The organism is Salinimicrobium maris, from assembly GCF_049680855.1.
GTDB lineage: Bacteria > Bacteroidota > Bacteroidia > Flavobacteriales > Flavobacteriaceae > Salinimicrobium.
On record NZ_JBMPGS010000002.1, the window covers coordinates 1 to 230,686 of the forward strand.

Here is a 230,686-nt window from a genome sequence, read left to right on the forward strand (position 1 = left end):
GTACTGCATCTCGTGGGAGAGTATGTCGCCGCCTTTTTTTTAAACCCTTCATCATGAATTTGATGAAGGGTTTTTTTATGGAGTAAAGTGAAACAAAAAGAAGAGAAATACCTAGAGAGAACTGCCTAGTAAAGGAACTTTTATCGTAAATCAAGTATTGCTTTTTCTATCGCAGGAGGGCCCTGAGATTGATGTTTAAATAATTTTTAATGTAAGACTGAAAAACATCTTTTTTAATGTTAGAATTAAATCAGTAGATTCTAAAGGTAAAGGCAGTAAAAATATATAGTAGAGGAAGAGGAGAGAACTTTAAGATTTGAAAAATCATTGAAAACGTATTGATGATGAACCGTTATTCTCCGTTAGACATGAATATTCCAAACTTAAAAAATACTATTGATCAATGAAATCTCTGTATTCTATAAAAAAGCTCTCTAAAAGATCCATTTTTGAAGCTAGCCATTCTTGAACCCTTGGCCAGTCGTTTTTATTGTGGATGTTGACATTTTCTCTCTGTAAAAATGCTCTTGAAATTACTTTTCCATTCTCTAATTCATATTCTTTATCGAACATTATTTCAGGAAGAAAGTCTTCTTTTAAAATGGATTGCAGACTTTGAATCTTTTCATAGTAATATTCCCGAAATACTTCATCACTAGACGTGCTTTCTATGGCTACTTCCGCATACTTCCTGGTGAAATCAAATTTGAGACTGAGGTCTTTTATCCTGGTATTGTATAAAAGCCATTTTCGGGGATAGTTTTTTCCGAAGCTGATCCAGAATTCCTGACGTATTTTTTTTGATTCTTCGCGACTGTACATTTTAGTTTAAAATATAAAGAAATTATCTTCTCGAAAAGGACGATTTAAACATCATTTTTGAAGCATCATGCAAAGTAGGCAAGTATTATTCCGGCGATGATGGCCAGTAATTTCCCTGCATTGAACTTGTGATTTTTTGAAGCCTCAAAAATGATCGTTGTCGAAATATGAAGAAAAATACCTATTACAACTGCATTTATGGAAACTTCATATTTCTGCAATGTCTCAAATGTATGGTTTAACCAACTGCCCAACGGAGTCATAAGCGCAAAAAATATGAGGAAGATCCCGGTTTTGGTCTTATTGATATTTGATTTTATTAAAAAGCTGGCAAGAATAACAGCCACAGGTATTTTATGTAAAACAACTCCGTGCAACAGGTGTTCCCTCTCGTTCAATGGAAATCCTTCCAATAAAGAGTGTGCACAGAGACTTAGTAGTAGTAACCAGGGAAATTTTGTGCTGTTCTCATCATGATGCAGGTGCCCGTGTTCAGCACCGCGTGATAGGAATTCGAGCAATATTTGAACTAGAATCCCGGCCATGATAAGAATGCCCACATGAGCATTGCCGGACCCATAAACATCTGGAAGAAATTCAAAAACGGTTACAGATAAAAGATAGGCTCCACTAAAAGCAAGTAATAATTTCAACCCGAGTTGATTTCTGGGTCTTAAAAATAGTGCAGTTAAAAAGCCAATAAAGACAGATAATATAGGGAGTAGATATATCATTAGCGAAAAATCAGGATAAGACGATCTGATTCTATTTCTGAGAAATTTTCAAGGTGATAATTTCCAAAGCAATGCAACAAAGTTATTCCTGCACGATCAAAATATTTTTTAAAATGTTTAAGGGTGAGGGCTTTGACTTTTTCGGTGTAATTAAAACTTTCTCCTCTATCCTGAAAAGAAATATTCTTGAAGATGTAACCATTCTGGAAGGTTCGGGTGATATGGAATTCTATTCCTTTCACAGTTTTGACTTCAGAAGGTACAAGACTTGAAATTACCTTTTCTACATTCATAAAATCTATGACTCCGTAACCGTTGCAGGCTGTTTCAGCCTTTATTGCCTGGATGGTGCGGAAATTATCTTCTTCTTCATGAAAATATCCAAAACTAGTAAAAAGGTTTAAAACCGCATCAAATTTCGTATCCATTGGTTTACACATATCATGAACCTCAAAATTCAAACTGCTGTTTTCGAATTGTTTGGCAAACGCAATGCTATTCAGGGAGAGATCTACTCCCGTTACATTAAAACCTAATTGATTTAAAAAAATGGAATGCCTGCCTTTTCCACAAGCGAGATCAAGGATCTTCGCGTTAGGTTTCAGATCAAGGAAATTAGTGAGTTTTTTCATAAAAAATCCGGCTTCTTCATAGCCGCGATCCCTGTACAAAATGTGGTAGTAAGGCGTGTTGAACCACGAAGAAAACCAGTTTTTTCCTGTTTTTGTCATATCGGGCAAAATTAACGTATTTTTGCCTCTCAGAGGAATGATCTTATGGGAAATAATTTTAAAATGTTGGCAAAAACGCTCTACGGATTTGAGCCGGTACTTGCTAAAGAATTAAGAAATTTAGGTGCAATTGAAGTGAAGGAAGGTGTTCGTTCTGTATCTTTTTATGGCGACATCGGCTTTATGTACAAGGCAAATTTATCTCTAAGAACAGCCATAAAAATCCTGAAACCTTATGCTTCTTTTAAAGTATATTCGGAAGAAGATCTTTACAAAGAGATTTATAAAATAAACTGGGAAGAACTTCTGGGTCCTACAGATACTTTAGCCATTGACGCTACTGTACATTCAGATAGATTTACGCATTCCAAGTACGTTGCATTAAAGTCTAAAGATGCTATTGTAGACCGTTTTAGAGACAAGTATGGAAAAAGACCGGGAATCGATCTTGATTTTCCCACTTTGCGACTGAATATTCATATTGAAAAAAATAATTGTACCGTTTCGCTTGACAGTTCCGGCCAATCCCTGCACAAGCGCGGTTATAAGTCGGCAACTAATATTGCGCCTATAAACGAAGTTTTGGCTGCAGGAATGCTTTTACTTTCGGGCTGGGACGGGCAATGTGATTTCCTTGATCCAATGTGCGGTAGTGGAACCATTCTTATTGAAGCAGCAATGATCGCTTGTAATATTCCGCCGAACTTAAACAGGAAAGAATTTGCTTTTGAAAAGTGGCAGGACTGGGATGAAGATCTATTCGAAAAAATTGAAGCTTCCGTTTTAAAGAAGATGCGAGATTTCCATTTTACAATAAAGGGATATGACAAAGCTCCTTCTGCCATCAGAAAGGCGCAGGACAATATAGATAATGCCAATTTATCTGAATTTATCACCGTGGAGCAGCAGGATTTCTTTGAAAGTGAAAAGACTACTGAGCGTCACCTGCATATGGTGTTCAATCCGCCGTATGGGGAAAGGCTAAACATCGATATGCCGGTATTTTACAAAGCAATAGGTGATACCCTGAAGCAAAATTTCCCTGGAACTCAATCCTGGTTCATCACTTCCAATCTTGAAGCGATAAAACATGTTGGTTTACGTCCTTCCAGAAAAATCAAGCTTTATAACGGTGCTTTGGAGTCCAAGCTGCTAAAGTATGAGATCTATGAAGGCTCAAAAAAGGCAAAAAAGAATTGATTTCTAAAATCTTTATAATTTGTATAACGGAATCAGGTAGGAGATGGAATAACCATATCCTACGCCTATAGAACTTCCATCATAAGTGCGGTGAAATCCCGGAATGTAGAGATTGTCGAAATTTCCGGGAGTGGACTGGCCAAGGCGGCGCTTCAATTCCACATGTGTTCCCAGGTAAAGATTGTTCAATACCTCTACTTTGATTCCCAATTGAAATTCCAGCCAGTTTGCCGTTAAATTACTGTATTCCTGAGTTTCTATTCTTGTATCCCTTTCAAAATAGGGGTCACGTGTATAAATGGAGTAACTTTCCAGTTCTGAAGTAAAGGAAGAAAACGCATAGCGCAGACCTACATAGATAAGATTTTGCATTCCTCTCCAGTTCTCGTAAACGTTATAATCTGCACCAAGTTTTATGTAGCTTCCGTTCGCGCTTGCAGTAACATTTTCTTCAATAATGCGGTCTTTTTCATTCCCCAATTCTGCAGCGAGATAATAATTTTTATAAATGCGGTAATCGCCTTTCACTTCGAGCCCGCGGTAATCTTCATCAAACATGCTGCGAATAGGTTTTGAAATATCAATACCTACTCTTAATCCATATTTTTCCCTGTATTTTAACGAATCCTGCAAAGGTTCCTGTCGATTTTCCTGTGCAGCTACTTCCGAAGAAAACAACCAGGAAAAGCTAATGAGTAAGAAAAATATGGGCGTCTTCAGTTTCATTTATTATATCGTTTTGTTCAACAGATTCTGTTAAGATCCAATTTTCTTCATCTTCTATTATTTCTACATCCATGTCCAGATAATTTACTACAAATCCGCAGGCGCGATTCAGATATTCTGGAGAGGGATTGTATGAAAAGGAAATGGTGTCTACATTTTCTGTATCGGTGCCACTGTTTCTAATAAAGCGGTAGCTGGTGGCATTTTCATTGGTTCTTAGAGGTATGCTAATCCTGTTCGTGGTAACAGGACCAAAAAGGGTGTCTTCTTCTCCTATGGCTTGTAAAAGCAAACCCTGGACTGCAGTTAAAGTTTCTTCATCTTCATCATCATAAAATTCAATGATTAGAAGAGGGGTAACTTCAGTTCCTTCGGGACAAATATCATCTTTTTGACAATTTAAAAAGACCAAACAAAGAAGAAGTGGCAGCAAAAAGTTCTTCAGTTTTTTCATACTCTTTTTTCTAAGCAAACTACGTTTTCCACATGAAAGGTCTGTGGAAACATATCTACGGCCTGCACTTTTGTTACCTTGTAATGCTCGTCCAGCAGGGCAAGATCGCGCGCCTGTGTGGCCGAATTACAACTTACATAAACGATGCGCTTTGGCAAGATACCAATAATTTGTGCAACTACATCTTTGTGCATTCCATCGCGGGGAGGATCTGTAATGATCACATCTGGTTGTCCATGCCTATTAATAAAGTCGGCTGTAAATACCTTTTTCATGTCCCCTGCAAAGAACTCGGTGTTGGTGATATTATTGTTCCTGGCATTTTCTTTTGCATCTTCAATGGCTTCGGGCACTGCCTCCACACCAACAACTTTTTTTGCTTTCGCAGCGACAAACTGGGCAATGGTTCCGGTTCCTGTATACAAGTCGTACACCAGTTCATTTCCTGAAAGATCTGCAAAGTCACGTGCTATTTTGTACAGTTCGTAAGCTTGTTTGGAATTCGTCTGGTAAAATGACTTGGCATTTATTTTGAATTTCAGGCCTTCCATTTCTTCGAATATGTGATCGTTTCCGTGGTAACAAAGCACCTCCTGATCATAAATAGTATCGTTTCCTTTTGGGTTAATGACATACTGGAGCGAAGTGATTTGCGGAAATTCCCTGATCATAAAATCGAGTAGCAGTTCTCTTTTCTGTTTATCCTCTTCAAAAAACTGAATAAGCACCATGATCTCACCAGTGGTAGAAGTTCGAATCATAAGGGTTCGCAACATCCCTTTTTGTTCTCGCGTATTGAAAAAGGGAATTTCATTTGCTATGGCAAATTCTTTTACTTTATTTCTAATTCCGTTACTCGGCGCCTGTTGCAGGTGACATTCTTTTATATCCAGGATCTTATCCCACATCCCCGGAATATGAAATCCCAGCGCATTACGATTTTCTATATCCCTTCCGCTTTGAATTTCTTCCTGAGTAAGCCAGCGGCTGTCGCTGAAGGAGAATTCCATTTTATTGCGATAGAAATAGATTTCTTTAGAGCCAAGAATAGGAGTGACTTCCGGAAGTTCTATTTTGCCGAGGCGGGTGAGGTTGTTGGTCACCTCCTTCTGTTTGTAGTAAAGCTGGTGTTCATACCCCATGAACTGCCATTTGCACCCGCCGCATACGCTAAAGTGTATGCAGGGTGGTTCTACACGTTTATCTGAATATTCATGAAAATTGGTGGCAGTACCTTCATAATAAGCTCTTTTTTTTCTCGTGGTTTGTACGTCTACCACATCACCCGGTACTGCATTATTAATGAAAATCACCTTGCCATCTGGTGCCTTTGCGATACTCTTTCCTTTTGCCCCGGCATCAATCACCGAAAGCTCCTTAAATTCTTTATTTCTTTTCTTTCTTGCCATAGCGCAAAAATAGGATAAATGCCCTGGATTTAATAGGGCTTGCATTGAAAAATTCGCCAAACATTTAGTAATTTGCGACTTCTGAATTTGGGATGATTTCTCTCCTCCAAATGCTTCCAAAATGTGTGGTTAGGAAAGCAGGAATTACTTTTTAATAATGTTTAAAAATCAAAAAATGTCGATTTCAGAAAAAATAACTTCCGAAGAAGCTATCCAGTTAGAAGATAAGCATGGAGCCCACAATTACCACCCTTTACCGGTAGTACTTGAGCGTGGGGAAGGTGTACATGTCTGGGATGTGGAAGGAAAGAAATACTACGATTTTCTTTCGGCTTATTCTGCGGTGAACCAGGGGCATTGTCACCCTAAAATTGTTGGAGCCATGACCCGTCAGGCCGAAACTCTTACCCTTACTTCCAGGGCTTTTCATAATGATGTGCTTGGAAAGTATGAAAAATTTGCTACCGAGTATTTTAACTTCGATAAGCTGTTGCCAATGAATACGGGAGCAGAAGCTGTTGAAACGGCGATAAAAATTGCCCGTAAGTGGGCTTATGAAAGAAAAGGGGTCAAAGAGACTGAAGCGCAGATCGTGGTTTGTGAAAATAATTTCCACGGAAGAACGACTACTATTATTTCTTTTTCAAATGATGAAGGTGCCCGAAAGAATTTTGGCCCATATACTCCGGGATTTCTAAAGATCCCTTATGATGATCCAGATGCGCTTGAGGAAGTGCTTAAAAACAATGATAACATTGCCGGATTCCTGGTAGAGCCAATCCAGGGAGAAGCCGGTGTCTATGTTCCTTCTGAAGGATTCTTGACGAGAGCGAAAGAATTGTGTGAGAAGCACAATATTCTTTTCATTGCAGATGAAGTACAAACTGGAATTGCCAGAACCGGTAAATTACTGGCTGTAGATCATGAGGAAATAAAGCCTGATGTATTAATCCTTGGAAAAGCCATTTCAGGAGGTGTTTATCCGGTCTCTGCCGTGCTTACAGATAATGAAGTGATGGACGTCATTCAGCCCGGGCAACACGGTTCCACTTTTGGAGGAAACCCTGTGGCTTGTGCGGTGGCAATGGCCGCCCTGGAAGTGATAAGAGATGAAAATCTGGCCGAAAATGCCGAAAAACTTGGGCATCTTTTCCGAAGAAAATTGAATGATTTCATCCGCACATCCAGCATTGTGAATCTCGTAAGAGGTAAAGGTCTCTTAAATGCCATTGTCATCAATGATTCTGAAGACAGCTCTACCGCGTGGGATATTTGCATGAAACTTAAGGAAAATGGATTACTTGCAAAGCCAACTCACGGAAATATCATTCGGTTTGCACCTCCATTGGTAATGAACGAAGAGCAGTTGAACGAATGTGTTGATATTATTACAAAAACACTACAGGAGTTCGAAAAATAGCATTTTTGCTGAATATTATGAAAAACAAAAAGGCTGCCTTAGGCAGCCTTTTTTAATATATAGGGTTTGTTTTTTATCCACCATATTCTCTCATAATCTCTTCCTGCATTTCCTGGTAACCTTCAATTCCATAGATCGCAAAATAAACAACCAGTGACAAAATGTAAAGTGTAGACAGTACAATTCCTATAATTGACAGAATGCGTCCTGTTTTGACATTACTGTAACCCGAATACAGTTCCGGATTTTCCAGGTACGTTTCTTTTGCTTTTTTAGCCATTACAAGTGCTACAATCCCAAAAACGAGACCGGGAAGACCATAACAGCAACAGGCGAGCAGTGAGAGAATTCCAAAAATGAGGATGAGTGTTGAATTAGGAACAGATTGTCTTTCCATAGTTTTAGTGGTTTTGGTTAGTTATACATATGGCTCATCTTAACGGCGTAGGCCACAATAATAACAAGCGCATTAAAAAAGATTAGTCCGATTTTAAAATACCAATCATGTTTAAATTTATAAAAAAGATTGACAATGAGGAATAAAGTAAGAAAAAGTAAAGAATAAACAGCAGGATACATCTTAAAAGCTGCAGAAAATTCGCCCTGAAAAACCAGCAGGAGAGCGCGCTGTGCACCGCAACCCAGGCAGTCAATCCCGAACAACTGTTTGTTGAGACAGGGCAACATGAATTCCTCCATAGAACTAAGGCGTGTTTCGAACAGAAATCTTTTGAGTTTTTATGCTTCCGTCGTGGTTTAAAATTTTTACAAGATAAACGGAATTCCTTAAATGTGCGGTACCAAAACTCATGAAATCGGTTTCCGAACTCAATTTTTTATGAAAGACCTGTTTCCCGGAGAGATCGAAAACAGTAACTTCAGAAAGAGGAATTAAAGCCGTATTTATTATTTCCAGCTGGCTTTGATTATTGTTTTGGAAGATTACCACCTCTTCATATACAATTTCATCATCTACAACAGGAATTTCCTTTTTGTTTAAAAAGGTTATTTTAAACCTGCTGTGATATATTCCCGGCTCAAGTTCAAGTTCAAAGCTGTTTTCCTTAATTGCGTGGTAAATGTCCAGGAAAGAATCGTACAGATATATGTTAGATGGGCTAAAATTCTGAAGTTCTTTTACAGATATACTAATAGAGGCATCTTCTTTTTCAACTTTCAGAAAGAGGGGGATTTCCTCATTTTCATCAAAGGGGCGAATGTCTATTACATAATTCTTTTCGTCCTGAAGAAATCCAACATCTGTAGGTGCTAGGTTATAGGCGGCAGCATCCATAGCTGCATCTGTCTTACTGGTGGCTGTGGGCCAAAAGGCCAGTGACAACTGCCTTACATATGCGTCATTCAGGCTTACGTCAAATAATATTTGCGGAATTTCAACAATCTCTCTGGTATCTCCTGATGCTTTATTTGATGCATTTTTAAAATCTGAATAATTCCCTTCTTTACGGTAAACTCTATGCTTATTCTTGAATTCCAAGGTGTTGTTTGTAGTTCCTTTTACCATGAATCCCTGTGCAATAGGAGAAAAGCGCCGGTCATAATGTTTAGAAGCAGGAAGACCGGGAGGTTGTGGTGAACCTCCTCCATATTTTTTGAATATAGGCTTTACATAAATACCGGCAGTGCAGGGGTCAACCGGACTAAAGGCACCGTACCCACCTACGTATTGATCTAAACTATGGGAGGTACCATTCTCTTTGGAATCCCAAAAATAAGCAACCCCGGAAATGGCATTTTTTCGAGTTATTTCACCGTAACAAGTGGTGGTTAAAGTTCCTGTACCAGAATTCTCCAGCAAAAAAAGGCTTAAATCCAGTGCGGAAGGATAGGGGTTTCCTATAAGCATGTTTGTTCCGGGGGTTGTAAAAAGTAAAATGTTGCCGTTGTGCGGTCTTCCTCGAAAATCATAACGTTGGCTGTTCCCGGGATTATTCTCTCTGCCGTTTACAACAGTAGGATCTTTTCCGTTGACACCTTTCATGGTAAAGCCGTGACCGGCCTGAATGATCGTTTGATTCCCCACATGCTGCCAGTCCGTATAGCTGGTGCCCGTGTAGACGAAAAGCCATTGGCTCGAAATTTTTAATGGATGGGCAGTGCCATCCAAAGTGTTTACAGAAATCGCCTGAGAGCTTTTGGTTTCAGATTCTGGAGCAAATAACATACTGATCCCAAATAAACCATTGCTCAGGAAGTCATTTCCAACTGGTGAAGACCAGTAATTATAATCATAAGCGTTGCTTGTCCCTTCCTGAAACACCGAGAGTAAACCATCTCCATGATTAAAGGTATTGCCGCTTTCTCCTTGTAGTAATTGTGCTTCTTCTCTTAAGTATAGACTGGCTTCTGTATTAGGGTTGCCGGTGTTTTTATAAAGGCCTACTGGTCCTTCAACAAAGAGCAGCTCGTCCTTGACGTACAAAAAATTACTTTTTCCGGAAGCTGTGGGCTTTACGGTAAGTTGCGAAAAGCAAATATTCACCATAAATAATGTAAGAATAAGGCTGAATAATTTTTGCATTTTCCCGAGCTTTGTTCAAATTTAGATGTTTTTTAGACAATATTCTTATTTTAGGAATATTATAACATTGACAAACAGGTAATTGTATAAATATGAATTCTCAGGTTATTAATTCATTGTTGATCATTATAGGAGGAGGTTTGCTGGTTTTTCAAATCGCTATCCAGGAAAAAAACGTGTACATCATGATTCTTGGGCTGGTTTTTCTCATGTTCGGGCTTTATCGTGCTACTAATTATTGGGTAGAGACAAAAGATGACCATAAGAACAATGAAGATGCCGGCGATGGAAAAAATGATCGTGATGCTTAAACCTGGTGATAAGATAGCTGTACTGGACGAGGATCTCGAAGGCAGAGTGATTTCTCTGGATAGAGGTGTAGTAACCATCGAAACTTCTGAAGGTTTTATGCTGGATTTTAATGAAGATGAACTGGTGAAAATAGAAGCGCCACAGGAACTGGTGCCCGGCAATTTCAGGGAAATTTCTGAAGCTTTAAAAGAAAAAGAAGCTTTTAAAAAGAAAAAGGCAAGACGGGTGAAGCCCAAAGAACGCAATGTACCTCCCATGGAGGTCGACCTGCATATTCATAAGTTGGTCAACAATAGCAGGGGAATGTCAAATTATGATATGCTAAGCATTCAACTTGATACCGCAAAACGCCAGCTGGAATTTGCGATGAACAGGAGAATACAAAAAGTGGTTTTTATTCACGGAGTAGGAGAAGGAGTATTGCGCGCGGAACTTGAAACCTTATTCAACCGCTATGAGAATTTAAAGTATTACGACGCCGATTATCAAAAATATGGGTTGGGTGCTACTGAAGTATATATTTTTCAGAACGCATAATTTTTATTCTTCAGCTTCTTCCTCTTCTTCACCGTCTCCATCTTCTTCCGGTAATTCAAAAAGATCTATCACATCTGTGCCCGAATCTCTAAACCCGAAATCGTAAGTATTAAGACGAATTTGCTCTCCGTCACTTTGTCTTGACAACGTAAGATCTTCGATAAAAACGGTATATCTATAGCTTATTGTAATTTCATTAGACGTAGAAGGTTCTGCATCAAAAGCCTGTAAAATTTCAGGGTTGAGATAATAAGGAACGCCCTCGTCATTTAGGTCATCTGTAGGGTCGCCATCTTCATCCCAGTCTTCAAAAATGGTTAAAGTGCCGTCACCATCGTCATCGTTGTCAAGGTAGTTTGGAATTCCGTCTCCGTCAGTATCGGGCAAATCTGATGCAGTATTTTCCGCTTCCACAGCTATCTCTTCGCTCGTAGAAACATTATCTCCATCATCATCAATATCCAGATAATTTGGAATTCCGTCGTTGTCTGTATCCGGGTATTCTACATCGTCAATAGTGACATAATAATCAGCAATAACCGCATTTTCCATTTCTGTGGGAACGCCGTCCCTGTCAAGATCCAATAAATTGTTAAGGCTGCTGTAAATAACAATTTCTCCTCCTGATGTACTTCTGTATTCATCTAAAACACCGGGCGAGGTAGGAGGAATTTCATTACAGAAATAATTATCGCCCACATCTCCATTAAATGTTCTATAGACCACTTCATTTTCTGAATTTAAGGGAATTCTTCTTTCATCTATAGCCTCGACCAGGAAAACATCATCTTCTGAAAGTGGCTCCAGAAGAAAATCATCTGAAAAAGGTTCTAATTCAAAAATGACAGCAATGGCTTCATTTGAAAGATCATTATTGATTTTAAAAAAAACCTGCGTATCATCTGGGCCCGAACACCACTCAAAATTATTTTCTTCAAACTGAAAGTTGGTAACGATGATTTCCCCATCATCGCAGGATGCCAGCATTAAAACAGCACAGAGAGCAAAAAAATAATTTTTCATGAAAAAGATTTGAAACAAAATTAAAGTAAATCACACTTTATACCGACTCTTCTTTCAAATAATTTTATTTGTATTAATTTTGAGCCCATGAAAAAAGTGTATCTGGACAACGCAGCAACTACCCAAATTCGGGAAGAAGTAATTACTAAAATGGCAGAAATCATGAAGGAAACCTATGGGAATCCTTCTTCCATTCACTCCTTTGGACGTTCGGCGAAAACGCTGATTGAGCAGGCGCGTAAAACTGTAGCAGGTTTTCTAAAAGTGGCTCCTTCAGAAATTATTTTCACCTCTGGTGGGACCGAGGCAGATAACCTGGTTCTTAACAGTGCGGTACGTGACCTTGAAGTAAAGCGCATCATCACCTCCAAGATTGAACATCACGCCGTGCTTTACACCATTGATCAATTAAAGGAAGAATATGATATTAAGGTTGAATACCTTAAACTTGACGACTGCGGAAACCAGGATCTGGATCATTTAGAGGAACTGCTTTCCTCTTCAGAAGAAAAAACCCTGGTTAGTCTCATGCACGTGAATAATGAAGTAGGAAACCTGCTGAATATTAAAAAAGTGGGTGAACTATGTCAAAAACATAAAGCACTTTTTCATAGCGACACAGTGCAATCTGTAGGACATTTTGACCTTGATCTAAGTGAGATCCATATTGATTTCACAGCCGTTAGCGCTCATAAATTCCATGGTCCCAAAGGGGTGGGTTTTGCTTTTATCCGCAAGAACAGCGGATTGCAACCACTCATCTTTGGAGGAGAGCAGGAGCGTGGTTTTAGAGCGGGAACAGAGGCCGTTCATAATATTGTAGGGCTCGAAGAAGCCCTAAAACTGTCTTACCAAAATCTTGCAGAGGAACGCGAATATATCACCTCTCTAAAAAGGCATTTCGTGGACCTTATTCAAAAGGAAATTCCCGGAGTAAAACTTAACGGTTCCTGTGACGATTTTGAAAACAGTACGTATACGCTTGTTAATGTATGTTTACCAATTTCTGAAGAAAAGGCGATGATGTTATTGTTCCAACTGGATCTTAAAGGTATTGCCTGCTCAAAAGGAAGCGCCTGCCAGAGTGGAAGTGAAGGTGGGTCTCATGTTTTGAACGCTTTTTTATCTGAAGAAGACTTGAAAAAACCTTCTTTGCGGTTTTCATTTTCGAGATACAACACAAAAGAGGAAATTGAATACGTTGTCGAGGTACTGAAAGAATTTATAGAAAAATAAAAACCTCATAAAACATCTTTCGGAAGCATCTTTTTAAGTAATCTCTGTTAAGGTTTTTTCTAGCAAAAGAATTTATTTGAAAAATGCCATTTTTAGATGTTCAGTCAAAGACATTTTTAGACTCTTTGGCTGCTAAAGATCCAAAAATGGCATTTTTGCACTTCTTTATTCTTTTCTGAAAAAGGTCCTTTCCAGAACGGTGGTGTTGCCTACATTATCTGTTACTTCTACCTTCAGGTGATTCTCGGTCTCGGTGACAACTCCGTCGCTAAAGTTATGTGTGAGCAGGTTTTTCTTATATTCATATTCCATTAAAATGAATTTTCCGTTCACAGTGGCGCGATATTCTTTAATTCCGGAGAGATCATCAGAAATTCTCACTTTTAGATCATCATTATTGGAGATCCATTGCCCCTCGTTGAAGTTTACAGCGCTCACTCTCGGCGCATTTGTATCCCGGCCCAGCGTATATTCTCCAAAAGTGCGGGTTTTGGTGGTAAATCTATCGCCTTCCTTATAAGTAGTGGAATAAATGAGATTTCCATTGGAACTTAATCTTGCAATGAACATTTGTTCCCGGTCTTCGGGTTTGTATTTACTTACATCAAAACCAATGGTAATATTGCTGTGAATTGGCGTATCATCCTGGTGTAATTTCACCTTTTCATCTTCAAAAGTGACATCCAAAAAAGTATCCTGATAAAGACTATTTTTGGGAATGTAAACATCTATTCCGTTTGCTTCAAAAGCAGTAGCTTCTTCTGAATTTACGAAATAATCGGTTTCTATTTTTTTCGGAGCGGTCATGTTCTGGGGCATTTTTCCTTCTATGGGAATAGTGACAAGGCGCTCGTTACCGGCAAAATCTGTTACCCGAATTCTATAATTATAGGAAATGCTGTCTTTTACATCAATATATCCCTGGTTGGAAACATTGCTGTAGATGCTTAATGGATTCCCTTCTTCTACAAATAACTTCTGAACCCTGCTCCTGTACCTCGAGTAATATTCATAATCGATCAACTGATTTAAATGTCGTGTTTCAGAAAAAGAGAATTTCTCAAAGTTGGCCTGAAAGATCTTATCTCCATTTGCCACGGCTTCAATGCGGAATACTCCGTTACGGTTAGGCGCACCGTTTAGTTGGTCTACGGTTGAAATCCCGAACCCTATGGTGCCGCAGGCATTCACCTGTTCAGCTCTAAAAGAGCCATCGCTTTGAGGGATGAGGTTAAGCTTCTGTCTTTCTGTAGAATTATTAACGTGTGCATCTTCACCTACAGGATACACAAAAACTGAATTCACGAGCGGCGCACGACTGTCCTGTAGTTCAATTCCGAACATCATGGGGTTCATTGGTCGTTGCTGCCCATCACGAATTTCGAAATGAAGGTGAGGGCCCCCGCTACCGCCCGTGTTGCCACTAAATGCAACAAGTTCTCCCTGTTCCACCTGCAATTCATCGGCAGAAGGAAAGACTTCAATTTCATAACTTTCCCGTTCGTACTGCCGCTTTTTTATGTAAGCTTCAATTTCGGGAGAAAGTTTTTGCAGGTGTCCGTATACGGTGGTGTAGCCGTTAGGATGTTGAATGTAAAGTGCTTTTCCATAACCGTAGTGAGAAATGTTGATGCGGCTTATAAAACCTTCTGCAGAAGCGTACACTGGAAGTCCTTCCCGTTGCTGCGTTTTAATATCGAGTCCACTGTGAAAATGGTTTGATCTTAGTTCTCCAAAAGTCCCTGATAAAACCAGGTCTACATCCAGAGGATCCTGAAAATAATCCTGTGGGAGTTCGCTTTGGGAGTAAGATGTAAGGGTGTAGAGGCTTATTAAAAAAACAACAAGAATTCTCATAGATGGTCAAAAATGGGGTTTTAAGTAGTGTGTCAAAGATAGGCAATATAGCATCAAAAATTAAACCCTTGCGACTGAGGAGTTTATTTTTTCTGTTAACAATTGCTAAAAATTTGAACTCAAAATATTGTGTTATTTGGGAAGGTATGTTAACTTTGTAGGGATTAGCAGCACGAATAGCTTTAATGAGGAATTTATCTGAAATAGTTGGTAGTCTTGAAAGTAAGGTTGTAAAGTTGCTACAGGACCATAAGGTGCTAAAGCAAAAAAATCAATCCTTACAGGAAGAGGTATACAACTTAAAGCTGGAAAATCAACGATTGCAGGAAAATCTGGAATCTAGTGATAAACGCATCCAGACTCTTAAAGCAGCAAATGCTTTGCTGGGCAGTAATGATTATAAAAAAGAAACCAAGCTTAAGATAAACGGCTTGATAAGGGAAATTGACCAGTGTATAGTTCAACTTTCCGAATAAGAAGAGAAGATGTCTAACGCGCTTAAAATAAAGCTTTCAATAGCAGACAGGGTATACCCGCTTACAATTCATCCAGACCAGGAAGAAGGGCTGCGCAAGGCTGCAAAAAAGATTGAAGGTATGATTAAGCAATTCGAACAGAGTTATGCTGTTAGGGATAAGCAGGATGTGCTGGCTATGTGCGCCTTGCAGTTTGCCGCCCAAACCGAGCAAAAAGACATAAATACTAAAAGCGAAATTCTTATGGCTGAAGATAAGTTGAGGAATCTCGACGAATTGCTTCAGGAGCATTTGGTTTAACGTTCTTTAAATAAAACTAAGGTTACTGCCTGTATTAGTTATTTTTTTTGATAAACTCAACACCAATTCTTTAAAAAGGGTGAGTTTAAGTTGTAAAAGCGAGCCGTCTTCGAGCGGATACTTGATCAGCTTGTTAGCCCTAAACGTGATTTTAAAGAGTTTATACAAAACCATACTAATGCAGGCTTTTTTTATATATATAAACTAACATATGGAAACAACTACTATAATTATCCTTTCGGTTCTAATTGGTCTTGGAATAGGCTTTGCCATTGCAAAGATGCTAGAAAGGAAAAAGGCTTCTAAAATTATTCAACGGGCTAAAAAATCTGCCGCAGGAATCCTCAAGGAAGCAAAGCAGGAGGCTGAAAGCACGAAAAAAGACAAGATTCTACAGGCAAAAGAAAAATTCATTGAACTTAAAGCGGAACACGAAAAGGTTATTCTGGGGAGAGATAAGAAGATCGCTGATGCCGAAAAAAGGATTAGGGATAAAGAATCCCAGGTTTCCAGTGAACTGGCGAAAAATAAGAACTTAAACAAAGATCTCGAAGCTAAGATCGAAGATTACAACCATCGTAATGAGTTTCTTGAAAAGAAGCAGGAGGAAATCGAAAAGCTTCACAATAGTAAAGTACAGCAACTGGAAGTGATCTCCGGACTTTCGGGAGAAGAGGCCAAAGCCCAACTTGTGGAATCCCTGAAGGACGCTGCAAAAGCAGATGCCATGGCTTTGGTGCAGGACACTATTGAAGAGGCTAAACTTACAGCCCAACAGGAAGCTAAAAAGATCATCATCAATACCATTCAACGCATTGGGACAGAAGAGGCTATTGATAATTGTGTTTCTGTTTTCAACCTGGAAAGTGATGACGTTAAAGGGCGCATTATTGGTAGAGAAGGTAGGAACATACGTGCGATTGAAGCAGCCACCGGCGTGGAAATAATAGTGGATGACACCCCTGAAGCCATTATTCTGTCCTGTTTTGATTCCGTGAGACGAGAAGTAGCACGTTTATCCCTTCATAAATTAGTTACAGATGGTAGAATTCACCCTGCCAGAATCGAGGAAGTGGTGAAGAAAACCACAAAACAAATTGAAGAGGAGATCATTGAAGTAGGAAAACGAACGGTGATAGACCTCGGTATCCACGGTTTGCATCCTGAATTAATAAGAATAGTTGGAAGAATGAAATATCGTTCTTCATACGGTCAAAACCTGTTACAGCATTCACGCGAAGTGGCGAAGCTTTGTGGAGTAATGGCTGCGGAACTAGGTCTTAACCCAAAACTTGCAAAAAGGGCAGGATTACTGCACGATATTGGTAAAGTACCCGATGCTGAAACTGAAGTGCCACACGCCATTTTAGGAATGCAGTGGGCAGAGAAATTTGGTGAGAAACCAGATGTTTGTAACGCTATTGGAGCTCACCATGACGAAATAGAAATGAATTCTTTACTCTCGCCAATTGTTCAGGTTTGCGATGCTATTAGCGGCGCGAGACCAGGAGCAAGGAGACAGGTCCTTGACTCATACATCCAAAGATTGAAGGATCTTGAAGATATTGCTTTTGGGTTTAACGGAGTTAAAAAAGCATATGCTATCCAGGCAGGTAGGGAACTGCGAGTGATCGTGGAAAGCGAAAAAGTTACCGATGATAAAGCGGCAAATCTTTCGTTTGAAATTTCTCAAAAAATCCAGACAGATATGACTTATCCAGGACAGGTAAAGATCACGGTAATTAGGGAAACCAGGGCTGTAAATATCGCCAAGTAATATAAGCTACATCAATAGTGATATAAGGAATCCTGCTTTTGTTTAACAAAAGCAGGATTTTTTGTTTACAGATTTTATTGAAATGCTAATTTCTTGAGCTTCAGCAACGAATTCTTATCACAAGAATAACACATTTTTAGAGGTTAATTAACTTGTATTCAATTCATTGATGAGTACCTTGAATGGAACTTCGAAGGTGAAAATCAAGACACTATTTTCCTTCGGATATTACTAACCTTTAAAACTTTAAATATGTTTTACCACGATGGAAAGCTTCAGTATGAAGTGAAAGTTGACAAGCCTAATCCCCAATTTGCTAAAATGCTGCAACAGGCCATTGGCGGCATTGAAGGAGAAATGAAAGTATGCCTGCAGTATTTATTCCAGGCCTGGAATGCGAGAGGACCTGCAAAATACAGGGATATGTTGCTGGATACCGGAACAGAGGAAATGGCTCATATTGAATTACTGGCTACAGCAGTTGCCCTTAATCTTGAAGGAGCACCAAACGAACTTAAAGATGAGATTGCTGAAGGTAGCCCTTTCATGGAGCAGGTAATGGGCGGGGCAAACCCTAGACATATTCTTTCTTCTGGAATGGGAGCAATGGCTGTAGATGCGAGTGGTGTACCTTTCAACGGCTCCTGGGTGATAGGAACCGGGAATATGGCAGCAGATATGTACGCTAATGTAACGGCAGAATCTGCAGGACGTGTATTGGCTACCCGATTGTGGAAATCAACAGAAGATAAAGGAATGAAAGACATGCTTTCCTTCCTTATTGCCCGAGATACCATGCATCAAAATCAATGGTTGGCGGTACTGGAAGAACTTGGAGGTTTAAATGGTAATCATCCTATTCCAAATACATTCCCTCAAGCCGATGAAAACAAGAACTTCAACTATAACTTCATTTCAACCAAAATAGATGGCGAGAGTAAAGCGAAAGGTAGGTGGAGCGAAGGGAAATCAATAGACGGTAAAGGAGAATTTAGTTTCGACAAAGCGAAACCTTTTGGAAAAGAACCTAATTTAGGTGCACCACATCCTTCTGGCTTTGCCCAAAAAGAGCAAATGACAGGTGGTTTAAAAGATAAAGTAAAAAAGATCATCGATTAATCATTACCTGTCTTTAATACTCTAATTACTTTTTAAGGGTGCATTTTAAATGTACCCTTTTCTAATATCAAAATAAAATTCTACCATGTCTGGAAAACAACTTCTAATAGTTTTATGCTTAATAACTATTTTTTATCCCGGATATTCTATTTATCAACTTGAGGCGGCAATCCAGCTTCAGGAAAATGCTGCATTAGCTCAAAACAGGCTCCTTCATTTTCAAATAAGCATTTGGATCGTGTGGGTAATTTATATTTTAGCTGCGATCTACTATAAATGGGTTAAAAAGGGCAATTTTCTATTCTATTTTACCTACGGATTTCTTTTAATAGCTTTTGGTCTCTTTGGTTTTTACACACAGGTAGTGGTGAACGATTTCAACCTTTCTTCTCCCTTTCGGGATCAATACAGCCACGGAATTTTCACTGCAGTTCAAAACATAGTCATTTCGGGGGCTTTAACGGCTTTTTTACAGGCTGCGGTGTGGTGGTTTACCAGGAAATGGCATCGAAAATGAAAAGAACTGCTGAAGAATTACCGATAAGTATTTAAAATATCTTTGGAATGGACGATTTTTCCTCCTTTTTTGAGGATATCTTCTTTAGCTTTTTGATAATCAGAAGTATCTAAAGGTTTTGAAGCATCTTCAATCAAAGTGGCAGTAAAACCTTCTTTTAAAGCATCAAGAAGAGTAAAGTAAACGCATATGTCACCTGCCAGCCCGCAGAAATAGAGTTCAGAAGTGCCTTTTTCTTTAAGATATCCTGCAAGGCCAGTGCTTTTTTTATGTCCGTTGTCATAAAATCCGCTGTAGCTGTCAATTTCCGGGTCCATTCCCTTTCGAAAAATGGCCTCTATAGGCCTGTTCTCAAGATAGGATACAAAATCTGCTCCCGGTGTATCCTGAATACAATGATCTGGCCACAGCTTTTGTTCCAGCCCTTCTAATTCAATTATATCAAAGGTTTGCTTATTTTCATGATTAGAAGCAAAACTTTTATGGTTATTTGGGTGCCAGTCCTGAGTTGCCACGATAAGTTCAAAATGGGGCAGGAGATCATTAATTATGGGGACTACCTCATTCCCTTTAGGAACTGCAAGTGCACCGCCGGGAATAAAATCATTTTGAACATCTACAATTACCAGAGTTTTCATGATTAATTCATTTTATGTGCTTTCAAGATGCTATCTCTGCTCTGCTTTAGGTCTTCGCTAATTCCAACTTTGTAGATATGTGGATTAAAAAAACGTTTATATTCAGGAGGTAATTTCTTCAGTCTTTGATAACTGAAATTTTTTATTTCATCCAAAGTTTTTGGGGCGGTTGTTCTTTTACCGTTTTCCATAACTTTTTCGAGTATAATTTCAGTATTTCTTCCATTCAGAGAAAGGAACTTCAGCGGATCAGAAATATGATGCATCATTTCAAAAACCTTTTCCCCGGCCATTGTAATAATATCGGCACCGCTAAAATTACCTTCGGAATCCAGAATTCTGTGAACTTCCTTTTTGTGAGGCAAGGTCACTTTTTTGATAGTTTCAGAAAGTTTGATGTTTGGTTTTCCATCAAAAAAAGCAAGTTTGTATACTCCGTCCAGTGCAGCATCAGGATGACCCGTCACAAGATTTGTACCCACTCCAAAGATATCTATTGGCGCTTCCTGGTCAAGTAAGCTTTTAATCAAATGTTCATCTAGTTGATTGGATACTGCAATCTTAACGTAATTCAAACCGGCTTCGTCGAGCAGTTGCCGGGATTTTCTTGCCAGATATGCAAGATCGCCACTGTCCAGCCTGATTCCTTTTAAGCGCTGCCCCTTTTCCTCCATCTCTTTTCCTACCAAAATTGCATTGGGTACCCCACTTTTTAAGGTGTCATAGGTGTCAACCAGTAAAACAGAATTTTCAGGATGAACTTCAGCAAAATCCCGGAAAGCCTGTAGCTCATTTTCATAGCTCTGTATAAAAGAATGCGCCATGGTTCCGGAAACAGGAATGTTAAAATCCCTTCCTGCCCGTGTGTTACTACTGGCATCAAAGCCGCCTATGACAGCTGCCCGACTGGCATAATAACCTCCGGGGCCCTGTGCCCGGCGAAGACCAAAGTCTATAAGTGTTTTACCTTTCGCCTGGATGGCCATTCTGCTGGCTTTTGTGGCTATCAGGGTTTGGAAATTTAAGATGTTTAGAAGAAAAGTTTCAATTATTTGAGCTTCAATAATATTTGCCTCCACCCGCAGAATAGGTTCAGAAGGAAAAACAAGTTCTCCTTCTCGCATACTGTAAATATTTCCCCGGAATTTGAAATCTTTCAGGTACTCCAAATATTTTTCATCCAGGTTCAGGCTTTTCAGAAATTCAAGATCCGCTTCAGAAAACTTAAAGTTCTCCAGGATCTCCAGAATATTTTCCAGACCTGCAAACACCGCATACCCACCGTTAAAGGGTAACTTTCTAAAAAAATAGTCAAAAGTGGCTTTTTTCGATGTCTGCCTTTTTGAAAAAAAAACCTGCCCCATGGCAATCTGGTACTGGTCTGTATAACTACCTGTAAAATCTAACATTTCTTATTCTTGGTTTGGCGCCCTGTGGACTATAACTTACTGCCATTTTCAATTTACAAAAATTCTTGGGGAACAACAGCTCAATTTCTTTGAGTTTAGAGGGAATGTCGAAAAATGTGATTATTCATTTGTCTTCTCCAGGTATTCCTCTTCTTTATGCATGTCAAGTCGATAAGAAACTCCCAGAGCAACCTGCCATCTTGAGGGGGTTTCTTTAAAATTTATAAGACCTGAGACATCTGCCTGGAAATTGCGGTGAAAGAGATAGGCGAGACCGGCTCTGGCTATTTCGTCACTGTATATATCACTGATAATGGTCTGGAATTCTCCAAAAGCTGCAAATTTAGAGCTAAAAGAATGGGTCAAGGTTGCAATCCCCATATAGGTAGGAAACTCCTGCCCAATTTTGTCTGCTATAACATTGGTAACAAAAACCCATCCGCCGTTCCAGTTGTGCTGGGTAATTAAAGCTACTTTAGGACTCAGCTGCCCTTCTCCCTGGTACAAGTAAGGATTGTCTTTAAAGGAATAATTGGCACCTGCATAAAGTGAGACTGCGGGAATGAGTTTACGCCAGTCAAAACGTTGGTTGGCCTTCCAGCTGTACAAATTTACTTTTCTGTCCTGCCAGGTTTTATAGGGATCAAATACGAGGTATTTAATTCCCAGGGTATTGGTTTCAAAGTCGCGTATTTGATAACTTTCTTCTTCACCGGCTACAATATAGTTTGTGGTGCTGGAAAGAAAAGATCCTGAAAAATTGATTTCCAGCTGTTCAAAAAGGACTCCAAAGCGAAGTTCATAATCTATTCCCCAAAGATCCGTGGTTGTATTTAGCAGATTGTGCTGGTCTTCTCCAAATTTTCCTCCTGTTTCCAGTTGTAATACTCCTGTTCCTACAGAGAATGCGCCCTGTGAATTTCCCGGACGGTTTGAATTTATGGTCTCGGTATACTGGGCTTGAATTGAAAAGCTTCCGAAGATAAGAAAAAGTAAAAAGATGCGGGAGAGCTGCATAATACGGACCAATTTGTTCGACTCAAATATAGATATTTCTATATTTTTTTGGCCTGGAATGGTGGTTTTCTTTAGGCAGAATAGTAATTTTACCAAAAATTTAATAATGTACGAAGCTTCATTTTCTGAAGTGATTAGGGTGATTCTAATCATTCTTGTTATCTACTTCGGAATTAAAATACTTATTCGCTGGTTTGGTCCGCTTCTAATGAAATATATACTGCGGAAGGTGGGAAAGCAGTTTGAAAAGAAATTTAACCAGTTTGATACTTCTGGCAGAGCCAAAAAAAGAGAAGGAGATGTAACGATCGATAAGAAACCGAAAAACAAAAGGAAATCTAACAATGACGTGGGTGAATATATCGATTATGAAGAAATTGACTAATTTCCCTTCCAAAATGTACTTTTTATGAGTGGTTCTATAAAGCGATTTCTCCCTCACTTAGCAGTTCTTGCAGGTTTTATTATTATTTCACTTGCATATTTTTATCCGGTTCTGCAGGGAAAAGAGATTTTCCAAAGTGATATCGCCCAGTATATTGGCATGGCCAAGGAGCAAAATGACTTTAGGGAGAGAACAGGGCAGGAGCCTTACTGGACAGATGCTGCTTTTGGTGGGATGCCCACCTACCAGTTAGGCGCCAATTATCCTCATAATTACATCAAGAAGCTTGATCGTACCCTACGATTTTTACCTCGTCCTGCAGATTATCTATTTCTTTATTTTATTGGGATTTACATCCTGTTACTTGTTCTAAAACTTGACTATAAACTGGCATTTTTGGGTGCCCTTGCTTTCGGATTTTCTACTTATCTTATAATAATACTTGGCGTGGGTCACAATGCAAAGGCACATGCCATTGCTTATATGCCGTGGGTTCTTGGCGGAATTCTGCTTTGCTTCAGAAACAGATTTAATCCGGGGTTTCTACTTTTAGCCTTTGGAATGGCCCTGGAAATTAGTGCGAATCACTTCCAGATGACCTATTACCTTCTCTTGCTTGTCATTGTACTGGGAATCGTCTATCTCATTGATGCTTACAGGAAAAAGATCCTTCCGCAGTATTTTAAAGCTTTGGGAGTAATGGTTGCTGCCGTCGTTCTCGCTATTGGAGCAAACGCTACAAATCTACTGGCAACGCAGGAGTATGCGGAATTTAGTACACGTGGAGACAGGGGTCTCACCATCACGCCCGAAGGAGCAGAAGACAAACCTGCAGGTCTTGATTATTCCTATATTACTGAATATAGTTATGGTGTCCTGGAAAGCTTAAACCTTTTTATTCCAAGGTTTATGGGTGGTTCCAGCGCAGAAGATGTGGGAACAGAATCTAAAATGTATGCTGCTTTATTAAAAGTAGGAGCAAGCCCTGCACAGGCAGCCAATTTTGCCCAGTCTGCGCCAACTTATTGGGGAGATCAACCTTTTGTTGGAGCGCCGGCTTATATTGGTGCAACTGTAATCTTTTTCTTCATTTTTGCGCTGTACCTTGTAAAGGGGCGTTTAAAATGGTGGATCGTGGGAGGTTCTATTCTCGCACTTTTACTGTCCTGGGGTAAAAACTTCGGTCTGTTAACAGACTTTTTCATTGACTTTGTACCAATGTACAATAAGTTCAGGGCGGTATCATCTATCCAGGTGATTATTGAACTATGCGTCCCGGTTCTTGCCGTGGTTGGTTTATCAAAGCTTTTTTATTCTTCAGAAGCAAAAGATGTGAAATTGCATGCCTTAAAATGGGCAACGATCATCACCGGCGGACTTTCAGTAATCTTTCTCTTGTTTAAATCGATTCTCTTTGATTTTTCAGCAACAGGCGACGGCGCAATGCTGCAGCAATTGGGTCCCGATTTTTTAAGGGCTTTAAAAGAGGATAGAAAAGCGGTTTTTACGGCAGATACTTTCAGATCACTCATTTTTGTTCTCTTTTCTGCGGCGGTGATCTGGTTTTACTTAAAAGAGAAATTGAGCAGAAATCTATCAATTGTTCTTTTTGCTGTCTTAATTGTAGTAGATCTTGTAGGAGTAGATCGTAGGTATGTCAATAATGATGATTTTGTGAACTCCCGAATGGTAAACCAGCCCTTCCAGGCGAACCAGGCAGATTTACAGATCATGCAGGACGATGGACATTACAGAGTTTTTGATCTCTCCGGAAATCCGTTTAACACTGCAAGAACTTCTTACTTTCATAATTCTATTGGTGGCTATCATGCGGCCAAACCTGGAAGAATGCAGGAGTTGTACGATTTCTATATCTCCCAGAACAATATGAAAGTGTTGAATATGTTAAACACCAAATATTTCATAGTTCCTACCGAAGAAGGTGTGGTGGCCCAACAAAATCCTGAAACCCTCGGAAATGCCTGGTTTGTTGAAGATATTCAGCTGGTTGAAAATGCCAATGAGGAAATTCTTGCTCTGGAGAACTTTGATGCTTCAGAAACGGCAGTTGTGAATGAAAACTTCAGAGAATATCTTCCCAAATTGAATTTCAAAAAGGATGCTGCTGTGACCATTGAACTGGTAAATTATGAACCCAATGAAATTTTGTACAGGTATTCAGCAAAGGAGGAGCAGCTAGCGGTCTTTTCAGAAATATATTATCCTCATGGCTGGCAGGCCTATATTGATGGTGAACCTGCACCGCACTTTAGGGCGAATTACACCCTTAGAGCGATGGTTTTGCCTGCCGGGGAGCATGAGGTTACCTTCAGCTTTGAGCCCGAAGTCGTTGAAACTGGCAGTTCAATTGCTCTTGTAAGTTCTTTATTGCTGGGAATTTTGCTTATAGGAGGCATCGTTTTCAGTTACAGGAACAAGGAATAATTAATAGGTCAGCCTATGGAAAAAGTCCTGATCATCACTTATTATTGGCCTCCCGCAGGAGGACCCGGTGTGCAGCGATGGCTTAAATTCACTAAGTACCTCAAGGATTTTGGTTACGATCCCATAGTCTATGTTCCTGAAAACCCTCATTACCCGTTGCTGGATTCATCTCTGGAGGAAGAAGTGCCACAGCATGTAACAGTAGTCAAAAAAAGGATTTTTGAACCCTATTCTTTGGCAAAGATTTTCTCTAAAAAGAATACGCAGCAAATAAGTTCAGGGATCATTGCTGAAGAGGAAAAACAAAGTCTGCTGCAAAAGGCCATGATTTTTATCCGGGGGAATTTCTTTATTCCTGATGCACGTAAGTACTGGATAAAACCATCTATAAAATTCCTTTCAGAATATTTACAGGACAACGAGATCAAGAAAATTATTACTACCGGTCCGCCACACAGCCTGCATTTAATCGGACTTGGGTTAAAGGAAGAACTGGACCTGAAATGGATCGCTGACTTTAGAGACCCCTGGACGAGCATTGGCTATCATGAAAAGCTGAGATTGACCGAAACTTCCCAATTACAACATCGTGAACTGGAAAGAAGGGTTTTGCATAATGCAGATCATCTTATTACTACCAGTTTTACCACAAGAAATGAGTTCAGGGAAAAGACGACGACGCCGGTTTCGGTAATTACCAATGGCTATGATGTGCAGAATCATCAGGAGGTGAAAAGGGATGAAAAATTTACTCTTTCACATATTGGTTCTCTTCTTTCCGGAAGAAATCCTGTAAATCTTTGGAAAGCAATTGCTGAATTGACATCTGAAAATGACACTTTTAAAGAAGATTTTAAAATGAAGCTTGCAGGTGCGGTAGGAGAACAGGTTCTTAATTCCATTCGTGCCGCAGGATTATCAGATTTTCTTGAATTGAAGGGGTATGTATCCCACCGGGAAGCCTTAAAGCTTCAGAAAAGCGCTCAAATGCTGCTATTAATAGAAATTGATAGCGAAGAAACTCGTGGAATTATTCCCGGGAAAATATTTGAATATATGGTAAGCGGCAGGCCCATTATTGCTGTGGGGCCCGCAGGAGCCGATATCAAAAAGATTATTACCGAAACGAATACCGGGAAGTTCTTTGAATATTCTGAAAAAAAGGAGCTGAAAATGCACATCTTGGAGAGCTATAATGCTTTTAAAGAAAACAATCTTGAAGTAAATGCTGTTGGTCTTCAAAAATACCACCGAAAAGCACTTACGGGAGAATTAAGTAAGTTACTTTAGCGTCGGCCAATCCGAAGAAAATTCATGGGAATAATTATCAATCAATCTGCTAAAAATCTGGTGACTACGTATGCCGGCTTTGGGATTGGAGCTATAAATACCCTTTTTCTGTACACGAATTTTCTTGAACAGGAGTATTACGGGCTGGTGAGTTTTTTGCTTTCCGCAGCAAACCTTATCTGGCCGCTCATGGCTTTTGGAGTTCATAATACGCTTGTGAAATTTTTTTCCTCTTATTCCACAAAAGATGAAAAAGACAAACTTCTTACCCTCATTTTAATTCTTCCATTAGGAATTTCAATCATTTTGGGAGCAGTAGGTTACATTTCCTACGGGTTTATTTTGGATTATTTTTCAGATGGGAACGAGCTGGTACAGCCGTATGTGTGGCTTATTTTCGTGATCGCAGTCGCAACTTCCTATTTTGAAGTGTTTTTTTCCTGGTCAAAAGTAAATTATCAAAGCGTCTTTGGGAACTTTATGAAAGAGGTTTTTCACCGACTGTGCGTTTCGGTTTTACTGTTGATGGTATATGTAGGCTGGATCAGTGTATCAGAATTCATTTACAGCCTTTCCGGAGTTTTTATCTTTCGGGCGTTAGCAATGAAACTCTATGCTTTTTCGCTTTATTTTCCGAAGGTCAGGTTTGAATTACCTGCGAATAAATCTTCAATAATGAAATATTCGGCTTTGATCCTAATTGCAGGATCTATTGCGATGGTGCTTCTGGATTTAGATAAGGTGATGATCGAAAGGTTTCTGCCAATTGAAAATGTCGCCATCTACGGAATTGCGGTGTATATAGCTTCTGTTATTGCTGTTCCTTCCCGCGCGATGCATCAAATCACTTATCCTATGACCGCCACACTTTTAAATAACAGAGATCGTGCAGGGCTGGATGATCTGTATAAAAAAAGCTCTATTAATCTTTTGCTCGTGAGTGGATTCATTTTTTTACTGATCGTTACGAATGTGCGGCAGCTGTATGAATTAATTCCCGATGAATATCAAATTAGTTTTTCTATCGTGGTGCTTATTTCCTGCGTTAAACTTTATGATAACCTCATGGGAAACAACAATGCGATTTTGTTTAATTCCGATTACTACCGGCTGGTACTTGCCATTGGTGTGATGTTAGCCGTTTTAGCTTTTATCCTGAATCTAATATTTATACCGGAATATGGCATTTTTGGGGCTGCAATGGCAACCTTCATTGCTTATGCTGTCTACAACACCTCTAAAATTTTTATAGTAGGTAGAAAATTTAAGATCTTCCCATTTAGTATGAAGACCATATATGGTTTAGGACTTGTTCTTGCTTTTTCTCTTGGATTTTATTTCTGGGATTTTCCTTTTCATCCGGTGGTAAACATTTTTCTGAAGTCTGCTATTCTTGGGCTTCTCTATTTGCCTTTAATTTTTTACATGCAGCTTTCACAGGACATCAATATTATCATTGAAAAATTTCTGAAAAAGTTATTCCGCTAACAAAAGAAACTCCTCAAAGTTCTTACACATTTGAGGAGTTTTTCAACTAACCAACCAAAAATCGATTCATTTCTTAATTTCCCCTTCCGCGCGAGCTTCTGGAATTACTGTTAGTTGTCGCCGTTGGGGCAGAAGACCTAGAGGTCCTTGTTACAGTTGTTTCACTGCTTTTATTTCTAGCCGCAGGAGTATTTGCGCTGGAATATCTTCCCCGGGAATATGTTCCAGTGTCTCTTGAAGTCTCTCTTGTGTTGTTCCTTTGCTCTACCTGACTTCTAGATGCCCGTGTATCTCTTACTGTTGGTGGTTCGTTCACAGATACCCTGGTTCTTCCTCTGTTTTCGGTAGCATAAGTAGGTTGTTTCCTGGTGTTCCTCACATCTCTTGAAGTACCAGAATTACTTCTGGTTTCATTTCTTGACTCCATTCTTGTTGCTACAGTGTAATCAGAATTAAAATTTTGCGGTCTAAGGTCTCTTACTTCGCGGGTTCTGCTCCCTCTATGATAAGCGGTTGCATTTTCACCCGGCCTATAATAGCTTCTTCTGTGAGTGCTGCTGTGTTTCCTATAATAATCTACATAATAATTATAGGCAAAACGATTAGGATGATAATGTGCCCGATAAGGCTGGTGATAAACCACCGTATGATTTACGTGAGGTCGTACATAATAACTATGCCATGGCCTGTATACATAACGAGGATTATAAGCGTTGATATATCCGGAAAAACGGGTAACCCTTAGACGTGAATTGTAATGTAAATGTAAACCGCCAATCGTGGCCACTCTTCCAAAACGATTGTAGGATATATAAACGTTTCCTGCCTGAATGATCCTGCCATAATAATCGTAGAAAACAGGAACATTCTCTACCTGTATGACCGCTCCAAAATCATCGTACTGTACATAAGGATCATAATTGTATCCCGCATTATAACTAATGTTTACATGTGGCGTTACCACATTCACATTATACCCAGTTCTTCTGGAGTTGTAAAAGAAATCAAACTGCCCATCTGGATAAATGGCAAATTCAACACCACCTTCAACGAAGATAAAGGCATCTCCGTAGCCATATATTAAATTCTCTTCAAAAATTTTTGGTTCAGCCAGGGCAGAGCCTCCAATCACCAATAGAGCAAAAAGTAAGCTGTAAATCTTTTTCATAATGAAATAATTTAAATGAAACAAAGCGATTGGAGTCGATAAATGATTTCTTTCAAACGGCGTGCCAAAAATGTTGAAGAAACTATATTAGAAAACCCCGAAGGCTGTAAAAAGCACAACGGGGTTTCCAAACTAACCAACCAAAAAAATTATTAATCTAAAATGGTAACTGATGATAAGAAGATCATAAGTCTCTAAATTTCAAATTATTTCATTCAAAGGTTGTGCCAAGAATGATATTAATACAATAGGAGGTGTTAAAAATAAAATTTACTATTATAATTTTTCTTTTAAGAAGGGAGCTGTAAATGAAGTTTCGTTTGCAGCAACATCCTCGGGTGTACCGGTGGCAATTAGGTTTCCACCCGCTTCTCCACCTTCAGTACCAAGATCAATCACATGATCTGCGCACTTTACAAGATCCATATTATGTTCAATAACTATTACTGAATGTCCTTTGGCCAGGAGCGCATTGAATGACTTCAAAAGTTTTTGAATATCGTGAAAATGTAATCCGGTGGTAGGTTCATCAAAAATGAACAGCGCCTTTTCTTTTGTTGTCCCTTTTACCAGAAATGAAGCGAGCTTTATACGCTGCGCTTCACCGCCCGAAAGCGTAGAGGAACTTTGTCCTAGCTGGACATAGCCCAACCCAACATCCTGTAAAGGTTTAAGTTTGGATACGATCTTACTTTCTTTATTTTGGCTAAAGAACGCTACTGCATCATCAATAGTCAAGTTAAGAATGTCGTCAATATTTTTATCATCAAAAGTTACCTCTAAAATCTCTTTTTTGAATCTTTTCCCGTTGCAGGTTTCGCAAACCAGGTGAACATCGGCCATAAATTGCATTTCAATAGTAACTTCGCCTTCACCTTTGCAGGTTTCACAACGTCCTCCATCCACGTTGAAGGAAAAATGCTTCGGTTTGTATCCACGGATGTCTGAAAGTTTTTGATTTGAAAAGAGATTCCTAATATCGTCATAGGCTTTGATGTAAGTGACCGGATTTGACCTTGAGGAACGGCCAATTGGGTTTTGATCTACAAATTCCACTGTAGAGATCTTTTTGATATCGCCTTCTATTTTGCTGAATTGCCCGGGTTTTTCTCCATAACCACTTATTTCCTTAAGCATTGCCGGGTATAGAATTTTTTTAATCAACGTACTTTTACCACTTCCTGAAACTCCTGTCACCGCAGTGAAGACGCCCAGTGGAAAACGTACATCAATATTCTTCAGGTTATTTTCACGAGCCCCAATAACATCAACGTGATATTTTGAAGTACGTCGTTTCTCGGGAACTTTGATTTCCAAATTACCGTTGAGGTATTGTGCTGTGAGTGATTCCGAAGCTAAAATATCTGCAAAAGTTCCCGTAGCTACAACTTCTCCTCCCTGTGTTCCTGCTTCGGGACCAATATCAATAATTTCATCGGCCGCTTTCATGATATCTTCGTCATGCTCCACAACTATAACTGTATTACCCAGATCTCTTAATGATTTTAAAACTTCTATTAATTTCAATGTATCCCGCGGATGCAGACCAATGGAAGGTTCATCAAGTATGTACATAGAGCCTACAAGGCTGCTCCCAAGGGAGGTAGCAAGATTAATTCTTTGAGATTCCCCTCCAGAAAGCGTATTTGATTTTCGGTTTAGGGTTAGATAATCAAGCCCGACTTTAGATAGAAACTCCAGCCTGTTATTGATCTCGGTAAGAAGACGTTTCCCTATTTTTGCATCGTATTCATTGAGTTGAAGATTACTGAAGAAATCCCGCACCTTGTTTAAAGGCATTTCCACCAGTTGCATAATATTTGTGTCTGCTATTTTCACATAACCTGCTTCAGGACGGAGTCTTTTGCCTTTGCAAACGGTACATCTCGTTTTTCCGCGGTAGCGTGACAGCATCACACGGTTCTGGATCTTATATGCTTTGGATTCTAAGAATGCAAAAAATTGGTTTAATCCTTCAAAATGCTGATTGCCATTCCAAATGAGATCTTTCTGCTCCTCGCTAAGCTCAAAGTATGGTTTATGAATTGGGAAATCAAATTTGTGTGAATTATTCACCAGCTGATCCCGATACCAACTCATGCTCTCTCCCCGCCACGGAAATATGGCATTTTCGTACACAGAAAGCGAGGTATTGGGTATTACTAAATCCTCATCAATACCAATTACATCGCCATAACCTTCACATTTTGGACAGGCGCCATAAGGATTATTAAAACTGAAAAGATGTACATTGGGTTCGAGAAAGCTCATTCCATCCAGCTCGAATTTGTTACTGAATTGCCTTATTTTCTTTTTGGATAATATTTCAATAGTTAATTCTCCTTTACCTTCAAAGAAGGCAGTTTGAACAGCATCGGCGAGGCGATTGTAAAAATCCTCATCATCTTTCGTAACTATCCTGTCCACAACCAGCGAGAGATCCCTGGGTTCTATTTTAGAAAGATTCGTTTCATCTATTCTCGCAACCTTATCCTTTAACTTAATCCTACTGTAGCCTTGTTGCAGAAGTACTTTCAATTTCTCTTCCGGAGTTCGTCCTTCCTCAATATGAACAGGAGCCAACAACAACATTTTTTCTCCTTCAGGGAAGGATTTTATGAAGTTGATGACATCTGTGACGGTATCTTTTTTTACTTCATTTCCGGAGATAGGGGAGTACGTCCTGCCAATGCGTGCGAAAAGCAGTTTGAGGTAATCATATATTTCAGTTGAGGTGCCAACTGTAGATCTTGGATTGGTAGAATTCACCTTTTGCTCAATCGCTATCGCGGGGGCAATTCCTTTAATATAATCCACCTGCGGCTTATTCAGCCTGCCTAAAAATTGTCGCGCATAAGACGAAAGACTTTCCACATACCTTCTTTGTCCTTCGGCATAGAGCGTATCGAAAGCCAGGGAAGACTTACCCGAACCCGAAAGTCCTGTTAGCACTATCAGTTTATTTCTGGGAATGACCGCATTAATATTTTTTAGATTATGGAGTTTGGCTCCTTTTATTATGATATTTTCTTTGGGATCTATTTGCGAAACATCGACTGTCATAATCATAAATTCTTTGTAGCTGCAAAGATACTTAAACAATTGTTTTCTGAGGCAGGAGTGGGGAAAGCAATCTATTGAAGATTAGTTTGTTAAAAAATTTAACTTTTTCTTGTGCATGTGAAAATTTTCATGTTATATTTGCTCCTAGTTAACACCAAAACTCAACGCCTATAATATAAAGTTACTTTTTGAACTAATAACTAACCTACAGGTCTCCCCAACCCCTGTTAAAAAAGTAACTCTTATGGAACATGTTGAGCTAACCGATGCTTGTCTTGTAAAGAAATATATGAATGGAAATGAGAATTCATTATCTATTCTAATTGACCGCCACCAACAACGTATTTACAGTTTTATTTATTCCAAAGTATTTGACAAAGATGTCGCCGATGATGTTTTTCAGGATACTTTCATTAAGGTGATTCGTACCTTAAAGAGAGGTAAGTATAATGAAGAGGGGAAATTTTTACCCTGGGTTATGCGTATTGCCCATAATTTGGTTATTGATCACTTCAGAAAAAATAAAAGGATGCCGAAATTTGAAACCAGCGGTGATTTCAACATCTTTTCTGTTCTAAGTGATTCTGACCTTAATGCTGAAAAGCAAATTATTAAAGATCAAATAGAAGCCGATGTAAAGGAGTTGATCAAAGAACTTCCGGAAGACCAGCTAGAGGTGCTTGTAATGCGTATTTATAAAGAAATGAGCTTTAAGGAAATATCTGAAAGAACAGGCGTAAGTATTAATACGGCATTGGGTAGAATGAGGTATGCTTTAATAAATTTAAGAAAAGTTATAGAAAAACATAACTTGACTTTAACAAATTAAGACAATATACGGGTTTTAAATCCGTTATTCATGGTATAATCTTAATCGTGTAATAATGGCAAAACTCTACTCTAAGAATTCTTCTCTAAAAGTGAATTATTTACAACCGAAAAAAGAAAGTATACAATTTCTTTTGAATTATTCTAAAGCCTTGAAGATAAGCAGGTATAAAACCCTTCAATTTGAGTCTTTTATGAATTAGAAATTTAAACTTTATGAGGTTTCCAGATTTATGGGTGCCAAATTTTTGCTGTGAAAATTAGAATTAGCTGATTAAAAAAATCCTGCCAGGGCAGGATTTTTTTATTTCTTTTTTCTGGTGTTGGTTTTCTTCTTCAGGTATTCCTCCAATACACTTTTTCTGCCAATCGTTCTGGTAATTACGTCTTTTTCTAGGTTCCAGCCACGAGCCGGGGAATATTCTCTACCGTACCAAATGATTTGAAGGTGAAGTTCATTCCAAAGTTCCTTCGGAAATAGCCTTTTTGCATCCTTTTCTGTCTGGACCACATTTTTTCCGTTAGAAAGATTCCAGCGGTACATGAGACGATGGATATGTGTATCCACAGGAAAAGAGGGCACATCAAAAGCCTGTGACATCACCACGCTTGCTGTTTTGTGTCCTACAGCGGGCAATTCCTCCAGCGCCTCGATATCTGCTGGAACCTTCCCGTCGTGTTTTGCAATAAGTATTTTTGAAAGTCCGTAAATTCCTTTGGCTTTCATGGGAGAAAGACCCACCGGCTTTATGATTTCCCTTATTTCATCAATTGACAGCCTGATCATGGAATATGGATTATCTGCCTTGGCGAAGAGTAGTGGGGTAATTTGATTTACCCGCACATCTGTACTTTGTGCAGACATGAGGACGGCAATTAAAAGCGTGTAAGGATCTTTATGATCAAGAGGGATGGGAACTGTGGGATATATTTCTTTGAGAGTGTCTATTACAAACTGTACTTTTTCCTGCTTGTTCATTTATGATTAACTTTGAGACAAAAGTAAGAATTATGACAACATTAAAAGAAGGGGATAACGCACCCGAATTTTCAGCAAAGGACCAGGACGGGAATCAACACAGCCTTGAAGACTATAAAGGAAAAAAGTTGGTTGTTTTTTTCTATCCTAAAGCAAGTACACCGGGTTGTACAGCCGAAGCATGTAATTTGCGTGACAATTGGGAAACTTTTAGGTCTGCAGGGTATGAGATCCTGGGAGTAAGCGCAGACTCAATGAAAAGGCAACAAAACTTTAAAAATAAACATGAACTTCCATTTCCACTTTTAGCAGATGAAGACAAAGAAGTAATTAATGCATTTGGGGTTTGGGGGCCGAAGAAATTTATGGGTAAAGAATATGAAGGAATCCATAGAACCACATTTGTGATCAATGAAGAAGGAAAGATTACCGAGGTAATTTCAAAAGTAAAGACTAAAGATCACGCAGCTCAAATACTTTAGGTTCACATCTTCTGAACAAAAAATAAAAAGGCTTCAGTTTTCTGAAGCCTTTCTTGTATAAGGTGTCAAAAAGGTTATTCTAAAGCCACTTTTTGAAGCGTAGCAATAGAGTCGCAATTTTGAAAAAGCAGTTCCATATTTTTTTTCGAAGCTTTTCCTTTAATTAGATAGGTTTTACAGGAATCAAGATCTGTATTACTTCGGCTAAAATCTACGTCCCCGTTATTAAGGATGTAAGTAATTTGAGCCGAATCTATTTTATAAAGCTTCATATCTTCTAAAGCTTGAGTGGAGTATTCCCGTTCTTTGATGCGAATATTTTTCAGGACGCGGGCATCTGGAGAATAGTCACAGGAAGTTTTTTTTCCGCTTAGGAAGAATGCCAGAATAATTAGTCCAATGGCAAAACCACCAAGGTAGTAGCCAATTCGGTGAATTAATTTCATGAAAGTCTAGAAAATTAAGAGATTGATGTCCCTGTGAGTGAGATCAAACCAATCTGCAATAGATTTGTTGGTTAAAATTCCGTGGTAAAAGTACAAACCATTTCTCAAACCTTTATCAAACCTTAGAGTATTTTCCAGGCCGCCCTGTTCGGAAATATGCAGCAGGTAAGGAGTGAAAATATTGCTAATAGAAATGGATGAGGTTCTTGCATATCGTGAGGGAATATTTGGTACGCAGTAATGAATCACCCCGTGGTTTACATAAGTAGGGGAATCGTGGGTGGTAATCTCACTGGTTTCAATACATCCACCCATATCAATACTCACATCAATAATTACAGCACCGGTTTTCATATTTTCTACCATGGTCTCTGTAACCAAAATGGGAGAGCGATCTTTCCCTCTCACGGCACCAATGACAACATCACACTTTTTTAATGCCTTGATGAGGTTCTTAGGCTGAATAGTAGATGTGTGCAGCGGTCGGCTCAGGTTTGCCTGAATTGTTCGGAGTCTCGTAAGAGAATTGTCAAATACTTTGATGTTTGCTCCCAGTCCTAGAGCAGACCGTGCTGCAAATTCTCCTACCGTACCAGCACCAAGTATTACTACTTCAATAGGAGGTACTCCACTAATATTTCCAAACATAAGCCCATTTCCCTGGGCATTATTACTCATTATTTCTGAAGCGATGAGTACAGATGCTGTTCCTGCGATTTCGCTCAAGGCGCGCACAGCGGGATAAGATCCATCATCATCCCTAATGAATTCAAAAGCGAGCGCGGTAACTCTTTTTGCCGCCAGCTTCTGAAAAAAACTCTTTTCCTGGGTCTTTAACTGAAGAGCTGAAATAATGGTAGTTTGAGGATTGACCAAATCCAACTCTTTAAGGGTAGGAGGCTCAACTTTAAGGATCATGGGGCACGAGAAAACCTTCTTCGTATCGGCAGTTATCTCAGCACCGGCTTCAGAATAATCTTTGTCTGTAAAACTTGCGCCGTTTCCTGCACCCGATTCAACGATGACGCGGTGACCGTGTGCAGTCATAGCTGCAACGGCATCTGGTGTAAGGCAAACCCGTTTTTCCTGGTAGGCGTTTTCCCGGGGAATCCCAATAAACAACTCCCCTTTATGTTTGTAGATTTCTAAGGTTTCTTCCTGCGGAATAAGTTGTTCTTTTGTGAACGGAGAAACTTGGTCGGTCATAATTCAAAAATAACAGAATTTAAATTACGACTTTTTTAGACAGAAAAGCAAGGATATTAAAGCTTGACGTAATAATCTTCCTCAGGAAGCTCATTAGCTTTTTCCGATTCTCTAAACTCTTTTACGTCATTGAAATCCTTATCTGAAAGATTTGAAAAAGGGGAAAGATTTTCCTCTTCGATTTCGCTGAGATCTATTCCATATATGCGGTCAAAAATTCTTATTCTTACTAAATATACTATAGAGAGAATAATGATGAAAAATGGTGCAAGATAAATTAAATCCCCGTTGTCTAAATCGATGGTATTTAAATAATAATCTTCATAAAATGCAGAGAGAAGTTGATACCCATACATAACTAGAGGAACGAGTATTACATGATACCACCAGTGTTTACAGGTGAAAAACCATATTAGCAATAACATGAGTGGAATTAATTTACCTAAATAGGTCCATGCTGCAGCTAGAACACTTTTATAATAAAGGCTCTCATATGTAAAAAAAGAAGTTTCCCAAACGGAACCGCTTGGGAAAATCTCATATAAATAAAAAATAAATGGTGTTAGAGCAATTATTAAAGCTATAATACTACCCGTTAGTAGGAACTTTGATGAGTCTTCTATCGATTGCCGATTTTTTAATTTCATTCTGATTATCGTTGTTACCAGTGTTTGAAGTTGCAAATAAAGTAGCTCCAAAAATAGTTGCGGCGAAGATAATAGCTTTGATTTTCATTTTATAAGGTTTTTAAGGGTTTTTGTTTTGATTACTGAAGCAAACCTATAAAATTACAACACGCTAATTATAAATACATTATTCGTACTTTTGCGCCCTTTTTTGAGCAATTTTTTCGTCTTTTTTACAATGCAAATATCGTTTCATTTCTGTTAAAATTAGTCAATTTTTAGTTCAACTGCACAAATAAAAAAATGATTATTTCCGATAATCCTGTTTAGGAAAGAAAAAACCTACAAAACGAAGGGTGAGGGCAATTAGAAAAATCCTTATTTTTTTAACTTAATTTTAACATTCTTGAAGCTTTGTCTAAGCTCGAAATTTCCACTTTCTGCACCTCACTTTCAATAAATTTCTCAATTTTTTGAGGCCATTCAATAAATTTCCAGGCGGTGGAATTTAAATAATCTTCAATTCCCATGTCTAAAGCTTCATTTTCATTTTCAATTCTGTAGAAATCGAAATGATAAATGGGTTCAATTTCAGTTTCGTATTCGTTTACTAAAGAAAAGGTAGGGCTGGAGGCAATATCAGTAGCTCCTAAGGCTTTTACAAGGGATTTGATGAGAGTCGTCTTTCCGGCGCCCATTTCTCCATAGAACAAGAGGGTCTTGCTTTTGGTGTTGTCAAGGATCTCCCGGGCAACAGAATCAATTTCTGACAGCAGGTAGGTCTTTACCATTTATTTCAAAAGATTTAAAGTTGTAAATATATGTAATTAATTGTTACCTAGGAGATAACACTACGAACGGAATGATCATTTCCTCAAGAGAGACCCCTCCATGCTGGAAGGTATTCCTGTAATAACTTACATAATGATTGTAGTTGTTAGGGTAGGCAAAGAAAAGATCTCCACGGGCAAAAATATACGAACTGCTCATATTTATTGTAGGTAAACCAATAGATTTTGGATTTTTTGCTGCTAAAACTTCTTTATCTTCATAAGTAAGGCTCTTTCCTGTTTTGTACCGAAGATTCAAACTGGTTTCTTTATCACCTATAACCTTCGAAGGATTTTTAACGTTAATAGTACCGTGGTCTGTCGTTAGGATGAGTTTAAAGCCTAGTTGCTGTGCCTGCTGAATGATTTCTAGCAATGGTGAATTCTTAAACCAACTGTGAGTTAATGAGCGATATGATTTGTTGGTGGAAGCAAGTTCCTTAATGACTTCCATTTCTGTTTTGGAGTGGGAAAGCATGTCTACAAAATTATAAACCACCGCAGTAAGGTCATTGTCCTTCTGACTTTTAAAATTTTCGACCAGCTTTTTTCCGGCTTTAAGACTGCTTATTTTATGATACTCGTATTTTATATTTTTCCCCAGTCTTTTTAGTTGTCCCTCCAAGAAGTCATTTTCGTGCATGTTTTTACCTCCTTCATCTGTATCGTTTTTCCAGAGATCGGGATGTAATTTTTGCATCTCACTAGGCATCAATCCAGAGAAAATGGCATTCCTGGCGTATTGAGTAGCGGTTGGAAGAATGCTGTAAAATGGCATTTCCTGCTCCTTTTTATAGTAATTGTTTACCACAGGTTCAAAAGCCTTCCACTGGTCATATCTCATATTGTCTATAACTACAAGAAGAGTAGGTCTTTCCTTACTTATTTCGGGCAAAACTTTTTCCCTAAACAGGGTATGAGACATAATTGGGGCATCGGCATCTTTTTCAAACCAGCCCGGATAATTTTTTTCAATGAACTTAAAAAATTGAGAGTTTGCTTCCACTTTTTGAGACTCCAGGATTTCAAACATTCCCGGGTCTTCAATATTTTCAAGCTCCAGTTCCCAATAGATCAATTTTTGATAAAGATCTGCCCATCCTTTGTGGTCATTGATCATGGCCATTTCCATCGCTATTTTTCTAAACTCCTGCTGATAGCTGGAGGTAGTCTTTTCTGAAACCAGCCGGGAATGATCGAGATTTTTCTTCAGGCTTAACAGAATCTGGTTTGGGTTTACCGGTTTTATAAGATAATCTGCTATTTTGGAGCCTATGGCTTCCTCCATGATGTATTCCTCTTCACTTTTCGTGATCATAACCACCGGAAGATTGGCCTGCTTCTCCTTAATTTCAGAAAGAGTTTCGAGGCCGCTGAGACCCGGCATATTTTCGTCTAAAAAAACAATATCAAAATTCACATTTTCGACTTCCTCAAGCGCTTCTGTTCCACTCTGGCATTTGTGAACTTCATATCCTTTCCCCTCGAGAAAGAGAATATGCGGTTTTAGCAAATCAATTTCATCATCTACCCAAAGTATTTTGATATTATTCATATATGTATCTTTGTTTATTTAATTTAGAAAATTTCAGCTTGATTTCAGGAAACAAACTCAAGATTTTAAACGACCCAATTTACGGATTTATTACCATTCCAAATGAATTGCTGTATGAAATCGTAGAACATAAATACTTCCAAAGATTACGCCGCATTTCTCAAATGGGGCTTTCGTATCTTGTATATCCGGGTGCGCACCATACAAGGTTTCATCATGCGCTTGGATGTTTGCACCTCATGCAGAAAGCCATACGTGTATTGAAATTGAAAGGAGTGGAGATTTCTGCCGAAGAAGAGGAAGCATTACAAATAGCTATTTTACTACATGATATAGGGCACGGACCATTTTCTCATGCCATGGAACACAGTATTGTAGAAGATGTAAGTCATGAAAGAATTTCTTTCCTTTTTATGCAGGAAATGAACAAAGATTTTGATGGCCAACTGAATCTTGCTCTGGAAATCTTCAATGGTAAATATGAGCGGAAATTTTTATGTCAGCTAATCTCTAGCCAGTTAGATATGGACCGCCTGGATTACCTCAAAAGAGACAGTTTTTATACAGGTGTAGCCGAAGGTAACATTAATAGTGAGCGATTAATTAGCATGTTAACCGTGGTGAATGACGAATTAATGGTAGAAGAAAAAGGAATTTATTCTGTCGAAAAATTTCTGTTGGCGCGGCGCTTAATGTATTGGCAGGTTTACCTTCATAAAACCGGTGTTGTTGCAGAGCAATTGCTTATTCGGGTATTAAAGCGTGCCAAGGAACTCGTGGAAGAAGGTCATGAACTCTATGCCGGTGCCGCACTTTCTTACTTTCTCAAAAAGAGGATTACAGAGGAGGATTTTGACCATGAGGTGCTTGAAACTTTTTCTAAGCTGGATGATTATGATATTATTTCTGCAATGAAAGAGTGGATGAATGTAGATGATTTTGTGCTTCGGAATTTGTGTGAAATGATCATCAACAGGGATCTTTTGAAAGTGAAATTGAAAAAGAAAGAAATAAAACCTGAAAAACTTCAAAGGCATCTCGAAAAATTGCAGCAGCGTTACGGCATTTCTTCAGAAGAGGCTGAATATTTTGTGTTTAGTGGAGAAATATCGAATCTGGCATATAAGAAGGAAGAAGAAAAAATCCTTATTCTATATAAAACCGGAAAGGTGACAGATGTTTTAAAAGCTTCAGATCATTTCAATCTCAAAGCCCTGTCAAAACCCGTTACCAAATATTATATATGCTATCCTAAACCGCAAGATTGACACATTTTTTTTACTTTTGCCAGAATGAAGTTCACAGCATCACAAATAGCAGATATTTTAGAAGGTGATATTCAGGGTAATCCTGATGTTGAAGTCTATAAATTATCAAAAATAGAAGAAGGGAGCGAAGGTGCTATAACCTTTTTGGCAAACCCGAAATACACTTCCTATATATATTCCACCAAAGCTTCTATAACTATTGTTAATGAAGATTTTAAGGCAGAAGAAGCAATATCCACAACCTTGATACAAGTAAAGGACGCCTATACTGCCTTTTCCAAGCTCCTGGAATATTACAACCAGGTAAAATTGAATAAAGCAGGTATAGAAGAACCCAATTATATTTCCGATTCAGCTAAATATGGCGAAAACCTGTATTTTGGAGCCTTCTCTTATATGGGGTCAAATGTGGTAGTGGGAGACAACGTCAAGATTTATCCAAACGCATATCTGGGAGATAATGTGGTAATTGGTGACAATGTTATCATATTTGCCGGAGCGAAAATATATTCTGAAACGGTGATTGGGAATAACTGCGTAATTCATGGAGGTGCCGTAGTAGGAGCCGACGGATTCGGTTTTACTCCCAATCCTGAAGGAGTTTATAGTAAAGTGCCTCAAATTGGAAACGTAATCATTGAAGATAATGTAGATGTTGGTGCCGGTACTACAATAGACAGAGCCACTCTGGGATCTACCATTATACGAAAAGGGGTGAAGCTGGATAATCAAATTCAGGTAGCTCATAATGTTGAAATTGGTGAAAATACTGCTATTGCTGCACAAACAGGAATTGCGGGCTCTACCAGGATTGGAAAGAATTGCATCATTGGTGGGCAGGTTGGTATTGTAGGGCATCTTACAATTGGTGATGGAGTGAAAGTGCAGGCGCAATCTGGCGTTGGAAGGAACCTGAAAGATGGGGAAATGATACAGGGTTCACCGGCATTTGGGTATGGAGACTATAACAAGTCCTATGTTCATTTCAAGAATTTTCCAAAAATAGTAGACAGATTAAATAAGTTAGAAAAAAAATCCACGGATAATGGCTAAACAGCAAACCATTAAGAAAGAGATTTCTTTAAAAGGAGTGGGGCTGCACACGGGGCAGGAAGTAAACCTTACTTTTAAACCCGCACCCGAAAACAGCGGATACTGTTTTGTGCGCAAGGATATCGAAGGTGAACCTGTTGTTGAGGCAGACGTAAGTTACGTAGTTAGTACTCAAAGAGGGACCAATCTTCAAAAAGAAGGAGTGACCATTCAAACTTCAGAACACGTTCTTGCAGCGTGCGTAGGGTTGGAAATAGATAATTTATATATTGAACTTGATGCTTCTGAACCACCTATCATGGATGGATCTTCTAAATTTTTCATAGAAGCCCTGGAGAATGCCGGTATCCAAGAGCAGGAAGCGGAAAGAGAAGAATTTGTGGTGAATGAAGTAATTTGCTTCAAAGATGAAGAAACCGGAAGCGAACTCGTAGTTCTTCCTGCAGATGAGTATCAGGTAACTACCATGGTTGACTTTGAAACTGCTGTTCTTGGCACCCAAAATGCTTCAATAAGTAAGATTTCACAGTTCAAGGAAGAAATAGCAGATGCTCGTACCTTCAGCTTTTTACATGAGCTGGAGATGTTACTTGATCATGGACTTATTAAAGGCGGTGATCTTCAAAATGCTATTGTTTATGTAGACAAAGAGATTAGTCCTGAAACTATGGAGAAACTAAGGGCTGCTTTTAAGAAAGACTCTATCTCGGTTAAGCCAAATGGAATTCTTGACAATCTTACCCTGCATTATCCCAATGAGGCGGCGCGTCATAAATTGCTGGATGTTATTGGCGATCTGGCCTTAGTGGGTACAAGAATTAGAGGGAAGGTAATTGCAAATAAGCCAGGGCATAAAATCAACACCGATTTTGCTAAAAAACTAGCAAAAATAATTAAAGTCGAAAAGCGTAATAATGTTCCGAAGTATGATTTGGATCAACCTCCTTTAATGGATGTGAATCAAATCATGGAAATCCTTCCGCATCGTTCTCCGTTTCTTTTGGTAGATAAAATTGTGGAGTTGACAGATACGACTGTCGTAGGTGTCAAAAATGTCACTATGAACGAACCTTTCTTTGTGGGACATTTCCCTGGGAAACCTGTGATGCCCGGAGTATTGCAGGTAGAGGCTATGGCGCAGACTGGAGGCATTCTTGCATTAAAATCTGTTCCCGACCCTGAGAATTACCTTACTTTTTTCATGAAAATTGATAATGTGAAGTTTAAACAACAGGTAGTTCCGGGAGATACATTAATATTTAAATTAGAGCTCCTTGCTCCAATAAGACGTGGAATTTGCCAGATGCAGGCCTACGCCTATGCAAATGGAAAACTTGCCACAGAAGCCATTTTAATGGCACAAATAGTAAAACAAAAATAAGAAGAATGAATCAACCCTTAGCATACGTACATCCAGGGGCAAAGATTGCGAAAAATGTGGTAATAGAACCTTTTACCACAATTCACAACAATGTAGTAATTGGTGAAGGAACCTGGATTGGGTCGAATGTAACGATCATGGAAGGGGCAAGAATCGGAAAGAATTGTAATATTTTTCCGGGCGCTGTAATTTCTGCGATTCCGCAGGATAAAAAATTCAATGACGAAGATACTACTACCGAAATAGGAGACAATACAACCATTCGCGAGTGTGTGACCATCAACCGTGGAACATCCGACAGGATGAAGACGAAAATTGGTGCAAACTGCTGGATTATGGCCTATTGTCACATAGCACACGATTGTGTGGTAGGTGATAACTGTATTTTTTCAAATAACAGCACCCTCGCGGGACATATCAATGTTGGAGACTATGTGGTGCTTGCTGGAATGGCAGCAGTACAGCAATTCTGCAGTATAGGAAACCATGCCTTCGTTACTGGTGGTTCTTTGGTAAGAAAAGATGTGCCTCCGTTTGTAAAGGCCGGGAGGGAACCACTTTCGTATGTGGGAGTGAACTCTATAGGACTTAGAAGAAGAGGATTTTCTACAGATAAAATCAGGGAAATTCAGGATATTTACCGCATTTTATACCAGAAAAATTATAACAACTCACAGGCGGTCACGATCATTGAAGCTGAAATGGAAGCAACGCCAGAAAGAGACGATATTTTAGAATTTATCAAGAATTCCCAGCGTGGAATCATGAAAGGATATTTTAGCACAAATTAATTAATTCAGAAAATGGCAAGTACAAGTGATATTAGAAATGGTTTATGCATTCGATATAACCATGACATCTTTAAAGTTATTGAGTTTTTACACGTAAAACCGGGAAAAGGACCTGCTTTTGTTCGAACTAAACTCAAAAGTGTTACCACAGGAAAAGTAATTGATAACACCTTTTCTGCAGGTCACAAGATAGATGACGTTCGAGTAGAAACTCATAAATTTCAGTTTTTGTACAGCGATGGCGAATTTTACCATTTCATGAATACTGAGGATTATACGCAAATCAGGTTGACCGAAAATGCACTTGATGCACCAAATCTTTTGAAAGAAGGTGAAGTGGTGACCGTTTTGGTCAACACCGAAGACAATATGCCACTTTCTGTAGATATGCCTGCTAGTGTTATATTGGAAGTTACCCATACAGAACCAGGTGTAAAGGGGAATACTGCCACAAATGCGACCAAACCGGCAACGGTTGAGACGGGGGCAGAAGTGAATGTTCCGTTATTTATTAATGAAGGCGATAAGATCAAGATCGAAACTGATAAAGGAACCTACAAAGAAAGGATTAAAGAATAAGATTGAAGAATTGAAAGCGGAAGCTGAAGATTCAAAAAAGGTATAAATAATGCCCTTTTTGAGTAAGTAATTTTCCTTTGTTTTATGCATTCTTATAGTAACAGTAGAACATGAAGTTTACTCAAAAACATACACTCCAGCAGATCGCTACAATAATTTCTGCGGAATTTATTGGAGATCCAGACTTTCCGGTGGCCGGAATGAACGAAATCCATGTGGTGACGCCGGGAGATATTGTTTTTGTTGATCACCCGAAGTACTACGACAAAGCTTTAAATTCTGCTGCTACTGTTATTTTGATCAATAAAGAAGTAGAGTGCCCTGAAGGGAAGGCTTTGCTTGTTTCTGATGATCCTTTCAGAGATTTTAATAAACTAACGAAATATTTCAGGCCTTTTAAAAAAGCTGAAATTTCCCAGTCCGCTTCCGCAGAAATTGGAGCCAATACGATCATTCAGCCAAATGCTTTTGTTGGCAACAATGTCAAAATTGGTGATGATTGTGTGATTCATTCAAATGTTAGTCTGTATGACAATACGGTGATTGGGAATAATGTAACTATTCATGCCGGTACTGTGATTGGTGGAGATGCTTTTTACTACAAGAAACGGCCTACCGGTTATGATAAGTTGATTTCCGGAGGAAGGGTGGTTATAAAAGACAATGTAGATATTGGAGCTAATTGTACCATAGATAAAGGGGTAACCGGCGATACTACTATTGGAAAAGGTACAAAGCTGGACAATTTGATCCAGATTGGCCACGATACGGTAATTGGAGAGAATTGTTTGATCGCTTCCCAAACAGGAATTGCAGGAGCAGTGGTGATTGAAGACGATGTAACTGTATGGGGGCAGGTTGGAATGCGCAGTGGAATTGTGGTGCGTAAAGGTGGCGTCATGATGGGGCAGGCAGGAATTACAAAATCTACCCAAGAAAATAAGATATACACCGGGAATCCTGCGATGGAATCGCGAGCAAAATTAAAGGAATTGGCACTCTTAAGACAATTGCCTAAATTGATGGAAAAATTAAAAGGTTAATATGAGCTTAGAACCCAAACAATGCGTCGAAAAATTTTACACCACAGATTTTTTCCAGGATGTAGATACTCTATCACAGTATCTTCATCCAGAAGCTACCCTTTTCTGGAATAGCTCTGGTGGATTCAACAAGTTGAACTTTGAGGAGATCAAAAAGCTGTCTGTAGAACTTTCCAGGTCTTTTAATTCTCTTCGGGCAGAGGTGAGTCATCTTTTAAAAGAAGATGATACAGTTACCATTCGGTTTACCTATTATGTAGAGACGAAGGAGAATCCCGATGAGGAACTGCCAATGGCCCATTTTATATGTATTTGGGAGTTTAAAGAAGGCAAAATGCACAAGGGTTATCAAATAAGTCAGCAGGCTGATGACAGCCCCGAAAATCTCAGCTCCTTTCTAAGAAGTAATATTTAAAAACGTTTTTGGGTTTATTCAGAATAACCTAATTTAGCAACGCAAAAACCAAAAAGAAACTATGAGTGTTTTAGTTAATAAAGATTCAAAAATAATTGTACAAGGATTTACCGGAAGCGAAGGTACTTTTCACGCTGAACAAATGATCGAGTATGGCACCAATGTAGTTGGTGGTGTTACTCCCGGAAAAGGTGGGCAAAAGCACCTTGATAAGCCTGTTTTTAATACGGTGGAAGATGCTGTAAAAGAAACCGGAGCCGATGTATCTATTATTTTTGTTCCTCCCGCGTTCGCTGCAGATGCCATTATGGAAGCTGCCAATGCCGGTATTAAAGTGATTATTACTATTACGGAAGGAATTCCTGTTGCCGATATGATCAAGGCTGCAGATTACATAAAAGATAAAAGCTGTCGACTCATTGGTCCTAACTGTCCTGGGGTGATCACTCCGGGAGAAGCTAAAGTTGGAATTATGCCGGGCTTCGTATTCAAAAAGGGTAAAGTAGGGATCGTTTCTAAATCTGGAACACTTACTTATGAAGCTGCAGACCAGGTTGTAAAACAAGGTCTTGGAATTACCACCGCTATTGGAATTGGTGGAGATCCAATTATCGGTACTACAACCAAAGAAGCCGTGGAATTGTTAATGAACGATGACGAAACTGAATGTATCGTCATGATTGGTGAAATTGGGGGTCAGTTGGAAGCCGATGCTGCCCGCTGGGTAAAGGAAAACGGAAATAAAAAGCCTGTTGTAGGATTTATTGCAGGTGAAACTGCTCCTGCAGGTCGTACTATGGGTCACGCGGGTGCTATCGTTGGTGGTAGTGAAGATACAGCCCAGGCGAAAAAAGCCATTTTGAAAGAAAATGGTATTCACGTGGTAGATTCTCCGGCCGAGATTGGTAAAAAAGTAAAAGAAGTAATGGGATAATCCATTTACTGAATATTATTTAAAAACCTTCTGTTTTTTCTGAATTTCAATTCAGGAACTTCAGGAGGTTTTTTTAATAGCAGCCATTCAGGTTTTATTATATTTGAAAGTATTACAGAGCAAAATTTATAACAGACAATCAATTGTACATATGAAACTTTTAGAAGGAAAGAATGCAATAATTACCGGTGCGAGTAGAGGTATTGGAAAAGGTATAGCTGAGGTTTACGCTAAACACGGAGCAAATGTGGCTTTTACCTACAGTTCTTCTGTAGAAGCCGCCAATGAGTTAGAAAAGGAACTTCAAGATTTGGGGATCAAGGCAAAAGGCTACAAATCTAATGCTGCGAACTTTGAAGAAGCGCAGGAACTGGTAAAGAATGTGCAGGAAGACTTCGGAAGCATAGACATTCTTGTAAACAACGCCGGGATTACGAAAGATAACCTGCTAATGAGAATGAGCGAAGAAGATTTTGATAAAGTAATTGAAGTAAACCTGAAGTCAATTTTCAATATGACCAAAGCCGTACAGCGTACTATGCTGAAGCAACGCCGCGGAAGTATCATCAATATGAGTAGTGTGGTAGGGGTAAAAGGAAATGCAGGACAGGCGAATTACGCTGCATCTAAAGCGGGAATGATTGGTTTCTCAAAATCTATGGCGCTTGAGTTGGGTTCCAGAAACATCAGGACGAACGTAATTGCTCCCGGATTTATTGAAACTCAAATGACCGGAAAACTGGATGAAAAAGTTGTAGAAGGATGGAGAGAGGCAATTCCATTGAAAAGAGGAGGAACGCCTGAAGATATTGCCAATGCATGCGTCTTCTTTGGAAGCGACCTTAGTGCATATGTTACTGGGCAGGTACTTCACGTTGATGGAGGAATGCTAACTTAAATTGACATTTTCCGCCCTGCAGTTGCTGCAGCGGCGGAAAATCTTATTCTTCAGGAAATCTTAAAAGTGAAGAATTACTCCTATCTTGAGGACTCCTAATTCATAGGTTTAATGCTGTCCAATTCAGTTCTACTTATTTTGCTTGCTCTGGTCGTTTCTCTTGGCCTGGCTGCGTTTCAGTACTTTTACAAATCCCGTTTCTCCCAAAAATTCTCTTTGCTTTTCACCTTTTTGAGGTTCATTAGCTATTTCTGTCTTTTTTTATTGCTAATAAATCCGAAAATAGTTAAAAGCGACTATTTTATTGACAAACCGGCGCTCATTTTGGCGGTAGATAATTCTGGTTCCATACAAAATTTAGGTGCTTCGCAAGTAGTAAGAAGTTTTGTGCAGTCACTACAACAAGACCCGGAAATTCGGGAAAGATTTGAGGTGAAAAATTACATTTTTGGAGATCAACTGCAGCAGAAGGACAGTTTTGATTTTTCTGATAAACAAACAAATATACATGAAGCTTTAAGCTCCCTAAACAGAGTTTACAGAGATAAAAATGCGCCTGTGATTTTGATCACAGACGGAAATCAGACGTATGGTGAGGATTTCGCTTATGCGGCAGCCAATTATTCCAGTGCGATCTTTCCGGTGGTGGTGGGGGATACTACTGCGCTTCAGGATCTTGCGCTGAATCGGGTAAATGTCAACAAATATGCTTATATCAACAATGAATTTCCGGTGGAGATCTTTGTGAATTATGCAGGAGATGAAAAGGTAGAAACGAGACTGCAAATAACTTCGGGTAATTCTGTAGTTTTTTCTGAAGAAATTGTAGTGGATGGCGAAGCCAGTTCTCAGGTGATAACCACTACTTTACCGGCTTCCAGAAAAGGAATTTTCACCTATAAAGCTACTGTTTTGCCCGTGGAGGGGGAGCAGGATACACTCAACAATCAGAAAAATTTTGCCGTTGAAATACTAGGTGAACGCACTACAGTTCTTTTGGCAACAAGCATTCTTCATCCAGATCTTGGGGCGATAAAAAGGTCTATAGAATCTAACCAGCAGCGTAAGGTGGAAATCGTACTGATTGGTGAAAAACCGGTAGATCTTGATGAATACCAGTTGATCTTACTTTATCAGCCCGATGAAAATTCCAGGTTGCTTCTGGAACAAATTGAAGAGAAGAAGAGTAATTACTGGATGATCACCGGTCCGGAAACAAATTTCAGGGTCCTTAATAGTTTACAAAGTTTCTTCCAAAAGGAAATCACCGGACAAACAGAGGAATATTTTCCGCGCATCAATTCAAATTTTGGTATTTACCAAATTGAGGATATAGGTTTTTCTGAACTCCCCCCTCTAACAGGTGCTTTTGGAGAGAGTTTCCTTACGGTTCCGGCAACTCCGATTCTATACCAACGCATCCAAGGAATTGATACAGAAGCCCCGCTGCTTGCTATTACTGAACAGGAAAATGTGAAAAGAGCAGTATTGTTTGGTGCCAATATCTGGAAATGGCGAGTTGCTTCGTATGTAGGGAATGGAACTTTTGAAGAGTTTGATGAATTCATTGGGAAACTCATTCAGTTCCTGGAAATGCGCCAAAAAAAGGATCGGCTAAATGTTGCGCATGAACCTTTTTACTATGCAAACGAAACGGTGGTAATTTCAGCCGAATATTTCGATCGAAATTATCGATTTGATCCGCGTGGGGAGCTGCTTTTAGGAATAACCAACTGGGAAACACAGGATACCAGAAGCCTTCCGTTTTTGCTAAAGGATAATACGTACGAAGTGGTGCTGAGCGATCTTCCTGCTTCAGAATATGATTTTAATGTTCGGGTTGAGGGTGAAGATTTTATAGAACAAGGCCAGTTTGAGGTGGTTCAATATGAAGTGGAACAGCAGTTCAGCAGGGCGAACCTGGAGAGCATGCTGCGAATTTCAGAAGAACATGGTCAGGGGCTTTACCTCTTAAAAGATTCTAAAAAAATAGTTAACAATTTGATTTCGAATAATAATTATACTCCCGTGCAGAAAAGAGAGGAAAAGGCCGTATCTTTGATTGAATGGTATTATTTACTAGGAATTATCATTTTTTCTTTAAGTGTGGAGTGGTTTCTTAGAAAATATTACGGTTATGTATAATTAACATTTTTAATAAATTTTATGAATAATTTACCAAAAATCGGACTTCCGATTTTATTTTTAGTTATTGTTTTGATCATCCTGATTTCCAAATCAACGGTTACCATTGATTCTGGTGAAGCAGGAGTTTTGTATGAAAGGTTTGGGGGAGGAGTTGTTACAGATGAACCACCTATGGGAGAAGGTTTCCACCTTGTAGCGCCCTGGAACAGGATTTTTGTTTATGAAGTTAGACAGCAATCACTGGAGGAAAAAATGCAGGTTCTATCCTCAAACGGTTTGGAAATTAAATTAGATGCTTCTATATGGTTTCAACCCGTTTATGATGAGCTGGGAGCGCTTCATAAAGAAAAAGGGGTTGAATATATACAGCGGGTATTGCAGCCTGCAGTAAGATCTGCCGCGCGTGCTGTGGTTGGAAGATATCAACCCGAACAGCTTTACGCCAGTAAAAGAGAAACAATTCAAAGAGAAATTTTTGAAGAGACAGAAATTTTATTGGCAGACCAGCATGTACAGATCAATGAAGTTCTCGTGCGTGACGTTTCTTTGCCGCCCACGATCAAAGAAGCGATTGAAAGAAAGTTGAGGCAGGAACAGGAGTCTCTTGAATATGAATTCAGGCTTACCAAAGCAGAGCAGGAAGCAGAAAGACAGCGAATTGATGCCGAAGGAAAAGCGCGTGCAAACCAGATTTTGGATGCTTCCCTAACGGATATGGTGTTGCGTGAAAAAGGAATTCAGGCAACGATTGAGCTGGCGAAATCTCCAAATGCAAAAGTGGTTGTCATTGGTTCCGGGGATGAAGGAATGCCACTTATTCTAGGAAACAACTAATTTCATTTTGGTGCTGAATTAAAAATCAATTAAAAATTATTTTACTTTTAAATATTTTGTTTAAATTCGCATCTATAATGAAAACACAACAAGTACATCATCATCATTCTCATTTGTTCGCTCTTGCGAGGTGAGATTGATATGTGTATAAATCATATTTTGAAAACCCGTTTGAGCAGCTCAAACGGGTTTTTTATTTTCCGTTGTGATCTGCTGAAACAAAACTTAAAATAAAATGAAAAAAATTAGAATTGCAGTACAGAAATCTGGCAGGTTACATGATGATTCCCTGAACCTTTTAAAAGATGCGGGAATCTCTATAGACAATGGGAAAGAACAGCTTAAGGCAACTTCCAGAAATTTTCCGTTAGAAATTTTTTATCTGCGAAATGGTGACATTCCACAGTATCTTCGCGACGGAGTGGTAGATATCGCAATTATTGGAGAAAACGTGCTGATAGAAAAAGGAGAGGATATTATCACTGCTGAAAAGCTTGGATTTTCAAAATGTCGCGTTTCCCTTGCTGTACCCAAGTCTATGCAGTACAGCGGATTGAAAGATTTAGATGGAAAAAAGATCGCGACTTCTTATCCCAACACCGTTAACTCCTTCCTATCCAAAAATGGCATTTCAGCAGAACTTCATATAATTAATGGATCTGTAGAGATTGCACCAAATATTGGCCTGGCCGATGCGATTTGCGATATTGTTTCCAGTGGAAGTACACTTTTTAAGAACAATCTTAAAGAAGTGGAAGTGATGCTAAAAAGTGAAGCAGTGCTGGCAGTTTCTCCAATGATTGATGAGGAAAGGAATGAAATTCTTCAAAAATTGCAATTCAGGATTAAATCTGTTTTGAGGGCTAGAAACTCGAAGTACATCCTAATGAACATTCCAAATGATAAAGTGGAGGAGGTGATTGAATTACTGCCGGGAATGAGGAGTCCTACAGTTCTTCCTTTAGCTGAAGAAGGCTGGAGTTCCATTCACACTGTGATCGAAGAAGAGCGTTTCTGGGAAGTCATTGATGAGCTGAAACGAAACGGTGCCGAAGGGATTTTAGTGACTTCTATTGAAAAAATGGTACTTTAAAACGATTTCAGATGAGGAAAATAATAGATCCAGATAAAAATGAATGGGAGAAAATCTTAAAACGTCCTACCAAAAGTGTAGAGGATGTTGAGAAAACTGTTTATCAGATTTTTGGTGAAGTAAAAGATAAAGGGAATGAAGCAGTTGCCAAATATACGCAGCTCTTCGACGGAATTTCCCTTGAGACTGAAGTTGTTTCAGCTGAAGAAATAAGAAATGCAGAGGCTCATATTTCAGAAGAGTTAAAAGAGGCAATTCAACTCGCAAAGAACAATATTGAGCGATTCCATGCGGCCCAGAGAACCGAAAAAGTTTCTGTGGAGACCACACCTGGAGTACAATGCTGGCAGGAGAAAAAGGCGATTCAAAAAGTTGGACTCTACATTCCCGGAGGGACTGCTCCATTGTTCTCAACCATTTTAATGTTGGCTGTTCCCGCAAAAATAGCAGGATGCGAAGAGATAGTTTTATGTAGTCCGCCCAATAAAAAAGGAGAATTGAATCCGGCTATATTGTATGCGGCAAATCTCTGCGGGGTTTCAAAGATTTTCAAAGTGGGAGGAATCCAGGCAATTGCTGCACTTACTTTTGGAACTGAAACCATTCCTAAAGTAAATAAGATTTTTGGTCCCGGAAACCAATTTGTGACTGTTGCCAAGCAGCTGGCTACAAAATATAATGTAGCTATAGATATGCCTGCAGGACCTTCAGAACTGTTGGTGGTGGCAGATGAATCGGCAAATGCGGCTTTTGTAGCATCAGATTTGTTATCACAGGCAGAGCATGGAATTGACAGTCAGGTAATTTTAATTTCACTTTCAAAACGTTTCCTTGATGAAGTGGAAAAAGAGATCAATAAACAGCTTCCTGAGCTGCCAAGAAATGAAATCGCAAAAGCGGCAATGGAAAATTCAAGGTTGATCTTTGTTGACAATGAACGGGAAGCTTTGGAAATGATCAATGAATACGGGCCGGAGCATTTTATTATTTGTGCTGACAAAGAAGATTTTTTCATCAACGGAATTATCAATGCAGGTTCTGTCTTTATTGGAAATTTCACTCCCGAAAGTGCTGGGGATTATGCTTCGGGGACGAACCATACCTTACCGACCAATGGATATGCAAAGCAATACAGCGGCGTAAATTTGGATAGTTTTATGAGAGCGGTAACTTTTCAAAGAATTTCTGAAGAAGGAATAAAAAACATTGGTTCAGCAATAGAACTTATGGCAGAAGCCGAAGGATTACAGGCTCACAAGAACGCAGTAACATTACGCCTAAATAGTCTTAAGTAAGATGAAGAAAAGCTTCAATATAAATACATTAATCCGGGAGAATGTCAACCGGCTGAAACCTTATTCCTCGGCACGCGATGAATTTACGGCTGAGGATCGAAAAATGGTGTTTTTGGATGCCAATGAAAATCCGTTTGAGAATGGCGTGAATCGATATCCAGATCCGCAGCAGAACAGATTGAAACAGGAGTTGGCGAAGCAAAAAAATGTAAATCCTTCCCAAATCTTATTAGGAAACGGAAGCGATGAAGTGCTGGATCTTATTTTTCGCGCTTTCTGCGAACCTAAAAAAGATAATATTATTACGTTACCGCCAACTTATGGGATGTATAAAGTTTTGGCCAATGTAAATGATGTGGAGGAAAGGGAAGTTTTGCTGACTTCTAATTTTCAGCCAGATGCAGCGCAGATCTTTGAAAAAGTAGATGATAAAACGAAAATAATATTTTTATGTTCTCCCAATAATCCCACGGGAAATAGCTTTTCTGAAACTGCTGTTACTGAATTGCTTCAGAAGTTTAATGGGCTTGTAGTCATTGATGAAGCGTACATAGATTTTTCCGAAGAAAAGAGCTGGCTGGAAAAACTGGAACAATTTCCAAACCTGGTTATCACACAAACGCTTTCCAAAGCATACGGACTTGCAGGAATACGCCTTGGAATTTGTTATGCTTCCCAAGAAATTATCCAGATCCTGAATAAAATAAAACCGCCATACAACATCAACGAACTAACGCAACAAAGAGCTTTAGAACGGTTGAAGGATGTAGATGCTGTAAAATCTGAAATTGCCCACCTTTTAGGTCAGCGGGAATTGTTGGATGAGGAATTGTGCAAAATATCTTTTGTGGAAGAAGTATACCCTTCAGATGCCAATTTTATTCTGGTAAAAGTGGATGATGCGACAACGAGATATCAGCAATTACTTGAACAGGGAATCGTCATCCGGAATCGTACCACCCAACCGTTGTGTGAGAACAGCTTACGCTTTACGGTGGGAACTGCAATGGAAAATGAGATATTACTGAATGCTCTGAAAAACCTGGAAGTAGAAGCAGTCAACCAACAAAATCAATAAAATTTCTTCAGAAATTAATCTAATAGAATCTATGAAAAAAGTATTGTTTATAGACAGGGACGGCACCATTGTACTTGAACCGGAAGACTATCAGCTCGATCATTTAGATAAGCTGGAATTTTATCCTAATTGTTTCCAATACCTGGCAAGAATTGCAAATGAATTGGATTATGAGCTGGTGATGGTCACTAATCAGGATGGATTGGGAACAGATTCTTTTCCTGAAGATACTTTTTGGCCCGTTCAGAATTTTATACTGAAGGTTTTTGAAAATGAAGGAGTAACGTTTTCTGAAATTTGCATAGACCGAACTTTTCCTGAAGAAAACGCCGAAACCAGAAAACCAAGAACAGGTTTGCTTACCCGCTATATGGAAAGTGGTGATTATGATCTGGAAAATTCTTTCGTGATTGGCGATAGGTTGACAGATATTGAGCTTGCCAAAAATCTTGGCGCAAAAGGCATTTTCATCAAAACCCATGAAGATCTTGGAAGTACGGAAGTTTCAGTCGACAGGAAGGAGCTGGAAGATGTAATTTCACTTCAAACAGAAAGCTGGAAAGAGATCTATGAATTTTTGAAGCTGAAAGAACGTTCTGCAGAAATTAGCCGCAAAACCAATGAAACTGATATTTACATCAACCTAAATCTTGATGGCACGGGAAAAGCCGATATTGATACCGGACTCAAATTTTTCGACCACATGCTGGACCAGATCGCGCGGCATGGACAAATGGACCTCGAAGTTCGTGTAAAAGGAGATCTTGAAGTAGATGAACACCACACTATTGAAGATACTGCAATAGCACTAGGAGAAGTTTTCTCTAAGGCTCTAGGGAATAAGATGGGTATTGAGCGTTATGGTTTCACTTTGCCAATGGATGATTGCCTGGCGCAGGTTGCAATAGATTTTGGTGGAAGAAACTGGTTGGTTTGGGAAGCAGAATTTAAGAGAGAAAAAATTGGTGAAATGCCAACGGAAATGTTTTACCACTTTTTTAAATCTTTTACAGACGGAGCCAAAGCTAACCTGAATATCAAAGCCGAAGGAACCAATGAACATCACAAGATAGAAGCCATTTTTAAAGCCTTTGCCAAAGCCATAAAAGTAGCGGTAAAGCAAGATCTGGAAAAGATGATTTTACCTTCCACAAAAGGGATGTTGTAGATTTCAAACCAAGTAAATAAGAAAGAGTGAAAATTGCAATAATTGATTATGGGGCGGGGAATATACAGAGTATTAAGTTTGCTCTTCAACGCCACGGTTATGAAGGTATTCTTACAAATGATGCTGAAGAGATTCGTGCCGCTGACAAAGTTATTTTTCCCGGTGTGGGAGAAGCGAGTAGTGCAATGCGAAAATTGAAAGCCATGGGATTGGATAAGCTTATCCCTCAACTTACTCAGCCGGTGCTTGGAATTTGTCTCGGGATGCAGTTGATGTGCAGCCATTCTGAAGAAGGAAATACTACAGGATTAAGCATTTTTGATGCTCCTGTCAAGAAGTTCTCTGGAGAGGTAAAAGTGCCGCAAATTGGGTGGAATCATATCTATAATCTAAAAACTCCCATTTTTGAAGGAATAAGAGAACAGGAGTATATTTACCTCGTGCACAGTTTTTATGTTCCGCTCTGCAAAGAAGCTATCGCCACTACAGAATATGGAGTGGAATATGCATCGGCGCTAAAAAAAGACAATTTTTACGGAGTACAGTTTCACCCCGAAAAGAGCAGCAATGCAGGAGAACAAATTTTGGAGAACTTTCTGAGGCTAGAGGTTTGAAATTATACATGATAAAAAATATAAATAGGGAAGACTATACCCTTTAACTTCTAAGATCTAACGTCAAATGAAAATAATCCCAGCTATAGACATTATTGACGGAAAGTGTGTAAGACTTTCCCAAGGGGACTATAATACGAAAAAAATATACAATGAGAATCCGCTGGAGGTAGCAAAGGAATTCCAGGATCACGGTATCCAATATCTGCACCTGGTAGACCTTGATGGTGCAAAGTCAAAACATATTGTGAACCACAAAGTACTGGAGCAAATTGCTACTAAAACCACTTTACGAATTGATTTTGGCGGCGGATTAAAATCTGATGAAGATTTGAAAATAGCGTTTGAAAGCGGAGCTTCCCAAGTTACAGGTGGGAGCATTGCCGTGAAAAACCCTGAAATATTTGAAAGTTGGCTTCAGAAATTTGGAAGTGAAAAGATCATTTTAGGGGCAGATGCGAATAATGAGAAAGTGGCAACAAACGGCTGGCTGGATGAATCTGAATTAGAACTGGTTCCTTTTATTCAGCAGTACGAGCAAAAGGGGGTGGAAAATGTGATTTGTACAGATATTTCTAAAGACGGAATGTTGCAGGGGCCTTCAACACATCTTTACCGAAGAATTTTAGAAGAAACAAAGAATATTAAGCTGATTGCTTCCGGAGGAATAGCCACTTTTGACGATCTTCCTTTACTCGCAGAAATCGGATGTGAAGGTGCGATCTTGGGTAAAGCCATTTATGAAGGAAGAATAAGTTTGAAGCAACTGGAGAAATTTATTCTTCAGAATCAATAAGTAATATTAATAGTGTAAAAGTCAAGCTGAATGTATTTCAGCTTCTTATACTAGAGATTCTGAAACAAGTTTAGAATGACCGACTTGCTGAGATATTACAAGAAATAGACACTATGCTGACAAAAAGAATCATTCCCTGCCTGGATATAAAAAATGGGCGCACTGTGAAAGGCGTAAATTTCGTCGAACTCCGTGATGCCGGTGATCCTGTAGAACTCGCAAAGATATATTCAGATTCCGGTGCCGATGAACTGGTATTTCTGGATATCACTGCTACGGAACAAAAGAGAAAAACCTTAGCTGATTTGGTGCTTCGGGTGGCCGCTACTGTGAACATTCCTTTTACCGTTGGCGGTGGAATTTCCTCTGTAGAAGATGTGGACGTACTGTTGCAAAACGGAGCAGACAAAGTTTCCATCAATTCTTCAGCAGTGAAAAACCCTCAATTGATCAATGAGCTGGTGGCAAAGTTTGGGAGCCAATGTATTACCGTCGCAATTGATGCGAAAGAAGTAGACGGAGAATGGATGGTACATTTAGTGGGTGGAAAAATTCCCACAGATTTGAATCTTTTCGAATGGGCCAGGGAAGTGGAAAAGCGTGGTGCCGGTGAGATTTTATTTACATCAATGAACAATGACGGAACAAAATCTGGCTTTGCGAATGAAGCTTTGGCAAAACTTTCTTCAGAATTGAATATTCCAATAATAGCTTCGGGAGGTGCAGGAAACATTCAACATTTTTGCGATACTTTTATAGAAGGAAAAGCCGATGCAGCTCTTGCGGCCAGTGTTTTCCATTTCAAGGAAATTGAGATTATTGATTTAAAAAAGGAAATGAAAGCGCAGGATATTGAGGTGAGACTATAAAGCGAAGTTGCGAGATTAAAAATTCAGAGGTTAGAAAAAGAGAAAAGAACCAAGAGACAAGACAAGATGAACATAGATTTTAGTAAAGATAAAGATGGTTTGGTACCGGCAATTGTTCAGGATGCAATCACGAAAAATGTGCTGATGCTGGGCTATATGAACGAAGAAGCTTACCAAAAAACCCTAGATACTAAGAAAGTTACATTTTTCAGCCGCAGTAAACAACGGTTATGGACAAAAGGAGAGGAAAGTGGCAACTTTTTGCACCTTGTTGATCTAAAAGAAGATTGTGACAATGACACGCTGTTGCTAAGTGTAAATCCGCAGGGGCCAACCTGTCACAAAGGAACGGCTACGTGTTGGGGAGAAGGGAATGAACAAAACTTCGGATTTATATCGACCCTCGAAAATGTCATTTCTGAAAGGAAAAATAATCCTGAAAATGAAAAGAGTTACGTGGCCTCTCTTTTTAAAAGTGGGATCAACAAAATAGCTCAAAAAGTAGGTGAAGAGGCTGTGGAAGTCGTTATTGAAGCAAAAGATCAAAATGACGATCTATTTTTAAATGAAAGTGCCGATTTGTTGTTCCATTACCTAATCCTTTTGCAACAAAAAGGTTATTCCCTCAAAGATGTCGTGGAAGTGCTTCAAAAAAGGCACAAGTAGGTATAAATTTGAACATAAAAAAACCTGTGAGATTCTCACAGGTTTTCTTTTTTATAATTCTACAGAATTTAAGATTCTGTTTCCTTTTTAGTCTTTTCGATATTGATGGTGAGCTCTTTTTTCTCCTCATCAAAATCCATAAAGATCTTATCTCCTTCGGAAACATTGGAGGTGATGATCTCCTCTGCCAGCGCATCTTCAATATACTTCTGAATCGCTCTGTTTAAAGGTCTGGCACCAAACTGGCGGTCAAATCCTTTTTCGGCGATATAATCTTTCGCTTTATCACTTAATTTAAGATCGTATCCAAGCGTTCCAATTCGTCCGAAGAGTTTTTGAAGTTCAATATCAATGATCTTATGGATGTGTTCCTGTTCAAGGGCATTGAAGATTACAACGTCATCAACCCTGTTCAGAAACTCGGGTGCAAATGCCTTTTTTAAAGCATTTTCAATCACACCTCTTGCATTTTCATCAACCTGAGATTTTTTGGCGGCAGTTCCAAATCCAACTCCCTGTCCAAAATCTTTTAGTTTTCTCGCTCCAATATTAGAAGTCATGATGATAATGGTATTCCGGAAGTCAATTTTTCGTCCAAGACTATCCGTTAAATATCCGTCATCAAGAACCTGTAAGAGCATGTTGAAAACATCTGGATGCGCTTTCTCAACTTCATCAAGCAGGATCACCGCATAAGGCTTACGTCTCACTTTTTCAGTTAGCTGTCCACCTTCTTCGTAACCCACGTATCCCGGAGGTGCCCCAATCAATCTACTTACCGCAAATTTCTCCATATACTCACTCATGTCAATTCTAATGAGCGCGTCTTCACTGTCAAACAATTCGCGGGAAAGGATCTTTGCAAGCTGCGTTTTCCCAACTCCCGTTTGTCCTAGGAAAATGAAGGAGCCAATTGGTTTATTCGGATCTTTAAGTCCGGCACGGTTCCTTTGAATCGCTTTTACCACTTTTCCAACAGCTTCATCCTGCCCAATTACCTTTCCTTTGATGAGGTTAGGTAATTCTGCGAGTTTATTGATCTCTGTTTGCGCAATCCTGTTGACGGGAATTCCTGTCATCATGGAAACGACATCGGCCACGTTATCTTCTGAAACTGTTTCCCGGTGGGATTTTGATTCTTCCTCCCAGCGTTCCTGGGCTATGGCAAGCTCTTTTTCAAGATTTTTTTCATCATCCCTAAGTTTAGCTGCCTCTTCATATTTCTGTTTTTTAACTACAGAATTTTTACTTTCACGAACTTCTTCAAGTTTTCTTTCCAGCTCCAGTATTTGCTTTGGAACGTCAATATTCGTGATGTGGACTCTGGAACCAGCCTCGTCTAAGGCATCAATAGCCTTATCTGGAAGAAAACGATCTGTCATGTACCTGTTGGTGAGTTTTACACAGGCTTCAATCGCTTCATCTGTATACGTTACGTGATGATGTTCTTCGTATTTATTTTTGATGTTGTTCAGGATCTGTATTGTTTCTTCTACGGTGGTAGGCTCCACAATTACCTTTTGAAAGCGTCTTTCTAAAGCTCCGTCTTTTTCAATGTACTGCCTGTACTCATCTAAGGTTGTAGCCCCAATACATTGAATTTCTCCCCTGGCAAGGGCAGGTTTAAACATATTGCTGGCATCCAGGCTTCCCGTAGCGCCACCGGCACCTACAATGGTGTGAATTTCATCAATGAAAAGGATGATATCATCATTCTTCTCAAGTTCGTTCATCACCGCCTTCATTCGCTCCTCAAATTGTCCGCGATATTTGGTGCCGGCGACCAGGCTTGCAAGATCAAGCGTTACTACACGTTTATCAAAAAGTATTCTAGATACTTTTCTTTTCACAATGCGAAGTGCTAAACCTTCGGCAATAGCTGATTTACCAACTCCGGGTTCTCCAATTAACAATGGGTTGTTTTTCTTACGACGACTAAGGATTTGAGAAACTCTTTCAATTTCTTTTTCTCTTCCCACAACAGGGTCAAGTTTATCCAGTTCTGCCATAGCCGTTAGATCCCTTCCGAAGTTATCAAGAACCGGTGTTTTTGATTTTTTTGTGGACTTCCCGGTAGTTCCCGAAAAGGGATTGCTTTTACCTGAATCATCTGCAGTAGCATCTTCATCAGAAAATGATTCGGCAGAGGGCGTGTCCATGTTATAATCATCTTCATTAGTGATCATATATTTGAACTGATCTTTTACTCCGTCATAATCCACTTTTAGCTTATTCAGCAGCTTTGTAGTGGGGTCATTCTCATTCCTCAATATACAAAGCAGTAGGTGAGCTGTGTTGATCGAAGAGCTTTGGAAAAGCTTTGCCTCCAAAAATGTGGTTTTTAATGCACGTTCTGCCTGCCGGGTAAGATGCAGATTCCTTTTTTCGTTTGAATTCACTGCGGCATCAGGCTCTGCGGGGCTCAAAATTTCCACTTTGCGCCTTAGGTGCGTTAAATCTATATCCAGGGCGTGTAGTATATTAATTGCCTTGCCATCTCCATCACGAAGTAAACCAAGCATTAAATGTTCTGTTCCTATAAAACTATGGCCTAGCCTTAAAGCTTCTTCTTTGCTATAGGCTATGACATCTTTTACTCTTGGGGAAAAATTATCATCCATGTTATTCCTTTCTCTCTAATTTGTATTAACTCAAGTTTCAAAAACCATACCTTTTATGAGTTATAGCTAATTGACAAAATAACTCTCATAAATCAAAACAGAAAGTAATGAACTTATTAACGAAGCACCCATAAAAATTTGTTAATAAAATAAGGGAAAACATAGGCTGTGATAGGTAATAGCTTGCCCAAAATGCGTAAATTGGCACGTTAGTTTTTTGAACCAAAATAAATGAATATATGGCTGAAGGAGAAAAGTTAATTCCTATCAACATTGAAGATGAAATGAAATCGGCTTACATTGATTATTCAATGTCGGTCATTGTGTCACGTGCTCTGCCAGACGTGCGTGATGGTTTAAAACCTGTGCACAGGAGGGTTTTATATGGGATGTATGAACTTGGGGTTCTCTCAAACAGAGCTCATAAAAAATCAGCGAGAATCGTAGGGGAAGTTTTAGGTAAGTATCACCCGCACGGAGATTCTTCGGTTTATGACACGATGGTAAGGATGGCTCAGGAATGGAGCCTTCGTTATATGTTAGTTGACGGTCAGGGTAACTTTGGTTCTGTTGACGGTGACAGTCCGGCGGCGATGCGTTATACAGAAGCCCGTATGCGCAAGATTAGTGAAGATATGCTTGCAGATATTGACAAGGAGACTGTTGATACTCAATTGAACTTTGACGATACTATTAAGGAACCGAAAGTTCTGCCGACAAGAATTCCAAACCTTTTGGTGAATGGTGCAAGTGGTATTGCCGTTGGAATGGCGACAAATATGCCACCTCATAACCTTTCTGAAGTTGTAGATGGTACTGTGGCATATATTGATAACCACGACATTGAGATTGACGAACTTATCCAGCATATTAAAGCTCCCGATTTTCCAACCGGCGGTACCATTTACGGATATGATGGCGTACGAGAAGCCTTTAAAACGGGCCGAGGAAGAATAGTAGTTCGGGCCAAGGCAAGCGTTGAGGAAGTGAATGGAAAAGAGGCTTTGGTGGTTACCGAAATTCCTTACCAGGTCAATAAAGCCGAAATGATTAAAAAAACGGCAGAACTGGTCAATGACAAGAAAATTGAAGGGATCTCCCTCATTAGGGATGAATCTGACAGGAATGGAATGCGAATCGTTTATATCCTTAAGCGTGATGCCATTCCAAATATTGTCCTTAATACCTTATATAAACACACCGCTTTACAATCTTCCTTTAGTGTAAATAATATTGCTTTGGTGAAGGGGCGTCCCGAAATGCTGAATCTCAAAGACATGATTTATCATTTCGTAGAGCACAGACATGACGTAGTTGTTCGCCGTACCACCTATGAACTGCGTAAGGCTGAAGAAAGAGCTCACATCTTGGAGGGATTGATCATAGCTTCAGATAATATTGATGAAGTAATAGCACTTATTAGAGCTTCTAATAATGCAGACGAGGCGCGTGCTAAATTGATCGAACGTTTTGAACTTACAGAAATTCAGGCCAAAGCGATTGTTGAAATGCGATTGAGACAGCTTACAGGTCTGGAGCAGGATAAGTTAAGGGCAGAATATAATGAGTTGATGGCTACCATTGAAGATCTTAAAGATATTCTTGCGAGAAAAGAGCGAAGAATGCAGGTGATCAAGGATGAGCTGCTTGAGGTAAAGGAAAAATACGGTGATGAAAGACGCTCTACAATAGAATATTCCGGAGGAGACCTGAGTATGGAAGATATGATCCCCGATGAACAGGTGGTCATTACAATTTCTCATGCAGGCTATATTAAACGAACTTCACTTACTGAATATAAAACCCAGAACAGGGGAGGTGTGGGACAAAAAGGATCTACGACCCGAAATGAAGACTTTCTGGAGAACCTTTTCGTAGGAACAAATCACCAGTACATGCTGTTCTTTACAGAAAAAGGTAAATGCTTCTGGATGAGGGTTTTTGAGATCCCTGAAGGAAGTAAAACTTCAAAGGGAAGAGCAATCCAGAATCTTATTAATCTGGAACCAGATGATAAGCTTAAGGCCTTTATTTGTACCAAAGATCTTAAAGATGAAGAGTACATTAACAGTCACTATGTAATCATGGCGACTAAAAAAGGGCAGGTTAAGAAGACTTCTCTGGAGCAGTATTCAAGACCGCGAACCAATGGAATCAATGCCATTACCATTAGGGAAGGGGATGAGTTGCTGGAGGCCAGATTAACCAATGGAAACAGCCAGGTAATGCTCGCGCTTAAGAGCGGGAAAGCCATTAGGTTTGAGGAAAGCAAGACTAGACCAATGGGAAGAAATGCATCTGGAGTTCGAGGAATTACCCTTGCTGATGACAAAGATGAAGTAGTTGGAATGATTGCCGTTCAGAATCCGCAGGAGGAAACAGTTTTAGTGGTTTCTGAAAATGGATATGGAAAACGTACTTATATAGACGATCCTGAAGATGGAGAACCAATCTACCGCATCACCAACCGTGGGGGGAAAGGAGTGAAAACTATTTCTATTACTCCAAAAACCGGAAGTCTTGTCGCTATCAAAAACGTCTCAGATCTGGATGACCTTATGATCATCAACAAATCAGGAATTGCCATTCGAACTTCTGTAGATAGCTTGAGAGTTATGGGCCGGGCCACTCAGGGGGTAAGACTTATAAATCTTAAAGGAAACGATTCCATTGCAGCTGTTGCAAAAGTAATGAACGAAGAGGAAGACGTAGAGAACGTTTGTGATCAGGAAGAGCTTGATATGACAGGTGACAACCAGGATGGCACAACTATTGCAAATGATAGCGAAGAATAAGTCAAATACAAAACCAAGAAAAATGAAAACACGAATTTTAACGGCGGTACTAGCTATGTTTACTGTCGTGGCATTTGCCCAAAAGAAAGAAATACGCAGGGCCGGAAAAGCCGTTGAAAAGGGCGAATGGCAGAAAGCAAAAGATTATCTGAATGAAGCAGAAGCCGAATTGGCAGGAGCTGATGAAGATGAAAAAGCCGATTACTACCTTTACAAAGGTTATGCATTAATTGGTAATGGTGAAAACGTACCGCCTCAGGATCTGTCTGCGGCTACTGAAGCTTTTAAACAAGCTCAGCAGTTAGGACATGATGAAGCGGCTCAGGGAATCACTGCTGCCAGTAACGCCTTGGTGAATGCGGCTATTGCAGATCAAAACGCAAAGAATTTCGAAGGTGCTGCTGATAAGCTTTATGAAAGCTATGAATTGAATAAGCAGGACACGCTATACCTATACTACGCTGCTTCAAACGCAGTTAACGCAGGTAATTATGATAAAGCTCTAGATTTTTATGAGACATTAAAAGATCTTGGTTTTTCCGGAGAACAAACAGAATATACTGCTGTAAATAAAGAAACAGGAGAGACCGAAGTGATGACCTCTAAGGAACAGCGTGATCTTTTTGTGAAAAGTGGTGATTATACAGATCCACAAGATCGGAAGACCGAATCAAAAACTGGGGAAATTGCTAAAAATGTTGCCTTGATCTACATGGAAAAAGGAGAAAATGAGAAAGCTGTGGCTGCTATGGAAGATGCTAAAAGGGAAAACCCGAATGATGTTGCTCTCTTGCAATCTGAAGCAGATATGTATTATTCCATGGGAGATATGGAAAAGTATCGTGACATCATGGAGCAGGTAGTTGAGCAGGATCCGGAGAATGCTGTACTTCTTTACAATTTGGGAGTAAGTTCTGCCGAGCTTGGTGAAAGAGATAGAGCAATTGAATTTTATAAGAAGGCTTTAGAACTTGACCCTGAAATGACAAATGCCAGAATTAACATTGCCCATGTAATTTTGTCTAGAGAGCAGCCAATCGTTGAGGAAATGAATACACTTGGAACAAGTGCTGCAGAGAATAAGCGCTATGATGAGCTAGCAGAAGAACGACGTTCGGTATATCGTGATGCTATTCCTCATCTTGAGCAGGTTCTGGAAAAAAATCCGGACAATGTAGAGGCGGCAAGAACAATGATGAACATATACTATCAGCTAAACGAGCCGGAAAATGCTGAAAAGATGAAGCAGAAAATTGCTGAAATTGAAGCTCAACAATAAGCACTAGAATTTGTAAGCATAAAAAAACCCGCATTTGCGGGTTTTTTTATGCTTATATGATTTTTTTAATCACTCTTAATTTGTGAGTGTGCCGTCTAAGTTCGGCATTGTAAATTCCGGAGTGGTCGATTCTATCTACTCTCACTTTTCCGAAGGCGTGGATGATATAATTATTATGCATCATTAGGCCCACATGATTAATTATGCCTTCTTTGTCATCAAAAAATGCCAGATCTCCTGGTTCACTTTCTTCAATAAAACTAAGGGATTCCCCTTGTTGCGCCTGTTGGGCTGCATTCCTCGAAATTTGATAACCACTAAGACGATAAACCATTTGTGTTAGGCCACTGGCATCTATGCCAAAAGGAGATTTTCCACCCCATAGGAATGGCGTATTTAAATATAGAAATGCTGTTTCCAGTAATTTTGTTTTAGCAGTTTTTCCGCTGATTTTCTTTCCGTCGTATTTATGTGCTAAAAATGAATGAAAATTTATTACCGATCCCAGTGGAATCGGTAATAAATTTTGCTTTTCATCAAAAATTAATTCAACCAGGTCTGCCGAAAATACCGGTTCTGCCGCATCAAATTTCGAATAATTCTCTTCAGAAATAAGAAGATATTGACTGTTGTTGATCCAACCTTCAAAAAGATCATGTGCAACCCTAATTTTTGACCATTTGTCTCGGTTTTCGAGCACTTTAAAATGTTCTCCATATAAGAGCTGGCTGGTCATTTCACTGCGTTCCGAAGGCTCTAATCTAAGGGAGACTGCACTTAGGTTGCAAATTCCGTATTGCATGAAGAATCTTTTGAAAATTAGCTCCTTTCTACCACTATTGCTGAAGCACCACCGCCGCCATTACAGATTGCAGCAGCCCCAATTTTCCCATTGTTTTGTTCTAATACATTTAGCAAGGTAATAAGTATTCTTACTCCCGAACAGCCAAGAGGATGTCCCAAAGAAACGGCACCACCGTTTACGTTTGTATTCTTATCTGTTAATCCTAGTATCTTCATGTTCGCCAGGCCGACAACAGAAAATGCTTCATTAAATTCAAAATAATCTACTTCTTCTTGTGAAATACCTGCTTTTTTCAATGCTTTCGGTAATGCTATAGCCGGTGCAGTAGTAAATTTGTTTGGATCTTGCGCTGCATCAGCGTAACCTTTGATCGTCCCAAGGATCTTTAATCCCATTTCCTCGGCTTTTTCTCGGCTCATAAGCACAACGGCACCGGCACCGTCGTTAATAGTAGAAGCATTTGCAGCAGTTACCGTACCTTCTTTGGAAAAAGCGGGCCTTAGGGAAGTAACCTTGTCAAGATTGACTTTCTTATATTCTTCATCTTCTTTAATAACCAAAGCATCGCCTCTTCTTTGGGGGACTTCAACAGGAACTACTTCGTTGTCAAATTTTCCTTCCTCCCACGCCTTGGCCGATCTCTGGTATGACTGGATAGCGAACTTGTCCTGATCCTCTCTTGTAAACTCATGCTCTACGGCACATTCGTCTGCACAAACTCCCATTGCCATTTGCCCGTATACATCTGTCAGACCATCCTTCTGTAATCCGTCGATCATCGTGGCTGGCCCAAATTTCTGTCCGTTTCTTAAATGAAGATAATGAGGGATCATACTCATATTTTCCATTCCACCGGCTACTATAATATCGGCATCTCCCAGCATTATAGACTGTGCACCTTGAGTGACAGCTTTCATGCCACTGGCACAAACTTTATTAACTGTTGTACAAGGTACATTATATGGAATACCTGCACCTACTGCTGCCTGCCGTGCCGGCGCTTGGCCCGTTCCTGCCTGCACTACATTTCCCATGAGAACTTCTTCCACGAGTTCAGGCTTCAGGTTTATTTTATCAAGTGCTCCTTTAATTGCTATAGATCCAAGCTTGGTTGCCGGGACAGTCGATAAGCTGCCTAAAAAGCTACCAATTGGAGTTCTTGCGGCGCTTACTATTACTACTTCTTTGCTCATCATATCTAATTTAGATTTCTATGGCGAATTTAATCATTTTATGAGGAACAAACCAAGGTAAAGACTTTCAGCAGTGAATTTTTAGTACATTTGAATTCAGCTAAAAATTATATGGAACGACTTGTAAATTTTCTCTATAAGAACCAGGCCCTATTTTATAAAATTTTTTTATTTCTACTTACTACTTTCCTGGTTGTTTATTTGTTTCCGAAGGGAGGAAAATTTAAATATGAAATTCCACGTGGGAAGCCCTGGCAGTATGATAACCTTTATGCTCCCTTTGATTTTGCCATTCTTAAGACCCCACAGGAAATTGAAGCTGAAAAAGAACAAATCAATGAAAGTCATATTCCATATTATGAATATGATGAGCAGGTAGTTGACAGCGTCAAAAAGGCCATTGCAATTGAATTTTCTGGCATATTTCCAGATTCTCTTCACAGGGTGCAGAAGAACCGTTTGCAGAATTTTGTAGAGGAGACCACCCAGAACATCTATAACTACGGACTCATTCAAGAAATCATTCCTGTAGGGGGCGAGGAACTGGTATATCTACGTAGGGGAAATGAAGCGAATGAAGTTTCCTACCAACATATTCTGAAACAAAATGAATTAAGGTCATTTTTGAATAGCAGGATAGAAGAAAGGCAGTTGCAATTATTTCGCGATGAACTGCTGGGACTGTTTTTTAATTCTGTACGCCCTAATGTAAGTTATGATGAGGAGCTAACTCTTAGGGAGCTCGAAAGCAAGTACAACCAGATCTCCTATACCCGCGGAAGTGTAGAACGAGGGACCATTATTGTGGCTAAAGGAGAAATCGTGGAAGGCGATAAACTTAAAATCCTAAATTCCCTCAAGGCTGAGTATGAATCGCAGGTATGGAGTGAAGCCAATTATAATTGGGTGATCTTTGGTTACAGTGTCCTGGTTTTCCTGGCTTTGCTGATGTTGCTCCTGTTTATCAGGAAATATAGACCAGATATTTTTCAAAATAACATCAAGGTTACTTTTATATTTTTCAATTTGCTCTTGATGGTGCTTCTTACCATTGGAGTAATCAACTTCAATGTAAATTACGTTTACGTGGTTCCATTGTGTATTCTGCCCCTTACTTTAAAAGGCTTTTTTGATTCACGTCTTGGGTTGTTTACTCATGTCATAACTGTGGTACTATTGGGCTTTGTGGTTCCAGACAGTTATGAATATATGTTCCTGCAAATCATTGCGGGGATCGTAACCATTCTTACAGTTTCTGAACTTTACAAAAGGGCAAATTTGTTCATCTCTGTAGGACAAATCACTCTTATCTATATTATTTCCTACTTTGCGTTTACTATTATACAGGAAGGTGCAATTTCTGAAATTAACCCCGAAGTATTCCTTATGTTCCTTCTTAACGGATTGGCCACGCTGTTTGTGCAGCCATTGATCTATGCTTATGAAAAAATATTCGGATTGGTTTCCGATATGTCATTGCTGGAGCTTTCAGATACAAATAGTAAGCTTTTAAAGGAGCTTTCAGACAAGGCACCGGGGACTTTTCACCATTCTCTCAATGTTGCCAATTTAGCCGAAGCTGCAGCCAATGAGGTTGGTGCCAATGCGATGTTGGTGAGAGTAGGAGCGCTCTATCATGACATTGGTAAAATGAGAAATCCTACCTACTTTACCGAAAATCAAACGACATCTGTTAACTCTCATGATGAACTTTCTCCACAGGAAAGCGCACAACTTATCATTGAACACGTAATTAATGGGATAGAAATTGCCAAGAAGAGAAACCTTCCAGACAGGGTGATCGATTTTATTCGTACTCATCATGGGACCACTACGGTATACTACTTCTTCAAGAAAGAACAGGAAACCAATGACAAAGTGAATCCTGAAGATTTTAGATATCCCGGACCTCTTCCTTTTAGTAAGGAAACCGCTATTTTAATGATGTGTGATAGTGTGGAGGCAGCCAGTAGAAGTTTAAAAGAACCTACTGCAAAATTAATAGATAATTTTGTGGAAAAGATTATTAATAAGCAAATGGAAGAGGAGCAATTCCTGAATTCGGATATTACCTTTATGGAAATTCAGCTTATCAAAAAGGTGCTGAAAAGGAAATTGAAGAACATCTTCCATTTGCGAATAGAATACCCGGAATAGGAATTCTAATACACCTTTACAACTTCTATTTTGTCATCTTTAAATGTGAACTCGTCTCCGGCTTTCTTGCCTTCCAGGTGTTCATAAATAGGCGCATCTGTGGATATTGCATAAACACTTGTACCATCTTCTAAATCTATTTGACCTAAGGGTACTGAGATATAGTAGAATCCTTTTTTTGTTTCTACCAGGCTGCCGGGACGTACGGTTTCGCTAATATGATTACGGTCCAGGTTAGCTAGAGTTTCCTTCATTTCGCGCGCATTGTCCAGGTAACCCGCATTTTTTTCATAATTGGTAAGCATCTCTCCTTTGTTGCCGTATTCATCAAAATCTGGATGCATTTTACTTTCTTCATTCTGGCCGCTTATTTCATCCATTTTACCGCGGTATTTTTCAATTTGTTCATTGACAGAATCAAGACATTTGTTGAATAATTCTTCCTTATTAATGCTCATGTTATCGTTTTTTATAAATTTATTGAACGAGCCTGGGAATAAAGAACAATTAGGAAAAGTTTAATATCCACTTCATTTCAATTATAAGTTTTTAAGCTTATATTAATAAATAATAAGTTTTTAAACTTATTTTTCTATATTTGAAGAATGGTAGCCATTATTACAGCAGATCTTGTTGATTCATCTCTCTATGAAGAAGAATTTTTGAACAGTGTGTTAAACACGCTACAGTCAGAATTTAAGAAAATCCAGCAAGAGCATGGGATCAAAAATGTGCAGTTCGAGATTTACCGGGGAGATAGTTTTCAGGGTATTATTCAAGATCCTAAATGGGCATTACGTATGGCACTGCAAATAAAAACAGCTGTCAATCAAATTCCCTCCCGTGAAACGTCTTCGGGCAGAGCATTATCTAAGTTGGCCGACTTCAACTTGGCGCTGGGGATTGGATCATTAGATCTTCAGCGGGATTCTATTGCAGAATCAAACGGGCAGGCATTCCAGTTTTCCGGTAGGACCTTAGATGGAATGAAGTCGGAAACACAGCGTACAAAAATAAAAACCATTGATGAGGACATTAATGAAGAGTTCAATACAAGTTTCTTTTTAATGGATCTTTTAATGGAAAAATGGAGTACGGCTTCTGCAGAGGTGGTTTATTACTTAATGCAGGGATTGAAGGAAAGAGAAATAGCGGAAAAATTAAAAATCAGCCAGTCGGCAGTAAATCAACGCAAAAAAGCTTCGGGCTGGGAAGCTATTGCAAAATTGGTTGAAAGGTATGAAAATGTTATGAATAAGAAGCTTCGCCCATGAATAGTCCTCTTCTCATCCTTATACAGTTATTGCTGGCTCATATTTTAACAGATTTTGTGCTGCAGCCAACTTCCTGGGTCGAGCACAAAAGAGAGCGAAAAGCCACTTCAGGATACTTATATGTGCATTCAATCATTGCAGGGCTGCTCACTTATTTATTGCTTCAAAAATGGCATTTATGGCTCGTGCCTGTGGTGATAAGTGTGAGCCACTTTTTGATTGACTGGTGGAAACTTCAACAGAAAAAAGACAATCTCAAGATCTTTCTTTTAGATCAATTTTTTCACATGGTGGTCATTTTGATGGTATGGCTGGTTTTGGCAGATTACACTTCAGATGTACTTCCATTTTTGACGGGGATCATGAATTCTGAGCGTCTACTTCTTATTATTTCAGCTTATTTATTTGTCATTTTTCCGGTGGGTTTTATTATAGGAAAAGCAACTGCCCGTTGGCAAAATGAAATTAGTGATGTAGAAGAGAGAACGGGGCTTCAGGATGCAGGGCTGTACATTGGCATTTTTGAGCGCATCCTGGTACTTACCTTTATTCTTACGGGGTATTTTTCTGCCATAGGATTTTTAATCGCCGCAAAATCAATTCTTAGATTTAGTGATAAAACAGAAACAGGCGCAAGAAAGCAGACAGAGTATGTTCTTATTGGAACCTTGATGAGCTTTGCAATTACTATTCTCTTAGGTTTGCTCACATACCATATCACTTTCTAGCAACTGAATGTTATCCTGAAGCGAATTCTTGACCAGCTTCATCATACGCTTATTCAAAGCAGAAGAGTTTTCTGTATAAAGCACATATTCTTCTACTGTAAACATCCCTATAATCATTCCTTTAAGGCTGTTTCTGAATTTTATATCTTTCTGAATAGCATTCTCTATATAAAGAAGGCGCTTCTCAATTGAAAGCTTTAAAAAAGCATTTTTATGCTTCCGGGTGTAGTTCTTAAAAGCCTCTATCAACAATTCCCGCTGCAATTTAATAACCGGCCTTAAAGTCTTGTTCTGAAAAAATTCTTCTGCTCCCATCCTATCAGTTAAAAGGGCAGAAGGAATGTCTGGGCGCATTTCAATTAAATGTTGCTTTCGATCTTTCATGACAGCTGTTTTCCTAAAGATAGCATATTCAATGCCTGCAAAATTGAAAAGCTGCCATTCTTATTAAGGAGTTATAAACAACAGGAGCGTAGCGTTAAAGAACCTTAATGTTTTTTCAAACCTGCAGCCTTCTTTTTACCTTTAGAAAAACTTGAATTCTATGATCACTTCAAAAAATCCATATACGGGAAAAGAACTGGAAAACTTTGAGGAATTATCTTCTTCTGAAATAGATGAGGCCTTAATAATTGCAGACAACTGTTTCAAAAAGTGGAAAAAAACCGACTTTTCTGAAAGATCGAAGCTTATGAAAAAAGCAGCAAAAGAACTTCGGAACAATAATAAGGAATATGCTGAAGCTATCACGGCAGAAATGGGAAAACCCATTACACAATCCCTCGCCGAAGTTGAAAAATGTGCCTGGGTCTGTAATTATTATGCCGAAAATGCCGAAGATCATCTTGAATCTGAAGAAATAGAGACCGATGCTTATAAAAGTTATATAAGTTATGAACCCCTAGGGGTTGTGCTGGCTGTAATGCCGTGGAATTATCCTTTATGGCAGGTTTTCAGATTTGCGGCACCAGCTTTAATGGCGGGAAATGTCGGCGTTCTCAAACATTCGAGCAATGTGATGCGCTGTGGTTTTAATATTCAAAAAGTGTTTGAAAAAGCAGGTTTTCCGAAGGGAAGTTTTCAGAATCTCGCTATTGGAAGTAAAAAGGTAGAGGAAGTCATCAAACATAAAATCGTAAAAGCAGTCACTTTAACGGGAAGCGTGGGTGCAGGAAAATCTGTGGCTGCAACGGCCGGTAATGAAATTAAAAAAACCGTTTTGGAACTTGGTGGTAGCAATGCCCTGGTCGTTTTTGATGATGCAGATATTGACGAGGCCGTAGAGGTTTGCGTGCAGGCAAGATTTCAAAATACGGGGCAAAGTTGTATTGCCGGTAAGAGATTGTTGCTGCATGAACCTATTGCAGAAAAATTCCTGAAGAAGTTTAAGAAACAGGTTGAAGATTTGCAGAGTGGTGACCCCATGAACAAAGACACCTATGTAGGGGTGCAAGCCCGTGAGGACCTGGCCGAGGATCTTGAAAAGCAAATCAAAGAATCGGTAGAGCAGGGGGCAAAAGTGTTGTTAGGGGGAAAGAGGAAAGGAGCTTACCTGGAGCCGGCCATTATAACTAATGTAACACAGGAAATGCCGGTATGGAAGGAAGAAACTTTTGGACCGGCAATTGCTGTCATGAATTTTAAAACCGAAGAGGAAGCGGTAGAACTTGTGAATAATTCTGAATACGGACTCGGAGTGTCAATTTTTACCGAGGATCTTCAGAAGGCTAAAAGGCTGGTTCCTCAATTTGAAGACGGAGCTGTCTTTGTCAATGAAAAGGTGAAAAGTGATCCCCGGCTGCCTTTTGGCGGCACCAAAAATTCCGGTTATGGACGGGAGCTTTCTTTCCACGGAATAAGGGAATTTGTAAATATTAAAACCGTGTACATAAATAAGTTTTAAAATATGTCAAACCAGAACATTTCATTAACGGCAGATAGTGCTATTTTTCGTTCAGAAGGAGAAAGAACAGAGCTCTTACTGGTTCAGCGCAAATATGATCCTTATAAAGGTTTATGGGCGCTGCCGGGAGGTTTCTTAAAAGATGACGAAACCCTTGAAGATGGTGCGAAAAGAGAGCTCGAAGAAGAAACAGGATTGAAAGTGGAGCGCCTGGAACAAATAAGAGCCTACGGAATTCCAGACCGTAATCCGCGGGGGCGAACAGTAAGCATCGGATTTTGGGGGGAGTTAAAAGAAAAAGTTGAAGTAAAAGGAAACGATGATGCCGAGCTTGCAGACTGGCATGATGTACAAAAACTTCCGAAGCTTGCTTTTGATCATGATCTTATCGTAGAGGAAGCATTTCAAAAGTACAGCTCCAAAAAAAGTAATTAATAACAGGTTTTTAAAATAAAATATGCATGAGATTTCATACAAGGAAATGGATCAAACCCCAAGATTTGAACGCGAATGGCTCCCTCTTTGGAGGCAGGATACTTGAATGGATTGATGAAGAAGCCGCATTATACTCCATAATTCAGCTTGAAAATCCACACACGGTTACCAAGTATATGAGTGAAATAGATTTTAAAAGTTCTGCGCGGCAGGGAGATATTGTGGAAATAGGAATTGATGTGGTGAAATTTGGAAATGCTTCGCTCACCCTTACCTGCGAAGTTCGAAATAAGATGACCCATGAAAGTATTATTACCATAGATAAGATCGTGATGGTTTCTTTAGATGAAAATGGAAAGGCAAAACCGCACGGGAAATCAAAAATTGAGTTTGTAAAAGATCGTTTACGGCAGGATTAGATTTACTATTTTCTTTCCTCTGGATCTTTAGATAATCGTACAGGAAAATCTTTCTCCTGGTTATACAATTTGATCTCCTGGATGTCGGCTGGGAGGTAATAACCATTTTGTTCTAAAGCTTCTTTTACCTCACGAATTATAATTCCTTTGGTAACCAGAGCAAACCTTCTAAAATCTGTAGTGTCTACCCAAAAGAAGACTTTCAGGTTCATGGTGCTGGTCGCAAGTTCGTCCTCAACGATAAAATTTGTATGCTCCATGTCCTCAATAACGGTGGGTTCCTCTCGAAGTACTTCAAGAATGATCTTTTTGGCACCTTCAATATTATCTTCATATGCAATCCCAACCGTAAAATCCCATCTAAAAAATCCATCTTCGGTAAAATTGGTAACCGGCTCATTTAACACATCACTGTTAGGTATGTAAACATCTTTTCCATCAAAAGTTTTTAATTTTGTATAGCGGAATTCCAGTCCTTTTACCTTTCCGAAGTTTTCTCCAATTTCTACTGTGTCATGAATATTAAAGGGGCGGTTAAAGGCGAGGATGATCCCCGCAATAAAATTTTCGCCAATATCCTTAAAGGCAAACCCCAGCACCAGGGCACTGGCACCAGCAGCAGTAAGTATTGCCGTCGCGATCCCGCCGAGTCCTGCAGCTCTTAACCCCAGCATGATGGCTATAATAATAAAACCAAACCTGATGGTTTTTCCCAAAAAGCGGCTCATCAAAGGGTCTTTGGTTCTTTTTGAGATTCTTCGTGTTGCAAAGCGGCCAATATAGGTACCTATTAAAACTCCCAATACTATGATGAGCAGGCCTATTGCTATACCAGGGAGCTGATCAATGAGATTGTCATAAAATCTTTCGAATGATTCTGAGAGATTTCTTGTTGGGCGGATTTCATTTTCCTGAAGCATTATTAAATGTTTGCTCCCTAAAATACCAATTATAAATAGTATCGATTCCTAATAGAATGTTAGGATTACCGTCCGAATATTAAACTCGCTCAAAACAGGCGCCAAAAAAGCCATTTTTGATGCCCACTAATTAAGGCTAAAAAACCAAGTCTAAAGAGCATTTTTCTAAAGAAAATAATAAGGTGAATCTAGAAGATGTTAAACATGGTCAACAAACGTAAGGGGAAGCAACAAGCTTTACAAAATTTTAAGAAATATCCACTATTTATCCTATAACTTTAAGTGTACTAACCGTTTAGCTATTGTATGTGGTTAAACATAAAAACCTAACTAATGAAAGATGTTAATCATTTGAACTCCTACAACGCAGTACCCCGAAAAGGCATTTCCTGGAGAGCAATTTTTGCAGGTGTGGTAACCATTCTTGCAACAATGCTCCTTTTAAATCTTATTGGGCTGGCTATAGGATTTGGCAGTATTGAACCTACAGAAGAGAGCAATCCTTTAAGTGGTCTTGGCACCGGCAGTCTTATCTGGTGGATCATAAGTTGTCTAATAGCATTGTTTCTGGGTGGTTATGTGGCAGCACGTGTAGGTGTTTCTTTTTCCAATAAAAGTGGGATGATCCAGGGAATTATGACCTGGGCGCTGTATACATTTATTTCAGCTTGGCTTGTAACCTCTGCTGTAGGCAGTATAGTTTCCGGGGTAGGAAATGCTGTAGGTAGTGTCATTTCAACAACAGGACAGGCCATAGGAAATATTGGTGGTGGCAGTGAAAACCAGAACCAGGAACAAATACAGCAGCAAAGGCAGCAGCAAAACGAAGGCTTGAATATTTCCCTTCAACAGGCAAAAGAACAATTCTATGCACTTTTGGAGGATACTCAAAAAGACAGCCTTGATCCAGATTTACTGCAAAGACAGGCTAACGAAATGACTTCGGAAGCAAGAGAGGCAGCAAGAACTTCAGCAAGACAACCCGGAAAAATTGACAACCAGGTGGAACAGATTTTTAACGAAGCAAGAAATGAATTCCAGGGAACATTTGAGGCTGTTGACAAGCAGGCGCTTGTAAACGTGCTTACCGAACGCACAGATATGTCTGAAGCCGAAGCCGAAAGAGCTGTAGATAACTACCTGATTCAATATGAAAACCTACGTCAACAAGCCGAAGAATTCCTTCAGAATGCGAAAGATCAGGCTAATCAAACGGCAGGTAATATTGCCGATGCAATTGCCGATGCAGCACTTTACCTGGCAATTGCACTTATTCTTGGACTTATCGTAGCTGCGGCAGGTGGATACGCCGGAGTGAAAAGTCTGCGTCATGATTACGCCAATACTCATTATGTTCACGAACCCTATGACAGGGATGGGGACTATGACCGCAGAGACGATACTCATCGTTCTCATATAACGCGTCCAACACGTACTCGAGACAGGGATGACGATTATGAGCTGAGGTAAGTTGTTATAAATAGCTATCCAAAAAGGGGCTTTTAAGCCTCTTTTTTTGTTTCAGGTAAATTGCTTTCCTTTTTCATAACAGCAATTGACTTTATAATATCATCTCCGGAAGGCGATTCGAATAACTGAAGATCAAAATATGGAATCGCAGCAATGAGATGGTCAAAAATATCTGCAGTGATCTGTTCGTAAACTTCCCAAGCCTTTTCGGTACTAAAACAATAGATTTCCAGCGGAATTCCCTGCGTAGTGGGAGCGAGATGCCGCACCATAATAGTAAGTTCTTTGCTAACATGGGGATGTTTATGCAAATAGGCATCTACATACTTTCTGAAAACACCTAAATTCGTCTGGTTTCTGCCATTTATAACGGTCGAGCGGTCGAAGTTGTGGTGCTTGTTAAAATCTTCGATCTCCAGTTGCCGCTCTTTTATATATGGTGCGATTAACTGAAATTTTTGAAATTTTTCAATATCTTCAGAAGAGATAAAGCGTATAGAATTTTGTTTTATAAAAAGAGAACGTTTAATCCTTCTTCCGGGCGATTCCTGCATTCCACGCCAGTTTTGAAATGAATCGGCGATGAGGTTATAGGTTGGAATGGTGGTGAAGGTTTTATCCCAGTTCTGGACACGTACGGTAGCAAGATTTATTTCGGTGACAAAACCGTCTGCTCCATATTTACTAAAGGTGATCCAGTCCCCAATTCGTACAATATCATTTACTGAAACCTGTATAGAAGCAACAAATCCTAATATAGTATCCTTAAAGATAAGTAGGATGATGGCCGAGGCTGCACCCAGAGAAAAGAGGAAATTAAGAACAGATTTATTGAAGATTTCAGAAAAAATGAAAACAAATCCAATAATCCAAAGAAAGATCATCATTACCTGGATATAACTTTCAATGGGTTTGTCCATAAACTCCTCCCTGGTTTTGAGGTAATTCTTGGAGGTTCTTAAGATACTACGGATGATGAGCACCGAAAGGATGATGATGTAAACATTCACCAGGGATTCAAAAATGCCAAGAAAACGGTCGTATCCGGCGAATATTAGCGGCACAGTAACCATCACCAGGAGTAAGGGCAAAATATTGCTTACAAATCTTGGAAAATTACTTTTAACAAGAAAATCATCAAATGTGGTAACCGTCTTATTGGAAAAAGCTTCAAACATGCGGATTACTACTTTTTTCGTAATAAGTTGAATTACAAAAAGTAATAAAAAAAGCACCGCTACGCTTATGGCCATACTGGTTATATGAGCCATGGTTTCATTCATGCCTGTCTCTGCCAGATAATCGGTCAGGAGGGAAGTGAGATTTTCACCATCGTTAAGCATCACTTATAAATACTTTTTTTCCACGTAAAATGGTCCAAAGGGAAGTACAGAACTAAGGCAAACAATAAGAAAGGTTTTCATGTTCCAGTTAAGCGGTTTGTAAAAGTATACCGCACCCATTATATATGCTACGAAGAGAATACCATGAAACATTCCCGTAACCTGTACCATTTGAGGAAGATCCCATATATATTTTAAAGGCATTGCAATAAACAGAAGAAGTAAAAAAGATAACCCCTCTAATATACTGATCCATTTGAAGATTCTAACCTGTTGATTCAGTGTCATAGTCTATTAATTTTTATGCTGCAAATATACTTCTTATATGCTGAAAAATATGCCTTGTTTTTGCTCTTTTTGAGTGAAATTTAGATGCATCTTTTGACAGTTTTATTAAGTCGGCTTATGCTATTTTCTGAAAATGTTTTTTTGTAAAAAGACGTCGAAATGATGAAAAAAAACTGAGGTATTTAAAGAATACGCTGAAGTAAAGACCAAGTAATTTATTAATTTGCAGGTTCTATCAAAATGTAAAAGATGAGTAAAAAAATACTGGTTACCGGCGGTCTTGGTTTTATAGGTTCTCATACGGTGGTGGCTCTACAGGAAAAGGGATATGAAGTAGTAGTTATTGATAACCTTTCCAATTCTTCGCTTAGCGTTCTTGGAGGAATTACCAAGATCACCAAGTCCTCACCAGATTTTGAGAACATTGATCTTAGGGACAAGGTTGCGGTAAAAAAGTTTTTCGAGAAGTATTCAGATATTGATGCCGTTATTCATTTTGCTGCATCAAAGGCCGTGGGGGAAAGCGTTGAAAACCCTCTACTTTACTACGAAAACAATATTAATACGCTGGTATACCTTCTTCAGCAATTAAAAGAAAAGGACCGTGCAAAGTTTATTTTTAGCTCTTCGTGTACCGTATATGGCCAGGCAGATGAGCTGCCTATTACTGAATCTGCCCCTGTTAAGAAAGCAGAATCCCCTTACGGAAATACCAAGCAAATAGGAGAGGAGATAATAAAAGACACCTGCAAAGTAAATGATAACCTCAGTGCGATTTCACTTAGATACTTTAACCCTATTGGAGCGCATCCCACAGCAAATATTGGGGAACTTCCAATTGGTACCCCACAAAATTTAATTCCATTTATTACTCAAACAGCCGCAGGAAAGAGAAAGCAATTATCGGTTTTTGGTGATGATTATCCAACGCCAGATGGTACCTGCATTCGCGATTATATTCATGTGATGGATCTTGCGCGTGCACACGTTATTGCATTGGAGCGGCTTCTTGAAGAAGAGCAAAGCAGCAATTACGAAGTTTTCAATTTGGGAACCGGTACAGGAAATTCGGTGCTCGAAGTGATTAAATCCTTTGAAAAAGTTTCAGGAGAAGAATTACCCTATAAAATTACCGATAGGAGAGAAGGAGATGTGGTCGCAGCTTACGCCGATACATCTAAAGCAAACGATGTACTTAAATGGAAAGCAGATTTTACTCTTGATGATGCACTGGCAAGCGCATGGAAGTGGCAACAAACATTAGAGGAGAAGAAAGAAAATGAGATATAGTAAGAGTTATTTTATAAAAAAGGGAGCTAAATTTTTAGCTCCCTTTCCTTTTTATTTCGTTTTCTCTTAATTCACAATAAAAGCATGGATCACACCTGGCAACCAGCCAATAATGGTAAGTACAAGGCTAATTAAAAAAGTGGTTCCCAGCCCGTGGTTCAAATAAACTGAAAGCGGTGGTAAAAGAATGTTCAATATAATCGTTAACATAATATTTCTTTTTGGTTATAATGGAAAGTTACTTAAAAATGTAGGCTGGAATTGCTGTTTTTAGAGGTTTAGCTTCAGTTTAACAGCGGTTTTCATGAGTTCTTAATAATTTTGAAAGAGATGTGAAAAATGCGGAATTCTTCATAAATTATATTCCGTTATTTTACTTCTACGGAAAGGAATAAGATTATCTTCGCAGCAAATTTTTAGGTATGACATTTAAGGAATTAGGAGTTTCAGAAGAGATTATTAAGGGATTAAAAGAAATGGGAATAAATACTCCCACTAAAATACAGGAAGCTTCTATTCCTATACTTTCTGAAGGAACTATTGATTTTGTTGGACAGGCACAAACCGGAACCGGAAAAACTGCTGCTTTTGGATTGCCTTTACTCGCGCAGATCAATCCAGAAAAAGATGAGGTACAGGCTTTAATTCTTGCGCCTACACGGGAACTTGGGCAGCAGATTGCAAAACAACTTTTTAAATTCACAAAATATACCAACAAGATTTTTACTGAAGCCGTATATGGTGGAGAGAAAATAGATATCCAGATAAGTAAATTAAAACGCCCCACACAAATTGTGGTGGCCACCCCCGGGCGACTCGTGGATTTGCTCCAAAGAAAAGCAGTGGATATTTCTCATATTAACACCCTTGTTCTTGATGAAGCCGATGAAATGCTGAGTATGGGTTTTAAAAAAGACCTTACCACAATTCTGGATGCTACTAAAGGAAACAGGAGCGTTTGGCTTTTTTCAGCGACCATTCCTCAGGAATTGAACGAGATCATCAATAGATATGTAGGGAAGAATGTAAGGCGCGTAAGCATTGATAAAGCTGACGCTGTGAACACTGGCATTGAACATAAATTTGTTATGCAAGATGATAACGGAAAACTGGATACCCTTGCATATTATCTAAAATCAGTCGGGAAGCATCAAAGAGGAATTATTTTCACCAAAACTAAAGCTACCGCACGCACACTTTCAAAGCAGCTGGCCGCAAAGAATTATGAAGTGGGACTTTTGGAAGGTGATATGTTACAGAAGGAGCGAGATAAAGTAATGCGCGCTTTTAAAAATAAATCACTGCGCCTACTGGTTTCTACAGATGTTGCCGCCCGCGGAATTGATGTTGCCAACCTTGCTTTTGTGGTGCATTATCAAATGCCAGAACAAACCGAATATTACACGCATCGCAGCGGTCGTACAGCGAGAGCTGGAAATACCGGTACTTCGTTGGCTCTTGTGAATCAATATGAGCTCAAAAAACTGCGGGAAATTGAAAAAGAACTTGGCATCAGGTTTACCCAGGTCAGGTAAGTTTTATTGCTTTTTCTGAAGTTCACAGGTTTCAGTATCCAGTTCAGTTTCGATCGTGTAGTGGTCAAAATGATAGTCTTTTAATCTTTTCTTTACTTCTTTTTTTACATCTAGAAGTTGCTGAAAGCTGTGAATGTTTTTCAGTTTGATATGAGTTGTAAAAACATGACTGTCTCCTTCCTGTGACCAGACGTGCGTGTGGTGGAGCGAAGAGATATTATCTACAGTGAGTAGCCTATCTTTAAGTTCTTTCAGGTTGATATCTTTGGGAACTCCCTGTAAAAAAATGAACAGCGTTTCCTTTAACCTATTAAAAACTCCCCAAAGAATATAAATGGTAATGAGCAGGGAAAGTATAGGATCAAGGATGTAAAGGTCTGTAAAAAGGAGGATAATGGCTACTACCAGTACTGCAACCCATCCAAGAACATCTTCCAAAAGGTGCAATGAGACCACCTTTTCGTTCATTGATTTTCCGCCGGAAAGTTTATATGCTGCATAACCGTTCACCGCCACACCTACAATGGCGAAAATTACCATTCCCTGAGCATCTGAAGGTTCGGGAGCCATAATTCTTTTTACGGCTTCTATGACCACATAAACTGAACCTCCTATTAGAACAATGCTGTTTATGAGCGCACCAAGAAGGGAAAACCGTTTGTAGCCAAAGGAAAATTTGTTATTGCCACTTTTTTCAGACTTCTTCTGAAGGTACCAGGAAGTTCCCAGGGACAAACTGTCTCCCAGGTCATGAATGGCATCAGAAAGAATTGCAACACTATTTACATACAATCCGCCGATGATTTCAAAAATGGTGAAAATTAAATTCAGGAAGAACGCAAGCTTTAGGTTCTTTCCGGAGTGATGGTGGTCATGATTGTGTGGCATTGGGCTAAACTTTTCCTGACCGAAGAAATTTAAACGGTCACTCAAATTTAGCGAAAATAGGATGATTCAGCAGAAAGTCTTCAGAATATAATTCCCTCTGAAAATGCCATTTTTGAAGGTTATACCATTTCAAAGATCACGAGAGCATAAGCATAAAAGCGTACAAACCTCAACAGTCCAAATAATAGGTAAGAGAGAAACCTGAATTTAATAATCCCGGCGGCGACACTGGTGATCGCAAAAGGAATTGGAAGCAAAGCCCCCACGATTATGAGAAAACCACCCCATTTCCTGATCATTTTAATGTGTTTTGCCATTTTCTCTTCCATGTAGATATGCACAGAAGGTATTTTGGTAATAGCCCGACCCATAAAATAAGAAACCACCCCACCCAAATAAGATGCGATAGCCAGCAGTGTCAAAAATAGTACGGGAGAGGTTGATTTTCCAGCCCAGGCAATAAAAAGTTCGGGAGGAATAAGACCTAAAAGAGATTCTGAAACAAAAAATACGGAAAGAATTCCTACCGGCGAATAAGTTTTAGTAACGTTGACAAGAATATCATTGAGATTAATCACGTATTCATTTACACCTAATAAAATGGCGACAAATAAAAGAATTGGAATAATCGCTTTTCGAAGGCTGGAGCCCACAAAAGTGTAAAAACCGGTGTAATTATAATATTGATGGAGTAATTTCCAACGTGGTTTTCGGGAAGAGGAATTATTTTTCCTGGATTCTTTCTTCTTCATTAATACAGATGCCTTTTTAACCTCCATAATTTCAAACATCAGGCCAAGTACTTAAAAACCTGTTTAATTTTCTTCGGCGTACGCGATCAAAGCATTGCTGTATTCTCTCAATTCCAAAGCGTTCACTTTGTTATGAGGTTCAGCCATCAGAGAAAGCAGATAATCGAGGCTTTCCTGTGGGTCTACTTCATTTTCCTGAACATCTTCCTCTTCTTCAAAACCTTCAACAGGTTCATCTTGTGGGATGGCGATAGCAAATGTTCCATAAGTTTCCACGTGTTCATAAGTGAGACGGATTACTTTAGCAAGAAGCGGATTTTTCTCTTCAACAGCATATGGCCTAAGGTCTTTTAGATCTTCAACAAGTGTGTTGGTGACAATACCATTGCGTAAAAGATCACGTTGAATTTTATTTAAAAGTTTTTGGGCCTTTTGATTTTCCAAAGCAGCTGTTTTTTGAAGTGTTAATAATACTTGCTCTTCAAAAATGTCTTTTTTGAACAAGTTTTCAGGCTGCAAAGGTAATTCAATAAACTTATTTTTTCAGCTAGATTTTTTAAAGATTTTGGCTTCAGAAGAAATTATTTTTAAACATTCCAGGAGCAGAAAACAATTAACAAATTCTTAAATGCTCCTGTTTTTATAAGTAATACGAGAATGGTTAGCTTTAACCTATATTAAAACAATTTAAAATGGAAAATTTAGATGCAAAAGTTGCTTTTGTCACCGGCGGAAGCAAAGGAATAGGATATGGTATTGCTGAATCGCTCGCCCAAATGGGAATGAAGGTGGCAATTACCAGCCGAAAGAAAGAAGAAGCCGAAAAAGCTGCAAAAGAAATAAGTGCTAAAGGAAAAGGAGAAGTCTTCGGACTCCAGGCTGATGTACGCGATTTTGAAAGTCAAAAGAAAGCAATAGAGGAAGTGGCCAATAAATGGGGACAACTTGATGTGCTCGTGGCAAATGCCGGGATCGGCCATTTTGGTTCAATAGAAGAACTTACACCAGAGCAATGGCAGCAAACCATTGATACGAATCTTACAGGTGTTTTCTACAGCATAAAAGCTGCGGTACCTGCTCTTAAGCAATCACAGGGATACGTCTTTACGATTTCAAGCCTGGCAGGAACGAACTTTTTTGCAGGGGGAGCGGCTTACAATGCAAGTAAATTCGGCGTTACAGGATTTACACAGGCGGTAATGCTTGATCTAAGGAACTACGGAATAAAAGTGAGTACGATAATGCCGGGCTCTGTTGCCACGCATTTTAACGATCACACTCCGTCAGATGCCGATTCTTGGAAAATTCAGAAGGAAGACATCGGAGAACTGGTAGTAGATCTTCTAAAAATGAACCACAGGGCATTACCAAGTAAAATAGAAATTCGTCCTACCACACCACCCAAAAAATAGGTTTTGGAGCTGCTTTTTAAAATAAATTTCCGGAGGCTTTCTCCGGACATTTATTTTGCTCTGAAAATTCTTAGCCTCTGGTAAATTTTTAAACTCGTGCTTTGGCAATGGCATCAATTTTATCGGCTATGGAAAGCCAGACTTCTTCCTGAAGAAAATGCCGGGAAGGTAACTCCGTCACTTCTTCAAGTCGTGCTACTTCTTTTATTTCGGCGCCGTATCTCTCGAGGGTCAAAGCAGGATCGTCTGCGCCCCAAACGGCCTGCACGGGATAATCAACATTTTGAACTGCCGTATAGCACAACTTCTGGAATTCTTCAGAATCGTTAAAATTTCTCATGATCTTTAAAAAAGCTTTTCCGTCGTCTTCGCGTTTTAAAAGATCCACATAAGCATTAATTTCTTCCGAAGGGATTCCCTCATTACTATTTACACCCATTTTACTGAACATCACCGGCCAGGTGGTATGAGAGATCATTTTTAGTTCGGCTTCCCCAACAAATTTTTTCTCAAAAGGACGCATCACCAGTGGCTTTTGAAAATTTTCCACATCAATCCAGGTATTTAAAATAGTAATGGAAAGGACCTTTTTGGGTTCGTTGGCAGCCAGGGCAAAACCCACCGGTCCGCCAACGTCATGTACCACCAAATGATATTTTTGAATGTTCAGTTCTTTTGCGGCTTTTGAAAGAAAATCTGCGAAATTCGGAAATGAATAATCATAATTTTCGGGTCTGGCAGAAAGTCCAAGTCCGGGAAGATCAACTGATACGGCACGATATCCTTTTTTAGCAAGAGATTTTAAGACTTTCCGGTAAAGAAATGAGGAAGTTGGAACGCCGTGAATGCAAAAAACTGTTTCTGCTTCTTTATCGCCATAATCGAGAGCAAAAGTGCGTAAACCCTCAACTTCAAAATATTTTCCTGAAGATTCATGCTCCTGAATGACATTTTTGACACTTCTGCTTTCCGAACTATCCATAACTTCAATTTTATAACATTCTCAATAATGCACGCGCAGCTTCCTCAGAAGAGGCCGGGTTTTGTCCCGTAATTAACTTTCCATCAATACGCACATAAGAACTCCAGTCTTCTCCTTTGCTGTAGTTGGCGCCCATTTGGTTCATTTTATCTTCAACAAGGAATGGAACTACCTCTGTCAGGCCTACCGCTTCTTCTTCGGAATTTGCAAACCCCGTCACATCTTTTCCTCTTACTAAAGGCTCCTTATGATCTTCAACATTACCCAACACTCCGGGTGCATGGCAAACAAATGCCATAGGTTTCATTTGGGAATGAAAATCTTCAATAAGGGCAATTGATTTGAGATCTACTGCAAGATCCCATAGTGGGCCGTGTCCACCCGGATAAAAAACACCGTCAAAGTCTGAAGCATTTATGTATTCAAGTTTCTTGGTGCTGGCGAGTTTTTTCTGTAATTCTTCATCTTTATCAAATCTTTTCGTAGCTTCAGTCTGGGCATCTTCTGTAGTACTTGAAGGGTCTATTGGAGGTTGTCCTCCTTTTGGGGAGGCTAGTGTAATATCGGCTCCTGCGTCTGCCAAAATATAATATGGAGCTGCAAATTCCTCTACCCAAAAACCTGTTTTTTTACCGGTATCTCCTAATTTATCATGAGAAGTCAAAACCATTAATACTTTCATAGTCTGTTTTATTCTTAAGATTTATTTTTATTGAGACCCCATCAGGATCTTTTTTGTGTTGAGATTAAAATTACAACCGTAACCACCGCCTACCAAAATGGAACTCATAATTTATGGTTAAATGAGCCTGTTTAAACTTAATTGCCTACCGCTTTTTCCTCATTGCTTATTGAACAGAAGAAAACAGAGTGTACCTTTGCAACTTATTATCTAATTAATCTCACTGCTACTTTGCAATATTTCTCCAGTCAACTAGACACTTTTCTTAAGTTTGTTAGAAGCATGGATTTCTCCCGCGGGGTGATTATGGCTTTTGCAGCTGTTACTGCTTTGGGTGCAGCAAATTACTTTGGGGACGTAAGTGTGGGAATTGCAATGGCTATTGGTGCGTTGCTGGCTTCCCCCAGTGATGTCCCGGGGAGTTTTAAACGGAGATTTTCAGGTGTTTTTCTGGCTATTCTTCTTGCGATTCTTACTACAATAATTGCAGGCTATGCCCGGCAGAATATTTATTTATTCGTGCCTGTTCTTGGTTTTCTTATGTTCTCCATATCTATTATGGCTGTTTACGGCTTCAGGGCTTCTTTAATCGCTTTTTCGGGGATGTTTGCTGTGGTTTTAAGTATGGTGAGGATCCCGGAAGGAGAGACAATGTTCATTCACGCCCTTTGGATTGGTGCCGGCGGAATCTGGTACCTGGTTTTTTCCATGCTGTATTATCTTATGAACCCCAGGAAACCTACAGAAGAACTTTTATCAGAAGGTTTCAGTCTTACTTCAGAATATCTCAAAGTTCGGGCAGCGTTATTGGATGCTTCCGAAGAGGAAAGGCAAAGACTCAAAAATGAACTTTCCACCCTGCAATCCAGGATCAACGAAAAACACGAAATGATTCGTGAACTTGTCATCTCCCGGCGGATAAAATCGGGAAGATCTGGAGATGCCAGGAAGAAAATGTTGATCTTTATTGAGCTGGTGGACATTCTAGAGCTTAGCATGGCAAATCCTGTGAATTATGAGCAGATGTCACGGGTGTTTAGTCAAAGAAAAGAAGCGCTTCAGGTTTTAAAGGACTGGAGCTTTTTAATGGCAGGTGAGTTGCAGTTAATTGCCGAAGCTATAGGAAATTCTAGAAAATTTCACGCTAATCCGGCGCTGGAGACATTCCGCTTAAGAGCGATTACCTCTATGAATGTTTGTGAAAAGGAAAGTGAAGACCCTAAGGCGGCACATGCATTTTTGGTGCTTCAAAACATGATCGACTTTAAAGAAAAGCAGCAGGAAAAAATTATTTCCATTTCCCGTCTCATGCAGGATCTTACAGTTGGAGAAGACTTAACAATGAAACAAAAGGAGGCGGTGAAGTTTATCACCGGCCGGGAATACAATTTTAAAACCTTGCAGGACAATCTGGATTTTAATTCACCTATCTTCAGGCATTCACTACGTCTGGCTATAGTTGTTGTAGCAGGTTATCTTATAGGTTTTTATTTTGAACTTCAAAATACGTACTGGATATTGCTTACCAGCCTCGTAATCATGAGACCCGGTTATTCTTTGACCAGGGAACGTTCTAAACAACGGCTTTTAGGAACCTTTATAGGGGCAGCGATCGCAGTGAGCATTGTAATGGTCACTCAAAATGTTATTTTCTTTGGCGTTCTTTCTGTCATCATGCTCATTTTTGCTCTTGCCACTCTCCAGCGAAACTACAGGGCATCGGCAATCTTTATTACGATCAATATTGTACTACTTTACAGTTTAATTACCCCAGATCCTTTCAAGGTCATACAGTTTCGAGTAATGGATACTTTGCTGGGTGCGGCGCTTGCCTTTTTAGCAAATTCGTTTTTATGGCCTTCCTGGGAATACCGCGGAATAAAAAATTTCATTGAACAAAGTTTAAAGGCCAATTCGGCTTATCTGGAAGAGATCAATGACTATTACCAGAAGAAACAATTGATCCCAACTTCTTATAAACTTGCACGAAAACAGGCCTTTTTAGCAATAGGAAATTTAAATGCTGCATTTCAAAGGATGACACAGGAACCGCTTTCCAAGCAGAAGGAGGTGGGAACGATCTATGAAATTGTAGGCCTTAATCAGGAATTTTTGTCGGCGGTTGCGTCCTTGGGAACTTTTATTAGAACCCATGCCACTACAGAGGCTTCTACACATTTTAAAACTTATATATCGGCAATCCAGCATAATCTTATCGAAGCAGTAGAGCTTCTTGAGAACAGGGAAGTACAGGAAGTTCCCCAAGATAAAGCGCTTTTAAAAGCTACTAAATACTTCAATGAAAAATATGAAGAGGTTCTAAAGAACCATGTTCAGGAAGGAAAAATATTGATGCGGCAGTTCAATAATGAGAGTAATAGTCAGTTACAGGAGGTGCAGCTGGTAAGGGAGCAGTTGAAATGGCTTTTACAGATTTCAGAAAACCTAAAGAACCAGGCCTCCAGAAAAGAATCTATTATAAAAAGCCACCCTTGAGAGGTGGCCTGAGAAAATTTCGGTAAGTGAATTGCTTTAAGGACGCTTACTTCTTAGCTTTGCTGTCCTGCTTTTTAGATTCCTGTTTTTTCGGCTCATTCTTTCTGTCATCAGATTTCTGCTGCCTTTGTCCTGTTTTTTGACTTTCTTGTGCCATAATACACTGTAATTAAAGTTTGTAACTCTTTAAAAGTAGACCAAAAAAGCAAGATTATTTCAAATTTCAGGAAACTTTAACTTCCAAAGTATAGTTAAAAATCTGCTCAATTTTGTGCTTTTGGAAATGGAAGGAATTACTAATTAAGAATGCGAATCTCATTTATTGAGATCATTAGCACATGAAGTACTGTAAAGAAAATTCTATTTCTTAGTTTTGATAATAATTCCGAAGTTCTTTTCGGAAATCTGGATGATATGGAGAATAAAGAAATTATAGAAGAAATTATAAGGCACAAGCAACTTCCAAATCTCAAATTTGACATAAAGGAGAAGACTGAGGCATTTACAAAAAAGCTGTTTTATACGCTTTTTGATGTAGACACTCCCGTAGAAGCAAATATCGAATTATTGGGGAGGAATTTTAAGGAGCTGGCAGATCTTGTTTGCTGGAACCCTGAGCAAAGTTGTAGGGAGTTATGGCAGCAATACCTTGAGAAGTTACCCAAAGTGCTTGAAATGCTGAATCTAGATGCGCTGGCGATCGCAGAAAATGACCCAGCAGCCAATTCTGTAGAGGAAGTTTATTTGTCGTACCCGGGTTTTTTTGCCATAGCCGTTTACAGGCTTAGCCATGAATTATATAAGATTGGTTTGCCACTGGTACCGCGTTTAATGACAGAATGCGCCCACCGTCTTACCGGAACTGATATAAATCCCGGTGCAATCATTGGAAAATCCTTTTTTATAGATCATGCCACGGGAGTAGTAATTGGCGAAACTGCAGTAATTAAAAATCATGTGAAAATTTACCAGGGGGTGACCCTTGGAGCTTTAAGCGTGGAACGCAGCCTTCGCAATATGAAAAGGCATCCTACAATAGAAGATAATGTAACCATTTATGCCAATGCGACCATTCTTGGTGGGAATACCGTGATTGGTTCAAATAGTATCATCGGTGGAAATGCCTGGCTTACTTCTTCAATTCCAGAGAATTCTATGGTAACACACTCTCCACAAATCAACATTAAAAAATTTCAGAAATGAGCAATTCCATTATAGATCTAATTGGTAATACACCTCTGGTAAAGACAGTAGGTTTAGTGAAAAATCCTAATGTAACCCTCTTTTTGAAACTGGAAGGACAGAATCCCGGAGGCAGTGTAAAAGATCGTGCTGCTTACAATATGATAAAAAGCGGGATGGAGCGTGGAGAGATTACAAAAGAGACAAAACTCATCGAGGCAACAAGTGGAAACACCGGTATTGCCCTGGCAATGATCGCTGGCATATTTGGTCTTGACATCGAACTTGTAATGCCCGAAAACTCCACCATTGAAAGGGTGCAAACCATGCGGGCTTATGGTGCGAAAGTAATTTTGACCAGTAGCGACGGTGGAATTGAAGGAGCCAGGGATTATGCAGAAAAGAGGATGCAGGAGGGGGAATATTTTATGCTTAATCAGTTTGCCAATAATGATAACTGGCAGGCACATTATAAAACCACCGGACCTGAAATATGGGAGGATACTAAAGGTAAAATCACCCATTTTGTGTCTTCTATGGGTACCACGGGGACTATCATGGGAACTTCTACATATCTCAAGGAAAAGAACAAGGATGTTCAAATTGTTGGAGTGCAGCCTGCAGATGAAGCAAGAATCCCAGGAATTAGAAAATGGCCGCAGGCTTATCTTCCGAAGATATTTAACCCGAAGAAAGTTGATCGTGTGCTGGAAGTAAGCGAAGACGAAGCAAAGAAAATGACGGTGCGTCTGGCCAAAGAAGAAGGAATATTCGCCGGAATGAGCAGTGGAGGTGCCACTGCAGCTGCTGTCCGCCTGTGTGAAGAGCTGGAGGAAGGTGTCGTGGTAAGCATTGTTTGCGATAGGGGAGACCGGTATTTGTCTTCAGATCTTTTTGAGTAAGACAAAGGCTTCAGAATTTTCTGAAGAAGAAGAAAAGAAGTAATTAATAAGTCTTCAAAAATGTCATTTTTGAAGACTTTTCTTTTTTATAAGGAAATGGTATTTTCTAAGCCAGATTATTTGCTGGTAATGCGGAAAATTCGAGATATAAAGAGCTTGTAAAGAGCTTGTTACCTCCTCAAAATGAAGCCGTAACTCTTGTTTTACCTGAAAAACCTTTGAAAGATTTCCATTTACCTCAAAAATCTGCTATTTTTGCAAAATTGCTTATGAAATAAAAGAAGAATGGCGCAGGATACTTTTGGAATTGAAGAAAAAACAGTTGATAAAGAACTTTATGATTATCAACAAAAAGACATTGATAAGATATTTAATGTTATAGATGCTCATCCGCAGCATTATAACCTTTTATACCAGTTGCCCACTGGTGGAGGGAAAACCGTAATTTTCTCTCAGATTGTGCGGGAATATATCCAGAGAACGAATCAAAAAGTTCTTATTCTTACCCACAGGATTGAATTGTGCAGGCAAACATCAAAAATGCTGTCGGGGTTTGGAGTGCGCAACAAGATCATTAACAGTAAGATCAAGGAGCTGCCAGATCAGGATGAGTTTATGTGCTTTGTGGCGATGGTGGAGACACTCAACAACCGGCTTAATGACGAGAAGGTAGAGCTGGAGAATGTGGGGCTGGTAATTATTGATGAAGCACATTATAACTCCTTCAGGAAACTTTTTAAATTTTTTGAAAAATCCTTTATTTTAGGAGTTACAGCGACTCCTTTGAGTTCCAACATAAAGCTTCCCATGAAAGATAATTACAGGGAGTTAATTGTAGGAGATTCTATTAGTTCACTTATTGATAAAGGCTTTCTGGCAAAAGCAAATACTTACAGTTATGATGTAGGACTTTCCTCTTTGAAAATTGGAATTAACGGAGATTACACAGTAAAATCTTCTGAAGAGCTGTATTCCAATTTTTCCATGCAGGAAAAGCTTTTGGATGCTTACATGGAAAAATCTCAGGGAAAAAAGACGCTGATTTTCAACAACGGGATCAATACTTCACGAGAGGTTTACGAGACCTTTAAAAATGCAGGTTATGATGTTCGGCATCTAGACAATACCACGAGCAAACAAGACCGTAGAGCAATTTTAAAATGGTTTAAACATACGCCCGATGCGATTCTTACTTCGGTAAGTATTCTTACTACCGGGTTTGATGAGCCCACCGTAGAAACTATTATCCTGAACAGAGCCACTAAATCATTGACGCTTTATTACCAGATGATAGGCCGTGGTTCCCGAATTATTCCTGGGAAGAAAGAATTCACGGTGATCGATCTTGGGAATAACGCAGCCCGTTTTGGCCTGTGGAGCGCTCCCGTAGATTGGAAACAAATCTTCAGGTCGCCAGATTATTACCTGGAGAACCTGGTGAGCGACGAAGAAATAGAGCAAAACTTCAAGTATGAAATGCCGCCAGATGTTCGAAAGCAGTTCGCAAAATCTGAAGACGTGGCATTTGATGTGGAGGACGAATATGACGATACGATTAAGAAAGGTCTAAAGTCAAAAACTGTTCTGGAACGTTCTATAGAGCAGCATGCTCAAATGTGTATCGAGAACAGTGAAGATGTATTTGACGCCCGGATTCTGGCAAAAGAGCTGGATGAAGATATTGCATACAGAATAAGGCGGTATTCCTATTGTATTAGTAATAGCACCAAGAATTACAGGGACTGGTTAAAAGAGGATTATAAGCGAAAATTGAGGTTGCGCATCAACCAGGGTGAATTTTAGGATAAGAAGAACATTAGTTGTTCTTTTTAAAAAGTCCTTTGATCTTCGAAAAAAATCCTTTTTTCTCTTCCTTTTCTTCGTGTTGCTTTGGTTCTTTTGCATTGGTGAAAAGACGTTCAAGGAAATTATCTCTTTCTGAAGGTTCACAATCAAGCAGCGCCTGAACGGTAGCAGAAGGCGCGGGGAATTTTGCCTGCGTGATCTCGTTAAAGGAGCTATCATTGTTCATTTTTTGCATAAGCAGGGCAAATGCTGGCAAAGCCGAATTTGCGCCCTGTCCTGTGCTGGTGTTCCTAAAGCCAATGCGGTGATCATCTGCGCCCACCCAGGTGACTGAAACCAAGTTTGGCGTTATGCCTACAAACCAGCCGTCTTTGTTATTTTGGGTGGTTCCCGTTTTACCAGCAATATCATTTCGTAGGTTATATTTGTATCGCAGCCTTGCCGCTGTTCCTTCATTTACGGTGGTTTTCATCATCTCCAGCATAAGAGCTGCGGTAGTTGTTGAAAACGCCTGTTTTTTGGCAACTTCCGGTTCAAAATTGACGAGCGTATTCCCAAATTTATCTGTGATCTTCGAGATATAATAAGGTTTTGCAGGGTGGCCAGCATTTACATATCCTGTATAGGCGCCTGCAAGTTCCTCTACGCTCATTTCGGCAGTTCCCAAAGCAAGTGAAGGATACTCCGGAAGTGTGGACGAAATACCCATTTTACGCGCCTGTGAAATGACATTTTTCAATCCCACATCAAATAACACCTTTACGGCAATGGTATTCATAGATTGACTAAGCGCAGCTTCCATACTGTAATTCATATGAGGATCTTCTTCTTCGGAAGAAGAATTGGACGGGGTCCAGCCTTCGGCATAAGTCACCTCACGAACAGAGTAATAAGTACAAGGGTCTATACCCGCTTCAATTGCGGCTGTATAAACCACAGGTTTAAAGGTAGAACCTACTTGTCGCTGACTTTGGGCGACATGGTCGTATTTAAAGTACTCATGGTTGATACCGCCAATCCACGATTTTACAGCACCTGTTTGCGGCTCCAGGTTAAGCATTCCCATATTTAGAAATTTCATATAATGCTGCAGGCTGTCTGCGATACTTGCCTGTACCATCTCTTTTTTTCCCCAGTCGAACAGTTCCATTTCTGTCTTTCCGTTAAGGGAATCCAGTATTTTTTCTTTCGTCCAACCGGCCGCAGCGAGAGACTGGTATGCTTTAGTTTTTGGAAGTGCTTCTGCTATGAGTTCCTTTCTTAGCCACGGGGCGTTTTTTCCGTAGGATCTTTCGAACTGCTCTTGAAGCACAGACATGTGTTCTGTCATGGCTTCTTCTGCCAGCTTTTGCATCTTGTAATCAATGGTAGTGTAAATTTGTAGTCCGTCCTGGTAAAGGTCATATTTTTCCCCATTTTCTGTTTTTAGCGTATCTAGGATTGACTTTACATCTTTTTGCAACTGGCTTCTAAAATAAGCTGCCGTACCGCTGTTATTGTTAAAGTACTGGTAATTTAGCTCAATAGGTTCTTCCTTTAATTGATCATATTCTTCTGGAGAAAGGAAACCGTATTTTTGCATTTGGTGCAACACTACGTTTCTGCGAGACTGGCTCCTCTCTGGGTAAATTCGTGGATTGTAGTAATGGGAAGCTTTTAAAGTTCCCACCAGGGTTGCCGCTTCCTTCAGGTTTAGATCTTTCGTGGTCTTATTAAAGAATTTTCGCGCCGCACTTTCAATCCCAAAGGTGTTATCACTAAAAGGAACGGTGTTAAGGTACAAAGTGAGAATTTCCTCTTTGGAATAGAGATCTTCCAGCCGTCTTGCAATTATTGATTCCCGTACTTTGTTCACCACAATGCTCACAGCAGCATAGTCATTTCTTCCGAATAAATTCTTTGCCAGTTGCAGGGTGATGGTACTTCCCCCACCAGAGGATTCATCACCCATTAATAAGGTTTTAAAGAAAACCCGGAGCAAACTTCTGGAATCTATCCCGGAATGTTCATAAAACCGAAGATCTTCTGTAGCAATAAGCGCATCGAGCAAATGTTGTGGAATATCTTCCTGAAAAACAGGTTGACGGTCAAAAATGTAATATTTCCCTAAAAGTTCTCCTTCAGAAGCAAAGATCTCGGTGGCTTCATTTTGTTTCAGGTTTTTAAGCTCGGCACTATCGGGTATTTCGCCCCACATCCCCAGATAAATGCTTAGATAAAAGATGCAGCCTGCCAGGAAAAAACCTAAAAAGATTCTAAGGATCCAACGGGCGTAACGGGGTAACTTTAGCTTTTTTAACATGATCATTTGGATGGGCGTACAAAGAAAACGATTCTGTACAAAGTCTTTTTTTCTTTTAAGTAAACTTTATGAAGTGCAGATGCGAGCAAGTATAATGCCATTGTAGCTAATTAATAGGTGGAATGGCAATTATTAAGGGATAATCCTTCATATAGAAAATTTAGAGAGGTGGGGGAAAGTTGTGCTTTAGCACAAGATCCCTGAATTCTTAAACTTTCATTAAACTTTGAGAAATATAGGAAAATGGCTTTATCAAACCTTATAATCTGTCTAACTTTATAAATATGAGTGTTTATAAAGCTGTTATTTCAATAAGTACGGGCCTGATCTTGTTAGTAGGCATCCTTTATTTTTCTTTCCTACGGAAAAACGATGCCGCAGAAATAACTCCTTCGCAGGAAATTATAATCGAAGAAACCTGGGAATTACCTAACATCTTAGAAGAAGTCTCAGGAATCGCATTTTTGGATGATCAAAGAGTAGCTTGCATCCAGGATGAGGATGGAACCATTTTCGTTTATGATCTAAAAGCTTCAAAAATAGTAGAAGAAATTGATTTTGCCGGCGGTGGCGATTATGAAGCTATAAGTATTTCAGAAAATACGGCTTACGTTCTTAGAAGTGACGGCACAATCTTCAAAATTACTCAGTATTTGTCAAATCCCGTAGTTACCGAACATGAATTACCTTTAAAAGATGATCCTGACATGGAAGGAATGACCTGGAATTCTTCTTCTAATAAATTATGGTTGGTGAATAAAGAAAAAGATGCTAATAAGTCGGGCTTTAAAAGTATTTATGTGGTAGATCCTGAAACTATGAAGCTTCAGGAAGAGCCGGTTTATAAAATACCATTGGAAAATGCCATTTTTGAGACCGAAGAGGAGAAGGAATCCATGGAAGATCTTAAACCTTCAGAATTAAACATCCATCCAATTACGGGAGAAATTTATGTCCTGGAAGGGCATCATCCAAAGCTTCTTGTGCTAGATTCTGATGGAAATCCGAAGAAATTGTACATTTTAGACAGTGATAATTTTCCACAGCCCGAAGGTTTGGCCTTTGATGCTTCAGGAGGAATGTACATTTCAAATGAAGGAAATAAAGCAACTATTCATAAAATCTCAATCCACAAAAATTAATGCATTCATGGCTGAAGAAATCGAAAGCCCCACGGTTAAACAAAGCAAAGCACCTTTATACATTTCTGCAGCGGTTATCCTGGCGCTTGTTTTGAGTTATTTCTTCATTCCGCAGGTACAGGATTTCATGAGCAATGGCTGGGATGTGCTTACCAGTGGCGATAAGGTTAGAACTAGAGAATGGGTATCACAATTCGGGTGGTTGGGACCAGTTATGATTATTTTGGTGATGATCCTCCAGATGTTCCTGTTAGTCATTCCCACACCCATTCTCATGGTAGTGTCGATTTTAGCATACGGTCCTATTTGGGGAAGTATTATTTTATTTGTGGCCGTTTTCCTGGCTTCTTCTATAGGTTATTTTATTGGGCGCTACTTTGGGCCGGTCATCGTGGAGAAGTTGATTGGAGGCAAAACTGAAAAAAAGATATCTTCCTTCATTGATGATTACGGTTTCTGGACAGTGATCGTTGTACGACTGAGTCCTTTTCTTTCCAACGATGCTATAAGTTTTGTAGGCGGGGTTCTGAAAATGGGGTATTGGAGGTTCATTGGCGCAACAATGCTGGGAATTTCCCCACTTATCATTTTTATTGCTTATTTAGGAGGGAATTATGAAAGGCTCAAAACCGGACTCATCTGGACTTCAATAATTAGTATTGTGCTGTTTGTTCTTTTTGTATGGTGGGATAAAAAGGTACGAAAAAATAAACCCTAATGTTTTTGATTTTTACATATAAAAAGGTGCGGCCTCAAAGAGAGAGCCGCACCTTTTGCTATTTTTGAAGAATTGTCTTCTTAAGTTTTTCAGATCATTTTCGGCGGAAATAATTCAAAGGAACAGTGAGTTAACCCTTCTGAATCTTTTGAGCAACAGCCTCTACTTCATCTAAAACCCGTAATAAATTTTCACCCCAAAGCATTTTTATTTCTTCTGCGGTATACCCTCTTTTTACCAGTTCAAGGGTAATGTTGAAAGTTTCAGAAGCGTCATTCCAGCCTTCAACTCCGCCGCCACCATCAAAGTCTGAACTTATTCCTACGTGCTCGATCCCGATTTTCTCTACCATATAATCGATATGATCCACAAAATCAGATACATCAACCGGCGGGACCTCTTCATGTAGTTTAACCACTCTTGGCTTAGATAGTTTTCTGACTTCACGGTATTTTTTAAAGTAAGCCGTTTGCGCCTGTTCATCCATGCTTCGAATGCTGTCCCTGGAGATGATCTTAAAATCAACTTTTTCGCCTACCTGCCGGTAAACATCTTCAACGGCTTTTTCATAATCAGCTTGTTTTTCTGTATTGACGTAAGATCTAAAAGCCACCGTTTGCACGACGCCACCGTTATCTTTTACCCATTGTAGCATTTCATCATCAAGATTCCTGCTATGATGCCCTAGTTGTCTTGCCGAAGAGTGGGAAGCAATCACAGGTGCTTTGGAAAGTTCGATCATTTGCCGTATTGCTTCCTTAGAAGGATGTGAAATGTCTATCATCATCCCTAAGCGGTTCATCTCCTTAATCACTTCACGCCCCAGTTTGCTAAGCCCGTTGTGTAGCCATTTTCCGTCTTCTTCACCTGTATTTGAGTCGCTTAACTGACTGTGCCCCTGGTGTGCAAGCGACATGTAACGAGCTCCGCGATCATAAAATTTTTCAACGTTCTTTATGTCGGTTCCAATAGCATATCCGTTTTCAACTCCAATCATCACTGCCATTTTTCCCGAAGAAATGGCGTCTCTAACATCCTGGGAGTTAGTAGCCAGTTCCACCTGGTTTGGCGCATACTCATCTGCGAGGCGGTGAATTGCATCAAATTTAGAAATGGCATTTTCGTACGCCTTTTTATAACCTGCAGCGTTAAGTTCTCCCTGGCCGGTGTAAACTACGAGCCATGCCACGTCCAATCCGCCTTTTTTCATTTTTGGCAGCGTTATTTGAGTATCAAGATCCTGTGTGTAATTTTTTTCGGCCGTGAAATTCGCTACATTAATGTCATCATGGGTATCTATGGTGATCACATCTTCATGTATTTTTCTGGCTTTTTCTTTAAGTTGTTCTTCTGAAGTTTGTGCCTGCACTCCTAAGGAAACTGTTAAGAGGAGCAAACATAATCCTGAAATTTTCATATGTGGGTTGGTTTTTAAGGGTTCAAAATAGTAATAATATTTTAAAGCAGAAGCATTGGAATTTTTCTCGTCGGAAGAAATGCGTCATAAATAACAACTTTTTAGAATACTTCTTTTAAATGACATTTTTGGGTAACAATCTATATATCAATGATTTTTGTGCGCAGAGAATGCGTATATTTAAAACATGAAAATTACAGTGGCATACATCTTAATACTTTTCTTTTGGGGTTGCGGTTCAACTGAGGATGCAGTTCTGGAAACTCCGTTGAGGGTAAATAGTTATACCGTTTCCTGCATTGGCGAAATGGAGGGAGAGTGCCTTTTGGTTCAGGAAGGAAACGCGATAGGAACAGATGATTGGGAACTCTTTTATTACAAAGATGATATAGAGGGATTTGATTACGAAGAAGGATATATTTACGACCTTATAGTAGAGAAATCTGAAATAGAAAATCCGCCAATGGATGCTTCTTCAGTAAATTACAAATTGATTAGGATAGAATCTAAGGAGAAACAGGAGGAATAGGTCCTAATCGTATTTACTTAACGTTCGATTCTTCCCGGATTTTTTTCTATTATAGACTAAAATTTCATTCTTAACTTGCGCAAAAATTCTGCTTTGCCAAGAAAAAAACAATCCATAGAACCTCAAAAAATCAACTTTAGGGAGAGTTTCGCCTCCTTGAAGTATGTGCCGCGGTTCTTTAAAGAAATAAGAAAAGTGAACCCTTTGCTTTTCTATGCCAATCTTCTATCCCGAATAGCCAATGCTTTTGTGCCAATGCTCATGCTATGGATTGGAAAGTTGATCATAGATGAGGTGGTGCTGCAAATTTCTGCAGAAGTAAAAGATCTTGACCGGCTCTGGATGCTGGTGGCGGTGGAGTTTGGACTGGCCGTTTTTAGCGATTTGTTAAGCAGGGGAATTAGCCTGAGCGATGCTTTGTTGGGGGACCAATACTCTATCAACACTTCGGTCAAGATTATTCGTAAAACTTCTGAATTGGGTCTTGACCAGCTCGAGGATTCCGAGTTTTATGATAAACTAGAAAGGGCAAGACAGCAAACGACGGGCCGGGTAGGTTTGATGTCAAATATCTTAACCCAGGGTGAAGATCTTGTAACAATTTTTTCGTTACTGGCCGGAGTGGTCGCTTTCGAGCCATGGCTCGTACTGCTGCTTGTTGTATCCATTATTCCAACTATCTTAAACGAGATAAAATTTAGCGGCACCAGTTACTCCCTTTCAAGGAGCTGGACACAGGAGCGGCGGGAGCTGGATTATCTTCGTTATGCAGGGGCAAGTGATGTTACGGCAAAGGAGGTGAAACTATTTGGCCTCTCAGATTATCTTGGGCAGCGTTTTAAAGGACTTTCAGAAAAGTATTATGCGCAGAGTAAAAAACTGGCAAAGCAGCGGGCTGGTTGGGGATCTGTTTTTAATGTCATTGGAACGGTCGCCTATTATGCTGCTTATGTACTGATCATTTTCAGGACCGTGGCAGGTATATTTTCCCTTGGAGATCTTACTTTTTTGGCAGGAGCCTTCCGCGGATTAAGGCAAAAACTTCAGGGTTTCTTTACACGGTTTACAGCAATCACAGAAAGCGCCCTGTATCTTCAGGATTATTTTGAATTTCTTGATTTGGTTTATGAAGAAAGATCTAAGGAGGAAAAGCTTCCGCTTCCGGAGAAGATCAAAAAAGGTTTTGAATTCGTTAATGTTGGATTCAAATATCCTAAATCAGAAACATGGGTGGTGAGAAATGTCAATTTTAATTTAAAAGCAGGGGAGAAGTTGGCTTTTGTGGGCGAAAACGGTGCGGGAAAAACAACTTTGATCAAATTACTGCTTCAGTTTTATGAACCAACAGAGGGTAAAATTTTGCTGGATGATATTCCTGTAGAACGTTATGACCGAACCGCTTATCAACAATATTTCGGGGTGATTTTTCAGGATTTTGTAAAATTTGAGTTGACGCTCCGCGAAAACATTGCGATGGGAGAGATTAAGGAGATTAAAAATCAGTCAAGAATTGATTCGGCAGCCGATAAAAGTCTGGCGAAAGAAGTTGTGGCTCAATTGCCAGGAGGTTATGAACAACAGCTGGGAAAAAGATTTAAGCAGGGGAAAGATCTTTCGGGAGGACAGTGGCAAAAGATAGCCATTGCCAGGGCTTATATGAAAGATGCGGAAGTTCTTATTTTAGATGAACCAACTTCAGCATTGGATGCCAGGGCTGAAACAGAGGCTTTTGATCGCTTTATAAAACTCACTGAAGGAAAAACTGCAGTGATCATTTCACATCGTTTTAGCACGGTACGAATTGCCGACAGAATTATGGTTCTAAAAGATGGCGCTGTACTGGAGATAGGCACTCACGAAGAACTTATGAGAAATGAAAAACTCTATGCAGAGTTGTTTAATCTACAGGCAGCGGGTTACCTGTAGTTGCCAAAAAAGTATCAGGATTTGTATTTAACAGAATTTTAATTAATTTAGTTCTATAGAAGTTGAAAAAGAATTTTTTCTGTTGCGGGACAAAAGCTGTAGCAGTTTCTCCAAAACAACTGTTATGAAAAACATATCGAAGTACTACTTCGCCATTCTTGCACCACTGGCAATTCTCTTTGCCTCTGCTGAACTGGGTTATATTGGTCCTAAAAACCTCGTACTATTTTTCCTTTTTTACCTGATTGTTTATCGTACTTATATTGACGGAATGCGACTTGCCGCAAAGAACTTAATTTCTAAAAAGGAGATATGGAAATTAATGTTACCCGGAAGCAGATCTGGCTACATCAGGGAACTCTATTTTGATACTGAAGTAGAAAAGAAATAATTTTCGTCGACTTTTTTCCAAAGTTTCTAGAAGGAGCGTCTTGCTACCTATAATTTCTGTACACTTACTAGCAGAAAATTATATATTTTTACTTTCCCTAAAATCAAATGATTCAATATTTTAAGGCAGTATCAGCATGGATTTTCCTTTACTACAGGACATTGTAATTATACTTGGTTTATCTGTCGTGGTAGTATTGATGCTACAACGTTTTAAGCTGCCTTCTATTTTAGGATTTATCCTTACAGGTATCATCATTGGCCCTTATGGTTTAAGTTTAATCAAAGCCGTACACGAGGTAGAAATTCTTGCAGAGATTGGAGTTATTCTGCTGCTTTTTGTCATAGGTATGGAACTATCCATCAAGCAATTAAAATCTATGCGAAAAACCGTCTTTTTTGGAGGGTTTTTACAGGTAGGGCTTACCGTTGCAGTCACTTTTCTCATCTATTTGTTTCTTGGTTTTAAATGGAATGAAGCTGTTTTTGTAGGTTTCCTTTTTTCCCTGTCAAGTACGGCGATTGTTCTTAAAGTGTTGCAGGATCGAAATGAAATTACGGCTCCACATGGCAGAAATGCTCTTGGAATTCTCATTTTTCAGGATATTATTGTGGTGCCCATGATGCTGGTCACCCCAATTCTTGCAGGCCGGTCAACAGATGTTGGCTTCGAAGTACTCGAGTTATTGATCAAATCTGCTCTTGTAGTTGCAATTACTTATGTAAGCGCCAGGTATCTCGTACCCCGATTAATGTATGTTATCGCAAGAACTAAAAGTAAAGAGCTCTTTTTGCTTACTACTATCACCCTTTGTTTTGCCGTGGCTTTTCTAACAGCGGAAGCCGGTCTTTCGCTCGCTTTTGGAGCATTCCTCGCCGGACTAATCATTTCGGAATCAGATTACAGCCACCAGGCAACCAGCACCATATTACCTTTTAGGGAGCTGTTCACCAGTTTTTTCTTTATTTCTATAGGAATGCTGCTGAATTTGTCATTTTTCATGGCACATGCACCGGTTATTCTTTTACTGGTGGTGGTGGTGTTTATTTTGAAAGGTTGCATCGCTGCGGTTGCTACTATCTTTCTAAAATATCCGCCAAGAACAGTGGCGCTTACAGGCCTGGCTCTTTTTCAGATTGGAGAATTTGCCTTTATCCTTTCCAGAGTTGGTATAGAAAATGGCCTTCTTACCGCACAAATGAACCAGTATTTTCTTTCGGTTTCTATTGGGACCATGCTGCTTACGCCATTCGTTCTCATGTTTTCTGAAAGGATCTCCGCCTTTATCATTCGCTCACAAAAGTGGAATGGAAAAGCGGCTTCTTTAGAACCGCAGCAACATGAAGAACTGGAAGGACTGGAAAATCACCTGCTCATTATTGGCTTCGGAATAAATGGAACAAACCTGGCAAAAGCAGCCCGTTACGCCAGTATTCCATACGTGATCCTGGAATTAAATGCCGACACCGTGAGAGCTGAAAAAGCCAAAGGAGAACCCATTATTTATGGAGATGCTGTTCATGAACACATTCTGGAATCGGTGGAAGTTCAAAAAGCGCGGGTAGTGGTCATTGCAATTTCAGATCCTGCCGCGACAAAAGCTATTATTACAAATATCAGGAACCTTTCACAATCTGTTTTTATTGTCGTAAGAACAAGATACGTCAAGGAAATAGATGCTTTGATCGCTTTGGGAGCAGATGAAGTTATTCCTGAAGAATTCGAAACTTCAATTGAAATATTCTCCCGGGTTTTGCATAACTACCTCGTTCCTATTGACGAGCTTGAAAATTTGATTGAAAGGGTGCGGGCAGATAATTATGAGATTTTCCAAAGTCGGAATAAAACTCCCAGAACCATTACTTCTTCCAAGATTCCCGATTTCAAGATAACATGTGTACGGTTAGTTGCAGACAGCGGGAAAATAGTAGGAAAGACCATTTCCGAAGCAAATGTGAGAAGGAAATACGGGGTAAATATCCTGGCGATCAATCGTAAGGAGCAGCTCATTTCTTCCATAGATCCCGATGAGAAGATGTTGCTTAATGATTTGGTCTTCATAAGTGGAGACCAACAACAAATTGAAGATTTCTTTAAGGCCGTGAGCTAAACAGCTATTTATGAAACTTTATTTCATCGCAATCCTGCCCGATCCTGGTTTGAGGCAACGCATCAAAAAGATAAAGGAAGAGGTGAAGGAGCTGTATAATGTGAAAAAGGCAATGAAACTTCCCGCGCATATCACGTTGCAAATTCCGTTCAAATTTCCGGAAGAAGAGGAGGAAAGATTGATTTCTTCTCTGGCTTCATTTGCTGAAGATCAAAAGGCTTTTTCGGTAAATCTTACCGGATTCGGAAGTTTTCCGCCGCGGGTGATCTTTTTAAAAGTAGAAAATGAAAAGCCTTTGCAACTGCTTCAGGAACGTTTGCAGGATGTAATGAAAGATTTTCTTTTAAAAGATGAGGATAACAAGAAGAAAAAAGCTTTTCACCCTCACATCACAGTGGCAACAAGAGATCTTGATAAGGAAACTTTTAAGAAAGCCTGGAATGAGTTCAAAAAAAGGGATTTTGAAGCAACATTCTGTGCTAAAATTATGGTACTGTTCCGGCACGATGGGAAAAACTGGAACCTGCACAAAGAATTTCTTCTGAAGCAAAGATTTTAATAAATACAGTTAAAAAGAGGTTTTATCGCAATTTTATAACAAGCTCAAAACACTATTCTTCAAGATAGAAGGAGCGCCTTTTGAATCGTAAAATATTTTCCTGACCTGCTGATTATTTTGCTTTTTGGATTTATTTTATCTCTAAATTTGATTTAATTTTTAAAACCTGAATGAAGAAATATATAGTCGTAAATCATCCTGAAAATTGGAAAATTTACCTTGAGAATGTAGAGATCATTTCTGCGCGGGATTATCTCACCAACCCCGATTTTGCAAAGCTAAGGAACGCGAGGATCTTTAATCTCTGTAAAGATTATTCATACCAGTCCAAAGGCTATTATGTTTCTCTCCTTGCAGAAGCGCGCGGGCATTTAGCGATTCCCACGGTCAAAAATATTGTGGATTTGCGGGAACCAAAGCTGGTAAGGATCGTTTCAGATGAGTTTGATGATGTAATACAGCAAAGTTTAAAGAACATCAAGTCGCAGGAATTTACCCTTAGTATATATTTTGGTCAAAATGTTGCTCAAAAGTACAGGGAATTGAGTGCCATGTTTCACCGGCATTTCCAGATCCCATTCTTGCGGATCAAGTTTAACTACAGCACCAAATGGAATATTAAATCCATAAAAGCTATTTCTGAAGCTGAAATTCCGCAGGAGCACAAGGAAAGCATGCATTACTTTGCAGAACAGTATTTTGCTAAGAAGCGTTACGATATTCCGAAGAACACAAGTTACGACTATGATCTAGCAATTCTTGTGCATCCTGAAGATGTTGCACCGCCAAGTAACGCAAAAGCAATCAAAAGGTTTGTGGACATTGCAGAAAAGATGAACTTCTATGTTGAAATTGTTTCGCCGAATGACCTTTCCAGGCTATCGGCCTTTGACGCTTTATTAATTAGGCAAAGTACCGAAGTGAATAATGAGGCCTATGCTTTTGCAAGAAAAGCCCAACAGGAGGGTATTGCTATCGTAGATTATCCCGATGCCATTCTCAAATGCTGCAACAAGGTCTTCATGGCTGAAGCCTTGCAAAATGCGAATATTCCCACCCCAAAAACCATCATTGTTCACAAGGACAACAAGAACAGCGTACTGGAAAAAACAGGCTTACCGGTGGTGCTAAAATCACCCGATTCTACTTTCTCTTTTGGCGTTAAAAAAGCCGCTACAGAGGAGGAATATGACATTCTGGTAAAACAAATGCTCAAAAAATCAGAGCTGGTCATTGCCCAGGAGTTTTCTCCTTCAGAATATGACTGGCGTATCGGCATCCTGGACGATAAGCCGCTTTTCGCCTGCAGATATTACATGGCCAAAGGGCACTGGCAGATCTATAACTGGGATGCAAAAAAGAAAGACGACCAGGACGGGAATGCCGACTGTTTACCTATAGAAAAAGTTCCGAAGAAGATCCTCGAAGTAGCTTTAAAATCGGCTAAATTGATGGGCAAAGGGCTTTATGGGATTGATGTAAAAGAAGTAAATGGGAAGCCGTTGGTCATTGAAATAAACGATAATCCAAACATAGATTTTGGCGTGGAAGATGCCTATTACGGCGACCAGGTTTATATGGAAATATTATCGGCTTTAAAAAACCGCTTAGACAAAAAAATAGAATGAGTTATCATCTTTTTGAAGTAGTTGGTATCGAGCTGGAATATATGTTGGTTCGAAAACAAGACCTTCGTGTGACCCCTATTGTAGATAAATTGCTTACCAGGAAGAATGGTGGTGTGCTAACATCTGACGTGGATAATGGCAAGATCGAGTGGAGCAATGAGCTGGTCGCTCATGTGTTGGAACTCAAAACTAATGGCCCAACTGTCGATCTTGAGTCGCTCGATGAACTTTTTGCTGAAAACGTACGGGAAGTGAATGCACTTTTGCAGGATTTTGATGCTCAACTTTTATCAACAGCCGCTCACCCGTTAATGGATCCTGAAAAAGAAATGCAACTGTGGCAACATAATTACAGCAAAATATATGCGCTGTATAACCGCATTTTTGACTGCCGCGGGCATGGCTGGAGCAATGTGCAAAGCATGCACATCAACCTTCCTTTTGCTACAGATGCCGAATTTGAAAAGCTTCATGCGGCGGTTAGATTGCTTTTACCCATTATACCCGGTTTGAGCGCCAGTTCCGCCATTTTTGAAGGTGCATTTTCCAGATTTAAAGATGCTCGAATGCAGGTTTATAAAACAAACCAGAAGGAAATTCCGGAAATGACCGGAAAAGTAATTCCCGAGCAGGTTTTCTCCAGAAAAGAGTATTTTAAAACCATTTTTGAACCTATCAACAAGGCTATAAAACCTCATGATTCTGAAAATATTCTCGATCATCACTTTTTAAATTCCAGAGGTGCCATCGCCCGTTTTGACAGGGGTGCTGTAGAGATAAGGGTGATTGACCTTCAGGAATGTCCCAAAGCCGATCTTGCCATAGCCGTATTTATTATTGAAGCTTTAAAGCTGTTGGTGAGCGAAGAACTGGTTTCTCTTGAAGATCAAAAAAGCTGGCATGAAAATGACCTTTTTGAGATCTTTGATGCGGTGATAAAAGATGCTGAAGGAACAATGATCTCTAATGAGCGATATCTTGCTGTTTTTGACCTTGAAGGACAAGCTACTGTAGATGCAGTGTGGAAAAAGATATACTCGCTGGTTAAAATGAACATATCTAAAAAGCACCAAACCAGTATTGAATTTCTTCTTGAAAATGGAAGTCTTTCTACGCGGATTTTGAGAGCTTTAGGTAACAATTTTATTTCGGAAGAAATTGTGAAAACTTACAGGCAAATTGGCGAATGCCTGGCGGAAAATGAGTTCTTTCAAGCGTGAAATTGATCCTCACCTGTGAACATGCGGGAAATGAAATTCCGCAGGAGTATGAACATCTTTTCCATGGGCAGGAAGAAGTTCTTAAAACTCACCGCGGATTTGATCCAGGTGCTTTTGATCTTTATTCAGCATTAAAAAATGTAGCAGATTTTTGCCATTTTCAAGAGGTAAGTCGGCTTTTGATTGAAGTGAACCGAAGTTTGCATCATCCGGCGCTTTTTTCGGAATTCAGTGGGAAATTGTCTTCAGAAGAAAAACAGGAATTAATAACAAAAGTTTACCTGCCATATCGCAACAAAGTTGAAGTAGATATTATTGATACGCTTCAAAAAGGGGAAAAAATTATTCATTTTTCGGTACACAGCTTTACCAATGTGCTGGACGGGATGCAGCGCAATGCAGATATTGGTTTGTTGTACGATCCTGCTCATAACACTGAAAAGAAATTTTCTGCCGATTTCAAAGCGGAAATACTAAAGGAAGCGCCCGGTTTAAAAATCAGGTTTAACTATCCATACATTGGAAAAGCAGATGGTTTTACCACTTATCTCCGAAAAAAGTATCCTCAGAATTATTCCGGAATAGAGCTGGAGGTAAACCAAAAATTTGTCAGGGACAACCAGATGGATTCCGCGGTAAAAAAAGTTGTACTCCAGGCTTTAATATATACACTTGCTAAGAGCGCCTGGAATACATCTTCTTTATGATAAGACTACTTTAAGCTCGTTTCGGTAAACCGAAGGTGCTTTTCCGGTGAATTTTTTGAACCTTTTGTTGAAGTGGCTAAAGTTGTTGAAACCACTGTCATAACAGATTTCAGTAATGCTAACCTGTTTTTCATGCAATAATTTGGCTGCGTGTGTAAGGCGGTATTCATTCACAAATTCAGTAAAAGTTTTTCCTGTAATTTTCTTGAAATACCTGCAAAAGGCGGGTACAGTCATACTCACCAGGTCTGCAATTTCCTCCAGGCTTATGGGCCTGCGGAATTCTTCCTTTACAAAATTAAAGATGACGTTTACACGGTTATTGTCATGCAGCTCGGTTTCAAGAATGAATCCCTGGGCGTTGAGCACGGTGTAATCTTCGCTCCGCTGAAGTAAATTTAGGATCTCCAGAAGCCTGAGAAGCCTTTCATAATGATCTCTATCTCTCATGGCTTCTATTTTTTTTCCAATGCTTCTCTTAGCGATGCCATGATAGACAATTCCCATTTTAGCCCTTTCAAAAAGGGATCTTATGTTCTTCATTTCGGATATATTAAAGAAATCCTGCCCTAAAAAGTCGGGCTTCATTTGAATAACAGTCTCGTTCTCATATTCCGTAAGGCTGTCGGTAAACCCGCAATGCGGCAGGTTAGATCCAATAAGGATAAGGTCTCCCCTTTGATAATAGGAGACGTGGCTACCAATTTGACGCTTACCGGAACCCCCGTTTACATATACAAGTTCAAGTTCGGGGTGGTAATGCCAAAAAGTATGGTTCTTGTTCTGGTGGTCCTTATTATATGTTCTATATGAAAAAGAGCTGCCAAATGCCGGCTCTATTTTTTCGAATTCTGGTTTTGAAGATAATTTCATGATATCCAGTTTTTAGTGAATATAATGTAAATGTAATTTTTACGGATCATTTATGCAAATTTACCCTAAATATGTTTTATTTACACTAAAACGTTGTAGTATAGGGGAGTGTGCGGTTAATATTGGATATAAATAGACAAATCTACTATTAGTATACAGGCGTTTTTACAACTTATATTAGTTACATAAAATTCAGAGTATTAATTAAAAAACTGAAAATTATGAAAAAGCTAAGTAAAATTGCAGTAGCCGTATTTTTGTTTCTGTTTACTTTCCACGCACGAGCCGGAAAAGATGTAGAAGTGAAGATCCAGGAAGAACAAAACCTGGTAGTGGAGTTTGAGAACATGCAAAGTAGTGCATTTTTATCATTCAAAGATCAAAAAGGCGAAATCCTGTTTCAGGACAGCCTTACCAACAATAAACCTTATAGAACTACACTAAACTTAGAAGTGCTTCCAAAAGGGGTTTATTACCTGGATATTGAGAAGGATTTTGTGATTCACAGCTCCATTATTATTAAAAATGAAGACGGACTGGTTTTCAAAGGTGATTCTTCTAAAACTGTTTTCAAACCCCGTTTAAAGATTGACGAGAAAATAGTAATGGTTTTTCTTAATAACCCTGAAAAGGAAAACACCAGAATGGAAGTCTTTGATTCCCAGGGAAAAATTGTTTGTTCGGTTAAAGATCGACGTGATATTTTTACGAGAACTCTTGATTTTTCTGAAGTGCCGAAAGGAGTGTACACCATTAAATTCAAGAAGGGAAACAGAATTTTTACAGATAAAATTACAATTACTTAAACCCAGACTTTCCTTAATTTAAAAAGACTGCCAACGGCAGTCTTTTTAAATTAACTGATTTTACTATCATCGAAAAAGGGGTTTTTCGCTGGTGATTTATAGAGCCTGCTCAAAATCTCATAGGATTTAAGACGCTCGTCATGATCATAAATATGGGAAACCACCATAACCTCATTAACACGTGTTTTCTCTACAAATGCAGTAATTTTTTTTCTAATTGTTTCCTCGGAACCTATGAAACTGTAATGCATCATTTGTTGAATGGTCGCTTTTTCGCCTTCGTTCCAAAGTTCTTCCATATTATCTACGGGTGGGGGCATAGGTTTTCGCTCATTTCTTATGATCCCTAAAGCAAACTGTTTTTGACTGGTTGCCAATCGTTCTGCTTCTTCATCTGTTTCTGCAGCTATTACATTGACACAAGCAATAGAATATGGTTTTTTGAGCTGTTTGGATTCTTCAAATTTTTCATGATAAATTTGTAGGGCAGAATGCAGATGAGTAGGAGCAAAGTGACTTGCAAAAGCATAGGGTAAACCCAACACGCCGGCCAGATGTGCACTAAAGGTACTCGAGCCAAGAAGATATAACGGCACATCTAATCCTTCCCCGGGTATTGCTCTTACAGCTGCATTTTTATTTTCCGCGGAAAAAAATCGTTGCAACTCCTGTACGTTGTTTGGGAAATCTTCTACCGATTCCTGCCTGTTCCTTCTAAGTGCCATGGCTGTTTTTTGATCGGTTCCCGGAGCGCGCCCCAGTCCCAGGTCCATTCTGCCGGGGTAGATACTTTCCAGGGTTCCAAATTGTTCTGCAACTACCAGTGGGGCGTGATTTGGCAGCATAATTCCACCAGAGCCTATTCTTATATGGGAAGTTGCCTGCGCAATGTGCCCCAGCAATACTACCGTTGCCGAACTTACAATGCTTTCCATATTATGATGTTCAGAGATCCAAAATCTTTCAAATCCCAATTCCTCAACTTTTTGCGCAAGTTCTACGCTGTTGTCAATAGACTTTTTAATACTGTTTCCCTGTACCACAGGTACAAGATCCAGTACCGAAAATTTGGTCTGACTTATCGTTTCTTTGTCCTTTTCCATAAAAATAAAATGAGGCCACAAAATACCATTTTGACGAATCAAACTGTTCTTGTGGCCATAAAATTTAGCTATAGTCCCACTCAGGAAGGACTATTATTTTTTCTTCAAATATACTACTCCCATGGGCGGCAAAGTAAGCGACACCGAATGATTCTTATGATGTGTTTGAAGTGGTTCTGCTTCAACACCTTCGGCATTTTTTACATTGCTCCCGCCAAATTGCTCATCATCACTATTGAAAATTTCCGTCCAGGTTCCTTCCGAAGGAACACCTATACGGTAATTCTCGCGAGGAACAGGAGTGAGGTTACAAACCACCAGGATGGTATCATCAGGATTGTTTCCTTTTCGAATAAAGCTTATAACACTACTTTCGGAATCATTAATATCAATCCATTCAAACCCTTCGGAATCAAATGCTTTTTCGTAAAAAGCCGGTTCAGAAGAATAAATTTTATTCAGTTTTTTCAGTGTTTCCTGTACCTGTTGATGGGGCGCTTCATTAGTCTTGTGCCAGTCAAGACTGGAATCATGGTTCCACTCGGTGGTTTGGGCAAACTCTGCGCCCATAAATAACAGCTTTGTACCGGGGTGCGCGTACATGTAGGAGTATAAACTTCTAAGGTTTGCAAATTTGTTCCAGTCATCGCCCGGCATCTTATTAAAGATAGCCTGTTTACCATATACTACCTCATCATGGGATAGTGGAAGCATAAAGTTCTCGGTAAATGCATAAGTAGTACTAAAGGTGATGGTATTCTGGTGATGCTTGCGGTGAATTGGATCTTTCTGAAAATATTCCAGTGTATCGTGCATCCAGCCCATCATCCATTTCATTCCGAAGCCTAAGCCGCCCATATAAGTAGGTTTAGAGACCATAGGCCATGCAGTAGATTCTTCCGCAATGGTCATAATATCAGGAAATTCAGAATAAACCACTTCATTGAATTCCTTCAGGAAGCTAATTGCTTCAAGATTTTCATTTCCGCCGTGTTCATTTGGTTCCCATTCTCCTTCTTTTCTGGAGTAATCGAGGTAAAGCATAGATGCTACGGCATCTACACGTAAACCGTCTGCATGGAATTTGTCGAGCCAGTAAACAGCGTTACTAATAAGGAAGGAACGCACTTCATTTCTTCCGTAGTTGAAAATATAACTTTGCCAGTCGGGATGAAAGCCTTTCCTTGGATCGGCATGTTCATATAAGAAGGTCCCGTCGAAATAATGTAATCCGTGCATATCTGAAGGAAAATGGGAGGGAACCCAATCCAGGATCACACCTATTCCCGCTTCGTGAAGCGACTCAATGAGATACATAAAGTCTTGCGGAGTTCCAAATCGGCTGGAAGGGGCAAAATATCCAGTTACCTGGTACCCCCAGGAACCAAAGAACGGGTGCTCCATCACGGGCATGAATTCGACGTGCGTGAAGCCCATTTCCTTTAGATAAGCGGGTAATTCTTCTGCCAGTTCGCGGTACGACAGCGAACGCATTTCTTCCTCAGGCACCCTTTTCCAGGAACCTACATGAAGTTCATAAACAGAAACCGGTTGCGGTTCTTTCATTTTTTTCTTACGCTCCTGCATCCACTTCTTGTCTTTCCAGGTATTTTCCAAATCCCAGACTACAGAAGCTGTTTGCGGTGGGGTTTCCCACATAAATGCATATGGATCGCCTTTTTCGACTTCGTAACCGTTGGTTGACTGGATAAAATATTTGTACAAACTCCCCTTTTTCGCATCCGGGATAAAAGCTTCCCAAATTCCGGAGTTGTCCTGTCGTGGTTTCATTGGGTGCGCCTGCTTGTCCCATTGATTAAAATTCCCGATAACCGAAACATGCTTCGCATTTGGTGCCCAAAGTGCAAAATAAACACCTTCGGTTCCCATATATTCCATAAGATGAGAACCCAGTTTTTCATAAAGATGGAAATGCTTTCCCTCCCTGAATAAATGAATATCAAATTCGGTTAGCAAAGTCGCTTCAACGGGCTTTCCACGGGAAGATTTTTCTTTATCCTTTTTAGAAGTGGTGCCTGAAGTAGCTTTTTTGGAAGTTTTTTTCACTTTCTCTTTAGCTTTTTCTTTTTCTTCCGGGAGCACTTTATCTACGGCTTTATCCACCATATCTGGGTCGGGGGCAATACTTTTTGCTATTTTTTTAGCTGTATCCTTTATTGTTTCCTGGTCTGGCAGAATAGATTTTGCCATTTCCTGAATTTGTTCTCTGTCCTTTTCTTCAGGTAGCACCTGGTCTGCAAAATCTTTGGCTTTCTTTTTTGCAGATGCCGTTAAATCTTCTGTAGTAGAAGTGTTCGGCTTCTTTGCTTTTTCTTCGGCGCTAATATCCTTGTCCATTTTTCGACGGGACATTTTCTTTGCAGGGGTCTTACCTTCAGAAGTAGCTTTAGTGCTGGATTTTTTAGATTTTGCAGCAGTCGTACTACTTTTTGTAGCTTTTTTAGCAACGGGTTTTTTCTTCTCTTCTGAAGATGTTTTTCTAGTAGCGGAAGTTTGCTTTGAAGCCGGTGCCGCTTTATCTGCAACTTGTTCATCGATTACAGGATCTTTAAACTTTGCGGCTTTTTTAGCTGCAGTGTTTTTTTTAGCAGTTGCAGAAGTTTTCTTCGGAACGGCCTTTTTAGGCGTTGACGCTTTTGTTTTTCCACCTTCAGCTTTTGCAGACTTCCCGGTAGTTTTTTTAGATTTATCTGTATCCTCAAAACGTCCTTTTGCAGGCTGATTCACTTTAGAAGCTCCCTTTTCCATGGCAGTCGTACTTGAATTCTGCCTTTTTTCAGCAATACCGGGTCCTTTTACCTCACCAGATTCCTTAGGTGTTGTTGTTTTTTTTGAAGCAGCCTTGCCTTTAGTTCCTGTTGCTGTAGTTTTCTTCGTTTTATCTGTGGTTTTGTTATCTTCTTTTTTAGCCATTTTTATACCTCCCTATAATAGTTTTTATGCCCCGCAACGGAATGATCACCCAGTCGGGACGGTTGTTTAGTTCATAATTCAGTTCGTATACTGCCTTTTCAAGCAGGAAAGTTTCCATTAAGATCTTGAAATCTTCATGATCTGGCGGAATAAAATTCCCTTCACCTACTTTCTCAAAGTATCCCTGCAGGTATAACCTTGTAATATGGTAATACCATGATTCTGCCCATTGTTCCAGGTGTCCTTCTTTTCTTTGCTGAGCGAACTCGGGTTCCATAATGCTACTGTAGGCTGCATAATGAAAGGATCGAACCATTCCCGCTACATCGCGTAACGGCGAGCGTTTTAATCTTCTTTCACTAAATGCTCTCGCGGGTTCGCCTTCAAAATCAATGATTACAAAATCCCGACCTGTCCAAAGGACCTGTCCTAAATGGTAATCTCCATGCGTCCTGATTTTCATTGTGGGAATCTTATGGTCATATACCCTTTTGAAGACCTTAAGAACTTCACTTTTCATATCCAGCACTTCCTTTGCCTCCTTTTTGATTTCTTCGGGCAGATTCTTCAAATTCTTCTGTAAATTCTGAAAAGAATTTCTTGTTAAAGATTGCAAAGAAGAATAGAGGGACCGTTGATAGTGTAAGGAGAAAGCTTCGGGTTCAAAGTCTTTTTCTTCAGGATGCGCGGCCAGTGCAGAATGCATTTCAGCTGTTCTTTGGCCCAGCAAGGAGATTCTTTCAGGAAATATGACACCTAAAAGTTCCTTCATGGATTCAGATATGTCATCGTAATTCATGGAGAGTGTGACTTCTCCCGTATTGGGTTCAAACTCCACCCCTTTAGGTCGGGTCATTACATTCTCAAAAAACCGCTCCAGTGAATCTTTTGTGTAATCCCAGGCATCTCCCTGGTTGGGAACCAGATCCTGCATCATTCCCAGAACAATAGAATTTTTGGGTCCTAAATTATATTCAATGGCACCTGCAAACCGGGGTGCATTTTTGTATTCTGTTTTTTCTGAAAGGTAGCGGGAAATCTCTAAATCGGGGTTGATAGTGTTATCCAGTTTCCTGTAAAGTTTCAGAAAAAATTTGTTATCGTAAATAACCGAAGTGTTGCTCTGTTCTGCATTCAGGATCTTGGATTGAATCTCGCCTGTGCCAAGGTCATTTTCAGATTCACTGTGATAAAAATTCAGTTCTCCACTGCCATTTTCAACGGTTCTGTTTTGGCGGATATTGCTGAATACGGTATTTCGGAAATCTTCATCGTACACAGAGTCGAACAGGATTCCTTTTTCATCGCCCAGCTGAAGGTTCGCTATAATTGCTTTATTAGGAATTTCTTTGACATCTTCTTCGTGCTCATTTGAAATGAAGGACAGCGGTAATTGATAAACTTCAGGCAGACCATCATTGTAATTCACTTCTACCAAAACAAGAGTAGAGTGAAGATTGGTTACCGGGATATCAATAATATCTTTAATTGTAATGTTCTGGATCACTCTGGATTTTCCGCCAAACCACCTGCAGGTGTTCAGGTAACCGGGAAGAATTTTGCTTTCCAGTCTGTTTTTCATCTTATTACCAAATAGCTGTTCCCATTGGTCTACTTTCAGCATTTGACTGTAGGTTTTTCCTTCTTCGCGACCCTTTTCCTTTTCTAAGAGAAACCAATAGTAGCCATGTGGTGCCATTGTAAATAGGTAAGGGTTTTCTGTAACTTTCGGAAATTTGTTATGGCTGAACACCTCTACGGGCGTGTAGCCTTCATAATCTTCCAGTTCCAGCTCTGCAGCCTGTGGAAAACGTGATAGGTTTCCCAGAACGAGGATTTCTTCGTCCTCATATGTTCTTGTATAGGCAATGACTTTTGCATTTGAAGGGGAAAGAAATTTTATGTCTCCGCGCCCAAATGCTTTAAATTTCTTCCTCATGCTTATGATCCTTTTCATCCACCAAAGTAGAGAGGAGGAATTCATTTGCTGAGATTCAACATTGATCGATTCATATTTGTACTCGGGATCAATGATCACAGGTAAATATAATTTGTGCGGATTGGCCTTTGAGAATCCGGCGTTCCTGTCGGCAGACCATTGCATTGGAGTTCTTACTCCGTCACGATCCCCAAGGTAGAAGTTATCTCCCATTCCAATTTCATCTCCATAATAGATAATGGGAGTACCAGGAAGGGAGAAGAGCAGGACATTCATCAGCTCGATCTTGTTCCTGTTGTTTTCTAACAGAGGAGCCAACCGGTGACGAATTCCCACATTGATCTTTGCCTGCGGATCTTTGGTATAAACTTTATACATGTAATCCCGCTCCTCATCTGTCACCATTTCCAGTGTTAACTCATCGTGGTTTCTGAGAAAAATTCCCCACTGGCAGGATTCCGGAATATCTGGCGTCTGGTCGATGATGTCGATAATTGGATAACGATCCTCCATTTTCACCGCCATGAACATCCTCGGCATTATTGGAAAATGGTAGTTCATATGGCATTCGTCTCCATCACCAAAGTAGGCTGCGGAATCTTCAGGCCACATATTTGCTTCGGCCAAAAGAAGTTTATTGTCAAAATGTTCGTCTATATGCGCCCGAAGTTTTTTAAGAAATTCATGTGTCTGAGGCAGGTTCTCGCAATTTGTATTATCTCTTTCAAAAAGATAGGGAACTGCATCAAGCCTGAAGCCATCAACTCCCATTTTACACCAGAAGTCCAGCATTTTAAAAACTTCCTGTTGCACCTCGGGATTGTCAAAATTTAAATCTGGCTGATGTGCAAAGAAGCGGTGCCAAAAATAGGCTTTTGCTTCAGGATCCCAGGTCCAGTTAGAAGGCTCGGTATCGGTAAAAATGATTCGGGCATCTTTGTATTTGTTGGGATCATCTGTCCATACGTAATAGTCTCGGTATTTGGAACCTTCAGGAGCGCGGCGAGCTTTCTGAAACCAGGGGTGCTGGTCTGAAGTATGATTAATTACCAGCTCCGTAATAATTCTTAAGCCCCGATTGTGCGCTTCCTGAATCAATTTTTTGAAGATTTTTATATCTCCATACGACGGATTAATAGAATAATAATCTGCTATATCATAACCGTCATCGCGAAGCGGAGAAGGGTAAAATGGCAATAGCCAGATGGCAGTCACTCCAAGATCTTCAAGGTAATCAAGTTTTTCTAGCAGTCCCTGGAAATCGCCTATTCCGTCGCCGTTGCTGTCATAAAAAGCTTTAATATGTAGTTCGTAGATAATGGCATCTTTGTACCAGTGTACATTATCATCTATATGTAAAGGATTGGTCATAGCTTAATTTAAGTTGATTTTTACGCTTTTATTCGTTCAATTCTGAAAATATGTGCCGGCATGGAATTAGGATGAAGGGCTACATAATTCCACTCGTTCTGCCAGGTATAACGGCTATTGGCTAATAGGTCATGTACTTCGAAAGGCTGATTTTCTTCCAGTTTTAGATGCTGAAGCGGAACCTTTACCCACCCGGACTGGCTGTATTGCGCATCGAGATTCACTACGATTAGCAGCTTATTCTCTTCATCCTGGTCTACTTTAGTATAAGCTATTAGCTGATCATTGTCGGTTTCGCAAAACTCAATGTTCCAGGTAGATTGCAAGGCCGTGTTCTCTTTTCTAATCTGGTTGATTTGCGTGATCATTTCCTTAATCCTGGTTTTTTTGGACCAGTCCCAGTGCTTGATCTCGTATTTTTCTGAACGTGTATATTCTTCTTTTCCAGGATAAGCCTCATTTAAGCCAAATTCAAACAGCGGCCCGTACATTCCCCAGCTGGAGGATAGGGTTGCAGCCAGAATTGTACGTATCAAAAATGAGGGTTCTTGCTTATTTTCCAGTGAAACAGGTAAAATATCAGGTGTGTTGGGCCAAAAGTTTGGCCTGTAATATTCCCGCATCTCTGTTTTTGTCAGTTGATTAAGGTACTCGATGAATTCTTCTTTGGAGTTTCTCCAGGTAAAGTAAGTATATGACTGGTTAAAGCCCACTTTTGCAAGTTTTTCCATTACTCGCGGTCTTGTAAAAGCTTCAGCCAGAAAAATGATGTCATCGTGCTCCTTATTGATTTCTCCAATGGCCCATTCCCAGAAAATAAAGGATTTCGTGTGCGGATTATCGACGCGAAAAATTTTCACTCCTTTATCTATCCAGTAATCCAGGATACTTTTTAATTCCTTCCAAAGGTTTTCCCAATCCTCGGTTTCAAAGTTTACAGGTAGCACATCCTGATATTTTTTTGGCGGGTTTTCAGCATATTGTACGGTTCCATCAGGTCGCCATTTGAACCATTGAGGATGTTCTTTTACATAAGGGTGGTCTGGTGAACATTGAATGGCAAAATCAATGGCGATTTCCATGTTTAGTTCTTTTGCTCGGTTCACAAGACTCTGGAAATCCTCCATAGATCCCAACTGTGGGTGAATCGCCTTATGTCCTCCCTCTTCTGAACCAATGGCCCATGGTGAACCTGGATCTCCCGGTTTAGCCTGGGTAGCATTATTTACTCCTTTCCTGTGTGCCTGCCCAATGGGATGTATTGGAGGAAGATATATTACATCAAACCCCATTTCTGAGATTTCCGGAAGAATAGCTTCACTTGTTATGAAGCTGCCATGTTCTCCTTCATTTGGTGAAGTAGATCTTGGGAAGAATTCATACCAGGCACTAAAAAGTGCCCTTTTTCGCTCTACTCTTAAAGGCAAGGTTCTACTGTATCTTTGTGCTTTTTCCCTATCACGGGCAGCATACATGATTTCTGTGGCTCGGTCGCTCAAGGCTTCCGCTACAGCTTCGTCTTCATTTTCATCTTTCCGAAGCAATTCGATCCAGTTTTTTAACTTCTTTTTATCGGGCGCGGAGGCGCGGCTTAATGCTTCTTCCATCATTTGTGCGCCAATAAGCAATTCCGTCTTCAGCGGCTGGTGATCATCGTACTTCTTTTTGAGCCCGTATTGCCATGTGGCAAAATGATCTACCCAGGCCTCGATGGTGTATTCATAGTCTCCTTTTTCATTTACTTTAAAAGAGCCTTCCCAATGATCATTTTCTATGAAATGCATTCGGGTTTCCTGCCATTTTTTTTCTCTTCCGCGGCCCTTCCTTTTCTGGCGATATAACAGTACCGCATCTACTTTATCATGGCCATCTGCAAAAATATCGGCTTCTACATTTACATTTTCATTTACAATTCTTTTTATAGGATAATGCCCGCAATCTATTTGGGGCGATACGTTATCTATACTTACTCTTTTATGACCTTCCCAGTTCATTAATTAGCTTTTTTAAGTGGTTGATGTTACAGCTATTTGCGAGGCGCCTGGCCCCATCTAACATAAAGTACTTAAATTTAGACAAGTCAGTAAAGATCAGCAGTTAAAAAAATACTAAACCTTGAAAGCACGCTTTCATCTTTGCGAAACCTTCTTAGATTTGGTGAAGTGTTAATTGATAGATTATGGGAAGAAAAGTTGGAGCAGAATACACACCTAAAAAGGCTTGTAGATTTACAGTCTGGGCACCCGAAGCAGAAGAGATGGAAGTGGTGCTGCAAAAGGGGCAGGAACCGGTCTTGATGGAGAAAGTTGAAGATGGTTACTGGGTAAAGGAGGTGGATGGTATTCATCCCGGTGATCTATACAGGTTTCGAATAAATTCTCAAATAGAGCTGCCAGATCCTGCTTCCCGTTCACAACCTGAAGGTGTCCATGGATGGTCTGCCGTGGTTGATGCAGGTTCTTACCAATGGCAGGATGACAGCTGGACAGGAATTCCTCTTTGTGAAATGATCATCTACGAACTCCACGTAGGGACGTTTACTCAAAAAGGCACTTTTGAAGCAGTCATTGAGAAGCTAGACCATTTAAAGGAGTTAGGTATAAACACTCTGGAAATTATGCCTGTTTCTCAGTTCCCGGGCAATAGGAACTGGGGGTATGATGGAGTGTATCCTTATGCTGCACAACACAGCTACGGCGGTGCAGCCGGCTTAAAGAAAATGATAGATGCCTGTCATCAAAAAGGTTTTGCCGTATTATTGGATGCCGTTTATAACCATATGGGGCCAGAAGGGAATTACCTTTCTGAATATGGTCCTTATTTTACCACCAGATATGAAACTCCCTGGGGAAAAGCTATAAATTTCGACGATCATCATGCCGATGAGGTTAGGAATTTCTTTATTCAGAATGCTCTGATGTGGATGGAAGAGTTTCATTTCGACGGACTGCGTTTAGATGCCATTCACGAAATAATAGATCTAGGAGCAACACATTTCTTAAAGGACCTTAGCCTTGCAACTGATGAACTTGAAGCAAAGACAGGGAGGAAGTATGCTCTAATTGCCGAAAGCGACCTCAATGATACCAAGATTATAAATACCTACGAAAAAGGGGGTTTTGGGCTGGAAGGTCAATGGGTAGATGATTTTCACCATTCGCTGCATACGCTACTTACAGGCGAAAAAGATGGATATTATGCAGATTTTGGATCAGCTGAGATCTTGGCAAAATCTTTTCGGCAGGCATTTGTGTACGATGGAAAATATTCCGACTTCCGAAAGCGAACAATAGGAAATGATCCCTCCGGAATAGATCCTTCTAAGTTTGTAGTATGTATTCAAAATCATGATCAGGTTGGTAACAGGCCTTTAGGAGACAGGTTTTCGGAACTCGTTTCCTTTGAACAGCAAAAACTGGCCGCAGGCATACTTTTAATGTCCCCATTCACTCCCATGCTTTTTATGGGAGAGGAATTTTCTGAAGATCAACCGTTTCAGTATTTTGTGAGTCATGGCGATCCAGAACTAGTCAAAGCAGTGCAGGAAGGGCGAAAAAGGGAATTCAAATATTTTCTGGAGCACAGCGGGGAATTTCCAGATCCGCAGTCCGAAGAAACTTTTCAACGCTCCAAGCTAAACTGGGACTTTCAAAAAAATAATCAGAAAAATGCCATTTTTGAATATTATAAGGAGCTTATCAAGCTTCGGAAGGCCGGAAAATTCCAGGATTTCAGAAATGAAAAAATAGTAACCGAAGCGTTTATGGATCGCGATGTGGTTAAAGTAATCGCAGGAAAACTTTTTGCACTCTTTAACTTTAGTGAAGATGCTCAAAAAGTGAAAATGCCTGCAAAACCTGAAAACTGGAAATTAATAATTGCTTCCGGAGATAAAAAATGGAGTGGTAAAGAACAATTTCCGAAGCAAATCCCCGGAGACAAAATCCTTACTGTTCCTGCCTCATCTATAATTATTTGTGAAAGTTAAAGCCGACATGGGCTTACTTCTGAATTAAAGTATATCTTTTAAAGACATTTTTGCTCCCGGAATAAACTAATAATAAAACAATGAAAGACAAGTATATATGTGTCCATGGGCACTTTTATCAGCCGCCGCGCGAGAATCCGTGGCTTAATAAAGTTGAAATTCAGGATTCGGCATATCCTTACCATGACTGGAACCACAGGATCAATGCAGAATGTTATCGGCGGAATTCTGCCAGCAGGATTCTTAATTCTGAAGGCAAAATAGAGGAGATCATCAACAATTATGCACGTATGAGCTTCAATATGGGGCCTACCTTACTGGCATGGATGAAAACAGAGGCGCCGGAATCGTATCAGGCAATTCTTGATGCCGACAAAGAAAGCCAGGAGCGGTTTTCAGGACACGGGTCTGCGCTGGCACAGGCTTACAATCACCTCATCATGCCATTGGCTAATGAAAGAGACCAGGAAACGCAGGTGATTTGGGGAATTGAAGATTTCCAGTCAAGATTTGGCAGGTTTCCTGAAGGCATGTGGATGGGAGAAACAGCCGCAAACACCAGCTCCCTCGAAATGCTGGCAAAGCATGGAATTAAATTCACCATACTTTCACCATACCAGGCAAAGAGAGTCAGAAAAATAGGTAGCACCGAATGGGAAGACGCGACAGATGCAAAAGTAGATCCAAAAAAGCCATATTTATGTAAGCTTCCCTCTGGAAATGAAATCACTCTTTTCTTTTATGACGGGCCTGCTTCACAGGGAGTTGCCTTTGAAGGTTTACTAGATAATGGAGAACGTTTTGCAGATAGGCTTAAAGGTCAAATCACAGATGATGAGGAAGTGCAGTTAATGCACATCGCAACAGATGGTGAAAGTTACGGGCACCACCACGAACTGGGGGAAATGGCGCTTTCTTACTGCCTGCACAACATCGAGGAAAGTGAAGATGTGAAACTTACCGTGTACGGTGAATTTTTAGAAAAACATCCGCCGGAATACGAAGCGGAGATTATTGAAGATACTTCCTGGAGCTGTTACCACGGTGTGGAAAGATGGCGCAGCGACTGCGGTTGCAATACCGGTGGGAACGAAGGTTGGGATCAGAAATGGAGAAAACCGCTGCGCGAAACATTTGACTGGGTTCGCGAAGAGCTGATAAATCTTTATGAAAAAGAAATGAAGAATTACAGTGACGAGCCATGGGAAGTGCGTAACAAATACATCCAGGTTGTGCTTGATCGCAGTGAAGAAAATGTTGCTGCTTTTGTGGAGGAAAACTTTAAAAAAGAGATTTCAGAAGAAGAAAAGATCAAGATGCTTAAACTGCAGGAAATGCAATATCACAGCATGTTGATGTATACGAGTTGTGGCTGGTTCTTTGATGAAGTTACCGGTATTGAATCCATGCAGGACGTATTCTACGCCACAAGAGCCATTCAACTGGCAGAAGAGGTGAGCGGCAACAAATATGAACCTGAATTCGTGAAATGGCTGGAAAAGATTCCAAGTAATATTCCCGAGCATGGAAATGTGTTGAGCGCGTATAACAAATTTGTAAAGCCCATGGCGCTGGATATGCTTCGGATAGGGGCGCATTACGCGGTTTCTTCTATGTTTGAAGAATTTCCTGAAGAAGTAAGCCTGTACAATTTTAGTGCTGTGGTAAAGTCCAAATATTTCTATGAAGCAGGAAAACAAAAACTCGTTGTTGGCCGCACAGAATTCCGCTCAGATATTACCTGGGAAAAAGTGGATATTTCTTATGCCGTCCTGCATCTTGGGGACCGTCATTTATTTGGCGGTGTAAGGGAATTCATGGGTACAGAAGCCCTGGAAGATCTGCACACGCATGTCGCCGATCTCTTCAAAAAAGGAAATATTTACGAGGTCTTTAATATAATGGACGATTACTTCGGAAATCACAACTACTCCTTCTGGCATTTGTTCAGAGATGAGCAGCGAAATATCATGGAACTCGTGATGGATAATGCCTTTAAAAATGCGGAAGGAGCCATGCAAATATTGTATGAAAATTCATATCCTTTGCTGCAGGCTTACAAGGAAATAGACATGCAGGCACCAGACAGACTAAAACATCCTGTGAGCACCGTTGTGAATACACGTCTTATCAATTTGCTTAAAGAAAAAGAATTCAATTTAACCAAGTTTGAAAGACAGTTAAAATCTGCAGAGCTTATAGATGTGGATCTTGATGTGGTCACATTAAATTATTTAAGCGATCAAAAGCTAAATGATCTTATGGACCAGTTGAAAGAAAATCCCGAAGAACTGGACATTCTTAAGTGTGTGAATGCTTTTCTAAACCTACTGGATGAAAGCCCTGTGAAACCCAATCGCTGGCAGGCGCAAAATGTGGTATATGACCTAAGAGAAGAGGTGTTGCCGCAAATTGAAAAGAAAAGCGAGAGTGGTGATGAAGATGCAGGAGAATGGGTTAGTGAATTCAGAGAACTTGAAGAAAAACTTAACTTGGTTGCTATATGAAAATACCAAATTCGACTTACAGAATTCAACTTTCGCCGGAGTTCCCTCTTGAGGAACTTCGGAAGATCGTAGATTATCTGGAGGTGTTGGGCGTTTCAACCATCTATTCTGCACCTTTATTTCAGGCAAGGGAAGGAAGTACCCACGGCTATGACGTTACAGATCCGTACCAGATTAACCGTGAAATTGGCACTTTAGAAAATTTCAGGCTGCTGGGCGAGCTCCTAAAAAAGAAAAGCATGACCTGGTTGCAGGATATTGTTCCCAATCACATGGCTTACGACGGGACGAATCCCTGGCTGCGGGATATCTTCGAACTTGGACCCGATTCCCGTTACTACAACTTTTTTGACATAGACTGGAATTACAAGGGCTGGGAAAAAGTAATGGCGCCTTTTTTGGGAAATCCGCTTGAGGAGGTCTTCAAAAATAAAGAGTTGAAGCTAAATTTTGACGGGGAAGGTTTTTCCATAAATTATTATGACCACAGTTACCCTGCCAGCGCACGTTCATATTCAAAAATCTTAGAGAAGATGGATTTGAATGGCTGGAAAGAAAAATTCCGGGAATTTTCAGGCAATGACATGCAGTGGAAAGATCTAAAAACAGGTTTTTATCGGGAAGTAAAAGACCATCCGGTGATGGAAAATAAGATTCGGGAGGCACTAAGAGAACTAAACGATTCCGAAGAAAAGATTCGGGGAGTTCTCGAGCTTCAGTTCTTTAAGCCCGTACACTGGAAAGAAACCGAACAGGAAATCAATTACCGACGGTTTTTTACCATCAATGATCTCATTTGTCTTAGGATGGAAGATCCTGAAGTTTTTGACACTTACCATCATTTTATCCTGGAGCTGGTAAAAAATAACTTAATTGACGGTTTAAGGATCGATCACATTGATGGTTTGCTTAACCCTAAGGATTATACTGAAAAACTGCGTGAAGCCGTAGGAGACGATTTTTACGTTGTTGTGGAAAAGATCCTGGAACGGGATGAAAAATTGCCTTTAAACTGGCCGGTACAGGGAACCAGCGGATACGATTTCCTGGCAGAAGTTAATCATTTGTTCACCAAAGCGGCTAGTAAGGATGTCTTTACGAGTTCATATAAAGAAATAACTCCCGAGCTTATTGATTATGAAGCACTTGTTTTTGAGAAAAAGCTTTTTATTCTAAAGAATAGAATGGGAGGGGAGCTTCATAACTTATGGCTACTGTTAAAGGATTCTCAACTCATACCATCCGGAGAAAATGATGAAGAAAAGTGGAAAAAGAACCTGAGCATCTTTTTAGCTGCTTTTCCTGTCTACCGCATTTATCCTGAAAAGTTTCCGCTTACGGAGTCTCAAAAAGCCGTTTTAGAACAGGCTTTCCAGCGTGCGGTAAATTTTAAATCTAGTGAGAAAGACGCTTTAGAAACCTTGAAAAAGATCTTTTTAGGCGAAGCTGATAAAGATCAGGAGAAAATGTTCAGGTTTTTACATCGTTGCCAGCAATTTACTGGTCCGTTGGCTGCCAAAGGAGTGGAAGATACCAGTTTTTACATTTTTAACCGGCTGGTTTCCCACAACGAGGTGGGTGATTCTCCCGAAAACTTCGGAATTTCGATTGATGGTTTCCACGACAAGATGTTGCAACGGAAAGAGCATTTTCCACATGCTTTAAACGCTACGGCTACGCATGATACTAAACGTGGCGAAGATGCACGTATGCGACTGAATGTGTTAAGTGAAATTCCCGAGGAATGGTTCTCAAAAATAGAAGAATGGAACAACATTTCTGAAAAGCTTCGGAAAGAAAAAAACATTCCAAGTCCAAATGAGACCTACTTCATTTACCAGACGCTTATTGGTGCAATGCCGTTTGACCAGGAGTGCGATGAAACATTTGAAACCAGGACGAAAGATTATCTTCAAAAAGTGCTTCGGGAAGCCAAAGTACATTCTAACTGGGCAAGTCCCAATGAAGATTATGAAGAAGGTGTTTTTCAATTCATTGAGGCTATTTTAAAAGATGAAGAATTCAGGAAATCTTTTGATCCTTTTCAGAAGAAAGTAGCGCATTACGGGGTGCTAAAATCCCTGGGGCAAACGCTTATTAAGTTGACCGTACCGGGCATTCCTGATGTTTACCAGGGAACCGAGTTCTGGGACCTGAGTTATGTAGATCCAGATAACCGCAGGCCGGTGGACTACGATCTGAGAAAAGAATATATTACAGATTTTCGTTCTATGGAAGATGCAAATCTTCAAAAAGAACTTCAGGAATTCAACCTGAATTACAAGAACGGAAAAGTGAAAATGTATAGCCTTTTCAGGACGTTGAACTTCAGGAAAAATCAAAAGAAGTTGTTTGAAAACGGGGAATACCTGCCTCTGGAAATTTCTGGAGAAGCTGCTGATAACTTCATCGCTTTTGCCCGAAGAATTGAGCATGAGTGGTGCATTGTCGTAGTGCCGGTACTGGTAACTGCTCTTTTTCAGCCTGAAGGCAATTTAATTCCTGATGCCAATATGCTTAAGGACACATTTGTTGCCTTACCAAATGGAGCACCATCTAAATTGATAAACATCTTTTCCAAAGAAAAGATTCATGTACAGGGAAAAATTGAGCTGAAAGAACTCTTTTCAATCTTTCCTGTTGCCCTTTTAAAACAAGATATTTAATGGATTTAAAAAGAAGCAGCGGAATTCTCTTACACATCACTTCTTTGCCGTCAGCATTCGGGATTGGAGATGTAGGTTCGGCGGCCTATGAATTCGTTGATTTTTTGGCAGCATCGGGTCATCATTACTGGCAATTGCTGCCTTTGAATCCTACAGATGAAGCTTACAGCCATTCCCCGTACAGTAGTTTCTCAGCTTTTGCCGGGAATCCGCTGCTTATAAGTCCGGAACTCCTTGAAAAAGACGGATATGTTGATCTGGAGGATTTTCCGAAGCCTAAAAATATCAGTGAGGAAAAAGTACATTTTTCAGCAGTACAGGAATATAAAGAGGAACTTTTTTCCGCAGCCTATAAGAGCTTCAAAAAGAAGAAAAGTAATACCAATTTCAAAGCTTTCTGCAAAGAACATGCTTCCTGGCTAGACAATTTTAGTCTGTATAAAGCACTTCGGAAGAAGTACAAGAGTGAAGCCTGGTTTTCCTGGCCCACGGAATTCAGGGACCGTAAGAAAACTGCTTTAAAGAAAGTTCGAAAAGAACTGGCTGAAGATATTGAAAAAGAGCAATTCATTCAGTTTTTGTTCTTCTCGCAATGGAAATCACTGATGGATTATGCTCATAAAAAGAAGGTAAAGCTTTTTGGAGATATTCCGTTTTATGTGAACCACGACAGTGCCGACTGCTGGGCAAACGCCGAATATTTTAAGCTGGACGAGAAGAAAATGCCCACACATGTTTCGGGTGTGCCGCCAGATTATTTTAGTGAAACTGGCCAACTATGGGGTACTCCGGTGTACAACTGGAAGGAAATGGAAGCGAATGACTTTGACTGGTGGGTAAAGAGAATTCATCAGAATTTACTGTTGTTTGATCTCGTACGGCTGGATCATTTCAGGGCTTTTGCGGCTTATTGGGAAGTCCCGGCAGGAGAGAAGACCGCTATAAATGGTAAATGGGTAAAATCACCAGGAAACAAATTCTTTATTCTGCTAAAAAGAGAGTATCCAAAAATGCCATTAATTGCAGAAGATCTTGGTTCTTTAGACAAGCCCGTGTACAAACTGCTGGAAAAATTTAGATTTCCCGGGATGAAGGTGCTGCATTTTGCCTTTGGTGAAGATCGCAGGGATAATCCTTACCTGCCTTTCAACCATGAAGCCAATTCTGTGGTTTATTCAGGAACACATGATAACAATACCAGTGTTGGCTGGTTCAAAAAGGCTTCCAGAATTGAGAAAAAACATCTGAAGGATTATACGGCGCAACGTGTAACAGTAAAAAATGTGCATAAGGTGTTGCACCGCATGGCACTGGCATCGGTTGCAAAACTGGCAATTGTGCCCCTACAGGATCTTATAGGTTTGGGGGAAGAAGGGATCATGAATACGCCCGGCACCACCAAAAATAACTGGAGCTGGCGAGCAAAGCCAGGTCAAATCCCGACGGAGCAGATACCGGAGCTAAAAGAACTGAATGAAGTCTATGGAAGGTTGCCGGAGTCAACATCTAAAGACACTTGATACTGAAGTGTTCAAAATGGCATTTTGGAGAAGTTTTCCATTCAAATGTTCAGAAGAAAAACGGAATTGGAACTGGCATTTTTGGATGCTCAGATGAGATAAAAAATAAATCAAAGCTGCCTGGGAAACCCTTTTATCCACATCAACCTGAACTTGTTTCAGGTTCTTGTAATTGCAATTTTTCAATCGCTAGGATTCTGAAATAAATTCAGAATGACGTTATCCTGTAAGGATTTTCCAGTCAGCCTTACCAAAAAAGGTATTTCCAGCCTTAATTCCTTTCCGTTAAAGAAAAAACCTGTTGGGCGATCTCCAGTTCTTCATTTGTGGGGATAACAAAAATTTTCACTTTAGAACTTTCTTTACTTATCAACCTTTGATGTTTTGCACGAATTTTATTTTCTTCCTGGTTTAACTCCACACCCAGATATTCTAGGTCTGTACAAACCATTTCCCGAACCACGTCACTGTTTTCACCAATTCCGGCGGTGAAAATGAGTGCATCAAGTCCGTTCATGATCGCGGCATAGGCGCCAATATATTTTTTGATGCGGTAAGCGTTCATTTTAAGTGCAAGCTGGCATTCGCGGTTACCGTTTTCAGCTTCTTTTTCTATATCGCGAAGGTCGCTGTAGCCTGTAAGACCATACATTCCGCTGTTATGGTGTAAAATATCACTCACTTCTTTAGCCGAATAGCCCAACTGCTCGATCATGTAAAAAATTACCGACTGATCAATATCTCCACTCCGGGTTCCCATGATGAGTCCGTTGACGGGAGCAAAACCCAGGGAATGATCGATGCTTTTGCCATTTTGGATAGCTGCCATACTACAACCATTCCCTAAATGTATGCTTACGATCTTTGAGTTTTCCTTCTGAAGCTGTTCTAAAGCTTTCTTTGAAACGTATTTATGACTGGTACCGTGAAATCCATAGACCTGGATCTTGTGCTTGTCATAAAACTCATTAGGTATTGCATATTTTTTTGCCTCTAAGGGAATAGTTTGGTGAAATGCTGTATCAAAAACCGCTACCTGGGTTGCCTGCGGGAAAACTTCTTCAGCAACTTCAATTCCTTTCAGGTTTGGCGGATTGTGAAGCGGAGCCAGTGAAAAAAGGCTTTTGATGCTCTCCTTTACTTTATCGTCAATGACAATTGTATCTGAAAATGCGTCGCCTCCATGCACCACACGATGTCCTATCGCAGGAATTTCATGGGCGTTTTTGATCACTCCCTTTTCTTCATCCATTAACAATTTAGTCACTTCCTTCAAAGCTACAGCATGATCTTTGACCTGCATTTCTTTGGACGTGCTGTGCGCTCCAGATTTGTAATGCACCATTCCTGATTCTAATCCTATTCGCTCCACAAGCCCCGATGCCAGGACTTCTTCATTGGGCATTTGTATTAATTGAAATTTAAGGGAAGAGCTTCCGGAGTTTATAACAAGTATGTTTTTCATTGTGCTAGATATGAGATATTAAATTTGAGTTATGAGACCTTTTTTAGATTGAATATTGTATAGTGTATCGCCGTAAACTGTTCTTTTTATTGAAATACAGGTTTACAGTATACATTATACTTTTTAAATCCCTTGTGCCTGAATTGCGGTTAATATTACGGTGTTGAAGACGTCATCTACAGTACAGCCACGGCTTAGGTCATTCACAGGTTTGTTCAAGCCCTGGAGCATTGGGCCAATAGCCAAAGCACCGGTTTCCCTTTGCACCGCCTTATAAGTGTTATTCCCGGTGTTGAGATCGGGGAAAATGAGCACATTCGCCTGCCCGGCCACTTCGGAATTCGGTAGTTTTGTTTTTCCAACAGAAAGATCTACCGCAGCATCATACTGGATTGGGCCTTCAATCTTAAGGTTCGGCTTCAGTCTTCGTACAATTTCAGTAGCTTCCCGCACGCGATCCACATCTTCTCCTTTTCCGGAGCTGCCGGAAGAGTAGGAGAGCATTGCAACCTTAGGTTCGATACCAAAGGCGCGGCTGCTTTCTGCTGAAGAGATACAAATTTCCGCGAGTTCTTCCGCAGTCGGATTCGGGTTAATGGCGCAATCGCCAAAAACAGAAACCCTGTCTTCAAGGCACATGAAGAACACCGAAGAAACTACAGATACTCCCGGCTTGGTTTTAATGAACTGAAGGGAAGGACGAATGGTATGCTGGGTGGTATGGACTGCTCCCGAGACCATTCCGTCGGCATGACCTTTATGGATCATCATAGTTCCAAAATAGGAAACATCGCTCATAAGATCTCTCGCGATATCGTGATTCACGTTCTTATGTTTTCTGAGTTCATAAAAAGTCTCCACGTAATCGTCAAAATAATCGGAAGTCGTTGGATTGATAACATTAATTTTATCCCAGTCCATTGGTAAGGCCAGCGCCATTACCTTCTTCTTTATGGTTTCTTCATCTCCCAGGAGAGTAAGATCTACGAGATCCATAGCGAGCAATCGCGATGCAGCGGTAAGAATACGATCATCTGTACCCTCGGGCAGGACAATGTGTTTCTTCGCTTGTTGCGCTCTTTTCACCAAGCTGTACTGGAACATACGCGGAGTTATTCCGCTGGGTTCGAAATTGATGAACCTTTCAATTAAAGGATCTATGGAAATATACCTTTCAAAAGTGGAAATAGAAGTCTCTATTTTTTGAATACTGTCTGCATAAATATTCGACTTTATGGAACCAATTTTATTGGTAACCGAAAAAGTGCCTTCTTCAACAGAAATGATCGGGACGATCTGTGACAGCCCTTCAATAAGTTTAATAATGGATTCTTCGGGGATCAAGCCGCCGGTTAATACGATTCCCGAAATACGCGGGTAGTTACTCGAAATATTGGCCTGCAAGGCACCGAGGATAATGTCTGCCCGATCACCCGGAGTGATCACGAGGCTTTCATTTTTGAGGTGGTTCAGATAATTACGAAGCTGCATGGCGCCTACGCCAAAGTGCCCGGACTGATTATCAAGAAATTCTGCTCCAAAAAGCACTTTTCCGTCCAGGACCTCTACAATTTCCTTGATGGTTGGATTGCGAAGCGTGTCCATCATAGGAATGGCAAAAACGGCAACTTCATCCGGAAGAAATTCGCGCATTCCGCTGGTGGCAACCGGCAGGTTTTCCAGCTGGATCTTATTGCTCACCATGGCCATTACCCGCACATCCTTGTTTACAAAAGTCTGGTAAGCCATTTGAAGGCTGCCCATAAGCGCCTCCTTGGTTTTACCTTCCCCACTGGCCACGATGATCACAGGAACTCCCAGGTTCTTGGCGATCAACACGTTTTCATCAAATTCAAAAACACTTCCCTCGCCCGAAAAATCACTTCCTTCCACCAGTACAAAATCATAGGTATCTTCCAGTTTTTTGTATTTCCTGATGATGGTATCTATGATCTCCCCGGTTTTACCTTCATTCCGTTTTTGAATTACTTCGCTGCGTTTGTAGGCAAAACTGTCTTCATAAGGCAATTCCAGGTCAAAATGTTTGAGTACGGTTTCCAGGTGATTGTCTTTCTCTCCGTTCTTTGAATCGCGGATGATGGGCCTAAAATATCCCACTTTTACTGTTTTTCCCAGTAAGGTGCGCATAAGGCCAAGAGAAATGAGGGATTTTCCGCTGTGCGGTTCAAGGGTGGCAATGTAGATTCCTTTGTTCATAGTTTTGATTTCTTATTCAAAAATAAGGCTCTTTACAGGTTTTAAAAGTTCTTTTAAATAGAAACTTTTTATGCTAAGATCACAGCTCGATCACCAGAGCCGTAAAATAGCCTTTGCAAAATTACGCGCATTGAGGCAACATAAATATGACCAATATCAAGAAATGCCTTAAATGCGCCGTCTTTTTGAAAATAGATATAATTAGCGGGAAGAAAAAGGAGAAAGCGGTAAAGAAAATGTAAAATTTGTCTGCCGGAAGAGAATCTACTTTCTTTCCCCTTTTTTCCTGGTGAGCACAAAATAGATCACGTATAACCAGCTGAAAAAAGCGTGGATCGTTGCCAGCAAGACAGATTTATTCCTTTCCCAGGAAGTTACCCCGGCAATGACACTTCCCAGGCCGATCCCGTTCTGTATTACTGTTCGTTGTGTTTCTGAATCTATAGCATCCTGGCTAAAGCCTTCATAAACTACAAAAAGGACTAAAATTGATGTAATTCAGATTTTTTTCATGGTTTGTTTGGGAGTGTTTTTGAATTATAGATGAAATTTACGACTTGGAAATTTTTCTTTTTTGGTTTCTAAGATGACACTTTTTGGCAATACCCGCTATTTGCTATACCCGATGTTAGTTACTGGCGATTACCGCATCATCATATCATGATGATTTATGTGTCCAGTATTTTTAAAAACCTGTTTAAAAACTTTAAAATATTGCTCTGTTGTGGTGTCTTGTAATTCTACAAATAGATCATCGGGAATAGTATGTGAACCCTCATTTATCCACGAAATTAGTGATCTACAAATTTCCCTTTCCTGAGGATTTTTAAATTCATTTATTATTTGATCATCTCCATATTTACCTAGAATTTTAAAGTAGTTTTCAATAATTCTTCTCATTGTGTTTTGAATTGTAACACTAGAATTGTGATCTTTTTCTTTTAATTCAGTCCACAGTAGTTCATAAGAATTTCGAACTGGATTATTTTTTTTAAAATTTTGTAGGGTAGAGGTATTTTCGATTTTACGTAGAATCCAAAAATGAGTGTCTTGGCATTCTTTAGTGCGGCCATCAATAAATGATGCTTCTTTATGGAAATAAACATTGTGAGTTAGAAGAATTAATTGCCTTACGTTCCCCCCATTTTGTTTTATACTTTTAATTATTTCCTTAATTAAGGTACTAACAATAAATAAGATGTTGCTATCTAAACTGGAAATTGGATCATCAATTATTAAAATCCTATCATTGGTAATATCCGTTTCCTTTGTACTTCCTTTGGCCAGTTGTAGAAAATATAAGAAAGTTATAAAAGTAACTTCCCCTTCGCTCAATGTAGATTCCGCAAGTTCCCCATTTTTCCTTTCAATCTGGTAGTGATTCGGAGCTGATTTTGAAGGAACAATTTTAAAGTTTTGAAAACCAAAAGATTCTAAAGTTTTATTTATTTCATCCACAGAAGGTTGAACACTGGTAAGATTTTTTGTTAACTTTTTTATCTCTCCATCTAATTTTGTGTAATCATCACCGATTTTTTTTGCTTGAGAATAAATATTGTCAATACCTTTTTGTAAACCTTTGCTTTTACTTACATACTTTGAAATCTTTGATTTATTTTCTTCAATTAAATATTTCCAGATCTCTTTAACTAAGATTGAATATTCTTTAGAATAGTTCTCTACAATAGAATTATGAGCCTTAATTTCTTTGTTAGCTTCTTGAATCAAATTAAAAATTGCCTCGAGCTGTTTTAGGTTTAATGTTAAGCTGATTGCTCTACTAGGCTCCTTAATTTTCTTTTCAATTAGTTCGTTATTCCTTAAAAATTGGCTACTTAAAGTTTTGAGTTGAGCGGAAAAATTTTCAACTGGCAATTTATTCGTTTTGTTCTCCTTTTCGTTTTCTTCAATTTGATTAAGTAGGTTTATCAAGTTTGAAATTAACCCAAAGTATTCCTCCTTAAGTTCTTTGACAGTATTAGTATCTGTTAGAAAAGTCTCATCAAAGTATTTTTCTAGTTGATCTTTAAATGACTCGGTTATTGTTTGTTTTTGACAAAATGGACAAGTATCATCAGAAATATAATTTCTCCCTTCATTTACCCAATCGTTTATTTCTAAACGCTGAATAAGATTAGCGATTTCAACATCAGATTTACCTACTATTTTTTTCTTCCAGATTTCATTGTTTTCTATCTCTTTTATTCTGACAAATTCCAATGCTGGGAATTCCTGAATTCTTTGTGGTTCTTCATTAAATAGGGTAGTAGCTCTCTTCTTTAGATCTTCAAATGTTTTTAAGGGTGAATCATTTACCTCAAACTCTTCTAATAATCTTTTTAAAAAATCTGTTTTCTTTTGCATAACACCCTTAAATGCTTCTTTAAAGGTGCTTTTATTTTCTTTAAATATTGTTTCCCAAACATCATCTCTAAATAATTCATCAAGATTTTGTTTTAGATCTCTTTGTTTCTGAAGAGTATTTTTTTTCTGAACACCTTCTTCTTTGATGTTTGATAGTTTCTCTCTTTTCTTTTCAATTAGTTCCGCTTCCTCTTTTGTAGCTTGACCAAGCGTGAATACTCCAGGAATCTTATCTTTTCCGAAATTTCTATCTCTAAAATTTTTATTATAAACAAGTGTCTTTAATGAATCTTCTTGATGCCACTCTAAATTGCAATTTCCATAGTTTCCAGATTCTGGATCAAATATAAAATTTGAAATTGTTGTTTTACCACTACCATTTGCTCCGTAAATGAAATTGATTTTTTTTAAATCATTAATTTCTATCCCTTCTTCATCGAAAGTTGCTGTTTTTCGGATATGAATTTTTTCAATCATTGGTCAAGTTTTGTGATCGCTTGTTGCTAACAGCTTATAAATTATCTTTTCTAAATCTTTATCCCTTTATATTTCATGGGATAACATCAGGTTTTTCATTTCTTTCATGTTATAAGAATCATCAGGACTCTTTTCAGCTAAACTACTTCCACCGGTTGCCCAATACGACCATCGGCAGCATTTATACGTTTGAACGACCTGAGCAGGATGTGGTAATACAGTACATTGTAAAAGAGATAGGCAAAAAGGAGCAACAAGTGCTCCTGGGTAGAATTAAAGAGGTGAATATGATATGTATCTGCTAACATCCGGGCCACGGCAAGTGGTACAGAAATTATAATGATAAGCAGCAGCATACGAATACCCGCGACAAAAGAAAGGGAAAGAAAGCGTTTCAGGTAATCCTGGTTGTCTCCTTCCTCATTGATCTTATATGTTTTTCGAACTCCCCAGATGACCGCCATAAGGCTTATCATGAAATGAAGCAGTAATACCCAGCGAGGTCCGTAATCATCAGAGATATATCCTGCGACTGTCAGGAATATTAAATGGGTAAGTAGATAATAGAAGGCGAGCTTGTCAGACACCTTTCCTTCTATTAAAAGTTTTTCTAATGCTTTAATTCTAAACCAGATCATAATGTTATTTGTTTCAGTAGTTTATTTGTGGGCGATTCTAAGCCGTGGTAAATTGCTAGTGTTTGGATTGGCTTTTAATATGCTTATAGAACTCATCCATTTTTGCGGCTGTAGTTTTGTGGCTGGATCCAGGAGTCTTTTTTGTGGCAGAAAAAGGAAGGTAAATAACCATCCAGTGATTCTGGTCATACAATTCTGCACCTACGAGCATGGTAGTTTTTGAATCTTCTAAGTCGTTTATGAACAAGAGGTTCTCCGGGTCGGCAGGAAAATAACGTTCCGCTAAATAGGTGCCCAGTTCTTTACTGTAGGAGGTTTCTACCATGACGGCAAGACTTTCCATTTCATTATTTTCATTGAAAAGATACATGACCAAAGGTGCAGCGGTTGAAAAATTGGAGTAAGCAATACCTTCTTCCACTTCCACATCTGGCGTTCCCCATTCTGCAATTAATTCTTTCTGGGAAATCCCGAATTCGAGGTTGGGGTCGGGGTAAAGTGTGCTTCTGGGCTCTATGGTCACAGCAATTTCTTTAGTCTCATCCTCATTGGTAAGCTCAATGGTTGTTTGTCCAACAAACCTGGCAGTAATGAGTCCGTCGGCTGAAACTTCTGCGTGGTATTCATCATTGGAAGAGTAGGTGACAGGAGTTTCTGAAGTAGCCTGGATTTGATGTTTATCTCCAAAATAAAGAACCTCCTCATTGCTTTCCAGGATGAGACTTTCTTCGGGGTTATCATCTTTTGAGCAACTGCCAGAGAAAATCAGCAAAATTGCCAGGAAAAGGCATGGATTTTTTTTCATATTAAGAAATATAGTTAAATTATAAAATGTGTTGAAAGCTCCTGGTTAGGTAATGAAATAGGCGCTTTCCATAAGTCCGAATGGTGTGTAGGGGAGAACCGGGACCTAAATAACAGTTGTAAATCTAAATAAAATCTTAAAAGGTGAAAAAAAATAACTCCTTAAAAATGCCATTTTTTAAGATGATTTTTGAAAACGGCAAAATTAGGGTAGAGCAGTGCAGGCTTTCATTCCCCAACATCCTTCAACAGCCACTCCTCAACTTCCTGATCTTCCTGCCCGTGTAAAACAGAGATATCACCGGTAGTTTCAAAGACCACGGCCTTCACCTGCGAAAGATTGGTGACATTAGCTTCCCTTAGTTTAGCCCTTAGATCACCGCGAGTCACTCTTGACTTCTTCAAATTCTCTTCCAGTACCTCGGAACCTTTCATTAATAAGTAGGGCTTATTTTCTACCAGGTCTTGAAAAAGTGGAAAACGCCTAAAATATGCTACTAATTGCTGTAGCAGGTAAACCGATGCAAGACCAACAATTCCTGTCATAAGTTTTACAGAAGCCAGGAGAAGGGTACTGCCAATGATAGATCCAATGGCTATGGTCATGGCAAAATCAAAACTGGACATTTTAGAGAAGCTGCGCTTGCCGGCAATTCGCGTAAAAAGAATAACGGCGCAATAAATTGCAACGGCCGATAAGAAAACGGCCAACAATGGCCCGGTGGAAACACCAAAATATTTATCCATAACTAAACGTGATTTTAAAAGAATTAAAGCCAAGATAGCAACTTCCGGGGATTTATGAGTACTTCTTCAAACGCTGCACAATAATTATTAGATGTTTTTGTGCTGTAACAAATAAGCTAAGTTCTAGATCGTGTAAGATTGACTTCAGCATATATTATGAGATATAAAGATAAGGGGGGGGACCAGTTTTTCCAGATATTGAAAAATGCTATTTTAATGTTCACTTTTAGTTCATTCCATTCTGAAAAAAAAGTTAACTTCAGGTAGAAAACAATTGAAGCCTGTCATTATGAAGGATAATTTCTCCACAAGATCCAATGACTATGCAAAATTTCGTCCGGGATATCCGCAAGAGATGTTTCATTTCCTGAGCCGGCAGCTCTCTGCCAAAGAACGTGCCTGGGATTGCGGTACGGGCAACGGGCAAGTAGCAGGGAAACTGGCGGATTTCTTCAGGGAAGTGTACGGGACAGATATTAGTGTGAATCAGTTAATGAATGCGCAGAACAAGCCGAATATTCACTATTCCAAACAAAAGGCCGAAAAAACGAATTTTCCCGATGCTTTTTTTGACCTGGTAACGGTGGCGCAGGCGGTGCACTGGTTCGACTTTAATGAATTCTACAGCGAAGTGCAGCGTACCTTGAAACCAGGCGGAATCATAGCGATCATGGGCTATGGATTGTTTTCGGCGAATGAAGCCACGAATAAAGTGATCGATCATTTTTACCGGGAGATCGTGGGGCCATTTTGGGATGAGGAACGAAAATATCTTGATGAGGAATACAAGACAATTCCTTTTCCGTTTGAGGAAGTTGAAACGCCAGAATTCAGGAATGAGATAAACTGGAGCCTGGAGCGCCTGGTGGGTTATTTAAAAACCTGGAGCGCCGTAAAGCATTACGAAAAGGAGAAACATGAGAATCCGGTGGATCTGGTGTACGACGAATTAAAAGAAGCCTTCGGGGAGCATGGAAAAATCAGCTTTCCGGTGCTCTTCAGGATGGGCAGGAAAAATTAGTTCTTCAGAGATATTTTTAATTGGGTATTAAAAAATGCGGTTTTCAGAAGTTATTTTAAAAACCACATTTTTCGATGTCTAGTTATTCTATTTTCCAAAGTCCGCTTCAGTTGTTATCATTTTTTCCTCTTAGTTCTCTTTTTATTTCCGGATGCTCGTATTTAAAACTCTCTTCAATAATAGAATCGGTTTCTGCATCATATCTAAAGGAGCTAAAATTCCCTTGCTCATCAAATTTTCCGAAGGAAACCGGCTCGGCAGGAGTGGTGGTCATAATATAATAGCCGTCGCTCGTAGTATTGAACAACTTGCCGATTTTCTCTTCCTTATTGTTCTTTATTCGGGAAATAATAAAATTCTGCGCCTGCGGGGTAAAAATATAAGCATCATTATTAAAGGAATATTGAGCTGTATCGCCCTTTGCATTACTGCGCGCCTGTCGTTTGGTGTTGGTATTCCTTTCCTGCGCAAAACCAGAGCTTCCCACGAGAAAAAGCAGTGCAAAAATGACACTTTTCATAACTATTTAATTTTCAGATTCCTATAAATTTAAACATTGTGCCTGTTAAGTCGTAATAAAGCTTCGTTAGGTTTTTGTTAAGCGGAAAAAAATCTTTGCCGAAGTAATTCTTTAGAAATGGCATTCTTCCGAAGCATTCAAAAATCTTGAAGTACGTAATCTCCCAAAAGATACCTATCTTTGCAGCCGCAAAAAACACGCATCAAAACATAGTATATGAAAGCCGGAATTGTAGGATTGCCTAACGTTGGAAAATCAACTTTATTTAATTGTTTATCAAATGCCAAGGCACAAAGCGCGAATTTTCCGTTTTGTACCATTGAGCCCAATGTTGGAGTGGTAAACGTGCCAGACAAGCGGCTGGAGAAACTGGAATCTTTGGTAAATCCTGAGCGCGTAATTCCCGCAACCGTGGAGATCGTGGATATTGCAGGTCTTGTAAAAGGTGCCAGTAAAGGAGAAGGACTTGGAAATCAATTTCTTGGAAACATTCGGGAAACAGATGCTATTCTACATGTTTTAAGATGTTTCGAAAATGACAATATTGTTCACGTAGATGGTTCTATTGACCCTATACGGGATAAGGAAACCATTGATATGGAACTTCAGCTGAAGGACCTTGAAACCGTTGAGAAGAAACTGGACAAGGTAAAACGTGCTGCAAAAACCGGAAATAAAGAAGCCCAAAAAGAAGAAGCCGCTTTGTTAAAGGCAAAAGCAGGGCTGGAAGAAGGAAAATCTATTAGAGCTATAGAATTTACCGAAGCCGAACATGATGAATTCATCAAACCTTTGCAGTTCATTACGGCAAAGCCGGTAATGTATGTTTGTAATGTAGACGAGGGTGCTGCAGCTACAGGAAATGAATATGTTGAGAAAGTAAAGGAAGCCGTAAAAGGCGAAGGGGCAGAAGTGCTTGTTTTAGCCGTGGGAACAGAGGCTGATATTACCGAGCTAGATGATTACGAAGAACGCCAAATGTTCCTTCAGGATATAGGTCTTGACGAGCCAGGATCTGCCAAACTTATTCGTGGCGCATATGAACTTTTGAATCTTCAAACCTATTTTACGGCCGGAGTGAAAGAAGTTAGAGCATGGACCATTCCTATAGGATCTACTGCGCCGCAGGCCGCCGGAGTGATCCACACCGATTTCGAAAAAGGATTTATTAGAGCCGAAGTAATCGCTTATTCAGATTTTGAATCCTACGGAAGTGAAGCAAAAGTGAAGGAAGCAGGGAAAATGAGAGTAGAAGGGAAGGAGTACATTGTAAAAGATGGAGATGTGATGCACTTTAGGTTCAATGTTTAGATATTAGATCTGAGATTTAATAAATATCTTCCTAAAAAGCTTGTTGTGATTGGTCTTTGTTATGCTTAGGATGAAAGGATTGTTTAAAATAAAGTTTTTGCAATTTTTCGGACTATCGAAACTTTATCGTGAAATTTGAAGTGATGGCACCGTGAAATTTTAGGCTGTTTGAGCTAAACGAATTTTTCTTTTTATTTGAATTACAGAAGCGAGTTCTTAAAATTTAGGTGCTGAGAGATAAATTTAGATAAAGTTTCGTAAGCCTAGACTTTTTTGTTTCTTTTTTGGGCGATGCAAAAAAGAAAGAACCTATTAGAAGATTTCTACACAAGGTGGATTTGAAATTTTATTTAGGATAGGATTGATTTACAGTAAACAGTAAACATCTATTAATTATTTGTTAATTACTTTGTGCGACAGGTGTTTTAACTTTTTGTTGTAAATCTTATATTAGCCACAAAACCCAAGGGAGACCTACATTATGAGCACAGAAACCAAATATACCGAAGATAATATTCGGTCGCTAGACTGGAAGGAGCATATAAGAATGCGTCCCGGGATGTATATTGGTAAACTTGGCGACGGTTCCAGTGCAGATGACGGTATTTATATCCTGTTAAAGGAGGTGATCGACAACTGTATTGATGAATTTGTCATGGGTGCCGGGAAGACCATTGAGATCTCGGTACAGAATCAAAAAGTAATTGTTCGTGATTACGGGCGTGGAATTCCGCTGGGAAAGGTAGTGGATGTGGTTTCTAAAATGAATACCGGTGGTAAATATGATACCCGCGCTTTCAAAAAATCTGTTGGGCTTAACGGGGTTGGTACTAAAGCGGTAAATGCACTTTCTTCAGCATTCAGGGTAGAATCAACCCGTGACGGAAAATCTAAGTCGGCAGAATTTGAGCAGGGGAATCTCATTAATGAAGAAGAACTTGACGAGACTTCCAGGAGAAGAGGTACGAAAGTTACTTTTGTGCCCGATGAGGAAATATTCAAGAATTACAAGTTTCGTTCGGAATACATAGAAAAAATGCTGAAAAACTATGTCTACCTCAATCCGGGGTTAACAATAGTTTTTAACGGCGAAAAATTTTATTCAGAAAATGGTCTTGCCGATCTTTTGGCAGACAGCATTCATCCCGATGACCGGCTGTACGATATCATTCACCTTCGTGGAAATGATATTGAAGTAGCACTTACCCACAGTAGATCACAGTACAGCGAAGAATACCACTCTTTTGTGAACGGGCAGCATACCTCGCAAGGAGGAACACACCTGGCAGCCTATCGAGAAGCCGTGGTGAAAACCCTTAGGGAATTTTACGGAAAGAATTTCGAAGCCAGTGATATTAGGAAATCCATTGTTTCTGCAATAAGTATAAAAGTAATGGAACCTGTTTTTGAAAGTCAGACAAAAACGAAACTGGGTTCTACAGATATGGGCGGCGAACTGCCAACGGTGCGTACGTATATCAATGATTTTGTAAAAACGCAGCTGGACAACTTTCTTCATAAGAATACTGAAACAGCCGAATTGCTCCACCGTAAGATTCTTCAGGCAGAGCGGGAGCGCAAAGAGCTTTCGGGAATAAGGAAACTGGCAAAAGACCGTGCTAAAAAAGCAAGTCTTCACAATAAAAAATTGAGAGACTGCAGGATTCACCTTGGAGACAGCAAGAAGGAACGTTACCTGGAGAGTACTTTGTTTATCACGGAGGGAGATTCGGCCAGTGGTTCTATTACAAAGTCCAGGGATGTGAACACGCAGGCGGTTTTCAGTTTGAAGGGAAAACCTTTGAACAGCTACGGACTTAGTAAAAAGATCGTTTACGAGAATGAAGAATTTAATCTGCTTCAGGCAGCATTGAATATTGAAGAGTCTATGGAAGATCTTCGGTATAACAATATCGTGATCGCAACAGATGCCGATGTAGATGGAATGCACATTCGGTTGCTGCTCATTACTTTCTTTTTACAGTTTTTTCCGGAGCTTATAAAAGATAATCACCTGTACATTCTGCAAACCCCGCTTTTCAGGGTTCGAAATAAAAAAGAAACGATTTACTGCTACAGCGAATATGAAAGGCAGCAGGCAGTGCGAAAATTATCGGGAAAAGCAGAGATCACGCGATTTAAAGGTTTAGGAGAAATTTCTCCCGATGAATTCAAGCATTTCATTGGAGATGATATTCGGCTGGATCCTGTTATGCTTGACAAGGAAATGTCTATTGAAGAGCTCCTTAATTTTTACATGGGCAAGAACACCCCAGACAGGCAGGAGTTTATTATTGATAACTTAAAGGTTGAACTCGATTTAATAGAAGAAGATTAGATGAGGTTCAATAATAAAAAAGAAACCAGCCTGGTTCCTTCTATTTATATCATTATTGTAGCTGTTTTTATCACTAATTCCTTTGCTTCCCTTGAGTTAAAGTACGATGATACTCCTTTCAATTACAGCAGTCTCATCCCAAATCTTATCGCTCTTCTAGTTGCGATTTATATTTTTATTGTTGGTAGATCTTTTGAGTTTGACAGCGATGGCGAAACGCTGAATTTCAAAAGTAATGGTTTGCTTATCTCCAAATTCATGCATTACAGGGAGCAGCGAACAGAAGTGCCGAAAAGCAAACTACGAGATTTTAAGATTATTAATTTCTGGGTCTATAAGAAGCTTCATATCTATATTAACTCAAGAAATAAAAAAGGCTACAGGCATTACAAGTATAATATTACCTTTTTGGGAGGTAAGAAACGTAAATCTTTAAAGCAATCTTTGGCAAAGGTTGTAGAACGAAATAATAAAGTCAAAGCTTAGATGGATACGGAAAATCAAGATGAATTTCAGGGGGAAGAATTTGAGCATGAACAGGAGCAGGAGGCACTAATTGATGCCAGCCAGGATGGGCTTATTCGGGTTACCGGTATGTACAAAGACTGGTTCCTGGATTATGCTTCATATGTGATCCTGGAGCGGGCAGTGCCATCTCTTGAAGATGGATTCAAACCGGTGCAGCGAAGAATCATGCATTCCATGAAAGACCTCGACGATGGCCGTTATAATAAAGTGGCGAACATCGTTGGGCATACCATGCAATATCACCCTCACGGTGATGCCAGTATTGGGGATGCCATGGTTCAAATAGGGCAGAAGGACCTGTTGATCGATACCCAGGGAAACTGGGGAAATATTCTTACAGGTGACGGTGCTGCGGCACCAAGATATATTGAGGCCCGCCTTTCGAAATTTGCACTTGATGTAGTGTACAATCCTAAAATTACCGAATGGCAGCTTTCCTATGACGGCCGTAAAAAAGAGCCGGTAAACCTGCCTGTAATGTTCCCATTGTTACTTGCACAGGGTGCAGAAGGAATTGCAGTGGGATTGAGCACTAAGATTCTGCCGCATAATTTCATTGAGCTCATAGATGCCAGTGTAAAACACCTGCAAGGAAAGAAGTTTAGCCTTGTGCCAGATTTTGTCACCGGCGGAATAGCCGATATGACTAACTACAATGACGGACTGCGTGGCGGAAGAGTACGGGTGCGGGCAAAGATTTCCCAGCTTGACAAGAATACACTGGTTATTACCGAAATACCCTTTTCGACCAACACTTCTACTTTAATAGACTCGATCCTGAAAGCCAACGATAAAGGAAAGATCAAAATAAAGAAGATCGAAGATAATACTTCCAGTGACGTGGAGATCCTGGTGCATTTACCGGGAAATATTTCACCCGATAAAAGTATTGATGCTTTGTATGCTTTTACCAATTGTGAAATATCTATTTCTCCGCTTAGTTGTATCATTATTGACAACAAACCGGCCTTTTTAGGTGTTTCTGAAATCTTGCGACGATCCACAGATCATACTGTAAGTCTGCTGAAGAGTGAGCTGGAGATCAAACTGGAAGAATTTCAGGAACAGTGGCATTTTGCCTCTTTGGAAAGAATATTTATCGAAAACCGCATTTATCGAGATATAGAAGAGGAGGAAACCTGGGAAGGTGTGATCAAGGCGATTGATGAAGGTTTAAAACCTCATATCGCCCATTTAAAAAGGGCAGTGACAGAGGAGGATATTGTTAGGCTGACAGAAATAAGGATCAAACGTATTTCAAAATTCGATTTAGATAAAGCCCAGCAAAAGATTGACGCCCTGGAAGGTGAGATAGCCCAGATAAAGCATCACCTGGATCATTTGATAGATTATGCCATTGCATATTTCCGAAGGTTGAAGAAAGATTATGGCGCCGGAAAAGAAAGGAGAACCGAATTGCGGCTTTTTGAAGATATAGAAGCTACAAAGGTCGTCATCAGGAATACAAAGCTATACGTGAACCGGAAAGAAGGTTTCGTTGGAACTTCCCTTAAAAAGGATGAATACGTGACCGACTGTTCAGATATTGATGATGTAATATGTTTTACTAAAGAAGGTAAAATGATGGTCACCAAGGTCGATTCCAAGACTTTTATAGGTAAAGACATTATTCATGTGGCCATCTTCAAGAAAAAAGATAAGAGGACGATCTATAACCTCATTTATCGTGATGGAAAAGGTGGGGCTTCCTATATAAAACGTTTTGCTGTAACCTCTATTACCCGTGACAGGGAATACGATACCACCCAGGGCAAAAAAGGTTCTGAAGTGAGTTATTTTTCGGCTAATCCAAATGGGGAAGCCGAGATCGTGATGGTTTATCTACGCCAGGTTGGAAGTATTAAAAAGTTGAAATTCGAAGTTGATTTTGCAGATATGGCCATTAAAGGTCGGGCGGTAAAAGGAAATATTGTTACAAAATACCCTGTGAAGCGAATTGAACTTAAGGAGGAAGGGGTTTCTACTTTAAAGCCGCGCAGAATTTGGTTTGATGAGACGGTAAAACGTTTAAATGTAGATGAACGCGGTGAATTACTCGGTGAATTTAAAGGCGAGGACAGGCTGCTTGTTATTACACAAAATGGTATTGCCAAAACTATAAAACCCGAACTTACCACCAGGTTTGATGAAGATATGGTGGTGTTGGAAAAATGGGTTCCTAAAAAACCTATTTCTGCCATATATTGGGAAGCGGATAAAGAAAAGTTCTATGTAAAACGTTTCCTTGTGGAGAACGAAGATAGGGAGGAGCATTTCATAGGAGACCATCCAAAGTCATACCTGGAGATCGTTTCCACCGATTATCTCCCTGTAGCCGAAGTGGTTTATTCTAAAATCAGGGGAAAAGATCAAAAACCAAATGATCTTGTTGAACTTGAAGAATTTATTTCAGTTAAGGGAATTAAGGCTCTTGGAAACCAGCTTACTACAGAAAAAGTTAAACAAATCAACCTGCTTGATCCCAAGCCTTTTGTAGAACCTGAGGAAACCGCACCCGAAGACATGGAAGTGGTAGGAGAAGAGTCGCTGGAGAACGGTTCTAATAACAATCCCGGAGAGGGAAATCTGCCCGATTTTTCAGAAGGTAAGCTGAAAAAGAAAGGATTGGGCAACGATGAATCCCAAATCAAATTGTTTGATGAAGAATGAAAATCATTAAAGAATTTAAAGAATTTGCCATAAAAGGCAATATGATCGACATGGCGGTGGGGATCATCATTGGAACGGCCTTTAATCGTGTGGTTGACGTGCTGGTGAAGCAAATAATTATGCCACCGCTCGCAATGATCACCAACGGAGTAAATTTTTCAGATAAAAAAATGGTTCTTAAGGACCAGGTTCTGGATGGGAGCGGAGTAGTACAAGTAGAAGAAATTTCTGTAGGCTATGGACTTTTTATTGAAGTCTTAATAGATTTTCTCATCATTGGGTTTACCGTTTTTATAGTAGTGAAGTTCATGAATAGCTTTCGAAGAAAGGCCGAAGATCCTTCAGACAAAACAGTGGCACCGGCCAAAAATGTCGAATTGCTGGAAAACCTCAACAAGCTTATGCAGGAACAGAATGACCTGCTTCGTAAAAAGTGATCATAATTTTCTAAGGCTAAGAAATTTAATCTATATTTAATTTCTTAAAATTTTGACAATCATGATGAAAACACTTACCACTTTTGCTCTTTGTTTCTTTATTCTTTCCTCTGCTGTAGCCCAAATAGGTTCTTCCGGGAATGGTGCTTTAAAAAACAGGAATGACAATGAAGAGATCATGAATGAATTCTTCAAAGGAGTTAGAAGAAACTCCGACGCCATAGATGCCTATGACGGCACTCCTTACCTTTACAAGGAATTTAAAAGAGGTGTATTACAATTTCCCGATCATGAACCTTTAGCAGCTCAAATTAGATACGATGTAGCAAAAGAGGAAATGCAAATAAAGTTTGATGAAGAATCTTTTCGTGTCTTGCATGACGGAATTCCTGTGCAAATAGAAGGCGATCTCTACAAAAAATTCACCTATCGGGGGGAGGAAAAACATATAGATCTCTTAGGATATTTTAGAGTCATTACTCCGGAAGCTGGTAAAGGAGATCTTTTATTATTGGAGAAACCTTACAAGAAAGTGAAAAGAGGTAAAGCTGCAGCCGCGATGCAAAAAGCGAAACCGCCCAGATATGTAGACAAATCTGATTTTTATTTGAGATTACCTGATTCTAATCTGGCTGTAAAAGCAGATAAAAAGTTAAAGAATTTCTTGAAGGTCTTTCCTGCAGACGAACAGGATGCTTTAAAATCTTTTATCAAGGAAAATAAATTAAAGCCCAAAAAGGAGGAAGACCTTAAGCAGATAGTGCAGTATTATAACACTGCCATAAATGTTTAGCAGGTAACTTCAGAATTTAGAAGGCTGTATAAAAATAAGAAAATATTGTTCTGATCCTTTTTTCAGAATTATTGAATCATCACGAGATTCAAAACCTGTCTTTTCAAAAGCTCGGGGACAGGTTGACGTGGAGCAGACCTTTTATATAGCCTTATTTTTAAGATTTATTCTTCTGTCCTATAGGCCTATCTCCTGCGGAAAAACCTTTAGGAAAAGTATAATACCCGAATAAAGTGCGAAGTGCTCTAAAACAATCTCCTATTCCACTTTAGTGGCCGTTCCTTTCTCTTTTCTGGGGTCTCCCACAAGTCCGTATTCAAAGGTGTAGCTGTTTTTTTTGGTCGTAAGGATCTTTATGTGTAGTGGCTTTTCTTCTGAGCGGTTCTTTGGATGTAAATTTGTGATTATATATTCACAGTCGTTGATCCACCGGATTGATGAAGTATCGATCTCACCCCTAAATCTATCAATTTCCAGGGTGTCATTACGTGTGAAACTTGTTTTTACCAGTTCCCCGTCCAGGTATGACTCAAATTCAAAGGTTCCGGTCCTAAAATCGGCACAATTTCTTTCCTGTTCATAGCATGACGTAGCAAGGAACAACACGATCAATAAAAAATAATATTTCTGCATGCTGCAAAGTAAGCTCTTTTTACAAAGAATTTCAATGATCAAAGGCTTCAAAGCTACCGTCTGTGTAAAAAAAGACGATCTTCTTGATTTCTTTCTTATCACTTTGCCTTTTTATTTCCTGTCCCTGGCTTGTCTCACCTCCCTCTGAAATCTCTTCTTTAGCAAACAAATCTTTGCGAGAGGATTGAGAAGGAATAGGAGATGGACTGCTTTGTTCCTTTTCCGTAGGAAAACTTCCTTTTCCATTCAACAACCAATACAATTCCACCTCGGGAAAAGCATTAATAATTTTCATGACAAAATCCAGGCTTGGCTTATTTCTTCCTGAAAGAAGATGTGATATAGAGGAACGGCCCACATCGATCTTATCGGCAAATGAGGCTGCTGAAAGTTCGTAATATTCCATCACCTCATGTAGTCGTTTTGTAAACTCCTGTGTGTTTACCATTGTAAACTTTATTGCTTGAATGAATAGTTTACAAATGTAATACTCTTCCCTATCATTACCAAATCACATGTGTAAACCTCTGGAAATCTTTAATTAAAAACTTTAATTTAAATGCTATAACTAACTAAAAAACAATTAAATAATATTATAAATAAATGAAAATGGAAAGATTCCTTTTGTAGATTTACATGGTGAGGCTTTAGATGTTTACAACAATAAACAGAACTGAAAATTTCAGCTGTTTACAATTGTAAAATTAGGAATATTTACTTTTGTGAACATGAAATCACATTCCTTTTTACAGTCCGTTTTCGATGAATATCCAACTATTAAAAATGAGCAGCTGCACGGTAGATATATCACCACAAAAGAAATTGCTCCACAGTTAAAAAATATCTCTTCTCACTTTCCTGTTGAAGAAATTGGCGCAACCGTTCTTAATAGTCCGGTTCATACAGTCACTTTAGGTAATGGACCTACACGGGTTCTTGCATGGTCACAAATGCATGGAAATGAATCAACGACCACTAAAGCTGTATTTGATATTATTAATCTCTTTCGGCTCCAAAAAGGCAAAAATGAACATAATTTCGTACAGGAGATCCTGGAGAAATGTACCATCAAGATCATTCCTATGCTGAATCCCGATGGTGCAGTAAGATATACGCGTACCAATGTCAATGAAATCGACTTAAACCGCGATGCATCTAAACAGGAAGAGGAAGAAAGCAGAATTCTGAGAAGGACTTTTGAAATTTTTTGGCCCCACTATTGCCTTAATCTCCACGATCAACGAACAATTTTTGGCGCAGGGAACAAGCGGAAACCCGCTACGCTCTCTTTCTTAGCCCCTTCACACGACGAGGAGCGCTCGGTATCTGGAAATCGTAAAAGTGCCATGAAGCTCATTGTAGCTATAAATAATGATCTTCAAAAATTCTTACCGGAACAAATTGGAAGGTATGATGACGCATATAATATTAATTGCACCGGTGATTTCTTCCAATCAGCAGGTGTACCTACCATTCTCTTTGAAGCCGGGCATTATGAGAATGATTATGTGCGGGAAAAAACCAGGGAATTTACTGCATTGTCTATACTTTCATGTTTACAACATATTACTTTGACCGATTTTGAGCAATGTACTGCGCAGGATTATTTTAATATTCCGGAAAATGTAAAGAATTTCTTTGATGTTGTATTAAGGAATGTTTCCCGGGACGGTGAGAAAGTGGATGTTGCACTACAGTTTGAAGAGAAGGTTAAGGCAGGGAAAATAAGCTTTGATCCGGTGGTTCAGAAAATAGGAGCGAATTTGCCATTTTTCGGGCATAAGGAAATTGATTGTCAGGGGGAGAGGATTGCAATTTTTCCTGAAGGAGAAATTAAAGAAAACGTTGTAGTAAATCAAATTTTGTTAAAAAATAGCAAGTTATCAATAAAAAGCACATAAAATCCGCAATAATTGGTGATAATCCAACGCTTTTGTATTAATTTTGTACTTAATTTAAAATGCAGAATTGTAGTAAATAAAATAGATTATGGCAAAATTTAGATTAGACGAGACTGACCACCAGATTCTGGATATGCTCATAGAAAATACCAGGACTCCTTTTACAGATATAGCCAAAAAGTTAATGATATCTGCGGGTACTGTTCATGTAAGGGTGAAGAAAATGGAGGAAGCCGGGATCATTCTTGGTTCTTCTTTAACCTTAAATTATCAAAAGCTAGGCTATGCCTTTATTGCATACGTAGGCATTTTCCTTAAAAATACCTCTCAAACCAAATTTGTACTGGAACGTATCAATGAGATCCCATTTGTGACCGTTGCTCATGTTACCACTGGCAAATTTAACGTTTTCGCGAAGATTCGTGCGAAAGATACTCAACATGCAAAAGAAGTTATTTTTCAGCTGGATGACATAGAAGGAGTCTACAGGACCGAAACCATGATCTCACTCGAAGAGAGTATCAATGATAAGAAAAGATTGATGCATTCTATTTTCAAGGAATTATAGCCTGCTAAAATTTTATTAAAGACCCTTTAATCTATAATGGTTAAAGGGTTTTTTTATACCTTCCTTTCGCTGCAGACTGAAAATATAGGCGGTAATAGCAATGACAGATGAAAAGGAAATTAAATGTATTTTGGAAATTAATTAAGGGAGCTTATTTTAGCTGGAACAGGAATGATCCCTGGGCAAGAAGTGCTACAATAGCTTATTACGCGCTTTTCTCTCTTCCTTCCTTACTAATTATCGTGGTGACCGTGGCAGGTTATTTCTTCGGGCAAAAGGCTGTACAGGGAAGGATTACCCAGCAAATAGAAGATTTCATTGGGTCCGAGTCGGCAGATGCTATAGAAAAAATGATAGCGAACGCAGCACTTACAGATAGTTCTACACTGGCATTGATCTTCGGACTCGCTTTCCTGATATTTGGTGCAACCGGGGTTTTCTTTCAGTTGAAAGCTGCAATGAACAACATTTGGAATGTCACGGCTAAAAAGAACAATATAAAGCGGGTCGTGATCAACAGGGCGATTTCATTGGGAATGGTGTTGGTTGTAGGGCTTTTGCTTTTAGTTTCCTTAATAATTTCTACAATTCTTACAGTAGTAAGTGATTCTATTGCTTCGATGGCGCCGGCCTTTACTTCATTTATGTTGAGATTACTGGATTTCATAATTTCGCTGCTCATCATTACTTCTCTTTTTGCTGCTATTTTTAAATTACTGCCAGATGTAAAGTTAAGGTGGAAAACAACCTACCTGGGAGCCATGCTTACTACACTTCTTTTCCTGATTGCTGAATATCTTATAGGCTTTTATTTTGGACAAAGCAATCCGGGTTCAGTTTATGGAGGGGCGTCTTCTGTGGTTCTTATACTTTTATGGGTTTATTATACCTGTTTGATCGTCTTCTTCGGGGCGGAATTTACGGTTCAGTATGCGCTTTATAAGAAGGAAAAAGTAGCGCCTAATGAATATGCAGAACCTGCGATCTATCAGGAATTGGAAAGACTGGAACAGCGAAAAGGACAGCTTATTGATGAAAAGAGAATCATCGATACCCTGCAGTCCAATTCTGAAAAGAATGATTAAGTCCAGTGCCTTCTCTTAATAGAGCTTTAACTTAATTGACAAAAAGTTTATCAGGGCCTTAATATACAAGGCTTGCCTTGTGTTGTATCTTTGGAATGAAATTAATGTTGAACAAAAGAAGTTAGAATTATGTCAAAGAGAGTAGCAATATTAGCAACAAATGGATTTGAAGAAAGTGAACTGAAATCCCCAAAAGAAGCCATGGAAAAAGAAGGTTTCCAGGTGGATATAGTGAGCCTGGAAGCAGGTAAAATTAAGGCATGGGATCAAGGTAACTGGTCAAAGGAATACGATGTAGATCGCACAGTTAAGGAAGCCTCGGCAAAAGAATACAATGCCCTAATGCTTCCAGGTGGTGTCATCAATCCAGATTATTTAAGAAGAAGCGAAGATGTTCTTCAATTCGTTAGAGAGTTTTTTGAACAAAAGAAACCTGTGGCAGCAATTTGCCATGCACCCTGGACGCTTATTAGCGCCGGTGTTGTAAAAGGAAGAACAATGACGTCTTTCAGTTCCATAAAAGATGACCTTATAAATGCAGGTGCAAATTGGGTTGATAAAGAAGTGGTTGTAGACGAAGGTTTTGTGACCAGTAGAAACCCTGATGATTTACCTGCTTTTAATGATAAATTGATTGAGGAAGTGAAGGAAGGAAAGCATGAATTACAGCATTCTTAAAATTCTATCTAAATAATACAACAAAAGGTTGCTCGTTGGAGCAGCCTTTTTTTTGTTACCTATTGAGGAGGTTCAATATTCCAATCCAACTCCAGCTACGCATGGCTGATAATTAATAAAGAAAAAGGTCGTCTAAAATAGCATTTTAGACGACCTTTTTATGTAGAACTGATATGTTAATTAATCTTCATCTTCAGTGTCTTCGTCGAGATCTTCATTATTTTCACCCTTTTCAGGTATTTCAACAATAGGTTCATTAAAATCGGAATCGTCATAATCATCTTCATCAAAATTCGCCATGGTATTTTCTAGACGTGTACTCACCTTCACCAGGTAAATAGCATCTTCTGTTCGCACCTCTACGGCATCTACAGTCTCATTTTTAGCGTTTTTAAAAGAAATTACCTGATCGTCATCATATCCATCAGGATATTTTTCCACTAACAGTCCCAGAATTTCAGGAGTCAGTTTCTTGTAATCAACAATGATACGTTTCATAAAAGGGTACTTTGGTCATTCAATAATAGCGAAAATAATAATTTCATATCCCGCCGGCGTTAAAAGAATTTAAAAATTTAAGATTAAAAGAATAAAATAACTAATTATAATTTATTGTAAATCAGAGTAGTATTCAAAGGCCTGGTGAAGCAGTTCGTTTTCCACGGTCTTGTTGATTACAGGTTTACCTATATCTTCCAGAAGTACAAAATTTACATTTCCTCCTTCATTCTTTTTGTCAAACTTCATGAGGGAAATAATTTCTTTTCTGTCTTCAAGGTCAAAATTGACTTTGTTATAAGTGCTAATCAATGCCATTGAAATTTCTTCAAGTTTAGCAGATGGAAAATCGCATAATTTTTCTGAAATAAAAGTAGCCATGATCATTCCTATTGCCACTGCTTCGCCATGAAGCAGTTTTTCTTTTGCAGGATGTTCCAAAAAATAAGATTCAATTGCATGACCTAAAGTGTGACCATAATTAAGGCTTTTTCTTATGTTCTTTTCTGTAGGGTCTTGCAGGACAATATTTTCTTTTATCTCTATAGATTCCTGAATAAGATCATCAAGATCGTCCAGTGTAAACTGGTCAAGGTTAGTAAGTTTTTTCCAGTAATTTTCATTCTGAATGAGACCGTGTTTCAGCATTTCAGCTAAGCCGCTGCGCATTTCAGAAGCCGGTAAAGTTTCCAGAAAAGCAGTGCTAATAAGCACAAGTTTTGCGGGTTCTATAACACCAATCTGGTTTTTAAGATTCTCCAGATTCACTCCATTTTTACCACCCACAGCGGCATCAACCATTGCCAATAGAGTAGTGGGTACATTGATCCAGGCAATTCCACGCTTAAATGTCGCAGCTACGAATCCGCCGAGATCTGTCACTACTCCGCCACCAAGATTTATCATTAGGCTTTTTCTATCTCCTCTCAATTCTGAAAGTACTTTCCAGATACTGCTGCAGGTATCAATAGTTTTATGGTTCTCTCCTGCATCCATTTCAATAACCTCAATTTCTCCAGGAGCTTTTAAATGATTTAAGAAAGAGGGGAGACAGAATTTATGCGTATTACTATCTACTAAAATAAAAATCTTAGAGAAGGAATGAGTGCTTATAAATTCATTCATTTGTTCATAACCCAATTCGCCGTAGATCACGTTTCCGTTATTAGCATTTCTTTCTGAAACTTTCATATTTCTTTAGCCTTTGAGGGGTCGAAAATAAGGAGAATTATTCTAATATCTTATCTCCAATAATTATCTTTGTGAGATTAAATTTACACAATGATAACCAGAAAAATCTTTAATAATACCGAGATAGCTTTCCGACTCAAATCTGATGCTGAACTTGACCGGGCAATATTTATGTTTGAAGCCATAGATCGTCCATTTATGGTGAAAACGGGAACTGGCTTAACGAAGCTTGCCCTAAATATGCATCTTCCCGTAGAAGGTTTAATAAAAAAGACCATTTTCAACCAATTTTGTGGTGGGGAAACCGAAGAGGATTGTATGCCCGTTATAAAGAAAATGTACTCTAAGAACCTGCACGGAATTCTGGACTATTCTGTAGAAGGAAAAGAAAAGGAGAGCGAGTTCGACCGGGCAATAGAGAAGAAGGTAAACATTGTGAAATTTATAAAGGATAAGGAAGAAATTCCCTTCGCAGTTTTTAAACCAACAGGAATCGGCCGGTTTGATATATGGCAAAAAGTTTCTGCCAACGCCAGCCTTAGTGTAGAAGAAGGAGAAGAGTGGAGACGTATTCGAAACCGGGTAAACAAAATTTGTGAGGAAGCCTATAAAAACGATGTGAGGTTACTCGCCGATGGTGAAGAAAGCTGGATGCAGGCCGCTGCAGATGATCTTATGGAAGAAATGATGTTTAAATATAATCGTGAAAAAGCCATTATATTTAATACCTTACAATGCTACAGGTGGGACAGGATACAATATCTCAAAGATCTTCACAGTAGAGCAAAAGACCAGGGCTTTAAGGTAGGAGCCAAGATCGTACGCGGTGCTTATATGGAAAAGGAAAATTCCCGGGCTAAAAAGATGAATTATCTATCGCCCATTTGCGAAAACAAGGAAGCAACAGATGTCAACTTCAATGGTGCTCTTACCTATTGCCTGGCACATTTAGAAGATATTTCCGTTTTTATTGGTACTCATAATGAAATGAGTAACTACCTGGCACTCCAGATCATGGAAGATAAAGGAATCGAGAAAAATGATGATCGTGTTTGGTTCTCGCAGTTGTATGGAATGAGTGAACATATTAGTTATAATTTAGCTGAAAAAGGTTATAATGTTGTGAAACTGGTACCTTTTGGTCCTGTGCGTGAAGTGGTGCCATATCTTATTCGAAGAGCTGAAGAGAATACTTCTGTAAAAGGGCAAACCAGCAGGGAACTTGGCCTTCTTTACGAAGAAAGAAAAAGAAGAAGTGGTGAAACCATGAAGAGTAACAGGGAGGAAAGAGAACTTGTTAGCTAAATTTATATTTTTCAGAATTCTAGGTTGGACAATGACCGGACAATTTCCCAGCCACCTTAAAAAGTGTGTTGTCATTGTGGTTCCGCATACCAGCTGGCACGATTTCTACATGGGCCTGCTGGTTCGAAGACTAATGGGAGTGGATATTAAATATGTAGCCAAAAAGGAGCTTTTTAAACCTCCTTTTGGATGGTATTTTAAATGGATGGGAGGAACAGCACTTGATCGTACTCCGGGACAGAATAAAGTTGATGCCATCTCCAAAATATTCCAAAGCAAGTCAACATTTCGTCTCGCCATTGCTCCCGAAGGGACCCGCAAGAAAGTGGACCAATGGAAAACGGGATTTTACTACATTGCTAAACAGGCCCATGTCCCAATTATCATGGTTGCTTTTGATTATGGAAAAAAATGTGTGAAAATTTCAGAACCCTTTACTCCTTCTGAAGATCGTGAGTCCGATTTTCAGAAAATAAAGGAATTCTACCGTGGAGTGGAGGGAAAGGTGGTACATTACAGCTAAATCTAAATATTACAAACAAAAAGGTTGTTCCGAAAGCTGCTGAATCGTAATTCTGAAAAAACTATTTTAGAAATACACTTATAAAACAGGCTTTTAGAACAACCTTTTTTGTCAACCAAAGTTCATTTGCTTTTAAGAATATCTAAAAACGGCATTTATCTTCGAATTTTTATTAGGCATAAATTCTCCTTCCATAAGAAAAACCTGTCCGCCCTGCTCGATCACTTTTTTGGCCGCAAGATTTAAAAGGGATAGGTTTCCAGAATTTTCCTCTTCATCAACCTGTACAGATGACATTGTCTCATTATAATTTCCCCAAATATCTTCTCTGTTCTGAACGAATAACGTATCTACTTTACCTTCATAAATAGCCGGGAAAATATCGGAAATGCTTGAGGATGTTCTTTCAGGATTAATCTCCTTAAATTCTTCTACTTTCTTATCCAGTCCTTTTCTAAAATAAGGTTCCAGAACCTGTAGTGCTGCATCGTGAAGGTCGAACATGCCGTCATAATCTGCTTCAGGGTTGCCGGGAACTACATGGTGATACAAATGTTTGTAGCGGCTTACCTCTTTATATATCGGGAAATAAGAGTCCTGGCAGGCTACTACCAGTGGTACATTTTCGTTGTGCAAAATTCCGTAAATACCTTTATCTACAGCCCTGAAAAATCGCTCAATCTCATTTTTCCTGTCACGGCTGGCAGCTTCGTACCCATGTTGCGTAGAGGTACCATTGGCATTTGCACCAATGTTGTTGCGCTGTGTTTTATGTTTGCTGTTCTTTTCTTCATAATCGTAACCTACTCTGTCCTCAAGTTGCGATGGCACAAGATCTTCGACTTCCACTTCTCCAATAGAATATTGAGTAGCTTCATATAATTTCACATCTTCCAATTGTAGTGAAAGCAAATAGAACCTTTGGTCGCGGTTTAGCATAGGTACCAGTGGCTTAATGTAGAAGTGATCTGAAACGTAAATATATGCTTCGAAATTTACCGGTAAAGTGAAATGTTCAAAAAACCCTTCGGAAAGAAAAATTGCAAGTCCGTCCGACTGGTGTCGCCAGAAATTTTTATCATCCAGCAAACCTTCCACCGGTTTCCCAAGGCTATCAATTTTTTCCTGATCCAGATTCATGGTTTTCAGTTTTTCAACCACTTTTTTCCATTGAGATTTTAGTTCTCCCTTAGCTTTTTCTTCAAGCACTTCTTTTCCCGCGCGCTGGGTGGGAATAAAAATTGATATACACGGTTGGTTATCAACATTTGCTAATTTTTTAAACTGTTCTTCTGTCAAAATTGGCATGGTTTTCTGTTTTTGGAGAGTAAACCACAAGTTTTTTCAGTAAAAAAACATCAGTGGTTACCCTGGTTATTATCAGTTTTTAAGTTACTTTATTTGAGGTTATTTACAAAGGAAAAGGAAGCAGACCACTCATAATTTTTCCTTAATTCATGCGGGTTTAGCCGTTAATTTTCTCTTAAGAAGATAGCTTAGATTACCACCAAACCACAAAGAAGCGCTGATAGTCTTGGGAGTTTTTTTTCATCCAGAGCAGGGGAGAACGTTTCTTTTCAATGAAAGTTTCCAGTTCTTCTTTTATTTCTGAATAGGAATACCAATCCGTCCCTTTTTCGGGTAGGGTAGGCCAATCTGGTTTTTTGGGAGAAAAGAATTGGTACGAACCAAAAGACTGGTTTGTGAAATCTTGATACCTAATCCAAACACCCTGAATGCATTCATTGTTGATAAGTGGAAGATGCTTACCCACTTTTTCCAGAGGAACAAAAAGATTGGCTTTAAAAAGCGCTTTTTGGATTACTTTTTCAGGATCTATTTCGAAATGTTTAAGTAGGGGTGCTGCTTCTTGCTTATAGAGTAAGGGGAATTGCCGGTTTTCTAACCTTAAAAGTTTTTTATGAAGGGAGTCCTTTTTATTGGGGCCAATCCAGCGATCTACTTCTTCGGGGAAAGTTGGGTCATAGAGATAAAATTTATAAACCACCTCTACGTGTGAAATTGCTCCGGAATTCCTGTTTTTCAGAATAAAATCGAACTCTCCCAAAGTGACTTTATCAGAAAACACCTGTACGTTCTCTGCTAACACATCTTCATCTGAAAAATGATCAAGATATATCCTTAAAAATCGTTCTATTCGTTTTCCCAGCACCATTGCAGGCGGAAATAGTTCTATCTGGAGTTCTTCAGCAGATATATTTTCATCAAGAACGTATTGCGAAAAAGATGACAAAGAATGATCCCGCCAAAGCGGCGGAGTTTTTAGGAATCCCAGAAACTGGTTTAAAAATGCCCTTTTTGATGCATATGTATTCTGCATTATTCTGAAGAATCGCCTTTACTCAACAAATATCCAAAAGGCTGAAGTGGACGTACGTGCAAAAGGATCACATTGATAATTGCCAAAATAGGGATAGATAAGACCATTCCTGGGACACCCCAAACCATATTCCCAATAATAACAGCAAGAATTACAAAGAAAGGATGAAGGTCAACCTGATCTCCCACCACGTAAGGCTCTAGGATATAACTTTCTACAAATTGCGCAATAGAAAAAGTCACAATAATACCAATTAATACGCCACTTTGGCCAGAAGTGAGATATCCAAATGCCATTGCCATTCCAAAGCCAATGATATTCCCAATGTATGGCACAAGGCTAAGGGCGGCCGCAAGAACACTTATAAGTATAAAATTACTCACCCCTGATATTCCGAGTCCAATGGAGTATAATACTGCTAAAAGGCCAATAAGAATAAGCTTTCCAACAAGGTACCTCTGAGTTACTTTGGCCGATTCTTCGATGACTTTTTTGACATCTTTCTGCCTTTTATCCGGAAATAGCTTTAAAAGGAATTTCTTAAACCTGTGTCTATAATTGAGAATGAAAAATATGTAGATAAAGGTGAGCAGGTAGTCTGCAAAAAAGCCCATTACCTGACTAAAAAAACTGGCTGCCTGTTGCCCGGGATTGGATGTTTTTCCTAAAAATGGAATAGAATTGCCTCCCTGGGACTGTTGCAGGTCCTTCTCCTGAAGCGGAGTATGTTCCAGCACAAAACTCTGCAGCTTTTCGATCTTTGGGTTCATGGTTTCCTGGATCTGAGGCCATTTGTCTACCACATTTTTCACCTGGAAGGAAACCAGGGCTACAAAACCTACAGAAACAAGAAATATTATGAAAGTATTGAGTAGGGAAGCCACAGGGCGGTTCATTACACCATTTTCCATCTTTTGAGATAACGGTACTACAAGCAGGGCAAGAATTATCCCCGCAGTAAGTGGAATAAGAAAAGATTTAGCTGCTGCGAGCCCCAGAAAGAAAAAGTAAAGAGCAATAATGACGAGAGTTGAATAAAAAAGTATTTTTTTGCCTTTAGTCATTTCTTCCATTTCTATAGAATTTGAAGAAGTGAATATACAAAACCTGTTGCCAAAAAGATGTAAGTAAAAGTTAAAGGAGGAGAGGGAAATCGTTAGATAGAACATGGAGAAAAGATATATATCCTGCTCTAAGTAATATTCAAAATCTCTTTACATTTGAGCAAATTAATTATTCTTTGCAACGACAACGTTACTATTATCTAATCGAAATCCAGTACCTGGGTTACCGTTTGCATGGCTGGCAACGTCAACCAGGTTTAAAAACCATAGAAGGGCTTATCAAAAAAACCCTGAAATTTATTCTGGAGGACACTCGCTTCAAGATTTTAGGTGCAGGCAGGACAGACGCGATGGTTTCGGCCAGCCAAGCAGCCTTTGAGCTTTTTATTGATGAGCAGCCTCTAAATGATCTCCACGATTTTCTTAAGGAATTCAACAGGAATTTACCGCAGGATATTAGAGCGTTGAAAATTAAAGAAGTAGATGAAAAGTTCAACATCATTCAGCATCCTAAAACGAAAGAATATGTTTACCTGTTCGCCTTCGGAAAAAAAAGCCATCCTTTTTGTGCTCCGCTGCTGGCCACTTTTCCTGAAGAACTCGACGTAGCACTCATGATGAAAGGTGCCTCATGCTTTGAAGGTTTTCATAATTTTAGAAACTATTGTACCAGGCCTACAGAACATACTATCGTGGAGCGGGAAATTACCAAATGTGAGATCGTCAAAAATGACATTATTACGGCAAATTTTTTCCCCGAAGAAAGCTACGCCCTTAAAATATGCGGAAAAGGTTTTCTACGGAATCAAATAAGGTTAATCATGGGTGCATTGGTACTTTTGGGGAGAAGTGAACTTGATCTTGAAGACATTAAACGCAGTCTTAAGGCCAAAACCCCTTACCCCATGACCTATATCGCCCCCGGCAGCGGATTGATCCTAAACAGAGTGGAGTTTGAATAATTAATTCCCTGTTTTCTTTGGACATTCCCAGAAGTTTTAAAGGCGGAGTCCACATTACGCATGAATATTCAAATATCTTCGCTCTAACTTTCTCTCTCTAAGATTGTCAAAGCCAGTCTTATCGTCCAGTAATCGATCGCCTCCTCAAAATGTTCGTAGTACGGCTTTAATGTATCGGGATCGTTCAAGGTCTTTCTGGCTTTTTTTATCGCTTTAAGATCGGCCGCGCTAACAAATCGATGCAAATCGATCTCTTCTCCAGAGTCATATAATTTTGCGAGGTGAGAATAAATTGTGGTGGCGGTAAGTCCACGTTTTTGAGCGATTTCCTCCACGCTCAATCCTTCTTGATACAATTCAAGTGTCACTTTGTGGGTTTTTCCCTTGGAAGTTTTCTTTTTCTCCCGTTTTTCTTTGCTAAAGGCAATGATCTCCTTAATGAACCTGTACCCATAATTCTGCATTTTCTGCCGTCCCACACCGTTTATCTGCATAAAATCTTCATCTGTCATGGGCCTTTCCTTTTCCATTTCCTTAAGAGCAGCGTCATTAAAAATCAAATAAGCAGGAATTTCCTCTTCTTTGGCAAGTTCCAGGCGCAGTTTTCGTAATCTTTCAAATAGGCTGTTCTTAGCAGCTTTTTCTTCTTTTTCAACTTTTTGTTCCTGAATATCAGCCAGGTTCACATCGGCCAGTCTTACTTTTTGATTTTCAAAAAGAACATTTCTGGCCATGGAAGTGAGCCTAAGCTTATTTTGATCATGAAAAGCAATTTCTATATGGCCAAGATTGATCAATTGAATTAAATACTGCTGCCAGTCGCGCCAGGAAATATCTTTAGCAATTCCATAAGTTTTTATCTGTTGATATCCTTTTTCAAGGATCACGGCGTTTTGGGCTCCCCGCAATACATCTATGACTACAGATATTGGTTCCTGACCCTGTAGGCGATAAATGGTGGAAAGTGCTTTTTGGGCAATGATAGTGCCGTCAAAAAATTCCGGTGGATTTTTACAAACATCACAATTGCCACAATCTTCGGCAATTAATTCTCCAAAATAGCTTAGCAGGATCTTTCTTCGGCAACTCAATGCTTCCGAATATTGTTTCATACGATCGAGCTTTGCCAGCTGCACTTCGGCATTTCCTGAATTCTGCGCAAACTTCTGAAGCTGCATCACATCGGCATAACTGTGAAAAAGTAAGGTAGCTGAAGGCAAACCATCTCTTCCGGCGCGGCCTATTTCCTGGTAATAACCTTCCAGGTTTTTTGGAAGGTTGTAGTGAATCACCCAGCGCACGTTAGATTTGTCAATTCCCATTCCAAAGGCGATCGTCGCACAAACAATTTTTTTCCTGTCATTGATAAAATCTTCCTGCACCTGCGAACGTTCTTCATTGGGCACTCCCGCGTGGTAGGCTGCGGCACTAAATCCCGCTTCCTGAAGTTTTTCTGCGAGCGACTCAGTGTTCTTCCGGCTAAGGCAATAGATGATTCCGCTTTCCTGAGGGCGCTGCTTCAAAAATGACAAAATCTGCCCGAATTTCTTATTTCCCGGCCGTACTTCAAGGCTCAGGTTCTTGCGATCAAAGGAAGCGACATGTTTTTTGGCGTGCGGAATATTCAGCTGATTACAAATATCCTTACGTGTAGCTTTGTCTGCAGTGGCGGTAAGCGCGATCATTGGCGTAGAAGGGAAGCGGTTCTTCAAATATCCAAGCTGCGTGTATGCAGGACGAAAATCATGGCCCCAGCTGGAGATACAATGCGCCTCATCAACAGCGATTAGGCTGATGTTTCCGGCAGAAAAGACAGCGTCGATATACTGAAGACTTTCCGGAGCGACGTAAAGCAGCTTTAATTCATTCTTCTGAAGTTTTGAAAAGATCTCCTGTTGTTCATTTTCAGATTGCGTGCTGTTCAGAAATGCTGCCGGAATTCCGTTGGCTGTCAACCCGTCAACCTGGTCTTTCATGAGGGCGATCAAAGGAGAAATGACCAGAGTTACGCCGGGTAAAAGAACGGCAGGTAATTGATAGCAGATAGATTTTCCACCGCCTGTTGGCATAATGACCATGTTGTCCTTTCCTGCAAAGACCGAATCTATGATCTTTTTCTGCAAAGGCCGAAAACTGTCATAGCCAAAATATTCCTTTAAAGTACCTAAAAGTTGTGCTTCCTGCGCCATTTTGCAAAGAAAAGAAACCTTGTTCAGCATACAAGTGAACAGGAGAAATTAAGAATAAACAAACAGTGATAAATTTTCAACAATTCCAGAATTAGAGGATATTCAAAAATGGCATTTTTAAATGGTTTTCTATATTTCCAGCTATTTGGCTAATCCTATTCTTCTTACTTTTACCTAAACTTATAATTTATGTCCAAAAGAAGGAGATATTTATCCAGGCGTCCAAAATCAACGAAAGCATTGAACCAGGCACCGGGAACGGTAACTTATGTAGGGAGAAAGGAAGACCAGGAAACCACCATTGAAGTCATAGATTACAACGCTGGCAGCTACGAACGTCACAGCAACCAAACGCCGGAATCCGCCTACGGATTTGAGGAAGAAAATAAAACTACCTGGATAAATATTAATGGCCTTAGTAATACTAAAGAAATTGAAAAACTTGGAAAGCTGTTTGAGCTACACCCGTTGATCATTGAAGATATAGTAAATACCAATCAACGGCCAAAAATTGATGAATACCAGGATTATTTTTTCATTGTTGCCAAAATGCTCTACTACAAATCTGACGGGGAACTTGAAAATGAACATATCAGCATTGTCTTTGGGAAAGATTATGTGATGACTTTCCAGGAAGCCGGCGGTGATGTCTTTGACGGCGTAAGGGAACGACTTTCCGGAGCTAAAGGGCGCATAAGAAGCCGTGGAGCAGATTACCTTGCATACGCTTTACTTGATGCCATTGTAGATAACTATTTTGTGGTGGTGGAAGAGATGAGCGACAAGATAGAAGTTATGGAAGAGCAGTTGCTGAGTGCACAACCCAGCGACGACATTACCTACGAGATCCAGGAGCTTAAAAGGACCATGTTAAGAATAAGAAGAGCGGTTTTTCCACTTCGGGAAGTGATAAGCCGTCTTGAAAAGGTAGACAACGAGCTCATCCAGGAACAAACAGTGAATTACATAAGGGATCTTTTTGACCACATTATTCAGGTTTCTGAAAATATCGATATCTACAGGGAAATGTCCTGGGGATTGATGGATATGTACATGACCACTATTAATAACAAGATGAACGAGGTGATGAAAGTGCTCACCATCATGGCTTCCATTTTCATTCCGCTAACGTTTATCGCCGGGATCTACGGGATGAATTTTGAATACATGCCCGAACTTCATTGGAAATACAGCTACTATGCATTATGGGGAATCATGTTCGTGCTGTTTGTTTTAATGCTCATATTCTTTAAAAAGCGAAAATGGATTTGATTGAAAAGCCACAGCCGGAATAGTATTTAAAAATGCCATTTTTAAAACTATTTCTTCCAGAATTGATCTTCCCAGTTATCGGGATCTGTAGGTGTCTTTTCCTTCAATTTGTCAGATATGTTGGAAAGAACGCTTTCCTGGGTTTGATGCTGAATTTCCTCAAAAAGTACTCTTTCTTCAAATCTTATATGATCTTCAAGCGCAGTAGCGATCTCGTTGACTGCCATTTCAGGATCATAATCTTTAGTAAACAGTGCTTCAAGGCGTTGATGTTCATTTAGGGCCTGCTTGCGCAAAGGATTTTGTTCCCCCAGCAGCGGGAAAATCTCTTTCTCCTCAAATGCAAAATGGGGAAGGAGTTGGGTTTCATAAAAGAAGGAAGCATAGCTTTTAATTCTTTCAGGAGAAATCCCTTTTTTGAGTCCTTCGCGTATCTTCCAGCACAACAATAATCCCTGGTGATGTTCTCTACTCAAAGGTTTAAGGCTGTCATGTCTTTTTAAAGGTTGGTTCATTCTTATTTTTTTGCGGTTTGGTAAATTCTTCTGAAACAGGTAAAAATTACAGGTTTTTCATGAAAAGAAATATCCGGAACACGAATTTCTGCAAAGGAAACTAAACTTTGTCTTTTTCTTAAGAGGATTCTTCTATGATTCTTGTCGGCCCGGCAGGTATTTTCAGAAGGTTGACATTGATGTGATTAAAATAAAACAGTACATTTAACAAAAATAAATTTTCATGAAAAATACCATTTTTGGAACTTTAGCAACATTGATGTTCCTTTCTTTTACCGCTTGTGGTGACAAACTAAGAGATGCCGAGAATGAAGCAGGCTTAGACTTCTTAACTTCTGAAAATGAAAATATGGAAACACTATTTGTTGGAACCTATACTAAAAAAGAGGGGCATGTAGATGGGCAGGCCAATGGTATTCTTAGCTTATACCGAAATCCTGAAACCGGGACACTTCATAAGGGGAAAACTGTTGCCGAAATTATTAATCCTTCTTTTGTAAAAGTTTCTGAAGATGGCAATTTTCTTTATGCTGTAAGTGAACTAGGTGAAAATGATGCCGAATCTGGTTTTATTTATTCTTTTAGGATCAATGAAAATGATTCATTAGAGCACGTTTCCAAGCTTTCTACCGAAAATTTTGCTCCAGCACATATTGAAACGGACCAAACCGGAAAATATGTTTTTGTATCAAATTATATGGGTGGTGTGGTTATGATGTACAGAGTGGGAGAGGACGGCGACCTTCAAACTCAACAAAGGATAGATCTTGAAAATCCGCAGGAGTCTCATGCACATTCGGTTACGATTTCAGATGATAATAAACACGCATATATCGCCGACCTGGGAAATGATAAAATCTGGATCTATGATCTTAATGCCGATGAAGGCCAATTAGCTGCGAATCCACAGCCTTTTGTAGCACTGGAAGAAGGCGCCGGGCCAAGACATTTCACCATCTCGAAAAAAGATAATTTTGCTTATTCCATCAACGAATTGAACAGCAGTATAAGCGTATTTAGAATTCTTCCCGGAGGCGGACTGGAGATCATTCAAAATATTTCTTCCTTGCCGAAGGCTTTTTCAGGAGATAATTCTGCAGCAGATATTCATTTGCATCCTTCCGAAGAATTCTTATATGTTTCTAACCGGGGACATAATAGTATTGCGGCCTTTGGTGTGGAAAGGATTACCGGTCAACTTGTGCCACTTCAGTTTATTTCAACACAGGGAAAAACTCCACGGAATTTTGCCATTTCTGAAGATGGAAAATTTTTATATGCCGCAAATCAGGATAGTAATTCTGTAACTACATTTAAGATTGAAGAAAAAACGGGAAGATTAGAACCGCTAGATGAACCTTTAGAAGTGATGACCCCGGTTTCACTCGAGTTCTATAAATAAGCATCAGGTTCTTAAAATATTAATAAATAGTGTCACTTTTAAATGGTTTAGAGGAATATTTTCCGTTTTAATCCTTAATTTTAGGAAAATCAAAACACACGATATGAAAAAGAAAATTTCAGCAATATTTCAGGCAGCTTTATTTCTAATCGTAATGGGTTGTGGGTCTACAGGAGACAGCGTTGAAAATGGAGATGTTTTGAGAAAAGGCTATAACACTCCGGAGAAATTCAATCCCCCTTCTGGAATCACTTTAGACGCTCAATCCTGTAAAAGCCCAATGATTGATCCCCGTAGCGGAATTTCTTTAACGATGGTGCGATCTTCGGAAGGTTACGCAGATTATGAGGTGCCAAACATGAATTATGGTGTGGAACGAGGTGAGCTGCTTAGGCTGAATTGTGCTACAGGAGAAGTAATAGGTATTGTAAAAAAATAAAAAGCATTACTTCTAAAAAGATAAGTTACTGGAATTTTTGTACTTTTAAAATAATATCGATATTCATAATTTGATTATTTAGAAAAAAGAGGCATGGATTTTAAATCCACTCCTCTTTTCATTTTAGGTTGTTGATGCTATTACTTAATTAGCTTCCTCAATTACGAAAAAGCCGTCATTTCCCTGAGATTGGTATAGGGGCATAAAAATTCGAGCATTCCATTTACTCTTTATCTCCTTCCCATCCTGTATTGCCAGTAATTGTCCTTCAGAAATTTTCTCGAAATTCTCGAAGCCCGGTTCCATTTTAAATTCTGAATTATCTTCAATACCATGTCGATATACGATTTTAAAGGTCTTCTGTCCGTCTTCAAATTTATCTTTAAATGTATCAATACATTGCGGATAACACGAAACCTCATTTAAATCAAGCATACATGCTTCTTTAAGAGCTAGCCAAATGATGGCCTCATGGTTGGCCTGGCTTGTTTTCGCGGTATGTTGCCCTGCTTCAAAAGTAAAACCAGTAATTTCCTGCTTGCTGAAATATTTATCTATAGAACCGTCTACGATGTCGCTAAATCCTCTTACTATATATCCCGGAAATTTGTGGGCGAAATCATCATTTTTGCCTACTTCCTGAACCGAAATGTATGGCAAACTATCTGAAGAAGTCGTGTGACAGTCTACGAAATAGCGTTCAGAAAATTTTTCTTTAGAATAATCTTCTAAAAGTTTAATGATCTCTCTCATTTCCTTTTGCTCGTGAGAATCTGGCTCTTCTTTTTTAAGATTTTTTTCTTTCCAGGTTCGGTTAAGATCTTCTTCAATAAATCTTTTACCTTGTTGAAGCGCCTTGTGATTTCCTGAAATTCCTATAAAAGTGCCTTTTATAGATGGATTATTCTTTTCAAGTTCAGCAAAAATAGTTTTTAAAGCATAGACGCCGCTGGGTTCATTTCCATGAACACCGGCCGTTACTAATAATAAAGGTCCTCCTTTTTCGCCTTCATATTTACCTATAACACGTGGAATATTCTGTAACTCCTCTTTCATATACTTTGTTCAATTTTAAACCATGGTTGCCAGAACCTGGTTGGAAATATTTCCTTTATACAGATTTTTGTATTCTACTTTTCTTTCAATCGCTTCAATAACAGTGTCTGAAAAATTCGGTAATCCAATCTCTTCAAAATGATCCATTCCTCCCGGACTTAAGACATTGATTTCTATCAATTTATCCTTTACAATATCCAGACCTACAAAGAACAATCCGTCACGAATGAGTTTTGGTGCAGTAATTTCGATGATCTTTTTCATATCATCTGTAAGCGGACTCTTATCTCCTGTGCCTCCCTGGTTAAAATTACTACGGAATTCTCCTTCTCCTGTAACTCTTTTGATGATACCATACTTTCCATCTTTTTCCATGACTCTGCCGTTCATAAGTAATACTCTTACATCACCCTCTTTTGCGGCAGGCAAATATTCCTGGGCGATGATGTATCCCTGAGCCGAAAGATTTTCGATAATCTGGTTGAGATTCTTTTCATTCTTGTCTATCAAATAAACATCACGCCCTCCTGAACCTTCCAGCGGCTTAAGTACCATCTTCTTTTTATGACTTTCAAAGAATTCCATGATTTCCTTTTTATCCCGGGTAATGATGGAATTTGGTTTGATGCTGGCAGGAAGTTCTTCAAAATACAATTTATCAATAAACGCATGTGAAAGTGCAAAAGCATCATTTAAAACCAGAACGCCCTGTTGTTGCATCATACGGCCAAAAGCGATTCCCGCCTGTTCTGCCCATTGCCGGGTAGAGCCTTCTTCTGTGGGATTATTCCGAATAAAAAGTACATCAAGATCTGTAGCGATAATTCTTTTCTTTTTTGCTTTTGAACTCTGCAGCGCATCAAGATACTCCTGTGGAGAACCGATTTCCGCATTTTTGGAAACATAGGTGCTGTTTATACTTAAGGGTTTTCCTTGAGCAAAATAAAAATCACCCACTCCCATTACGTATACATCATGTTTTCTCTTTTTTGCTTCATGCATAAGATAAACAGTGGTCCCGCAGGTCTCTGTTTCCACGTTATTAACTACAAAACATATTTTCATTTAATTGTTGTTTTAAAAATGGGATTTTACCCCGTTATTATTTCCGGAAATTTTTTCCGAATTTTATTAATCTAAATTATGGTCACCAGCGCGATGCTATCTGGCTAATGATGTGAATCTTTTTTCTTATTTCCTTCCATGAAATGCGGCAATCTTATTAGAAGGGTAAACCTGTCTCGTCCTGCCTTATCAATGAGGATATTTCATTTAGCTTATCATTTTAGACAGAGGTAAACCTTTCCTGATGGCCTGCAATTTCTCCTGTACGTTTTCGGTCAATAAATAGCTAGGTGTAAGGGTGGCAGGTTTTAAAATTTCCCTTTCGGTAAGCGCTTTTATGATGCCATTGTGCTTGAGCCCGAATTTACCGGCCAGCAAAGGTTCATAGCTGCCACCTTTTTTAAGATGCTCCCTGAGTTCTACCAATCCCTTTAGATAGATGATATCTTTTAAAAATCCCCCGCCCTGCATGATCCTGGAGGTGATGTTAAATGCCCTTTCTCCCGAAAAGCCGTGGTCTATCTTCAATAAACGGAAAATCTCTCTAAAATCTCCGCCATCAATAAGTGCTTTTCCTGCGACTACTCTGCCTGCAAGGGTTCTAAGCCTGTTGGCTGTAAGGCCATCCACAAGATATTCTGCCATTACGGCCAGTCCTTCCTGAAGGGAATCATAATCTGCCAGCCCTATGCTAAGTTGTTCCAGTGGCTGCCGTAGCCCGTTGTAATAGGTAAGAACATGCGTGCCAACTTCGTGTTGTATAAGAGCATTTGCTTCAACCCGATTCATTTTATAATCTGCAGGAACATATAACTCTCCATGCGAAACCATCATGATATTGACATCCCTTCGAATGTGGACTTTACCCTTAAAATTTTCATCCTGTTTTCTAAAATAGTCAAACTCCCTTCGTGCCAGACTACTAAATTCTCTGGAGTCTATTAGCTCTTCGTTTTCCTTTGGAACGGTTTCCGGAACCTCCTCCAGTAACTTTTCCGCTTCTGTACAAAGAAGGCGATCAATTCCCTTGTATAAAAGAATGCTGTTGTAAAAGAATTTTCGTGTTCCGCGCTCATTGAGCATAGTTATTTGTTGGTCCAGTTCTTCCCGCTTCTCTCTAAAAAGAAAAGACATGGCTGGGTCATCTATTTCATCAATACGAAGGTTGTAAAGTTCTCTTTTCAATACATCAGGATCAATGGGCAGCAACCTGTAATGATAATTGAGTAGTTTCTCATACTTGCTGTCAAAAAAAGTACTTTTAATCTCGTGTATATTTGAAGGAGAAACCAACCATAGAAACTGGTAAGATCTCTCAATCTGAGATAACTTTTTATCTATTTCGAAAACTTTGTCTTTAAGATGCTTTTGACCTAATGCAGCAGAACTTACCACTCCACTAGAGGTTTGGACTCTTATAAACTCAAATACTGTTTGGTGCAGTGCTTCAATGAAATTGTCTCTAAAACTTCTGAAGAATACAGGATATTCCTCACCTTCTGCACTCCGGTATACCGGAGGTACTTCCAGTCCCAGAAGTAAACATCCGGCACGTTTTAACTGCTCCACAGTTAATAATGCTGGTTCTCCTTCCCGATGCCGCCGCGTGGTGTCATGTATATTTGTTTCCTCCAGCGGGAGCATTTCATAGCTCGCATTAAGTTGATCCAGCTGCTTCTTAAACATATTTAAAGTCGCGGGTACTTTTGTTCCGGGGCCTTTGATGGTAAATTTATTACAACCTGTTTCTCCAGAAAATACCTCAAGAACAAGACAATTCTTAAACTTGGTAGACATTGCTTCCGAAAGTTGAAAAAGAAGATGTTGATAACCTTCAAAGTCTTTATTACCAATTATGAGAAAAGAAGCCTCACTTAATATCAATCTTATGGTAGCTTTATCTTTGTTTTCTTCCTGTAACCGGTATACCACTATATAGGGCAGCTCTTCACTCATGTGCAAATAACCTCCCCCGGGAAGATGACGGTCTAACTGACCTTCTTCCCCTAATTCCTGAATCATATTAGAAATGGAGACGTCACTGAGGGGTGCTAAATCATCTGTAGTGCTGACTTCCATAAAACCTTTAATTTTTTTTACAAGCTCAATCTTTTTTCTTGAAATCCTCTGAATTCAAGGCTTGTCTGCTTTCTTGTAAATGTAAAGGATTATAATTTTTTCACGGAATTTGACAGGAAGTCTTAGGGGAAAATTAGCATTACTTTAATACATATTTTAGAATAATGAAGTGCTTAAAGAAATGCCTTTTCTAGGGAAATATTTCTATGGAGAATAAAAGTTAATATTTTACTTGTAATTTCTGAAAAGCTGATTATATTTGCAACCGCAAAAAGGTCGCGTAGCTCAGTTGGATAGAGCATCTGCCTTCTAAGCAGACGGTCACAGGTTCGAATCCTGTCGCGATCACTTTTTAATATTTAGTTCCTGGTAAAACCCTTGATTTTCAAGGGTTTTTCTTTTTTGTGATATTCTCTTATAACTTAAAAAAAAGGGTTATTAGGGCAACAGTTCGTTCGACACTTTTTGTACTTTATTCTAAATTTTTTTATGTAGTTGATTAATTTTCGTCTAGAGAAGATTTTTCATCATAAGACGACAATTATGAAAACCATTTACATTTTTCACATCCTGTTTGCGGTCAACACTTCAAGCCTTAAAGGCAACAAGACTGACATTTATACACGAATCTTCCGAAACGGATAAAAGGTCAGCCTTAGCCTTTAAACGAAAGTAGACCCGCATCTCTATCGTTCTGGATAATTATACTGAAGATGTATTTCAGATCTCTTTTTCATTTTAGCATAATCTCTTTCCGAGGGAGCCTTCTTTTTGAGGTAACCCGAATAGCTTGATGTTTTTCCCGATTGGGCAACTGTGGCCGGGCAGGGGTTTACAGTGCCGGGTCAAACAATAACTGCAGCATACTTCCAGGTCTTTTACATGTATCCTATCATAGCAACAATGGCATTTAGGTACTTTTGGATCTTTTCATCCGGGGCCGGCAGATCTATTAAAAATAGATATAGAAAGAGACAAAATGTTAAAATTTGTCTGATTCTAGGCAACCCGTAAAATATGTACGGGAAAAAGTTTGATTTGCAATTGTGTAAATATCATCTTTTGGAAGATTATGAACAATATTCATAACTATACAGGTTGTGAATATTGTTGGAACCTTTAAAAAAATAGAACATGAATAAAATCATTCTTATTATTTTTACTTTAACAACATGCATCGGACATTCTCAGACCAATACCGGAACTGTCCATTATGGGGAAATCCAAAGCATGGGAATGGGGGCGCCTGTAGGGACTGATATGAGGGGGGTGCTTATTTTTGATAATACTAGGTCGTTATACATTACCAGACAGGATTCATTGGAAGGGGGGCACATCTCTGAACAAAGGAAATATAGTACTTCTTCAGGAGGAGGTTTTTCCAAAACCGTAAGTACAAATCAATTAGGTTTTCGATACTACAATGATTTGAAAGGGAAGAAATTTTACTCTCGCGATCTTGGTTTTATGTACGTGAAGGAAGAGACGCCTAAAATCCGATGGGAAATGAGCAAAGAAACAAAATTAATAGGCGAACACACGGCCAAAAAAGCAACTACAGAGTTTAGGGGAAGGAAATACACAGCCTGGTTTACAACTGACATTCCTCTTCCTTACGGTCCATGGAAGCTTCAGGGCTTACCTGGCTTGATTTTGGAAGCCTACGATACCAATAAAGAAATATACTGGTATTTTAAAACACTCGAATACCCATCAAAACATGGTCACCTGTTGAAACCAATAGAAAACAAAAGTGGTTGGGTAAACCAGCAGGAGTATGCTAAAACTTTATTTGAAGCCTGGAAAAATGCACAAGTCGGAGGTAGAATGGTGGCTGAGAGTATTGGAGTTTCAAGACAGGAAAGGCCAAATACGAGCATGTTAAGAACTTATATCGAAGATTTTTCAAGGTAGTTGTATTGGGAAAATTTTTAATCAGGGTTTATTTTATGCTGAGCGTAGCCACCTTGTGGTGCACTTCATCTATGGCTCAAACTTTGCAATTTACCGGTAGTGTCGTTAATCAGACCGATGCGCCACTTACGGGAGCTTCAATTATGCTTTTGGAAAATGAAAGAATTTTGGGCTATGATCATGCGGATGATTTAGGTCGTTATTCTATTGTTGTAGAAAAAAGAAATCTGCGTGAGGTAAGACTAGAGGTGAAGAGCATGAGTGTTAAAAATCAGGCGAAGACCATATCCCTTTCAGAACAAGTAGTATACAAAACAGATTTCCGTTTGGAAGAGGAAATACAAATGCTTTCTACCGTCGTTATAAGTCCCGATAAAAAAATTGAACTCAAAAAGGATACAGTTGTTTACAAGGTTTCTCGCTTTATAAATGAGACCGAACGGACTGTAGAGGATGTGCTTCAAAATATTCCTGGAATTGAAATTGATGAAAACGGGAATATAAAAGCCCATGGACAGAATATTCAAAAAATCCTCATTGAAGGAGATGATTTAGCAAATTCCAATTATAAAGTAATTTCCCAGAATCTTGATGCACAGGTATTGGACAAAGTGGAAGTGATCAGCAACTACGACGAAAATCCGGTACTCAAACAATTCTTATCATCAAATGCCAAAGTTCTTAACCTTAAATTAAAGGAGGACGCAAAATCTGTCATTTTCGGCAACATTGAAGCAGGTGCCGGAATCGATAATCGTTATCTCACTGATGTTAATCTGGGATTGATACGTCCTGAGATAAAATTTCTAGACTTGGGGAAAATTAACAATACTGGAAAGACTGCAGGAGACCAGTTGAATGATTATATTTTTGGACAACAGGGATTTCATGATTTCAATCAAAACTTCAAGATAAAAAATGATCCTCCCGTATACCTTACCGGATCTTCTATCATGTTAAAGGACCGATTCTACGTTGAGAATAACAGACTTGCGAATAACCTTCTTCTGAACAAAACTCTGAAAGAGAAAACCAAATTGCGTGCTTCCCTTTTCGTTTATAAAGATTTATTTGAAAAGGAATACAGCGGTGTATATGAGTATTTTATTGAACCTGAAAACATCTTGTTTACCGAAAGAAATACTTTTCATATTGATAACCGGAACTTCAGCAATGATATAGAATTTTCCCATTCCTTATCTAAAAATGATTTTGTTAACTTCAGGAATTCCTTACATATGCGGAATGACTGGACGCAAAACAGGATAATCTTTAATAATCAAGAGGTAATTGATCAGCACCTAAAGGACAGGAATGTTGACCTGGAAACCAATTTAAAATATACGCGAAAATTAGAAGGCGGTGCGGCTGTTTTTTACCTCTATTTTGGCAGCAAAAACCTGGAACAGAATCTCTCTATCTCTCCTAATACTATTGAAAATGAACAGACAACAGGTTCTGTTCTTCAGAGCTATAACGAGACCAAAATCGAATACCAGGGCTTTCAAACTGACTTAATTTTCAAAAAGAAAAGGTTATCGTATTCTTTTTCCGGTGGTATCCGCAATTTTTCGGAAGCTCTAAATTTTAAACTAGGTGCCGGGGGAAATAGGCCCGGATCCATAGATTCTCTTTCAAAACAAAACAAAGCGGTGAATTTAGCCTCAAATATAAAGTTCAAAAGTGATTATCAGATTTCTCCTGCCACTAATTTCAACATGAGCATTGACGCTGTTCACACCCATTATGACAAAAATGGAAAGACGAAAAATTTCTTATTTGTTAATTCTGATGCTAAATTTTCTACCCGAACAAAAATTGGAAACTTTAGGCTTGGCTACTCTTATGAATCAGAAATACCAAGACTTCGTTATTTCATTGACAATTATCTCGTTCTAAACTATAGAATGCTTCGTACAGGTGCCAGGGAGGTGGAAGAGATTTACAAGCATCGTTATGCTGCTGGATATACCTTTTCTCGTCCTGAAAAGCGCATTCTTTTCACTATTACTGTTTCCTATACAGCTTTTGAAAATCAACTTGTAACGAACAGCTATCTCTCCCGAGACCTCAATGTTTCCCGGTTCACCTACCAGGATGGCCAAAATTTTCTTCTGTTCAATTCTGGTTTTACAACTTATGTGGATAAACTTCATACCACTGTCAAACTTGGGCTAACTCATACCCTGTTTGAGAATCCTTCTGTGATTAACAATCGAGAGCTGGTGATAAGTAATCAAATGAGTAGTATTTATATAAGAGGCACTAGCTACTTTAAAGGAGCTTATAATTTCAAATTTTCGGCTACTGGCAGCATAAACAAGGGTAGGATTCAGGGGAATGAGGTAAGCAACCGCAGGTATAATGCCGAATTAGAAAATATTCTGAGGATTTCTAACAGGTTTTTCGGTAATTTCAAAAATGAATTTTTCCTGATCGAATCAGAGCTCTACGAGAGCAGTACAGTCGGCATGGAATATCGACCGATTCAAAGTGACTGGGTATTTGGTTTGCGAAGTCAAAACATTTTTAATACGAAAGAATATGTTTTTGCCAATGTAACCGATTATCAGCAAACCAATTTGATTTATAAAGCGGTCCCAAGGTACTTTTTATGTTATGCAAAAGTCAGGTTTTAAAACAGCACCGAATTTAAAAATATGTGACGAAAACTCTTTCCGTTACAAATTAGCGCAATCTTAGAGCCGAAAACGTTATAACCTCTTATTCTTTAATAGAGTTCAATTCCGTTTTTAGGAGGATTTAAATAAATGCAAATGTACTTTAGTGTTCTCCAAAAGCATTCGATCCATTTTTTTTCAATAGCTCTTCTTTTACCATCCATAGATTTTTTTATATCCTCTTCTTTCAGGGTGAAGGTCCGCATCTTTTTACTTAATGGAATTTTAACAATACAATAAGTTCTTTGAGGCATGCATCTGCTATTTTTGCTCCTTTAAACTGATAAAATACCTATGGATTCTTCTAAAATTAAGCTGGTAATTACCGATATGGATGGCACTTTGTTGAATAGCAAAGGCGAATTAGATGAAAGTTTCTATCCATTACTGGAGAGAATACGGGAACAGAACATCAACTTTGCCGTCGCCAGCGGGAGGCAATATTACAGTCTTCGGGAAAAGCTGCATTCCGTTCAAAAAGGAATGATCTTTATTGCTGAAAATGGTGCTATAATTATGGAAGACGGAGAGCAAAAGCACATGCAGCCTATCGAGAGAGAAAAGGCTCTAGAGGTGATCAATACAGTGAAAGAAATAGGAGGGAAGTACCTTGTTTTATGCGGAAGAAAATCTGCCTATATAGAAGAAACCGATCCTGAATTCATGGATCCTTTTTTGAAGCATTATGAAAAATACGAGGTAGTGCCTGATTTAACTAGGGTTGAAGATGATGATATCCTGAAGATTACTATTTGTGATCTTTCTGGTGCTGAAGCAAATAGCTATCCACATGTAAAGCATTTAAAAGAGGATTTTCAGGTAAAATTATCGGGACAGATATGGATTGACTTTACTCATAAAGAAGCGCAAAAAGGAAATGCTCTAAAAAAGGTGCAGGAGCTAAAAAATATCTCACCTGAAGAAACCATTTCTTTTGGGGACTACTTGAACGATATCGAATTGTTTGACCATTCTCACTATAGCTACGCTATGGAAAATGCGCACGAAGAAGTAAAAGCAGCCGCAAAATATTCGGCTAAAAGTAATGATGAGCTGGGGGTTTTAAAAGTTCTGGAAGAAATGATTCAAAGCAGGGAAAATCAGCCGCAAAAATTATAAATCCATAAGATGCACCGCTTTTTTTGCCTTTTGTTAAGGTAAAAGCTCCTAAATTGGTATTAGTAGTCTGCACTTAAACCTCGCAAATAAGAAGAGGTTCCAAAAATGTCATTTTCGGAACCTCTTCTATAAACCAATATATACTCTCAATATTTTGCGGGTTCGTCCGGTGCAGGTAAACTGTTCATTATAAACTCCCGAATATCATTATTCGCATTTTCGAGGTCTTCACTTCTTAAATACATCATATGTCCGCTGCGGTAACCTTTGAAACTTAGGCGGTCTTTCATTTTTCCGCTCGGGTCAAGCTGCCACATGGAATATTTTGCATTAAAATAGGTAGTAGCACCATCAAAGTACCCGCTCTGAATCAAAACATCGAGGTTAGGATTCTGTGCCATTGCCTGTCGCAGGTTTTCTCCGGTATTGTTTCGGCTCCTGTCCCATGGATGCACAGGGCCAAACATATAATAAGTAAGATCTGTTTTGAATTTCAATTCATTTCCGAGGTAATGATTGATAGCGGGCGTAAAAGAATGCAGCCAGGATGTAAGTTCGGCATTATAATCTGGGGAATCTCCAGCCTCCTTGCGATCAACTCCCAGATAGCGGGAATCAAGTCTACCTATAGTTGTGCCTCCTTTTTCGCGCAGCAGTTCTTTCCAGAAAGAGCGAAAAGGAACTTCAATATTGTTCTGTAAAATCACCTTTTCTGAAAGACCAGAGTAAAATGCCATTTTTGAAGCTATTTCCTTTTTCTTTTCATCTTCCATAAATCCGCCTTTTACTAAAGCCGGAAGCAATTCATTGATGGTATATTGTTCTACTTCCGGAAGAAGTTCCTGTTCAAGATCCATTTCCTGAAGTTCAGGAGAAAGTGCATTATGATACCAGGCGGCAGCGGCGAAATATGGCAGTCTGTTAGCGACTTCTACGGGGCCTTCACGGTCAATACCAATTTCTGTAGGAGAAACAAGAATAACCCCGTTCAGGTACATCCATTGGCTGTTTTGAAGCTCAAGAGCCAGTCCCGAAACTCTTGTGGTTCCGTAGCTTTCACCTATTAAATATTTGGGAGATAACCAGCGGTCATTCCGGGAAACAAAAGTGTTGATCCATTTTCCGAGGTAACTTATATCGGCATTTACACCAAAAAACTGGCTGCGATCTCTTTCCTTGCCGTCTTTCTGCGGAATAATTCTTGAATAGCCTGTATTTACCGGATTTACATACACGATGTCTGCAACATCGAGAATGGAATAAGGGTTTTCCTTTATACCGTAAGGCTGAACGGGAAATCCTTCATCATCTATCTTTAAAACTCGTGGTCCTGTATAAGCGATGTGCATCCATACCGATGCAGATCCCGGCCCACCATTGAAGGAAATTACCAACGGCCTGTTCGTGCGGTCTTTGACATTGTTACGTTTGTAATAGGTGTAAAACAGTGAGGCAATGGGTTCGCCATCTTCATTCCAAACGGGCTGCATTCCTGTAGTGGCAGTATAAGCAATTTTCTCGCCACGTATGGTGACATTATGTGAAGTCGTAATAGTAGTGTCAATGGGAACTTCAATTTTCTGACTTTTCATTTCTGAAATTCCCAGCAGACTAATAAAAAAGGATAGAATAATTCTTTTCATGGTGGAATTTTGGTTAAAAAGCTAAAAATAGCATTTTAAAACTGAATTTCCACCGGGGCCAAAGTGACTTCTGAAATTTTAAAAAGTATACCTAAAGGCCATGCCTTGATAATCAACACCCATGTAATTTCCAAAAGTAGGGGTGAGGCTGATGTTGGAATTTTCCTTTTTGTGGAGTTCAGGAATCAGAATACCAGAAAAAGCTCCTATTCCATAACCCAGAATGTTATCTGTAAGGAAATGTTTTCCTGCTATGTGCCGAAGATATCCCACATATGCGGGAACTGCAGCTGCTACTGCCCAAACGTAAGGGGTAGCCCAGGAATCGGGATGAAAATCGTTGAAGATTTTCGCAGTAAAAAACGAAGCTGCTGCCGTCGCTGCGGTATGACCGGCGAAAAAAGATCGGGTAGAGCTGGCTGAAGTTCGCTCACTCATGGGTGCATCATCACCATATACCAATGGCCGATACCTGTCAATTAAACCTACAGACATGCTGAACAAAGCTCCTGTGGTTGCCATTGTTTCTACATACATTACAGAAATTTGTCCCATGTGAGACCTTTGATCTTTATCTGCCAGCATCATTACTACCGGTGCGGCAAAGGATCCAAAAAAGGGATAATAACTTACTTTATCGGCATTTTCGGAGTAATTTCCTGCAGACCACCGGTCGATGGCCCAAATATCACCCTTATTTAAATTTGCAACCTGCTCTTCTGTTAAACCTTCCTTGTTCTGAATGAGATAAAAACCAACCCCAGTCAAACCCAGACTACCGCCCAGGTATGGGCCGTCAAAACTCCAGTCGAGCTCGTAAGGGGACTCAGATGTTGAAAAGCTGGTTTGAGAATAAGTAGAAAAATTCAGAAATATAAATAGGAGGACAATAATTCTGTTCATAATGTTGGGTTTCTCTCAAAATAAGCTATTATTTCTCTAAATGCCTTGTGGTTTAACCATCTTATAAGAAGATAAAGGGTAGTTTTAAACCATTTTAAGAATATATTCCAAAAAGGTCATTATTAACACCTTTTTCAACAGAGCCTGCTCTCTAAGAGGAAGAACAAAAAAAGCTATCTGGAAAATAAAACTTGTGCACTTTCCAGATAGTTTTTCTTAAATATTTATTTTGCTGATTAGGCTTTTTGAGCTTCCTTCTGTTTCTTATGGCTAAAGAGATTGTATTCCTTGATCATTTCTGTCGTTTTCTCAGGTAGCATGTCTTCCCAGCCACCTTTTCCGCTGGCAATCATTTGAAGTACTTCACGGGAATAGACATCCAGGATATTAGGATCATATTCTGCGATATCAACTACTTTTCCGTTGTATTTAAAGAACTTGTAAAGCTCCTTCATTCTTGGATGAACCTTAAGATTTTCACTCGTAGTGATCTCACCGGTATCTTTATCTTTAAGTGGATAAAGATAAACCTTGAGATCTTTGAAGAAAAGTTTACCAAAGGCTTCGAGAATTCCGCCGCTTAAATGGCGGTAATATTTTTCATCAAATATATCCACAAGATTCTGAACACCCATGGCAAGCCCCATTCTTTCCTTGGTATAACGAGAGAAATATTCTACTACGCGATAATATTCCTGGAAATTGGAGATCATTACGGTCTGCCCAAGGGAACAAAGCAGGCGCGCCCGATCCATGAAATCCCGTTCATCAATTTCTCCCTCAGCTCTTAAATTGGAAAGTGTAATTTCAAAAATGACCTCAGTATTGTCTTTGGAAACTTTATTTTCCTTGATGAACAGCTCCAGCGATTGCTTATACATATCCATGTTCACCTTGGTTACCGGCCTAAAGCTTCCGCGTAAGGCAAGGATGTTCTTTTTATAAAGGATTTTTGCCGGGAGCACGTTGTTGCCGTCTGGAGCAAACATCACGGCTTCTGTCATTCCGTTCTTAACCAGCTGCAGACTCATAAGACGGTTGTCAACTTTTTCAAAACGAGGTCCCGAAAAGTTGATGGTATCGATCTCTATTTGATCCTTATCTATATGGTCATATAAATACCTTAATAATTTCTTTGGATTATCATATTTATAATAGGCACCATAAATGAGGTTTACACCTAATATTCCAAGGGTATTTTGCTGTAAGCGAGCATCGTTTTCGTGAAAGCGAATGTGAAGAAGGATTTCATTATAATCCTCCTCAGGATGCACCTGGTATCGAATTCCTACCCAACCATGGCCTTTATATTTCTTAGCAAAATCAATAGTCGCCACAGTATTGGCATAAGTAAAGAAAAGCTTATTGGGATGTTTTTCGCGGGAGATACGTTGTTCAATCAGGGTAGTTTCATGAGAAAGCATTTTGATGAGCCTTTCTTCAGTAACATAACGTTTGTCTTCCTCAATTCCATAAATGGCGTCACTAAAATCTTTATCGTAGGCACTCATAGCTTTCGCGATAGTACCAGAAGCACCACCTGCCCTGAAAAAATTTCTTACCGTTTCCTGTCCTGCCCCAATCTCAGAGAAGGTACCATAAATATTTTCATTCAGGTTTATGCGTAATGCTTTACTTTTTATTGAAGGAACGTTTTCAAATTCACGATCCCCCATAATGGTGATAGGCATAGCTTTTTTTTTAAAATATCAACTTGTAATAAGTCTTTCCAAAGGTACTAATAAGCTAGGCTAAACAAAAAAATAATCCTTAGTTTTGTGGTAAATTTAGCTTCTTGGAAATTACATTTTTAGGTACCGGAACATCACAGGGAATTCCTATTATTGGGAGTGATCATCCCGTTTGCTTAAGCAAAAATCCTAAGGATAAAAGATTAAGAGTATCGGTACTTATAAATGTTGAAGGACTAAATCTTGTAATAGATTGTGGGCCAGATTTTCGGCAGCAAATGCTTGCGAATAATGTTCATCGGGTAGATGCGATTCTCTTTACACACGAACACAGCGATCATACGGTAGGTCTTGACGATATAAGGCCTTTCTTCTTTAAACAGGGAGACATACCAATCTATGCTCATGAAAGGGTCATGAGATCCCTTAGAAAACGCTTTGATTATATATTTGCTTCAGAAAATAAATATCCGGGGGCACCCAGCGTGAAGGAGAATATCATTGAGAACTCAACTTTTAATTTTAAGAATATCCGTATTACCCCAGTTGATGCCATGCACAACCGCGTGCAGGTTTTTGGTTTTAGGATTGGAGACTTTGCATATTTGACTGATGTTAAAACAATAGAGGCTGAAGAGATTGAAAAATTAAGAGGCGTGGATGTACTGGTTGTTAACGCCCTGCGTAAGGAACCCCATCATTCTCATTTTAACCTTGAAGAAGCACTGCATTTCATCAAAGAGATCAATCCCGAGCGAGCATATTTAACGCACATTAGCCATATGCTTGGTTTTCATGATGAAGTACAGGCTGAACTTCCCGAAAATGTATATCTGGCATATGATAATTTAAAAATTACGGTAGATGCGTAAATCCCTTCTTTTATACCTTTTAGTTTTTGCAGTGCTTATTGCTGTTTTTCAATATGTTAGTTCCCGTAAAATGCTGGAATCTAAGGATGAGGAAATTTCTGCAATAGAAGATGAGATAGAAGAAATGAGCCGGAGATGCGACTCGATTACTGCGGAATTCAACAGCCGTGATGAATTTTCATTCACGGGAAATGATGCTGCTTTATCCTATTTTGAAAACCGCGGATACAATCCATCCGAAATTGCAGAAAGAGTGAGAGACCAAATTATTGGGAGAAATAAAGCTTCCGAAGATAATAACCTGGTCCCATTTGAAGGCATGGAAGGCTTTATGAGGATCAATAACATCAAGATCCTGAACCATAAATGGATCATTGCCAGCTTTACAGACGGTTCCTACTGGGGCGAGGTTTTTATTGAATATTCAATTGATGATGATAACAATCTCGACCTTAAGACGCAGGAATCTTTACTTTATCCACTTCAGTAGATTAAAATTAATTACACCTTTTTCTCCAGGAATTTCTTGATCTCAGCAAAATTTTGAGGGGCTACTCCGTGGCCTACCGGAAATTCTGAAAAGGTATTGGCAACACCAAGTTCATCCAGCAAAGGCCTTGTTTGTCGTGCCCAATCAACAGGTATGACTTGATCTACAGTTCCGTGTGAGCTATAGACGGAAAGATGAGAGAAATCATTTTTTTCGTAACCTTCCGCAAGTATATTCCGATCAATATAACCGCTTAAACCAACTACATTCTTTACTTTTTGGGGATAGGAAAGTGCGACTGCAAAACTTAAGATGCAACCCTGGCTAAAACCTACCAGCGTTACATTTTTCTCATCTACAGGATATGCTTCAACGGCCTCATCTATGAATTTGACAATTTTATCACGCGAAGCAATTGCCTGGATTTCATCTGTAAACTTTCCATTATTATTGTTCCAGTGTATTTCATACCAGGCATGGCCGTAAGGTTGTAAATCCAGTGGGGCGCGAACTGATATGATAAAGAATTCACCGGGTAATTCCTCCGCAAAAGCAAAAAGATCCTCCTCATTGCTTCCGTATCCGTGGAGCATGATGAGTAAAGGGGCTTTTTTAGAAGGTGTTTTTGGTTCTCTTATTTTATGGAATAAATCAAGTTCTTTTAGTTGCATTTATTTAATCGTATTAAACCATTTTTGAAATTTGTCCCCTAACAACGGCACTTTATTATATTCTCCCTGTATCGCGCTTACGATTCCATATCCCACGAGGATAAGAATGAAGATATAAAAAGGAAAGGAGATCCACCAGCTGTCAAACATACTTACCAGCATTCCTATAACATAAAATGTAATATGAATTCCCAGTCCCTGTCGAATATGGAAGGAGGCAAAAGGATTTTTATCATCATTGTTCATAAAGTAGGCAATGATGGTTCCAATGATGGTAAGGTAAGCGACAATGGCTGCCGGCTTTCCCTGGTTTGCTGTTCGTTCCATAGGCCTTTTTATTTTAATTTTTCTGAAAACAAAGATAGGCTTTTACTACTTTTTAGGGAAGAAAAGCTGTGGGAAACCTTTTATTTATGAAGGGTGGAAGTCTCCTTTAGAAAATATACCATAAACCTTTCCTTTAAGTTCTGCTCCTAAAAACAAACTGTTTTTTGAGCTGCTGGAAATGTCTGAAAGATTAAAAGTGTACGCTGCTTCCGGGTCAAAAAAGGTAAAATTCGCTCTGTTTCCTTCATCAATACTATCTTCAGGCAGATTAAATCTGGACTTCCCCGAATTCAGCATTTTTATCACAGTCTTTAAAGAGAAAATTTTTAACAACGCCCCAAAAGCCGATTCAAGTCCTAATGTGCCAAAAAGGGCATTATCGAACTCCACTTTTTTATGTTCAATATCCATTGGAATGTGGTCGCTGGTAACCATATCTATAGTTTCGTCTTTCACCCCGGCTATGAGTGCTTTCACATCTGCCTTTGTTCTTAACGGTGGCAAAACCTTGGCATTTGTATTAAAATCTTTCAGTACATCGTCTGTAAAAAACAGGTTATGAATTGCAACACTGCAACTCACATCCAGACCTTTTTCCTTGGCTTCTCTTATAATTTCTACAGATTTTGCAGTGGAAATCGTCGGGATATGCAATTTTCCGCCGGTATATTCCAGGATATATAGATCGCGCGCTATCTGTAATTCTTCGGCCAGGGCAGGAATGCCTTTAAGACCTAAATAGGTGCTGTTTTCGTTCTCATTGACACTTCCATTGCCGGCGATTCTATTCTCCTGCGGAAATGATTGTACCAACCCATCAAAGTTCTGGGAGTACTGCAAAGCAATTTTTGACAAATTAGGATTTGAAACTGCTTTTTTATAATCACCGAAAGCTACCGCACCTGCCTGCTGCATATCGTACAATTCTGCCAAATCTTTCCCTTCGCTCCTTTTTGTAAGGCTTCCAATGGGATAGAGCAAAACCGGACTCCTTTCAGCTTTATTTTGCAAAAATGATACGGCACCTTTGTTATCTGTGACAGGATCATTCCCGGGGTTTAGAGCAATGGCCGTAAAACCGCTTTTTGAGGCAGTTTTTAGTCCGTTCTCAATGGTCTCCCTGTCTTCATATCCCGGTTCACCAAAACTCACGCTGCTGTCAAACCAGCCTTGGGAAACATGAAGATTTTCAAAGTTGATCTCTTTATCTGCATCTTTAATTTCTATAGTGGAAGAAATCTCGCTAATAATGCCATTTTCAACTAATATGTCCACCACTTTTTGATGATAAGGACTTTCATTATCTATGATTCTGGCAGATTTTATTAGAACTTTCATTTGTAAAATTTTAATATGAGCATTTCGGTGAGCAGCATTAACAATCCAAAAATAATAAACCATTTCCAAAGCGCGTCTATTTCATTTTCCAATTCAATCTCTCGAAACACTTCGGAAACTGAGCTGTGAACATTATTTTGAGAAGTGGTTAAATCGTAATGCACAAGGTTGTTTTCTCTGCGATTAATGTTGAAGCTTATCGCCTGTAAATTTTCTTCTCCTTTGAAAATGCTATAAGTACCGGGTTGTTCAGGAGCTTCATTTAACTGAAGTTCCACTTTGTTCTGATAGTTTTGCTGGCGGGGAATAAAAACATAGTCTTCAGAGCCCACTTTGAGAATTTCATCCCTTCCCGTCGCCACCGAAACATCTACTGTAGCCTGATTTCCAAGTATATAATAAAGTTGAGTGGATTTTAGCGCCAGGTTACCCACATTGAAAAGCGTAGGAACAATAAGCGGAGACATTTGGAAATTGGAGTTATCTAAATTTATTGGTGCGGTAAAAATGTAGCTGTTATTTCTTTGAAAAAGAAATGGCTGCCCGTTCTCATAACTCAAAACCGGCCTGTGGTAGCCGTTAATCCTGTAAGATTGCTGCACTTTTGGATATTCAAAATTATAAACTTCTTCATTAAATACCGTTTGAAAAAGTCGGTGCTCAAATGATATTTCAGAAATGAGGTTTTCCTGCTCGATTTTCCCTCGGAATTCCGGCAGGCCATTTTCCTTGAAAAAGGCATTATAATTATCAATTTCAGCTTCTTCAGAAGGTATTATTACCAGGTAAATTCCTTCCTGTAACAGGCTTCTTAAAGTGCCGGCAAGCGGAGAGGAAATTTTGGGAAGCTCATTGAGCACCACAAGATTTGCACTGGTGAGCATATCATAATCAACCCGACTTCCTGAAAAAGAGGATACATTAAATTCTGGAGTTTGGTAAATTCTTTTTAGAAAAGAGTCTTCTTGCTCTCCAATAATTACCACATTAACAGGTTCGTTTTCATTAATGTTGAAGAAAAGCTGATTGTCAAAAGGAAGACCAGGATCGTCAATTTTAATTCTTCCCCTGGCAAATTCTCCTGTAGGAATGGTAAATTCGATTTCAGCAATGGAATCGCCCAGAACAGCAGTTTTTTTTGCGATTAGCCGCTCGCCATTGTAAAGAGAAACGAGAATTTCTTCGGAAGATGTATGTAGTGCAGATATTGTCGTATTTAAAATAGTCTCATCTATCGTTCTGGCTGAAATCCAAGCGGTGTCGACAGAGATATTGCGTTTATTTTGTGCATGTACCTGTACCAGTCTGGTATTAAATTCAGCAGGCAGGCTAAAATAATCTCTTTCCCTTGTTTTCCGAAAATCTGAAATCGCAATAAAATTTACCGAAGCATTTCGATTTTTAGATGAAAGATCATTTGCTTTTAGAATGACATCCTTCCATCTTAAACTTTGGGCAGAATAATCGATTTGTTGTAAATCATTCTGTACTGCTCTTAAGGTGATATTTTTCCATTCCAGGTCATTTGTGAATAGCGAAAAAGGGCGTTCTTGTGGAAGATTCTCCAGCAAATCCTGAATACTTCTTTTCAGTAAAATTCCATTGGCTCCTTTTGCCTGCATGCTGTAGGAGTTATCAAGATATATGACAGTCTCTTGTTCCTCGCCAAGGTTTCCTGAACGCGATGGGAGGTAGGGCTGTGCAAAAGCCAGAATAACAGCAGCAAGTAAAAGCAATCTTGAACAGAGAATTAACCATTTTTTGATCCTGGAGCTTTTTCTTTTTTCCTCGTTTACTTTCCGAAGGAATTTTACGTTCGTGAAATCTTCTTTCCGAAATTTTCTTAACTGAAAAAGGTGTACCAGTATTGGGATGAGGAGCAGGAAGAGCGCATAAAGTAATTCAGGATGTTGAAAATGCATTCTACGGCAGAAATTTATCAAATATAGAAAATGATAAGCTTACAACCTTTTTATTTTGAACTTAAAATTACTGCCCTGGTTCAATTCAGAATCTAAAGAAATATAGCCGTCCATATGACTTATTAGCTTGTGAACCGTTGCCAGTCCTATTCCGCTACCATGATTTCCATCGCGGTCATTGTGGTTTAATGTAGTAAAGAGTTCGAAAATCTTTTCAAAATCTTCTTTAGGAATGCCATTCCCATTATCTTGTACTTCAAAATGATAGAAATTTTCAGATTTAGCAAAAGAAATTTTTACTTCGCGATTAGGTTTATTATTGTATTTGAGCGCATTACTTATGAGGTTCATGAAGATTTGAGTAAGCGCGGCCTTGTTTACTTTATGAAGGGAACCTTGAGCAGGGTACGTGATGTTAACCTGGGCATTTACCTGGTAAAGATCTGCTATCCCTTTCAGTAATTTTGGAAGACTTACATCTTCATTCTCCTTTTCCAGGATTTTCTCACTTCGATAAAAAGTTAAAATTCCATCTACATAACTTCGAAGGCTGTAAGATGACTGGATGAGGAAATCAAGATATTGTAGGGCATCATCATCGAAATTGCCCTGGTTTTCATCCCGTAACAATTCGGTGAGTGAGATGATATTTGCAAGTGGAGATTTGATATCATGAGAAACCACGCTAGAAAATTTTTCGAGTTCCTTATATCGCTCCTGCAGTTTTTGCTGCACTCTCAAAAGTTCATTGTGCTGCTTGTGGTAATCTACCTGGTTTAAAACCTGCCTTGAAAGAATATCAAGTGCAACGCGCTGGTTTCCATTCATAGCGCCAGGTTGTTTATCTGCCACATACAAGACTCCCACGGTTTTATTTCTTGTGATAAGTGGTACTCCCGCGTAAAATGTAAATTCCTTTGCCAGGGCAAATTCGGGATACTTTTTTATATCTTCGATTCCTAAGATTTTTTCCTGTTCCATAACAGGTCTCCAGAAACAGGGATGTAAAAAAGTTTCCGTATCTTCAATTCCGTAGATGGACTTGATCCAGGGTTCCTGGTTTGTAATCCCAATAATGGCAGCTACAGATGATCTACAGAGTTGGGAAGCCAGTACCAGGATATCATCAAAATCTTTGTCTGGGCAAAGGCTTAGTGGGTTAAAATGTTCTGAACTGAATTGCTCTTCCTTCTTAGATAGCCGTAAATGAGAGTCAATCATATTCTGCTTTGATACTTATAAGAAGATAAAGATAATTAATATGATAACTTTCAGCTCTTTCCGGCTGGAAAAAATCATTAAAATATTTAATATTTTTCAAAAACCCCCAGCCCAAAAAGTGCAAAATCATATTTTACGGGATCAATAGGGTCTAATTTTCTAAGTTTAGTATCAAGTTCCAACAATGCCTTCGCATCATTCTGCTTTCTTTTAAGTAAGCCTAATTTTCGGGCGACATTTCCTGAATGCACATCCAGCGGACAAGATAATTGCGCAGAAGAGATTTGATTCCAGATTCCAAAATCAACGCCCGAATTATCATTTCTCACCATCCACCGTAAGAACATGTTGATCCTTTTGGCTGCCGAATTCTTAAAAGGGTCACTTATATGTTTTTCTGTTCTCGTTTCATGAGGTAGTTCAAAAAACACTTTTTTGAACTCATGTATGGCGGGTTGAAGAGATTTTGGTGTTGCATATTTTGAAAACAAGCCTTCTAAACCGTTGTGATGCAGGTAAATATTCTTTAGTGATTTTATAAAATATGTAAGATCTACGCCATTAAAGGTTCTGTGGACGAAATTTTGTAAACGTTCAAGATCTTCTTCAGAATGCTGAACCACAAAGTCGTGCGGTGACTGTTCGAGAAGGTCCATCAATTTGTGAGAGTTGTTGAGAATGCTCTTCCGGTTGCCCCAGGCAATTATGGAAGTAAGAAATCCGGAGATTTCTATATCTTCTTTTTTACTGAACAAATGAGGGATTTGAACAGGATCTGAAGCAATAAATTCTGGAGTGTTATATTGTTCAACTTTGAAATCAAGAAATTCTTTTAATTCAGATCGTTTCAATTGAGCTTCTTTAATCTTTTTTTTCTAACCTCTAACTTATAACATCTAACTTCTAACTTCTAACTTCAAATTATATTTCCGTCAACCATCGTCAGTTTCCGGTCTGCCATATCTGCCAGCTCCTGGTTATGAGTTACGATGACGAAAGTCTGCCCAAATTCCTTCCTAAGTTCAAAGAATAGCTTGTGAAGATTTTCTGCAGATTCACTATCCAGGTTTCCCGAAGGTTCATCGGCAAAAATAACTCCGGGATTGTTAATTAATGACCGTGCTACGGCTACCCGTTGCTGTTCCCCGCCACTCAATTCATTGGGTTTGTGATTTGCCCTGTTGAGCAAACCAAGAAAATCTAGCAGTTCTTTTGCTCTTTTTTCAGCTTCTTCTTTTGAAGTTTTTTTGATGTATGCGGGAATACATACATTTTCAAGTGCCGTAAATTCCGGCAGTAATTGATGAAATTGAAAAATAAATCCTATATTCTCATTTCTAAACCTGGACAGCTCTTTGGAAGAAAGGGCGTAAATATCAGTATTGTTGACCAATAATTTACTTTCCTTTTTTCTGTCTGGAAGATCAAGAGTTCCTAAGATTTGAAGTAACGTGGTTTTCCCTGCTCCCGAGGCTCCAACGATAGAAACAATTTCTCCTTTCGGAATATGCAAATTGACACCTTTTAAAACATGCAGGTCATTATATGATTTGTGAATTTCGCGGGCTTCTATCATGCTATGAATTTATCTTTTGCAATATTAACCTTTAAAGACGTTTTTAACCGAATTATAATCAAGAAAATAAACAATTCGCAAGGAAAGATTATGCCTGGAAGGCTTCTCAAACAGGTTCTCCAGGCTCTCAGCATACGAAATGCTGCTTTGGTCATCAAGGTTAAAAATGGAATTACGGTAAAGCAATATGGCTTCACTGCCAGGAGCAAAACGCCATCTGTAACTTAAATCAAGGTTCCAGATGTTGAAATTTGCGTTAGGATCCTCTTCTTCGGAATAGGTATATATTTCCTCCTCCAGGTTTCCGTTTTTCTTAAGGCGGTAAAATTCATCATTATAAAATCTAGCTGCAGACCAGAAATTCCGGAAGCTGAGATCAACTGCTTGTCTCGTATTGAAATTATAAGTTGTGGTAAGCTTGTTTTCTACGCTTTGCATATCACGATTTCCAAAGATAATATCGGAGCCAGAGACGGTAACAAAACTTTTACGATCATTTGTTCGCTCTAAATTCAGCTCATAAATTGCTGTAATCCTGTTGCTGAAACGGTAACGCGGCGAGATTCTAAGCTCCCAAAAATGCTGTTTTACATTAAAATAATCCTGATAACCGGCACGAACATCATAGGCAAATTTTTTTCTATAATCTGAAGACACCCATAAATTGCCACCAAAGTTTTCATTATAGTTCACAAACCATCCGTCTATGCGGGGCTCAAAAAAATCTCTGGTTTCTGAAAGCCAGTCTACACCGCCACCATAATAAAAACGGTTTCTATTACTGGCCATAAAGCTCAAGCCGGCGCCGGAAAGCGTTTCAACATCGGGCTGGTACCTTCTTTCATGAACAACCGAAAGATCTACCCGCAATTCATTGAATTTCTTTACCGGTTCGAAGATCTGATAGGAAACGCCGCCACTAAAATTATTGTAGTTGTTATAAAAATTAAGTCCCAGATCGTTGATGTCGTAAGTTTCATTGGCAAAGCTGTGGCCGGCATAATATCTTATATTCCCCTTGGTTCGGTTAATAGAAAACTCTGTTGCCAAACCGGTTTTATTACCAGAAATGAGGTTTACATTACTCATTTTTGCCTCCCCGGTAAATCGAAAGGAATTCGAACGATTAAATACATCAAAAAGAAATCCTGACACATTTCCATCTCTGAAATTTCCCTCTCGCGTTACATTAGTATTAATTAAAGTAATGGAAGAATTTTGATTGAATTGCTGGTCTAGCACCAGGATATTATAATTTGTAAACGGCTCTGTAACCACTTCTCTGGTGGAAGAGTGGCTTGGGTTTCGCAAGACTGCAAAGGTTTTTTGAGTGATGGCATTAAAAAAACCTATACCAAGGTCACCGTCTGTTCGTCCTGAGATTTTTAAAGCGTTAAAAAGTTTGGCTTGTTCAGGGTTGTCAACGATCACTTCATCCCTAAGTAATTGCTGCTGAAGAGTGCCGTAACCCATTGGAGTATCTCCAATTCTCCTGGAGTAGAAAAGTCCGCCTTTATTAAATAGTTCAGTTCCTTCGGTAAAGAAAGCCCTGTTTTCATTGAATTGTTGTTCAAACGGTGAAAGATTCAATTCCACGTCGTCAAATGCAGTCTGCCCGAAATCGGGAACGAGTGTTGCGTCCAGGGTAAAGGCATCAGAAATGCCATATTTTATGTCCATTCCAGCGCTTAGATTAGATCTTGTTTTTCCGTCGAAATGATCTGCTTCAGCAGAAGCGTAAGGGTACAAACTCAATCTCACCGGTGGATTTACATTTTCCAAACCAGTTAAAAGCCCCTGGTGATGGCTCGCTTTACCAATAGCCTTATCTACAAAATTCCAGGTGTATACCTCATTAAGGTGTTTTATTTGCCGTGAAAACTGTACACTCCAAAGCTGCATTGCTTTTTCAGGAAAACGCAGGGCAGAGTAGGGGATCTTCATTTCGGCGTACCAGCCTTCTTCATCAAAGAAAATTTCTCCCTGCCAAACGACATTGTAGCTATAATCTTCAGAATCTCCTTTCATCCTGGCATCTGCAAGTGCCCCGGCAGAAGTAATGACAAACCTGGTGTGGTTTTCCCCGTCGTTATAGGTGTTGATATCTACCAGGAAAAAATCTGATTGTCCAATTTTATCCCGTTGTGTAAATTCTCTAAGGATCCTGCCAGGTTCATTATCTTTCATGGTGGCGCCAATATAAATAGCTTCATCATCATAAATGAATTTCACCTGGGTGCGGTGTGTAGCTCTTTCGGGCGAAGTACCGGGTTCTAACATGAAAAAATTCTGGGCAACAGCCACATTGTTCCAGGCTTCATCGTTTAAGATTCCGTCAATTTCAGGCGGATTATGCACCCGTTTAGCTTCCAGGGATTTTGTACCGCGGTTCCATTCTTCCTGGGCAGTAATTGTACAAAAAAAGAAACAACAGAATAAGGTGAGGGGGAGTAGAGTTTTCATTCAATTTTCATTCGCAGCACAAATATGCAGTTATTCTTAAAATGTTACAAACAAGAGGGCCTACAAATAACCTGAATGTCAAAAAAGGGTTAAAAAGAATACTTAAAAAGCTGCAGACATTACTTTTGAAATCGAAAATCCTATCTTAATAAAATGGAAGAGAAAAATTTTGAAAAGGCAACATTTGCCGCAGGTTGTTTCTGGTGTACAGAGGCAGTTTTTCAGCGGGTAAGAGGTGTAGGAAAAATTGTTTCAGGATTTACAGGAGGTTTTATTAAGAATCCGCCGTATCGTGAAGTGGTTACCGGCAGAACCGGACATGCAGAAGCAATACAGCTGACATATGATAAGAACCAGGTTTCCTATGAAGACCTTCTGAAAATATTCTTTACAACACATGACCCTACCACGCTTAACCGCCAGCAAAATGATGTGGGAACGCAATATAGAAGTGCGGTTTTTTATCATTCTGAAGAGCAAAAGCAAACTGCAGAAAAGGTGATCAAAAATCTTGAGGAAAAAGGCTATTTTCAAGACCCTATCGTGACCGAAGTTACAGAGGCAGAAACATTTTATGAAGCTGAGCAGGAGCATCATGATTACTACAATCAACACAGGAATCAGCCTTACTGCCAAATAATTATTGATCCTAAAATCCAGAAACTCAAAGATTCTTTTTCAGATAAGATGAAGAAGTAGTGAATATAAAGAAGCTATTCTGGCACCTTTTTTGCTTTTTTATTTGAAAAATAAACGATGAACAGGATAAAAAAGAAGTTGCTAATTAAAGGTGTTATCTACGATGTGCTGGGTATGGCTACCGTATCCATTCCTTTGATTGGGCCTTTGCTTGATCTTGCCTGGGCACCTTATGCGGCTAAGAAAATGTCTCAAATGTACCCGGGAAGAAATGGTAAATTAGCTTCAGCAATTGTATTTATTGAAGAAATTCTTCCTTTTACCGATGTAATTCCAACATTTACGCTTATGTGGTTGTATACCTTCGTGTGGAAGAAACAAACAGCCGGAGAGGATAATTATATCGAAGTCGAAGCAGTGTAAAAATTTAAAAGTCCCCCTAAATAGAAGATCCCTGAAAATGATATTTTCCAGGGATCTTTTTCTTTTAAAGCTTTTTTACTAAAGTTTGGCTTTTATTCCAAAAGTTAAATTTCTTCCCATGTTTGGAATTCCATCATATTTTAAACGGGAAAGGTGAGATGTATACACCTTATCAAGCAGGTTCTTTCCGCTAAGGCTGAGTTCAATTTCAGTATCTCCTAAATCAAAGGAACCGCCAAGGCCGGCGTTCAGCAAAGAGTAGGCGCCGGTTTCTGTTTCAAAAGCACTAACGTTGTTTTGCTGGAAAACACTTTTTACACTAATAAAACTGTAGCTGTCGGTAAGCATGAACTCTTCTCCAAATTCAAATCTTAAAGTATTCAAAATGGATTGTGCCGGTATCAACGGAAGATAATTTCCATTCTCCTGCTTCCCAATAACCAGCTCATAAGTGCTTTCAATGTGCAGCCAGTCTAAAGGATGCGGATGTATATGTAAACCGGCTTCTCCTCCATAGAGTTCGGCATTGTTTTGAACGTATTGAAAAACAGGGTTTTCGTCAATAATTTCACCGGTTGGATTAAGATAAATATAATTGCTAATGCTGTTGTAATAAGCATTGGTAAAGGCTTCGAAATGTTCATTCCTGTATTCAAGTGCAAGATCCAACTGATAATTTTGTTCGTTTTGCAAATCTGGATTTCCTATTTCATAACGGTTCGTACCATGATGGCTTCCATTGGAGGTGAGTTCGGCCAAATTAGGGGCCCTGAATCCCGTTGCAATGTTTACTCTCGTGACAAAAGCAGGGGTGAAGTTGTATTTAATTCCAAACGCACCATTGTAACTGTTGAAAGCACGGTTTACATTGGGAATATATCCTTCTTCGCCTATTAGTCCGTAGGATTCGCTGTCAATAAGCCGATTATCGTATCTTAATCCTGCTTGTATATCTAATTTTTTACGATGGAAATGGGTTGTAGCCAAAATTCCGAAGTCCCGGGTGAAAGCATCGGGGATAAGAATTTCCTCGCCAAGATTGGTGTTTGTTTGAAACATTCCCTGCACTCCAACAATTGTTTCAAAATTTCCCATTCCCGGAAGATGGTATTTCGCATCATAGTTCATCGTCTCTAAATGTGTATCTAAAGCTGCTTCAGCGCCATGAGCTTCTTCATGATCTTCATGTTCTTCGTCTTCCTCATGTTCTTCTTCATGTTCTTCTTCATGTTCATGTTCATGTTCATGGTGTTCTTCAAACTCCTTACGATCATTGAAGAGGTAACCCAGCTTCACATCCAGCCGAGAATTGTTGAAATAAAACTTATTATCCAGGCTAAGAACGTGATTCTGAACCTGCTGGTAGGGTTCAATAACATCTTTAGACAAAGATTGAAGGCCAATCTCTTCGGGAATTCCCGTACGGCTGGCATTGAGATTATATCTTAAATCTGCCCTGTAAATGCCTTGTTTGAAACCTAATCCTGTTTTAAGATCCCATTCATTAAAACGGGTATTGGTTACCCGTTGATCACTACCGGTTTGATAATCACTATGGGCTTCATAATTTCCACGGATTAAAAATTGTAGATTTTCCCCAGAAGATTTGAATCCGGTATTTGCGCCAAAACCTTCGGTATTGCTGTAATACAGAAGTTTAGCGTCAAGATTTCTCTGTCCTGCCAAAGCATAGCTCTCAGGATTAAGGTAAAGTACGCCTCCCAAGGCATCACTACCGTAGAGCAGGGAAGCAGGGCCCTTAATAACTTCAACGCTTTGAATTCCGGAGGAATTCACTCCCAGGCCATGTTCATCTCCAAATTGTTGGTTTTCCAGGCGTACTCCCTGAGTATAAACCAACACCCGATTAGAACTTAAACCACGAATAACAGGTTTTCCTATACCACTACCCGTGGTGATATTGTCTACACCGGCCAACTGGCTTAGGCCCTCAGTAATATTAATAGCTCCCGTTCTATTAAGCGCTTCCAAAGTGGCTCTTTCCACCTTCATCACATTATCGCTTTGAAGTTGGTGGAAGGGTGTGGAAATAATGACTTCTTCCATTTCTATTGCAGAAGGCGACAGGATAATTTGCACACTTTCTTCTACAGGAATATTAATGCTGTGAGTTTGACTGGCATAGCCAAGGGAGGAAATGAGAAGATCATATCTTCCCGAAGAAATGTTTGAAAAATTGAAATTTCCTTCAAAATCTGTAATGGTTCCGCGATCCAGTTTTGCAATAAAAATGGTTGCCCCAACCACTGGTTCTCCGGTAGATTCGTCTGTTATTTTTCCGTATACGCTGTTTTTTTGACCATAGCTAAAGGTGGTCACTGCTAGAAATAGCAGTAAATATAGATTTTTCATTGTATAATTTTAAGTGATAGAATTAGAGCAAGTGCTCCTTACAACTTCGATAATTATACTATGCGAGGAGGGCCGCGAAGGCTGAAAGGTAATTTTTGATGATCGCTTAGGAAGAAATAAGCCGAAACCGGTTTAGTATTACCATACTCGGGCTCGTAAAGCTTATAAGTAAAAATAGCTCCCAAAGAAAATGCAGCCTGCTGGAACTTAAAAAGCTCACAATCCAGAGTCTTCTTATGAAAATGACTTTCTGAATAATGATTACAATAGGCATGTTCATGATTGGCAAAAACGTGTGCCAATTTTACAGCTGCAGGAAACAACAGCAGTGAAATTAGAAAAATCAAGCCATATTTGGTGATAAACTTCAACCGTAATTATTTAATAAGTCTGGAAAAACCCATTCTTCCCAACATGGTTTTCTCAAAGGACCAAAAGAATTTGAATTGACCAAACAACCAGCCATAAGCAACTAACAATACCTGATAAATGGGGAAAACAAGCACAATTCTTAAAGCGTAATAACTTATACCACCCCAAAATAATTCCTGAGAAAAATTCATTCTTGATAACCCAATTATCTCAAGCACCGGTTTAGCAACATAAACAGAAGAAGATCCTGTTAAACCAAAGACTATGATGATTAAAATTATCTGTCCGGTAGAGGAAATTCCCCAGCGTTCCTTCAGTTTTTCCATGCCGCAAAGATATTAAAAACAAATTAGCCGGCAGAAAGGAAATTTAGGATTTAAAAAAGGTTGTTATGAACAGGTTTTAAAGACGGGCTGGCACAGAAAAGCTTTGGTTGAACCTGCGGGTGAGATAAACGAAGTAATTATAGAGCTTGTAATTCACTTCATATCCATAATCAATTTGTGGATCATAATTGATTTCCTGTGCGTAGATCTCTGGGTTATAACGTAAAGGTTGCTTCACCCGTTGGTTGTAATCTGTCACCAAAAACTGGTTCTTGTTCTCGAGGTAAGACTGTGAATAATAACCTTCAGGACGGGCTATGGAATTTAAAAAGGTGCCAAACCCGGGCTCTATGATGATAATTTCATACTCCAGTTCAGGATTTGCAATTACCACAGTATCCTGTTCGGCATTTACGGCAACATCTGTGGTGTCGTAAGGTTCTGGATCTGTTGTACCGTAAAGTACCCCATTTGTGGAGCGAGTAGTAGAGCAGCTGTAAATTGACAACCCTAAAATGATAAATAACAGCAGGTTTCTCATTTGATTTTATTTATTTCATAACTGAATCTAGCCTTTAAAAAAGCCTCCAATTCCTTTATCCTTGTCTTTACCACCAAACAATTTTCCGGCTACATCTTTAGCTACGTTACCTGCACTGTCTGAATCCATAAAAGTTTCAAGCAGCGATTGATCGTGAGAAGAATTGGAGCCCATTACAGAACCCAGCAGGTCTGAAATTCCGCTTTTTCCAACGTTATCTTTTCTTTTCTGTTTGCCCAGGATTCCCATTACGACAGGTGCAGCCATTTTTAAAAGTTTGGTAACTTTGGAGCTATCCATGCCAATGGCAGCGCTTACAGCTTCAGAAATCTGGTTTTGTTTTCCCCCAAACACGTGACCTAAAACACCTGAGCCTTCATTTAAGATGGAAGATAAATCTCCACTTTTCAGCTTATCAAGGATAGAGCCATTATGCTTTTCATCCTCTAGGGCCTGATTAAGGTTTTCTTTACCATCTTCAGACTGGCTGTTCTTCTTCATCGCGCCAAGAAGCATGGGCAAAGCCATTCCTAAAGCAGATTTTACCTTCTCCGGACTTTCATTTACTTCCTTGCTCGATTTCTGAACAAAATCTTTTCCTGTGTCTGAATCTAAAAAATCTAATATAGAAGCCATTTTTGAGTGTTTTTCGTTTGTTGTTAATTTACAACATTTTTGTTCCAACACATTATAGTTGAGATTTTTTGACAAAAAAAATGCTTCTTTTAACAGAAGCATTTAATAAAATCTAAAAAAAATTTAAATCTAATTTTTAAGCAAAGACTTAATTTGATCTGCCAGTTCCAGGCCTATTCTTTCCTGGGCCTGTGCTGTTGAAGCTCCAATATGCGGACTCAAAGATACATGGCTGTTCATTAAAATTTTAATAGAAGGGGAAGGCTCATTTTCAAAAGTATCAAGGCCTGCAAAAGCTACTTTTCCACTTTCCAAAGCTTCTAATAAGGCTTCTTCGTCAATAACACCACCACGAGACGTATTAATGATACCTACACCGTTCTTCATCCTGGAAATTTCTTCTTTCCCAATAACAGGTTCTTTTTGAGAGGGCACGTGCAAAGTTATATAATCTGAATCCTCCAGGATCTGGTCTACATGTTCAGTCTTGATAGGAATTACTATTTCTTGATCATTGTAGAAGTTCAGCGTGATTTCAGTTTCTCCTTCTTCCTTGTCGCTCGCAATGACTTTCATCCCGATTCCCAGGGCAATTTTTGCCACTTCACGACCAATTCGGCCAAATCCTATAATTCCGAGGGTTTTTCCTTTTAGTTCACTGCCTCCTGCATAACTTTTCTTAAGCTCCTTGAACCGGGAATCTCCTTCTAAAGGCATGTTACGATTTGCATCGTGCAGGGAACGAACGCCAGTGAATAAATGAGCAAATACGAGTTCAGCTACCGAAGAGGAGGAAGCTGCCGGTGTATTAATGACATGAATACCCTTGCTTTTCGCGTAATCAACATCTATATTATCCATTCCCACACCGCCACGGCCTATAAGCTTAAGGCTTGGGCAACCGTCAATAATATCTTTTCGAACCTTGGTGGCACTTCTTACCAACAACACATTAATTTCATTGTCATTGATATAAGATTTTAACTGTTCCTGCGCAACCTTGGTTGACGTCACTTCAAAACCCGCCTTTTCAAGAGCTTCAATTCCGCTCCTGGAAATTGGGTCATTTACTAAAACTTTCATTCTTTTTGTTTCTGTTGCTTCTAAAATTATGCTTTGCGTTCCAACTCGCTCATTACGTCTACAAGCACCTGCACACTTTCCAGGGGTAATGCGTTGTACATAGAGGCGCGATAACCACCCACACTTCTATGGCCGTTAAGTCCGCTAACTCCCGCTTCTTTCCACATTGTATCAAAAGTCTCTTTTAGATCATCATTCAAAAGTGTAAAAGTGGCGTTCATCGTAGAACGATCTTCTTTTTCTGCATATCCCTGGAATAATGGATTGATATCAATTTCTGAATAGAGCAGGGAAGCTTTTTTCTCATTCCTTTCTTCCATTGCTGAAATACCACCGTTCTTCTTAAGCCACCTTAGAGTTAACATAGATGCATATACCGAAAATACTGCCGGTGTATTGAACATACTTGCTTTGTTGATATGGATTTTATAATCCATCATAGAAGGAATAGATCTTTCCACTTTTCCTAAAATATCTTCTTTAATAACTACCAGGGTAGTACCTGCGGGTCCCATATTTTTCTGGGCTCCCGCATAAATAAGATCGAATTTTGAGAAATCCATTTGCCGTGAAAAAATATCGCTGCTCATATCGCAAACGATTGGTTTCGGCGTATTTGGAAATTCTTTTATTTGAGTTCCGAAAATGGTATTGTTACTGGTGCAGTGAAAATAATCAACATCTGAAGGAATGAAATATCCTTTGGGAATATACCTGAAATTTTTGTCGGCCGAAGATGCTACTTCTGCAACATCTCCAAAAAGTTTAGCTTCCTTAATAGCTTTGGTAGACCATGTTCCGGTATTAAGATAGCCTGCTTTGACCTGCAACAGGTTATAAGGAGCCATGAGGAATTGGGTGCTGGCGCCTCCTTGAAGGAATAAGGCTTTGTAACCTTTACCTTCGAGTCCTAAAAGCTCAAGCGCCAGGCTTCTTGCTTCTTCCATGACATCGACAAATTCCTTACTTCGGTGAGAAATTTCCAGAAGTGAAAGTCCGGTGTTATTAAAATCTATGATGGCCTGGGACGCCTCCTGGAAAACTTCCTGTGGAAGAATACACGGGCCTGCACTGTAATTATGTTTTTTCATGTTGGAATTTTTACAGTTACAAATATGATGAAATCCTTAGGTTTTCCCTGTTAGGAAAATGATAATTTCAAAAATACAAACAGCTAAACTCAAGAATCTTTGTAGAATTCATGAAAAAAATGCCCTTTTTCACAACTTAGTGATCAGAAAATCAAGTGTGTCAACATTATCGGCATAATCCCATAACTGAGGGTGCTGCGTTTTTCCGAAGTCGATAGCATCTTCATGGATGTTTTTTCCCACCACGCACTGTATCTCTTCTTTTCTTGCCTGTAATTCCTTCTGAAGAGCTTCTGCATCATCATAAGTTTCGTAAAAGAGGGTCGCGATAGGTGAACTCAGGCTTTCATCTTCTTTTAAGATCAAAAATCCGTTTTCTAAAAGTTTGAACATGCTCATTAGATAGACCGCCTTGTTATAATCATAGTTATTTGCATACTTCGCCTGGTTTATAATAGGATTCCAGGAATAAACTGCTCTAAAAAAGGTATCAAAATTATAATTTTTGGGTACATATATTTTTGAAACATTGCGGCAACCAAGTCCGTAATATCTAAAAATATCTTCTCCCAAAAGTGCCAGTTCTTCTTCTGTTTCATTTCCTGTTAAAACAGCGACCGAATTCCGGTTTTTTCGAATTATAGAAGGTTTATCCTTGAAATAATATTCAAAATAACGCGCGGTGTTGTTGCTTCCGGTGGCAATAACAGCATCATAATTCTTCATTTTCTCTGGGCCCGCTGTTGAATCCTTCAAAAAGTGAATTTGATCTGCGAATTCTGGGGCAATAGCGATAAGATAATCTGCCAGAACGGGCAGCAGCAATTTATCATTTGAGGATTGTTTGATCAAAGCTTTATTCCCGCTGATGAGAACCGAAAGAAAATCGTGAAATCCCACCAATGGAATATTTCCGGCCATAATAATGCCTACTGTCTTTGGTGCTGTCTCTTTAAAATGATATTTAGACAGCCATTTTTCGAGATTTTCAAGCGTCAGGGCTTTGCTCCATTGTTCTATGGAAAACAGGATATTTTCTTTTGTGAACCAGCCATTATGGTGAACGGCCTGCTCTATTTGTTGTGCCAATCGCTCAAAATGAGGATCGTTGTGGGGGAGAGAATCCAGCTTTTTAATTCCGTTAATAGAAAACTGACCCAGAAACTGTCCCAGTTGAGCTATGTTTTTCTTACGCTGTTCGATTGTCATTCCCATATTTGTTTAAGAACTGTTTTGGCTTTAAATTTGTGCAAATTTAGAATAAAAATAAGCTATGGCAATTATTATAACAGACGAATGTATAAACTGTGGAGCTTGTGAGCCGGAGTGCCCAAACACTGCAATTTATGAAGGTGCTGATGACTGGAGATATGCAGACGGAACAGACCTAAAAGGTGATGTGGTGCTGCCAAATGGTAAACAAGCAAATTCTGATGAAGCCCAGGAGCCGCTAAGTGACGAAATATATTATATCGTGCCAGATAAATGTACTGAGTGTAAAGGTTTTCATGACGAGCCGCAGTGTGCAGCCGTATGTCCTGTAGATTGTTGTGTACCCGATCCTGCAAACGAAGAAACGGACCAGGAACTTTTGGCCAAACAATCTTTTATGCACCACGACGAGTAGATAAGCAAGAGGGAAAAAAAACCTTTTCCTGAAGTCTTAAAATGACAAAATTCCGTTGGATTCTCTAACGGAATTTTTTTTTTCTTTGACAAAAAAAACCTGCAGAATTTCTCCTACAGGTTTCAAAAGTTTAGGAATTAAATTCCTTATTTAATTTCAACTACTTCAAGATCAAAAATAAGATCTTTTCCTGCCAATGGGTGGTTCCCGTCAACAACAATAGAATCATCTTTAACTTCAGTAACAACTAAGTTCATTTCACGGCCATCAGGGCTTTTTGAAACCAACCCCATACCAACTTCTGGCTTGATTTCTTCAGGAAGCTGATTTTTTTCTACTTCCTGAACCAATTCTGGTCGTGGTTCACCGTAAGCCTCATCAGAAGGAATGTTGATGGTCTTCTTTTCATTTACCTCCATATTAAGCAATCCTTTTTCAAAACCAGGAATTAGTTGTCCCTGACCCATAGTGAATTCAATAGGATCTCTTTCCAAAGAGCTATCGAAAACCTCTCCGTTTTCTAATTTTCCCGTGTAATGTACTTTTACGGTGTCATCTTGTTTTACCTGACTCATAAAATTGTATTTATCAATTAAAAATTAAACTGAAATGAAATAAAACCAGATGAAAAAGGAAAACCTTTCGCATAAAATGCCTATTCCACATTTCAGATTGCAAAGGTACACTTATTAATACCAAAGACAAATCTGGACTATTTTTATAGCTTTTTCTTCTATCAAAATTAACGAAATAGAGATTTTTTATGCGTTTTTTGACTCTTTTTAAAGAAATTTATTTTTTTAAGCACTTTTCCTAACTCAATTTCATTCTTCAATTGGAGATTAGAAATTTAGTTCTTAGATTAGTCACTGCTTCAGAAAACTGAAGCAACTTGGCCTAATTTCTAAGCATTACATAACCAATTCCAACTAACCATGAAAAAAAGCGATTTCACGAAAGAAAATTCCCGAAGAACATTCCTTAAAAGTACAGCACTTGCGGCCTCTGGCTTTATGATTATTCCAAGGCACGTAATGGGTGGGGTAGGTTTTACCGCTCCCAGCGATAGACTTGTCGTAGCGGGAATAGGTGTAGGAGGAAAAGGGGAAAGTGATATCAACAGTTTTGCACAAACCGGAAAAGCAGACATTGGCTTTTTATGTGATGTAGACGACAGGCGTGCCGCTACGTCTATTGCTCGTTTTCCGAAAGCAAAATACTATAAGGACTGGCGTGAAATGTTTGACAAGGAAGGAAAGAACTTCGATGCGGTTTCTGTCTCCACACCAGATCATAACCATGCAGTACAGGCACTGGCCGCTATGGAAATGGGCAAGCATGTCTATGTGCAAAAACCACTTACGCATGACATTTATGAAGCCCGAAAACTTACAGAAGCTGCCAGCCGACTTAAGGTAGTGACACAAATGGGAAACCAGGGATCATCGGGAGACGGAGTGCGTAAATTAAAAGAATGGTTCAATGCAGGTCTTATTGGTGATGTTCATACCGTATATTGCTGGACAAATCGTCCTGTTTGGCCGCAGGGAATACCATGGCCACAAAAGCCCTCTGCAGTACCTGCTGGACTCGATTGGGATCTTTGGTTGGGAACTGCCCCTTATAAAGAATATATTGATGGGTTGGTACCCTTCAACTGGCGAGGCTGGTGGGACTATGGTACCGGCGCTTTAGGCGATATGGGATGTCACCTTATAGAAGCTCCATTTACCGTACTGGAATTAGGATATCCCAAAGATGTACAATGTAGTGTTGGAAGCGTTTATGTGGATGAATTCCAGCGGGGCTATTTTCCAGAAAGTTGTCCGCCATCAAGCCATGTGACCATGACCTTTGCGGGTAATGAAAAAACTGATGGCGACTTAAACATGCACTGGATGGACGGCGGAATTCAACCTATGCGTCCTGAAGAGCTTGGGCCAAACGAAACCTTTGGGGATGGAGGAAACGGAGTACTTTTTGAAGGTACTAAAGGAAAAATGATGTGTGGTACCTATGGAGAGAATCCAAGGCTCCTACCAACTTCCAAGACAGATGAAGTCAATGTTCCGCAACAGTACGCCAGGGTGCCTGGTGGTGCAGACGGGCACTACGGCCAGTGGGTAGAAGGAGCTATTGCTGGTCACGGGGAAAAACAAATGAGTTCTCCTTTTGAGGTTGCAGGTCCGCTTACAGAGACTTTGTTGATCGCCAATCTTGCCATTCGTGGAACAGATATTCAAAGAAAGGTAACCAACGACAAAGGAGATTCCCGTACTATTTATCCTGGTCGGGATATTAAAATGCTTTGGGATTCAGATAACATGAGAGTGACAAATCTGGAGGAAGCTAATAAATTTGTGAAAAGAGATTACAGGGAAGGCTGGACACTTGGCTAAAATTTCGTGTTCATCATTTTTTTTATTATTATAAGAATGATGGCGAAATTTAAAATGTACGAATGTTTCAGATAAAAATTCTTCAGTTCCTGAGCATGGTTGGAGGACTCTACATTCTCTCAGTCATAAGCTCATGCGATTTCTCTTCTGAAACAGAAAAAGAAGATGACATCATTGTCTTTACAGATACCATTTCGGTAACCGCGTCAGCATACAATTCTTTACAACGCCAGGGAGAAGGAAACGTTAATATTACCGCCTGGGGAGATACTCTCGTGCCGGGAATGAAAAGTATTGCTGTGTCACGAGATCTTTTAAGAAAAGGGCTCACCCACGGTACTCCTGTCGCAATTGAAGGTTTTGATGACTTTTTTGTAGTCAATGATAAGATGCATCCAAGGTGGCGTAATAAGATTGATATTTATATGGGTGTAGACAAGGCGAAGGCCAAAGAATGGGGTAGAAGGAAATTAAAGATCAGCTTTCCGGGTAAAGAACCAGATGAAGCACAACAATAAAAAAGAAATATGGGCACAGGAATAAGATCCATTATTAAAGACAGTATTGAATTTTTACGAAAGAAATTTTCACGTGAAAATGAAGAATTGTCCTTTTATCTTATCATCCTAATTTCATTCGTGATCTTTATCGTGGGGATGAACATCTTTGTGGAATTGACAGAGGAAGTGACAGGCAATTCTATGGAAAATTTTGATCAAACGGTCACTGAATATGTCACCTCTTTTCGAAGTCCCGGACTCAATTCCTTCTTTATTTTCATAACAGATCTTGGTGATGTATATGCGTACCTGGTCGCTATGATCCTGGTAACGATCTTTCTTTTCGTAAAACTGCGTAGCTGGAAGTTTATCTTCCAGTTACTTGGGGTTTTAATCCTTTCTGCACTATCAAATATTGCTTTAAAAAAGGTATTCAACCGAGCACGTCCAGACCAGGAACATCTAGTAGTAATAGAATCTCTGAGTTATCCCAGCGGTCACGCCATGAGTGCCATGGCTTTTTATGGATTTCTTATTTATCTTTTGTACCAGGTTAAAATGACCAAATGGATAAGGTTTTCCCTTTCCCTGCTGTTTTCACTGCTTATTTTGGCAATAGGTACAAGCAGAATATATCTTGGTGTGCATTTCCCTTCAGATGTGGCAGGAGGTTTTGTTGCTGGTTTAATCTGGGTCGCATTTTGCATTGTACTTTTTAATATTATTGATCTCCTTCGGAAGAGAAATCGCTCTGAAGTTGAGGAAAACATGGAAACCAATTAATAGGTTCCAAAAAGTGTATTTTTATCATATCTTTAAAAAACCTATAGAAGATATTTTTCTACCTTTCGGGTAAACATGCTATGAGCCTGAACAAAGTCTACTATTCAAACACCTACAGGGTTTTTGAATTCCTGCTATTCTTCATTTTTATCCCCTTCATAACAGTAGAATTTCTTGAAGGCTGGTGGAAGATCATCCCGCTTTTGCTGATAGCTCTATTTTTTCTGGGCATGCTTTTAAACGATCCCGGTTTTGATAAAAAGAGATTTGTGCGGTTTGATATTGAATACTTCAGGAAGAGCATCCCTAGAATTATAGCAATAAGCATCCTTCTCGTTTGGTTTACTTTCTGGATCTTTCCCCACTTATTTATGAAATATCCGCTGGAGAGTTTTTATAAATACCTTATTACTTTTTTTCTTTATCCTGTAGTTTCAGTCCTTCCGCAGGAAATCATTTATCGGATGTATTTTTTTCACAGGTATAAAAGCATTGTGCCAGAGAGATATCTTTTAATGCTTAGTAACGCAATCATTTTTGCGCTCACGCATTTTATCTATGGAAACTGGGTAGCCCCCATAGCTACTTTTCTGGTGAGCTGGATATTTATATTTAATTATCTGAAGTCAAAAAGTCTACTGAACGTAAGTCTGGAACATTACATATACGGGCTAATCATGTTTACGGTAGGATTTGGGCATTTCTTTGCCTAATTCTAAGCGGTTATAAACCGAAGTTTCCCAATAACCACCACAGGATGATGAATACGATAATGATTCCGAAGCAACCACAGCCGCCTCCTAATTTTTTCGCGCCCCATCCTGCAATGATGGCTCTCAGGATCTTTTTCATAGCAATTTATTTCCAGATTAAAAGTAACGGAATAAGAACATTTGGGGAAGAGCTTTATGAAAACTTTAGTGCCTCACTTTAAATGATTCATAAATAGAGAGCATTTAATCTTTTTGTATATTTCAATCTATTAAACTAGCTATCTATGAAAACTTTAGAAAAGATTTCCTCCGGCGTTCTGCTGGTTTTATTTCCGCTGATCTCTGTTTCACAAAATTCTGAACCCTTTCATAAAGCAAAAGGTTTTTCTCACCCCGAATCTGTAATTCTGGATTCGGCAAATAATGTGTTATATGTTTCTAATATGGCAGACAAGGAAGCAGGAGATGGGTTTATCTCAAAGGTGGATCCTTCCGGCGAAATAATTGAAGCCAGATGGATCACCGGGTTAAATGATCCCAAAGGATTACTTCTGGACGGAGATAAACTTTATGTTACAGACAATAAGGAACTCGTTGAAATGAGCTTAAACGATGCGAAAGTCACCCGTAAAATCCAGGTTAAAGATGCTGTCTCTCTTAATGACATCACCCAGGATGACGAGGGAAATATTTTTATTTCAGACATGGGGCAGAACAGCATCTATATTATGCCAGGAGAAATGGCCAACAACAGTATGATTGCCGATTATGTGGAAGAAGGAGAAGTGACAGAGTTCTTTAAAAGTGATAAACTGAACACTCCAAATGGCGTACTCGCTGTTGGAGATCAATTATATGTGGGTTCCTGGGGCAAGAACCAGGATGGTAATTTCCTGAGACTGGATACTGAAACACAGGAGATAAAAAAAGTGACAGAAAAGGGGATTGGAAATCTTGACGGTATACAAAAGGCTTCAAAAGATTCTTTTTACGTTTCAGACTGGGCTACCGGTACGATCTACAGCATTGACAAAGACGGAAATACAGAAGCCGTGGTGACTGCAGAAAAAAGCGCCGGTGACATCCTTTTTCATGAAGAAGAAAATGTGTTGATATTACCTATGAATTTTCAGAATGAAGTGTGGTGGTACCGCGTAGATTAATTCAGTATTCTAAGAAGCTTTGATTTCATTCATTAGAAAGAAAGCCTGGTTCACATATTCATTCTCCAAAAACAGGCTGAAATAGTTTGTGGTGGAAATGATCTCATACACCGGTATTCCTTCATAGGCCAGCAGTTTAAAAATGTAAAAATACAAGCCAATCGTCTTTGTATTTCCTTCGGGCAGCGCAATGGTGATGGAGGCGAGATTGTTCTTTTCATTCACCTTTATTTCATTCTGGAAATTTTCCTCCACAATTTCCTTTAAAGATGTCGATACCAAAAAATTACTTTCCTGGTAATTGCTGGAATAATTCAGATATATTCCCGCCTGGTCTTTTACAGAATCAAGCAGTTTTGCCTTGTTTGCTATGATGGTCTTGGAATTAAGGTAAGTATATTCCGTGATTCCAGAGCGCACCACGATGTCACCTAATTTTCGAAAATTATTGTTGGTAAACTTGCTCCTTTTAGGGCTGTATCGTCGCAGCGCCATAATAATGGAACCCTGCTTTACCGGCTTTCTCATCTCTTTCTCCACCTGGGGTTGAAGATCGGCGGCAAGTGAACTAAAATTAATGATATTCCTGGCAAGTGCATCATCCAGGAAAGGCTGGTGACGAATGATGTCATGAACACAAGTGCTGATTGTTTTCATAATGTTAAATATTAAACAATTTGTACAAAGGTATGAAATATAGAATCAATTCTTTAAAAACCACAGGTCAAACCTTAATTATGCAATTGAAAAATGACATAAAAGATGAAGGTTTTAAAATTTGGAGGTACTTCTGTAGGCTCTGCTCAAAGTATCCGGAATGTAAAAGAGATAATCAGCGCACAACCGGGGAGCAAAATTGTGGTGCTTTCTGCCATGTCTGGCGTTACCAATGAGCTGGTGAATTTGGTCGAGTATTTCAGGCTTGGTAGTGAGAGCTCTAAAAATGAGGTTTTGGAACGTCTTTTTAAAAAACATAGTGATTTAATTGACGAACTGTTCAGCAATTCCGAAGCAAAAAAAGAAACACTGGGACATATTGAGCAAATGTTCGGAGAGCTAAGAGAGGTTCTCTCCGGAAACTTTTCCCCAGAGCTGGAGCCGGTTGTCCTTACCTATGGGGAAAGTTTCTTAACCTATATTTTCTCAAAATACCTTGAGGCCGAAGAGCAAAATAACACGCTTTTGGATGCAAAAGAATTTATGCATGTGCAAAGCCTTGAAAATCCCAATATTGAAACCGTTTCAGCACTTCTCAAGGAAACCCTTGAAAGGGAAATAAGGTCCGAAATTTATATTACTCAGGGTTTTGTTCGCATAGACCGTTTCAGGAATATCAATACCTTGAAACGTGGCGGAAGTGATTATTCCGCTACTATTATTGCCGCAGCCTGCGGGGCAAAAGAGGTGCAGATTTGGACAGATATTGACGGTTTTCATAACAATGATCCTCGGCACGTGGAGAACACAAAAGCCTTGTCCTATCTCACTTTTGAAGAAGCCGCCGAGCTTGCCTATTTTGGTGCGAAAATCCTGCATCCACAAACAGTGCAGCCGGTGAAGGAAAGAAATATTCCTATCTATTTAAAAAACACATTTACGCCACAAGCTGCCGGGACAAAAATTTCTTCGGAAGTTAAAAGCACCGGATTAAAAGCTATTTCTGCAAAAGACGGTATTACGGCGATCAAGATCAAATCTAACCGAATGTTGATGGCGCACGGTTTTCTTCGGAAAATATTTGATGTTTTCGATAAACATCAAACGGCCATAGATATGATCACCACTTCAGAAATTGCCATTTCCCTTACGATCGATGATATTAAAAACCTGGATCTTATTTTAAATGAACTCGAAGCTTACGGCGAGATTACGGTAGAGAAGGAGCACAGCATCATTTGTATCGTGGGCGAATCTGTCATTGAAGATAAAAAGATTTACCGCATATTTGAGCTGCTGAATGATATTCCCGTAAGGATGATTTCTTACGGCGGTAGTAAAAACAATATTTCCCTGCTCGTAGACACCAAAAATAAGGTGCAAATTCTTAAAAGCTTAAATGATAAGTTGTTTTCTGGAAATATTCCTGCAGACTCTTAAGTCTTACTTTCCTTTGTTTTTTATAAAGCTGCCTTGTTTTTGGTGAATGGGGCGGCTTTTTTATGCCTTTTGGTTCTTTAATTCAATATACCTGGACATGTAATAACTGCTTTTGTACAAATGGTGCTGTAACATGGCACCGGTGAAGTTCTTTCTTCTATGGTCTTCAAGATTTGATTTAATCGCATTGATTTTTTTCAGAAAAGCCGCTTCAAATGCCATTTTTGAAAACCTGCCGTTCATGATCTTAAAGCCATTTTCCTGGGCCTGCTTCCAGGCGTTTTTATCTTCATATAATTCTACCGCGGCGCTTGCAAATGCTTCGTTATCATCGGCAATCCCTCCATTCCAGGGCAATTCTCCGGGGATTCCTTCGGCTCCAATGTTTGTAGTGACACTTGGTGTTCCGCAGCGCATGGCTTCAATGAATTTTCCTTTTAATCCGGCACCAAATTTAATGGGAGCAAGACAAACACGGGCAGCTGTCATGACTTCTTCAGAATTTTTGGCTCTACCTTTCACTAAAAATCCGCTGGCAGGATTGTGCAGGTTAAATACCTTTTTTGACGGGTAAGCCCCGTATATATGTATTTCTGCCTGAGGAAGTTTTTTCCGGATGTGAGGCCAGATTTTTTCTTTCAATGTAAGCACCGCATTCCAATTGGGTTCGTGCAGAAAATTGCCAATGCTGATAAAATTTTTTCTTTCAGAAAATCCGGGAAGCGAAGCTACTTTTTCTTCTGAAATTTCGTTGTACATAAACGGAAGATAGTGCAAAAGCTGATCTGGTAAGTTAAAGACGTCTTTAAGCAATTGCATTTCAGCTTCAGAAATGATAAGGCTTAAATCACACCTATATATTGCTGCAATTTCCCTTTTGGTGAGATCAGATTCCAGTATAAAATCCTGTTCAGAAATGCCCTTTTTGAATGCCATTTCTCGCGCTTTCCGAAGAAAATGAAGATCTTCTGTATCTAAAATTCTGAGAGCATTGGGGCAAACCATAGATACACGCCAGCCGAATTGTTCTTCCATCATAAAACGGTCAAAAAGCACGATTTCAGGCTGTATTTGAGCTATAAGATCATCAAAAGCAGCATCGTTGACCTTGATTTTTACCGTTTTAATCCCTTTTTCGGCTAGGTCTGCTGCAAAAGGAGTTAAAGAGGCACCTGTTGCAAAAGTGATCTCAAAATCCCTTTTTTGAAAAAAATCTAATAATTGCATCATTCTGCTGCCCGCGGCAGATGAGCCTGGTTCTGGCCAAACGTAACCAATGACTAATAATTTCTTCATTTATAATAGCTTCAAAAAAGATGATTTTCGAGGCGAATTTCGGGAAAATATGAGGAAATCTTGTTCCGCACCTATAATATTGCCGATAAATAAAAAATCTGTATCTTGATTAATTGGAATTTAAGGAACAATGAGCAGAGGATTTGTAAAAGAAGAAGACCAGGAAGAAGCGCCTTTCATACCACCACGGGCTGCATTGCCGCCGGGAGTAACAAATTATGTGACACCGCAGGGAATGGAAGATTTGCTGGAGGAAAGAAAAGAACTCGAACGAAAACGTACAGACCTGAAAGCAGAAAGTGATACAGAGCGTCGACGTGCCCTGGCTGTTATTGACGGGAAATTGAATTTACTGCAGGAAAGAATAAATTCTGCGCGAATTCTAGATCCTTCTGAACAACCTGAGGAGGAAGTTCGATTTGGGGCTAAAGTGAAGCTGAAATATTTAGAGAAGAACCAGTTGCAGGAATTCAGGATTGTGGGGATTGATGAAGCCAATGTGAAAGAGCAAAAAATTGCTTTTGTGGCACCCATTGCACGAGCCGTAACGGGTAGAAAAATAGGAGATGTGGCCGAATTTAAACTGGGGAATGAGTTGCGAACGTTAGAGATCTTTTCGATAAAATATTAAGTGAAGATATGCACGTTTACATTGTTATGGGAGTTTCGGGAGTGGGGAAGACCACTATAGGAAAACTGCTTGCAGAACGCTTTTGTGTGCCATTCTTTGATGCCGATGATTTCCACCCACTTCGGAATGTGGAAAAAATGAAAAAGGGAATTCCTTTGGAAGACGAAGACCGGAAGATCTGGCTACAAACATTATCTGAAAAAATTCAGGAATGGAACATGAAAAGAGGGGCCGTACTTGCCTGTTCTGCGCTTAAAGAAAAATACAGGGAACAATTACAGTCCATCCCCAAAAATGACATTTCCTGGATCTTTTTACATTCAGAATATGAAATCATCCTGGAGCGTCTTAGCTCTCGAAAAAATCATTATTTTAAACCGGAACTACTGGAATCCCAGTACACAACGCTTCAAATTCCGCAGTACGGAATCCATGTGAACGTGAACACCTCCATAGAAAATATTGTTAAGCAAATTATGCAGAAACTGGATAAAGAAAGCCGCAAATCTAAAATTGGACTCATGGGTTTGGGAGTGATGGGAAAGAGTCTGGCCGTAAATTTAGCGTCAAAAGGGGTGACCGTTTCGGTTTATAACCGGCACGTGGAGAACCTGGAAGTAGATATAGCAAGAAAATTTGCAGAGAAACATCGTGAAAATTACCATTTTTCAGGCTTTGATGATTTGAAGCTGTTTGTCGAATCACTGGAATCTCCACGCAATATCCTGTTAATGGTGAATGCAGGTAAAGCGGTAGACCTTGTGATAGAAAGTCTTCTGCCCATGTTACAAAAAAATGATCTAATTATTGACGGCGGAAATTCCCATTACAAAGACACCGCAAGGCGAGAAAAATTTTTAAAGGAAAAAGGAATTCTTTTTATGGGCACGGGAGTTTCAGGCGGGGAGGAAGGTGCGCTTAAAGGTCCGTCAATTATGCCCGGTGGTTCTTCCGAAGCATATGAAAGGGTAGGAGATTTTCTCGAAAGGATAGCAGCTAAAGATAAACAGGGAAACCCCTGTTGTGCCTATGTAGGACCTGATGGCGCAGGCCATTTTGTGAAAATGGTGCACAACGGGATAGAATACGGGGAAATGCAGCTTATTGCTGAAGTATATCATTTCCTTAGATTTCATGCCCAATCTACTCCTGAAGAAATCGCTACTCTTTTTGAATTATGGAATGCGGAAATGCAGAGTTATCTTCTGGAAATTTCCATAGATATTCTAAGAACGAAAGAAAACGGAGAATCTTTAATAGATAAAATTCTGGATGCTGCAAAGCAGAAGGGAACCGGCGGCTGGTCTACTAATGCAGCGCTTGAACTTGGTGTTCCTTTGGATACGATCACCGCTGCTGTTATGGCCAGGAATATTTCAGGTAAAAAAGAGGAGCGAATAGCAGCTGAAGAACATTACAACTCCTTAGCATCCAAAAATGACATTTCAGAAGCCTTTTCTGAAGAACTTTTCGAGGCATACAAAGCTGCCAGCATTATAAATCATGCCATTGGATTTGATCTTATTAAAGAAGCGGGCAAAGAATATGACTGGAATCTCAATTTATCTGAAATTGCCCGAATCTGGACCAATGGCTGCATCATTCGTTCGGCGTTTATGGAAGATCTTGTTGAACTTTTAAAAGAAAGTTCAGAAGGAAATGTATTAATGCATCCAAAGATTTCAGAAGTGCTTGAAGAAGATTGGAAGCCACTTTCCGGAACCGTTGGCCGTGCTCTTGAAAATGGCTATCCTGTTCCTGTTTTATCTTCAGCAGCAAATTATTTTCTTAGCTTTACTTCAGGGCAATCTTCAGCAAATATGATACAGGCACAGCGGGATTATTTTGGCGCCCATACTTATGAAAGAACGGATAAGCCTCGAGGAAAATTTTTTCACACCCAATGGAAACCAATTAAAGAATGAATATAACTTTACTATTTGCGGTTTTCGCCGGAATTGCCCTTTTACTTTTTTTAATCCTCCGACTCAAAATTCAGGCTTTTTTAGCACTTCTCATCGTTTGCATTGTGGTTGGAATTCTTGCCGGAATGCCGGCCACTGAAATTCTGGACACTATGATGGAAGGAATGGGAGGCACACTGGGTTTCGTTGCGACAGTGGTAGGACTGGGAGCTTTGTTCGGCGGAATTTTAGAACAATCCGGCGGGGCGCAGCGACTCGCTTCTTTTATGCTAAAGAAAACCGGAGAAAAGAATGCACCCTGGGCAATGATGATCACTGGTTTTGCGGTAGCTATTCCCGTTTTCTTTGATGTAGCTTTTATCATCCTGGTTCCTGTTACCTACGCCCTTAGCCGAAAAACTGGAAAATCATTATTATTATACGCTATCCCACTATTGGCAGGACTTGCCATTACACATGCTTTTATACCGCCTACACCAGGACCTATCGCCGTTGCAGATATTTTAGGTGCCGATCTTGGTTGGGTGATCATCTTCGGATTTTTAGCCGGTCTTCCTGCAGCCATCATTGCGGGACCTGTTTTTGCCAAGTATATTTCCCGTAAAACCCATATTGAACCCCTTGTTTTTGATGAAGATGAAGACCTTCCGGAAAAAATGAGTCCGTCGCCGGGTTTGATTATCAGTATCATTCTTATACCCATTATATTGATCGTTCTAAATACGGTAATTGGCAGCCCCATGTTTGCAGATGCTAATATTTCTGCAGAAATTCTTTATGTTGTGGAACTTATTGGCCATCCATTTACCGCTCTGATCATTGCCAATATTATTGCATGGTATTTTCTTGGAATAAAACGTGGAATGTCTAAAGATTACTTGCAGAAAGTGGCGACCAAATCATTTCAGGCAGCGGGAATTATTATCCTTCTTACAGGAGCAGGTGGTGCTTTTAAGCAAATTTTGATTAATACAGGAGCTGGTGAAATGATTGCTGAAGCATTAAATAGTTCCTTTTTTAATCCGTTGCTGTTTGGCTTTGTGGTAGCCGCTTTGGTAAGGGTGCTGCAAGGTTCTTCTACTGTCGCAATGATTACGGCCGCCGGAATTACGGCTCCCGTGCTCACCGGGAACTCGTTTTCTATGGCACAAATCTCGTTGATCGTCATCGCAATTGCTTCCGGTGCTTCAATTATGTCTCACGTGAATGACAGCGGATTTTGGCTGGTGGGACAGTTTCTAAACCTAACTGAAAAACAAACTTTCAAAACCTGGACGGTGATGACCACAATTATAGCAGTAGTAGGTCTTTCAGTTTCCCAAATACTCTGGCTTATAGTCTAAGTAATCATTTCCTCCAGTGGAATTTGCAGTCTTTTCAGAAATGAAGCTAAAAATGTCATTTTTGGATCTTATTCTTTTTCTGAAAGAACAAATTCAAGATCGTCTACAATATCACCATATTCAGAAACTTCAATTTCAAAAGCAGCGTTGGAAGAAGTTGCGGTATATCCCAATTTTTTAAGCTGGGCAGCATCAATTTCCGCAGTGTATTTTCCGGGAGAGAGCCCGAGGTGAGTAAAATATCCGTCGCCTTCGCTCAACACCTGTGTGACAAGTTCGCCAGAATCATTATAGAAATTAACCAATATACGTCCCTGGCCTCTTACGCCACTTTTATTCTTAAAATAAACCATCCCTGCAACTTCCCCCAGCACTTCCACAGGTACAAAAATTTCCTGAAACTGGTTCGGCACGGTGTGAACCTTAATTTTAGGATTAGGAATTCTCCAGGCAATATTGTCAAGACTGGTAGGTTCAATTTGCAGCATGATATCCACGTAGGGCTGCAATTCTGTAATTCTTAAAACTGTACGATCTTCATTATAGGTGAGTCGGCCGGAATTTTTTAACTCAAGTCCGGGCACGCCTGGTTCCATACCGTCTTTGATCCCGTTGTTATTAAAATCGAGAAAGGGAATAATCGTTAGAGCGGCTTTCGCAACAGAGGTTCGGTTGTTTGCCATGACATAACCTGTATTGTCATCTAGCAGGAGACTTCCACGCGCCGATTGCACAAAAGAGGAATTTTGGTTACCAATTCTGGAGGTAAATGCGGTTTGCGCAAAATTGAAGGTATATCGTAGCCCGACTTCAAAGATATGAGCCTTTCTGGTAAAATTATGTTCGTAAGCAAGGTTTAGAAAGCCGCCGTCAAAAACAGGCCGTTCCATTTCCATCGTAAGATTGTTCAGTCTTTCTTTGCTGAAATCATACTGCAGCTGCGGGGAAAATAAAAACCGGTAAGGCAGTCGATAAGTTTGAGAAAGGGAGCTGTAAATGGTAGGTTTTTGGGTGCGATCATTATAAATTCCATAGGTAGTGAAATTGGTGCTTATTCCCATGAACGCACCTGAAAGTAATAATTGTGCCGTGGTGAATTCTGTAGTAGGCATAATGATCTGGTTGACGCTGAACCTGCTGAACATTGAAAATCCCCTGGTGCGAATAGGCGTCGAAAAGCTGATTTTTCGCTCCTCTAGATAATTATAATTAATAGCAGTCTGGTCCTCATGATATTTTACATAATTCAAGTCCACCTGGAAACTTCTCGGACTCCGATAACTTAAGATTCCTTCTCCTTTTACTCCATACATATACTCTCCGGAAAACAGGATGTTTGAAGCTAATCGAAAGGAAGTATTCAAAAATGGCATAAATTCCCCACTTTCTACTTCTGAAAGATATTCCACACCACCACCAAGGGTCATCCTGTTATTGAGTCCGTAGTAGAAATTAAATCGTGAAAACCTGCGGTTGTCTTCATCTTCAACGATTCCTGCAGAAAGGGTATATTCCACCTCGTTCTTCGGAACGAAATTATAAGGAATATTAATTACGCGATTCTCCACCCGTTCTTCTCCCCAGGGTCCGTAGAAACGAAGGCTTACAGCAGTATTCCCGTACATCAAAGGAACATCAAAAGAGTAGAATCCTGAAGCATCTGCCTCAGTAAAATCGACTAAAATATTATTGATATAAAGTTCAACCGTCCAACGAGGTTCTGTAAAATCACTAAGAGCGTAGGTTCCAAAGGACCTGCGATTTTGCAAGGAGCTGTTACTTACCTGCACCCCGGCCACCGGTGCGAAAAGAGAAGAGGTGGCGCGTGTGAAAATTCGGCCTGCGGTTACCTGCTTGAAAAGTCTGCTGTCGTTGTTGACATATCGCCACTGGTAAAACTGGTTACGGGTATCAAAATCAACCCTTGTGGAATAATTAAGGAGTAAGTTTGTTTCCCCACCCAAAAGAACCGTTCCCAGACCTAATGTTAGACGATTGTCATTTTCAATGGCACTTTGTTGTGTTGAAACCACCCCCCAATCGAGCATCCCGGCTTTAAAAAAAGGATTCCTGCGGGCGATACTGGTATCGGCCTTTACAATTCCTTTTACCTGATCAAGGTTTTCCCGCATTTTTTTCAACCTCATTTCCTTGATCACAGGCAGTTCAAGATTGGTTTCCATGTTTACTGAAAGGCTTCGGAAGGAGAAATTCGTATGAAGTCCAAATATTTCACCAAAGTAATTCGACTTAAGATAAAGTGTAGTAGGGGATTCTATAAAATCTGAAGAATCCAGCTGAAAAACCTCATTTTTGAAGGTTATTTCGGCAGTTTCAGGATTTATCTGGTACGTGGAATCGGGATGAATAATGAATCCGGAAATTCTGTTTTCGGTTTTTTCATTTTTTATTTTCAGGAATTGAAAAAGATCGGTGACAGGCAAATAAGCATCCTGTCCTTTAATGGCAATAGGAATTTCAATTACCCCAATCTTTGGGATGTTCATTTCCACACTTAGCTCGTCGTAATCTGAAAAATCCTGTGCAAAGACGCTCGTGCCAAACAGCAGAAAAAATAGTAAGCCTGGCAGTACATTTTTTAGAATTTCAGTAAGAAAAGCGGGGGAACCTTTTTGCATTAGAATTGTAAACTTCTATTGATGTATAAAGGTGAGGTTAAAAGTCCCGTTATACCGGCCGGCAGGTGCTGCGCTTTCGTTACCAATAGTCAATGTGCCACCAACGAAAACTTCATTTACTCCCGGCGGATTTGCCGTAGTAATAAAAGATTGTCCTGTACTGAAACTATTAATATCTAAATAAATTGTTCCGCCATTGGTGCCATTTAATTCCACACTATTAGGTGCAATGATTTGTAAAATAGTACCGGGATTTGCGGTGACATCAAAAAGGGCCGGGGAAGGGGATGCTCCAAGGTTTAATAAGAAAACATTCCCAGTATGCGTTCGGTTGCCATTAAAATCTACAGTTACCGTGCCACCACCTTCTCCCGTGGTGAACGCTCCAAAATTAAGAAACTGCGAAGTATTTACTTCCACCTTAACAGGGATAGGCGGATTTTCCTGGGCAAGCATTGGAAAAGCTCCTGAAAGAAAAAGTATCAAAAATGCTATTTTCAAGAGGTTTTTATCTGTAGCAATAGGAATTAATGTAATCATTTTTTTACCAGTACTTTTTTAGTGAAAGGTGCTTCTTCTGAAAGATAACTGATGAAATAAACTCCTTCACTTCTTATTCTTTCGATCTCCACACTTTCCTGTCCCTGCACTTTCAACACATCCAGGATCATTCCGTTGACTGTACTTATGCGCAGGCTTCCTTTTTCTGTGGGTTTGAGGTTCATTTTCACAGTGACTTTTCCGTTAGTTGTCTTTACGCTAAAAGGTTCGTCGAAAACCACAGCAGGATCTGTTAACCGGGTTGGAGAAAACATGAGGTAGAATCTTGAATCATTTTGCCCTTTTTGAGACCTAAAGCGGTATTCAGGTTCTTTCGTAAGATCCTGTGCCAGTCTCTTATTCAAATCGACCAAATAGATATAGGAAGTAGGGGAATTCTCAAAATCTTTCAGCTGTATTATCACGTTTCCTTCTTTTTTGGTTTCAAGTCCCAGAGGTATTCTCACAGAGTTATGAAATTCAGGATTTGGGATGGCACTAATTGCCAGCTTTTCATTAACAGGAGTAATGCTGTAGAGATTAGGAACATTCACTGCCGTATTCATGAGTTTATGAGCATCCATATCTTTCTCAAAATTCAAGGTTGCGAAAGAATTGAAATAGATAACAGCAGGATCATTCATTTTTTCCCCTTCGTATGAAGCTGTAAGCCTTATCAATTCGGTAGAATTTTTATAGGATTGTTTCAGGAAAGGTTGAGAGAAATTATTTACCCTTACCTCGTTGGTCATCCCAAAAGATGCAATGGTAGGAGAATCATCGGGCGTGACATCGCTTACATGTACAAAGAAGCCTTGCATGGAGGGAATGATACCGCTGGATTTTCCATCATCGCTTTGAATTCCATTTACGAAAGAAGTGTATGTTCCCGTATAGCGGTTTTCGCTTCCTGCCGTAAAGAAATATATGGCATCATCTATATTAGATCTTGTCCAGCCTTCCGCAGCATTCCAGTCAATAGGAGAAGGGTAGGGGTTTCCAACGAGATTAAATCCTTGAGTATATTCGCCATTGTGGTTATAAAGGGTTCTGGAAAAGGCATTATTATTTACCGTTCCGGCAATCTCCACTGTTTTGGCTGTGCTTTCGCTTCCAAAATTAAGTGCATAACCTTCCAGTGCGTTCAATGCTGCAGTTGTCGTAGTATAGGTTTCCCAGCCGGTGGCATCGTTTCCTGCTGCATCTTCCCTATCTTCATTATAACTGTAGAAATTTGGAAATTCAGCCGAAAGATCCACATAGCTTGAAAAATCTCCTACTGTGGAATTCTGAAACGGCACGCTGAAATATTTATATCCAAAAGAATTATCAAGGTAACGTTGCATTTTGACAGTTCCCTGAATTTCTCCATTGCCAGAACCATCTATTAATGCGGTTTGTATTTTATTGGATATTAAAGTCAGGTTATTATTGGTTTCAAAAATGCCATTTTCAGCCTTTAATATTCCGGTGATTTCTAATATTGCTTTAGATGTTACCCCACTACGGTTGTTGATCGTGAGGTTTTTGATCCTGTTCTTTTCAAACGCCCCTGTAGGAATGATTTGAGCCGAATTACCAACAAAAGCAGTAGCTCCATTTTCAGAATTAAAGCGCCCCGAATTGGAGAAAATACCGGCAATCCTCAGTTCATTATTTATAACCTGCACGGTTGTTCCGTCTTCAAGAGTCAGGTTTTTACAGAGTCCGATGTTTCCAGTGTTCAGGATTGGGTAATTCTCCAATCCCGAAGGAATAAGCACATTGGTTTGTAATGTGGGCAGGGCATTACAGCTCCAGTTTGCTGGATTGTTCCAGTTGGTATCTGCAGTGCCGGTCCATTCCCATTGTGTTTTTACCTGAATTGTAAAAAAAATTTGCGGATTTGTATTTGCACATGAAGTTCCTAGATCGGTGATTTTCTCTACCTCAAAAGTGGTCGTTTCATAGATAGGAATTCTTTCTGAAAATTCTCTCTCGTTGATAAGAAGATTCTGAAAGCTACTTCCATTCATTCGAAGATCGATACGCCATGGCCCAGTTCCCGTAAATTCTCCTTCAACAGTTGCATATTGTCCCTGGCAAATACTTTCAGGAGCATTTACAACAGCAGTCGGTAACGGGTTTACTGTGACTTTTAATACATTGGAAATCTCGGCCTCACAATTACCGGAACTTACAACCCGTCTTAACCAGGTGGTTTGTGAAACATTTCCAGGGGAAAAATTTTGATTGATTGCTCCTGAAATTGGATTAAATCCGTTGTTTTCTCCAGTTGTGCTCGATTCCCATACATATTCATACATACCCGTTCCACCGGAAGGAATTGAGCCTGAAATATTTTCGGAGGAAGTACCCTTGCAAAGGTTTAAGGTAGCGCCTGTAGAGGTTTCAAAAGCAATTGTATTATTAGAAAGCGCAGGATTTACGGTAATTTTTAGAACGTTAGAATCTAAACTGTTACAAACCCCAGAGGAAACATTTCTTTTGAACCAGGTAGTTTGTTCAAGTACACCGGGACTGTAGTTTATGCTATTACTTACTCCCGCTGCAGGAACAAACCCTTCGTCTGGACCCGTAGTGCTGCTTAACCACTGGTAAGAATAGGTACCGTTGCCGCCGCTTGGTGTACTTCCTTCCAGAATGTCAGACTCCACATTACCACAAATGTCTTGTGCACCCAAAATCCTGTTTCGTGAAATTTCCTGTTGTACAGTAATGGTTACAGAAGCGTTTGGGTCATCGTTTATGCAACCGGTAGATCGGTCAACAATTCTGGTAATGTTAAACGTAGTGGTTTCATTTATTGGAAATACTTCTGAGAACTCATTTGTATTTACAGAAATGTCTTGCACGGCAGTACCATTAATCTCTACAGTCACAAGATAAGATCCGCTGCCGGTAAAACTTCCCGAAAGAATGACTTCACCTGCCCCGCATAAGTCTGTAGGACTGGCAGTGATTTCCATTTGAGGAGTTTCTTTAATTACAAGATGTGCAGGACTTGATTGGTGAGTGGTAGTATAGCTATAATTCTGGTTAATTCTATTATTGGTACTCTGTACGTTAACCTCCCTAAAAATATAATATTCTCCGGGTTCATTGAAGGGGGGAGCGGTAACATCTGGAGTGAGATCTTTCTGATTTGCTCTTGAAATAGCAATTTTTTTCCCATTTTTAGAAGTGCTGTAAAACCATTGAAAACCGGTGCCTATTGTTGTAATTCCATTAGATAAGGTAATTTCATCTCCAAAAATAGTTGCAGCAGTTTCAGTACCACAAATAGCTTGTTCTACAGCTCCAGTTAATCTGTTCTCTGTTACGGGTTGGAAATTCTGAAACTCAACCACATTCCCACCACTGTTTTCATAGTATTCATAGGTAAGAAGGTTTTCTTCCTGATTAAGATTTAGAAGAACATTTGAATCTGTTGTAGGAGATCTATCCATCCAGTTATCATGAACCGTTTCTCCGTTAACTTTTAATCTTATCCCGTCGTCTGACCCCAAATTGGCTACATAAAGTCCATTTTTGGAAGATTGGTTAAGGTAACGAACGGAAAACTGCTGCGTATAAATAGAATTAGCACCTGTACCATGGGAAACTTGAAAACAATTTATAATACCTCCAAAGTTTTGAGAAAATTCCTCCCTTTCAGAATATGTTCCAACATAGGTGCCAAATTCTCTGTCATCATATACGTGCCCTATCCAGGAATTTGTGCCATAAGCATTTTCATCTGTGGTAGGGATAGTATATGAATTAACATCTACTACCGTGGTAGCTACTTCACTGGTACATTCATTTACAGTGGCGGTGACAGAATATTTACCGGCGTGACGCTCATTCACATTAAGAATTGAAGGGTTTCTTTCTGAAGAAGTAAAATTGTTTGGCCCTGTCCAATTATAAGTGGCTCCTTCAATATTAACTGCAGCTAAGTTTAAAGTAGCACCAATACATAGAGGGCCATTATTAGAGGCTGTAGGATTAGGAACAGGCGTGGTGACTTCAATTTTTATCGCATTGGAAATATTTGCCGCACAATTTCCTGAAATTACTTTTCTTCGGAACCAAGTAGTTTGCTTTAATGGACCCGGAGCGTAATCTTTAGATTTATTATCTCCCATGGCTGCCGAGAAACCTGTTGAAGATCCCGAGGTACTACTTTCCCAAAGATAAGAGAAGGAATTACTTCCTGAAGGTAAGGTTCCAGGTATAAGTTCTGGAGTTTCACCACTGCATATTGTTTGTACAGTTTCTTTATAGGTTGCCTGTACAACTAATTCCTTAACGGTACCTACACAAGGATCTCCAAATGTGCTATTATTAGCAGTAATTGTAGCGGTGTTATTGCCAATCAAAAGTTTTTCTACAATAGATTGACTGGAAGTGGAGTGACACGTACTTTTCTCAAAACTACCACAAGTACCTGTAGGTGTACCATAGCTGGCAAAAATTACAGAGGTAAAAATATTGCCTTCGGGCGCAGTGATGTTAAGAGTTCCGTTTTCACCTACTCTTCCACAAACTGTAGGGCCAATTCCATTATTATAAATGGATTCATCTATCTTCACTGAAGTCGAAGCAGGTTCGCTTTCATTTCCGTTAATTACAGCCCTAACGGAGTAAATGCCAGATTGATTTGCAGTAACATTTTCAATAAAAGGGTTCTGCAAATTAGAAGTAAATTGGTTAGGTCCTGTCCATTGATAGGTTGCGCCAGAAACAGTTGAAGCATTTAATTGTAAAGTTCCTCCCACACAAATTGGACTGTTACTAGAAGCTGTTGGAGAACTTACATTCTTGATTTCAAGAATACTAGGGTTCGAATAATTTACCGCCTGGTAGTTATTAGCCAACCTGTTGTTCGAGCTGGTTAATTTAGCCTGTCTAAATATGTAGTAGGTACCAGGAGAATCAAAAGGAGCCTTAGCGGTAGAAGGAGTATAAGTTGCCCCTGTTGCTCCCGAAATTGGATATTTTGTTCCTCTCTCAGTCTTACTGAAATACCATTGATAACCAGAGCCTGTTGGGGAAATACCATTTGGTAAAGCTCCGAAAACATCCCCACTTATGGGTTGCCCCATATTTTCTAAAAAAAGTGTTTGAGAAGTGTTTTGAGTTAAAACATTTTCTATAATACGCACGGCATTACCAAAACTAATTCGGTTATCTCCTGAATTTTCATAATAATCTAGAACAAGATTACTTGTGCCGGTAAGGCTTAGCAGAATATTAGAATCTACCGTATAACTATGATCACTCCAATGGTTGTAAATTAATTTATCATCAATGGCGAGCCTACTTCCGTCATCAGACCCGATTGCAATGGTAAACAATCCTTTTGCGGAGCTATTCATTCTATATCGAACAGAAAAAGTTTCAGCCCTGACCTCTCTATAACCTAAATAAAAGCTGCCATTATTGGTGAAGAAATTTTGTTCAAAAACAGGATCCTCAGTGTAACTACCAAGATAATTTGTAAAGGTCTCATTATATGAAATATTTCTATTGGTCCCATCGTAAACATGACCAACCCAACTGTTCACTCCATTTTCATTTTGCCCCTGCACAAAGCAACTTCCAAGCATGCATATGCAGATCGTAAAATAACGTAGAAGAGTAGGGGGGGGATTCATTTTGAGTGAAGGTAATTGTTCTCTATACGTGACAGTTTGATTACAAATTATAATTTTCTTTTGCCAAAATTTGGCCGTTCTCTTCTGAATATAATATTACCAACTTTCCGCTGCTTAAATCTACTTCTCCGGCCTTACGTAGTTCAAATGAGAAATTTCTTTTTGAGTTTGGGGTATATACTGAAACTCCTTTTACCATTCCCACTTCTGTAGTTACTCCGGAAGGGGAAATATGATCTACTTTTATATTTCCGTAGACCGACATATTTCCTGTCCGATTTAGAACGAGGGATAACATAGGATTTTTGCCAGTTTGCTGTAGTTGAATATCACTCAGCTCCATTTGGGTTGTGGAATCTCCATGCCTAATGATAATTGGAATGCTTATTCCAAATACAGTTTTAATATTTACCGAAATTCCTTCTCCTTCCTGAACTTCTTCCTCCCCCAAAGCTGTTTGTTCTTCAACTGCTCTAAAATACATATGAGAGCGATATTCGCCTTGTTCAAGATTTCCGGTGCGGGTAAGTTGTACTCGAATTGTTTGAGCTTCATTTGGCGCCAGACTTACGCGTCTAGGGAAATATCTAAGGAAATCTTCAGCAAAGCGCTGTCCTTCTTCAGGAACTTCCACCTGTTCAAAGTTGCCGTTTTCAGTCATCTTGTAGTTGACGAATGAAACAGCATATACAGCAGTATCGCTTCCTGTATTCGCCAGATTAATTTCCTGAGACCTCTGAGAACCGTCGAAAACAAGCCTCTTTGGCATAATCATAAGATCGCCCTGAGCTTTGGCAATTTCTGCAGAGAAAAGAAAAAGAAATAGAAAAGAAAACGTGGAAAACCTGAGTAGTTGTTTTTTCATGCGGGGGCACTAATTTCAGTCAAACTTTATTACTTAGCACAAATGTAAGTAAAAGAAGACAAGAACGTTAAGGATTTCTGAAAATTTAATTATAGGTAACCGTCACATTAAAGCCGGAAGAATTGGTGTAGAAACCTGATAATTGATTTGCTTCCAGGTTTAAAGTTGCACCAATTTTTATGACATCGGAAACTGTTCCTTCTTCCGGTTGTACAGAAAATTGATCAATTATTAGTTTCTGATTTGGATCCTCCTGATTGTATAGAGTAAAAGATTCCGGAAGGGTAATAGAGTAGTTATTATTGCCATGGGTAACAATGGCGGCTGCCGGATTCACCGTCCCTGGAAAAGAACTGGAGATATGTACACCCTGCACAATTCTTGAGCCATCTGGGGTAAGAATGACGGTGCCGGGGGTATAAGCACTCACGACATTTCCGAAGTCAAGATCGACCGTTTTGTCGATCTTAATAGGATCAATCACCGTCGCCCGACTTGTCACGGTAGCAGTAGCGGATGCCTGCGCAAAGACCTCACCAGAAAAGAACATCGCAACTAAAATAAGGATGAACCTATGCATTTGGCAGTAATAAATTAAACAAATTAATTCTAATCAATAAAAACGCCGCCACAAGGGGCGGCGTTGTAAGCTTTGTGTGTATGAATTATTCGTATGAGACAGTTACTGATACTTTGCCTTGGTAATTTCCAGGTGCTTGCTCGGCAGCTATTTCCAATGTCCCCCCCATAGTGAAGGTATCGTCAGATTGTCCAGAGTTGGATTCAAGGCTAGTAGTAATATCTTTAATTTTAATTGTCGCAGCGTCATCTTCATCTCCACCTTGTATTTTTAATATCTCAGAACCGGTTACGACTTTATATGTAAGTCCTTCTTCCTTTGTTACTGTAAAAGTTGGGACTGTAGTGGTAGTATTTCCAGGCACGATCATATCCTTACCAATTGTTCTTGAGTTTCCAGGAGTAACAGTTACATCTCCTGCAGAAGTGGTAGAAGCAATTTTTCCAAAGTTTAAAGCACCACTAGATGTAATTTTCAAAGGACTTACAATTTCCGCGTTTACCTCGGCTGATGCATTAGAGCTATTCTGAGCAAAAGTAGTTCCAGTAATAAGAGCGAATAAAATAAATGTAATTTTTTTCATGTTTGTAGGTTTAGGGGATCTAATTATTTAATTTGGGTTTGTTATTATTTAACACTGCAAACATATGCCCTAAAGAAAATCCCTACAAAAAAACTCGATAAGGCTACCGGAAATTCGTTGAAATGCACAAATTTTGAAAATATTAAGATTCCATCCCCTGTAAATGTGCAGGTTAAAATCCATCCCCGAAAAAGAGAAAGATAAATAGTTCCAAATTATCTCGGCAACTAGCAGATAAGGCCTACGGTAGGGCTATTAAAAAATGAATTTATAAACTGTCCGGAAAATGCCTAAAGTTGACCGGAATAAATGATATCAATGACGACCTGTACCAGAACTGCCGATATAATGATAATCCCTGCATAAGAACTTTTTCTACCCACTGATTTAGCTATACGCTCAGATGTTTTTTTCATTTCCTTTATTTTAATGATTTGAAGAATAGAGTTATGAATCTGGATAGTAGGGTAGAAGATTCAGTTCCAAATGTGATGGAAATGTAGGAAAGAGAAAAATTTATTCGTTACAGCTACGAAATAAACGATGAAGAACGTCTGTTTAGAAAATTTTAAGAAATATGGATGACAAGTTTTAGCAATCTACGAACTAAAGATTTGTTCTAGTTGTAATTTACGGTTACGCTCAAAGGGTTCGGACTATTATATACTCCGGGTGTTTGATTGGGATTTACCTTTAAAGTAGCTCCAACTCTAACGGTTTTTGAGCCTCCCGCCAGCGTACCGCCCTCCGCCAAGCTACTTGTAAAATCCTTTATGATCATATTTTCAGTGCCATTTGAAAGAACGTACTCATTTTCTGGTAAACTTATTGAAAAAGCAAAACCGGCTTCCCCGGTTACTTCAAAAGCTGCAGCAGATACATTTGAATTATTGGCCAGGGCAACATCACCTGTACTAAAACGGGTATTATCGGGTGTAAGAATTACCGCTCCACCAGATTTTGCATCAAGATTTGCAAAATTCATATTAGAGGTTGTTGTGATCCCTATGGGCTGGATAATAGTTGCCGAAGCAGTAAAACTAGCCGAAGCACTGGTCTGAGCATTTGTTCCCATCGCAAAGAACATGCTTAGGAAGAAAAATAATATGGAGCCAGCTTGTTTCAAATTCAGTTTATCATTTGATTACAAATATAGAAAAAGATTTCACTAAATCGATAAAATACATAAATAATCGATGAAATGCACAAAATTATTTTGTAGATCTGACACCTTAAAATTTTTTAACGATACAACTAAAAAAAAGCTTGGTTTACATTGAGGAATAAAGGAATTACTTCCCTAAAATGGAATCGTGCATTCCACTAAGAAAATAGTTTCTTATCTTCATAGCCAAAACCTTTTAACATGAATAAATCTTACGCTACCATTCTGGATCTTCAAAAAGTGGATTTTGGTCTCTTATTCTTTAGAATCGCAATTTCATCTCTTATGCTTACTCACGGGATTCCCAAACTGATTCGGTTTTTTGGAAGTGAAGAGATCAGATTTGCCAACCCCATAGGTTTAGGAGAGACGAGCAGCTTTGCACTTACTGTTTTTGCGGAATTTCTATGTTCTGTTTTAATCATAATTGGGCTGGGCACAAGGCTCGCTGCTATTGCCCTCATCATAACCATGGCGGTTGCCGCACTTATTGTTCACATGCCCGATGGTTTTGCCCGGCAGGAACTTCCTTTATTGTACCTGGCTGGATACATTCTCCTTCTATTTACCGGCAGTGGAAAATATTCTCTTGATCATTATTTCTTAAGAAGAAGGAAAAAATAAAACATTTTTGACACTTTTCTGAGTTACTTTCTGAAAGTAATTTTGAAAATCTTCAAAAGTGTTTACCAAAGATTCTTTTTTCAGAAGAAAGTAACCATGGTGAAATGTCTTTGATCTTTCTTCTTCAAGTAAAATAAAGTACTTTGAAGTTAAGGGAGGCACCCTTTCAAAAGTAGATGGTGTTGCCAACTATGGAAAGATCTAATTGCATAGAAGAACTTACAGAAGATGACGTAGATAGAAACCATAAATAAAGAGCGTCATCTTTTCAAAGATTGTACAGTGGGATTAACTGTTATTCCTTCCACTAAATTAAAAGGGCAAAATCCCGAAGAATTTTGCCCTTTTTGAATATTTAGAAAAGTGTATTCTATTGCTCTGAATCCAGCATGGCCAGGAATTCATCAAGATTAGGAATAATCACAATTCTGGTACGGCGGTTCTTAGCTCTGTTTTCTGCAGTTTCATTATCTGCCACAGGGTCATAACTACTACGTCCTGCTGCAATTAATTTAGCAGGATCTACATCAAACCTGTCTTGTAACAACCGTACAATAGATGTTGCTCTTCGCACACTTAATTCCCAGTTGTCCTGTATATAGGAGCTTTCAACAAACGTCTGGTCATCTGTATGTCCCTCTACCATAATTTCCATAGTAGGCTCAGATTTTGCGACCTCGGCAATTTGTTCCAGTAGAGGATAGGCATCTCTGCTTACTCTGTGACTACCGCTTCTAAACAAGAGTTGATCTGAAACGTCAATCATTACCACGGTTTTATCAACCGAAATTTGGATATCTTCACTTGCCCCACCTGAAATTTCCTGCTCAAGATTATAAGCAACTGCAACATTTATAGAGTCTTCAAGGCTTTGCGCCCCTTGTAGTTTTGCAGGGTCAACCTTTGTTAAAGTCTGACGCATTTTCTCCTTGTTGGCGCGAGACATGGCCGTAAGATCATTCATTTCCAACATCTGGTTGTTCTCATCCCTGAGAGAATTGATCCTGGCATTGTAATCTGAAACCCGTTCTTCAATGGCACCAAGCCGCTCTTCTAGTTGCTCTTTTTCCATTTGAGATTGTTGAAGATTACTTCGGGTGTTGTTGTAATCCTCCTCTAAAGCAACATATTTCTTTTTAGAAACACATGAGGTGAGCATTGCTGCTGCCAACACTGTTACTGTCAATGTTCGTTTCATAGTATTAAATTTTGGTTTTAAAAACTCATTTTTTGAGTTCCTTTGTAAAACGATTATAACATTCGAAGTTATATAAAACGATTTCTCGAAACTTTCATTTTAACGGAAGATTATCAGAATTCGACGATCATTCCCAATAAAATCATAATAAGAGAGCTTTTTTTGAAGTATTTTTCATTCAAACAATAAATAATCTATTCATAGAGCCCTGGATATTCATTTGTCTCCTTAAGGATTTGAAAGTGAAAATTTTAGATTTTTTGTTGCAAAGTGCAATGAGTTTAATCTCTTGTTGCTCCTGCATTGATTTAACAGAATATTAGGAGGTTAGCAGAAAAATAAGTAAAAGTTTGGCTTCTTATTCTCTCTTATAAGCAATAAATTTGAGGCCTAAGCATTGTTGAGATAATTTGGAAGATAAAGGACAAAAGAAAGAAGAAGGGAAAAAGAAGAAAAAGAAATACAGAGGCCTCAGAATTTTTGGTCGAATACTGCTGGGTCTGTTCATATTTGTTATTCTTTTACTTCTTTTTGTGAGAAGCCCATGGGGCCAGAATATCATTAAAAATCAGTTGATTTCCTCTATTTCAGATAAAACAAATACTAAAATAGAGGTCGATAGGCTTTTCATTACTTTTTCCGGAAATATTTTTATCGACCAATTGTACCTGGAGGATAAACAGGGGGACACACTGCTATATTCAGATAAATTTGAGGCTGGGATTCCACTATGGCCAATAATTCGCGGTAACGGAATCGCTGTAACTTCGGTGGAATGGAGTGGCGTTCGTGCCAACATTACCCGGCAGGATACCATCAACGGATTCAACTTTTCTTTCCTTATGGAAGCCCTGGCAGCGGCCGACACTACTGCTACCCAGACGGCGCAGGATACCACTTCCGGCGGAATGCAAATTACGCTGGGAACCATAGATCTTTCTGATTTTGATGTGGTCTATGACGACGAAGTTACCGGGATTGATAGTAGATTCAAGTTTGGTAACTTCCACATTGAAATGGAAGAAACCGATCTTGAAAACATGATTTTTCATGCTTCAGAAAGTTCTCTCTCTAAGGCTGTCATAAACTTGAAGCAAACGCCGGTTCCTCAAACTCCCAGTGAGGAAGAATCACCAATGCCTGTTCTGCGTCTTGAAGAATTGAGTATTAATAAGGTCTTGGCCAATTATGAATCTGAACCCACAGGAATGCAGGCCAGGATTGACCTTCAGGAATTTTTTATAGAAATTCCCCAAATAGATCTCGCTCAACAGGTGGTGGATATTGGAGAATTACAACTAAATGATTCTGAAGTTTATTTGAAGACCAGTCCTTCCTCTCAGGTACCACAGGACAATGAAATAGATTCTACCACAACTTCTCAAGGTTTTCAATGGCCGGAGTGGAAAGTAGAAGTGGCAAATATAGACTTCAGCGATAACAGGATTACGTATATTACCGGTGACGCTACGCCTGAAGCCGGAATTTTCAATCCCGAAGCAATGCAATTCCGGGAGGTGAACCTAGCGGCCCAAAATCTTTACCTAAGAAACCAAACGGCAGGAGCAGATATCAATGATTTTAATTTTTCAGAAGAAAGCGGGATTAACCTGCGGAATTTTAGCTTGGAAGCCGGTATAGATAACACCAGTTTTATTGTAGATGACCTGCTGGTAGAATTGAACAGCAACATTATAGAAGGAAACCTGGATATTCGTTATAATTCTATGGAGGATCTTATGGAAAATCCGCAGAACTCGAATATTGAAGCTAATATTTCAGAATTTAATGTAGATGTAAGTGACCTTTTCTTGCTTCAGCCAGATTTAAGGTCCAATGAATACCTGGTCACCCTCAGCAAGAAACCCATTTATGGAGAAATACGAGCAGAAGGAACTTTGGCATCTTTACAAATATCTCAGGCCAATGTGAACTGGGGAGCATCTACCTCTCTAGCAGCCAGAGGAAGTATTCAAAACGTTACAGAACCCGAAAATCTTCAATTTGACTTTCCCAGGATAAGAATGGTTTCCCAAAAAGGGGATGTGAGGAGTTTCGTTGATCAAGAACAGCTGAGCATCAATCTTCCGGAGGAATTCACTCTAACTGCAGATGTAAGCGGTTCGCCAGATGCGATAGATGCAGAAGCAAATCTGGAATCCACTGCAGGGCAATTTCTATTGGATGCCAGCTATTCAGGAACCGAAGGAATCGCTTTTGAAGCAGATCTTGATGTTTCAAATCTCGCACTGGGCAGCATCCTCCAAAATGAGCAGCTTGGCAATCTTAACATGAACCTTAGCGCAACCGGAAAAGGAGAAAATATCAATACTCTTGACGCTACCTTAGACGCCACTGTCACCAGCTTTATGTATAATGAATACCGTATAAAAAACCTTCGAATTGCAGGAGAAATTGAAGATGGGGAAGGTCCAATAGGTTTAGAATATAAAGATGATAATCTTAATATGAGCCTGGAAAGCGTGGTAATCCTGGATTCTGTGGCTCCACAGGTTAATTTTGATCTTGATGTTGTAGGAGCAAACCTGCAGGCACTAGGGCTGGCCCAAAAGGATATTAGAGTGGCTCTTGAACTCTTTGGATCCTTTCGAGGAAATGCAGAAGAGTTTGACGTGAATGCAGAAATTAACCAGGGAGTTGCCGTGTATGACAATGATTCCTACCTGCTGGGAGATTTTGCCGTTTCTGCCAGGGTGCGACCAGATTCTACTGCGGTTAATGTAGATAATCAAATCCTGAACCTCCACCTTCGTTCCAATACAGATCCTGCTTCTTTTGCCAGTGCCCTACAAAGGCACTACGATAGTTACTTTACCAATGATGCTGCTATAGATACAGTGGCCAGGCCTGTAAATCTTGAATTAAGGGCAGAGATAAGAGAGAATCCAATATTGGAAGAAGTCTTTATAACTGATCTACAAGAAATGGATACTGTGAAAATAGCGGTAGACTTTCATGAAAAACAAAGAGAACTTACTGCCGCGATTGAAGCTCCATTTATAAATTATATGGGCAATGAAATTGATAGCCTGGCTTTCCACTTAAATTCCGAAAAGGATAGCCTGGAATTCGATTTCGGTTTTAAGTCTTTAGATGCCGGTCCTCTGGCTATTCAAAAAACGCTGTTTGAAGGGGAAGTAATAGACGATATCCTCCACCTTGATTTCAATTCTTATTATGAAGAGGAACATCTGGTTCATGTACGCTCTGAAATTACAGGAAAAAATGACACCATTATTTTTACCCTTGATCCTTCCGAAGTAATTCTGAATAGCGTGAAATGGGAAGTGCCAGAAACTAATGCTATTCGATTTGCGGAGAATGCCATAAATTTTGAGGATTTTATTTTTCGGCGTAATAGTCAGTCAATGGAAGTGACCGATAACCAACAGGGAATGGAACAGGAGCATATTGCTGTACTATTTGAAAATTTCAGCCTTGCAAGTTTTTTGAGTTATCTCAATCCTGAAACGCCGCTGGCATCGGGCAGGTTGAACGGTAATTTCACCATAGAAGAACCTTACGGTTCCACAGGTTTGCTGGCAGGATTGAAAATCAATGAATTTCAGGTAATGGACGTTCCCATGGGTACCCTCACAATTGATGGAGAAGCCATAGGCACAGAAAGGTACAATTTTGATATGGCTATAAAAGGAGAAAATATTGATCTAGATCTTGATGGTAGTTATATCGCTGCAGAAACTGGTGCTGAATGGAATTCTGAGCTTCTACTGAACCGTGTAGAACTGGCTATTGTGGAAGGTCTTTTAAGTGAGGAACTCTCTGAACCCGAAGGTAATTTTGATGGAAGCATAAGTCTTACCGGAACCACTGCAGATCCTCAATACGAGGGGGAGATAACATTTAATGATGCAGGTGTTACTATAAACATGTTGGGTGCACATTTTGTGCTTCCAAATGAAACGATGAGGCTAAACAATGAGGGAGTATATTTTGATAATTTTGTAATTCAGGATCAAAATAGTAATAACCTTAGCTTTACCGGGGAAGTTGGAACCGAAAATTTCCTAAATCCTACCTTCGATCTAAGTTTTGAAGCAAACAATTTTACAGCTTTAAATTCTACTATAGAGGATAATGACCTTTATTACGGCACATTAATTTTCGATGCGAATGGAAGCCTCACTGGTAACATGAATGTGCCTGTCCTTAACCTAAATTTAGATGTTGGATCTGAGACTAACTTTACTTATGTCATTCCACCTTCAGAAATTGGAATTGAAGAGAGGGATGGGGTAGTGGTGTTTGTTAACAGGGAAAACCCAGATAATATTCTTACCCAAACAGAAGGCGAATCCTTTACGCTTTCTGGTATAGATATGACTTCTCAAATCACAGTAAGCGAAGATGCCATCTTCAATGTAGTAATTGATGAGCAAACAGGCGATAATTTTCAGGTGGTTGGAGAAGGGGACCTCAGGTTTGCTATTACTCCAAGCGGCCAGACGTCGCTTACCGGGAGATATGTGTTGAGCGGTGGACATTATGAAATGAATCTCTACGGACTTGTAAACCGAAGGTTTGAGATCGTGGAAGGAAGTACTGTTACCTGGGCAGGAGATCCTCTGGACGCAAACCTGGATGTTGCTGCGAGATATAGAGTTGAAACTTCAGCTTCAGATCTTATGGCGACTACCACTTCAGGAGCTTCGGCAACAAACCGGGACAGGTTTCGGCAGGAATTACCCTTTTTAGTCTATCTATATATAGACGGTGAAATTATGGAACCGGTACTCACCTTTGGGCTAGACATGCCCGAAGATGATCAGGGTGCAGTAGGAGGGGAAGTGTATGGAATGGTGCAGCAAATTAACCAACAGGAACAACAGCTCAACCGCCAAATTTTTTCACTCCTTGTCCTCAACCGGTTTTATCCTGCAGGAACCAGTGACGGAAGCAATGGTGGAACTCTTGCTATGGCAAGGGATAACCTGAACAGTGCCCTGGCAGATCAATTGAATCTCCTGTCTAATAACCTGCTGGGAGATTCGGGGTTTGAGCTTGATTTTGGGCTCGACACCTTTACAGATTATCAAGGGGACAGTCCGCAGCAAAGGACACAATTAGATATAGCTGCTCAAAAAAGCTTTTTAGACGATCGTTTGGTGGTAAGCGTTGGGAGTGAAGTTGACGTCCAGGGTAGTAGTAACCGGCCCGATGGTGCCAATCCTTTAATTGGGAATGTTAGTATCGAATACCTTGTTACTGAAAATGGGCGCTGGCGTTTAAAAGGCTTCCGACGGAACAGGTTTGAAAATGTTATTGAAGGACAGGTAATAGTAAGTGGTATCGCACTTATTTTTACCAGAGAATTTAATGAATGGCGGGAATTGTGGAATAATCTCAGCGGCACCCTTCCTGAAGAGGATGAGGAGGAGCAAAATCAGAACTAAAGCAGCTGAATTAAGGATCTAAAAATGACAAAAAGTGCATAAATTTTTGAAATTGAAAAAAGTTACTCATATATCCCTTTTCTGCGGAATCCTTGTGCTGTTGCAAGGCTGCAGTGTACAAAAATTTATTCCTGAAGATGAGCTTTTGTATACGGGAGCCAACGTTGAAATGACAGAATCTGAGGGGATTGAAAATGTAAAAGAAGTCAGGCAATCTGTAGAGCAGGTTCTACGGCCAGATCCTAATGCCAAATGGCTGGGAATGAGAATCCCATTATATTTTTACTATAAGGCACAACAGGAGAACCCGGGATTTATTAATAAATTCCTGAACAAAAGGATAGGAGAAGAGCCGGTGTATGCTTCTCAGGTAGAACTTCAGCAAATAGAAGAGATCATTTTAAACCGGCTGGAAAACCAGGGATATTTCTATAGCCAGGTCTCTTCAACAATGGTAGAAGAAGAGGAGGAAAAACATGCTCATGCCAATTATACTGTAAATTTAATGGAACCTTATGAACTTGCTAATTTTATCGTTCCGGGGGATTCTCTTCAAATTCAACGTGCCATTAAAAACACCATGACTCAAACCACCCTGCAGGAGGGAATGAAGTTTAACTTGTCGCAGTTAAAACAGGAAAGGGAAAGAATTGAAACTCAGTTAAAACAGGAAGGTTATTACTATTTCAATCCGCAATTCCTCATTTTTGAGGCAGATACCAACCAGTATAACAACAAAAAGTTTGATCTTTTTTTAGAAATCAAGGAAGAAGTTCCCCCGGCGGCCCTTGTTCCATATAAAATTTCCCGGGTGAATATCTATCCAAACTATGTGGTAGAAAACGATTCTCTAGAGAGAGATACCATTCGCCTGGATAATAAATATTTTATTCAGGAAGAAGAATTCTTTAAGCCTTCCAAACTTAATCCGTATGTTCTTATTGACGAAGGAGAATTTTACGATCCTACAGCTTCCAAATATACCAGCAGGAGACTTGCCTCTATTGGTGCTTACAAATTTGTAAATATTCAGTATGATAAGATCGATTCTACCAGTACAGACAGTATTGGATTTCTTGAAGCGAATATTTTTCTTTCTCCCCTAAACAAAAGATCATTACAGGCAGAATTACAGGCTGTTTCCAAATCCAACGATTTTGCCGGACCGCTATTGGCATTGACCTTTTCTAACCGTAACCTCTTTCACGGGGGTGAGATACTTAATATTACAGGAAGATTTGGGTATGAATGGCAAGTTGCAAGCTCTACAGGTGAAAGTCTTAGCAGTACACAATTGGGACTGGAAGCAGACCTTATATTTCCCAGAATGTTATTCCCGTTTGACATAAATTTTAAAAACGACTGGTTCCAATATTCTATTCCTAAGACAAAAATAAGTGCAGGAGTCAATTATTTAAGTCGTACTTCCTTATATAGAATGATTTCCCTTATAGGAAGTTTTGGTTATATATGGCGTGCCAACCGATTTATTACGCATCAATTCGATCCCGTTTCTATAAGCTATGTGAATCCTATTTATAAAACGGAACAATTTCAACAGGTCCTGGACAATAATCCTTATCTGGAGAACAGTTTTGAGCAGCAATTTATTGCCGGTCCCAGGTATTCTTTTACTTATAATGG

Annotated in this window: 197 protein-coding genes, 1 tRNA gene and 1 other RNA gene (1 of these 199 cut by a window edge); 105 read left to right on the forward strand and 94 right to left on the reverse strand. The window is 39.4% G+C overall.

The genetic code is table 11. The annotated features are described in order from the left end of the window. Positions 1-393: 393 nt before the first annotated feature. The 3 genes from ACOV1Q_RS05585 to ACOV1Q_RS05595 all read right to left on the reverse strand — a co-directional run bounded on the left by ACOV1Q_RS05585 (position 394) and on the right by ACOV1Q_RS05595 (position 2,287). Positions 394-822 (reverse strand): DUF4268 domain-containing protein, encoded by a 429-nt coding sequence (locus tag ACOV1Q_RS05585; protein WP_424493403.1) that lies wholly within the window; start codon positions 820-822, stop codon positions 394-396. A 65-nt stretch (positions 823-887) separates the two neighbouring features. Next, positions 888-1,475 carry a ZIP family metal transporter gene (locus ACOV1Q_RS05590; RefSeq protein ID WP_424493404.1) on the reverse strand — a complete coding sequence of 196 codons (588 nt, stop codon included), beginning with the start codon at positions 1,473-1,475 and terminating at the stop codon, positions 888-890. Between the two features lie 80 nt (positions 1,476-1,555). Continuing rightward, positions 1,556-2,287, reverse strand: coding sequence for a class I SAM-dependent methyltransferase (locus ACOV1Q_RS05595; RefSeq protein ID WP_424493405.1), 732 nt, complete (start codon positions 2,285-2,287; stop codon positions 1,556-1,558). Positions 2,288-2,332: 45 nt separating this feature from the next. Between ACOV1Q_RS05595 and ACOV1Q_RS05600 the strand changes: the two genes are divergently transcribed. Further along, the gene (locus ACOV1Q_RS05600) at positions 2,333-3,487 is read left to right on the forward strand and encodes a THUMP domain-containing class I SAM-dependent RNA methyltransferase (protein WP_424493406.1); all 1,155 of its coding nucleotides are present in this window, start codon (positions 2,333-2,335) and stop codon (positions 3,485-3,487) included. A 12-nt stretch (positions 3,488-3,499) separates the two neighbouring features. Here ACOV1Q_RS05600 and ACOV1Q_RS05605 read toward each other — a convergent pair whose 3' ends face one another. From ACOV1Q_RS05605 to rlmD, 3 genes are read right to left on the reverse strand one after another with little or no spacing between them, the layout of a single operon-like run. Then, positions 3,500-4,213, reverse strand: coding sequence for a DUF6048 family protein (locus tag ACOV1Q_RS05605; protein WP_424493407.1), 714 nt, complete (start codon positions 4,211-4,213; stop codon positions 3,500-3,502). After that, positions 4,176-4,667 carry a DUF6452 family protein gene (locus ACOV1Q_RS05610; RefSeq protein ID WP_424493408.1) on the reverse strand — a complete coding sequence of 164 codons (492 nt, stop codon included), beginning with the start codon at positions 4,665-4,667 and terminating at the stop codon, positions 4,176-4,178. Before ACOV1Q_RS05610 ends, ACOV1Q_RS05605 begins: the two co-directional genes overlap by 38 nt. Continuing rightward, complete coding sequence (gene rlmD, locus ACOV1Q_RS05615; protein WP_424493409.1) at positions 4,664-6,076, reverse strand: 23S rRNA (uracil(1939)-C(5))-methyltransferase RlmD; 1,413 nt, start codon at positions 6,074-6,076, stop codon at positions 4,664-4,666. The genes ACOV1Q_RS05610 and rlmD overlap by 4 nt, the downstream gene beginning before the upstream one ends. A 175-nt stretch (positions 6,077-6,251) precedes the next feature. On the opposite strand from rlmD, the gene rocD reads away from it, so the two are divergent. Next, positions 6,252-7,496 carry an ornithine--oxo-acid transaminase gene (rocD, locus tag ACOV1Q_RS05620; protein ID WP_424493410.1) on the forward strand — a complete coding sequence of 415 codons (1,245 nt, stop codon included), beginning with the start codon at positions 6,252-6,254 and terminating at the stop codon, positions 7,494-7,496. A 73-nt stretch (positions 7,497-7,569) separates the two neighbouring features. Here rocD and ACOV1Q_RS05625 read toward each other — a convergent pair whose 3' ends face one another. From ACOV1Q_RS05625 to ACOV1Q_RS05635, 3 genes are read right to left on the reverse strand one after another with little or no spacing between them, the layout of a single operon-like run. Then, the gene (locus ACOV1Q_RS05625) at positions 7,570-7,893 is read right to left on the reverse strand and encodes a CCC motif membrane protein (protein WP_424493411.1); all 324 of its coding nucleotides are present in this window, start codon (positions 7,891-7,893) and stop codon (positions 7,570-7,572) included. A gap of 17 nt (positions 7,894-7,910) precedes the next feature. Then, on the reverse strand, positions 7,911-8,195 hold the full coding sequence (locus ACOV1Q_RS05630; protein WP_424493412.1) for a DUF2752 domain-containing protein: 285 nt from the start codon (positions 8,193-8,195) through the stop codon (positions 7,911-7,913). Between the two features lie 4 nt (positions 8,196-8,199). Continuing rightward, on the reverse strand, positions 8,200-10,038 hold the full coding sequence (locus tag ACOV1Q_RS05635) for a T9SS type A sorting domain-containing protein (RefSeq protein ID WP_424493414.1): 1,839 nt from the start codon (positions 10,036-10,038) through the stop codon (positions 8,200-8,202). Positions 10,039-10,130: 92 nt separating this feature from the next. Between ACOV1Q_RS05635 and ACOV1Q_RS05640 the strand changes: the two genes are divergently transcribed. Further along, positions 10,131-10,349 (forward strand): hypothetical protein, encoded by a 219-nt coding sequence (locus ACOV1Q_RS05640; RefSeq protein ID WP_424493415.1) that lies wholly within the window; start codon positions 10,131-10,133, stop codon positions 10,347-10,349. Further along, positions 10,294-10,887, forward strand: a complete 594-nt coding sequence (locus ACOV1Q_RS05645; RefSeq protein WP_424493416.1) for a DUF8465 domain-containing protein — start codon at positions 10,294-10,296, stop codon at positions 10,885-10,887. The genes ACOV1Q_RS05640 and ACOV1Q_RS05645 overlap by 56 nt, the downstream gene beginning before the upstream one ends. Positions 10,888-10,890: 3 nt before the next feature. Here ACOV1Q_RS05645 and ACOV1Q_RS05650 read toward each other — a convergent pair whose 3' ends face one another. Then, entirely contained in the window at positions 10,891-11,910 is a 1,020-nt protein-coding gene (locus ACOV1Q_RS05650; RefSeq protein ID WP_424493417.1) for a hypothetical protein, read from the reverse strand. A gap of 87 nt (positions 11,911-11,997) precedes the next feature. Between ACOV1Q_RS05650 and ACOV1Q_RS05655 the strand changes: the two genes are divergently transcribed. Beyond that, positions 11,998-13,146 carry a cysteine desulfurase family protein gene (locus ACOV1Q_RS05655; protein ID WP_424493418.1) on the forward strand — a complete coding sequence of 383 codons (1,149 nt, stop codon included), beginning with the start codon at positions 11,998-12,000 and terminating at the stop codon, positions 13,144-13,146. 165 nt (positions 13,147-13,311) lie between these two features. On the opposite strand, the gene ACOV1Q_RS05660 is transcribed toward ACOV1Q_RS05655, so the two are convergent. After that, positions 13,312-15,003 carry a M23 family metallopeptidase gene (locus ACOV1Q_RS05660; protein WP_424493419.1) on the reverse strand — a complete coding sequence of 564 codons (1,692 nt, stop codon included), beginning with the start codon at positions 15,001-15,003 and terminating at the stop codon, positions 13,312-13,314. A 185-nt stretch (positions 15,004-15,188) separates the two neighbouring features. Between ACOV1Q_RS05660 and ACOV1Q_RS05665 the strand changes: the two genes are divergently transcribed. The 6 genes from ACOV1Q_RS05665 (at position 15,189) to ACOV1Q_RS05690 (ending at position 19,192) form a co-directional block, all read left to right on the forward strand. Next, complete coding sequence (locus tag ACOV1Q_RS05665) at positions 15,189-15,479, forward strand: hypothetical protein (RefSeq protein WP_424493420.1); 291 nt, start codon at positions 15,189-15,191, stop codon at positions 15,477-15,479. Between the two features lie 9 nt (positions 15,480-15,488). Beyond that, a complete protein-coding gene (locus ACOV1Q_RS05670) occupies positions 15,489-15,779 on the forward strand; it encodes a cell division protein ZapA (RefSeq protein ID WP_424493421.1) in 291 nt (96 codons plus the stop codon). A 54-nt stretch (positions 15,780-15,833) separates the two neighbouring features. Next, a non-coding RNA gene (gene ssrS, locus ACOV1Q_RS05675) (6S RNA) lies at positions 15,834-15,941 on the forward strand. A gap of 49 nt (positions 15,942-15,990) precedes the next feature. Then, positions 15,991-17,556 carry a ribonuclease Y gene (gene rny / locus ACOV1Q_RS05680; RefSeq protein ID WP_424493422.1) on the forward strand — a complete coding sequence of 522 codons (1,566 nt, stop codon included), beginning with the start codon at positions 15,991-15,993 and terminating at the stop codon, positions 17,554-17,556. Positions 17,557-17,808: 252 nt separating this feature from the next. Continuing rightward, a complete protein-coding gene (locus tag ACOV1Q_RS05685) occupies positions 17,809-18,675 on the forward strand; it encodes a manganese catalase family protein (RefSeq protein ID WP_424493423.1) in 867 nt (288 codons plus the stop codon). 85 nt (positions 18,676-18,760) lie between these two features. Next, on the forward strand, positions 18,761-19,192 hold the full coding sequence (locus tag ACOV1Q_RS05690) for a hypothetical protein (RefSeq protein WP_424493424.1): 432 nt from the start codon (positions 18,761-18,763) through the stop codon (positions 19,190-19,192). 17 nt (positions 19,193-19,209) lie between these two features. On the opposite strand, the gene pncA is transcribed toward ACOV1Q_RS05690, so the two are convergent. From pncA to ACOV1Q_RS05705, 3 genes are all read right to left on the reverse strand, one after another. Next, a complete protein-coding gene (pncA, locus tag ACOV1Q_RS05695) occupies positions 19,210-19,830 on the reverse strand; it encodes a bifunctional nicotinamidase/pyrazinamidase (RefSeq protein WP_424493425.1) in 621 nt (206 codons plus the stop codon). 2 nt (positions 19,831-19,832) lie between these two features. Continuing rightward, the gene (locus ACOV1Q_RS05700) at positions 19,833-21,239 is read right to left on the reverse strand and encodes a nicotinate phosphoribosyltransferase (protein WP_424493426.1); all 1,407 of its coding nucleotides are present in this window, start codon (positions 21,237-21,239) and stop codon (positions 19,833-19,835) included. Positions 21,240-21,359: 120 nt separating this feature from the next. Then, the gene (locus tag ACOV1Q_RS05705; protein ID WP_424493427.1) at positions 21,360-22,256 is read right to left on the reverse strand and encodes a transporter; all 897 of its coding nucleotides are present in this window, start codon (positions 22,254-22,256) and stop codon (positions 21,360-21,362) included. A gap of 106 nt (positions 22,257-22,362) precedes the next feature. Here ACOV1Q_RS05705 and ACOV1Q_RS05710 point away from each other — a divergent pair, with 106 nt between their 5' ends. From ACOV1Q_RS05710 to ACOV1Q_RS05725, 4 genes are read left to right on the forward strand one after another with little or no spacing between them, the layout of a single operon-like run. After that, positions 22,363-22,641 (forward strand): DUF4834 family protein, encoded by a 279-nt coding sequence (locus tag ACOV1Q_RS05710; RefSeq protein ID WP_424493428.1) that lies wholly within the window; start codon positions 22,363-22,365, stop codon positions 22,639-22,641. Between the two features lie 24 nt (positions 22,642-22,665). After that, positions 22,666-25,086 carry a YfhO family protein gene (locus ACOV1Q_RS05715; protein ID WP_424493429.1) on the forward strand — a complete coding sequence of 807 codons (2,421 nt, stop codon included), beginning with the start codon at positions 22,666-22,668 and terminating at the stop codon, positions 25,084-25,086. Positions 25,087-25,101: 15 nt separating this feature from the next. Further along, entirely contained in the window at positions 25,102-26,376 is a 1,275-nt protein-coding gene (locus tag ACOV1Q_RS05720) for a glycosyltransferase family 4 protein (RefSeq protein ID WP_424493430.1), read from the forward strand. Between the two features lie 24 nt (positions 26,377-26,400). Then, on the forward strand, positions 26,401-27,864 hold the full coding sequence (locus ACOV1Q_RS05725) for an oligosaccharide flippase family protein (protein WP_424493431.1): 1,464 nt from the start codon (positions 26,401-26,403) through the stop codon (positions 27,862-27,864). Positions 27,865-27,937: 73 nt separating this feature from the next. Here the strand turns inward: ACOV1Q_RS05725 and ACOV1Q_RS05730 are convergent, their stop codons facing one another. Both ACOV1Q_RS05730 and uvrA read right to left on the reverse strand, forming a co-directional pair. Next, on the reverse strand, positions 27,938-29,032 hold the full coding sequence (locus tag ACOV1Q_RS05730) for a hypothetical protein (RefSeq protein ID WP_424493432.1): 1,095 nt from the start codon (positions 29,030-29,032) through the stop codon (positions 27,938-27,940). 276 nt (positions 29,033-29,308) lie between these two features. Next, entirely contained in the window at positions 29,309-32,095 is a 2,787-nt protein-coding gene (uvrA, locus tag ACOV1Q_RS05735; protein ID WP_424493433.1) for an excinuclease ABC subunit UvrA, read from the reverse strand. A 244-nt stretch (positions 32,096-32,339) separates the two neighbouring features. On the opposite strand from uvrA, the gene ACOV1Q_RS05740 reads away from it, so the two are divergent. Next, positions 32,340-32,924 carry an RNA polymerase sigma factor gene (locus ACOV1Q_RS05740; protein WP_424493434.1) on the forward strand — a complete coding sequence of 195 codons (585 nt, stop codon included), beginning with the start codon at positions 32,340-32,342 and terminating at the stop codon, positions 32,922-32,924. 303 nt (positions 32,925-33,227) lie between these two features. Here the strand turns inward: ACOV1Q_RS05740 and ACOV1Q_RS05745 are convergent, their stop codons facing one another. Continuing rightward, positions 33,228-33,902 carry an endonuclease III domain-containing protein gene (locus ACOV1Q_RS05745; protein WP_424493435.1) on the reverse strand — a complete coding sequence of 225 codons (675 nt, stop codon included), beginning with the start codon at positions 33,900-33,902 and terminating at the stop codon, positions 33,228-33,230. 32 nt (positions 33,903-33,934) lie between these two features. Here ACOV1Q_RS05745 and bcp point away from each other — a divergent pair, with 32 nt between their 5' ends. After that, complete coding sequence (gene bcp / locus ACOV1Q_RS05750) at positions 33,935-34,384, forward strand: thioredoxin-dependent thiol peroxidase (RefSeq protein WP_424493436.1); 450 nt, start codon at positions 33,935-33,937, stop codon at positions 34,382-34,384. Positions 34,385-34,458: 74 nt separating this feature from the next. Here the strand turns inward: bcp and ACOV1Q_RS05755 are convergent, their stop codons facing one another. From ACOV1Q_RS05755 to porX, 5 genes are all read right to left on the reverse strand, one after another. After that, the gene (locus tag ACOV1Q_RS05755) at positions 34,459-34,830 is read right to left on the reverse strand and encodes a DUF4258 domain-containing protein (RefSeq protein WP_424493437.1); all 372 of its coding nucleotides are present in this window, start codon (positions 34,828-34,830) and stop codon (positions 34,459-34,461) included. Positions 34,831-34,836: 6 nt separating this feature from the next. Further along, the gene (locus ACOV1Q_RS05760; protein ID WP_424493438.1) at positions 34,837-36,036 is read right to left on the reverse strand and encodes an alanine dehydrogenase; all 1,200 of its coding nucleotides are present in this window, start codon (positions 36,034-36,036) and stop codon (positions 34,837-34,839) included. Positions 36,037-36,092: 56 nt separating this feature from the next. Further along, positions 36,093-36,683 carry a hypothetical protein gene (locus tag ACOV1Q_RS05765; protein ID WP_424493439.1) on the reverse strand — a complete coding sequence of 197 codons (591 nt, stop codon included), beginning with the start codon at positions 36,681-36,683 and terminating at the stop codon, positions 36,093-36,095. Positions 36,684-37,048: 365 nt separating this feature from the next. Further along, the gene (tsaE, locus tag ACOV1Q_RS05770; RefSeq protein ID WP_424493440.1) at positions 37,049-37,453 is read right to left on the reverse strand and encodes a tRNA (adenosine(37)-N6)-threonylcarbamoyltransferase complex ATPase subunit type 1 TsaE; all 405 of its coding nucleotides are present in this window, start codon (positions 37,451-37,453) and stop codon (positions 37,049-37,051) included. A 43-nt stretch (positions 37,454-37,496) separates the two neighbouring features. Beyond that, a complete protein-coding gene (porX, locus tag ACOV1Q_RS05775; RefSeq protein ID WP_424493441.1) occupies positions 37,497-39,047 on the reverse strand; it encodes a T9SS response regulator signal transducer PorX in 1,551 nt (516 codons plus the stop codon). Positions 39,048-39,085: 38 nt separating this feature from the next. On the opposite strand from porX, the gene ACOV1Q_RS05780 reads away from it, so the two are divergent. The 19 genes from ACOV1Q_RS05780 (at position 39,086) to hisIE (ending at position 57,970) form a co-directional block, all read left to right on the forward strand. Beyond that, complete coding sequence (locus tag ACOV1Q_RS05780) at positions 39,086-40,315, forward strand: HD domain-containing protein (protein ID WP_424493442.1); 1,230 nt, start codon at positions 39,086-39,088, stop codon at positions 40,313-40,315. Positions 40,316-40,339: 24 nt separating this feature from the next. Next, on the forward strand, positions 40,340-41,368 hold the full coding sequence (gene lpxD / locus ACOV1Q_RS05785; RefSeq protein ID WP_424493443.1) for a UDP-3-O-(3-hydroxymyristoyl)glucosamine N-acyltransferase: 1,029 nt from the start codon (positions 40,340-40,342) through the stop codon (positions 41,366-41,368). Further along, positions 41,361-42,749, forward strand: a complete 1,389-nt coding sequence (locus tag ACOV1Q_RS05790) for a bifunctional UDP-3-O-[3-hydroxymyristoyl] N-acetylglucosamine deacetylase/3-hydroxyacyl-ACP dehydratase (RefSeq protein WP_424493444.1) — start codon at positions 41,361-41,363, stop codon at positions 42,747-42,749. The genes lpxD and ACOV1Q_RS05790 overlap by 8 nt, the downstream gene beginning before the upstream one ends. Positions 42,750-42,754: 5 nt before the next feature. Continuing rightward, positions 42,755-43,540, forward strand: coding sequence for an acyl-ACP--UDP-N-acetylglucosamine O-acyltransferase (lpxA, locus tag ACOV1Q_RS05795; protein WP_424493445.1), 786 nt, complete (start codon positions 42,755-42,757; stop codon positions 43,538-43,540). 12 nt (positions 43,541-43,552) lie between these two features. Further along, the gene (gene efp / locus ACOV1Q_RS05800) at positions 43,553-44,119 is read left to right on the forward strand and encodes an elongation factor P (RefSeq protein WP_424493446.1); all 567 of its coding nucleotides are present in this window, start codon (positions 43,553-43,555) and stop codon (positions 44,117-44,119) included. Between the two features lie 110 nt (positions 44,120-44,229). Beyond that, a complete protein-coding gene (locus tag ACOV1Q_RS05805; protein WP_424493447.1) occupies positions 44,230-45,162 on the forward strand; it encodes a UDP-3-O-(3-hydroxymyristoyl)glucosamine N-acyltransferase in 933 nt (310 codons plus the stop codon). Between the two features lies 1 nt (position 45,163). Beyond that, on the forward strand, positions 45,164-45,577 hold the full coding sequence (locus tag ACOV1Q_RS05810; RefSeq protein ID WP_424493448.1) for a nuclear transport factor 2 family protein: 414 nt from the start codon (positions 45,164-45,166) through the stop codon (positions 45,575-45,577). Between the two features lie 61 nt (positions 45,578-45,638). Next, positions 45,639-46,511 carry a succinate--CoA ligase subunit alpha gene (gene sucD / locus ACOV1Q_RS05815; RefSeq protein ID WP_424493450.1) on the forward strand — a complete coding sequence of 291 codons (873 nt, stop codon included), beginning with the start codon at positions 45,639-45,641 and terminating at the stop codon, positions 46,509-46,511. A gap of 151 nt (positions 46,512-46,662) precedes the next feature. Next, complete coding sequence (fabG, locus tag ACOV1Q_RS05820) at positions 46,663-47,409, forward strand: 3-oxoacyl-[acyl-carrier-protein] reductase (protein ID WP_424493451.1); 747 nt, start codon at positions 46,663-46,665, stop codon at positions 47,407-47,409. A 111-nt stretch (positions 47,410-47,520) separates the two neighbouring features. Then, the gene (locus ACOV1Q_RS05825) at positions 47,521-49,554 is read left to right on the forward strand and encodes a VWA domain-containing protein (protein ID WP_424493452.1); all 2,034 of its coding nucleotides are present in this window, start codon (positions 47,521-47,523) and stop codon (positions 49,552-49,554) included. Positions 49,555-49,575: 21 nt separating this feature from the next. Then, on the forward strand, positions 49,576-50,391 hold the full coding sequence (locus ACOV1Q_RS05830) for a prohibitin family protein (RefSeq protein WP_424493453.1): 816 nt from the start codon (positions 49,576-49,578) through the stop codon (positions 50,389-50,391). A 235-nt stretch (positions 50,392-50,626) separates the two neighbouring features. After that, positions 50,627-51,484: an ATP phosphoribosyltransferase gene (gene hisG / locus ACOV1Q_RS05835; protein ID WP_424493454.1), complete on the forward strand. Its 858-nt coding sequence runs from the start codon at positions 50,627-50,629 to the stop codon at positions 51,482-51,484. 11 nt (positions 51,485-51,495) lie between these two features. After that, positions 51,496-52,779: a histidinol dehydrogenase gene (gene hisD / locus ACOV1Q_RS05840; protein WP_424493455.1), complete on the forward strand. Its 1,284-nt coding sequence runs from the start codon at positions 51,496-51,498 to the stop codon at positions 52,777-52,779. 1 nt (position 52,780) lies between these two features. Continuing rightward, positions 52,781-53,857, forward strand: coding sequence for a histidinol-phosphate transaminase (hisC, locus tag ACOV1Q_RS05845; RefSeq protein ID WP_424493456.1), 1,077 nt, complete (start codon positions 52,781-52,783; stop codon positions 53,855-53,857). A gap of 31 nt (positions 53,858-53,888) precedes the next feature. Next, a complete protein-coding gene (gene hisB / locus ACOV1Q_RS05850) occupies positions 53,889-55,025 on the forward strand; it encodes a bifunctional histidinol-phosphatase/imidazoleglycerol-phosphate dehydratase HisB (protein ID WP_424493457.1) in 1,137 nt (378 codons plus the stop codon). A gap of 26 nt (positions 55,026-55,051) precedes the next feature. Then, positions 55,052-55,639: an imidazole glycerol phosphate synthase subunit HisH gene (gene hisH, locus ACOV1Q_RS05855; RefSeq protein ID WP_424493458.1), complete on the forward strand. Its 588-nt coding sequence runs from the start codon at positions 55,052-55,054 to the stop codon at positions 55,637-55,639. A 67-nt stretch (positions 55,640-55,706) separates the two neighbouring features. Next, a complete protein-coding gene (gene hisA, locus ACOV1Q_RS05860; protein ID WP_424493459.1) occupies positions 55,707-56,435 on the forward strand; it encodes a 1-(5-phosphoribosyl)-5-[(5-phosphoribosylamino)methylideneamino]imidazole-4-carboxamide isomerase in 729 nt (242 codons plus the stop codon). A gap of 113 nt (positions 56,436-56,548) precedes the next feature. Beyond that, positions 56,549-57,304 carry an imidazole glycerol phosphate synthase subunit HisF gene (gene hisF, locus ACOV1Q_RS05865; RefSeq protein ID WP_424493460.1) on the forward strand — a complete coding sequence of 252 codons (756 nt, stop codon included), beginning with the start codon at positions 56,549-56,551 and terminating at the stop codon, positions 57,302-57,304. 21 nt (positions 57,305-57,325) lie between these two features. Next, complete coding sequence (gene hisIE / locus ACOV1Q_RS05870; protein WP_424494307.1) at positions 57,326-57,970, forward strand: bifunctional phosphoribosyl-AMP cyclohydrolase/phosphoribosyl-ATP diphosphatase HisIE; 645 nt, start codon at positions 57,326-57,328, stop codon at positions 57,968-57,970. Positions 57,971-58,038: 68 nt separating this feature from the next. On the opposite strand, the gene ACOV1Q_RS05875 is transcribed toward hisIE, so the two are convergent. Beyond that, a complete protein-coding gene (locus tag ACOV1Q_RS05875) occupies positions 58,039-60,591 on the reverse strand; it encodes an ATP-dependent Clp protease ATP-binding subunit (protein WP_424493461.1) in 2,553 nt (850 codons plus the stop codon). 239 nt (positions 60,592-60,830) lie between these two features. Between ACOV1Q_RS05875 and gyrA the strand changes: the two genes are divergently transcribed. Then, the gene (gene gyrA, locus ACOV1Q_RS05880; protein WP_424493462.1) at positions 60,831-63,386 is read left to right on the forward strand and encodes a DNA gyrase subunit A; all 2,556 of its coding nucleotides are present in this window, start codon (positions 60,831-60,833) and stop codon (positions 63,384-63,386) included. Positions 63,387-63,408: 22 nt separating this feature from the next. Further along, positions 63,409-64,665, forward strand: a complete 1,257-nt coding sequence (locus ACOV1Q_RS05885) for a tetratricopeptide repeat protein (protein ID WP_424493463.1) — start codon at positions 63,409-63,411, stop codon at positions 64,663-64,665. 52 nt (positions 64,666-64,717) lie between these two features. Here ACOV1Q_RS05885 and ACOV1Q_RS05890 read toward each other — a convergent pair whose 3' ends face one another. Together ACOV1Q_RS05890 and ACOV1Q_RS05895 are read right to left on the reverse strand one after the other, a co-directional pair. Next, positions 64,718-65,467, reverse strand: a complete 750-nt coding sequence (locus ACOV1Q_RS05890; RefSeq protein WP_424493464.1) for a C40 family peptidase — start codon at positions 65,465-65,467, stop codon at positions 64,718-64,720. 17 nt (positions 65,468-65,484) lie between these two features. Next, positions 65,485-66,663, reverse strand: coding sequence for an acetyl-CoA C-acyltransferase (locus ACOV1Q_RS05895; RefSeq protein ID WP_424493465.1), 1,179 nt, complete (start codon positions 66,661-66,663; stop codon positions 65,485-65,487). A 111-nt stretch (positions 66,664-66,774) separates the two neighbouring features. Between ACOV1Q_RS05895 and ACOV1Q_RS05900 the strand changes: the two genes are divergently transcribed. Continuing rightward, the gene (locus ACOV1Q_RS05900; protein WP_424493466.1) at positions 66,775-68,820 is read left to right on the forward strand and encodes an HD family phosphohydrolase; all 2,046 of its coding nucleotides are present in this window, start codon (positions 66,775-66,777) and stop codon (positions 68,818-68,820) included. A gap of 5 nt (positions 68,821-68,825) precedes the next feature. Here ACOV1Q_RS05900 and ACOV1Q_RS05905 read toward each other — a convergent pair whose 3' ends face one another. Next, positions 68,826-69,278 (reverse strand): transcription elongation factor, encoded by a 453-nt coding sequence (locus tag ACOV1Q_RS05905; protein WP_424493467.1) that lies wholly within the window; start codon positions 69,276-69,278, stop codon positions 68,826-68,828. A gap of 147 nt (positions 69,279-69,425) precedes the next feature. On the opposite strand from ACOV1Q_RS05905, the gene ACOV1Q_RS05910 reads away from it, so the two are divergent. Further along, positions 69,426-70,094, forward strand: coding sequence for a hypothetical protein (locus ACOV1Q_RS05910; RefSeq protein ID WP_424493468.1), 669 nt, complete (start codon positions 69,426-69,428; stop codon positions 70,092-70,094). After that, positions 70,091-70,822 (forward strand): DUF3307 domain-containing protein, encoded by a 732-nt coding sequence (locus tag ACOV1Q_RS05915; protein WP_424493469.1) that lies wholly within the window; start codon positions 70,091-70,093, stop codon positions 70,820-70,822. Before ACOV1Q_RS05910 ends, ACOV1Q_RS05915 begins: the two co-directional genes overlap by 4 nt. Here the strand turns inward: ACOV1Q_RS05915 and ACOV1Q_RS05920 are convergent. Further along, positions 70,790-71,206 (reverse strand): glyoxalase, encoded by a 417-nt coding sequence (locus tag ACOV1Q_RS05920; RefSeq protein ID WP_424493470.1) that lies wholly within the window; start codon positions 71,204-71,206, stop codon positions 70,790-70,792. The two genes, ACOV1Q_RS05915 and ACOV1Q_RS05920, sit on opposite strands and share 33 nt — an antisense overlap. Positions 71,207-71,366: 160 nt before the next feature. Between ACOV1Q_RS05920 and ACOV1Q_RS05925 the strand changes: the two genes are divergently transcribed. The 3 genes from ACOV1Q_RS05925 to ACOV1Q_RS05935 are packed head-to-tail and all read left to right on the forward strand — an operon-like array spanning position 71,367 to position 73,579. Beyond that, complete coding sequence (locus ACOV1Q_RS05925) at positions 71,367-72,725, forward strand: NAD-dependent succinate-semialdehyde dehydrogenase (RefSeq protein ID WP_424493471.1); 1,359 nt, start codon at positions 71,367-71,369, stop codon at positions 72,723-72,725. A gap of 3 nt (positions 72,726-72,728) precedes the next feature. Continuing rightward, positions 72,729-73,160 carry an NUDIX domain-containing protein gene (locus tag ACOV1Q_RS05930; protein WP_424493472.1) on the forward strand — a complete coding sequence of 144 codons (432 nt, stop codon included), beginning with the start codon at positions 72,729-72,731 and terminating at the stop codon, positions 73,158-73,160. Positions 73,161-73,186: 26 nt separating this feature from the next. Continuing rightward, a complete protein-coding gene (locus ACOV1Q_RS05935) occupies positions 73,187-73,579 on the forward strand; it encodes an acyl-CoA thioesterase (protein WP_424493473.1) in 393 nt (130 codons plus the stop codon). Between the two features lie 5 nt (positions 73,580-73,584). On the opposite strand, the gene ACOV1Q_RS05940 is transcribed toward ACOV1Q_RS05935, so the two are convergent. After that, the gene (locus ACOV1Q_RS05940; RefSeq protein WP_424493474.1) at positions 73,585-74,499 is read right to left on the reverse strand and encodes a mechanosensitive ion channel family protein; all 915 of its coding nucleotides are present in this window, start codon (positions 74,497-74,499) and stop codon (positions 73,585-73,587) included. 333 nt (positions 74,500-74,832) lie between these two features. Here ACOV1Q_RS05940 and ACOV1Q_RS05945 point away from each other — a divergent pair, with 333 nt between their 5' ends. Next, complete coding sequence (locus tag ACOV1Q_RS05945; RefSeq protein ID WP_424493475.1) at positions 74,833-75,969, forward strand: MFS transporter; 1,137 nt, start codon at positions 74,833-74,835, stop codon at positions 75,967-75,969. Between the two features lie 32 nt (positions 75,970-76,001). On the opposite strand, the gene ACOV1Q_RS05950 is transcribed toward ACOV1Q_RS05945, so the two are convergent. Both ACOV1Q_RS05950 and ACOV1Q_RS05955 read right to left on the reverse strand, forming a co-directional pair. Further along, entirely contained in the window at positions 76,002-77,312 is a 1,311-nt protein-coding gene (locus ACOV1Q_RS05950) for a mechanosensitive ion channel family protein (protein WP_424494308.1), read from the reverse strand. Positions 77,313-77,315: 3 nt separating this feature from the next. Further along, on the reverse strand, positions 77,316-77,600 hold the full coding sequence (locus ACOV1Q_RS05955; RefSeq protein ID WP_424493476.1) for a DUF3817 domain-containing protein: 285 nt from the start codon (positions 77,598-77,600) through the stop codon (positions 77,316-77,318). Positions 77,601-77,849: 249 nt separating this feature from the next. Here ACOV1Q_RS05955 and galE point away from each other — a divergent pair, with 249 nt between their 5' ends. Beyond that, complete coding sequence (gene galE / locus ACOV1Q_RS05960) at positions 77,850-78,890, forward strand: UDP-glucose 4-epimerase GalE (RefSeq protein WP_424493477.1); 1,041 nt, start codon at positions 77,850-77,852, stop codon at positions 78,888-78,890. A 66-nt stretch (positions 78,891-78,956) separates the two neighbouring features. Here the strand turns inward: galE and ACOV1Q_RS05965 are convergent, their stop codons facing one another. Then, positions 78,957-79,100 (reverse strand): YqaE/Pmp3 family membrane protein, encoded by a 144-nt coding sequence (locus ACOV1Q_RS05965; RefSeq protein ID WP_424493478.1) that lies wholly within the window; start codon positions 79,098-79,100, stop codon positions 78,957-78,959. 212 nt (positions 79,101-79,312) lie between these two features. Here ACOV1Q_RS05965 and ACOV1Q_RS05970 point away from each other — a divergent pair, with 212 nt between their 5' ends. Then, positions 79,313-80,425, forward strand: a complete 1,113-nt coding sequence (locus ACOV1Q_RS05970) for a DEAD/DEAH box helicase (RefSeq protein ID WP_424493479.1) — start codon at positions 79,313-79,315, stop codon at positions 80,423-80,425. A gap of 3 nt (positions 80,426-80,428) precedes the next feature. Here ACOV1Q_RS05970 and ACOV1Q_RS05975 read toward each other — a convergent pair whose 3' ends face one another. From ACOV1Q_RS05975 to ACOV1Q_RS05985, 3 genes are all read right to left on the reverse strand, one after another. Next, positions 80,429-81,358: a cation diffusion facilitator family transporter gene (locus ACOV1Q_RS05975; protein ID WP_489686610.1), complete on the reverse strand. Its 930-nt coding sequence runs from the start codon at positions 81,356-81,358 to the stop codon at positions 80,429-80,431. Positions 81,359-81,432: 74 nt separating this feature from the next. Continuing rightward, positions 81,433-82,065 (reverse strand): YqaA family protein, encoded by a 633-nt coding sequence (locus ACOV1Q_RS05980; RefSeq protein WP_424493480.1) that lies wholly within the window; start codon positions 82,063-82,065, stop codon positions 81,433-81,435. A gap of 63 nt (positions 82,066-82,128) precedes the next feature. Beyond that, positions 82,129-82,509, reverse strand: a complete 381-nt coding sequence (locus tag ACOV1Q_RS05985; RefSeq protein WP_424493481.1) for a hypothetical protein — start codon at positions 82,507-82,509, stop codon at positions 82,129-82,131. A 248-nt stretch (positions 82,510-82,757) separates the two neighbouring features. On the opposite strand from ACOV1Q_RS05985, the gene ACOV1Q_RS05990 reads away from it, so the two are divergent. After that, a complete protein-coding gene (locus tag ACOV1Q_RS05990) occupies positions 82,758-83,477 on the forward strand; it encodes an SDR family oxidoreductase (protein ID WP_424493482.1) in 720 nt (239 codons plus the stop codon). Between the two features lie 88 nt (positions 83,478-83,565). Here ACOV1Q_RS05990 and ACOV1Q_RS05995 read toward each other — a convergent pair whose 3' ends face one another. Then, complete coding sequence (locus tag ACOV1Q_RS05995) at positions 83,566-84,459, reverse strand: alpha/beta fold hydrolase (RefSeq protein WP_424493483.1); 894 nt, start codon at positions 84,457-84,459, stop codon at positions 83,566-83,568. A gap of 10 nt (positions 84,460-84,469) precedes the next feature. Further along, positions 84,470-85,141, reverse strand: a complete 672-nt coding sequence (locus tag ACOV1Q_RS06000) for a type 1 glutamine amidotransferase domain-containing protein (protein WP_424493484.1) — start codon at positions 85,139-85,141, stop codon at positions 84,470-84,472. Between the two features lie 282 nt (positions 85,142-85,423). Here ACOV1Q_RS06000 and ACOV1Q_RS06005 point away from each other — a divergent pair, with 282 nt between their 5' ends. From ACOV1Q_RS06005 to ACOV1Q_RS06020, 4 genes are all read left to right on the forward strand, one after another. Continuing rightward, on the forward strand, positions 85,424-87,637 hold the full coding sequence (locus tag ACOV1Q_RS06005) for an FUSC family protein (RefSeq protein WP_424493485.1): 2,214 nt from the start codon (positions 85,424-85,426) through the stop codon (positions 87,635-87,637). A 414-nt stretch (positions 87,638-88,051) separates the two neighbouring features. Beyond that, positions 88,052-88,840 carry a serine O-acetyltransferase EpsC gene (epsC, locus tag ACOV1Q_RS06010; protein WP_424493486.1) on the forward strand — a complete coding sequence of 263 codons (789 nt, stop codon included), beginning with the start codon at positions 88,052-88,054 and terminating at the stop codon, positions 88,838-88,840. Continuing rightward, positions 88,837-89,721 carry a cysteine synthase CysM gene (cysM, locus tag ACOV1Q_RS06015; protein ID WP_424493487.1) on the forward strand — a complete coding sequence of 295 codons (885 nt, stop codon included), beginning with the start codon at positions 88,837-88,839 and terminating at the stop codon, positions 89,719-89,721. Before epsC ends, cysM begins: the two co-directional genes overlap by 4 nt. Positions 89,722-90,006: 285 nt before the next feature. After that, positions 90,007-91,524: a DEAD/DEAH box helicase gene (locus ACOV1Q_RS06020; RefSeq protein ID WP_424493488.1), complete on the forward strand. Its 1,518-nt coding sequence runs from the start codon at positions 90,007-90,009 to the stop codon at positions 91,522-91,524. Positions 91,525-91,537: 13 nt separating this feature from the next. Here ACOV1Q_RS06020 and ACOV1Q_RS06025 read toward each other — a convergent pair whose 3' ends face one another. Then, positions 91,538-93,829, reverse strand: coding sequence for a transglycosylase domain-containing protein (locus tag ACOV1Q_RS06025; RefSeq protein WP_424493489.1), 2,292 nt, complete (start codon positions 93,827-93,829; stop codon positions 91,538-91,540). Positions 93,830-94,113: 284 nt separating this feature from the next. Between ACOV1Q_RS06025 and ACOV1Q_RS06030 the strand changes: the two genes are divergently transcribed. Both ACOV1Q_RS06030 and ACOV1Q_RS06035 read left to right on the forward strand, forming a co-directional pair. After that, positions 94,114-94,971: an SdiA-regulated domain-containing protein gene (locus tag ACOV1Q_RS06030; protein WP_424493490.1), complete on the forward strand. Its 858-nt coding sequence runs from the start codon at positions 94,114-94,116 to the stop codon at positions 94,969-94,971. A 7-nt stretch (positions 94,972-94,978) separates the two neighbouring features. After that, entirely contained in the window at positions 94,979-95,689 is a 711-nt protein-coding gene (locus tag ACOV1Q_RS06035) for a TVP38/TMEM64 family protein (protein ID WP_424493491.1), read from the forward strand. A gap of 130 nt (positions 95,690-95,819) precedes the next feature. On the opposite strand, the gene ACOV1Q_RS06040 is transcribed toward ACOV1Q_RS06035, so the two are convergent. Next, a complete protein-coding gene (locus ACOV1Q_RS06040; protein WP_424493492.1) occupies positions 95,820-97,106 on the reverse strand; it encodes a dipeptidase in 1,287 nt (428 codons plus the stop codon). A gap of 187 nt (positions 97,107-97,293) precedes the next feature. Between ACOV1Q_RS06040 and ACOV1Q_RS06045 the strand changes: the two genes are divergently transcribed. From ACOV1Q_RS06045 to ACOV1Q_RS06080, 8 genes are all read left to right on the forward strand, one after another. Further along, positions 97,294-97,635: a DUF4377 domain-containing protein gene (locus ACOV1Q_RS06045; protein ID WP_424493493.1), complete on the forward strand. Its 342-nt coding sequence runs from the start codon at positions 97,294-97,296 to the stop codon at positions 97,633-97,635. A 93-nt stretch (positions 97,636-97,728) separates the two neighbouring features. Beyond that, positions 97,729-99,561 carry an ABC transporter ATP-binding protein gene (locus tag ACOV1Q_RS06050; RefSeq protein ID WP_424493494.1) on the forward strand — a complete coding sequence of 611 codons (1,833 nt, stop codon included), beginning with the start codon at positions 97,729-97,731 and terminating at the stop codon, positions 99,559-99,561. A gap of 124 nt (positions 99,562-99,685) precedes the next feature. Next, positions 99,686-99,952: a hypothetical protein gene (locus tag ACOV1Q_RS06055; RefSeq protein ID WP_424493495.1), complete on the forward strand. Its 267-nt coding sequence runs from the start codon at positions 99,686-99,688 to the stop codon at positions 99,950-99,952. A 136-nt stretch (positions 99,953-100,088) separates the two neighbouring features. After that, a complete protein-coding gene (locus ACOV1Q_RS06060; RefSeq protein WP_424493496.1) occupies positions 100,089-102,062 on the forward strand; it encodes a monovalent cation:proton antiporter family protein in 1,974 nt (657 codons plus the stop codon). A gap of 10 nt (positions 102,063-102,072) precedes the next feature. Beyond that, on the forward strand, positions 102,073-102,621 hold the full coding sequence (thpR, locus tag ACOV1Q_RS06065; protein ID WP_424493497.1) for an RNA 2',3'-cyclic phosphodiesterase: 549 nt from the start codon (positions 102,073-102,075) through the stop codon (positions 102,619-102,621). Between the two features lie 170 nt (positions 102,622-102,791). Then, entirely contained in the window at positions 102,792-104,249 is a 1,458-nt protein-coding gene (locus ACOV1Q_RS06070) for a RimK family ATP-grasp domain-containing protein (RefSeq protein WP_424493498.1), read from the forward strand. Further along, a complete protein-coding gene (locus tag ACOV1Q_RS06075; RefSeq protein ID WP_424493499.1) occupies positions 104,246-105,469 on the forward strand; it encodes a glutamate-cysteine ligase family protein in 1,224 nt (407 codons plus the stop codon). The genes ACOV1Q_RS06070 and ACOV1Q_RS06075 overlap by 4 nt, the downstream gene beginning before the upstream one ends. Next, entirely contained in the window at positions 105,466-106,176 is a 711-nt protein-coding gene (locus ACOV1Q_RS06080; protein ID WP_424493500.1) for an N-formylglutamate amidohydrolase, read from the forward strand. Before ACOV1Q_RS06075 ends, ACOV1Q_RS06080 begins: the two co-directional genes overlap by 4 nt. On the opposite strand, the gene ACOV1Q_RS06085 is transcribed toward ACOV1Q_RS06080, so the two are convergent. Then, positions 106,171-107,049 carry an AraC family transcriptional regulator gene (locus ACOV1Q_RS06085; RefSeq protein WP_424493501.1) on the reverse strand — a complete coding sequence of 293 codons (879 nt, stop codon included), beginning with the start codon at positions 107,047-107,049 and terminating at the stop codon, positions 106,171-106,173. The two genes, ACOV1Q_RS06080 and ACOV1Q_RS06085, sit on opposite strands and share 6 nt — an antisense overlap. 221 nt (positions 107,050-107,270) lie before the next feature. Here ACOV1Q_RS06085 and ACOV1Q_RS06090 point away from each other — a divergent pair, with 221 nt between their 5' ends. Beyond that, positions 107,271-107,855: a T9SS type A sorting domain-containing protein gene (locus tag ACOV1Q_RS06090; protein ID WP_424493502.1), complete on the forward strand. Its 585-nt coding sequence runs from the start codon at positions 107,271-107,273 to the stop codon at positions 107,853-107,855. Positions 107,856-107,905: 50 nt separating this feature from the next. Here the strand turns inward: ACOV1Q_RS06090 and ACOV1Q_RS06095 are convergent, their stop codons facing one another. The 4 genes from ACOV1Q_RS06095 to ACOV1Q_RS06110 all read right to left on the reverse strand — a co-directional run bounded on the left by ACOV1Q_RS06095 (position 107,906) and on the right by ACOV1Q_RS06110 (position 117,196). Beyond that, positions 107,906-108,958, reverse strand: coding sequence for an LLM class flavin-dependent oxidoreductase (locus ACOV1Q_RS06095; RefSeq protein ID WP_424493503.1), 1,053 nt, complete (start codon positions 108,956-108,958; stop codon positions 107,906-107,908). 93 nt (positions 108,959-109,051) lie between these two features. After that, the gene (gene glgB / locus ACOV1Q_RS06100; protein ID WP_424493504.1) at positions 109,052-111,892 is read right to left on the reverse strand and encodes a 1,4-alpha-glucan branching protein GlgB; all 2,841 of its coding nucleotides are present in this window, start codon (positions 111,890-111,892) and stop codon (positions 109,052-109,054) included. After that, positions 111,885-115,202, reverse strand: a complete 3,318-nt coding sequence (treS, locus tag ACOV1Q_RS06105; RefSeq protein ID WP_424493505.1) for a maltose alpha-D-glucosyltransferase — start codon at positions 115,200-115,202, stop codon at positions 111,885-111,887. Before treS ends, glgB begins: the two co-directional genes overlap by 8 nt. A gap of 20 nt (positions 115,203-115,222) precedes the next feature. Then, positions 115,223-117,196, reverse strand: coding sequence for an alpha-1,4-glucan--maltose-1-phosphate maltosyltransferase (locus tag ACOV1Q_RS06110; RefSeq protein WP_424493506.1), 1,974 nt, complete (start codon positions 117,194-117,196; stop codon positions 115,223-115,225). A 185-nt stretch (positions 117,197-117,381) separates the two neighbouring features. Between ACOV1Q_RS06110 and treZ the strand changes: the two genes are divergently transcribed. From treZ to malQ, 4 genes are all read left to right on the forward strand, one after another. After that, complete coding sequence (gene treZ / locus ACOV1Q_RS06115) at positions 117,382-119,190, forward strand: malto-oligosyltrehalose trehalohydrolase (RefSeq protein ID WP_424493507.1); 1,809 nt, start codon at positions 117,382-117,384, stop codon at positions 119,188-119,190. A gap of 80 nt (positions 119,191-119,270) precedes the next feature. Beyond that, positions 119,271-121,697 carry a DUF3536 domain-containing protein gene (locus ACOV1Q_RS06120; RefSeq protein WP_424493508.1) on the forward strand — a complete coding sequence of 809 codons (2,427 nt, stop codon included), beginning with the start codon at positions 119,271-119,273 and terminating at the stop codon, positions 121,695-121,697. Beyond that, complete coding sequence (treY, locus tag ACOV1Q_RS06125) at positions 121,694-124,363, forward strand: malto-oligosyltrehalose synthase (RefSeq protein ID WP_424493509.1); 2,670 nt, start codon at positions 121,694-121,696, stop codon at positions 124,361-124,363. The genes ACOV1Q_RS06120 and treY overlap by 4 nt, the downstream gene beginning before the upstream one ends. Beyond that, positions 124,363-125,883: a 4-alpha-glucanotransferase gene (gene malQ, locus ACOV1Q_RS06130; RefSeq protein ID WP_424493510.1), complete on the forward strand. Its 1,521-nt coding sequence runs from the start codon at positions 124,363-124,365 to the stop codon at positions 125,881-125,883. Before treY ends, malQ begins: the two co-directional genes overlap by 1 nt. A 271-nt stretch (positions 125,884-126,154) precedes the next feature. Here malQ and ACOV1Q_RS06135 read toward each other — a convergent pair whose 3' ends face one another. The 6 genes from ACOV1Q_RS06135 to ACOV1Q_RS06160 all read right to left on the reverse strand — a co-directional run bounded on the left by ACOV1Q_RS06135 (position 126,155) and on the right by ACOV1Q_RS06160 (position 134,595). After that, positions 126,155-127,348, reverse strand: coding sequence for an acetate/propionate family kinase (locus tag ACOV1Q_RS06135; protein WP_424493511.1), 1,194 nt, complete (start codon positions 127,346-127,348; stop codon positions 126,155-126,157). Positions 127,349-127,471: 123 nt separating this feature from the next. Beyond that, positions 127,472-129,565 (reverse strand): phosphate acetyltransferase, encoded by a 2,094-nt coding sequence (pta, locus tag ACOV1Q_RS06140; RefSeq protein ID WP_424493512.1) that lies wholly within the window; start codon positions 129,563-129,565, stop codon positions 127,472-127,474. Between the two features lie 642 nt (positions 129,566-130,207). Continuing rightward, complete coding sequence (locus ACOV1Q_RS06145; RefSeq protein ID WP_424493513.1) at positions 130,208-132,406, reverse strand: AAA family ATPase; 2,199 nt, start codon at positions 132,404-132,406, stop codon at positions 130,208-130,210. 137 nt (positions 132,407-132,543) lie between these two features. Then, entirely contained in the window at positions 132,544-133,044 is a 501-nt protein-coding gene (locus tag ACOV1Q_RS06150) for a hypothetical protein (RefSeq protein WP_424493514.1), read from the reverse strand. Between the two features lie 55 nt (positions 133,045-133,099). Then, positions 133,100-133,849 carry an Ig-like domain-containing protein gene (locus ACOV1Q_RS06155; protein WP_424493515.1) on the reverse strand — a complete coding sequence of 250 codons (750 nt, stop codon included), beginning with the start codon at positions 133,847-133,849 and terminating at the stop codon, positions 133,100-133,102. Between the two features lie 227 nt (positions 133,850-134,076). Then, positions 134,077-134,595 (reverse strand): DUF421 domain-containing protein, encoded by a 519-nt coding sequence (locus ACOV1Q_RS06160; RefSeq protein WP_424493516.1) that lies wholly within the window; start codon positions 134,593-134,595, stop codon positions 134,077-134,079. A 289-nt stretch (positions 134,596-134,884) separates the two neighbouring features. On the opposite strand from ACOV1Q_RS06160, the gene ACOV1Q_RS06165 reads away from it, so the two are divergent. Then, entirely contained in the window at positions 134,885-135,616 is a 732-nt protein-coding gene (locus ACOV1Q_RS06165) for a class I SAM-dependent methyltransferase (RefSeq protein ID WP_424493517.1), read from the forward strand. Between the two features lie 106 nt (positions 135,617-135,722). Here ACOV1Q_RS06165 and ACOV1Q_RS06170 read toward each other — a convergent pair whose 3' ends face one another. Beyond that, the gene (locus ACOV1Q_RS06170; RefSeq protein ID WP_424493518.1) at positions 135,723-136,136 is read right to left on the reverse strand and encodes a hypothetical protein; all 414 of its coding nucleotides are present in this window, start codon (positions 136,134-136,136) and stop codon (positions 135,723-135,725) included. 216 nt (positions 136,137-136,352) lie between these two features. Between ACOV1Q_RS06170 and ychF the strand changes: the two genes are divergently transcribed. The 6 genes from ychF to ACOV1Q_RS06200 all read left to right on the forward strand — a co-directional run bounded on the left by ychF (position 136,353) and on the right by ACOV1Q_RS06200 (position 144,213). Next, positions 136,353-137,447, forward strand: coding sequence for a redox-regulated ATPase YchF (gene ychF, locus ACOV1Q_RS06175; RefSeq protein ID WP_424493519.1), 1,095 nt, complete (start codon positions 136,353-136,355; stop codon positions 137,445-137,447). A gap of 481 nt (positions 137,448-137,928) precedes the next feature. After that, positions 137,929-139,785 (forward strand): DNA topoisomerase IV subunit B, encoded by a 1,857-nt coding sequence (locus tag ACOV1Q_RS06180; protein ID WP_424493520.1) that lies wholly within the window; start codon positions 137,929-137,931, stop codon positions 139,783-139,785. Further along, a complete protein-coding gene (locus ACOV1Q_RS06185) occupies positions 139,786-140,271 on the forward strand; it encodes a hypothetical protein (protein WP_424493521.1) in 486 nt (161 codons plus the stop codon). Beyond that, positions 140,272-142,983 carry a DNA gyrase/topoisomerase IV subunit A gene (locus ACOV1Q_RS06190; protein WP_424493522.1) on the forward strand — a complete coding sequence of 904 codons (2,712 nt, stop codon included), beginning with the start codon at positions 140,272-140,274 and terminating at the stop codon, positions 142,981-142,983. It begins immediately after the preceding gene. Further along, on the forward strand, positions 142,980-143,420 hold the full coding sequence (gene mscL / locus ACOV1Q_RS06195) for a large-conductance mechanosensitive channel protein MscL (protein WP_424493523.1): 441 nt from the start codon (positions 142,980-142,982) through the stop codon (positions 143,418-143,420). The genes ACOV1Q_RS06190 and mscL overlap by 4 nt, the downstream gene beginning before the upstream one ends. Positions 143,421-143,481: 61 nt before the next feature. Then, positions 143,482-144,213, forward strand: a complete 732-nt coding sequence (locus tag ACOV1Q_RS06200; RefSeq protein ID WP_424493524.1) for a hypothetical protein — start codon at positions 143,482-143,484, stop codon at positions 144,211-144,213. Between the two features lie 258 nt (positions 144,214-144,471). Here the strand turns inward: ACOV1Q_RS06200 and ACOV1Q_RS06205 are convergent, their stop codons facing one another. Both ACOV1Q_RS06205 and ACOV1Q_RS06210 read right to left on the reverse strand, forming a co-directional pair. After that, a complete protein-coding gene (locus tag ACOV1Q_RS06205) occupies positions 144,472-144,846 on the reverse strand; it encodes a DNA topoisomerase IV (protein ID WP_424493525.1) in 375 nt (124 codons plus the stop codon). Positions 144,847-144,877: 31 nt separating this feature from the next. Then, positions 144,878-145,294 (reverse strand): helix-turn-helix domain-containing protein, encoded by a 417-nt coding sequence (locus tag ACOV1Q_RS06210; protein ID WP_424493526.1) that lies wholly within the window; start codon positions 145,292-145,294, stop codon positions 144,878-144,880. Between the two features lie 280 nt (positions 145,295-145,574). Here ACOV1Q_RS06210 and ACOV1Q_RS06215 point away from each other — a divergent pair, with 280 nt between their 5' ends. From ACOV1Q_RS06215 to ACOV1Q_RS06230, 4 genes are all read left to right on the forward strand, one after another. Next, positions 145,575-146,747 carry a M14 family zinc carboxypeptidase gene (locus ACOV1Q_RS06215; protein ID WP_424493527.1) on the forward strand — a complete coding sequence of 391 codons (1,173 nt, stop codon included), beginning with the start codon at positions 145,575-145,577 and terminating at the stop codon, positions 146,745-146,747. Between the two features lie 88 nt (positions 146,748-146,835). Then, a complete protein-coding gene (locus ACOV1Q_RS06220) occupies positions 146,836-147,315 on the forward strand; it encodes an Lrp/AsnC family transcriptional regulator (RefSeq protein ID WP_424493528.1) in 480 nt (159 codons plus the stop codon). A 107-nt stretch (positions 147,316-147,422) separates the two neighbouring features. Further along, positions 147,423-148,400 carry a YihY/virulence factor BrkB family protein gene (locus ACOV1Q_RS06225; RefSeq protein ID WP_424493529.1) on the forward strand — a complete coding sequence of 326 codons (978 nt, stop codon included), beginning with the start codon at positions 147,423-147,425 and terminating at the stop codon, positions 148,398-148,400. Positions 148,401-148,529: 129 nt separating this feature from the next. Beyond that, on the forward strand, positions 148,530-149,078 hold the full coding sequence (locus ACOV1Q_RS06230) for a type 1 glutamine amidotransferase domain-containing protein (RefSeq protein WP_424493530.1): 549 nt from the start codon (positions 148,530-148,532) through the stop codon (positions 149,076-149,078). Between the two features lie 180 nt (positions 149,079-149,258). Here the strand turns inward: ACOV1Q_RS06230 and ACOV1Q_RS06235 are convergent, their stop codons facing one another. Both ACOV1Q_RS06235 and aroB read right to left on the reverse strand, forming a co-directional pair. Then, positions 149,259-149,576 carry a hypothetical protein gene (locus ACOV1Q_RS06235; RefSeq protein ID WP_424493531.1) on the reverse strand — a complete coding sequence of 106 codons (318 nt, stop codon included), beginning with the start codon at positions 149,574-149,576 and terminating at the stop codon, positions 149,259-149,261. A 111-nt stretch (positions 149,577-149,687) separates the two neighbouring features. Next, positions 149,688-150,767 carry a 3-dehydroquinate synthase gene (gene aroB, locus ACOV1Q_RS06240; protein WP_424493532.1) on the reverse strand — a complete coding sequence of 360 codons (1,080 nt, stop codon included), beginning with the start codon at positions 150,765-150,767 and terminating at the stop codon, positions 149,688-149,690. 90 nt (positions 150,768-150,857) lie between these two features. Here aroB and ACOV1Q_RS06245 point away from each other — a divergent pair, with 90 nt between their 5' ends. Next, positions 150,858-152,072, forward strand: a complete 1,215-nt coding sequence (locus ACOV1Q_RS06245) for a proline dehydrogenase family protein (protein WP_424493533.1) — start codon at positions 150,858-150,860, stop codon at positions 152,070-152,072. Between the two features lie 31 nt (positions 152,073-152,103). Next, positions 152,104-152,595: a 1-acyl-sn-glycerol-3-phosphate acyltransferase gene (locus tag ACOV1Q_RS06250; protein ID WP_424493534.1), complete on the forward strand. Its 492-nt coding sequence runs from the start codon at positions 152,104-152,106 to the stop codon at positions 152,593-152,595. Between the two features lie 132 nt (positions 152,596-152,727). Here the strand turns inward: ACOV1Q_RS06250 and ACOV1Q_RS06255 are convergent, their stop codons facing one another. The 3 genes from ACOV1Q_RS06255 to ACOV1Q_RS06265 form a co-directional block, all read right to left on the reverse strand. Next, positions 152,728-153,903, reverse strand: a complete 1,176-nt coding sequence (locus ACOV1Q_RS06255; protein WP_424493535.1) for a baeRF3 domain-containing protein — start codon at positions 153,901-153,903, stop codon at positions 152,728-152,730. Positions 153,904-154,096: 193 nt separating this feature from the next. Then, the gene (locus ACOV1Q_RS06260) at positions 154,097-154,936 is read right to left on the reverse strand and encodes a DUF1853 family protein (RefSeq protein ID WP_424493536.1); all 840 of its coding nucleotides are present in this window, start codon (positions 154,934-154,936) and stop codon (positions 154,097-154,099) included. Next, a complete protein-coding gene (locus ACOV1Q_RS06265; protein ID WP_424493537.1) occupies positions 154,936-156,009 on the reverse strand; it encodes an AI-2E family transporter in 1,074 nt (357 codons plus the stop codon). Before ACOV1Q_RS06265 ends, ACOV1Q_RS06260 begins: the two co-directional genes overlap by 1 nt. A 167-nt stretch (positions 156,010-156,176) precedes the next feature. On the opposite strand from ACOV1Q_RS06265, the gene ACOV1Q_RS06270 reads away from it, so the two are divergent. Beyond that, on the forward strand, positions 156,177-156,962 hold the full coding sequence (locus tag ACOV1Q_RS06270; RefSeq protein ID WP_424493538.1) for a tRNA pseudouridine synthase A: 786 nt from the start codon (positions 156,177-156,179) through the stop codon (positions 156,960-156,962). Between the two features lie 83 nt (positions 156,963-157,045). On the opposite strand, the gene recQ is transcribed toward ACOV1Q_RS06270, so the two are convergent. Then, complete coding sequence (gene recQ / locus ACOV1Q_RS06275) at positions 157,046-159,151, reverse strand: DNA helicase RecQ (RefSeq protein WP_424493539.1); 2,106 nt, start codon at positions 159,149-159,151, stop codon at positions 157,046-157,048. 189 nt (positions 159,152-159,340) lie between these two features. Between recQ and corA the strand changes: the two genes are divergently transcribed. Next, positions 159,341-160,423, forward strand: a complete 1,083-nt coding sequence (corA, locus tag ACOV1Q_RS06280) for a magnesium/cobalt transporter CorA (RefSeq protein WP_424493540.1) — start codon at positions 159,341-159,343, stop codon at positions 160,421-160,423. A 47-nt stretch (positions 160,424-160,470) separates the two neighbouring features. On the opposite strand, the gene ACOV1Q_RS06285 is transcribed toward corA, so the two are convergent. Next, complete coding sequence (locus ACOV1Q_RS06285) at positions 160,471-160,938, reverse strand: hemerythrin domain-containing protein (protein WP_424493541.1); 468 nt, start codon at positions 160,936-160,938, stop codon at positions 160,471-160,473. Positions 160,939-161,161: 223 nt separating this feature from the next. Between ACOV1Q_RS06285 and ACOV1Q_RS06290 the strand changes: the two genes are divergently transcribed. Together ACOV1Q_RS06290 and ACOV1Q_RS06295 are read left to right on the forward strand one after the other, a co-directional pair. After that, positions 161,162-162,340, forward strand: coding sequence for a lactonase family protein (locus ACOV1Q_RS06290; RefSeq protein ID WP_424493542.1), 1,179 nt, complete (start codon positions 161,162-161,164; stop codon positions 162,338-162,340). 103 nt (positions 162,341-162,443) lie between these two features. Continuing rightward, entirely contained in the window at positions 162,444-162,779 is a 336-nt protein-coding gene (locus tag ACOV1Q_RS06295; protein ID WP_424493543.1) for a hypothetical protein, read from the forward strand. A 144-nt stretch (positions 162,780-162,923) separates the two neighbouring features. Here the strand turns inward: ACOV1Q_RS06295 and ACOV1Q_RS06300 are convergent, their stop codons facing one another. The 3 genes from ACOV1Q_RS06300 to ACOV1Q_RS06310 form a co-directional block, all read right to left on the reverse strand. Next, positions 162,924-163,835 (reverse strand): succinylglutamate desuccinylase, encoded by a 912-nt coding sequence (locus ACOV1Q_RS06300; RefSeq protein WP_424493544.1) that lies wholly within the window; start codon positions 163,833-163,835, stop codon positions 162,924-162,926. Between the two features lie 15 nt (positions 163,836-163,850). Beyond that, the gene (locus tag ACOV1Q_RS06305; RefSeq protein ID WP_424493545.1) at positions 163,851-164,900 is read right to left on the reverse strand and encodes a glutathione synthetase; all 1,050 of its coding nucleotides are present in this window, start codon (positions 164,898-164,900) and stop codon (positions 163,851-163,853) included. A gap of 207 nt (positions 164,901-165,107) precedes the next feature. Beyond that, positions 165,108-166,979, reverse strand: coding sequence for a peptidase MATCAP family protein (locus tag ACOV1Q_RS06310; protein ID WP_424493546.1), 1,872 nt, complete (start codon positions 166,977-166,979; stop codon positions 165,108-165,110). A gap of 274 nt (positions 166,980-167,253) precedes the next feature. Here ACOV1Q_RS06310 and ACOV1Q_RS06315 point away from each other — a divergent pair. From ACOV1Q_RS06315 to ACOV1Q_RS06325, 3 genes are all read left to right on the forward strand, one after another. Next, positions 167,254-167,327 (forward strand) — tRNA-Arg (locus ACOV1Q_RS06315). Positions 167,328-168,113: 786 nt separating this feature from the next. Then, a complete protein-coding gene (locus tag ACOV1Q_RS06320) occupies positions 168,114-168,893 on the forward strand; it encodes a GLPGLI family protein (RefSeq protein ID WP_424493547.1) in 780 nt (259 codons plus the stop codon). A gap of 35 nt (positions 168,894-168,928) precedes the next feature. Further along, on the forward strand, positions 168,929-171,532 hold the full coding sequence (locus tag ACOV1Q_RS06325) for a hypothetical protein (RefSeq protein ID WP_424493548.1): 2,604 nt from the start codon (positions 168,929-168,931) through the stop codon (positions 171,530-171,532). Positions 171,533-171,624: 92 nt separating this feature from the next. Here ACOV1Q_RS06325 and ACOV1Q_RS06330 read toward each other — a convergent pair whose 3' ends face one another. Then, the gene (locus tag ACOV1Q_RS06330) at positions 171,625-171,828 is read right to left on the reverse strand and encodes a hypothetical protein (protein ID WP_424493549.1); all 204 of its coding nucleotides are present in this window, start codon (positions 171,826-171,828) and stop codon (positions 171,625-171,627) included. A gap of 40 nt (positions 171,829-171,868) precedes the next feature. Here ACOV1Q_RS06330 and ACOV1Q_RS06335 point away from each other — a divergent pair, with 40 nt between their 5' ends. Beyond that, the gene (locus tag ACOV1Q_RS06335) at positions 171,869-172,693 is read left to right on the forward strand and encodes an HAD family hydrolase (RefSeq protein ID WP_424493550.1); all 825 of its coding nucleotides are present in this window, start codon (positions 171,869-171,871) and stop codon (positions 172,691-172,693) included. Between the two features lie 146 nt (positions 172,694-172,839). On the opposite strand, the gene ACOV1Q_RS06340 is transcribed toward ACOV1Q_RS06335, so the two are convergent. The 3 genes from ACOV1Q_RS06340 to ACOV1Q_RS06350 all read right to left on the reverse strand — a co-directional run bounded on the left by ACOV1Q_RS06340 (position 172,840) and on the right by ACOV1Q_RS06350 (position 176,930). Beyond that, positions 172,840-174,336, reverse strand: a complete 1,497-nt coding sequence (locus tag ACOV1Q_RS06340) for a S10 family peptidase (protein WP_424493551.1) — start codon at positions 174,334-174,336, stop codon at positions 172,840-172,842. A gap of 78 nt (positions 174,337-174,414) precedes the next feature. Continuing rightward, positions 174,415-175,239: a phosphatase PAP2 family protein gene (locus ACOV1Q_RS06345; RefSeq protein ID WP_424493552.1), complete on the reverse strand. Its 825-nt coding sequence runs from the start codon at positions 175,237-175,239 to the stop codon at positions 174,415-174,417. A gap of 236 nt (positions 175,240-175,475) precedes the next feature. After that, the gene (locus ACOV1Q_RS06350; protein ID WP_424493553.1) at positions 175,476-176,930 is read right to left on the reverse strand and encodes a TonB-dependent receptor; all 1,455 of its coding nucleotides are present in this window, start codon (positions 176,928-176,930) and stop codon (positions 175,476-175,478) included. 104 nt (positions 176,931-177,034) lie between these two features. Between ACOV1Q_RS06350 and ACOV1Q_RS06355 the strand changes: the two genes are divergently transcribed. Both ACOV1Q_RS06355 and ACOV1Q_RS06360 read left to right on the forward strand, forming a co-directional pair. Beyond that, positions 177,035-177,802: an MBL fold metallo-hydrolase gene (locus ACOV1Q_RS06355; RefSeq protein WP_424493554.1), complete on the forward strand. Its 768-nt coding sequence runs from the start codon at positions 177,035-177,037 to the stop codon at positions 177,800-177,802. Then, positions 177,795-178,292, forward strand: a complete 498-nt coding sequence (locus ACOV1Q_RS06360) for a hypothetical protein (protein WP_424493555.1) — start codon at positions 177,795-177,797, stop codon at positions 178,290-178,292. The genes ACOV1Q_RS06355 and ACOV1Q_RS06360 overlap by 8 nt, the downstream gene beginning before the upstream one ends. 11 nt (positions 178,293-178,303) lie before the next feature. Here the strand turns inward: ACOV1Q_RS06360 and ACOV1Q_RS06365 are convergent, their stop codons facing one another. The 8 genes from ACOV1Q_RS06365 to ACOV1Q_RS06400 form a co-directional block, all read right to left on the reverse strand. Further along, complete coding sequence (locus ACOV1Q_RS06365; RefSeq protein WP_424493556.1) at positions 178,304-178,963, reverse strand: alpha/beta hydrolase; 660 nt, start codon at positions 178,961-178,963, stop codon at positions 178,304-178,306. Beyond that, positions 178,964-179,290 carry a DUF4870 domain-containing protein gene (locus ACOV1Q_RS06370; RefSeq protein WP_424493557.1) on the reverse strand — a complete coding sequence of 109 codons (327 nt, stop codon included), beginning with the start codon at positions 179,288-179,290 and terminating at the stop codon, positions 178,964-178,966. It lies immediately after the preceding gene. A gap of 84 nt (positions 179,291-179,374) precedes the next feature. Continuing rightward, positions 179,375-180,628 carry a dihydroorotase gene (locus tag ACOV1Q_RS06375; protein WP_424493558.1) on the reverse strand — a complete coding sequence of 418 codons (1,254 nt, stop codon included), beginning with the start codon at positions 180,626-180,628 and terminating at the stop codon, positions 179,375-179,377. Then, positions 180,625-182,550 carry a BatA domain-containing protein gene (locus ACOV1Q_RS06380; protein WP_424493559.1) on the reverse strand — a complete coding sequence of 642 codons (1,926 nt, stop codon included), beginning with the start codon at positions 182,548-182,550 and terminating at the stop codon, positions 180,625-180,627. The genes ACOV1Q_RS06375 and ACOV1Q_RS06380 overlap by 4 nt, the downstream gene beginning before the upstream one ends. Before the next feature lie 39 nt (positions 182,551-182,589). Further along, on the reverse strand, positions 182,590-183,771 hold the full coding sequence (locus ACOV1Q_RS06385; protein ID WP_424493560.1) for a sensor histidine kinase: 1,182 nt from the start codon (positions 183,769-183,771) through the stop codon (positions 182,590-182,592). 86 nt (positions 183,772-183,857) lie between these two features. Beyond that, positions 183,858-184,622, reverse strand: a complete 765-nt coding sequence (locus ACOV1Q_RS06390; RefSeq protein WP_424493561.1) for a TIGR02757 family protein — start codon at positions 184,620-184,622, stop codon at positions 183,858-183,860. Between the two features lie 65 nt (positions 184,623-184,687). After that, positions 184,688-185,347, reverse strand: coding sequence for an ABC transporter ATP-binding protein (locus ACOV1Q_RS06395; RefSeq protein ID WP_424493562.1), 660 nt, complete (start codon positions 185,345-185,347; stop codon positions 184,688-184,690). Between the two features lie 24 nt (positions 185,348-185,371). Next, positions 185,372-187,810 (reverse strand): DUF5916 domain-containing protein, encoded by a 2,439-nt coding sequence (locus ACOV1Q_RS06400; protein ID WP_424493563.1) that lies wholly within the window; start codon positions 187,808-187,810, stop codon positions 185,372-185,374. Between the two features lie 153 nt (positions 187,811-187,963). Between ACOV1Q_RS06400 and msrA the strand changes: the two genes are divergently transcribed. After that, positions 187,964-188,509: a peptide-methionine (S)-S-oxide reductase MsrA gene (gene msrA / locus ACOV1Q_RS06405; protein ID WP_424493564.1), complete on the forward strand. Its 546-nt coding sequence runs from the start codon at positions 187,964-187,966 to the stop codon at positions 188,507-188,509. A 57-nt stretch (positions 188,510-188,566) separates the two neighbouring features. Then, positions 188,567-188,872: a hypothetical protein gene (locus ACOV1Q_RS06410; protein WP_424493565.1), complete on the forward strand. Its 306-nt coding sequence runs from the start codon at positions 188,567-188,569 to the stop codon at positions 188,870-188,872. Positions 188,873-188,950: 78 nt separating this feature from the next. On the opposite strand, the gene ACOV1Q_RS06415 is transcribed toward ACOV1Q_RS06410, so the two are convergent. From ACOV1Q_RS06415 to ACOV1Q_RS06450, 8 genes are all read right to left on the reverse strand, one after another. Beyond that, positions 188,951-191,245, reverse strand: coding sequence for a TonB-dependent receptor (locus tag ACOV1Q_RS06415; protein ID WP_424493566.1), 2,295 nt, complete (start codon positions 191,243-191,245; stop codon positions 188,951-188,953). 53 nt (positions 191,246-191,298) lie between these two features. Further along, on the reverse strand, positions 191,299-191,616 hold the full coding sequence (locus ACOV1Q_RS06420; protein WP_424493567.1) for a hypothetical protein: 318 nt from the start codon (positions 191,614-191,616) through the stop codon (positions 191,299-191,301). A gap of 6 nt (positions 191,617-191,622) precedes the next feature. Further along, the gene (locus ACOV1Q_RS06425; protein ID WP_424493568.1) at positions 191,623-191,943 is read right to left on the reverse strand and encodes a DUF6787 family protein; all 321 of its coding nucleotides are present in this window, start codon (positions 191,941-191,943) and stop codon (positions 191,623-191,625) included. A gap of 76 nt (positions 191,944-192,019) precedes the next feature. Then, positions 192,020-192,484 carry a DUF6146 family protein gene (locus ACOV1Q_RS06430; RefSeq protein ID WP_424493569.1) on the reverse strand — a complete coding sequence of 155 codons (465 nt, stop codon included), beginning with the start codon at positions 192,482-192,484 and terminating at the stop codon, positions 192,020-192,022. A 27-nt stretch (positions 192,485-192,511) separates the two neighbouring features. Further along, positions 192,512-193,120, reverse strand: coding sequence for a DUF937 domain-containing protein (locus ACOV1Q_RS06435; RefSeq protein WP_424493570.1), 609 nt, complete (start codon positions 193,118-193,120; stop codon positions 192,512-192,514). A gap of 129 nt (positions 193,121-193,249) precedes the next feature. Next, a complete protein-coding gene (locus ACOV1Q_RS06440) occupies positions 193,250-194,203 on the reverse strand; it encodes a D-2-hydroxyacid dehydrogenase (RefSeq protein ID WP_424493571.1) in 954 nt (317 codons plus the stop codon). A 26-nt stretch (positions 194,204-194,229) separates the two neighbouring features. Beyond that, positions 194,230-195,294, reverse strand: coding sequence for a 3-phosphoserine/phosphohydroxythreonine transaminase (gene serC, locus ACOV1Q_RS06445; protein ID WP_424493572.1), 1,065 nt, complete (start codon positions 195,292-195,294; stop codon positions 194,230-194,232). A gap of 129 nt (positions 195,295-195,423) precedes the next feature. Further along, the gene (locus ACOV1Q_RS06450) at positions 195,424-196,503 is read right to left on the reverse strand and encodes an acyl-CoA reductase (protein WP_424493573.1); all 1,080 of its coding nucleotides are present in this window, start codon (positions 196,501-196,503) and stop codon (positions 195,424-195,426) included. Positions 196,504-196,567: 64 nt separating this feature from the next. Here ACOV1Q_RS06450 and ACOV1Q_RS06455 point away from each other — a divergent pair, with 64 nt between their 5' ends. Then, entirely contained in the window at positions 196,568-196,921 is a 354-nt protein-coding gene (locus ACOV1Q_RS06455) for a 4Fe-4S dicluster domain-containing protein (protein WP_424493574.1), read from the forward strand. Positions 196,922-197,067: 146 nt separating this feature from the next. On the opposite strand, the gene ACOV1Q_RS06460 is transcribed toward ACOV1Q_RS06455, so the two are convergent. Beyond that, on the reverse strand, positions 197,068-197,496 hold the full coding sequence (locus ACOV1Q_RS06460; RefSeq protein ID WP_424493575.1) for an FKBP-type peptidyl-prolyl cis-trans isomerase: 429 nt from the start codon (positions 197,494-197,496) through the stop codon (positions 197,068-197,070). Positions 197,497-197,856: 360 nt separating this feature from the next. Here ACOV1Q_RS06460 and ACOV1Q_RS06465 point away from each other — a divergent pair, with 360 nt between their 5' ends. The 4 genes from ACOV1Q_RS06465 to ACOV1Q_RS06480 all read left to right on the forward strand — a co-directional run bounded on the left by ACOV1Q_RS06465 (position 197,857) and on the right by ACOV1Q_RS06480 (position 201,316). Further along, positions 197,857-199,320 (forward strand): Gfo/Idh/MocA family protein, encoded by a 1,464-nt coding sequence (locus ACOV1Q_RS06465; protein ID WP_424493576.1) that lies wholly within the window; start codon positions 197,857-197,859, stop codon positions 199,318-199,320. A 62-nt stretch (positions 199,321-199,382) separates the two neighbouring features. Beyond that, positions 199,383-199,838, forward strand: coding sequence for a 3D domain-containing protein (locus tag ACOV1Q_RS06470; protein WP_424493577.1), 456 nt, complete (start codon positions 199,383-199,385; stop codon positions 199,836-199,838). Positions 199,839-199,847: 9 nt separating this feature from the next. Continuing rightward, entirely contained in the window at positions 199,848-200,603 is a 756-nt protein-coding gene (locus ACOV1Q_RS06475; RefSeq protein WP_424493578.1) for a phosphatase PAP2 family protein, read from the forward strand. Between the two features lie 80 nt (positions 200,604-200,683). Beyond that, on the forward strand, positions 200,684-201,316 hold the full coding sequence (locus tag ACOV1Q_RS06480) for a CPBP family glutamic-type intramembrane protease (protein ID WP_424493579.1): 633 nt from the start codon (positions 200,684-200,686) through the stop codon (positions 201,314-201,316). Positions 201,317-201,326: 10 nt separating this feature from the next. Here the strand turns inward: ACOV1Q_RS06480 and ACOV1Q_RS06485 are convergent, their stop codons facing one another. Further along, the gene (locus ACOV1Q_RS06485) at positions 201,327-201,455 is read right to left on the reverse strand and encodes a hypothetical protein (RefSeq protein ID WP_424493580.1); all 129 of its coding nucleotides are present in this window, start codon (positions 201,453-201,455) and stop codon (positions 201,327-201,329) included. A gap of 145 nt (positions 201,456-201,600) precedes the next feature. Between ACOV1Q_RS06485 and ACOV1Q_RS06490 the strand changes: the two genes are divergently transcribed. Next, positions 201,601-202,479 (forward strand): NHL repeat-containing protein, encoded by an 879-nt coding sequence (locus ACOV1Q_RS06490; protein WP_424493581.1) that lies wholly within the window; start codon positions 201,601-201,603, stop codon positions 202,477-202,479. A gap of 9 nt (positions 202,480-202,488) precedes the next feature. On the opposite strand, the gene ACOV1Q_RS06495 is transcribed toward ACOV1Q_RS06490, so the two are convergent. Then, positions 202,489-203,136 (reverse strand): hypothetical protein, encoded by a 648-nt coding sequence (locus ACOV1Q_RS06495; protein WP_424493582.1) that lies wholly within the window; start codon positions 203,134-203,136, stop codon positions 202,489-202,491. A 105-nt stretch (positions 203,137-203,241) separates the two neighbouring features. Here ACOV1Q_RS06495 and ACOV1Q_RS06500 point away from each other — a divergent pair, with 105 nt between their 5' ends. Further along, positions 203,242-204,576: an aspartate kinase gene (locus ACOV1Q_RS06500; protein ID WP_424493583.1), complete on the forward strand. Its 1,335-nt coding sequence runs from the start codon at positions 203,242-203,244 to the stop codon at positions 204,574-204,576. A gap of 60 nt (positions 204,577-204,636) precedes the next feature. Here ACOV1Q_RS06500 and ACOV1Q_RS06505 read toward each other — a convergent pair whose 3' ends face one another. Then, on the reverse strand, positions 204,637-205,872 hold the full coding sequence (locus tag ACOV1Q_RS06505) for a glycosyltransferase family 4 protein (RefSeq protein WP_424493584.1): 1,236 nt from the start codon (positions 205,870-205,872) through the stop codon (positions 204,637-204,639). A gap of 130 nt (positions 205,873-206,002) precedes the next feature. Between ACOV1Q_RS06505 and ACOV1Q_RS06510 the strand changes: the two genes are divergently transcribed. The 3 genes from ACOV1Q_RS06510 to ACOV1Q_RS06520 are packed head-to-tail and all read left to right on the forward strand — an operon-like array spanning position 206,003 to position 209,771. Further along, entirely contained in the window at positions 206,003-206,503 is a 501-nt protein-coding gene (locus ACOV1Q_RS06510) for a GreA/GreB family elongation factor (protein ID WP_424493585.1), read from the forward strand. Positions 206,504-206,511: 8 nt separating this feature from the next. Continuing rightward, positions 206,512-208,428, forward strand: a complete 1,917-nt coding sequence (gene gndA, locus ACOV1Q_RS06515) for an NADP-dependent phosphogluconate dehydrogenase (protein ID WP_424493586.1) — start codon at positions 206,512-206,514, stop codon at positions 208,426-208,428. Further along, the gene (locus ACOV1Q_RS06520; RefSeq protein WP_424493587.1) at positions 208,425-209,771 is read left to right on the forward strand and encodes a GntP family permease; all 1,347 of its coding nucleotides are present in this window, start codon (positions 208,425-208,427) and stop codon (positions 209,769-209,771) included. Before gndA ends, ACOV1Q_RS06520 begins: the two co-directional genes overlap by 4 nt. A 68-nt stretch (positions 209,772-209,839) precedes the next feature. Here ACOV1Q_RS06520 and ACOV1Q_RS06525 read toward each other — a convergent pair whose 3' ends face one another. The 7 genes from ACOV1Q_RS06525 to ACOV1Q_RS06555 form a co-directional block, all read right to left on the reverse strand. Then, entirely contained in the window at positions 209,840-212,410 is a 2,571-nt protein-coding gene (locus ACOV1Q_RS06525) for a hypothetical protein (protein WP_424493588.1), read from the reverse strand. A gap of 15 nt (positions 212,411-212,425) precedes the next feature. After that, positions 212,426-212,950: a DUF4402 domain-containing protein gene (locus ACOV1Q_RS06530; RefSeq protein ID WP_424493589.1), complete on the reverse strand. Its 525-nt coding sequence runs from the start codon at positions 212,948-212,950 to the stop codon at positions 212,426-212,428. Beyond that, the gene (locus tag ACOV1Q_RS06535) at positions 212,947-218,544 is read right to left on the reverse strand and encodes a DUF8696 domain-containing protein (protein WP_424493590.1); all 5,598 of its coding nucleotides are present in this window, start codon (positions 218,542-218,544) and stop codon (positions 212,947-212,949) included. The genes ACOV1Q_RS06530 and ACOV1Q_RS06535 overlap by 4 nt, the downstream gene beginning before the upstream one ends. Before the next feature lie 88 nt (positions 218,545-218,632). Next, entirely contained in the window at positions 218,633-219,457 is an 825-nt protein-coding gene (locus ACOV1Q_RS06540; protein WP_424493591.1) for a fimbrial biogenesis chaperone, read from the reverse strand. An 85-nt stretch (positions 219,458-219,542) separates the two neighbouring features. Next, the gene (locus ACOV1Q_RS06545) at positions 219,543-220,037 is read right to left on the reverse strand and encodes a DUF4402 domain-containing protein (RefSeq protein ID WP_424493592.1); all 495 of its coding nucleotides are present in this window, start codon (positions 220,035-220,037) and stop codon (positions 219,543-219,545) included. An 85-nt stretch (positions 220,038-220,122) separates the two neighbouring features. Then, the gene (locus ACOV1Q_RS06550) at positions 220,123-220,620 is read right to left on the reverse strand and encodes a DUF4402 domain-containing protein (RefSeq protein ID WP_424493593.1); all 498 of its coding nucleotides are present in this window, start codon (positions 220,618-220,620) and stop codon (positions 220,123-220,125) included. Between the two features lie 619 nt (positions 220,621-221,239). Then, complete coding sequence (locus ACOV1Q_RS06555; protein ID WP_424493594.1) at positions 221,240-221,746, reverse strand: DUF4402 domain-containing protein; 507 nt, start codon at positions 221,744-221,746, stop codon at positions 221,240-221,242. Between the two features lie 240 nt (positions 221,747-221,986). Here ACOV1Q_RS06555 and ACOV1Q_RS06560 point away from each other — a divergent pair, with 240 nt between their 5' ends. Further along, positions 221,987-222,409, forward strand: a complete 423-nt coding sequence (locus tag ACOV1Q_RS06560) for a DoxX family protein (protein WP_424493595.1) — start codon at positions 221,987-221,989, stop codon at positions 222,407-222,409. Positions 222,410-222,779: 370 nt separating this feature from the next. Here the strand turns inward: ACOV1Q_RS06560 and ACOV1Q_RS06565 are convergent, their stop codons facing one another. Next, positions 222,780-223,607 carry an OmpA/MotB family protein gene (locus ACOV1Q_RS06565; RefSeq protein ID WP_424493596.1) on the reverse strand — a complete coding sequence of 276 codons (828 nt, stop codon included), beginning with the start codon at positions 223,605-223,607 and terminating at the stop codon, positions 222,780-222,782. Positions 223,608-224,017: 410 nt separating this feature from the next. Here ACOV1Q_RS06565 and ACOV1Q_RS06570 point away from each other — a divergent pair, with 410 nt between their 5' ends. Beyond that, positions 224,018-229,042, forward strand: coding sequence for a translocation/assembly module TamB domain-containing protein (locus ACOV1Q_RS06570; protein WP_424493597.1), 5,025 nt, complete (start codon positions 224,018-224,020; stop codon positions 229,040-229,042). 52 nt (positions 229,043-229,094) lie between these two features. Beyond that, positions 229,095-230,686 carry the 5' portion of a translocation and assembly module lipoprotein TamL gene (gene tamL, locus ACOV1Q_RS06575; RefSeq protein WP_424493598.1) on the forward strand. 712 nt of this gene lie beyond the right edge of the window, so only the first 1,592 of its 2,304 coding nucleotides appear in the window; its start codon is at positions 229,095-229,097; its stop codon lies off the right edge, out of view.

Coding starts and splice junctions, on each gene's coding strand:
- ACOV1Q_RS05585 (WP_424493403.1), bottom strand. CDS start 822: ATGTACAGTCGCGAAGAATCAAAAAAAATACGTCAGGAATTCTGGATC.
- ACOV1Q_RS05595 (WP_424493405.1), bottom strand. CDS start 2,287: ATGACAAAAACAGGAAAAAACTGGTTTTCTTCGTGGTTCAACACGCCT.
- ACOV1Q_RS05600 (WP_424493406.1), top strand. CDS start 2,333: ATGGGAAATAATTTTAAAATGTTGGCAAAAACGCTCTACGGATTTGAG.
- ACOV1Q_RS05605 (WP_424493407.1), bottom strand. CDS start 4,213: ATGAAACTGAAGACGCCCATATTTTTCTTACTCATTAGCTTTTCCTGG.
- ACOV1Q_RS05610 (WP_424493408.1), bottom strand. CDS start 4,667: ATGAAAAAACTGAAGAACTTTTTGCTGCCACTTCTTCTTTGTTTGGTC.
- rlmD (WP_424493409.1), bottom strand. CDS start 6,076: ATGGCAAGAAAGAAAAGAAATAAAGAATTTAAGGAGCTTTCGGTGATT.
- rocD (WP_424493410.1), top strand. CDS start 6,252: ATGTCGATTTCAGAAAAAATAACTTCCGAAGAAGCTATCCAGTTAGAA.
- ACOV1Q_RS05625 (WP_424493411.1), bottom strand. CDS start 7,893: ATGGAAAGACAATCTGTTCCTAATTCAACACTCATCCTCATTTTTGGA.
- ACOV1Q_RS05630 (WP_424493412.1), bottom strand. CDS start 8,195: ATGGAGGAATTCATGTTGCCCTGTCTCAACAAACAGTTGTTCGGGATT.
- ACOV1Q_RS05635 (WP_424493414.1), bottom strand. CDS start 10,038: ATGCAAAAATTATTCAGCCTTATTCTTACATTATTTATGGTGAATATT.
- ACOV1Q_RS05640 (WP_424493415.1), top strand. CDS start 10,131: ATGAATTCTCAGGTTATTAATTCATTGTTGATCATTATAGGAGGAGGT.
- ACOV1Q_RS05645 (WP_424493416.1), top strand. CDS start 10,294: ATGACCATAAGAACAATGAAGATGCCGGCGATGGAAAAAATGATCGTG.
- ACOV1Q_RS05650 (WP_424493417.1), bottom strand. CDS start 11,910: ATGAAAAATTATTTTTTTGCTCTCTGTGCTGTTTTAATGCTGGCATCC.
- ACOV1Q_RS05655 (WP_424493418.1), top strand. CDS start 11,998: ATGAAAAAAGTGTATCTGGACAACGCAGCAACTACCCAAATTCGGGAA.
- ACOV1Q_RS05660 (WP_424493419.1), bottom strand. CDS start 15,003: ATGAGAATTCTTGTTGTTTTTTTAATAAGCCTCTACACCCTTACATCT.
- ACOV1Q_RS05665 (WP_424493420.1), top strand. CDS start 15,189: ATGAGGAATTTATCTGAAATAGTTGGTAGTCTTGAAAGTAAGGTTGTA.
- ACOV1Q_RS05670 (WP_424493421.1), top strand. CDS start 15,489: ATGTCTAACGCGCTTAAAATAAAGCTTTCAATAGCAGACAGGGTATAC.
- rny (WP_424493422.1), top strand. CDS start 15,991: ATGGAAACAACTACTATAATTATCCTTTCGGTTCTAATTGGTCTTGGA.
- ACOV1Q_RS05685 (WP_424493423.1), top strand. CDS start 17,809: ATGTTTTACCACGATGGAAAGCTTCAGTATGAAGTGAAAGTTGACAAG.
- ACOV1Q_RS05690 (WP_424493424.1), top strand. CDS start 18,761: ATGTCTGGAAAACAACTTCTAATAGTTTTATGCTTAATAACTATTTTT.
- pncA (WP_424493425.1), bottom strand. CDS start 19,830: ATGAAAACTCTGGTAATTGTAGATGTTCAAAATGATTTTATTCCCGGC.
- ACOV1Q_RS05700 (WP_424493426.1), bottom strand. CDS start 21,239: ATGTTAGATTTTACAGGTAGTTATACAGACCAGTACCAGATTGCCATG.
- ACOV1Q_RS05705 (WP_424493427.1), bottom strand. CDS start 22,256: ATGCAGCTCTCCCGCATCTTTTTACTTTTTCTTATCTTCGGAAGCTTT.
- ACOV1Q_RS05710 (WP_424493428.1), top strand. CDS start 22,363: ATGTACGAAGCTTCATTTTCTGAAGTGATTAGGGTGATTCTAATCATT.
- ACOV1Q_RS05715 (WP_424493429.1), top strand. CDS start 22,666: ATGAGTGGTTCTATAAAGCGATTTCTCCCTCACTTAGCAGTTCTTGCA.
- ACOV1Q_RS05720 (WP_424493430.1), top strand. CDS start 25,102: ATGGAAAAAGTCCTGATCATCACTTATTATTGGCCTCCCGCAGGAGGA.
- ACOV1Q_RS05725 (WP_424493431.1), top strand. CDS start 26,401: ATGGGAATAATTATCAATCAATCTGCTAAAAATCTGGTGACTACGTAT.
- ACOV1Q_RS05730 (WP_424493432.1), bottom strand. CDS start 29,032: ATGAAAAAGATTTACAGCTTACTTTTTGCTCTATTGGTGATTGGAGGC.
- uvrA (WP_424493433.1), bottom strand. CDS start 32,095: ATGACAGTCGATGTTTCGCAAATAGATCCCAAAGAAAATATCATAATA.
- ACOV1Q_RS05740 (WP_424493434.1), top strand. CDS start 32,340: ATGGAACATGTTGAGCTAACCGATGCTTGTCTTGTAAAGAAATATATG.
- ACOV1Q_RS05745 (WP_424493435.1), bottom strand. CDS start 33,902: ATGAACAAGCAGGAAAAAGTACAGTTTGTAATAGACACTCTCAAAGAA.
- bcp (WP_424493436.1), top strand. CDS start 33,935: ATGACAACATTAAAAGAAGGGGATAACGCACCCGAATTTTCAGCAAAG.
- ACOV1Q_RS05755 (WP_424493437.1), bottom strand. CDS start 34,830: ATGAAATTAATTCACCGAATTGGCTACTACCTTGGTGGTTTTGCCATT.
- ACOV1Q_RS05760 (WP_424493438.1), bottom strand. CDS start 36,036: ATGACCGACCAAGTTTCTCCGTTCACAAAAGAACAACTTATTCCGCAG.
- ACOV1Q_RS05765 (WP_424493439.1), bottom strand. CDS start 36,683: ATGAAATTAAAAAATCGGCAATCGATAGAAGACTCATCAAAGTTCCTA.
- tsaE (WP_424493440.1), bottom strand. CDS start 37,453: ATGGTAAAGACCTACCTGCTGTCAGAAATTGATTCTGTTGCCCGGGAG.
- porX (WP_424493441.1), bottom strand. CDS start 39,047: ATGAATAATATCAAAATACTTTGGGTAGATGATGAAATTGATTTGCTA.
- lpxD (WP_424493443.1), top strand. CDS start 40,340: ATGAAGTTCACAGCATCACAAATAGCAGATATTTTAGAAGGTGATATT.
- ACOV1Q_RS05790 (WP_424493444.1), top strand. CDS start 41,361: ATGGCTAAACAGCAAACCATTAAGAAAGAGATTTCTTTAAAAGGAGTG.
- lpxA (WP_424493445.1), top strand. CDS start 42,755: ATGAATCAACCCTTAGCATACGTACATCCAGGGGCAAAGATTGCGAAA.
- efp (WP_424493446.1), top strand. CDS start 43,553: ATGGCAAGTACAAGTGATATTAGAAATGGTTTATGCATTCGATATAAC.
- ACOV1Q_RS05805 (WP_424493447.1), top strand. CDS start 44,230: ATGAAGTTTACTCAAAAACATACACTCCAGCAGATCGCTACAATAATT.
- ACOV1Q_RS05810 (WP_424493448.1), top strand. CDS start 45,164: ATGAGCTTAGAACCCAAACAATGCGTCGAAAAATTTTACACCACAGAT.
- sucD (WP_424493450.1), top strand. CDS start 45,639: ATGAGTGTTTTAGTTAATAAAGATTCAAAAATAATTGTACAAGGATTT.
- fabG (WP_424493451.1), top strand. CDS start 46,663: ATGAAACTTTTAGAAGGAAAGAATGCAATAATTACCGGTGCGAGTAGA.
- ACOV1Q_RS05825 (WP_424493452.1), top strand. CDS start 47,521: ATGCTGTCCAATTCAGTTCTACTTATTTTGCTTGCTCTGGTCGTTTCT.
- ACOV1Q_RS05830 (WP_424493453.1), top strand. CDS start 49,576: ATGAATAATTTACCAAAAATCGGACTTCCGATTTTATTTTTAGTTATT.
- hisG (WP_424493454.1), top strand. CDS start 50,627: ATGAAAAAAATTAGAATTGCAGTACAGAAATCTGGCAGGTTACATGAT.
- hisD (WP_424493455.1), top strand. CDS start 51,496: ATGAGGAAAATAATAGATCCAGATAAAAATGAATGGGAGAAAATCTTA.
- hisC (WP_424493456.1), top strand. CDS start 52,781: ATGAAGAAAAGCTTCAATATAAATACATTAATCCGGGAGAATGTCAAC.
- hisB (WP_424493457.1), top strand. CDS start 53,889: ATGAAAAAAGTATTGTTTATAGACAGGGACGGCACCATTGTACTTGAA.
- hisA (WP_424493459.1), top strand. CDS start 55,707: ATGAAAATAATCCCAGCTATAGACATTATTGACGGAAAGTGTGTAAGA.
- hisF (WP_424493460.1), top strand. CDS start 56,549: ATGCTGACAAAAAGAATCATTCCCTGCCTGGATATAAAAAATGGGCGC.
- ACOV1Q_RS05875 (WP_424493461.1), bottom strand. CDS start 60,591: ATGGATGATAATTTTTCCCCAAGAGTAAAAGATGTCATAGCCTATAGC.
- gyrA (WP_424493462.1), top strand. CDS start 60,831: ATGGCTGAAGGAGAAAAGTTAATTCCTATCAACATTGAAGATGAAATG.
- ACOV1Q_RS05885 (WP_424493463.1), top strand. CDS start 63,409: ATGAAAACACGAATTTTAACGGCGGTACTAGCTATGTTTACTGTCGTG.
- ACOV1Q_RS05890 (WP_424493464.1), bottom strand. CDS start 65,467: ATGCAATACGGAATTTGCAACCTAAGTGCAGTCTCCCTTAGATTAGAG.
- ACOV1Q_RS05895 (WP_424493465.1), bottom strand. CDS start 66,663: ATGAGCAAAGAAGTAGTAATAGTAAGCGCCGCAAGAACTCCAATTGGT.
- ACOV1Q_RS05900 (WP_424493466.1), top strand. CDS start 66,775: ATGGAACGACTTGTAAATTTTCTCTATAAGAACCAGGCCCTATTTTAT.
- ACOV1Q_RS05905 (WP_424493467.1), bottom strand. CDS start 69,278: ATGAGCATTAATAAGGAAGAATTATTCAACAAATGTCTTGATTCTGTC.
- ACOV1Q_RS05910 (WP_424493468.1), top strand. CDS start 69,426: ATGGTAGCCATTATTACAGCAGATCTTGTTGATTCATCTCTCTATGAA.
- ACOV1Q_RS05915 (WP_424493469.1), top strand. CDS start 70,091: ATGAATAGTCCTCTTCTCATCCTTATACAGTTATTGCTGGCTCATATT.
- ACOV1Q_RS05920 (WP_424493470.1), bottom strand. CDS start 71,206: ATGAAAGATCGAAAGCAACATTTAATTGAAATGCGCCCAGACATTCCT.
- ACOV1Q_RS05925 (WP_424493471.1), top strand. CDS start 71,367: ATGATCACTTCAAAAAATCCATATACGGGAAAAGAACTGGAAAACTTT.
- ACOV1Q_RS05930 (WP_424493472.1), top strand. CDS start 72,729: ATGTCAAACCAGAACATTTCATTAACGGCAGATAGTGCTATTTTTCGT.
- ACOV1Q_RS05935 (WP_424493473.1), top strand. CDS start 73,187: ATGAGATTTCATACAAGGAAATGGATCAAACCCCAAGATTTGAACGCG.
- ACOV1Q_RS05940 (WP_424493474.1), bottom strand. CDS start 74,499: ATGCTTCAGGAAAATGAAATCCGCCCAACAAGAAATCTCTCAGAATCA.
- ACOV1Q_RS05945 (WP_424493475.1), top strand. CDS start 74,833: ATGAAAGATGTTAATCATTTGAACTCCTACAACGCAGTACCCCGAAAA.
- ACOV1Q_RS05950 (WP_424494308.1), bottom strand. CDS start 77,312: ATGCTTAACGATGGTGAAAATCTCACTTCCCTCCTGACCGATTATCTG.
- ACOV1Q_RS05955 (WP_424493476.1), bottom strand. CDS start 77,600: ATGACACTGAATCAACAGGTTAGAATCTTCAAATGGATCAGTATATTA.
- galE (WP_424493477.1), top strand. CDS start 77,850: ATGAGTAAAAAAATACTGGTTACCGGCGGTCTTGGTTTTATAGGTTCT.
- ACOV1Q_RS05965 (WP_424493478.1), bottom strand. CDS start 79,100: ATGTTAACGATTATATTGAACATTCTTTTACCACCGCTTTCAGTTTAT.
- ACOV1Q_RS05970 (WP_424493479.1), top strand. CDS start 79,313: ATGACATTTAAGGAATTAGGAGTTTCAGAAGAGATTATTAAGGGATTA.
- ACOV1Q_RS05980 (WP_424493480.1), bottom strand. CDS start 82,065: ATGAAGAAGAAAGAATCCAGGAAAAATAATTCCTCTTCCCGAAAACCA.
- ACOV1Q_RS05990 (WP_424493482.1), top strand. CDS start 82,758: ATGGAAAATTTAGATGCAAAAGTTGCTTTTGTCACCGGCGGAAGCAAA.
- ACOV1Q_RS05995 (WP_424493483.1), bottom strand. CDS start 84,459: ATGGATAGTTCGGAAAGCAGAAGTGTCAAAAATGTCATTCAGGAGCAT.
- ACOV1Q_RS06000 (WP_424493484.1), bottom strand. CDS start 85,141: ATGAAAGTATTAATGGTTTTGACTTCTCATGATAAATTAGGAGATACC.
- ACOV1Q_RS06005 (WP_424493485.1), top strand. CDS start 85,424: ATGGATTTCTCCCGCGGGGTGATTATGGCTTTTGCAGCTGTTACTGCT.
- epsC (WP_424493486.1), top strand. CDS start 88,052: ATGGAGAATAAAGAAATTATAGAAGAAATTATAAGGCACAAGCAACTT.
- cysM (WP_424493487.1), top strand. CDS start 88,837: ATGAGCAATTCCATTATAGATCTAATTGGTAATACACCTCTGGTAAAG.
- ACOV1Q_RS06020 (WP_424493488.1), top strand. CDS start 90,007: ATGGCGCAGGATACTTTTGGAATTGAAGAAAAAACAGTTGATAAAGAA.
- ACOV1Q_RS06025 (WP_424493489.1), bottom strand. CDS start 93,829: ATGTTAAAAAAGCTAAAGTTACCCCGTTACGCCCGTTGGATCCTTAGA.
- ACOV1Q_RS06030 (WP_424493490.1), top strand. CDS start 94,114: ATGAGTGTTTATAAAGCTGTTATTTCAATAAGTACGGGCCTGATCTTG.
- ACOV1Q_RS06035 (WP_424493491.1), top strand. CDS start 94,979: ATGGCTGAAGAAATCGAAAGCCCCACGGTTAAACAAAGCAAAGCACCT.
- ACOV1Q_RS06040 (WP_424493492.1), bottom strand. CDS start 97,106: ATGAAAATTTCAGGATTATGTTTGCTCCTCTTAACAGTTTCCTTAGGA.
- ACOV1Q_RS06045 (WP_424493493.1), top strand. CDS start 97,294: ATGAAAATTACAGTGGCATACATCTTAATACTTTTCTTTTGGGGTTGC.
- ACOV1Q_RS06055 (WP_424493495.1), top strand. CDS start 99,686: ATGAAAAACATATCGAAGTACTACTTCGCCATTCTTGCACCACTGGCA.
- ACOV1Q_RS06060 (WP_424493496.1), top strand. CDS start 100,089: ATGGATTTTCCTTTACTACAGGACATTGTAATTATACTTGGTTTATCT.
- thpR (WP_424493497.1), top strand. CDS start 102,073: ATGAAACTTTATTTCATCGCAATCCTGCCCGATCCTGGTTTGAGGCAA.
- ACOV1Q_RS06070 (WP_424493498.1), top strand. CDS start 102,792: ATGAAGAAATATATAGTCGTAAATCATCCTGAAAATTGGAAAATTTAC.
- ACOV1Q_RS06075 (WP_424493499.1), top strand. CDS start 104,246: ATGAGTTATCATCTTTTTGAAGTAGTTGGTATCGAGCTGGAATATATG.
- ACOV1Q_RS06085 (WP_424493501.1), bottom strand. CDS start 107,049: ATGAAATTATCTTCAAAACCAGAATTCGAAAAAATAGAGCCGGCATTT.
- ACOV1Q_RS06090 (WP_424493502.1), top strand. CDS start 107,271: ATGAAAAAGCTAAGTAAAATTGCAGTAGCCGTATTTTTGTTTCTGTTT.
- ACOV1Q_RS06095 (WP_424493503.1), bottom strand. CDS start 108,958: ATGGAAAAGGACAAAGAAACGATAAGTCAGACCAAATTTTCGGTACTG.
- glgB (WP_424493504.1), bottom strand. CDS start 111,892: ATGGCTAAAAAAGAAGATAACAAAACCACAGATAAAACGAAGAAAACT.
- treS (WP_424493505.1), bottom strand. CDS start 115,202: ATGACCAATCCTTTACATATAGATGATAATGTACACTGGTACAAAGAT.
- ACOV1Q_RS06110 (WP_424493506.1), bottom strand. CDS start 117,196: ATGAACTGGGAAGGTCATAAAAGAGTAAGTATAGATAACGTATCGCCC.
- treZ (WP_424493507.1), top strand. CDS start 117,382: ATGGGAAGAAAAGTTGGAGCAGAATACACACCTAAAAAGGCTTGTAGA.
- ACOV1Q_RS06120 (WP_424493508.1), top strand. CDS start 119,271: ATGAAAGACAAGTATATATGTGTCCATGGGCACTTTTATCAGCCGCCG.
- treY (WP_424493509.1), top strand. CDS start 121,694: ATGAAAATACCAAATTCGACTTACAGAATTCAACTTTCGCCGGAGTTC.
- malQ (WP_424493510.1), top strand. CDS start 124,363: ATGGATTTAAAAAGAAGCAGCGGAATTCTCTTACACATCACTTCTTTG.
- ACOV1Q_RS06135 (WP_424493511.1), bottom strand. CDS start 127,348: ATGAAAAACATACTTGTTATAAACTCCGGAAGCTCTTCCCTTAAATTT.
- pta (WP_424493512.1), bottom strand. CDS start 129,565: ATGAACAAAGGAATCTACATTGCCACCCTTGAACCGCACAGCGGAAAA.
- ACOV1Q_RS06145 (WP_424493513.1), bottom strand. CDS start 132,406: ATGATTGAAAAAATTCATATCCGAAAAACAGCAACTTTCGATGAAGAA.
- ACOV1Q_RS06150 (WP_424493514.1), bottom strand. CDS start 133,044: ATGATCTGGTTTAGAATTAAAGCATTAGAAAAACTTTTAATAGAAGGA.
- ACOV1Q_RS06155 (WP_424493515.1), bottom strand. CDS start 133,849: ATGAAAAAAAATCCATGCCTTTTCCTGGCAATTTTGCTGATTTTCTCT.
- ACOV1Q_RS06160 (WP_424493516.1), bottom strand. CDS start 134,595: ATGGATAAATATTTTGGTGTTTCCACCGGGCCATTGTTGGCCGTTTTC.
- ACOV1Q_RS06165 (WP_424493517.1), top strand. CDS start 134,885: ATGAAGGATAATTTCTCCACAAGATCCAATGACTATGCAAAATTTCGT.
- ACOV1Q_RS06170 (WP_424493518.1), bottom strand. CDS start 136,136: ATGAAAAGTGTCATTTTTGCACTGCTTTTTCTCGTGGGAAGCTCTGGT.
- ychF (WP_424493519.1), top strand. CDS start 136,353: ATGAAAGCCGGAATTGTAGGATTGCCTAACGTTGGAAAATCAACTTTA.
- ACOV1Q_RS06180 (WP_424493520.1), top strand. CDS start 137,929: ATGAGCACAGAAACCAAATATACCGAAGATAATATTCGGTCGCTAGAC.
- ACOV1Q_RS06185 (WP_424493521.1), top strand. CDS start 139,786: ATGAGGTTCAATAATAAAAAAGAAACCAGCCTGGTTCCTTCTATTTAT.
- ACOV1Q_RS06190 (WP_424493522.1), top strand. CDS start 140,272: ATGGATACGGAAAATCAAGATGAATTTCAGGGGGAAGAATTTGAGCAT.
- mscL (WP_424493523.1), top strand. CDS start 142,980: ATGAAAATCATTAAAGAATTTAAAGAATTTGCCATAAAAGGCAATATG.
- ACOV1Q_RS06200 (WP_424493524.1), top strand. CDS start 143,482: ATGATGAAAACACTTACCACTTTTGCTCTTTGTTTCTTTATTCTTTCC.
- ACOV1Q_RS06205 (WP_424493525.1), bottom strand. CDS start 144,846: ATGCAGAAATATTATTTTTTATTGATCGTGTTGTTCCTTGCTACGTCA.
- ACOV1Q_RS06210 (WP_424493526.1), bottom strand. CDS start 145,294: ATGGTAAACACACAGGAGTTTACAAAACGACTACATGAGGTGATGGAA.
- ACOV1Q_RS06215 (WP_424493527.1), top strand. CDS start 145,575: ATGAAATCACATTCCTTTTTACAGTCCGTTTTCGATGAATATCCAACT.
- ACOV1Q_RS06220 (WP_424493528.1), top strand. CDS start 146,836: ATGGCAAAATTTAGATTAGACGAGACTGACCACCAGATTCTGGATATG.
- ACOV1Q_RS06225 (WP_424493529.1), top strand. CDS start 147,423: ATGAAAAGGAAATTAAATGTATTTTGGAAATTAATTAAGGGAGCTTAT.
- ACOV1Q_RS06230 (WP_424493530.1), top strand. CDS start 148,530: ATGTCAAAGAGAGTAGCAATATTAGCAACAAATGGATTTGAAGAAAGT.
- ACOV1Q_RS06235 (WP_424493531.1), bottom strand. CDS start 149,576: ATGAAACGTATCATTGTTGATTACAAGAAACTGACTCCTGAAATTCTG.
- aroB (WP_424493532.1), bottom strand. CDS start 150,767: ATGAAAGTTTCAGAAAGAAATGCTAATAACGGAAACGTGATCTACGGC.
- ACOV1Q_RS06245 (WP_424493533.1), top strand. CDS start 150,858: ATGATAACCAGAAAAATCTTTAATAATACCGAGATAGCTTTCCGACTC.
- ACOV1Q_RS06250 (WP_424493534.1), top strand. CDS start 152,104: ATGACCGGACAATTTCCCAGCCACCTTAAAAAGTGTGTTGTCATTGTG.
- ACOV1Q_RS06255 (WP_424493535.1), bottom strand. CDS start 153,903: ATGCCAATTTTGACAGAAGAACAGTTTAAAAAATTAGCAAATGTTGAT.
- ACOV1Q_RS06260 (WP_424493536.1), bottom strand. CDS start 154,936: ATGCAGAATACATATGCATCAAAAAGGGCATTTTTAAACCAGTTTCTG.
- ACOV1Q_RS06265 (WP_424493537.1), bottom strand. CDS start 156,009: ATGGAAGAAATGACTAAAGGCAAAAAAATACTTTTTTATTCAACTCTC.
- recQ (WP_424493539.1), bottom strand. CDS start 159,151: ATGGCGCAGGAAGCACAACTTTTAGGTACTTTAAAGGAATATTTTGGC.
- corA (WP_424493540.1), top strand. CDS start 159,341: ATGTCCAAAAGAAGGAGATATTTATCCAGGCGTCCAAAATCAACGAAA.
- ACOV1Q_RS06285 (WP_424493541.1), bottom strand. CDS start 160,938: ATGAACCAACCTTTAAAAAGACATGACAGCCTTAAACCTTTGAGTAGA.
- ACOV1Q_RS06290 (WP_424493542.1), top strand. CDS start 161,162: ATGAAAAATACCATTTTTGGAACTTTAGCAACATTGATGTTCCTTTCT.
- ACOV1Q_RS06295 (WP_424493543.1), top strand. CDS start 162,444: ATGAAAAAGAAAATTTCAGCAATATTTCAGGCAGCTTTATTTCTAATC.
- ACOV1Q_RS06300 (WP_424493544.1), bottom strand. CDS start 163,835: ATGAAAGAGGAGTTACAGAATATTCCACGTGTTATAGGTAAATATGAA.
- ACOV1Q_RS06305 (WP_424493545.1), bottom strand. CDS start 164,900: ATGAAAATATGTTTTGTAGTTAATAACGTGGAAACAGAGACCTGCGGG.
- ACOV1Q_RS06310 (WP_424493546.1), bottom strand. CDS start 166,979: ATGGAAGTCAGCACTACAGATGATTTAGCACCCCTCAGTGACGTCTCC.
- ACOV1Q_RS06320 (WP_424493547.1), top strand. CDS start 168,114: ATGAATAAAATCATTCTTATTATTTTTACTTTAACAACATGCATCGGA.
- ACOV1Q_RS06325 (WP_424493548.1), top strand. CDS start 168,929: ATGCTGAGCGTAGCCACCTTGTGGTGCACTTCATCTATGGCTCAAACT.
- ACOV1Q_RS06330 (WP_424493549.1), bottom strand. CDS start 171,828: ATGCCTCAAAGAACTTATTGTATTGTTAAAATTCCATTAAGTAAAAAG.
- ACOV1Q_RS06335 (WP_424493550.1), top strand. CDS start 171,869: ATGGATTCTTCTAAAATTAAGCTGGTAATTACCGATATGGATGGCACT.
- ACOV1Q_RS06340 (WP_424493551.1), bottom strand. CDS start 174,336: ATGAAAAGAATTATTCTATCCTTTTTTATTAGTCTGCTGGGAATTTCA.
- ACOV1Q_RS06345 (WP_424493552.1), bottom strand. CDS start 175,239: ATGAACAGAATTATTGTCCTCCTATTTATATTTCTGAATTTTTCTACT.
- ACOV1Q_RS06350 (WP_424493553.1), bottom strand. CDS start 176,930: ATGCCTATCACCATTATGGGGGATCGTGAATTTGAAAACGTTCCTTCA.
- ACOV1Q_RS06360 (WP_424493555.1), top strand. CDS start 177,795: ATGCGTAAATCCCTTCTTTTATACCTTTTAGTTTTTGCAGTGCTTATT.
- ACOV1Q_RS06365 (WP_424493556.1), bottom strand. CDS start 178,963: ATGCAACTAAAAGAACTTGATTTATTCCATAAAATAAGAGAACCAAAA.
- ACOV1Q_RS06370 (WP_424493557.1), bottom strand. CDS start 179,290: ATGGAACGAACAGCAAACCAGGGAAAGCCGGCAGCCATTGTCGCTTAC.
- ACOV1Q_RS06375 (WP_424493558.1), bottom strand. CDS start 180,628: ATGAAAGTTCTAATAAAATCTGCCAGAATCATAGATAATGAAAGTCCT.
- ACOV1Q_RS06380 (WP_424493559.1), bottom strand. CDS start 182,550: ATGCATTTTCAACATCCTGAATTACTTTATGCGCTCTTCCTGCTCCTC.
- ACOV1Q_RS06385 (WP_424493560.1), bottom strand. CDS start 183,771: ATGATTGACTCTCATTTACGGCTATCTAAGAAGGAAGAGCAATTCAGT.
- ACOV1Q_RS06395 (WP_424493562.1), bottom strand. CDS start 185,347: ATGATAGAAGCCCGCGAAATTCACAAATCATATAATGACCTGCATGTT.
- ACOV1Q_RS06400 (WP_424493563.1), bottom strand. CDS start 187,810: ATGAAAACTCTACTCCCCCTCACCTTATTCTGTTGTTTCTTTTTTTGT.
- msrA (WP_424493564.1), top strand. CDS start 187,964: ATGGAAGAGAAAAATTTTGAAAAGGCAACATTTGCCGCAGGTTGTTTC.
- ACOV1Q_RS06410 (WP_424493565.1), top strand. CDS start 188,567: ATGAACAGGATAAAAAAGAAGTTGCTAATTAAAGGTGTTATCTACGAT.
- ACOV1Q_RS06415 (WP_424493566.1), bottom strand. CDS start 191,245: ATGAAAAATCTATATTTACTGCTATTTCTAGCAGTGACCACCTTTAGC.
- ACOV1Q_RS06425 (WP_424493568.1), bottom strand. CDS start 191,943: ATGGAAAAACTGAAGGAACGCTGGGGAATTTCCTCTACCGGACAGATA.
- ACOV1Q_RS06430 (WP_424493569.1), bottom strand. CDS start 192,484: ATGAGAAACCTGCTGTTATTTATCATTTTAGGGTTGTCAATTTACAGC.
- ACOV1Q_RS06435 (WP_424493570.1), bottom strand. CDS start 193,120: ATGGCTTCTATATTAGATTTTTTAGATTCAGACACAGGAAAAGATTTT.
- ACOV1Q_RS06440 (WP_424493571.1), bottom strand. CDS start 194,203: ATGAAAGTTTTAGTAAATGACCCAATTTCCAGGAGCGGAATTGAAGCT.
- serC (WP_424493572.1), bottom strand. CDS start 195,294: ATGAAAAAACATAATTACAGTGCAGGCCCGTGTATTCTTCCACAGGAA.
- ACOV1Q_RS06450 (WP_424493573.1), bottom strand. CDS start 196,503: ATGACAATCGAACAGCGTAAGAAAAACATAGCTCAACTGGGACAGTTT.
- ACOV1Q_RS06455 (WP_424493574.1), top strand. CDS start 196,568: ATGGCAATTATTATAACAGACGAATGTATAAACTGTGGAGCTTGTGAG.
- ACOV1Q_RS06460 (WP_424493575.1), bottom strand. CDS start 197,496: ATGAGTCAGGTAAAACAAGATGACACCGTAAAAGTACATTACACGGGA.
- ACOV1Q_RS06465 (WP_424493576.1), top strand. CDS start 197,857: ATGAAAAAAAGCGATTTCACGAAAGAAAATTCCCGAAGAACATTCCTT.
- ACOV1Q_RS06470 (WP_424493577.1), top strand. CDS start 199,383: ATGTTTCAGATAAAAATTCTTCAGTTCCTGAGCATGGTTGGAGGACTC.
- ACOV1Q_RS06475 (WP_424493578.1), top strand. CDS start 199,848: ATGGGCACAGGAATAAGATCCATTATTAAAGACAGTATTGAATTTTTA.
- ACOV1Q_RS06480 (WP_424493579.1), top strand. CDS start 200,684: ATGAGCCTGAACAAAGTCTACTATTCAAACACCTACAGGGTTTTTGAA.
- ACOV1Q_RS06485 (WP_424493580.1), bottom strand. CDS start 201,455: ATGAAAAAGATCCTGAGAGCCATCATTGCAGGATGGGGCGCGAAAAAA.
- ACOV1Q_RS06490 (WP_424493581.1), top strand. CDS start 201,601: ATGAAAACTTTAGAAAAGATTTCCTCCGGCGTTCTGCTGGTTTTATTT.
- ACOV1Q_RS06495 (WP_424493582.1), bottom strand. CDS start 203,136: ATGAAAACAATCAGCACTTGTGTTCATGACATCATTCGTCACCAGCCT.
- ACOV1Q_RS06500 (WP_424493583.1), top strand. CDS start 203,242: ATGAAGGTTTTAAAATTTGGAGGTACTTCTGTAGGCTCTGCTCAAAGT.
- ACOV1Q_RS06505 (WP_424493584.1), bottom strand. CDS start 205,872: ATGAAGAAATTATTAGTCATTGGTTACGTTTGGCCAGAACCAGGCTCA.
- ACOV1Q_RS06510 (WP_424493585.1), top strand. CDS start 206,003: ATGAGCAGAGGATTTGTAAAAGAAGAAGACCAGGAAGAAGCGCCTTTC.
- gndA (WP_424493586.1), top strand. CDS start 206,512: ATGCACGTTTACATTGTTATGGGAGTTTCGGGAGTGGGGAAGACCACT.
- ACOV1Q_RS06520 (WP_424493587.1), top strand. CDS start 208,425: ATGAATATAACTTTACTATTTGCGGTTTTCGCCGGAATTGCCCTTTTA.
- ACOV1Q_RS06525 (WP_424493588.1), bottom strand. CDS start 212,410: ATGCAAAAAGGTTCCCCCGCTTTTCTTACTGAAATTCTAAAAAATGTA.
- ACOV1Q_RS06530 (WP_424493589.1), bottom strand. CDS start 212,950: ATGATTACATTAATTCCTATTGCTACAGATAAAAACCTCTTGAAAATA.
- ACOV1Q_RS06535 (WP_424493590.1), bottom strand. CDS start 218,544: ATGCTTGGAAGTTGCTTTGTGCAGGGGCAAAATGAAAATGGAGTGAAC.
- ACOV1Q_RS06540 (WP_424493591.1), bottom strand. CDS start 219,457: ATGAAAAAACAACTACTCAGGTTTTCCACGTTTTCTTTTCTATTTCTT.
- ACOV1Q_RS06545 (WP_424493592.1), bottom strand. CDS start 220,037: ATGCATAGGTTCATCCTTATTTTAGTTGCGATGTTCTTTTCTGGTGAG.
- ACOV1Q_RS06550 (WP_424493593.1), bottom strand. CDS start 220,620: ATGAAAAAAATTACATTTATTTTATTCGCTCTTATTACTGGAACTACT.
- ACOV1Q_RS06560 (WP_424493595.1), top strand. CDS start 221,987: ATGAATAAATCTTACGCTACCATTCTGGATCTTCAAAAAGTGGATTTT.
- ACOV1Q_RS06565 (WP_424493596.1), bottom strand. CDS start 223,607: ATGAAACGAACATTGACAGTAACAGTGTTGGCAGCAGCAATGCTCACC.